The following is a 230686-nucleotide window of genomic DNA, read 5'->3' as shown; positions in this document are numbered from 1 at the left end:
GATTGACTACAGATACCGTCGTTTCAGCTACATGATCAGCTGCACAACGCTGTAACGCAAGTGAAAGAATGTTTTTCGCCTTTTTATCAGCCTCTTCTTTCGCTCGGTTTTCAGATTCTTTCGTCATGACTGCAATGTCGTGGGAAAGCTCATTTTCAACTTGATCCAGAATGATTTGTTTCGCTTCATCTCGAGTTAAACTAGAAATGCGTTCTAACTCGGCTTTCTGCAAACGAATCATATCATCCACTTTGCTTTCCATCTCTTCAATATGTTGTTGTCGTTCATTCAGAGAATGATCTCTCTTCTCCAACAGGGACTCCCGTTTATCTAAAGATTCGTCTTTGCGATCAAGATTTTCCTCTTTTTGAAGTAAACGGTTTTCTTGTCTTTGAAGCTCATTACGTCTTTCACGAACTTCTTGCTCCGCCTCTACACGAAAGGAATGAATTTCATCTTTCGCTTCCAAGAGCGCTTCTTTCTTCAATGCTTCCGCATCACGCTTTGCATCCTCAACAATTTGTTCGGCCATGTTTCTTGCGCCGGATATTTTTGCTTCTGCAATGGTTTTACGAACAAAGTAGCCAACAACTAAACAGATTAGGCTCAGCAAAATGGAGATGATCGTAAACATCGTAGGCGACATATTTTCACCTCCTCTTGCTATGAACTTGGTTTTACAAATAAAGTGTCGGCATGTACATTGTTTTGTGTCTCAACATACAGGGCCTTCACAGGGAATGAGATCCTCACTGCCCTTGTCAAGTTTAAATTAGTTATCAATCATGTTAAGAAAAACAAGTGATACATTCCCATTGTAATTGTGTCGGAAATACTTGTCAAGCTAGTCAGACTGAGGCGTAAGTCGTTATTTCAAGCAAAGACAGAACTTTTGACCTGCTAGCTGTCATGTAAATGTAAAAAAAAGACGCTTTTCAGCGTCTTTTAGTCTTTAAATTTCCAATTCCTCTTGTCCTTCTTCTTCTTCAGCTGCTTTCACTCCGTTTGTGTCCAAACCGTAGTGCTCTCTAATTTGTTCTTGAATCATGAGAAGAATATCTTTGTTTTCTTTAAGGAACTGTTTCGCATTTTCGCGGCCTTGCCCAAGACGTTCCTCTTGATAAGAATACCAAGCACCGCTCTTTTGTACGATATCTAGTTCGCTTCCAAGGTCGATGATTTCTCCCTCTTTTGAGATTCCTTCACCGTACATAATGTCTACTTCTGCAATACGGAATGGCGGTGCTACTTTGTTTTTCACCACTTTAATTCTCGTTTTATTCCCCATAATGTCATTGCCCTGCTTCAGCTGTTCAGCACGGCGCACTTCTAAACGAACAGACGAATAGAACTTAAGCGCACGTCCACCTGGCGTTGTTTCAGGGTTACCGAACATGACCCCAACTTTTTCACGAATTTGGTTAATAAAGATGGCAATGGTTTTCGATTTATTAATGGCACCTGATAGTTTACGAAGTGCTTGGGACATCAAACGTGCTTGTAAACCAACATGTGAATCACCCATGTCCCCTTCAATCTCTGCTTTTGGTACAAGAGCAGCTACTGAGTCAATGACAACAATATCAACTGCACCACTACGGACAAGAGCTTCTGCAATTTCAAGTGCTTGTTCTCCTGTATCAGGCTGAGAAAGTAACAGCTCATCAATATTGACACCTAGTTTTTGAGCGTAAACTGGATCGAGCGCATGCTCTGCATCGATAAATGCAGCTTGTCCTCCCTGCTGCTGAACCTCAGCAATGGCATGAAGTGCTACTGTCGTTTTACCAGAACTCTCTGGACCATATACTTCAATAATACGGCCGCGAGGATATCCACCTATTCCAAGTGCAGTATCAAGTGCTAACGAACCACTCGGTACTGTTGAAATGCGTGTATCTGTTTGCTCTCCTAGTTTCATAATAGAGCCTTTACCAAACTGTTTTTCTATTTGTTTAAGAGCCATATCTAAGGCTGCTTGACGATCACTCATTCTATTGTTTCCTCCTTTATCAATTCCACTATCTATACTATACCTTGTTTTACGTCATTTGCCAAGAAAAAAACGAACACATATTCGATTTTTTCTTGGCAGATTTTTAAGAAAAGAGTGATTTCTATTAGAAAAAACACTCTTTTATAAAGGAGTAAACCTAACAAAAAACAAAATTAACTCTCTTTTAATAAATTGAGCAAGTGATGCAGACCGTATTTCACAGCGCGCTTTCGAATGCCCGACCGGCTTCCTGTAAACATCCATTCAAACACGTCTGTATGGTCTTTCGTAGATAGCCCAATGAACACTTTTCCGACAGGCTGTCCCTCGTGGGTATCAGGGCCTGCTACACCCGTAAAACTAATGCCAATATCACTTCCCGCGAGCTTTCTAGCACCTTCAGCAAGCTCTAGAGCACACTCTTTGCTGACAGCACCATGAGAAGACAACGTTTCCTCCCGGCAGCCAAGCACCTGCTGTTTGACTTGATTTGTATAACAAACGACACTGCCGCTTAAAATCGACGATGCACCTTCAAGATCTGTCAGCCATTCAGAAAACATTCCGCCAGTCAGGCTCTCAGCCGCTGCCACTGTTTTCCCGTGTTCGTGCAAGGCCTTGGAAGCTTCACGGACAAGTGATGTATCACCATACCCGTAGAAGTACTCACCTACCCGCGCTAAAATTTTCGCTTCTGTTTCTTTTAACAGACGCTCCGTTTCTTTTTCATCCTCATGCTTAGCCGTGAGCCTAAGTGTCACTTCACCGTCAGATGCGAGAGGTGCAATCGTCGGGTTGGTTTGAGCATCAATTAAATCTTCTAGGTCTGTTTCAAGCTGTGATTCACCGATTCCGAAGAAGCGGAGAACAACAGACACAATTTTTTCCTTTAAACCCAGTTTCTCAGAAATCAGCGGCTTCGCCTCGTTCTCAAACATCGGATGCAGTTCACTTGGCGGTCCAGGAAGCAACATATAAAATGTATCGTCTTCTTGAATAAACATACCTGGGGCCATCCCAAACCGGTTTACGAGCACATCAGATCCTTCTAGAACGAGTGCCTGCTTACGGTTATTCGGCGACATGTCTCGTCCAGTCTTTCGAAAGTAGTCTTGAATGGATTCAAATGCTTCTTCATTTAGCACGAGCTCTTTTCCGAGCGTACTCGCAATGGTTTCTTTTGTTAAATCATCTTTGGTTGGTCCAAGACCACCTGAGAAGATAATAAAATTCGATCTTTCCTGCGCCACTTGAATGGCCCTTTTTAAACGCTCTGGATTGTCACCAACTGCTGTGTGGTAATAAACATTCACACCAATTTCAGCTAGCTGTTTGCTGATAAATTGTGCATTCGTATTCGTAATTTGCCCTAGCAAAAGTTCGGACCCGACTGCAATAATTTCTGCTTTTCTCTCTGACTTCAAAGCGTACACGTCCTTTTTAGTTAGAATTCTTTAAAGCTTCCCAGTTTTTTGCAAAGTAATCCCAGCCTGACACAACAGTGAAGAACACTGCTACCCACATCGCAAGGTCACCAAACGGGAATGATACAAGTTCAAATGGCAGGTTATGCAATAGAAGTGCTGAAATCGCAATGATTTGCGCCCATGTTTTCACTTTTCCAAGCATATTAGCTGCTACCACTTCACCGCCTCCGGCTAATACAAGCCTTAGACCGGTTACAGCAAATTCACGGCTAATGATCACAATCGCCATCCATGCCGGTGTGAGGTTGTATTGAACAAGTATAATTAAAGCAGCTGAAACAAGCAATTTATCTGCAAGCGGATCTAAAAATTTACCAAAGTTTGTCACTAAGTTAAGTTTACGCGCATAGTACCCATCAATCCAGTCAGTTGTCGAAGCGACAATAAACAGGATTGCTCCAACAAGATGCGTCACTTCGATGCTGACGTTACCAAAACGCGCAACACCCCAATCTAAAGGTGCAAGCATAATGATCATAAAAACAGGGATCAAGGCGATCCTAGAAAGAGTTATTTTATTCGGTAAGTTAAACATGAAATTCAATCCTCCAATAAGCCATTTTTTTATGTATATATAATAGTAGGAACAAAAGAAAAGTCATCTACTTGCTTAAGATGACTTTTCCTTTCCTTTATTCACAATCACAATGTTTTGTGTCATGGTGTTTTTAGGGTCTAATTCGTACTTAAGCGTTTCGTCATTCACCTTGATATCAATTCCAGTCGCATTGCCTAGACGGATATCGACCTGAGAGAGCTCAGACAAGTCTGTTTTAAACGATTCGCCATCTTTTAGTTCACCCATCTTCAGCACTTTTCCAGATTCGTCTCTGACGCGCAGCCATGAAGCTTTTGTTGCAGAAATGGTTAACTCCATCTCATCTGCACCTGACACTTCATACGTTGTCGTTGAGCCTTCCGTATTCGTTGCCTTCAAAGAGACCGTTTCATCGTCTTTGGATGAATCCTTTGATGAGTCATCTTTTTTAGATGATTTTTCTTGATCATCTGACGAAGCTTTTTCTTTTTTCTTTTGATCCTTTGCAAGAGATGAATCCTCAGATACTTCATATTTAGATTCTGACTGCTGAGGAGCCGTCTGATTGTTCTTCTGCCCGCTATCATGATTGACCGCCTGCACAATTACATAAATGATCGCGATGACCACAAGGACGCCTCCAATAATCAAGATGGTCGGCAGCAGCTCAAGCACCTTCGAGGCAGGCTTTGGCAGCTCTCTTTGCGGCTTAATATTTGATAATTTATCAGATACTTCATCGTTATACGTGCTCGGTACATCTTTACGAAATTCTTCGAACAATTGTTCAGGATTTAGTCCAACGGCTTCGGCATATTGTTTAATAAACGCTCTGACGTAAAATTTACCTGGAATAATATCATAGTTTCCTTGTTCGATTGCTAGCAAGTAGCGCTTTTGGATTTTGGTCACCGTCTGAAGATCCTCCAGCGACATCCCTTTTTCCTCTCTGGCCTCAATGAGCCGTTTTCCCAATTCAGTCAAAACAAACACCTACCATTACCATATTAAAAATCGAAGCCAGAAAAACCAGAATGATCAAACACTTGTGGTTCTTCAGCGTGCTCATATGTAATCTCTTCATCTGCACTATTACGCAATTCAATGATATAGTCGAAATCATCCATTGTATATTCTGAATTTTGAATAAAGATGTCTGGATGCTCAACCACCTTCGTTGCCGGCAGTCTCATAATTTCTCTTAAAAGCTGCAAGTGCTTCTCAGAACCTCTTCGCGTCGACACAATCCCATCAATAATAAAGACGTTATCTGGGCTGTATTCATCCGCAATCAGCTGACTTCGGATCGTCTGTTTCAAAAGAGTGGACGATACAAAAAGCCATCTCTTACTGGCACATACACTTGAAGCCACAATTGATTCTGTTTTTCCGACACGCGGCATCCCGCGAATCCCAATCAATTTATGTCCTTCTTTTTTAAATAGTTCAGCCATAAAATCAACAAGAAGACCAAGCTCGTCCCTTTCAAAACGGAACGTCTTTTTGTCATCCGCATCACGCTGAATATATCTGCCGTGACGAACCGCTAAGCGGTCACGGAGTTTTGGCTGTCTTAATTTCGTTACTTTTATCGTTTCCATTGTATTTAAAATTGATTCAAGGCGCTTAATTTGATCTGTGTGGTCACAGCGCAAAAGCATTCCGCGTCTTGATACATCAACACCATTAATTGTCACAATATTAATTGAAAGCATCCCCATTAGAGAAGAAATGTCTCCTAATAGTCCGGGACGGTTTACCTGTATCTCATATTCAAAATACCATTCGAGCTTTGCCAAATGATATTACCCCCTTCATTGTGGCAAATTTTTACCTTCCTTTATCATAAAGCATTTTCACATTTTTAGAAAGCACAATGTTGCTAAACGGTTAAAATAAAAAGAGAGGCACAAACGACCCCTCTTTTTGTTTAGTGCGAGCTATTATTTTCAACCAGCTTGACCATTATATTGGCAATAGCGCGCTGCTCATCTTCTGATGCAACGCTCCAAAGGTCAGCAAGTACTCTTTCTTGCTCGTTCTTTGCTTCAACTTCGTTAGCTAAATATCCGCCAATTTCATACGCAAGGTTATTGATGGTATCATCTTTTAAACCTTTATCCTGTGCATGATTTAAACGGTCACCTAAAAAGTTTTTCCAATGGTCCCAGTTCTCAAGTACTGACATGTCGATTCCTCCATTCGAAAAGATGAATTACAGCCATAGCTTTTGTCATGGAGAGACGAATTATACACGTTTTTTAACAGTACCAGCCGCCATTAACGGATAAAATTTGACCTGTCATATAACTTGACTGCTTTGAGGCGAGAAACCAAATGACATTTGCAATCTCCTCAGGTGATGCAAGCCGGCCAAGCGGGATTTCTTCCTCAAGCATTGCAATATCTTCTTGTGTGAAGCTTTTCATCATGTCTGTATGGACAGCACCTGGCGAAACAGCATTTGCTCTAATTCCACTTGGGGCAAGCTCTTTTGCCAGACCTTTAATAAACGCATTTTGCGCCCCCTTCACCATGCTGTACAGCACTTCACACGATGCACCTGTTTCTCCCCATATCGAGCTTACTACAACAATATGACCTGCTTTTTTTTGAATCATGGCTGGCAATAGGAGTTGGGTGAGCTCATATGGACTTGTGACATGCAGCTGCACCATACTGGCTAATACATCTTTTTCTGTATCTGTCACTAATCCGATATGACTTTTACCGCTATTTAATACAAGAATATCTGGGGATACAGGCAGACGGCTGACGAGCTCATCTGCTCCGCCCATTTTAGCTAAATCCGCTTGAACGACGTGCGTCTGAATATGACATGTTTCTTCCAGCTGAGCGGCAAGCTGCACGGCTGACTGTTCATTTTTGTGATAATGGAGCATCACATGGCAGCCTTCATGGGCAAGCTTTTTGGCTGCAGCCTGCCCAATCCCGCCACTGGCACCTGTTATCAGCGCCCAACGACTCATCACATGGATTCCTACTTTCTATTTGAAATATCTATTCTTTTCGTTTAAATGGGAACCAGTTAGCTGATCCGAACAATTTCACCATCACAGGTACGAACAATGGTAGCACAACGAGTGCGTACAGCAAAAGTCCTGTTAGAACAAGTGTTGCAATCTGCAGGAGAGACAGCACTCCTGAAGGAAGCATTGCTGCAAAGGTTCCTGCCAAAATAACAGCAGCAGACATAATGACAGAGCCCATATTCTTCATTGATTCGGTCATAGCAAACTGAATGTCTTTTGTTTTGTATTCATTGAACCGCTCCATTAAGAAAATCGAATAATCGACTCCGAGCGCCATTAATATGACAAATCCAAAGAATGGAACAGCCCAGTTAATGCCCGGGTATCCGAAGAAATGGGTGAAAATAAATTCTGTCATCCCGATAGCTGTAAAGTAAGTCAAAATAAGTGAACCTACCAAGTACAGCGGCATAACAAGCGAACGGAACAGGATCACCAGGATGAGGAAAATACCGATCATCATGTAAAGAACCGTCTTATTGAAATCTTGGTCTGACAGCTGTTTTAAATCAGCGTTCATACTTGATACACCTGAAACGCCGAATGATGCATCTTTTAGGTTCGTTTCAGGAAGTGCCCGCTCGACAGAAGCTTCTACTTGTTTGATCGTCGACAGGGCTTCATTGCCATATGGATTTTTTTCTAAAATGACATCAATTTTTGTCATCTTGCGGTCATCCGACATGTATGAATCAAATACTTGCTTGAATGCTTTGTTTTTCAGCACGTCTTTTGGGATAAACCAGCCGGCCATGTCTTGATCTGGTGCATTTTTCAGTTCGTCTAAGTAGTCACCTGCACCCATTAACCCGCTTGAAATTTTCTCCAGTCCACTTGCGCTTTTGTTCAGCCCATCTGTCAGCTTGGTCAGGTCATCACCAAAGCCGCCAATCTTTTCTTTCATTTGTTTTTGACCATCAATCACTTTGCCAGCTCCATTTGCAAGCTTCGGCATATTATCAGCTAACTGTCCTTGACCTTTAGACGTTTGATCAAGTCCAGTTTCAATTGCGTCTAAGCCAGCAATGAGCTCATCGATTTGACTCGTCAAGACTTTCTGCTGCTCTGAAGCTTTTGCGATAAAGGCATCCGCTGCTTCAAGCTGTTTTTTGGCTTCTTTTGCTTGTTTGGCATAGCTGTCTGCCTGTTTCGCCCCTTCTTGCAAGGTCGTAGAAAGTTCATTATATGAAGCTTTGATGGCTTGATACGATTGATTTTCTTTTACCTGCGGAATTTGTTTTTCGAGTGTACTAAATTGTTGATTTGCTTGTGTGATTAATGCTTTTACATCCGCTGCGGCAGAGGATGACGTATCAACTTGCGCTAATGCTGCCTTTAATTCTTTGGAAATGCTTTTATATAGCGCAACTTGCTGATTCACTTGTGCGACTTGAGCCGTTAATTCCTTTTTCGCACTTTTAATTTTTTCTTTAATCTCTGCTACACCGTTTTTGTTTTGATCGATTCCGCTTTGCAGTTTTCTTAACATTTTCTCGACATTTTGAATGCCTGTTTGTACTGATTCAGTGCCAGAAATCAGCTGGTTAATGCCTTTTCCAGATGATTTGATCTGCGGCGTTTGATCTTCAATAGATTTACTCATTGTCGTCAGTGCATCTTGGATTTTTTTCAAGCCTTCATTGCTTTTATCAAGTCCGGTATTCAGCTCTTTGGCTTGTGATTTCACGTACAGATCACTCAGCCCTTTACCGACAGGACGTGTCGCACTTCTCACTTTACTTACGCCATCTGTTTGTTCAATTGCACGGCTGAGTTTTTCAACAGCAATCAGCCCTTTATTGTTGTCTAACAGATCAGCTGATTTGACGACAATCGTTGCCGGCAGTGCTTCTCCTGGCCCAAATTTGTCAGAAATGGTATTGAATGCATTGACTGATTCGTATTTATTACCGATTTCATCTAAGCTGTTATACGAAAGCGTTCCTTTATACATGAGAATGGGCGGAAGCGTAATGATTCCTACGATTAATAAACTGAAAAGTGGTTTTTTAAATGAAAAACGTCCTGCTGTTTCCCACATTTTTGACTGCGGATGAGCAATATCACCTTTAATCGGCCAAAATAACACTTTTCCTAAAACCGCCATAAAGAACGGAACAATCGTGAGAAGCGCCACAATCAGCACAGCGACACCAACTGCTACTGCAACAGCTGATTTATAGAGCTGGAATTGCGCCAGGCCTATACAGGTAAAACCGATTAGCACAGCAATTCCGCTGAATAAAACGGTCTTTCCTGCTGTTTTATACGTAATCAGAATCGCCTCAATTTTATCTTTACCGTGTGCGATCTCTTCTTTAAAGCGACTGAGAAGCAGAATGCAGTAGTCCGTTCCTATTCCAAACATGATCGCGACCATGAAAATTTGGGTAAAGGTCGAGAGCGGGAAGTCGAGATATTTAACTAAATAAGCCACGATGGATTGACTCACCAAGTAAGACAGAGCTACTGCGACTAATGGTACGAAAGGCGCCACAGCTGATCTAAAGACAAGGACAAGAACGATGAGAATAAACCCAATCGTAATGAACTCTGTTTTCTTCAGACCTTCTTGCGAGCTTGTGATCACATCATCATCAATTAATGGCTGTCCTGTCATTTCAAATGTTAGGTTTAAGCTCTTCAGCTTTTCATTGACTTTTTCTTTAAAATCGGAAGCTTTGATTTTGTTTGAGTCATATGTAACTGGAACAAGGAGCGTTGTTTCATCTTTAGAGAGCATCTGTTTTTTGATATCTTTATTGGCTTCAAAATAAGAAGTGATGTCCTCTACATGAAGATCTTGATCCTTTTCTAAAATCTCCATTGCCTTTTTTAAAGATGTTTCTCTTTCTTTTACGATGTTCTTTTCTTGAAAGACAATGACGATTGATTTTTCTGTATCACCGTTTTCAGACATTTTCTTTAATAACTGATTCGCATATGAGGACGGATAGCCGTCTGGTACAGAAATTTGCCCTTTTTCTTTTGTTAATTGCGCCATATTAGGAGCGGTGATGAGTAACACTGCCGCTAATACGATCCATAGAATCGTGATCAGCCATCTACCCTTTATGATTGCTCTCATTAGTGCTTTGTGCCTCCTCTTCGATGATCACTTGATAGATCTTTTCATATGTTTGAATAAATGATTCCATTTCCTTTTCTTCCAGCTTTTCAAAATAAGATCGAACTAGATCCTGAAGCTGCTTTTCCATTCGGCTGACCACATCTTTGCCCTCTGGCGTGACGTATAGGTGAACATTTCTTCGATCGGCTTGATCGTGCTCACGGACAATATAGTTTTTCGTAAAAAGACGATTTGTCATGGAGGTTACAGCACTTTTGTTCACATTACATACATTTGCAAGGTCAGTTGATGTACATCCAGGATGTAAATTGATGTATCGAAGCGAGTAATACTGATCAAGCGTCAGCTCTTTATCAAGCTTTTCCGTGATCATACCCGATACCTTTTTTTCCATCATGAGATAGACGTCTGCATATCTCTGAATGAGCTGTGCAATTTTATTTTGTTCCATACGCTGCTCCTTTTTAGTTTAAGTGTTTAACTATTAAAGAGTTTAACTAACGAACAAATTGATTGTCAATGAAAATTCTCACAATTAACACGCTTTTATTAATTAGACATAAAAAAGACAAACTCATTTGATCTGAGTTTGTCTTTTTTTATTTATTTTGTTTTCGGGACGACTTTGAAAACGGACATCCGTTCTTCATCAATTTCTTCCTCTAAAATTTGCTGAATGTCGGCTAATTGGATTTGTTCCAGCATGGTCACGACATCAAATAAGCTCATGTCTAAAAATGCATATCGAGTGAATTGGTTCGCAATGTATTCGGGAGAGTTCATGGCTTTTAAAAAGCTGCCGATTTTCTTCTTGCGCGCGAGCTCAATTTTTTCTTCTGACATCAGGTTCTTTGCTTGAAGAAGGGTTTCTTTTAATTCTTTTGCCAGTTGATCAGGATCATTTGTATCTCCGCCAACGGACGTGAAGCCAAAGCCGCCTTCTTCCGTATAATCGTAGCTGAAGGTCTCATCAATTAAGCCTTTTTCATACATTTGTTCATATTGTAAGGAGCTTTTACCAAACAGCGTCTCTAAAATGAGATTCATCCCGAGCTCATGTTTTAGCAGCTGATTCCCTTTTTTATGAGGATTCTTTGTTTTCAACCCGAACATACATTTCGAGCCTTGTACGTTCATTGGAAGTTCGTATTCTTTTCGGTACACACCTTCAGGCTCATTGTTGTCTTTTCGTTTAATCTCTGGCTGGTCTGTAAATGGCTTTTTCGCCTGATTCGCTCTGACTTGATCTAATATTTGCTTCGGATCAACGGGACCGACAACAAATAGAAGCATATTGCTCGGGTGATAGAACGTTTCATAGCATTCATACAAATGATCTTTTGTAATCGGAGCAATACTTTCTACTGTTCCAGCAATATCAATTCTCACGGGATGCTCTTGATATAGATTTTCAATCAGACCGAAGAATAAACGCCAGTCCGGATTGTCATCATACATGTTAATCTCTTGGCCAATGATGCCTTTTTCTTTTTCGACCGTTTTTTCAGTAAAATAAGGCTCTTGAACAAAATCAATGAGTGTCTCAAGGTTTTGTTCGACATTTGAGGTGCTTGAGAATAAGTAAGCTGTTCTCGTAAACGTTGTAAAAGCGTTTGCGGATGCTCCTTGCTTACTAAATGTATGAAATACGTCTCCATCTTCTTTTTCAAACAGTTTATGCTCTAAGAAATGGGCAATTCCGTCAGGCACTCGAATCATGTCTTCTTTGCCAAGCGGCACAAATTCGTTATCGACAGAGCCATATTTGGTTGTAAAGGTCGCATAGGTTTTGTTAAACCCTTGCTTTGGCAGCACATAGACGTCAAGTCCGCTCTCCATTTTTTCGTGATAGACCGTTTCTTGCAGCTGGTCGAATTGAATTGTTTTCACTGTCATGAAGCACCCTCCGTTCCTTTAAGAAAATAGGTCGTATCCCATTCGATTTTCTGACCCACTTTGATGATGTCCTCTTTTGTCACTCGGTCTAATGCTTCTAAAAAGGAATCAAGGGTTTCCCCTGTTGGCACAACGGCATGCTGATACAAATATTCTGCTGTCCCATAAGATGTATCAATCGTTTCAAGCAGCTGATTTTTGACGACAGCCTTTGTTTGGTCAATCGCTTCATCTGAAAAATCACCTTTTTGCATTGCTTCAAATTGTTCTTTAATGATGTCTACTGCCTGCCGGTAGTTGCCGACTTCAATTCCTGACATGACCATCATCAAGCCTTTAAAGCTCTCAAGTCTAGACACAGCGTAGTACGCAAGACTTGCTTTTTCCCGAACATTGATGAATAGCTTCGAATGCGAGAAGCCGCCAAATATGCCATTAAACAAATACAGCGCCGGATAATCTTCATCTGCAATCGTCGTATGCGTGCGAAAGCCGATATTCAGCTTGCCTTGCTTCACGTCCTCTTCATCAATGACTTCTTTTGCTTCTTTTTGCGTTCTTGTTGAGTCAGCGTGTTGTTTGACCGGTTCTCTATCACTTGTTTTGAAGTATTGAGAGACCATTCGGCTGATGTCTTGTTCGTCAACATCTCCCACAACATAAAGATCAAGCTGATTTGATTGAAGCGCATGCTCATAAGCTTCAAAAAGCGAGTGAGCTGTGATCGTTTCGATGTCTTCCATTTCTCCATTGACGTGCAGTGCATACGGTTCACCTTTGCACATTTCCTGCACAAGTCTTAAGTTCGAGTAACGCATTTTATCATCATACACTGCTTGAATTCGCTGTTTTAATGTGCGTTTTTCTTGATCTACATATAATTGACTAAACACCCCATCTTCAACATACGGATGGAATAGTAGGTCAGATAGTAAGGCAATCCCTTTTTCTAGTAAAGGGGTTTGATCCTTTAAATATTTTTCATTCGCCATTTCCAGGCGGAAGGTAATGATGTGATTCTCCCCTTTTTTCGCCATGTCTGCTGAAACAGTAGCACCATAAAGCTCATCAAAATAAGCACGCAATTCTCCCGTTTTCGGCATTTTCTCTGTTCCTCTTAACAGCACATGCGGGAAAAGTGAACGCATGGTGACATCATCTTTCGATAGAGGCGCAAGCATTTTAAAAAGGATTGTGACCGTTTTAAATTTTTCTGTTTTGACAATATGAGTATGAAGACCAGGTGTGTCTAGTGTCTTCTCTTGTAAGTACGTCATGAGAAACCTCCTTTGTTCATCCTATTTATTATGTATTAGAACATAGCTGATATATACGTGAAACAGCCATTTAATAGACATTATATCAATCAGAGGAAAGGATAGGAAATAAAAACGCCTCTGCTATAAGCAGAGACGCCAGTCGTTATTTCATTCTAAACGGCCACCAATTCCATTTACCGAAAATACGAACCATGACCGGAATAAAGAGCGGCAATACAACAAAAGCATATAATAAAAGTCCAATGAGTACGACCGTTGCAATTTCAACAAGTGATAATACACCGGACGGCAACATGGCGGCGAAGGTCCCCGCTAATATCGCGACTGCTGAAATAATGACGGAACCCATATTTCTCATCGCTGATATCATCGATGCTTGCACATGCTCTCCCTTCCATTCATTAAAGCGATCCATGAGGAAGATCGAATAATCAATGCCAAGGGTGACAAGAATGACAAAGCTGAAAAATGGGACAGCCCAGCTAAGACCGTCGTAGCCAAAAAATGTTTTGAAGATCCATTCTGTTAATCCGACGGAAGTAAAATACGTTAAAATGAGTGAAAGTGTTAAGTATATCGGCATGACGATTGACCGTAATAATATAATTAAAATGATAAAGATGCCAACTAACATGAAAATGACCGTTCGAATAAAGTCACCGTCAGATGTTTCTTTTAAATCTACATTTAAACTTGAGATACCAGACACACCGTAATTTACATTCTTTAACCCGCTGACAGGTAAATATTGATCAAGGGTGTCCTCAATTTTGGCAACGCCTTTCATCGCTTCATTGCTGTATGGATTCACATTTAAAATAACTTCTAAGGTTGTTAATTTACGATCTGGAGACATATATGTTTTAAAGATTTGCTTAAATTCATGGCGTTTCAGCACGTCTTCTGGAATAAACCAGCCCGTTATTTCTTCATCTGGCGCTTGCTGAAGCTGCTTTAAGTAGCCGCCCGCCTCTGTGAAGCCGCTTTTGACCTGCTCGAGCCCTTCAATACTTTCATCTAAACCATCTGTTAACAATGTGAGTTTTGATGAAAGCTGGTTAAATCCTTTTTTGATGGCTTTTTGGCCGTCTGTCAGCTGATCTGCTCCATCTTCAATTTTAGGCATTTCTTTGATCAATTGTTTTTGTCCTTCATTTGTTTGTTCAAGACCGTCATAAATTTGATCGAGCCCGTCCATGAGTGCTTGCACTTGGCGTTTTACGTCTTTTTGCTTGCTTGATAAGGTTTGAATTACTTGATCTGCTTTTTTGATCTTTTGTTTAAAGTGAGAGGCTTCCTCTTCATACACACTCATTTGCTCCCCAGCTTGATCAAGCATTTCTTTTGTGTCTTTGAATACTTTCTTGATTTCTTTATATTCATCCATATCTTTTACTTCTGGAAGCCGTTTTTCAAGTGCTTCAAACGATACATTTTCATAGGAATTTTTTACTTTTTTAATGGTGGTCATCAGCTGCTGATTGGATTTCGCATGACGTTCCAGCGTACTCACCATTCGCTTAAGCTCTTGAATCATCGCTTCACTGCTGCGATATTCTTGCTCTAATTCCTTTTTCGCTTCTTTGATTTTACTTCGGATGGTCCCGACGCCATCTTTACTGCGCCTTACCCCATCTTCTAAAGAGATCAAGGACTCCCTTACTTCTCCAATTCCGCTTTTGATCGCTTTTGTTCCATCAATCAGCTGGTCAATGCCTTTAGCGGATTCTTGAATTTTTGGTTTTTGTTTGAGAAGGGCAAGATTTGTTTCGGTCAGGCCATCTGAAATTTTCCCGATTCCTTCGTGGCCTTTGCCAAGTTCTCCTCCCAGCTCTTTTGCTTGAGAGGTGACGTAAAGCTGACTTAGCCCGTCTCCAACAGGCCTAGTGACACTGCGGACTGTTTTTACTTCGTCAATGTCATTTAATTTACGGGTCAGTTTTTCAATCATGACAATCTTTTCTTGGTTATCTAACTTATTGTCACTTTCAACAAGTACATTCAGGGGCAGCGCTTCCCCAAAGCCAAATTGCTCTGATATCGTATTAAATGCAGACACTGATTCATACTTTGTCCCAATCTCATTTAAGCTGTTATAAGAAAGAGTTCCGTCGTACATCAAAATAGGAGGCACAGTAATTAGTGCAACTAAACCTAAACTGATCAGCGGCCTTTTAAATGAAAAACGCCCAGCCCATTCCCACATTTTACTTTGCGGGTGGCGAATGTTTTCTCTTTTAGATGGCCAAAAAAGGGATTGTCCGAAAACAGACATAAAAAAGGGAACGATGGTGACTAGGGCAATCAGCAGTATGCCAACTCCAACAGCAACACTAACGGCTGATTGATACAATTGAAATTTGGCAAACCCAATGCTTGAGAAGCCGACTAATACGGCTAAGCCACTGAAAAAGACCGTTTTCCCTGCACATTTATATGTGATGATAATCGACTCTTTGACATCACGACCTTGACCGATCTCTTCTTTAAAACGGCTTAACAGCAAAATACAATAATCTGTTCCTATACCGAACATAATAGCTACCATAAAAATCTGAGTAAAATTAGATAGAGGAAATTGCATATATTCTACTAGAAAAGCCACAATACACCGGCTGACGGCATAAGAAATGCCGATCGTAATGAGCGGAACAACAGGTGCCAAAATCGATCTGAAAACAATGATTAAAATAAAGAAAATAAAAATCATCGTAATAAGTTCAGTTTTCTTCAGACCTTGTTGAGAGCTTTTAATGACATCTGAATCCACAAATTTTTGACCCGTCATTTCATATGAGACATGATAGGGCTTTAAAACTTCCTCAATTTGTTCTTTAATCTTCACAGCTTTTGTTTCGTAGTGGTCGAATTTGAATGGAACAAGAAGTGTACTTTTATCCTTTGATAAAAGTTGTTTTTGAATGTCCGGATCTACATGAAAATACGAAGTAATTCCGTCAATGTGGAGGTCTGGGGCATGAGTCATGAGTGCAGATAAAGCCTTTTTTAATTCCTGCTCTTTTTCAGGGAACAGATGTTGTTCGGAGAATACAATGACACCCGTATCTTTTTTCCCGTTATGATCTGATAGCTTATCCAATAAGTGAAGTGCCTCAGCTGTTGGTGTCCCCTCCGGAACCTTTAATTGCCCTTTTTCTCTTGTTAATTCCTCTAAATTAGGCGCAGTAATAAACAGAATCACAGCTGTTATCATCCACACCACTAATACAATCCATCTTGCTTTAATTATTTGCAACATAGCTGCTTCAAGCTCCTTCTAGTTCATCAATCAATTTGCTGTATTTGAGCGTGTCTGAAGTGCTGACTGCGTCTCCTTCAACGTGCTAATGGCAGGATGACCTATTCAATTGTCTTTTCGTGTTGAAGAAACACATATTCATCATCAGCACGCGAGCTCAATTTCTGCCTGAAGAAAGACAGAAAATGAATGTTTTTGAACACCTCCTATTTGGGATAATTTAAAAGATATTACTATACATTAGTTTAACTATCAAAATTTTACATGTCAATTTATAAAAAAGAAAAAAGATGGCAAAATACCGTCTTTTTTCTAGATTAAACCGTTTTTAATTGTTCACTTTCATCCTTTTCATCTGGCTGGATGAAGAAGAGGACCAAAAATAGTGAAATAAGACTGCAAATGGTCGAGAGAATAAAAACGATGGAGTCCCCTTTATCCATGAGATAGGCGTAAATCGGAGGTCCTAAAGCGACACCGATAAAACGCATACTGCTGTAAAATGACGTAATGGTTCCGCACTGCTCTTTTTCGATTCCTTCTGTGATCAGGGCATCAAGTGCAGGCAGTACAATACCGATGCCAACACCGCCAATGCTTAAACAGATAAACAATACGTAAAAGCTGTGATTCCACCATAAAAACATATAGGAAAGTGATAACAAGGCCATGCCTATGATTATAAAGATTCTCATTTTCCCTTTTTCTTTTCCAATCGTTTTCCCAGCAATGTATGAACTGATGGATAGAAAAAGGAGCGGGATACTAAGCAGGAGCCCTTTTTTGACACCCTTAATTTGATAAGCTGCCTCTAGGTTATCAGATAAGTAAAAAAGCACACCAAAAAGAAGAAACATAATAAAACCGCCAATTGCAAAAATGGCATAAAGCCAGCGTCCCTCATGCTTAAAAATGGTCTTTGTTGATTTTAAAAATTCTTTAAATGTAGGCGGGTCCTCCTCTTTTTTCGCGGACTCTACCATGAACAGTACCATGAGAAAGCTGATGATTGAAAAGAACGGAATAAACCAAAACGGCACAAACCAAAACCATGAAGCTAGAAGCGCCCCAATAATCGGGCTTAATACCTTTCCAGCTGTGTTAGAGGTTTCGATGGCGCCAAGTCCCGCACTTACTTCTTCATCATCATGAAACAAATCTCCTATAAACGGCATCACGACAGGTGCTGCCCCGGCTGAGCCAATGCCTTGAAGGACCCTTCCAAATAGAATCCACATGTAAGGTTCTTTCATGATCGTTGAGGCAACTGCTGCCACAGCCCCACCAAGACCTGCGATTAACAGACACGGCAGGAGTACCTTTTTACGCCCGATTCGGTCCGATAAATAGCCGGCGATTGGAATACATAAGATCGCTACAACAGAGTATACCGTAATAATGAGGGAGACTTGAAAAGAAGTGATGGAGAGTGTCTTTTCTATCTCTGGCAATACAGGTATTAACATCGAGTTCCCAAGTGTCATGATTAGAGGCACTGATGATAATGCAATAATATTCTTTTTACTGACTGTTTTCTCGCCCAACATCATTCACCCAATTCTATATACTGTTACGTATTAGTGTGGCAAGTTTTACGGGTATTATGTATGGGCAAACAAAAAGCAACCGCTTATGGAAGCGACTGCTTGTTAAAATCGTTTACGTATCACATGAAAGCTGAATTTATCCGCTCGAAAATAATTAAGCGAGTATAAGACCGGCTGATTATCCTGATCATAGTGCATTTGTTTCAGTAATAATAATGCTGTTTCAGGGTCACATTCGAGTATCGGTGAAACCTGATCGTGGTAGCCGATTGGTTCGATGTCAGCAACTGCATATTTAATCCCGCTGTGTGGTTCTCTTCCAAACAGCTCAAAAAGAGACTCTTCTTCATGTGTAAAAGAAGCGGGAAGATGCTTGACCGGAATTTTATCTAAACAATATACCACTGGCTGTCCATCTGCCGTTCGAACGCGTTCCATTGAAAAAATCTCATCAGATTCATCACACTGAAAACGAATCACATCATTCTCTGTTGGCTCCCCTTCTTGCGAGGATAAAAAGATGGTACCAGGCGTCATATTGACCTGCTCGATCATTTTCGTGACACTTGCCAGCTGTTCTATGCCTGTTGAAAAGAGTGGTCTTGAGTTGACGAACGTTCCCACACCATGCCTTCTAATTAAATACTTCTCTTCTTCTAATACACGAAGGGCTTCACGCAGTGTCGCTCTGCTCACGCCTAAAAGCTTTGAGAGCTCAAACTCAGAAGGCAGCTTTTCTTTTTCTGCATATACACCTGTTTGTATATCTTCTTTAATACGGTCAATCACTTTCAAATATAAATGGCGATTGTCTGTTTTGGTCGACATGTTTTCCCTCCGTCTAATCAATGCAAATGATAAGATGAGAAATCTCTATTCCGAGATAAGTTGAACACAACTATATCATGTTTTTGCAAATAAATAAATAGTCTGACTTCCAGTTAACATAATCATACTATCGTTTACTTCTTATTTAGGAAAGCTCTCTTCGATTTATGAAGAGAGCTCGTCATATTGTTCTTTTGAGAGCAGGACTTCTCTCGGTTTACTTCCTTCATAAGGGCCGACAACGCCTCGCTCTTCCATTGCGTCAATCAGGCGGGCCGCTCGGGTATAGCCGATGCGGAATCTTCTTTGAAGCATAGAGACAGAAGCCGTCTGCATGCCGATGATGAGTTCCACTGCTTCATCATATAAATCGTCATCCACAGCTGTAAGCTGATCCTGCGTTTCTTCAGTTGGAATCATTTCTTCTTGATATTGTGCTTTTTGCTGGGTGATCACATGATCAACGACATGCTCCACTTCTTCATCTGATAAAAAGGCGCCTTGCACACGAACCGGTTTGTTTGCACCTACCGGTAGAAACAGCATATCCCCTCTGCCCAGCAGTTTTTCTGCGCCACCCATATCAAGGATCGTCCTTGAATCTGTTTGCGAGGACACGCTAAAGGCGATGCGCGATGGGATGTTGGCTTTAATGACACCTGTAATGACATCGACAGAAGGTCTTTGTGTAGCAATAATTAAATGAATCCCGGCAGCACGAGCCATTTGCGAAAGTCTTGTAATGGAATCTTCTACATCAGAGGAAGCGACCATCATTAAATCTGCAAGCTCGTCTACAATGACGACAATATAAGGAAGTTCTGGCTGTTTGGCCTCTTCTGATTGATTCATTCGTTTAATGTAATCATTGTATCCTTCAATATTTCTTGTCCCCGTATGAGAAAATAATTCATAGCGGCGCTCCATTTCGCTGACTACTTTTTTAAGTGCCTGTGAGGCTTTCTTAGGGTCCGTTACAACCGGAGCGAGCAGATGCGGAATGCCATTATACACATTTAGTTCAACCATTTTCGGATCAATCATCATCATTTTCACTTCATGAGGTTTCGCTCTCATGAGAATACTTGTGATAATACCATTTATGCACACACTTTTTCCGCTTCCAGTCGAGCCTGCTACAAGTAAATGCGGCATTTTGTTCATTTCAGCCAGCACAGCTTCACCAGAAATATTTCGGCCCAGTCCAATCAGCAGCTTGGCGTTTGGACGGTCATTTTGCTTTGATTCTAATACCTCTTTTAAAGAAACCATCGCGATTTCTGCATTAGGAACCTCAATACCGATGGCTGATTTACCAGGAATCGGCGCCTCAATCCGAATGTCTTTTGCTGCAAGAGCAAGGGCTAAGTCATCACTTAGATTGACGATCTTACTTACCTTCACGCCGACATCTGGATAGACTTCATATTTGGTGACTGCCGGTCCTAAGTGAACCTGTGTGACTTTTGCTTTTACACCAAAGCTTTGAAACGTTTTTTCAAGCTTTCTTGCATTTTCGTATATATTTTTCTTGTCTGTTTGCTGCCCTGAGTGCTGCGGCTCTGCCAAAATATCAAGTGACGGCAATTCGTAATCTTTGTTTTCAAGTTCAGTAAATGTCATCGGCGGCGCCTCTTTTGGTTCATCAGCTGAATCTGATGGAACCGGTGCACTTTGCACAGACTCTTGAAGAGGCTCTGTCTCTTTTGCCGTCTGCTCTTTTTGAACCAGCGGGGTGAGAATGTCATCTCTGTCAGCAAAGCTTGAGATAATCGGCTGGCTATTGTCAGAGGCCGGCGTTTCCTCTTCGATCAAGATCTGATCATCATCGTCCTCTTCCTGAATACGAGACCGTTTTTTCTTTTCACCTGTTTTCTGAGAGGGCGCGCTCTTTTTCGCCTGCCTGATTCCTTTCATATCTTCAACAAACGCTTTCCACTGCTTCACCATAAATTGTGAGACAGGGAGCGACACTTTTTTCACCATTTCTTGAAGAGATCGATTTGTAATCAGCACAATTCCAATCAGCATCAGAACGATTGCCATAATTTGAGATCCTGCTTGCGCAAATAAGAAATATGAAGCAGCAAATAATACGGCACCGATCATGCCGCCTCCTAAATCAGGTGACCCAGTCTCACCTTTCATATCCATTAAGAAAAGCTCAAATGTATTTCTTATCACACTTTGAGAGCCTATTGCGCCCGCAGATGAAAGGTGCTGAAAGAGCTTCACATGAGACAAAAGCAAGATACTCGCAATGATGCAGTATAGCCCTGCTTTTCTCCTTGTCAAAATATCTGGGATTTGTTTTTTCCAGAAGATGGTCACGCCAAAAAGAAATAATCCGATAAGGCAGAGAATGAACCATTCACCTGCAAAGAATCGGAATAAATGTACGAAGGTTTGTCCAACGACGCCTAACTGTAAAATGGCAATGATCGCTATGGCAATACAGACTAACCCATTTAATTCATATTTCAGTTTTAGCTGTTTATTTTGTTTTTTTCTCGTTTTCCGTTTTCTCTTTTTAGCCATACTCATCACCTTACTACGAAAGAAAATATAACCTACCGAAAGATCAGAAAGAAAGCAGCCTGGTTTTGGCTGCATCTTGTTGTAAGTTTTCCCTTTATTATAGCATAGAATCATTCATATGAGTCGGTTTGATTGGTGCCTAATTGTAACTTCAATCGCTTGCCTGGTGCAAGCTCTTGATTCAGAAAGTCCATTGGATTGGTACTCATGACTTGAACAATTTCTGCTTCATCCTCTTTCAATTCAACCATTACTGGCACGCCTTGGATGTTTACCTGCTGAAGTTTGCGGTCTCCTTGTTCCTCCGCGTAAATGGCTTCATATGGCATAGGTGTATATAAAATCATTGGATCAGCCCCTCGTTTTGAGATGCCCTGTCTCCAATCAGTTCGTTCAACTTTTTAATCGCTTGTCCTACGCCGCCTACTTCATTCATGAGTCCGTATTCTGCTGCCTCATGACCAACAACATTTGTTCCAATGTCTCTTGTCAAATTGCCTTTTGAGAACATGAGCTCTTTAAACTTCTCTTCTGTAATATTGGAGTGGCTTGTTACAAAGTTAATGACTCTTTCCTGCATTTTATCTAAGTATTCAAAGGTTTGCGGGACACCAATCACTAGACCAGTTAAACGCACAGGATGAATGGTCATCGTGGCTGTTTCTGCAATATAGGAATAGTCACACGATACAGCAATCGGGACACCAATAGAGTGGCCGCCGCCAAGTACAATCGATACAGTCGGTTTCGATAAAGATGCAAGCATTTCTGCAATCGCTAGTCCCGCTTCAACATCGCCGCCTACTGTATTTAAGATGATCAAAAGACCTTCAATTTTCGGGTTTTGCTCAACTGCGACGATTTGCGGAATGACATGTTCGTATTTGGTTGTTTTATTTTGTGGCGGAAGCTGCATGTGGCCTTCAATTTGTCCAATAATGGTAAGGCAATGTATATTTGTATCTTGCGGCAGCTGTGGTATGGCTGTTTCACCAAGCTGCTGTATTTTGCTCATAATGCTGTCTTTTTCTTCTGGCTTTCGCTCAGGCTGCTGTTCATTCTTTTCGTCCATTTGTCTCCATCCTTTCCTCAAACTCTCCTTCTATTATGAACAAGAAGGCCGTATTCAATCCGCATTCCTAGTGCCACATCAAAAAAGCCCAAAGAGCTTATGCTCCTTGGGCTTTCTCATCACACTTCCATAATAATTGGAATGATCATCGGCTTACGTTTTGTTTTTTCATATAGGAATTGATTGAGTACATCGCGCATGGATTGTTTCAATGTTGACCATTCAACAATTGAGTTTTCCGTTTGCTCTTTGACAATTCCTTTGACCATTTCTGTCGCTTTTACAATCAGCTCTTCGGATTCTCTGACATACACAAATCCTCTTGTGATGATTTCAGGTCCAGAAATTAATTGTTTCTTTTGTTTATCAAGCGTAATAACGACAATTAAGATACCATCTTGAGACAATAGGCGTCTATCGCGTAACACAATGTTCCCGATATCACCAACGCCAAGACCATCGATCAAAATATTGCCTTGGTGAACTTTTTCACCGATTTTTACGTTCTGTCCTCTAAACTCCACAACATCCCCTTTATCAATCAAGAAAATGTCACTTCGTTTCATTCCCACTTCTTCAGCAATACGAGAATGTGCTTTTTGCATACGATATTCGCCATTCACCGGAATTAAATACTTTGGCTTTAGTAAGTTCAGCATCAGCTTTAACTCTTCTTGGCAGCCATGTCCAGAGACATGCACACGTTTTTGCGCAAAAATGACTTGTGCGCCGCTTCTTGTGAGGAAATCCACTGTTTTTGAATATGTGAGTTCTTGTCCTGGAAGAGGTGTAGATGCAATCACAACAGTGTCATCTTTTTCAATATGAAGCTGTTTGTGATTTTGTTTTGCCATTTTTGTTAAAGCAGCAAGAGGCTCTCCGTGGCTTCCAGCTGTCAGGATGACCACATCGTTTTTCGCCATTTTCTTCACTTCTTGAACTGGTACAAATAATTCTTCGTCTGCTGTGACATAACCAAGTTTGATCGCCAGCTGAAGAGTCGTCATCATATTCTTCCCTGCTACGGCAAGCTTACGGCCATTTTGATTCGCTGCATTAATGATCTGCTGCACGCGGTTAATGTTAGATGAAGATACAGCGACAATTACTCGATTTTCAGCATTGTACATCGCATTTGAGATTTCGTCTTGGACGAGCGCCTCAGAAGGTGTATAACCTGGTTTTTCAGCATTGGCACTGTCTGAAAGAAGTGCTAAAACGCCATTGTTTCCAATTTTCGCAATCTCTCCGATGTCACAGGCTTGGTTAAGCGCTGGGGTTTGATCAAATTTAAAATCACCTGTGCATACGATTGAACCAAGAGAGGTTTTGAAGCTGATCCCAACTGAATCAGGGATGCTGTGATTCGTTCTAAAGAATGATACCTTTGTTGTTTCAAACGTAATGACTGATTTTGCATGTACCTCACGCAAGTCAGCTTTTTGATTGAAGCCATACTGCTTTAATTTTTCTCGAAGTAACGCAAGGGTCAGCTTCGTTCCATAAACTGGTACAGACAATTTGCTTAAGCAATGGAATACGCCTCCGATTGCTTCATCATGTCCGTGGGTAAGAAAAATTGCTTTCACCCGATCAGCACGTTCTGTTAAATAAGAGATATCAGGAATAACGACGTCAATGCCTAGCATTTCGTTTTCTGGATGCATCAAGCCTGCATCTACCACATATATGTCGGAATCAATTTCAATGACATATAGGTTTTTCCCGATTTCTCCAACGCCTCCCAGTGCAATAATTCTTACGTTCTCTGTATTTTTCTTTTTCAAAATTCTTATCCTCCTAGTCTCAAGCCCGTCCATCATCGCTTAATGCTATTATAACTGAATCTAATTTTAGAAAACAAGATGAAGTCACATTTTAAGAAAGTGTTTATGTATAAAAAACGGTCATACTCAGGGACATCTGAGAATGACCGCTTACGAAATCTTTTGTTTTGATCAGCTGTTTAAGACGCTGCTTAAATCCAGTCTCTCTTCTTCTGACAAAGGTAAAAGCGGAAGACGAACAGATCCGACATCTAGTCCTTTCAGCTGAAGAGCTGTTTTGACAGGCGTTGGATTTGGCGCTGTGAAAAGCTGTTTCATGATTGGGAGCAGCTTTTGATGGATCAATGCGGCATTGGCCGTTTGACCTGAAGCATAGCTTTTCAGCATTTGCTGCATATCAAGTCCTACGATATGAGACGCCACAGAGACAACTCCTTTTGCACCAACAGATACAGCTGGAAGTGTTAAGCTGTCGTCACCTGAATATACATCGAAATCTTCTGGTGTCTCTGCAATGATTTTTGTCATGGCATCAAGATCACCGCTTGCTTCTTTGATCGCGACAATGTTAGGTATTTGCGCAAGTTTAATGGTTGTTTCTGGGGCTAATGACGCAACCGTTCTCCCTGGTACATTGTAAAGCATGACAGGAAGAGATGTAGACTCGGCAATGGCTTTAAAGTGTGCATACATGCCTTCCTGTGATGGCTTGTTGTAGTAAGGTACGACAAGCATCACTGCATCAACGCCCGCTTCTTCTGCTTTTTTCGTTAGTTTGATAGACGCATTTGTATTATTACTGCCTGTTCCTGCAATGATTTTACAACGACCATTTGCTAATTTCACCGATTGCTGAAAAAGAGCGACTTTTTCTTCAGTCGATAAAGTTGGCGATTCGCCTGTTGTCCCTGCAACGACTAAAGAGTCACTGCCGTTTTTTAATAAGTAATCAATGAGAATTGATAGCTTTTGGAAATCAATGTTGCCCTTTTTATCAAAAGGTGTAATCATAGCTGTTGCGATATTTCCGAAATTCATTTTTTTCACCTCATCATGATTCAATCACATTTATCTTGAAAGTTCAAACACTTCGTGCAGGGCATTGACAGCCGCTCTCATGTTTTCTTCGTTCACTAGCACCCAAATGGTCGTATGGCTGTCAGCCGATTGTAAAATCGGAATGTTTTGCTCGGATAGAGCCGATACAATTTTAGATGTGACACCTGGTACACCCATGATGCCTGCGCCAACAGCTGATACTTTTGCACAATTTGTTGTCACAATTGGCGTATAGCCAAGATCTTTTAGAATTGACGTTGCCTTTTCAGTCATTGCACCTGTCACTGTGTACACAATCTCACTCGGTGTAATGTTGAAGAAGTCGACACTGATTTGTGCGTTAGCCATAGCCTTAAAGACCTCTGTTTGGACGCTGTACTGCCCTTCTTTTGCCGGGACTTTGATTTGCGTCACATCATTGACATGTGCAATACCCGTAATGAGGCGGTCGTACACATCATGGCTCATTTTATCTGAGTAGTGTGACGTGACGAGTGTGCCCTCTTCATCAGAGTATGTTGAACGGACCCTCATTGGTACTTTTGCTTGCATCGCAATTTCGACAGCTCTCGGGTGAATGACTTTCGCCCCTTGATATGCAAGGTTGCAAATTTCCGTATATGTCACGACTCTGAGCGGCTTTGCATTTTCAACAATGCGGGGATCTGCTGTCATGACGCCTTCTACATCTGTAAAAATATCAATGAAGTCTGCCTGTAATGCAGCACCTAAAGCAGCTGCGGACGTATCACTGCCGCCTCGTCCGATTGTGGTCACGTCTCCATTTTTTGCAGCTCCTTGGAACCCAGCAACAACGACAACATCATGTTCAGACAGTGCCGCCTCGAGACGTTCACACTTCATATCAATAATTTTCGCACTCGTATGCTCCTTATCTGTCACAAAGCCCGCCTGTGCGCCTGTCATTGCTACAGCCTTTAGCCCGTTTTCATTCAGCATACTTGAAAACACAACAGCTGAAATATTCTCTCCGCAGGAAACGAGCAAGTCTTTTTCTCGATTTGTCATATGCTGCGCGCTGCCGTAAAGCAGACCAAGCAGCGTATCTGTCGCATAAGGGTCGCCTTTTCGTCCCATTGCGGAAACGACGACAACCGACTTATAGCCTTTCTCTTTTGCCGATAAGATATGTGCAAGTGCCCTTTTTCTACCTTGATCATCTTTGACAGATGTACCGCCAAATTTTTGGACAATTATTTTCACTGTTTTCACTCCAAGTTCATTCTGACGTAACAGAAGAGAGCAGGCGAAAGATGCCTAACTCTCTTCTGTTCGTCCTCATCATCCATTGAATGTTAAACTAATTTTAATGCTTTTAAGCTTTCTGCAATTTGAACTGAGTTCCATGCAGCGCCTTTTAGCAGGTTATCAGATACAATCCACATATGGAACCCGTTTGGACGGTCCAAATCTTTCCGAATGCGGCCGACAAATACGTCGTTTTTTCCAACAGCATCTGCAGGCATTGGATAAATTTGCTGAGACGGATCATCTTGCAGTGTAATGCCTGGTGCATCTTTAAGAATTGACTTAATGTCGTCAACTGTTGCGTCATTTGATTCTAGTTCGACGTAGACAGATTCTGAATGTCCTGTTTCAATTGGAAGTCTCACACATGTTGCCGCTACTTCTAGCTCTGGCATATGCATGATTTTTTTCGTTTCGTTGATCATTTTCATTTCTTCAAATGTATAGCCATTGTCTTGGAATTTATCAATTTGCGGAATCGCATTAAATGCAATTTGATAAGGCATGACTTCCGGCTTTACATCTTCTTTATTTAAAATGGCTTGTGATTGGCTGTATAGTTCGTCAATGGCTTCATGTCCTGCACCTGATACGGCTTGGTAAGTGGACACGATGACTTTTTTCATGCCATACGCCTGACGAAGCGGTTCTAATGCCGCTACCATTTGAATCGTTGAACAGTTAGGGTTTGCAATGATTCCTTGATGGTCATGCAAGTCTTTTTCGTTTACCTCTGGTACGACAAGAGGGATGTTTTCGTCCATACGAAAAGCACTTGTGTTGTCTACAACAATCGCACCTCGTTTGACTGCTTCAGGAGCTAGCGCCTTGGAAACATTTCCTCCAGCACTGAATAATGCAATGTTCACTCCTTCAAAGCTTTCAGGTGTTGCTTCCTGAACGGTATACTCTTGACCTCTGAATGTCACTTTTGTTCCAGCAGAACGTTTTGAGGATAGTAGAGTCAGTGTATCCATTTCAAAATCTCTGTCAGCTAGTGTTTTTAACATTTGTTGACCGACAGCTCCAGTCGCTCCAACTACAGCTACATGCAATCCTCTTCCCATCAGTAAAACTCCTTCCGACCCATCCATGATTCTTTTCTTTCGGATGGCCATCCTATGACTTTTTACATTTTATTTTACCATAGAAAAGCAAGGCTTGAAGCATCTTTTTTGAATCTTTCATGATTTTCTAGTGAATCTATTATTCGTTTGCTCCAATTAAAATCGGCTGAATTTGTCTATGCTGGAGCGCCTCTTCTACTGTTTGAGAAAGCAAATCCATGTTTGCGACCATGGAGGTCGGTTTTTTAAATGGATCATCTTGGCCAAATGGAATAAAGAAAATATTCTTTGTCGACATCAGCCTCATCAGATTTGTACCATTTAAGCCTAGCGCATCATTTGTTGAAATTCCTAAAACGACAGGACGATGATTTCGAATGGTTGCTTTTGCAGCCATTAAAACAGGGCTGTCTGTCAGGGCATTTGCGAATTTCGCCATCGAGTTCCCTGTTAATGGAGCAATGACCATACAATCAAGTGGCAGCTTAGGTCCGAGCGGCTCTGCTTTAACGATTGAGTCAATCGCCTTAAAGCCAGTCAGCTTCTCAATCCGCTCAATCCAGTCAGCCCCATCTCCGAATCTTGTATTCGTACTCTGGACCGTATATGACACCACTGGACGCACTTCTGCTCCTTCTTTTACAAGTGCTTCGATTTGCGGATAAACAGCTTCGTACGTACAGTGGGAACCAGTTAAGCCAAAGCCGATTCTTTTCCCTTTTAATGTTGTCATGATTCCATCCCCCTTTTTTCCTCTGCAAGTTCACATAAGAGCCCAGAAAGCACTTTTGCAATGATTTGCCCTGCTGTCTTTGGTGCAACAATACCCGGGAGTCCTGGTGCAAGAAGCGCCTTCACTCCGTGTTTTTGTGCAAAGTCAAAGTCTGTTCCTCCTGGGCGGGAGGCGATATCCAAAATGAGTGTCTTTGGTGTCATGCTGACGATGACAGATGAATCTAATACAAGGCTTGGAATGGTATTGATGATGATATCTACATCCGTTACTTCTTCTTTTAACCGGTCCATTGAAAATGGATCAATTCCCATTTCAAAGGCCCGCGCTAAATGAGCTGTATCTGCTGCCCCTACTTTTACGTCCGCACCGAGTGCCCGAAATGTGCGGGCAATGGTGAGTCCTGTTCTTCCGAGCCCGAGAACAGCAACACGTGATCCATGAATCGTATAATCCGTTTGCTGAATGGCCATCATGATAATCCCTTCAACTGTTGGAATAGAGTTATATATGGCAATATCATCTCGCTCAAACAGCTTCACAAGTTTTCGGTTCACCAGCTTTGCCAGATTGTCTAAGTACGTATTAGAAATACCTGAGTACAAGGTACAATGGGCAGGGGTTCTTTCTAAATAAGTTGCTTCCAGCAAAACCTGCTCATTTGAGAAAACTGTCGCAACAACACCTTCATCCGTTGCCCCTGATACTGGCAGGATCATACTGTCTACCTGTTCGAATGGAAGTTCTGACATTTTCAGCTTTTCAGCACCGATAAATCCGTGATCCAGCTGATCAAATCCAACCAAAAACACTTTGGCATGCTGCTGTGACAGCTTGCGAATAATTTCAAGCTGCCTTGCATCTCCCCCGATCACCGCAACCGTTAAACCGCTCAACATACTGACCGTTCACCTTCTTTATTTAAAAAAGTCTGTAATATTTTCTGAATCTCCCTTCTAGCATATGAGGAGAGGATTCAGCCTGTGAACAAATCGGAGAGAGAAAAGAAAAAGAGCACCCATTTATGATGGATGCTCTTTTTCTCCGGGTGGCTGAAGTGCTTCAGGCACATCGAGAATGATCATATCTGATCCTATTTTTTGAATGTGATTCCACGGGACGCGGATGTCATTTCCTTGCTTTCGAAAGCCAAACCACTTCACCGAAGGTATGATGAGTGCTGTTATTTGACCGTCCTGTTCATTGATTTCAAGGTCGGTTTGTCCAAGCACGCCAAGCCGCTCCGCTCTTTTGATATCGACGATCTCTTTTCCTGACAGCTCACTTAGCCTCAAAATCGCATCACTTCCCTTCCGTATCATATATGCAGCCACAAGAAGAAATAGACCGTCCTGCTTTTTTAAGTTATGAATGATGCCAATTTGAATACCAAGCTGGTTTCAGTAGATGAAAGCGATCATGGTCTGCCAGCATTCTCTCCACTCGGTTCACCATATCTTTTACATGTTCAGGGTCATAAGAAAGCGTCCATACAATAGAAGAAAAGCAGCTCATTGCTGTATAGATGGAAAAAAGAAGCCAAAAATCGTCTGTAGCCTGCGTACTTACATAGTGATCCAGTTGCCCTGCTGAAAACGGAACACTGCTTTCTCGACTAAATAAGGACAATTTATAAAAGTCATGAACCGGGTCACCCCAGTCAGATTGATCAAAATCAATCACGCCGGCATACTCACCTCCTTGAATGATGATATTCCCTAAATGAAAATCATCATGCTGGAACTGGTTCGGTCTCGCCTTTACCGCATCAACATGTGATTTGATAAAATCTAATACGAATTGATCTTGAGCAAAAGTTACTCCACTTGATTGATAGGCATGTACATACCGTTCATGTTTCGCCATGACTCTCTCATCCCATGGCGCGACATGAGAAGGTGCGTGACATGTATGCATGAAACTCAGCTCTCTGCCTGCCCGCCTCCCGATTTCATACTGCTCTTCATTTGTGAGCAGATGGATGGATGCTCTAGCATTCTCTCCTTCAATCAAGGAGAAAATACGATAGGTACAGTTAAATTCAGCACTCATTCCAATCTCCATCACTTCAGAACATAGAAGCCCTCGATCTTTTAACTTTCGCTGAACTGACGCTTTTCTTTTAAAGGTGGAATACGTTTTGAGGTTTGATAGCTTGAGCACTAGCTTTTCACTAGAGGATGTTGTGACGAGATAAGTACGGTTTCCTGAAAAGCCAGATGTCATCGGCTGGAAGGAGATGGCTTGTGTCAGAAGCGGAGAGAGGCGTTTCAGTTTTTCATGTTCCATGAAAGCAGTGCTCCTTTCTTCTTTATATACAATAAAACGGCAGACCTCTTAGAAGCCTGCCGTGTTGTTTACATTATGATGGCTGATCACCCGTCGGACTAATAAGCGAGAGCGCATAATCTTCTGTAAAGATTCGTTTTGATAAGTTATTCACGCCGTCTAATGTGACGTGGTTGATTTCGTCAATAATTTCATCGAGTGTACGATGTTTGCCAAGGAGCAGTTCATTTTTACCGTTTCGGCTCATCTTGCTGTTTGTGCTTTCAAGGCTGAGCATGAGGTTCCCTTTCATTTGCTCCTTAGAGTTTTCAAGCTCTTTTTGCGTGATTCCCTCACGTTTTAAGACGTCTAATGTTTGTAAGATGGTTTCAGAGAGCAGGTTTAACTGCTTCGCTCCAGTCCCGCCATAAATCGTCAGCATGCCGTTATCTGCAAATGAACTGTGATAGCTGAAAACGGAATAAGCGAGTCCTTTGTCTTCTCTTACATCCTGGAACAAGCGGCTGCTCATGCTTCCGCCAAGAACATTGTTTAAGACGATTAAGTCATAGATGCCTTTATCCCCAGCTGGGAGGCCATTAAAGCCCATGCATAGATGCGCTTGCTCTGTTTCCTTTTTGCGTGTGAGCTTGTCATAGTGAAATTGCGGCGCTTCTAAAGGCTGTTTTTTCCCTTTCGTTTCATATGAACCGAACAATTTTTCAACCTCGCGAATAAAGGTGTCATCCACATTCCCTGCAACAGAGATGACGACGCGGTCCGGCGTGTAGAATTCATCCATATAAGCTCTAAGAGAGTCACCGTTAAAAGTAGAAAGTGTTTCTTCTGTTCCTAAAATCGGGAACCCTAAAGAATGATCACCATAAATCGCTTTGCTCAACAGATCATGAACGATATCATCAGGTGTATCCTCATACATTTTGATTTCTTCATAGACTACATTTTTTTCTTTTTTCAGCTCTTCTTCATCAAAAGCGGAGTGGAAGAACATGTCGCTTAATACATCGAGGGCGTAGCCAGCATGTGAATCAAGCACCTTTGCATAGTAGCAAGTGTATTCTTTTGACGTAAAGGCATTCACTTGACCACCAATGCGGTCAAAGGATTCTGCGATATCACGTGCAGATCTCGTCTTTGTCCCTTTAAAGAACATATGCTCCAGAAAGTGTGAGATTCCATTAATTTCTGGTGTCTCATGTCTAGAACCAGTTCCAATCCAGACGCCAATTGCGACAGATCTTACAGTGGGATTGTTTTCAAGTACAATTCTTACTCCGTTTTGGCATGTATACGTTTTGACCAAGTTTTGCTCCTCCTATTCAACAAACAGATCGGATCACGGATGTCTTTTTTCACTTAGGAGGTCTGAAACCGTTCCTAATTCATATCCTCTTTCCTTGATTTGAGTGATAAGTACGTCAAGACTTTTCGCCGTCGAATCTGTTGGATGCATTAATATCATCGCCCCATTGTGGATTTTCCCAAGCACCCGTTTTTGTAATATGTCTGGTGACGGTTTTTGCCAGTCAATGGTGTCTACCGTCCACATAATGGTTTCCATTCCTTCTTCAGCAGCGAGTTTCACTGTTTCTTCTTTAAAGCTGCCGCTAGGAGGGGCGAACCACTTCGGTTTTTTTCCAAGGGATTCTTCAATTTGACGATTCGTTTTGGTAATCTGCTCTAATGCTCGTTCTCTTGTCAGTGTGCGCATATCCGGGTGATTGTATGAATGGTTTCCAATTTCATGACCATCTGCCACGATTTTTTTAGCAAGATCCGTGCTTTTTTTCACCCATTTGCCCTCTAAGAAAAAGGTCGCCTTGACCCGATGCTTTTCCAGTGTCTTTAACATCTTGATTAAATGCTCGTCACCCCAAGCCACGTTGATGAGGAAAGCATTCATTTTTTTATCTGGATGTCCCTTGTAAATGGGCTCAGCACCAAGTTCGTGTAAATGAATAGAAGGTTTTGTTTCATTGAAAACAAGCAGCTTTTCATCAAATGACCCTTGTTTTTTCATTTTTTCATAAGAGGCATCGATATTGACTGTCTGTCCATTTAGACCAGGCATCTTTTTCCACACTTTATCAATCTTAGCATTTTGCGCCTTCACTTCATAGTCAGAAGACTTCGATTCAATCTCTTGATATAAAATATCTTTTGAAACAGATGCAACCTCAGCATGCTCTTTCATTGATTCAATATATGTAACAGCAGCCGGCTGCTTCATCGTTTGATATGACACGAGCAGTAAAAATACAAACACAAAGAATGGTAACGTTTTTTTCAATGGCTGTCCCTCCCCTTTACCACAAATTATGATGGGGAGAAACAAGCTAGAACTATTGTTAGCGCAAGAAAAGAAAGAAGCCTGGTACGGATACCTGGCTTCTAACACATTTCATTAAGACTGTTTTTCTTCTTTTTCCTTTTCTTCACGTAAAACAGCTTTGCGAGAAAGGTTCACACGGCCTTGTTTATCGATTTCAGTGACTTTGACAAGTAATTCATCGCCAATCTTCACAACATCTTCTACTTTGCCTACACGGTCAAGCGCAAGCTCAGAAATATGAACAAGTCCATCTTTGCCGCTGAAGATTTCAAGGAAAGCACCGAATTTTTCAATGCGTTTTACTTTACCTAAGTAAAGTTGCCCCACTTCAACTTCTCTCACAAGATCTTCAATGACTTTCTTCGCTTTTTGGTTCATGTCTTCTTCTGTAGAAGAGATAAAGATTGTACCATCTTGTTCAATATCGATTTTCACACCGGTATCTTCAATGATTTTATTGATTTGTTTACCGCTTGGTCCAATGACATCACGAATTTTATCAGGATTGATCTTCATCGTTAAGATTTTTGGTGCATAACGAGACAATTCTCCTCTAGAAGCAGGAATCGTTGACAGCATGCTTTCTAAGATTTCCATTCTTCCTTTTTTCGCTTGTTGGAGAGCTTCTTCTAAGATGTCTTTTGATAGGCCATCGATTTTGATATCCATTTGAAGCGCTGTTACACCTTTTGATGTACCTGCAACTTTAAAGTCCATATCGCCAAGTGCATCTTCCATTCCTTGAATGTCTGTCAGCACTGTGTAGTATTCACCAGATTTCACAAGCCCCATTGCAATCCCTGCAACTGGTGCTTTAATTGGAACACCCGCATCCATCATCGCAAGTGTGCTTGCGCAAATACTTGCTTGTGAAGTAGATCCGTTTGATTCCAATACCTCAGAGACAAGGCGAACCGTATAAGGGAAATCTTTTTCAGATGGGATCACTGGTTCTAATGCACGTTCACCTAGCGCACCATGTCCGATTTCACGGCGGCCTGGGCCACGCATTGGGCCTGTCTCACCAACACTGAATTGCGGGAAGTTGTAATGGTGCATGAAGCGTTTCGATTCTTCAACGCCTAGACCGTCAAGAATTTGCACATCGCCAAGTGCACCTAATGTACAAATACTGAGCGCCTGTGTTTGTCCTCTTGTAAATAGACCTGAACCGTGCGTTCTTGGCAGAAGTCCTACTTCTGAAGAAAGTGGACGGATTTGATCTACACCGCGTCCATCTGGACGTACTTTCTCTTCAGTGATCAGACGACGAACTTCGTTTTTGACAAGCTTGTTTAATACATCCTTCGCTTGTTTAATCGTCGCTTCGTCGCGATCTTCTTCTTCAAATTTCTCAACCACAGCTTTTTTCACAGCACTGATTGCATCCTCACGTGCATGCTTCTCATGTACTTGAATCGCTTTCAGCAGGTCTGTTTCAGCAAGTGCTTTTACTTCGTCTGCTAACGTTTGATCTACTTCATATAAAGGAATATCGATTTTTGCTTTACCGACTGCCTTGACAATTTCCTCTTGGAATTCGATTAAGCGTTTGATCTCTTGGTGACCATACATGATGGCCTCAAGCATTGTTTCTTCTGGTACTTCATCAGCACCAGCTTCGACCATGTTGATCGCATCTTTTGTTCCAGCGACTACAAGGTTGATGTCACTTTGTTCAAGCTGCTCTACATTTGGATTGATGATCAGCTTTCCATCAACTCGTCCTACTGTAACGCCGGCGATTGGTCCCTCAAATGGAATGTCAGACACACATAATGCTAAAGATGAGCCAAACATTGCAGCCATTTCAGATGAACAATCTTGATCCACACTCATGACGATACTAATGACTTGTACTTCGTTTCTAAATCCATCTGCAAATAATGGACGGATTGGTCTGTCAATTAAGCGGCTCGCAAGGATCGCTTTTTCACTTGGACGGCCTTCTCTTTTAATGAAGCCTCCAGGAATTTTACCTACTGCGTATAATCTTTCTTCGTAGTTCACAGTGAGCGGGAAAAAATCAAGTGGTTTTGGTTCTTTAGAAGCTGTTGCTGAGCTAAGCACAGCTGTATCTCCGTAGCGTACGAGGACCGCTCCGTTTGCTTGCTTTGCAAGCTGGCCAGTTTCAACTGTCAGTTGACGTCCAGCCCAGTCTATGGTGAAGACATGTTTCTCTTGTCCCATTCTGAGAAAAACTCCTCTCTTATCTTGAAATTTTAGTTAATTCTTATTATGAACAAAATGATTTTCACATATCAATGTGAAAGGTGTATGTAGAAGGGTTTTTGCCATTCTTTCAACATTTTAACCATAAAATATTAGTGATTATACGATAAAAAAGCGGGAATCCTCCCGCTTTTTACGATTATCGACGTAAGCCTAGTTTGTTAATTAACTCACGGTAACGAGTTACGTCTTTATTACGTAGATACGTAAGAAGATTACGACGTCTACCTACCATTTTCAAAAGACCGCGACGTGAGTGGTGATCTTTCTTATGAGTACGTAAATGCTCGTTCAAGTTGTTAATTGATTCTGTTAGGACAGCGATCTGAACTTCTGGAGATCCAGTATCAGATTCGTGTGTTTTGAACTCATTAATTAATTGAGTTTTACGCTCTTGAGTAATAGCCATCCTGTTTCACCTCCAAATCATGTTAGCCCCATCTACCTCGCAACCGTCGGTGAAGTCGGCCTGCCAAGTAAGTGGTTTTAAAGCTACAGGAATAATCATACTAAAAATATGCTGAATTTGCAAATGGTAGAGCTGTTTTTCTATGAATTTTTTGTTTGCCTTAGCTGATCTTGAAAAAACTGAATCGCTTCTTCTTTATCTTGACTGATTTGAGCCGTTAACTCCTGGATTCCGTTAAATTTTTGTTCACTGCGAATGCGTTTGAACCACTGTAATTTAATCGGTTCACCATATATTTCTTCGTTAAAATCAAAGAGGTTTACTTCAATGGCAGGCTGATCAGGGCGCTTTTCATAAAAGGTTGGTTTATAGCCAACGTTACAAACACCGTCATACACTTTGCCTTTGACTTCTGCTCTTACTGCATAAACCCCTGTTGGCGGAATAATGTATTCAGCAGATAAACCGACATTTGCAGTCGGAAAGCCGATCGTCCGTCCTCGCTTATCTCCATGAATGACAATACCGCGCAGCTGATAAGGTTTTCCTAAAAGCTCACTCACATATTCAACATCCCCATTTTTCAATGCGGAACGTATGAGTGTAGAGCTGACTTTTCGGTCTTGATTGGACAACTTAGGAACGATGGTGGCCGTGATACGCCCTTTTCCGTACTCATCGAATGTTTCCATTGTGCCTGCACCAAAACGGCCAAACGTAAAATCAAAACCGGCTACTGCGTGCTTCACATTCAGCTCATCCAAATATTGGTCCACAAACTCTTGAGGAGACAGCGCTGCAAAGCTTTCGCTGAATTGCACAATGTATAAATAGTCAGCGCCCAGCTGTTCGATGAAATCAATTTTATCCTCAAGCGGTGTAATTAAGTCCTTTGGTTCACGTGCTTTTTGCAAAACATGTGATGGATGCGGATGAAAGGTCATGACTGCTAAAGCCAATCCTTCTTTTCTCGCAATGCTTTTCGCTGCGTCAATAACTTTTTGATGTCCGAGGTGAACACCGTCAAAATACCCTAAAGCCATAACAGAAGGGTCTTGATCCTTTTGATTCAATGTATGTGGGTGTGAAATATGTATAGTCTTCACGAGATGGTCACCTTTTCTTTAAGATTGCTTGTCCTGAGATAAGATCTTCGCCGGCTTCATCAGATTCTGTTTGGTCGGGTGCTTCATATATATCGCCATACAGCGACCTGAAGGAGCAAAGACAGCGACACGATCTTCCTCTGCGAAATGAGCGAATTCATCAGGCATTGGCAGGACTGCACCGTTTTCCACTTTACTTGCTAATGTATCATTTATCTCCCATTTCGGCAAATGATTGAGCGCACGCTCGATCGGGACAAGGTGCTCATCTACTGCTCCTTCCTCGCTTATATTTCGAAGCTCATCAAGGGTGATGCATTCATCTAGCGTAAAATCACCTGACCCTGTGCGAATGAGATGTGACATATGGGCTGGAAACCCTAGTTTCTTTCCAATATCAACCGCTAAGGTTCTGACATACGTTCCTTTTGAGCATAAAACGGTGAATCTAAATGATACCTTTCCATTCTCAAATAAAGCAGGTGTTGTCCGCTCGATACGGTGAATCGTAATTTCACGGCTCGGCCGCTCAATTTCAATGCCTTCTCTTGCATATTCATAGAGTTTTTTTCCGCCAATTTTCACAGCAGAAAACATGGGAGGAATTTGTTCAATGGTTCCTTGAAACTGTTTCAGCACAGCATCAATTTCTTCTTCTGAGATGGGTTTTTGCACCTTTTCTTCTTCTACGATCTCACCTGTTTGGTCTTCTGTTGTTGTAGAAAAGCCAATCGTGATTTCTGCATCATACGTTTTCGATTTATCTGTTAAGTATTCGACAATCTTCGTTGCTCTTCCGATACAAATGGGCAGAACACCTGATACCTCCGGGTCGAGAGTGCCTGTATGTCCGACTTTTTTTGTATGCAAGATCTTTCTCACTTTGAACACACAGTCGTGAGAGGTCATTCCTCTTTCTTTATGTAATAAAAGAACACCATTTATCATCTGCGTTCTCTCCTTTCATAAACGATGAAAAAGGACAGACGATCATCGCCTATCCTTATTTCAACGTCTTATTCATGATCTTTTGTGTTTAGTTCAGCAATCAGGCTTTCAATTCGATTTCCATAATCTACGGATTCATCGAATTCAAAGTGCAGTTCTGGTGTTTTGCGAAGTCTAATTCGATTGCCAATTTCAGAGCGGATATACCCTTTAGCCTTTGCAAGGCCTTTTAAGGTTTCCTCTCTTTTTTTCTCGTCACCGAGAACAGAAATGTAAACTTTCGCAATTTGCAAATCACCGGATACTTCAACATCGGTTACAGTCAAAAAGCCAATTCTTGGATCTTTTAGCTTTCTGCCTAGGATGTCACCTAATTCTTTTTTCATCTGCTCACCCACGCGGGTTGCTCTCATACTCATGATCTTATCACCTCTAATTAAAACCACTCAGTTTTCGTGATCGTTCGTTCAATTTCAGGAAAAGAATCAATAAAGCTTAAAACACGCTGCAATTCCTTTTCCACTTGAACCCGAGATGAGGAAATCACGGCGATTCCAATTGATGTACGCTGCCATGTGTCCTGGTAATCCATTTCAGCCATGGTTACATTGAATTTATGGCGCGTTCTTGTCAATATACGCTGAAGAACCGCACGTTTTTCCTTCAGTGAGGAGGCATCATAGATGATGCACTCACATTCGGTATAACCGATCATTTTCTTTCGATTTCTTGCATAACGAATGATTCCATGACATCACCTTCACGGATATCATTGTACTTCTTAATGGTAATACCACATTCATAGCCTTGTGAAACTTCTTTCACGTCATCTTTGAATCGTTTTAATACGTCGACTTCGCCTTCAAATATCACGACGCCGTCACGGATTAAGCGGATACCACTATCTCTTGTAATGGTTCCTTCAGTGACATAGCCACCAGCAATTGTACCGATTTTAGAAACTTTGAACGTTTGACGAACTTCAACTTGACCGATGACTTTTTCTTCATATTCAGGGTCAAGCATCCCTTTCATCGCAGCTTCAATTTCATCGATGACTTTATAAATAATGCGGTGTAAGCGGATATCTACGTTTTCTGTTTCAGCTGTGCTCTTCGCATTTCCATCAGGACGTACGTTAAATCCGATCACGATCGCATTAGAAGCACTTGCTAAAATAATATCAGATTCTGTAATCGCTCCAACACCCGTATGGATGATTTTCACTTTTACGCCTTCTACTTCAATTTTTTGAAGAGCGGCCGTCAGTGCTTCAGCAGAACCTTGTACGTCTGCTTTCACGATCAAGTTGATATCTTTCACTTCACCTTGTTTGATTTGCTCAAATAGGTCATCTAGAGATAATTTTGCTTTGTCTGAACGCTGTTCATCAAGCTGTTTCGAAGCACGCGCCTCACCCACTTGACGAGCTGTTTTTTCGTCTTTGAATACGAGGAACTGATCCCCTGCATTCGGTACATCATTTAAACCAGTGATTTCAACAGGTGTAGATGGTCCTGCTGTTTTCACGCGGCGTCCGATGTCATTAACCATTGCACGAACGCGGCCAAATGTATTTCCGACAACGATTGGGTCACCTACATGAAGTGTACCAGTTTGAACAAGAAGGGTTGCAACAGATCCTCTTCCTTTATCAAGTTCAGCCTCGATGACAGTCCCTTTTGCCGCACGATTTGGGTTGGCTTTCAGTTCTCCTACTTCGCTGACAAGAAGGATCATTTCGATCAATTCGTCAATGCCTTCACCTGTTTTTGCAGATAGAGGAACGAAGATCGTTTCGCCGCCCCAAGCTTCTGGTACTAAACCATGCTCAGTTAATTCCTGCATCACACGGTCAGGGTTCGCTGTTGGTTTGTCAATTTTGTTGACAGCGACAATGATTGGCACTTCTGCCGCTTTCGCATGGTTAATGGCTTCAATCGTTTGCGGCATCACGCCATCATCTGCTGCAACGACCAGAATTGTCGTATCTGTTACCTCAGCACCACGTGCACGCATCGTTGTAAATGCTGCGTGTCCAGGTGTATCAAGGAACGTGATTTTCTTGCCGTTTTCTTCAATTTGGTAAGCACCGATATGCTGCGTGATTCCACCAGCTTCGCCTTCGACGACTTTCGTCTTACGAATGCTGTCAAGAAGCGTTGTTTTCCCGTGGTCAACGTGTCCCATGATCGTCACAACTGGAGGGCGTACTTGCATATCTTCTTCTTTATCTTCAACTTCATACTTTTCAAGTTCAGTTTCTTCTAAAATAATGACTTCCTCTACTGGAACGCCATATTCAGAAGCGATTAATTCAACTGTATCTTTATCCAGCTCTTGGTTAATGGTTGCCATAACACCAAGCATCATCAGCTTTTTGATAATTTCAGCTGTTTCTTTTCCAAGCTCTTCAGCCAACTGGCCGACTGTCATTGAATTTGTAAATTCAATTTTTTCAGGAAGCTCTTTCTTAGGCTTCACAGGTCTAGCTTGCTGATGCTGCGGTTTGTTATTCCCACCGCGTTTATTTTTGTTTTTGTTTTGGTTGTTGTTTTTTTTGTTTTTATTAAATTGATTATTCTGCACGTCATTCTTCTTTCTATCATTGTTTTTGTTAGATGATTGTTTTTTTTGTTCTGCGGGTTTCTCGTTAGCTGTCTCTTTTGCTTTGGCTTTTTTATAGATAGCGTCTAGCTTTTTCACAGTGTCGTCTTCAAGCGTCGCCATGTGGTTGTTCACTTCCACGTTCATATCCTTAAGCGCTGCTATAATATCTTTACTTGAAACATCTATGGCTTTTGCGTATTCATATACTCTCACTTTAGCCATTCGTTCACCCCCAAATAAATTAATCGAGCAAGCTTATCAGCTTCTTAGCGAAGCCTTGGTCAGTGACAGCGACAACTACGCGAGCTTCTTTCCCAATAGAACGTCCGAGAACGGAACGGTCTTCAACTTTTCTAACCGGAACATTATAAAATTTGCATTTATCAGATACCTTTTTCTCTGTGTTCGATGAGGCATCTGCTGCAAGAAGAACCAGCTTAGCACGCGCATGTCTAATTTCTTTGATCACAAGATCTTCTCCTGACACGACTTTACGAGCTCGATTTGCTAGACCAAGCAAAGGATACCATTCAGATTGAGTCATTTGGTTTTTTCACCTTTTCAGCTAGTTCTAGTAATTCTTCAAATATGTGTTCGTCAATCTGTGTCTGAAATTGCTGCTGTAAACTGCGTTTGTTCTTTGCCGCAAGAATGGTTTCTTTATCGAGAGAAAGGTAAGCTCCGCGTCCGTTCATTTTTCCGGTTGCGTCAACAGACACTTCACCTTCTTTAGAACGAACAACACGGATCAGTTCTTTCTTTGGTTTCATTTCTCCCGTCACGACACATTTTCTAAGCGGGATTTTTTTTCGGCTATTCACCTTTTACATCACCTCTTATTCGTCAGATTCCTCAGCTACTGGTTCAGCCTCTAAGAAAAGAGATTCAGAGTCTTCAGTTCTTGGGAAAATACCGAGTTCCCTTGCATCTGTTTCGCTTTTAATGTCAATTTTCCAGCTAGTCAGCTTTGCTGCAAGACGAGCATTTTGACCTCTTTTACCAATGGCTAACGACAGCTGATAATCAGGGACAATAACTGTTGTCGCCTTATCTTCTTCATTTACAATGACATCAAGTACTTTTGATGGACTTAATGCATTGGCAACAAATTCAACCGGGTCATTTGACCAATGGACAATGTCAATTTTTTCGCCTTTTAGCTCGTTGACAATTGCTTGTACACGCTGACCTTTTGGTCCAACACAAGAACCAACTGGGTCAACATCAGGATCATCTGTACGAACAGATATTTTAGAACGGTCCCCAGCTTCTCTAGCAACCGATTTAAGCTCTACAGTACCATCATAAATTTCTGGCACTTCAATTTCAAATAAACGCTTTAAAAGACCTGGATGTGTTCTAGACACATAAATTTGTGGTCCTTTTGTTGTTTTTTCGACTTTTGTAATAAACACCTTAATGCGGTCATGTGGTTTGTAGTCCTCATTTGGCATTTGTTCGTTGACCGGAAGAAGGGCTTCGATTTTGCCAAGTGACACGTAAATGAATTTACTGTCAATTCGCTGAACGATTCCCGTCATAATGTCTTCCTCGCGATCGATAAACTCAGTGTAGATCACACCTCGCTCTGCTTCTCTCACTCGCTGCGTCACCACTTGTTTCGCAGTCTGAGCTGCAATGCGTCCGAAGTCTTTTGGCGTGACTTCAATTTCAACGACGTCACCTACCATGTAATTCGGGTTGATATTGGCTGCATCATCTACAGAGATTTCAAGGCGAGAATCATACACTTCATCTACAACATCTTTTCTTGCAAATACGCGAATCGTTCCCGTTTCGCGGTTTAAATCAACACGAACATTTTGTGCTTGATTAAAGTTACGCTTATATGCAGAAATGAGTGCAGCTTCTATCGCTTCAATAATAATTTCTTTACTAATACCCTTCTCTTTCTCAAGAACAGTCAGGGCATCTAACAACTCACTACTCATTTTTATGGTTCCCCCTTATATCAATGAAAAGGTTAATTGAACGAAACTGCTAATCTTGCGTTAGCTATTTTTTCGTATGGAATATTGATCTCTTTCTTTCTTGTCTTGATCTTCACTGTCACTGTTGCAATCTCACCATCAAAGCTTGTAAGCTCACCTTCAAATGCTTTTTCACCATCAATTGGTTCATATGTTTTCATGAAAACATTTTTTCCAAGTGCTTTTTCAAAATCAGCTTTTTTCTTTAATGGGCGCTCCGCTCCAGGAGAGGACACTTCAAGAAAGTAGTTTTGGCTAATCGGATCTGCCTCATCAAGCTTTTCGCTCAAGGCTTCGCTCACTTTGGCACATTCTTCGATATCGACGCCTTTATCAGAGTCAATAAACACGCGAAGGAACCAGTTTTGACCCTCTTTGACAAATTCAACATCAACGAGTTCAAGCTGTAAGCCATCTAAAATTGGCTGCACCATTTCGCTTACGACATCCACTACTTTTTTGCTCATTCTCTTCCTCCTTGTGCTTTCGATAAACGCTCTTATCAATCATTCTGCATAAAAACCCTGCTTTATGTGAGCAGGGGGAGCAGAAAACGGATGAATAATGTCGAGACAAAAATTGCCTGTTCAATACAAAAGAGCGGGTTTCCCCACTCTTGTCTCGGTAATCGTTAGCATTTCCATAAAAACTATACCATATCCAATTTTTTTATGCAAATGAAGTTCCTTATTCAGCAGGCATTCGCCATCAGTTCTTTTCGTTCATTCTTTTCGCATGTTCACTGATAAGTGCTGCCTCCCTGCTCCCCTTTATGATGCGGAAACCGTCATAATCCGGATAGAGCGAATCATCGTCCTGAATACTTGTTAAAATCCAAAATTGACTGCCAGCTCCTCCGAGCCGCTCAACCGCTGACAGCCAGCTTTGATATACGTCAGGACGCGCTGATTGATTTTGAACGCCAAACTCTTCTAACACAACTGGTTTTCCGATTGACTTCCCGCGGGTGATATGGTCTTCGATCCATTTCACTCCCCAAGCAGCTGACTTGTTCCAGTGATCTGGGTACAGATGATAGGTTCCATAATCGATATTAGAGAGAGCCGTCAAACGGTCCCAATCGACGCCTTCTCCGCCTCCATAAAACCAGTCTTCATGTCCTGGTATGCGAAAGAACCCTTCATCTCCTACTGCAACAAGATGGTGACGATCCAGCGATTTGATCCATGTACTCATTTCATCTGCCCATTTGACTAGTATATTTCCCGTTGGATCTGACTGCACACGCGGCTCATTAGCTAATTCCCAAGTCATAATAGCTGGATCGTCCTTATATTGAACACCTGTGTACGTATTGGTTCTTTCTAATACATAGCGCACATAATTTTTGTAAGCTTTTTGTATACGAGGATCTGTATAAAAGGCATCATGCGATCCTGCCTCGAACCACTTTACGTATTGATTCATCCCGCCAAAATCATCCCAATTGTTGACTAGTGGGATGACAAGCTTTATTCCTTCCTGTCCCGCTTTATAAATTGCATAATCTAGTTTTTGAAAACCCGATTCTTCATAGACCCCTGGACTAGATTGTAAGACTGAGTTTTCTTGAGGGGCCCCATCGTGAAATCCCCAAATACGTATGACTTTTAAATTCATTGCTTTCATATCATCGAACACAGCATCTACCATCTTTTTAGATTTGTAATGGAAATAGTAATTATTTGTGCCAGCGAAGTAAAATGGTTGATTGTTCAGCGTAAATTGTGTACCAGACGTCTGTACATAAGAGGCGGCCTTAATCGTAAGTGAAAACCAGCCGGCCCATATAGCGGCCACAAGTATGAAGCAAGACACTCTTTGAGTCCATCTCTTCATTTAAATTCCCCTCACAATCTAGCCTTCTTCAGGTACGATCACATCTAACCGAAGCGGTGTTTGTTCATTTGAATCAAGTTCAATTGTCTGTTGTTTTAACAGTTTACTTTCTTTACCGATTCGAATCTCATATGTCCCGTGAAATGCTCGACATGTCACATTGCCATTAGCATCTGTTTTTTCAACTCTTTGTGTCGTCCACTCATTTAGAAGCTTTTCGTAACGTCGGCCTGCTTCATTTAAAGACCAATCATAATTCACGATGGCCGCATGCTCACCTCTCCAATGGGCACCTGCCCAAAATCCCCACATTAGCACTCCTTTTACGGCTGGATGACTAAATGCGACGCGATATAAAGCCTCTAGGTTATCCGCTCTTCTATTAGCGTCAGGGTGAACAGAATCGTACTCTGTAACCCATATAGGAAGACCAAGCTCAGCAAGCACATCGAGCCTCTCTTTTACAACGACTGGATCGACCCGTTCTTCAAAATGTCCTTGAACACCAATCGCCTCAATAGGTGCGCCTAACTGACGCAGTTCATTGATATGCGCTTTATAAGCGTGGTGCTCACCATATGAGATCACATTATAATCATTCACAAACAATAGTGCTTGAGGGTCAATTTTTTTCGTTTCTTCATACATCCACTTCCAAATATTTTTCCCGAAGCGATCTTTAAAAAATGAACCATGCATCATTTCATTGTTTACATCCCAATGACGGAACCTCCCTTTAAAATAATTACCCGCATGCTCAAGCCGGTTTTTCATCGATTCATACACTTGGTGATTCGGTAGTGACCTCAGCCAGCTTGGATTCGCATCCTCTACCTCCCAAAATAAAGCGTGCCCTCTCACTGGAAGTTGATGTTTATCTGCAAAATTCAGCATCGCTTCTGCTTTTTCGTAGGTGATTTTCCCTCTTTCCGGCTCATTCGCATACCATTTTGCCTCATTTTCAAAAACAGCCCAATTAAAATACTTCACAAAAAAATCGGCATATTGTTGATTAAACAACACTTGGTCATTCATCGCTGAACCAAATGCGAATTCATGCCTATTTTGCTTAATCTCAACCTCTATACCTGCTATTGGCTTTTTTTCGTGATTTGTGACATTTATTTCAAGATCTCTTTGTCTATGCTCTGAAATTCGATCATTCGCCTCTTTTTTCCACATCAGATTTATCTGCCCATTTTCGCCCTTGTTTAATGATTGATGAAGAAAACTTCTTTCTTTGACCATGTAAAAACACCCTTATCTTCACTGGATTTATATTTCCTAATCAAACTGCCGGCTCAAAGAAACCGGCAGCTTAAATTTGACCTGCTAGTTGATGAGACGATGATATTCAGCGTAGGCAGTGGCCATATCCACTTGAGACCAGAAACGGTGATAGGTGAAAACCGGTGCCCCATTCTCCCATTTGCCTGTTGCTTCATTAAATGAAGACTGATATTTACTCTCGAGTGAAGACCATGCTGGATCTTGTTTAATGTTCGGACGAAGATCAGCAAAACTCGTATAGACCCCATTACCTCCTCGCTGCGGATCAGAAGGAATAGTGCTGGCTCCAGGAATCTGATTCCCTTGACCAAATGTCCCGTTCCAACCATTTGGGAAATACACTTCTTTTTTAAAGAAGCGGTCATAGTCCTCTCTTTCTTCTTCTGTTACAATGCCCACGCCATCATTGTAATTCCACGCAACCTCAAGGAGCTGTGCGGCAGCATCTTTCGCTCTGACACCAAGCGCTGTATAATCCCCTGTTTCTAGCTTAGTGGCAGCAGCAAAGAATGTTAAAGCCTTGACGAGACTCCCTAGTACGCCCGTATCCTGAGTTGGATCTTTTGTTACAGCTGTTAAGTTTGGATTTCCTGTTGCAGACTGGAACCCATTCCAAGTGTCAGGCTGTCCGCTCCAAGCAATATTTCCAGGAAGCCAAAACTCGCCAGGTGCACTCGTTGTAGCAACAGCAGCATTTGTTCCTCCTAGAATTCTTTGTCCTTGGTCATCTAAGAAATAACCCTCTTCATCCGACACAGGACGGCTGCCGATAAAAATGTAATCTAATGCATAGTCGACCCATTTTGTGATACAAGATTTGGCCATTTGGACATTTTCAGATGTTTTGTCTCCGTCTTTCACAAAAATGTAATAAAGCTCTGCTACGCGCTCCATCGGCCATGCCTGCATCCCAAACCAGTTATTAGAAGGCGGGTCAAGATAAACAGGTGCATCCTCATATGCCATATCGTAAAAAGTACTTCTTCCCGCCGGATAAGCACTATAGTCTCCATTCCAGCTATTGGTTGCACCTCCTGCAATCGCTCCCTCTTTAGATTGAAGCCATACATAAAATTCAAGCTGCCTTTTTAATGTTTTTTCCCAATCGCTTGCACCAGTAGCGGAAGATGGCTTTAAGCCTCCTTTGTCTGAGGATAAAGCATAAGCGGCGACAGGGTTTTGATACCCTTGGTGACAATGGCTAGCTCCAATACGCCATGACCAGTTGGCATGGTCGCCAAGTCCTCCGCCCCAAGAGGTATACCACGCCATTAAGTAATGACAGGCACCCTTTCCGTTTCCAGGGTACGGATTCCCCTGTTTGCCGCTTCCAATCGTTTGAAAATATTTATCGTACATACCGTAACGAAGAAAATCCCCCATTTTTTTCGCTTTATCAAGATAGGCTGACTCATTATAGCCGAGTTCCTTCGCCCAATACATCACTTGTATTGCACGCGCATCAGCATCCGTCGCATTGGTATAGCGCCACTGAGCAGCTGGTGCTTGATTTTCTTTTGTGAACAAGCTCATAAAGCCTTCATTCGGCTTTCCAAAAGATTTATCATCTTGTGAAGGATGAGGGATGGCCTCCCATACGGATTCCTGTGGACCACGCTGGAATGTGTTCACATATGCAGCTGTATGTGATGGGTTGAGCAAGTTTCCATATTTATACCAGTTATCGACATCAAGCAGCCAGTGCATTAAATACGTTTCATTCGTTCCATAGGTTGTTTTCAATTCACCATCAATCGGATCTTGACCCGCAGGACGAGCACCGCTTAACTGGCTAGGGTATTGATCCGGGTATGGTTTTTCTGCTGCGTATGTGGCTGGGCTAGAAGGGTTGTAGGCGCTCATATGCGGCTGCTCATCATTTCCATCTTCATTTACTGGGATGATGTACTTCTCCATATTGTCCCAGGCTGCCTCTAATTTGCTCCAATCTCCTGTGTAATGTCCGTACAACACCTCAAGCCACAGCCAATAGCTATACGCTTCTGACGTTGTCATATGCCCATAATCAGGCGCTTCGCAAATGAGCGTCTCGATTGAATGATACGGAATTCCTTCTGGTGAAAAATATCCATTCGCATCACTTTTAATTTGATGATAAAGCGTTAAAAACCGTTCTTTGTTTGACAAGTCCTTCACCCTTTCAATAAATCTTGATTTTTATTTGTCTGGAAGTGCACCAAATACCAAAGCACCATCATCAAAAACAGGAATCCTCGCTGTTTTTTGCATATTAGATGTTAAGCCTTGAAAGGAATAATCATTTGAGGCATCCCATATATTCGCCCCATTTGGTGCAGATAATCGAAATTGTATTTCCTTCTTATGCTCTGATTCTCCTCCAGGAAAAATCGCTACGCCCGTAAAATCAATTTCTGCATAATATACGTGGGCTGATGCGTCATATACCTTCAGCGGAGATAAGGAAGCGCCTTCATTGTAGGCTGCTGTCACTTGAATATCTTTTTCAGTGAATCCCTTTGCAAAGACCTCACTTAGATTGACATAATATCTAAAGGACAGCGTTTGACTGCTTCTTGCCGGCCAGCCGGACCGATTGTATAGAACAGCCTTCACCTGAGTTGATGTTGTATCGTTATTCATCAGAGCTGCCTCTACAAAAAACTCATCCTGAGCCTGTTCTTTAGGCGGGAAATTTGGAAGCTTAGATTGCCCCTTTCCAAACAGCTGCACCATTTTGGCTATATTTCCAGTAAAGGCGGCATTATAGTCCGTCGCCACCTCGTTTGATACATAATCAGAGATGTCATCGTCATATTGATCCTGTGCATTAGGCCCGCCAACAAGCGCTCCATAAAGAGTGTGCCGATGATACGGAGGATTTGTCAGCTGGTTAGACCATGAGCCATGTGCAGTTCGATGGTGTGGATGCTTCGGCGGGTTCTGGCCAAACCCAACGACATAGCTTCTATTGAGCGGATTATCACCAAGCATATAGTGAGTTTGATTGACCGCAAACGTTTGATATCGATTCTTTTTTTCTTCATCCGAAACCCAATCAGCATAGACAAAGGCTAAAAATGCTGCATTTGCTGTATAACGAAGCGATCCCCATTGATCTAGCCATGCCAAACCGCCAGGCGTATAAGTGATTCTTTCGACTTTTCCATTTTGAACAAGACCTGTGGTCCAGTAATCGAGGTTACGCTCTGTCGATTCTATAAATCTATTCTCCTTCGTGATTCTTGCGAGTAAGATTTGTGAAGCGAAGAAAGTATTGTCCCATGACATGGTAAACGTATAATCCCAATCCTTTGGCCATTCTTCTACTGCTTTTAGTGCTTGATTTAAATAGGTCTCTTCATTTGTTGCCAAGTACAGCCAGATTCCGCCCCAAATGAGTTCATCAATATAGCCGCTCCAGGAGTTGTAAAACGGCTGAGCGTTTGTGACACAATCTGTATACTCGCCGCGATACCTGTCAGCAAATGCATAAAGCTGTTTCGCGTGGGTCAGAAGCTTTGCTGCATAAGGGGCATCTGTCTCTTTAAAAATGATAGAACCCGCTGCTAAAGCTGCAGCAGTTTGTGCGGCTACTTCTGTTCCTGGACAATTTTCATCAATTTTAAAAGCTGGCCGGCTCATCGGCATCACTTCTGCCGGTCCCCACCAAGCATGATCGGCGTTCCCATCACCTACCTGCGCCCAAAACTCGTTCGGACCTGTATGTGCTTTCAAAAAATAATCCGTTGCCCACCTGATTTGATCGAGGATGTCATCAAGCAGTTCTGCCTCTTCATAGGCTTCTCGGTATTCATATACTGTCCATGCAAGCACAGCTGCTGAGTAGGCCATCGGAAGCCCAAATTTCACATGATCACCTGCGTCATACCAGCCGCCAGTTAAATCATGCCCTACATCCTTCCCGTCCTCTAGTCCAGAATCTCCCCGCCAGTTGAGACGGCTGCTTTCGGGAAGCTTTCCAGACCGCTGCGCTTCATAAAACAACAAGGATTTTTGAAGAACCTCTACATAATTATAAGATGCCATTTCCGTATGACTCACTCCTTCTTTTTAGTCAAACATGAATAGACAAGCCACCTCCTTTTATTCAGAACGTGATTTGAACAGTTTTGAAAAGAATCAAATACGTTTCAAAAATAAGCATAGTAAACAGCAATCAGCTTTACGCTCATCGAAGGTTTTTTCTCTTGATTCTTTTTGTGACTGTACCCAGAATGATCATATGTCGCATGAGAACATTTCAGACGGCGAAATTCTCTTTTTTGCTCTATTTGGGTAGAAAGAATGACATACAATCTCTTCTCTTAAAACATCACGTTAAATCAAGGTATATGAATGAATAAGAAAATGATTCCATTTGGTGGAAAATCTTTATTAGTTAACATAATAAAATTATTGCATATAAAAAAAGAACGCCCCTTTAAGGACGCTCTTCATGAATCGCATTAAAACAAAGAAAGCTGGTTTTGATCGGGAAGTGCTTCTAAGCAGCCTTGACGATCTAAATATTCTAGGATCGTTTTCGACACTTTTCCGCGTTTTTGTAAATCTTCTTTTGAAAGGAATTCCCCGTCTTGTCGTGCGCGAACAATATTTAACGCAACGTTTGTTCCGAGTCCAGGGATCGAGTTGAATGGCGGAATTAATCCATCTCCATCAATGATAAACTCTGTTGCACTTGATCGGTAGAGGTCCACTTTTTTGAAATGGTAGCCTCTTTCACACATTTCAAGTGCAAGCTCTAGTACAGTTAATAGGTTCTTTTCTTTCGGTGATGCATCTAGACCTTTTGAGTTAATATCGTCCATGACTGCTCGAATCGCATTCGATCCTTTTGTCATTGTTTCGATATCAAAGTCATCTGCACGAACGGTAAAGTAAGCCGCATAGTATAAAAGTGCATGATGCACCTTGAAGTAGGCAATCCGTACAGCCATTAATACGTAAGCAGCTGCGTGGGCCTTAGGGAACATGTATTTGATCTTTTTACAAGAATCAATATACCAGTTCGGTACATTATTATTCTTCATTTCTTCTTCCCATTCAGGGGGAAGCCCCTTTCCTTTACGAACAGACTCCATGATTTTAAATGCGAGTGACGGCTCTAAGCCCTGATAGATGAGATAGACCATAATATCGTCACGGCACCCAATCACTTCACTTAGTTCACACGTTTTATTGTGAATGAGCTCTTGCGCGTTTCCGAGCCATACATCCGTCCCGTGTGATAGTCCAGAGATCTGAACGAGCTCTGAGAAGGTTGTTGGTTTTGTATCCTCAAGCATTTGCCGAACAAACCTTGTCCCAAACTCCGGAATACCGAGTGTACCTGTTTTACAGCCAATTTGCTCCTCTGTTACACCAAGAGGCTCTGTTCCTTGGAAAATTTTCATTACTTCAGGATCGTCTGTTGGAATCGTTTTTGGATCAATTCCGCTTAAATCCTGAAGCATACGAATAACCGTTGGATCATCGTGCCCTAGTATATCCAGCTTGAGCAAGTTGTCATGGATTGAATGGAAATCAAAATGCGTCGTTTTCCAATCAGAACCTGTCGCATCTGCTGGATATTGAATTGGTGAGAAATCATAAATGTCCATATAATCCGGCACTACGATAATACCGCCTGGGTGCTGGCCCGTTGTCCGTTTGACCCCTGTACAGCCTTGGACAAGCCGGTCGATTTCTGCGCCCCTCATATGAAGATTATGATCTCCTGCGTAGCCTTTCACGTAACCATAAGCTGTTTTTTCTGCAACAGTACCAATCGTACCTGCTCGGTATACATACTCTTCACCAAACAGCTCTTTCGTATAGTTATGTGCAATCGGCTGATATTCACCTGAGAAGTTCAAGTCGATATCAGGGACTTTGTCTCCTTTAAAACCTAAGAACGTTTCAAACGGAATATCATGTCCGTCTTTTTTGTACGGCGTACCACATTCTGGGCAGTTTTTGTCAGGAAGATCAAAGCCTGAACCAACAGATCCGTCATTAAAGAACTCTGAATGCTTACAGCTTGGACATACATAATGCGGGGCAAGTGGGTTCACTTCGGTAATCTCTGTTAATGTTGCAACAAGAGATGAGCCGACAGATCCCCTTGAACCAACAAGATATCCATCATCAAGTGATTTCTTTACAAGCTTATGAGAAATTAAGTAAATAACGGCGAATCCATGGCCGATAATACTTTTTAATTCTTTCTCAATACGGTCTTCTACAATTTTCGGCAAATCATCTCCGTAGATGCTGCGCGCCATTTGATAGCTCATTTCCCGTATTTCTTCATCTGCACCTTCAATTTTTGGTGTGTATAGGTCATCTTTGATTGGTTTAATGCTTTCGACCATCTCAGATACTTTTTTCGTATTCGCCACGACGATCTCTTTCGCTTTTTCGTCTCCTAGGAAGGAGAATGCTTCAAGCATTTCATCTGTCGTTCTAAAATGAACTTTTGGCAGTTCGTGACGGTTAAGCGGATTTGCTCCACCCTGTGATGAAATTAAGATTTTACGATAAATTTTGTCTTCTGGATGCAGATAATGCACATTTCCAGTTGCCACGACTGGTTTATTGAGCTTTTCGCCAAGCTTCACAATGTTTGTGATGATTTCTTTTAACGCACGTTCATCTCGAACAAGCTCCAGCTGCAGCAGATGCTGATACACTTCTGGCGGATGAACTTCTAAATAGTCGTAAAATGCTGCAATGTCTTCCACCTCATCAGGTGATTTTTGCATCATCCCTTCAAAGACCTCACCCTTATCACAAGCAGACCCGATAATTAAACCTTCTCGATATTTCTCAAGCTGTGAGCGCGGAATGCGCGGCACCCGGTAGAAATAATGAATATGAGAAAGAGAAACAAGTTTGAATAAATTTTTCAGACCGGTCTCATTTTGTGCGATCAGAATGGCATGGTAAGGACGTGAGCGCTGGTAGGCATTAGACTGACCCATGTTTTCATTCAATTGATCGTGATAGGCAATTTCTTTTTCAGCCGCATCTTTTAGCATCTTCAGCATGAGGTAGCCTGTCGCCTCTGCATCGTAAATGGCCCGGTGATGCTGCGTCAGTTCTATATCGAACTTTTTACAAAGTGTATTGAGCCGGTGATTTTTAAATTCAGGGTAAAGGAATCGGCCGAGTTCAAGTGTATCAATCACAGGGTTTGACGCTTTATCTGTTTTTAACAGACGTTTGTACGCTGCATTTAAAAAGCCCATATCAAAGCTTGCATTGTGCGCAACAAGGATATCTTGTCCAATCCATTCTTTGAAATCGCGCACGACATCGACGACATCTGGAGCATCTCTGACCATATCATCCGTAATACCCGTTAATTCGATCGTTGTCGCTGATAATGGGTGATGAGGATTTGCAAATGCCTCAAAGCGGTCAATGATTTCCCCGCCTTTTATTTTCACTGCTGCCAGCTCAATGATCGTGTCATAAACGGCTGAAAGTCCAGTTGTCTCTACGTCAAATACGACATACGTCGCGTCATCTAACAAACGGTGCTCCGGATTATAGGCAATGGGTACTCCGTCGTCGACCAAGTTGATTTCCACACCGTACATCATTTTGATGTCATGTTTTTTACTTGCTGCATACGCATCTGGGAAGGATTGTACAACCGCATGATCCGTCAGGGCAATCGCTTCATGTCCCCATTTTTTTGCTTGTTCCACCAGCCTGCCAATGCCAGTGACAGCATCCATTTGGCTCATTGGGGAATGCAAATGAAGCTCGACACGTTTTTCACCCACAGGTGCCGTATCCTCTTTCAGCTGAGGTTTCATTTCATTGACGTCATTGGCAATCATGACAAGGTCTCTGACAAACGTATCGTTTTGAATGCTTCCTCTTGCTTTGACCCACATGCCTTTTTTCAATGATTTCATCAGCTGGGCATCTTCTTTTTCTCTTGCAAACATTTTGATTAAAATACTGTTTGTATAATCTGTAATCTTAAAGATACAAAGCGTTCTGCCGCTTTTCAGCTCACGCGTTTCTGCATCGAATACGTAGCCTTGGACGGTGATTCTTCGTTCCTCATCCATAATACTATCAAGCGTACGGATTTCTTCATTGTCTTTAATTTGATAGCCAATCATGAGAGGACCAGACGGAGCTTCATCCTGCTCCTCACTTTCCTTCTTCTCTATCTCAGTGAGGGCTTGCATCGCTCTTTCTTGATCTTCAGCAAGCTTTTGTTCTCTGAACTTCTGAATCTCTTGATCTGATACAAAAATTTCTGTATCGAATTGCAGCTCTGGAAAGCCCACTTGTTTAAAAGCAGCCTGGAGCATTGGGCTGTACTTCTTCTTGATGGCCAAAGCCTCTGTTTCGCTTTTCGTTTTGATGATGATTTTATGTCCAGACAGCGATGGTTTTTGCTGCTGAAGCAAGCTGATGATTGGAGGAGAAATTCCTTGAAGCTCTTCCACACAATGTGACCAATACGATTGAACGAGCTCTTCAGAGATGTTCGGATCATTGACTTCAATCGTACAAGTGACTTGTGCAATATGAGAAAATGCATTTGTCAGCCTGCTGAGAAACATCGCATATACCTTGTAAGGCAGAAGCGCCTTAAATTTAAAAAGGAAATGCCACGTTTTCGTCGCCTTATGCACCGTCAATTTGACGATTTCTCCTTCTTCAAAGTAACGACTGAGGTCATCATCTGTCATTTGAATCTGATTGAGTAATATATGAAATTGCCGCCGTGTGATCGGTAATTGTTCATCCAAGACAGAACCCTCCTTTTGTCAATCAGAAAGGTACCTCTTTTCTACAGGAGGTACCTTCATTTTTTTGTTCGTTTTTATGCTTGGCGTATAAATGAAATCAGCTCATCAACAGATACTTCATGTGATTCACCTGATTTTCTAAACTTCACTTCAACAATGCCTTCTTCTGAACGTTTTCCGCAGCTAATGCGAATTGGCAGCCCAATTAAATCACTGTCTGCAAATTTTACTCCGGCACGCTCTTGGCGGTCATCGAAAAGTACGTCAAAGCCCTCATCTTCTAAGCGCTCGTATAACGTTTCAGCCAGCTCTTTTTGAGCATCGTTTTTCATATTTAATGCAAGGAGATGAAGGTCATATGGCGCAACAGTTTCGGGCCAAATGATTCCTTTCTCATCGTGATGCTGTTCAACAATTGCTGAAAGAGTTCTAGAGATACCGATACCATAGCATCCCATAATCATTGGCTGCGCTCGTCCATTTTCATCGAGGTACGTCGCATCCATTGACTCAGAATAACGAGTGCCTAGTTTAAAGACTTGTCCTACTTCAATCCCTTTGGCAAACTGGATTGTGCCTTCTCCATCTGGAGAAACATCTCCTTCTTGAATCAAACGAAGATCTGTGAATTCTTTCACTGATACATCACGCGCAGGATTGACATTGACATAGTGATAATCCGCTTCGTTTGCACCTGCGACAGCATTTGTCATGCCTTTAACCGCAAGGTCTGCATAAATATCGACTTCTGCTTCCAGCTTCACAGGACCAACAAATCCAGGCTCTGTTCCAATGACTTCTAGTACTTCTTCGCGAGTAGCAAGCTCTACAAGCTGTGCTCCTACCAAGTTTTTCACTTTCACATCATTTACTTCATGGTCGCCTCTAGTCAGGATTAGAACATACGCATCATCTGCTTTAAACAAAACAGACTTGATACAAAGAGAAGGATCAACTTCTAAAAATCCAGCGATGTCTTGAATCGTTTTTACTTGCGGTGTGTGGACTTTTTCAAGTTCTTTGAAGTCCGCAGGATTTGCTTCTTCTCCGTGATAAACAGCTTCAGCCATTTCAATGTTCGCAGCATAGGAAGATGTGTCAGAGTATGCGATTGTATCTTCTCCTACTTCTGACAGTGCCATAAACTCATGTGTATCTTTTCCTCCCATTGCACCAGAATCTGCAATGACTGGTCTAAAATTAAGACCTACTTTTGAGAATACATTGGAGTAAGCTGTAAACATCTTGTTGTATGTGTCATCAAGGCTTTCTGGTGAAGAATGGAATGAGTACGCATCCTTCATAATAAATTCACGTCCGCGCAGCAGCCCAAAACGCGGTCTCTGTTCATCGCGGAATTTTGATTGAATTTGATAAAGAGTTAAAGGAAGCTTCTTATACGATTTTACTTCGCTGCGTACGAGTGATGTGATCACCTCTTCGTGCGTTGGGCCAAGTGCGAACTCGCGGCCATGACGATCTTTCATACGCATCAATTCTGGACCGTATGTATACCATCTTCCTGACTCTTGCCACATTTCTGCCTGCTGCAGCACTGGCATTAACAGCTCAGCTGCTCCTGCCTTTTCCATTTCCTTGCGAACAATGGATTGAATATGCTGGATGACTTTATGAGCAAGCGGCAGATAATGATAGATTCCGCTTGTATTTTGTCTAATGAACCCAGCTCTTACTAAGAGCTGATGACTTTTTGCCTCAGCATCTGCCGGCACCTCTCGAAGAGTTGGAATGAAAGTCAGGGATTGTCTCATGTCGTTACACCTCATTTATGAAATAGGACTTCTCACAAAAACTCTTGTTTCCCGTAATGAGAAACAAGAGACATTGGTTTTTATAAAAATAATCGCTGGATGTCATTCCACGTAACCACTAGCATTAACAGCATGAGGAATGCAACACCGATAAAGACAACAAGTGCTTCTTTCTCACGATTAATTGGTTTACCACGAATGGCTTCAACAAACAAGAATAGTAAACGTCCTCCGTCTAGTGCAGGAATCGGTAATAAATTCACGATGCCTAAGTTGATACTAAGGAACGCCGCAAACTGCATTAATGTTAACACACCTTGCTTGGCTACTTCTCCTGTCATGTCATAGATCCCAACAGGACCCGCTAACATATCTAGTGAAAATTGTCCTGTGACAATTTTTTGCAAGTTCGTTAAAATCAGACCTGCTGTTGAAATCACAGTCGTTCCTGAGGATGAAATAACCTTCAGAAATCCATTTTCCGTTGGCGGATAAGATCCGAAACGGCCAATGCTTTTTCCGTCTGCTTTCACAGCTTCTGGTACAACCTGCACAGTGCTTTCTTTGCCGTCTCGGTCAATGACGACATTCATTTTTTTCTCAGGGTTCTTTTGAACGGTTTGAACGACGTCTGTCCAAGAATTCATTTTATCCCCGTTAATGGACACGATGTGGTCTCCCTGCATGAGTCCAGCTTCTGCCGCTCGGCCGTCTTTCGTCAGCTTGCCGAGTACAGGATCATCAACGGTTACCCCTTGAATAAAGCCTAAAGCAACCAAAATCACATATGCCAGGATAAAGTTCATAATCGGTCCAGCTGCGATCGCTTTAATACGCTGCCATACCGTTTTTGATCCAAATTGACGATTGTATGGTGCGATTTGAATTTCTTCACCATCTGCAATATAAAAGCTTGTTTGACTGACATTGTAGCCAGTCAAAATATCTTCATTTCCAGCTTCATATCCTGAGATTCTCATGGCATGATCTAAATCAATCTGCTCAACTTCGATGACAAGTGCATCAGGATATTTTTCTTTGTCATTTAAAATGATTTTTTCTACTTCATTTTGCTCATTGAATAAGAGCCCCACTGTATGACCTGGTTTAATTTCAATGACTTCAGGGTCCTCTCCTGCCATTTTAACAAATCCGCCAATAGGGAGCAGTCTAATGGTATAAACGGTTTCCTTTCGTTTAAAGGAGAAAATCTTCGGCCCAAAACCAATTGCGAACTCGCGGCATAAAATCCCCGCTCGCTGCGCCATAATTAAATGGCCAAGCTCGTGGAAAAAAACGAGCGTTCCAAAAATAATAATAAACGCAATCACTGTATTCACGAACATACCACCTTATGTGAGGATTGATTGAACAAAGTCTCGTGTATCTTTGTCCACTTCATGGATATCTTGCAAACTAGGCGTTGAAATCACATGATGTCTATTTAGTGCCTTTTCAATCAATTCTTCAATTTGCAGGAACGTTACTTTGCCTTTCAGAAATGCATCAACTGCCATTTCATTTGCTGCATTGAGCACAGCAGGCATTGTCCCTCCTATTTTACCTGATTCATAAGCAAAATGTAAGCAGCGATACCTGTCAAAATCCGCTTTTTGGAAATTCAATTGTCCAATCCCCCAAAGGTTCAATGATTTCGCTTCTGGTAATGGCGCCCTGTCAGGGTATGTGAGTGCATATTGAATGGGCACTCTCATGTCTGGTGTCCCTAACTGAGCCATGACGCTTTTATCGTGAAATTCCACCATCGAATGGATAATGCTCTCTTTATGTAACAGCACATCAATTTGTTCATACGGTATATCAAACAACCAATGTGCCTCAATCACCTCGAGCCCTTTATTCATCATCGTCGCTGAATCAATGGTAATTTTCGCTCCCATTGACCAGTTTGGGTGGTTCAGCGCTTCTTCAACCGTAACACCTTCAAGTTCAGTTCGTTTTTTATCTCGGAAACTACCACCTGAAGCTGTCACGATTAAGCGTTCAATGTTTTTAGCTTGTTCACCTTGCAGGCATTGAAAAATAGCGGAATGCTCACTATCGACAGGAAGTAAAGGTACATCATATGTTTTCGCGTACTCTTTTACTATATGACCAGCTGTGACAAGTGTTTCCTTATTTGCGAGTGCAATCGTCTTTTTTTGTTCAATGGCCTTTAATGTTGGAACAAGCCCAACACTTCCTACAAGTGCATTGACCACAACGTCCACTGCATCATAGGTCGCTGCCTCGATGTTGGCTTCATCACCAGCAGCCATCTTGACATCGTATTCAAATGAATGACCTTTTAGCGTCTGATAAGTCTCTTCACTTAAACATCCGACAAATTCAGGCTGAAACTGTTCTATGATTGGAATGGCCTTATCTACATTTCGGCCAAATGTCATGGCTTTCAGCTTAAATTTGTCTGGGTGCTGCCTAATCACATCTAATGTTTGTTCTCCAATTGATCCTGTTGCGCCTAATAGCGAAATATATTTCAAATTGCCACTCCTTCTCTCGTTCAATAAGTTTCTATGAGGTTAGCTGGCAAACGTTGCGAGCAGTAAATATAAAAACGGCAGAACGAACAAAAAGCTGTCAAACCTGTCCAAAATCCCGCCATGTCCAGGGAGAATTGTCCCTGAATCCTTTACGTGATAATGACGCTTTAAAGCAGATTCCACAAGGTCGCCAAGCTGTCCAAAGATACTGAGCAAAAGAGTAATAAACATAACAAGCAGATATGATGGCAAAAATCCTGTAACCGCCTGAAACACAAATGACAACACGACCGCTGTGACGATTCCGCCGATAAATCCTTCTACTGTTTTGTTTGGACTGATCTCTGGCCAGAGCTTTCGTTTCCCCATAGATTTCCCAATAAAGTAAGCACCTGAGTCAGTGGACCAAATAATCACTGCTGCGAAGAAGATCGCACTCATGCCATATAAGCCTCTAATTTGGATGAAATAATAGAAACTGACGCCAATATATAATGTCGCTAATACAACAAAAGCAACCTCATCGAATGTGAAAGAGTTTTTGCTCAACACTGTATAAGTTAAAAGGATTAAGACTGCAAATAAAGCAATTTGCATTTTTGATGCGTCTACGTTCGGGAAGAAGCTGTTCTCTCCGCCCATTAAAAGCCAAAGCAATATTAAGCTGACAATACCAGGAAAGCTGAAAATCGATATCTTTTTCATTCTTAGAAGCTCAAAGAGAGCGACACTTCCCATTAAGTAAATCAGCAGGGTAAATGGCATCTGTCCATATATAACCGCAAGTAAAAAGACTGCAGCTGCCAAAACACCCGTCAAAATTCTTTGTTTCATCTGCACCACCCTCTAAATTCCACCGAACCTCCGGCCGCGGCGCTGGTATTCTCCGATAGCGCCTATAAGATGCTCATCAGAAAAGTCAGGCCAAAGCACATCCGTAAAGACAAACTCGCTGTATGCAATTTGCCAAAGCATAAAGTTACTTAATCTAATTTCTCCACTTGTGCGAATAAGCAAATCCGGATCTTGAAGAGATTCTGTCATTAAATAAGCTGAAAACATCTCTTCTGTGATGTCTTCTGCTTGAAGCTTACCTTCTTTGACTTTTTCAGAAATTTGTCTGCATGCGGAGACGATTTCTGTGCGCCCTCCATAGTTGAGCGCAAAATTCAAAACGAGTCCGTCGTTATTCGCCGTACTCTTTACTGCGTTCTCTACCGCTCTTTTCGTATGCTGCGGGAGGCCGTCTGGATCACCTGTTAAGCGCACACGGACATTTTCCTCGATGAGTTCAGGCAGGTAGATGTTCAAAAATTCTTCAGGAAGCTTCATTAAAAAGTCTACTTCTAGTTTTGGACGTTTCCAATTTTCCGTAGAGAAAGCATACAAAGTCAGCACTTTGACATTCAGCTCATTTGCAAGCTTTGTCATGCGCTTGACGACTTTCATTCCTTCATGATGTCCTGCTACCCGTGGAAGAGCACGTTTTTTCGCCCATCTTCCGTTCCCATCCATGATAATGGCGATATGTTCAGGAATTTCTCCATTTAATATGTCTTCTTTTGTCAGGCTTTCTAAGTTGGAAGCAGCAGTTTGCTGATTCTTCCAATTTTTGAGTATATTGAGCATGAGATTCCTCCATCACCCAAAAAGGTTGCGTTCCCGCTAATAATATAGTCACCAACAGTATTAACAAAAAAACCCCCTGTAAACATGAAGAGGGTCTTTTCACTATTATCTATTGTACATAGTTTTTTCTTAAACTTCCATGATTTCTTTTTCTTTATCTTTCGTCACGTCATCAATTTTAGCGACATATTCATCTGTCAATTTTTGAACATCCTCTGTCGATGATCTTAATTCATCTTCAGTGATCTCACCATTTTTCTCAAGCTTTTTCAACTCATCGTTTGCATCACGACGAACATTACGAACAGCTACTTTTGCTTCTTCTGAATATTTTCTTACCACTTTCACAAGCTCTTTACGTCTTTCTTCTGTTAGTGCAGGAATCGCAATGCGGATCACATTTCCGTCACTTGTTGGCGTGATCCCAAGATCAGACTTTTGGATCGATTTTTCGATATCACCGATGGCTGTTTTATCATAAGGTGTGATAATCAGCATACGTGCTTCTGGCACTGTGATTGACGCGATTTGGTTGAGTGGTGTTTGTGCACCGTAATAATCAACCGTCACTTTATCAAGCAATGAAGCATTTGCTCTGCCCGCACGAACAGTTGCTAGTTCACGTCCGTATGCTTGAACGGCTTTTTCCATTTTTTCTTTCGTTTGGTTCAATACTTCTTTTGACACGTTATTTCCCCCTCACAATCGTTCCAATTGATTCGCCATTGACGGCACGTTTAATATTTCCTTCTTCCATAATGGAGAATACGATTAATGGAATGTCATTGTCCATACATAATGAGGACGCAGTAGAATCCATTACAGCAAGCCCTTCTTTTAACACGTCAAGATATGAAAGCTTATCATATTTTACTGCATCCGCATCTGTACGAGGATCAGCACTGTAGACACCGTCTACATTATTTTTCGCCATTAAAATGACATCTGCTTCAATTTCTGCTGCACGAAGTGCTGCCGTTGTATCTGTAGAGAAATAAGGGTTACCAGTACCTGCAGCAAAAATCACGACACGTTTCTTCTCAAGATGACGGATCGCTTTTCTTCTTATGTATGGCTCTGCAACCTGTCTCATTTCGATAGAGGTTTGTACCCTAGACTGAATGCCAAGCGTTTCTAGGCTGTCCTGCAGCGCGAGTGAATTCATCACTGTTGCCAGCATGCCCATGTAGTCTGCTGTTGCACGGTCCATTCCTAAGTCACTGCCTGTCTTACCGCGCCAAAGGTTTCCTCCGCCTACAACAACTGCAACCTCAACATCAAGCTCTGCAATTTCTTTTACTTGCTTTGCAATTGATTGAATGACAGTTGGGTTAATTCCATTTCCAGCATCACCTGCTAGTGCTTCGCCACTTAGCTTCAGTACAATGCGATTATATTTCGGTTTGCTCATGATAACCTCCAAGTGTAAACTATACCGTCTCTTATTATGCGTAAGAAACTGTCTTTTGTAAATCAATATCCTCTAAAAAATAGGGAACACAGTGCTTGTGCTCCCTAAAAAAGCCCCCGAGAGCTTTTCAAACATTATTTTTTCACTTGGCTCATAACTTCTTCAGCAAAGTTGTCTTGACGCTTTTCAATACCTTCGCCCACTTCATAGCGAACATAAGTTTGAATGCTTGCGTTTTTCGCAGCTACTACTTGTTTCACTTTTTCATCTGGGTTTTTAACGAATGCTTGGTCAAGTAAGCAAATTTCTTCAAAGAATTTGTTTAGACGGCCTTCTACCATTTTAGCTACGATATTTTCAGGCTTTCCTTCTTGAAGCGCTTGCTGTGTTAATACTTCGCGCTCACGGTTTGCTTCTTCTTCTGACACTTGGTCACGAGAAATGTATTTAGGGTTTACAGCAGCAACGTGCATTGCAATGTCTCTTGCAAGCTCTTCGTCAGTTGTTCCGTTAAGAACAGCTAACACACCGATGCGTCCGCCCATGTGTAAGTAAGAACCGAATGCTGCGTTATCTTCTTTCGTGATAACAGAGAAACGACGTAGAGTGATTTTCTCTCCGATTTTTGCAATTGCAGATGTGATATGCTCTTCAACAGTTGAACCGTTTTCCATTTTAGAAGCATGAGCTTCTTCAATTGTTGCAGGTTTAGCAGCAAGCAAATGATCAGCAAGTTCGTTAAGAAGTGATTGGAATCCTTCGTTTTTCGCAACGAAATCAGTCTCAGAGTTCACTTCTAGGATCACGCCTGTGTTGCCGTCAGTTTTGATAAGAGTTAATCCTTCAGCAGCAATACGGTCTGCTTTTTTCGCAGCTTTTGCAATTCCTTTTTCTCTTAGAAGATCGATTGCTTTGTCGATGTCACCATCAGTTTCTGTTAACGCTTTTTTACAGTCCATCATACCTGCACCAGTTTTTTGACGCAGTTCTTTAACTAATTGAGCAGTAATAGCCATTTTACATTTCCTCCTTCTATGTTAAAACACGGATTACTAGGTGAAAAAAAGGTGATAAAAGGCATTTCCCTCTTATCACCTTTTGAATAGGTTACGCAGTTGTTGTTTCAGTTTCTGTCGTTTCTTCTACAACAGCTTCTTCTTCGCCTTGTTTAGACTCAAGAATCGCATCTGCCATTTTAGCAGTTAGAAGTTTTACAGCACGGATTGCATCATCGTTTGCAGGGATCACAACATCAATTTCGTCTGGATCACAGTTTGTGTCAACGATACCGATGATTGGGATATTCAATTTACGAGCTTCTGCAACTGCAATACGCTCTTTACGAGGGTCGATAATGAAAAGTGCATCCGGAAGACCTTTCATGTCTTTGATTCCGCCTAGGAATTTTTCAAGACGCTCTAATTCTTTTTTCAGTTGAACGACTTCTTTCTTAGGAAGAACATCGAATGTACCGTTTTCTTGCATTTTTTCAATATCTTTTAAACGTTTGATACGTTTTTGGATTGTTTCAAAGTTTGTTAAAGTTCCACCAAGCCAGCGTTGGTTCACATAGAACATACCAGAACGGATTGCTTCTTCTTTCACTGAATCTTGTGCTTGCTTTTTCGTACCAACGAAAAGAATTTTTCCTCCGTCAGCAGCAAGGTTTTTCGTGAAGTTGTAAGCTTCTTCTACTTTTTTCACCGTTTTTTGAAGATCGATGATGTAGATACCGTTACGCTCTGTAAAGATGTAACGCTTCATTTTTGGGTTCCAACGGCGCGTTTGGTGACCGAAGTGAACACCAGCTTCTAGCAATTGTTTCATAGAAATAACTGACATTTTGTTGCCTCCTAATATAATGGTTTTTTTTCCTCCGCTCAAGTCATGTTCACATAAAACTGCGCCACGGCAGCACCTTCATACGAATCATTAAGCGTGTGTATTTAACACCAAGAAATAATATAACACATGATGGACTGACAATCAAGAATCCTTTACAGCTTTCCGCTAAATTTTAATAAAAGCTCGATTTCTGTCTTGCCCGTTTTCAGTTCTTTCGCTATTTCTTCTAGCGAATGCCCTTTGTCATATAAGGTCTTCACTTGGTCCTCGAATGTTTCTTCTATTTCACTTTCAGAAGGCACAGAAGCTTCTGATTCAAGATGTGGAACGGGTTCGTTTACCTTCTCTTCCTGCACTTCAACTTCACTAAGGAGAGCCGACAAGTGCTCTGGTACTGGATCTTCACTTTCTACCGATTGCTGGGATTCAATTGGTGGTTGTGGCTGCTTTGGTGTCTGAAAATCCGATTTCAGCTCTTCAGCAGAAAAATCAGGGGAAGCGGCTGCCACTTTTGATAGTTTGTCATTCTCTTCTTTGACTTCCATCAAAAATGCAGCCAGGGTATTTTCCGTTTCTTCTAGAAGTTCTCGCTGCTTTTGTTCAGTTGCCTTCAGCGAATTCATTCTCGTATATAAAATGATCACAAAATAAATAAGTGCAGCATGAAGCATGAAGCTAATCAGCCATAACATATTTTTTCACTCACTAACTCTTTAAGATTGAATGGCTTTATCAAGCAGATGCTTAAGCTTGAACAATGCCTTTGAATGAATTTGCGAAATGCGCGAGGTCGATAAATTGAGCACGTGACCGATTTCTGTTAACGTCAGTTCCTCTTTATAGAAAAGACTGATCACGAGCTTTTCTTTTTCCGATAGCTCGGTCATTTTTTCAGCAAGCTGTTCTATTAATTCATCTTTCAGCATCTTCTCTTCAGGTGTCACTGTTTTCTCATCGCGAATCATGACTTGGACGTTTTCACCGTCTTCTTGATCATGCAGCTTCTCGTCGATTGAAAGCAGATTCGCAAAGAATCCTTCATTCATTGTTGTGACAACATCCTGTTCACTCATGCCAAGTTCCTCTGCCACTTCTGTCGGCGTCACATTTCGTAAATAGCGCTGTTCAAGCTTTTCAATAGCCGCTTCTACTTTTTTTGTTTTTTCTCTTGATGTACGAGGCAGCCAGTCCTCTTTACGAAGACCGTCGATGATGGCCCCGCGGATTCTGAAGGATGCATATGTATCAAACTTCAGATCTCTTCCGGGGTCGAATTTTTCAAGGGCATCATATAAACCGAGCATCCCTAGACTGATCAAGTCTTCTTTATGCACTGACTTCGGGAGTCCGATGGAAATTCTTCCAACATGATATGTGACGAGCGGCATATAGCGGCGCATAAGATCATCTCCAGCAGCTGGGTCCTTCCACTCTTTCCATCTAGCCCATAGCGCCTGATCTTCGTAATTTAAGGATTGCATCTTTCTCCCCCTATACTTCCTTAGTTATATCTTCATAGTGCCTTGCTTCACAGTGCGGATCTCAAGCTCTGTCGTAAGCGGATCAAATTCAATCGTACGGCCATTGTTCCCGCCCGTATCCTCACTAATGATCGGGATGCGATAAAGAGACAGATGTTCTTTAACAGATGATACGTTTCTAGGTCCAATTCTCATTAGATCATTGGTTGACTTAAACTTAAACATTTCTGCGCCGCCAGCAAGTTTTGCCTTTAGCGCATGTTTGCGTGCTCCTTCTTTAAGAAGCAGATCAATTGTATGCTTGACACCTGTATCTGCATATTTAGCCAAGTTCTCCACTGCCCCTTTTGCAAGGGATGAGTCTGGAAGCATGACATGGACAAGACCTGCCAGTTTTTTTTCTTGATCAAACAGAACAAGTCCTACACAAGAACCAAGTCCGGATGTCCGAATGCGGTCCGGTGTTTTCACAAGCTGAACATCCGCTATACCAACCTTTACAACTGCCGGAATCTGAACGTTCATTACAGGTTACCTAATGCTTTGAATAGTTTTTCAAACGATTCAAAGTCTGGTAATAGAAACATATTTCCTTTCAGCTCTTGCTTATTTTGATCATCAAAAATCGATGTATCAATCACAATTGCCTGATCACCTAGAGGGCTGAATTGCATTAACCCTTCACTAATGACAGCCCCGAACATATCGAGCGTAACATCTGGAACACTTGGGTGAAGCTGCAATTTTGTTAAATCGGCAAGGGCTGATAAATAAGAGCCTGCTAAAATATTTCCCAGCTCGTGTAGTGCTGACGTCCCCATCACATGCTCGTGAATGGTATCAATATCAAATGCCGGATCCTGTACAAGCTCTCTTACAAATTGCTCTGCTTGCTCAAATGGCATAATGAAAAAGATAGAGCCGGATAAATCTCCTTCCATGCGCAGGAAAATGCTTGCAACTGGGAGGTCTGCACCGCCAAAGAAATCCATTAATTCTTCAAACGAGAGAACCTTGACAAACGGAACAGCCATATCTATTTTGCGATCCAATAGGCTGGCAAGAGCAGACGCGGCGTGGCCTGCTCCAATATTCCCAACCTCTCTTAATACATCCAGCTGTTCATCTTTTATTTCATTGAAAATGCTCATTTCACATCCTCCTTAATGAACAGGTGCATCTTGAACGCTCTTGTCGAGGACGGCACCAGGATGAATGATATTAAATAGACGCTGATCATGCTTAATGATACCTGTCACCCATGATTGTCCTTCTTTTTCAGCTGATTCAGGAGAAGATTCTACTTCTTCTTGATGGACTGTAATGACATCATTCGCTTCATCAACAATCCAGCCGACTTCAATGTCACCAACTTGTACAATAATCATTCTTGTTTCATCTGTAATGTCGTTGTCAGTTGATCCAAGTCTGACTCTAAGGTCGATGACAGGTGTCACGACACCGCGCAGATTAATAACACCGCATATATAAGGGGCAACGCCAGGGACTCTTGTCGGCTGCTGCCATTTTTCAATGGACTTTACTTCTGATACTGAAATGGCGTATTCTTTTTTGTTTACGATAAACACAATCATCTTTTCGCCAGTTTTGATATCTGTACTCATTTCAGACCGCTCCTCTATTGTTTTTTACTTGATCAGTGCATTACAGTCAACGATGAGTGCAACTTGACCGTCGCCTAGGATTGTTGCGCCTGAGATCGCAAACACGTTTGGCAGGTAATCTCCTAGTGATTTCAATACAACCTCTTGCTGACCAATAAATGAATCGACCACAAATGCTGTCAGCTTATCTCCTTTACGAACAACGATGATGTGCAGTTCTTCCTCTAATTCATTCGCATTTGGTACGTGGAATTGTTTCTTCAAGTACACGACCGGTACGATAAATCCGCGGAAATCAATCACTTCACGATCATGCGTTTGAAGGATGTCGCTTTTCTTAATGACAGCCGTTTCAATAATAGAAGAAATCGGAATCGCAAATGTTTCCTCTTCCAATTTCACAAGAAGAACGGAAATAATCGATAATGTAAGCGGAAGCTGGATCGAGAATAGTGAGCCCTGTCCTTCTGTTGAGTTGATGCTCACAGATCCACCTAGTGATTCCAGCTTGTTTTTCACAACGTCAAGGCCTACACCGCGGCCTGAGATGTCAGAAATCGTATCAGCTGTAGAGAAACCTGCTGCAAAGATCAATGAATCAATTTGATGATCTTCAAGCGTCTCTGCTTCTCTTTCTGTAATAACCCCGCGCTCTAATGCTTTTTCAAGCACTTTCTTACGGTTAATTCCGCCGCCATCATCTTCTACTTCAATGAAGACGTGGTTTCCGCTATGATACGCCTTTAATAGAACGGTGCCTTTTTCTGGCTTGCCTTTTTTCACACGTTCTTCTGGCGATTCAATTCCGTGATCTAGACTGTTTCTAAGTAAGTGTAAGAGCGGATCTCCAATCTCGTCAATGACTGTTCGATCAAGCTCCGTCTCAGCACCTTCAATGATCAGTTCAATTTTCTTATTCAGCTCTTTTGTCAATTGACGAATCATACGCGGGAATCTGTTAAACACTGTTTCCACAGGTACCATTCTCATGTTCAGGATGATCGATTGCAGGTCTCCAGAAATACGTGTCATTCTTTCAACGGTGTCTGTGAGTTCGTTATTTTCTAATTCTTTTGCAATCTGCTCTAAACGGCCTCTGTCAATCACCAGTTCTTCAAATAGATTCATGAGAGAATCGAGACGGTCAATGTTGACACGAATCGTTTTTGTTCCGCCGGCAGCTGCACCGTTATTGCCATTTGCTTTTGGCGCATCGCTTGCTGGTGCTTTCGCAGCAGGCACAGATACTTCTTCTTTTTCCTGTTCAGGTTTTGCCTCTTGTTTTTCAGCTGGAGCCGCTTCTTCAAATGCAGAGACTTCTGAGATCTCAACATGTTCAACTTCTGAGATCGCCATCACGATTTTTTTCACTTCATCCATCGGTTGTTTAGATAAATAAGAAATACTGAATTCAGATTCGAAATCTTCTGATTCTAAAAGTTCTGCATTTGGAACTGTTTTGACGACCTCGCCTGCTTCATTCAGTCTTTCAAAGATCATATAGACACGAACGGCTTTTAATAAGCATGCGTCACTTAATGTCACATTGAGTTCATAACATTTAAAGCCTTGTTCCCTCGCTTCATCAAGCACTGTTCGTTCAAATTCGTTATAGTCTAAGTCGTTAGCAGCCGCAGCTGATACATCCGCTGTCTCAACACTAGGAGCTGCCTCAGCATGGCTTCCTGTCACATCTAGCTTTTTACTAACCTCTGTGACATCGCGTTTCCCATCTCCGCCTTCTGCAATTGATTGAACCATTGCTTCCAGGTGATCAAGTGCTTCAAACATCGTGTCCATTGACTCAGGTGTGACAATCATTTGTTCATTTCGAATGGCATCAAACATGTTTTCTAAATGATGTGTGAGCTGAGCCATATCAGCGTAGCCCATCGTTGCACTCATGCCTTTCAATGTGTGAGCCGCTCTGAATATATCATTCACTAGCTGCAAGTCGGTTGGGTTCTTTTCTAAATCAAGAAGTTTTTCATTACAAGTTTGTAAGTGTTCTCTGCTTTCATCTAAAAAGATATCTAAGTATTGGTTTACATCCAACGTGTTCACGCCCTCTCTTTTTTCATGGAGCTTATAATTGCATGTGTGATGTCATCCACATGCCTTGTTTCATGTGCAAGGCCTGCTTTAATGACTGATTTAGGCATTCCGAAAACAACACATGATTCTTCTTTTTCTGCAATGACTTTCGTATGACCGCTTGCGACCATTTTTTTGACACCTTCTGTGCCGTCACTACCCATGCCTGTCATAATGACAGCAATTTTCTCGTAACCCTTTATATTGCTGATGGATTCAAATAAATAGTTAACAGAAGGTTTGTGCCGGCTTTCCGTGTCCTCTGGAGACAGCCTGATGACTAAGGATGCCCCTTGTTCATGAAGTGACATATTCATTCCACCAGGAGCTATGTAAGCCACTCCATTTTTAGCGATATCTCCATCTTGTGCTTCTTTAATCGAAATTTGAGATAAATGGTCTAACCTAGTAGCAAGTGATGCCGTAAATCCTGCCGGCATATGCTGCACAATCAAAATGGGTGCTTCTATGTCCTTTGGCAGCTTCGTGACGACTCGTTGAAGTGCTCTTGGCCCTCCCGTCGATGTTCCGATTGAAATAATCTTTCGGAGTGAGCTGCTTTTTACTGCTTGCGGGCGAGGAAAAGCCACTGGACTTGGCGTCTTCATCACCGGCTTAGGAGAAATCTGCACTTCTGTGCGTTTCCTTGACATCCCTGCCGCAAGCACTCGCTCTACAATTTGGCCTCTTACTTTGTGCAAATCGAGCGAAATACTTCCTGAAGGCTTTGTCACAAAGTCAAACGCACCAAGTTCTAAGCAATGGATGGTTAAATCTTTCCCTTGCTTTGTCTGGCTTGACACCATAATCACGGCAAGGTCATGTTCAGCCAGAATTTGTTTTAATGCTTCTGTTCCATTTAAAACAGGCATTTCCACATCTAGTGTGACAACATCTGGATTCAGTTCCTTGATCCGTTTTAAGGCATCTTCCCCATTTCGCGCCGTTCCCACGACTTCTATTTCTTGCTCGGCACTTAGGAAATCACTAATGAGCTTTCGCATAAAGGCCGAGTCATCTACTACAAGCACTCTAATCATGAGTCCACCTTCCTCCTTTTAAAAAAAGAGGACAACTTATCTATAAACGTATGCTGCTCTCTCTGTGCCTCTCTTATCTGCTGTTGATAAAGTGTTTCTGCCAGCATCTTGATCGTTTTACTCAGCCTTGAGTGAGGCTGCTTGATATAAAATGGAATTTGTTCAGCCACTGCTTTAGGAACCGCAGGATCATCTGGCACAGCACCAGCAAATACTAGCTTTCTGTGTAGAAATGATGTGACCACTCCTGCTAATTTCCGGTAGGTTTCAGACCCTTCTGACGGGGTTTCACACCGGTTGACAATGATTTGCACAGATTGTTCAAACTGATGAATAGCTAAGTGTTTAATTGCGCTGTAAGCATCCATGATCGATGTTGGTTCTGGCGTTGTCACAACCACAACTTCTCCTGCTGATAAAACAAAAGGCAGTTGATCTTTTGACAAGCCGGCACCCATATCAAAGAAGATACAATCAAAGTCGTGCATCATTCTTTCCATTTCCTCTAGAAAGAACGACCATTGATCTTTATCTAAAGAAAACAGCTGTTCAAGTCCGCTTCCGCCAGAAATGTAATAAAGGTTGTTCGTTCCTTGTGTCATAGCTGCTTGGAAGGATTTCTTCCTGACAAGAACATCTAAAATAGAGCTAGTCGATGTTTTTCCTAGTAAAATATCAATATTTCCCATACCAAAATCAAGGTCGATGACTAACACTCGCTTGCCTGCATTTGCGATAGACAGTGCCATATTCAGCGTCAAATTTGATTTTCCTACTCCGCCTTTACCGCTCATGACAGCAATAGTTTTTGCCTGTCCGCTTATACCAAGAGGAGCCGGTGTGATCGTTTGATTCTGCTGAATGAGCTTTCTTAAACCTTCCGCTTGGTCGGGCTTCATCATTGTAAGACCATCCTTGTTAATTCAAGAGGAGAGCCCTCAAGAATATCCTCAGGTACATTTTGACCATTTGTTAAAAAGCCAAGTCCGATTTGAGAGTCTGTAATGATTTGAAAGATTGTTCCCATCGTGTCTGTTTCATCTACCTTTGTAAAAATGAATTGGTCGATTGGAACGTGTTCAAATCGTTTAACCATGGCTCTCATGTCCTGATACTTCGAGGTCGCACTCATCACTAGGAAACTTTGAAAGCTTTCATCAAATGGAATAATGTCTGTCAGCTCTTTGATATACGCTTCTTCTTTAAAGTTACGACCGGCTGTGTCTACGAAAATATGATCATACTCTTTAAAGGTCTCTTGAGCTTTCACAAAATCCTCTCTCGAATAACAAACCTCAAGCGGTGCATTGAGCAGTTCCGCGTATGTTTTCAGTTGTTCGATCGCTGCAATTCGGTACGTATCTGTTGTAATAAAAGCGATTTTCTTTTGCTTCTGAATGGCAGTTTTGGCAGCCAGCTTTGCAATTGTTGTTGTTTTACCAGCCCCAGTTGAACCAAACAACACAATGTATTTTGAACGAATCATCGGCTCATCAGAGGTATGAGCCGGCAGCATACCTGTCAGCAGTTGTTCAAGTTCTTTTTGAATTTGATCTTCCTTGACAGCACCCTTCGTTAAAAGACCTTTTAGGCATTCGTCTCGAATTGAATCATCAAGACCTTGATCCTTAAGCTTTTGATCGATTGCCATGAGAGGATCGGGCAGAATACCAGCATGCCGCTCATTCCTCGCATATTCTAAAGGCTGAGCATGAGAAGGTACTGGTTTCACTGCCTCAGGAGCAAGGGATGGCTCTTCAGGCCGGTGTTGAACCTGCTCCTTTTTCGGAATTACTGGAAGAGGAGGCGCAGGATGTACACCTTTACCCGCTCTTTCTTCAAAATCTTGATCCAGCACAGCTATTACTTCAACCATTTGCTGTTTCTTTAAACCGAATAGCTTTCGTTTCACAACGGTTTTGGAATTTAAAATGACGGCATCCTTCCCAAGCTGCTGCCTAATTTGAATCGTTGCCTCCTGCATTGAATTCGCTGTGATTTTTTTCATTTTCATTAGATATCCACCACTCCGATGCTCTGTACTTCCACATTTGCTTCTAGTTCGTTATAAGATAGTACCGGTAAATCCGGGAAATATCTTTCTAACAGCTGCTTGACGTACATTCTTATAGGAGGTGAGCACAATAGAACCGGCGTTTCCTGACGAAGCGAAAGCTGTTCAATTTCTCTCGCCACTGATTGAATCACACTTTCAGAGGATTCTGGATCTAATGATAAGTAGTTGCCATGCTCTGTCTGCTGTACGCTGTCAGCAATCACCTTTTCCACTCGGCCTGAGCATGTCACGACTTTGAGCGATTCATTTTCTCTTGCATATTGTGCGGTAATCTGTCTTGCCAGCGCCTGTCTGACATACTCTGTTAACAAATCTGTATCCGTCGTTAATTTTCCGTAGTCTGCAAGCGTCTCAAAAATGGTGACAAGATTTCGAATAGAAACCTTTTCTTTCAACAGTTTTGCCAACACTTTTTGAATATCACCAACTGCTAGTGGATTTGGCGTCACCTCATCCACTAAGACAGGATAACTTTCTTTCAGATGATCGATTAATTGCTTCGTTTCTTGGCGTCCGAGCAGTTCGTGTGTGTTTTGTCTAATCTTCTCTGTGATGTGAGTAGACACAACAGATGCAGGATCTACAACCGTATAGCCAAGCATCTCAGCCTGATCTTTTTCTGCTTCTGAGATCCATTTAGCCGGAAGACCAAAGGATGGCTCGATTGTTTCAATCCCTTCAATCGGATCATCATCAGGCGTAGGAGACATCGCTAAGTAGTGATCAAGCAGCAGCTCACCTTTTGCCACTTCGTTCCCTTTTATTTTGAGCCGATACTCATTTGGGTTAAGTGCTATGTTGTCTCGAATTCGGACAACTGGAATCACAAGACCTAGTTCGAGGGCAAGCTGCCTTCGGATCATCACAATTCGGTCTAACAGGTCACCGCCTTGATTTGCATCGGCTAGCGGAATCAGGCCGTAGCCAAATTCAAATTCAATGGCATCCATTTGCAGAAGGTGAATGACGCTTTCTGGACTTTTCATCTCTTCTACCTCTGCCTGTTCCTCTAGTACCTCTTCGATTTCTTCTTGATCCTGTTTGTTTTTCGACATCAAGTATGCGCCGAGGGCAAGTAAACCTGCGATCGGTCCTGTCAAAAGTACGCCGATTGGAGTAAACAACCCAAGAAGGAAGATCGTACCTGATGTGACGTAAAGCATAGCCGGGAATGCAAACAGCTGTTCAGTGATATCTGAACCAAGGTTCCCATTAGAAGCAGCCCTTGTGACGACAATCCCTGTCGCTGTTGAAATGAGAAGTGCAGGAATTTGTGAAACAATCCCGTCTCCTACCGTTAATAGTGTAAAGTGGGAAGCTGATTCTTGAATCGACATTCCTTGCTGAAGCATCCCAATAATAATGCCAAAAATAATATTAATAATGACGATGATAATACCTGCGATGGCATCCCCTTTGACGAACTTACTTGCACCATCCATTGCACCATAAAAGTCTGCTTCTCTCGCTACTTTTTCACGGCGATTTCTTGCTTCACTTTCTGTCAGCATCCCTGCATTTAAATCTGCATCAATACTCATTTGTTTCCCTGGCATTGCATCGAGGGTAAATCTTGCCGCAACCTCTGAAACACGCTCAGCCCCTTTGGTGATTACAACAAATTGAATGATGATCAGAATAAGGAAGACCACCAGACCCACGAGTACATTACCTCCAACAACAAATGAACCAAACGTTTCTACAACCTTTCCAGCGTCTCCAGTTGATAGGATAGATCGTGTTGTAGAGATGTTAAGCCCTAAGCGGAACAGCGTTAAGAGCAAAAGCAATGATGGAAATATTGAAAATTGCAGTGGTTCTTGCATGTTCATTGTGGTGAGAAGCACGATAAGCGCAAGAGAAATATTAATAATGATTAAAATACTTAATAGCATTGGCGGAAACGGTATGACCAGCATCGCCACAATTAAAATAACACTGAATAAAACAGATAAATCTCTTGCTGCCATGCCTGTTCTCTCCTTTTAAAACCAAAAATTCATAAAATCTTTTGTTTCGTTTTATATACGTAAGCTAAAATTTCTGCGATCGCCTTAAAGTATTCCTCTGGCACCGCTTGGTCGATGTCGACCTGATCATATAGTGCACGAGCGAGCGGCCGGTTTTCTACGGTCATGATATCGTGCTCTTTCGCAATCGTTCTAATTTTCAAAGCCAAAATATCTGTTCCCTTTGCCACAACAAAGGGCGCGTCCATCTTTTCTTCGTCATATTTTAAAGCAATTGCATAGTGGGTTGGGTTTGTAATGATGACGTCCGCTTTTGGGACTTCCTGCATCATCCGTCTCATGGCCATTTCCCGCTGGCGCTGTTTAATCTTTGATTTTATGAGCGGGTCACCCTCAGATTTTTTATACTCATCTTTGATGTCTTGTTTGGACATCCGCAAGTTTTTTTCATAATCAAATTTCTGATACATATAATCAAGCCCTGCTAAGATCATGAGAGCACCTGCTGCATATAGACCCATAATCAAGGTCATATTTGCGACGAAATGAAGGGTTTCCTCTGCTGTTAATAAAGGAAGCCGCAGAATTTCATCAAAGTGCATCCAAAGTGCAATAAATGTCGCAAAACCAACAAAACCAATTTTCAAAATGGATTTTAATAGCTCTACGAGGGCTCGAATACTGTATATCCGTTTAAACCCTTTGATAGGATCTAGCTTTTCTAATTTCGGTTTGATGACTTCTGTTGAAAAGAGAAAGCCAACTTGTAAATAGTTACTAATGACGCCTGCCAGCATACCAACACCAAGGATTGGCATGAGAAGGAGCGCTGTTTCCTGAAGCAATTCCACGAATAGTTGATGAATATTAGATGTGCTAACCTTCATTAACATGGTTGTTGAATAAAAACGTTCAATAAGCGCAATAATACGCTCTTTCATAAAAGGCCCAATAAAAAAGAATGATAAAAAGATTAATAGAAATGAGATGGCTGTATTGACGTCGGTACTTTTGGCAACCTGACCTTTTTTACGTGAATCTTGTCTCTTTTTCGGCGTTGCTTTTTCTGTTTTTTCACCTGCAAAAAATTGCAAGTCTAGTCTAAGCCTTGTCATCATGACGAACCACCGACCAATGCTAAGAAATTCCTCATGGTGAGTACAATCGTATCAAATGTATTTTGGACAACACCGAAGATGACGCCCATACAGATGATGATCATAATAAAACTCACACCCATTTTAATAGGAAGTCCGACCACAAATACGTTCATCTGCGGAACTGTTCGTGCCACAATGCCCAGTGCCAAATCGACCAAAAACAAGCTGGCGACAACCGGTGCCGAGATTTGAAAGGCAATGATGAACATTTGGTTGAAACTCTTTGCAATAAAGTAAGCAAAGGATTCACTGCCGAAATTCAGTGCGTACTGATCAACTGCAATATATTGAAAGCTGTAATAGATTCCATCAAGCAGCAGGTGGTGTGCATTGGTTGCCAGCATCAATAGCAATGTGACCGTATAAAAAAACTGCCCCATCAGCGGCGTTTGCGCCCCTGTTTGTGGATCAATCACATTGGCGATCGCAAAGCCCATTTGAAAATCAATGAATGAGCCGGCAATTTGAACAGCGGACACCATGATATATGCAATCAGCCCAAGCAGAAGTCCGACCATTGCTTCTTTCACCGCAAGCATCATATAAAGACCGTCTATGTCGAGTGCTGGCGGTTCCTTAATCGTGCTAAAACTAATCACGGCTAAAAACAGTGAGAATCCAACTCTGTGTACAGCTGGGATCGTTCTATGCGCTAAAAGAGGTACTGTCACAAAAAAAGCGGTGATCCGAATAAAAACTAATAGAAAAGCAGGGAATAATTCTATGATTGACATCGCTCGTTAACCTGCAAATCGATCTAAATTCGAGAACAGCTCTGTCGTAAACGACACAATGGTCGACAGCATCCATGGACCAAACACAACAAGCCCAATCAGAACTGCAACAATTTTAGGAATGAACGCAAGCGTCTGTTCTTGAATTTGGGTTGTCGCCTGAAACACACTGACAATCAGTCCCACAATAAGAGCGAGCGCTAGAAGCGGCCCACTAACAAGCAATACCACATACACTGATCTTTCAGCCATCGTAATGACAAATTCTGAATTCATGTTTTAAGCACCTACTCTAAAAGCTTTGCAGCAAAGATTTAACAATCAAATACCATCCATCGACTAAAACAAATAACAATATTTTGAAAGGGAGCGATATCATAACCGGAGGAAGCATCATCATCCCCATTGACATCAGGACACTTGCGACCACCATGTCAATAATTAAAAATGGAATAAAGATCATGAAACCAATTTGAAATGCCGTCTTTAATTCTGAAATAGCAAAAGCGGGTACCATCGCCGTTAACGGAATATCTTTTATCGATTCAGGTGTATCCATTTTTGCGTAACTAAGAAATAAAGCCAAATCCTTCTGTCTCGTATGTTTACTCATAAACTCTTTAATTGGCACTTCGGCTTTTTCATATGCCTGATTTAGCGTAATGTCATCATTTAAAAGCGGCGTCAGTGCCTCTTTATTAATCTCTGAGAACGTGGGTGCCATGATAAAAAATGTGAGAAACAAAGCAAGCCCTACAAGCACTTGGTTTGGCGGCATTGAGTTGGTTGCAAGTGACGTTCTAACGAATGAAAGTACAATCACTATTCGTGTAAAACATGTCATTAAAATGAGAATGCCTGGTGCAACCGAAAATACGGTTAAAAGTAAAAGAAGACGGACAGACGTGCTAATGTTCCCTGCACCGCTGGAATTAAATAAATCGATAAACTCATTCATTTTGTTTCGGGCCTTTCTTTCTGACTTCTGCTTGGGTCTTTTTCAATTCGGCTAGCTGCGCCTTCAAATTGGCTGAAAAAGAAGAAGTGGTTGGCTGATTTTGTTTCTTTACCTGCGATGTGAATTTTTGAACGATTTTTGGTAAATCTGTTTTGCTTTCCATCGCTTCTTCATATTGTTTCACGATCGCTTCACATTCTTGTTCATCATCAATTTCTTTTAGCAGCTGGATTGAGTCCGCTACACCGACAACTAATACTCGTTTGCCCACTTTGATAAGCTGGACTGAACGGTTTTGGCCAACCGTCGTTCCGCCAATATTTTCAACATAGCGAAATGGTTTGAGTAAGCGGTTTTGCTTACCAACAAATCTCACCAATCCATATATGAGCAGGATGACAAAAAGTAAGGCACCAATCATTTTGACAAAATCCATAATGGAGACAGAAGAAGAGGGAACTTCTTCTGCCGGATTCGTTTGATTGTCAGTGGTTGTCTTTTCTGTATCCTTTTTGCTGCTTTTCTCTTCTTTGATCCATTCATTCACTGTGCCATTTTCAGGATCTTTCGTTTCAGCAAGCAGTGAGGCAGGCTGCATCGTCAAGAAAAGCATAAAACTGATCATTGCTATACATATCAAACGTTTTTTCAACAAGTCTTACACCCTTTTTTAGCCTAACGTTTTATTAATTGCTTCAAGTACACGGTCTGCCTGGAACGGCTTCACGATAAAGTCTTTTGCACCTGCTTGGATCGCGTCAATAACCATTGACTGCTGCCCCATTGCAGAACACATGATGATTTTTGCAGAAGCGTCGATTTGTTTAATTTCTTTTAGTGCTGTGATCCCGTCCATTTCTGGCATTGTGATATCCATTGTGACAAGATCTGGAGACGTTTCTTTGTATTTTTCAACTGCTTGAGCGCCGTTTTCTGCTTCTCCTACGACATCAAATCCGTTTTTTACAAGAATATCCTTTATCATCATTCTCATGAATGCTGCATCATCTACGATTAATACCTTAGTAGCCATTTACTTATTCTCTCCCTATATGTTTGTTTATTTTAAATTAGAAAGTCTTTCTGACTGACTTAATATATCAGTCACACGAACACCAAAGTTCTCATCAATGACAACGACTTCCCCTTTGGCAACGATTCGTTTGTTCACTAGAATGTCTACTGGCTCACCAGCAAGTTTGTCCAGTTCAATGATACTTCCTGCTGAAAGCTCAAGGACTTCTTTTACACTTCGCTGAGTTCTGCCAAGTTCCACCGTAATGGAAAGCGGAATATCCATCAGCATATCAAGATTTCCAAGCTGGCTTGTTGTATGCTGAGGCTCACTGAATGCTTCAAATTCAACTGGTGCCACATTTACAGGTGCTGCCGGCTTTGGCTTTGCCTGTCTTTTCGGCGGAGCAGTTTGCTGCGCTGGTGCAGACTGCGTTTGAGGTGCTGCTGGCTGAGGTTCAGGTGTGCTCACTTGCGTGTCTTGAACCGGCTCTTCTTCCTGCGCTGGGTCTGTTAATTCTGCGATTAGATCTTTTGCAAATGTAATAGGATAAAGCTGCATAATATTTGAATCGATGAGTTCACCTATTTTTAATCTGAAGGATACTTTGACAAGCATTTCTTCAGCTGGAATGCGGTCTGTCCCTTCTCCTTCTTTCACATCAAGTAATTCGACGCGCGGCGGAGAAATATCAATCTTTTTATTAAAGACCGTCGACATGGATGTCGCAGCAGAACCCATCATTTGGTTCATTGCTTCTTGCACTGCACTTAAGTGAATCTCGCTTAAAGAAGGGTCAGCATTTGTCCCGTCTCCGCCCATCATTAAGTCCGCAATGACTGCTGCATCTGTTTGCTGGACGACAAGCAAGTTACTTGCGCTGAAGCCTTCCGTATAATTCACTTCAATAGCGACATACGGATGAGGAAATTCCTCATTCAGCATACTTTTTTGAATCACTGTAACAGTTGGAGTTGTAATCTCCACTTTTTGATTTAATAGGGTTGAAAGTGCTGTTGCAGAGCTACCGAATGAAATGTTTCCGATTTCTCCAATGGCATCTTGCTCCATTGCAGAAAGGATTGTATCAGGCTCTATATCGTCATTGCTGCCTCCTTTAAGGAGCGCATCGATTTCGTCTTGTGATAATTTACTTCCGTTATTCTCCATCTTCTTCACCTCTTATGTCGTGATCTAGAATTTGAATCGCCTGTTTCCGATTCACGCGGCCGGCCTGTCCCAAGAATTTCGGTTTATTTCCGACCATAACAGTAAGAGGCGCATTTACTGGTTTGTCCAAGGCAATACAATCACCAATTTCCAAATTCAAAAACTCTTCCACCGTCATTTCCGATTCCCCTAGCTCTGCGACTACCGGTATTTTTGCCGTCATAATCCGTTTTTCAATGGCCTTTGTTTCTTGTTGTTTTGGTTCATTTCGTTCAGACTGCATCCAGTAGTGTACAGACAGCTTCGGAATAATAGGCTCCAATACAACATGAGGAATACATAGGTTAATAACCCCGCTGACCTCACCAATTTGTGTATTAAGAGAAATGACGACAACTGTTTCGTTTGGTGACACCATTTGAACAAACTGGGGATTTACCTCGAAATCTGCCATTTCAGGCTCGATGTCGGTTATGGACTGCCACGCTTCTCTGTAATTTTCCAAAGCTCCCTCAAACATGTTTGAGATAATCTTTGTTTCGATTTCTGTAAGTGATTCTGTCTTATTATGACTAATGCCAATCCCGCCCATCAGCCTGTCCATCATGGCATAGCCGATTGTTGGGTTCACTTCAAGCATGATTCTTCCTTCAAGCGGGCTGACGTAAAATAAGTTTAATAATGTCATATTAGGAATCGAACGAATAAATTCTTCGTATGGTACTTGGTCAACCGAGCTGACAGTAATTTGAATATATGATCTTAGCTGAGCTGAAAAGTGCGTGGTGAGCAGTCTAGCGAAGTTATCATGAATCCTTGTTAAACTTCGAATCTGGTCTTTCGAAAAGCGCAGTGCACGTTTAAAATCATACACCTTCACTTTTTTCGTCGTTTCTTCTTTTTTCAGCTCTTCTGCATCCATTTCGCCTGTAGATATGGCGGATAATAATGCATCGATCTCATTCTGGGAAAGCACTTCTCCTGACATTTCTTCACCTCCATCGTGTCAATTAATCGCCTCTATTGCAGATTAAAGGAGGTTATATATACTTCTTTCACCTTGCCATCTTGCAAATAGTTATTCACTTTGTTTTTGACTAGTGTTTTAAAATGTTCTCTGCCTTTTTTGCCATCAAGTTCATCTGCATTCGTGTCTGATAAAATGTCGATTACGGCGTCTTTCACTTGAAAACTTCTTTTCTCGAGCTCTTCTTTTGCTTTTTCAGAGTCCGTTTCAATATTCAATACAAGTTTGACAGCATTTCCTTCAGACTTTAAATTAGTAATAATCTCAGGAATTTCAACAGAAGCTTTTACGACTTCATCTGCTGTTGGCTCTTTTTCTGCTTTTGCTTCGTCTGACCCATTCAGCAGAAAAAAGATGCCTGCTCCAATTCCGACGATGGCAATAATCATGATTAGCATTACTACGACTAATTTCTTCTTCATTCAAACTCCTCTATTCCTTGATTCAATGAAATGACTTGGATTTTTCTGTAGAAAGAAATGATTTTCTCTTGAAGCTGCTCTTTATCTTCTTTCACAACGAATTTCTTTCCATTGGCTAATGTAATGGTCGTGTCTGGAAAGCTTTCGATTTGCTCGATATGGAGAGCGTTCAGCATAAATCCTTTGCCATTTAATCTTGTCACTTCAATCATATTAAGCAGAGAAGCGATAAACCGCTCCCCCTACCTCCTATCGTTTCAGATTCACAAGCTCTTGCAGGATTTCATCAGATGTTGTGATCGTCTTTGCATTCGATTGGAAACCACGCTGTGCGATAATCATTTCAGTAAACTCGTCTGTTAAATCAACATTTGACATTTCAAGTTTACCTGTTTGGATGACGCCCGTTCCTTGTTCACCAGGTACGATAGGGTTACTTGGAGCACCTGAGCTTAAGGTCTGGCGGTAAAGGTTGTCACCAACTTTGTCTAACCCTCCTGCGTTACGGAAAGATACGAGTGATACTTGACCAACGGTTCTTGATACATTGTTTTCAACAACCGAAACCGTTCCATCTGGACCAACACTCACACTCGAAACGCCGTCTGGAATCGTTATCTTTTGTCCATTCATTCCAAGCAGATAATTTCCATCAGGGGTGACTAAGCTTCCCTCTGAATCAGTGTCGAAATTCCCTGTTCTTGTATAAAGAATTTCTCCTTGACTTTCAATCCGGAAAAACCCATCTCCATTGATATAGAAGTCGTAAGGTTCATTTGTATTTTGAGAAGATCCCGCTGACATGATTTTATCAATAGAAGATAAAGATGATCCTAAACCAATTTGTTTTGAGTTGATTGAACCAGAGTTGTTCGTTGGTCCACCAGAACTTCCAATGGTTTGGCTGACCATATCTTTAAAAGTGATACGGCTTTTTTTGTATCCGTGTGTATTGACGTTGGCTACGTTGTTGGCTACAACATCTAATTTTGATTGGAAGTTTTTCATTCCGCTAATTCCTGAGTAAAGTGAGCGTAACATTTATTTTCCTCCTCGAATTACTTCGTTTTTTCTCCAACTGCTGTAACATCCCAAGGGCTGATTTTCGTTCCATCTTCTAAATACAAGAAGTATTCATTGTTTATGTTTTTAACAGACTTCACAGTGCCTGATATCTCTTTATCATCCAGTTTGCCCGATACTTCTTTACCAATCCAGCCTACATACGTCGTAAACGGATCTTGGTGTGCAACAAATGTAGACATAAGCTGATTCAGCTTGGTGATAGAATCGTTCATATTGGTTTGCTGTTCTAAAGATGAAAATGTTGCAAGCTGCGTGACAAACTCACGGTCATCTAGTGGGTTTGTCGGATCTTGGTTTTGAAGCTGTGTAAGCAATATTTTCAAGAATTGATCTTTGCCAAGCGTATCTGTTTTCTTTTCTGTCTTTGAAGAAGTGTCTGTTTGTGCGACTGTTCTATTTGTAGCATCAACTGTTGCCATTAGATTTCCTCCTCTTCTTCATCTGACCCAACAAGAGCATCCAGTACATCTTGGAATTCTGCTTCCTGTTCATCAGGCTTCTGGAAATTCTGCCCTTTTGACTGCTGCTGCTTGTTTTCTTCATTAAACTGTCCAAATAACGACTGCTCATTTGATTGAAGCGGTATATGGAAACGGTCCACTTGAACCGACATATTCGGAAGCGCCTGCTTGAGCTGCGGCAGGTGATGCTCTAACAGCTCTTTTGCTGCTTGTGTCGAAGCAGTAATCTTACTCGCATACATACCATTTTGCTTCGTCAGCTGAATCGTGATAAATCCGAGATTTTCTGGATTTAACCGAACTGTAAAGCGTCCGCTTGAGTTGCCAAATGGCGTGAATTTCATTTGCTTCCACGTATTTAGAATTTGCTGATCAACCGTTCCCGGCTTTTCATCCATTGTTTGTGTCTGCTGAACAGGAGCTGCTGATTGCAGTTGAAAAAACTGCTTATGACCTGGCAACAGCGTATGAGTGATCGTTTTTTCAGAAGCAGGTGCAGCAGTGCTTTGTCCTTTGACAACTTCCTTTTTGATGAGCCATTCAAGGGAGGAAGCACCTTTTGCCGGAGAAGCAAGAGTAGATTCTTGTCTTGGAGAGACCAATTCTTTTAACTCTCCTAAAGCAATTTTTAACTCTTTGTCTGATCCTTTTGCGTTTGCCATCATATGGTCGATTAACTGATTAAAGTGTTTCAGCTCACTTTGAGACATCGAATTCAGCTTTGGTGCTGAACCCTGCGAGAAAAACTGCTCTTTTACTTGCTGAATCAGTTTCTCATCTACCCCATTTTTCGAAAGAAAGTGAATGAAGTCTTGACCCTTTGCTTCAATATCCTGCACTAGCTTTGCATCAAAGCTGAGCGGCTGTTGATTGAGCAGTTGATATAAGAAAAAGTGGACTTGTATGAGCTGCTCACTATGTTCAGAAGCTGGCTTATCAGCTTGATCATCGTAAATGGATGATTCCATTTTTTGAAATAACTCTTCTAGTGACTTGAGATCAGACGAATCAAGCGTTTGACCTTGAAGTGTTTGAAGCGCTTCAAGAAGGTCTCCGTCGATCCCTTCTTCAGGTGATTGCATCCATTTTTCAATGATTTGCATCGCATCATTGATGGAAAGAGAGGCACCCGCTGTCTCAGCATTAACAAGACCGCTTTGTGCGCCTGCCCCGCTAAGTAATTGTTTAAACAACCCGCGTGCAGATGCCACGCCGCCTCCCTTTGGCCCCGAAAGACCTTGAGACGATTGCTGTAAGGCTCCAATATCCAATAGCTTCACTTATTGTCCACCCCCATTTTCACTTTCTTCTTTTTTAGCAAGCTCTTTCGTAAATGTAGCTGCCTTCTGAGGTGTTAGTTTTGCTAATATATCTGTTAGTTTATTTTTGCTCAGCTCTTCAAGGATCTTCAATGCCTCTTTATCACTTAATTCTGATAAAATTTTGGCGGATTTCCCTGCGTCCATGCTTTCATAAATGCTGGCAATCTTCCCTTTAGTTTTCTGATTAGAGGCTGCTGCCCCATCAGAGGTTGTCCCTGCTGCGTTATTGCCTGACGTATTGTTTGATGAGCTGTTGTTTGATGAACTATCACTCGCTGACGTATTATTTGCATCATTTTCAGATGTTTTTTCAAGCGAACTGATTTTTTGATTCAGTCTTTTAATCTCTTCATCACTTGTTTTTAAATCTTTTTGCGCAATTTCAAGTTCATTTTTTTGCTCTTTAATGGTCTTTTTCAGTTCCTTCAATTCTGCATCGCTTTGATCATTATGTGAAGATGACGTTTTTGAGGTGTCATCTGAACCAACCAAACTGCTGATCACCGGAATGTTTTGGAGCGGTTTCTTTAGATCAAAACCCGCAATATAAAGGATTGTGCCAGTCACAATCACAAGCACAATCAATGGGATAATGACAATAAACAAGATCCATTGAAATTTACCGCCGCTTGATTCCTTCGTTTTTTCCTTCTTAGGCATTCATCTCGACTCCTAATGTCCTTGAAACATGAATTGGCTGATAGAGATATCATCCATTTCTTTCATTTCAATGGCCTTATGTTCAAGGGAAAACTTTTCATACTGCTTTTCTTTCATTTTTTCAAACTTTTTAAACTCAATGTTTTTTTCAGTTAAATCAGATTGTTTTTCATTCATTTGATGGCGTTTCATGATCACAAGCTGCTGATAGTGCTGAATGGTGTTATCTAAATTGGTCACAAATTGCTGGTAATGACGCATTTCTTGAACACTCATACCACTTCTCAGCTTTTCTTCTTTGCTTTTTTCCATTAATTCTTTTTTACTCATATTTTCATAGAGTTTTTCAGCGACTTGCTCAAATGCTGAAACGGATTGTTGGTACGCTGCGAGTGACTTGTCTTTTTCACTTTCTTTCAGTTCTAAGAGCTTTTGAAATTTGTATTGATATCTCACTGTTTTTGTCAATCCTCTCTATTCATCAAACGGAGCAATAAATTCACACTGTCTTCAATAGATACAGCCTCTTCTACATCCTGCTTCAAAAATGAAATCAGATGAGGATAAGCCTGCATGGCCTCATCAATGTCTTTCGAGGAGCCTTTTTTATAAGCTCCAATGTTAATGAGGTCTTCAGCGTTTTGATAAGTGGATAAAAGCTGGCGGAACCGGTTGGCCGCCTCCTTGTGATCATGACTTGCGATATTGCTCATAACGCGGCTGATACTTTTCAGAATATTGACAGCAGGAAATTGTCCTTTGTTGGCTAAAGCACGATCAAGTACAATGTGGCCATCTAAGATCCCCCTGACTGTATCAGCGATTGGCTCATTCATATCGTCACCATCAACAAGCACTGTGTAAAACGCTGTGATGGAACCAAGCTGATTCGTTCCAGTTCGTTCAAGTAATTTAGGCAGTATAGCGAACACCGAAGGCGTATATCCTTTTGTCGTTGGCGGTTCGCCAGTTGCAAGACCGATTTCCCTTTGTGCCATAGCGACCCGTGTAACAGAGTCCATCATGAACATGACATTTTTCCCTCTGTCTCTAAAATATTCCGCAATAGCTGTTGCTGTATAAGCAGCTTTCATTCTCGTCAGTGCAGGCTGGTCAGAAGTTGCGACAACAACAATCGATCGCTTCAGTCCTTCGGCACCTAAATCTTTTTCAATAAACTCACGAACTTCACGGCCACGCTCTCCTACAAGGGCAATGACATTCAGATCTGCTTCTGTCTGCTTTGCAATCATCCCCATTAAGGTACTTTTTCCAACACCACTTCCGGCAAAAATCCCGATCCTCTGACCAGTGCCGACTGTAAGCAGACTGTCGATCACTCTGACACCAACGCCCATCTTTTCACGAATAGGCGGCCTGTCCATCGGATTTGGGGGTGACTGATCTGTCGAAACAGGAGCAAGTCCCTTCGGAAGCATGCTGCCGTCCAGCGGATCACCGAAGGCATCAACAACTTCGCCGATTAATCCAGTCCCAACTTTGACCTTCAGCGACTCACCTGTCGCTTCAACTAGACTTCCTGGTGAAATATTGGACGCTTCTACATAAGGCATGAGCAGAATATTTTCATCTCTAAACCCTACGACCTCTGCTTTTATCGGATCGTGCCTACGCCCTTTTTTATGAATGAGACACACGTCTCCTATAGAACTCTCCGGCCCCTTAGATTCAATCATCAGCCCAACAACTCGATTGACTTTGCCAAATCGTTTATAAGGATCGGCGGTTTCAATTGTTTCTTTTAACACATCAATGTTCATTTGTGATCACCTGAATCAATGACTTCTAGTAACTTTTCTTTCAACTGATTCATTTGGGTATCAACACTCGCTTCCACTTTTCCAAAGCTTGTTTCTACGTAACAAGTCCCTTTTGGCGCTTTTTCATCCGAGTAAATGGCAAGGTGTGTATCCTTTTGAAGGATTCTGATTAATTCGTCTTTATACTCCATCACATGATCGTAATGTTCAGGGTCAACATAGATGGAAATATCGTCATATTCTTTCACTTCTGAAATGACCTGCTTCACGAGAGCCAAAAATTGATCTTTCGTGTCCTCAGCCGAGTACCAAACGCGTTTGGCGAGTTCGAAAGCCAGTTCCACAATTTTTTCTGCGGAGCTTTCAATTTTTTCTTCGTAATCCTGCTTGGCAAGACTGACAATGTCATTCGCTTGATCAAGAATCGATTGGTACTGACTAATCGCATCTACTTCACCCTTTTGGAAGCCATCTTGGTAACCTGCTTGTTTCGCTTCTTCAATGAGCTGCATTCTTTCTTCTTCAAAAGCAGCGCGGCGCTGATTGATTTCAGCCATTGTTTTTTCAAGCTCACTATTTGCTTGTTCTACTATACGGCTTGCTTGATCTTCAGCATCACTTAGTACAAGCTGCGAAGCTTCTGTTTCATTGACAAGCTCTTCTTCATGATGTTCTTTTTTGAACTCCACTTGCTGCAAAGGAATCGTTTGCCGGCCTTGCTCAGGAATAACAGATGTTTCATGTTTGATAATCCTAGACAATGATATCGTCTCCTCCGCCTCGAGCTATGACGATTTCTCCAGCTTCCTCGAGTCGTCTTACGATGCTGACAATACGAGTTTGTGCTTCCTCGACATCTCTAAGCCGGACAGGTCCCATAAACTCCATTTCTTCTTTGAACGTTTCGACCATTCGCTGTGACATGTTGCGGAAGACAATTTCTTTGACCTCTTCGCTTGCCACTTTGAGCGCGAGCAATAAGTCATCATTTTCAACATCTCTGATCACACGCTGAATCGCTCTACTGTCAAGAGTGACAATATCTTCAAAGACAAACATACGTTTCTTAATTTCATCAGCAAGCTCAGGATCTTGAATTTCAAGTGTGTCTAAAATGGTCTTCTCGGTCGCACGGTCTACACCATTTAGTACTTCTACAACCGCTTCGACCCCGCCCGTTTGCGTATAGTCCTGCGTAAAGGTTGAAGAAAGCTTTTGTTCAAGAATGCGTTCCACTTCATTGATGATCTCTGGAGATGTGCGGTCCATTAAAGCAATACGTCTCGCAACCTCTGTTTGTACTTCCTCACCTAATTCAGATAAAATCTGCCCAGCTTGGACTGGATCTAAGTAGGAAAGGATGAGCGCGATGGTTTGTGGATGCTCATGCTGGATAAAGTTTAAGATTTGTTCTGGGTCAGCCTTTCGAGCAAAATCAAACGGTTTCACTTGAAGCGAGGATGTTAATCGGTTTAAGATGCTGTCCGCTTTGTCCTCACCAAGCGCTTTTTCAAGCACTTGTCTTGCGTACATAAGACCGCCTTGTGATATGTAGTCCTGTGCGATGGCGATGCTGTGAAACTCTTCGATGATTTCATCTTTCTTAGCAGTATCTACACTTCGTACATTGGAAATTTCTAATGTTAATTTTTCTATTTCGTCTTCAGACAGATGTTTGTATACAGATGCTGACACGTCTAGCCCTAAGGAAATCATTAGGATTGCTGCTTTTTGTCTGCCTGTTAGTCGATTTGGATCTTTTCTCGACATGTGTATTCCTCCTAATCCTCGGACAGCCAGCTGCGTAGCAATTTAGCAAAGTCTTCTGGTTTTTCTTTTGCCATTTTTTCAAGCTGATTTTTTCTCACCATTTCTTCTGTTTCTGGTTCAGTGTCGATATCAGGAACATGGATTGGTGTACGTTCATCAAACTCAAACTCTTCTTCCTCTTCTTTTCTGCGTTTACGCACAAGAAGAATAATGAGAGCGATAATTGCAAGTAGTAGCACACCGCCTACAATATAAACCCAGATTGGAATATTGTTTGATGGGTTTTCTGCTGCAGTTTGCTGTTTACCGTCTAATTTTGATACAGATAAAACAATTTTGTTATCTAAGTCCGCTTGAGTGAGCGCTTGACCATTTGTGTATTCTTTATCAATTGAAGTGCTAATGATCGTTGAAAGAATCTTTTTGATATCATCTTGCCTTTCAGGTGTTAAAGAGTTCACATCGTTTGCAGTTGGTGGTTCGACCAATGCTTGAATGCCAACATCTCTAATTTTATAAGGGCTCTCTTTGATATCTTTATGAATGCGGTTGACTTCATAGTTGATACGATCTTCGCTCTTTTCGTAATCTCCGCTACCGTTCGCTCCATCGGCGCCTTGATAATTTGTGACATCATCGTCGCCTGTTCCAGCGGTGCCTCCAGCTGCTGCACCATTTCCTGAATAAGTTTCAGCAATCTTTTCAGCACTGACAGCAATGCCTTGCATGTTTTCTTTATCAACTGGTTCTACAAGATCTTCTTTTCTTTTCTCTTCAGTAAAATCAATGTCTGTTGTGACCGATACAGCCACTTTTTCTTGACCCATCATTGTTCCGAGCAGCTGTTGAATTTTTCTTTGAAGGTTCTTTTCAATCTCTTCTTTTTTCTGCTGCTGTGCATCCATTCCACTTGCATAAGAATCGGAACTGCTGTTTAAGTCGTAGTAGTTGGAATCTTGGTCCATAATGACAATGTTTTCTGTCTTTAAATTCGGCACACTTTTTGAAATAAGATGATAAAGGCCTTTTACTTGCTGCGGCGCGAGCGTGTAGCCAGGCTCAACTTGCAGCACAATGGATGCTGATGCATTACTTTGCTCTTCTCCAACAAAAACGGAATCTTTTGGCAGGTTAATCATAACTTTTGAATCTTTAATCCCATCAATCGTGTTGATCAGATTGGATAGTTCTGTCTGAGTTGCGTCTACTTTCAGAACATCAAATTCATTATCTGTTAAACCGAAGCCGGAATTGTTCGCAAAGAAGGAATAATCAATATTCCCTGTCTTAGGGAGACCCTCAGATGCGAGTGTTACTTTTAAAGTGTCAGCCTGCTTTTCTGGAACGAGAATCGTTGTTCCATTATTCGCAAGTTCCGATTTAACGTTTTTGCCATCCAGTTCCTGTTTGATTTGTCCAGCTTCTGCCTCAGACAAATCTTTAAACAATGGAACCATTTTTTCAGAAGAAGCAAAGATGCTAACAACCGTAATAATGATTGCTAGGGCAGCAACGCCGCCAATCATGAGTATTTTTTGTAATTTTGATCGATTTCGCCAAAACTCAACTGTTTTTGTTCTTAATTGCATTAAAGTACGATTCATCTTAACCCCCGGTCATTCCATTCAGTCTTTTTTTGTCCGTCAGCACCTCCTACATCTGCATTCTCATAATCTCTTGGTACGCTTCGACTGCTTTATTTCGAAACTCCGTTGCAGCTGTGAGTGTCACACTCGCTTTTTGCGAGGCAATCATGACTTCATCGAGATTGACATCTTTTCCTTGTGCAAGAGCATTTGTATACTGGTCTGATTTCAGCTGTGATTGATTTAATGCCTCAATGGAATTTTTCAGCACATCAGAGAAATTCGTTTGACTTTTAGGTGCAGCCGCCTGAACGGACGATGCATTTGTCAATTCACTTGCTTGCTGAGCGGTTTGAAGCTGGAAAGGAGATATTGCGTTAACCAATTCTTTTCACCTTACTTTCCTATTTCTAAAGCTTTCATCAACATACTTTTATTCGCATTTAGTGCGGTCACGTTTGCTTCATATGACCTTGAGCTGCTGATGAGGTCAACCATTTCCTTTAATGGATCAACATTAGGTGTTTGAACATACCCATTTTCATCGGCATCGGGATTTGTAGGATCATATTGAAGGTTGAATGGAGTTTCGTCTTCTGTAATCTTCGTTGCTTTCACGCCGTTTCCTAATTTGCCGCTCGAATTCATGCTTGAGTTCAATATAGATGAAAACGATTCACCTGACGGCTGTAATGTGACGAGCTTACGTCTATAAGGCTCCCAGTTGCCATCAACCTGTTTCGCTCTTGTTGTATCCATATTTGCAAGGTTAGAGGATACAACGTCCATTCTGAGCCTCTGAGCTGTTAATGCTGAGGCCGAAGCGTTAACGCCTGAAAAAATTGACATCACTTACCTCCTGTCAAAACTGTTTTAAGAGAATTGAATTTTCCACTCATTCTTTCAACCAACGCATTATACTGAATTTGGTTTTTAGCGAGTTCACTCATCTCTTGATCAATATCGACATTATTTCCGTTTTCTTGATATGAAGTACGGTTGCTCGAAACAACTGAATAATTAGACCCTGTTTTAGAAAAATCAATGTGTCCTTGGTATGTTTTTTTAGCATCTAACGTGATCGACGCATCGTTTAGCATATCATGAAAAGCGACGTTTTTCGACTTGTAGTTCGGTGTGTCTATATTTGCGATATTATTGCTTATGACTTTTTGCTTAACATTCGCTCTGCCCAAGGCATTCTCAAGGTTGCTTATCGTTCCAGAAAATATATCCAAAACCATATACCTCCAATCATATGTATTTCATTCCATTTAATCATGTCGAGATTTGTAAAACCATATGTTCATTGTAAGAAATAATAGGATTAAAGTCTATGATGTATATGTAAAAAAAACTCGTAATATATATCTATTTTACGAATAGGCACAAAGACCTAGATTCAAAGAACTAAGGATTGTAAGGGTTTTCTTGGAAAAAAGAGTGTCATTTTTCGGACAAATCCTCTTTTTTTATACAAAAAACCCCTTTTCAGCTTGTATTTTGGCCGAAAAGGGGTTTTGATTAATGAGATTTTAAATTTTCAAGTTCGATTAAGAATTTGTTGTTTAACACTTTGATGTACGTTCCCTTCATTCCAAGAGAACGAGATTCGATGACACCTGCACTTTCTAACTTACGTAAGGCGTTCACAATCACTGAACGAGTGATTCCTACACGGTCAGCAATTTTACTTGCCACAAGAAGCCCTTCGTTGCCATCAAGTTCTTCAAAGATGTGCTCAATAGCTTCAAGCTCACTATATGAAAGAGAACTAATCGCCATTTGGACAACGGCTTTACTTCTTGCTTCTTCTTCGATTTCCTCTGCTTTCTCACGAAGGATCTCCATTCCAACAACTGTTGCACCGTATTCAGCAAGAATTAAATCATCATCTTTGAATGTATCTTGCAAACGAGACAGGATTAACGTGCCTAAACGATCTCCTCCTCCGATAATTGGAACAATGGTTGTCAAACCTGATTCGAATAAATCACGGTTCTCAATCGGGAAAGCTGTATACTCACTGTTAATGTCAAGGTTTGAAGATGTTTCAGGGATGTTGAATAGACTCTTTGTATATTCTTCAGGGAACTGACGGTCTTCAAGCATTTTCTTCATACGCGGATTTTCAATCTGCTGGTTGATCGAGTAGCCTAGAAGCTTCCCTCTTCTGCTTAACACGAAAATGTTTGAATCAATGACATCTCTCAACGTTTCTGCCATTTCCTTAAAATTAACTGGTTTCCCCGCTGCATCTTGCAGCATTGAGTTAATAATCCTTGTTTTTTGTAGTAACGCCATATTAATGATCCTCCTAGATTACTTTATTCATTTGTTAAAGTATAAATTGACTTAAGTCTTTGTTATTTGCAATCTTTCCTAGCTTCTCTTCTACATACTGAGGGGTAATGGTCACTGTCTCCAGTGTAATATCAGGCGCCTCAAATGAAAGCTCTTCAAGCAGCTTTTCAAGTATGGTATGAAGCCTTCTTGCACCGATGTTATCTGTCTCCTGATTGACATGATAAGCCACTTCGGCAATCTTATGAATAGCATCGTCAGAAAATTCAAGAGATATACCTTCTGTTTCAAGTAAAGCTTTATATTGCTTTAATAATGCGTTATCTGGTTCCGTTAAGATTTTCACAAAGTCTTCGATACTTAATTTATCTAATTCTACACGGATTGGGAAGCGCCCTTGAAGCTCTGGAATCAAATCTGATGGTTTCGCCATATGAAATGCACCTGCTGCTACAAAAAGCACATGGTCTGTTTTCACTGCCCCATATTTCGTCATCACAGTTGAACCTTCTACAATCGGTAAAATATCACGCTGAACACCTTCACGAGAAACATCTGCAGATGATGCACCACCGCTTTTGGCGATTTTGTCGATTTCGTCGATAAAAATAATCCCTTGCTGTTCTGCTTTATAAACGGCTTCCTGACTGACTTCATCCATGTCAATCAGTTTTGAAGCTTCCTCAGCAGTTAACGCCTTTCTTGCTTCTCTGACGGTCAGCTTTCTGCGTTTTTTCTTTTTAGGCATGAGATTGCCGAGCGCATCCTGCATGTTCATGCCCATTTGCTCCATACCCGAGCCCTGAAGCATATCAAACATGGATGGCTGCTGCTCTTCAACTTCGATCGTGACGTAATGATCTTCAAGTTCTCCCATCGCCAGCTGATGAGTGATTCGCTTTCTTGTCGATTCAAGTTCAACTTCTTCACTTGATTGATCTCGATCACGGTCATCTTCATCAGAACCGCCAAACAGCATCTCAAAAGGATTTTTCACAGACTGGCTTTTTTTCTTGCCAGGAACAAGTAAATGAACAAGACGTTTATTTGCTTGTTTTTCTGCTTCTTCTTGAACGTCTTTCATCTTTTCTTCTTTGACAATTCTGATCGCTGTCTCAACTAGATCTCTGACCATCGATTCTACATCACGGCCGACATAACCAACTTCAGTAAACTTCGTCGCTTCCACTTTAATAAAAGGCGCACCAGAAATTTTTGCAATTCTGCGGGCAATCTCTGTTTTCCCCACACCTGTTGGGCCGATCATTAAAATATTTTTCGGAACGACTTCATCCTTTAGCTTATCATGTAAAAGGCTTCTTCTGTAACGGTTTCTTAAAGCCACCGCCACTGCTTTTTTCGCATCAAGCTGACCAATAATATATTGATCAAGCTTTTCAACTATCTCTCTTGGGGTGAACGGCTTTTTCTCCATACGTCTCATGTCCTTTCTATTCAAGCTCTTCTAAAGTGATTTGATCGTTCGTGTAGACACATATTTCTCCGGCGGTTTCAAGAGCAGCCTTTGCAATATCTCTCGCTGTGAGGTGATCACCTGCATGTGTTTTGAGTGCTCTCCCGGCGCTAAGCGCATAATTGCCGCCTGAGCCGATGGCCAAAATACCGTCATCTGGTTCGATGACCTCTCCTGTCCCTGAGACAAGCAGGATGCTGTCTTTGTTCATAACGATCAGCATGGCCTCAAGCTGTCTGAGCATCTTGTCACTTCTCCATTCTTTCGCTAGTTCTACGGCTGCCCGCTTTAAGTTACCACCATATTCTTCAAGCTTCGTTTCAAACTTTTCAAAGAGTGTAAATGCATCTGCTACTGAACCTGCAAAACCTGCAAGCACCTTGCCTCCGAAAAGACGGCGCACTTTTTTTGCCGTGTGTTTCATCACGACAGCCTGCCCGAAAGTGACTTGACCGTCTCCAGCCATCGCACTTTTTCCTTTATGTTGAACGGCAAAGATGGTTGTTGCATGAAATGATGACATGAAAAAACCTCCTTTTAGGATCGTTTAAAAGCCCTTGGGTGATGAGACATGTATGTTTTCCTTAAAGAATCTTTTGATACATGCGTGTACACCTGAGTTGATGATAAATTCGAATGACCGAGAAGTTCTTGAACACTTCTCAAATCTGCCCCCTCATTTAAGAGGTGTGTGGCAAAGGTGTGCCTTAACATGTGAGGATGGATATGTAGTGTGCCTGACGCCTTTTTCATTAATTCAGTGAGAATGAATCGAACGCCTCTGTCTGTAAGAGGCGCCCCGCGCTGATTCAAAAACACATATGCATCAGCACGATCATTCCCCTTAGCTTTCAGCTTCTGCCTTCCATCCTCTAAATAAGTGATGAGCGCTTCATGAGCATATGAACCGAAAGGAACATACCGCTGCTTGCTGCCTTTCCCATGAACAAGCACTGTATCCAACGATAAATCAAGATCAGATTCTTTTAATGAACATAACTCACTGACCCTCATACCTGTTGCATAAAGAAGTTCTAAAATCGCTTGGTTTCTTTGCCCAAGCGGTGTGCTGACATCAGAAACTGTAAAAAGCTCTTTAAGTTCCTCTTCATACAAAAATGAAGGAATTCGCTTATCCTGCTTTGGTAAGCTAACGAGTAAAAAAGGATTTTCTTTCACAAGCTGTTCTCTTAATAGAAATTTATAAAAGCTGCGAAGCGCAGAGACTTTCTTACTAATCGTTCTTCTTGTCAGGCCTTTTTCATAAGCTTCTGTTAAATAAATTCTCGTATCTTGATAGGATACCTCTTCAAAACCGTCTATTCCTTGAATGTTCATAAATCTGACAAACTCTTCAATCGCTTCTGTATATCCTGAGATTGTTAAAGCAGAATAGTTTTTTTCAATTTGCAGATATTCAATGAATAAGTGGACAAGACGCTGTTTATTCGTCATTTTTACACCTCTTTAAGGCTTTTAAATGGTATCACATATCTTGCTTTCCGTGCAATGTTTTACTACAGAGATTTCGAAATAGTTTGAATAGTTTCGATTGCGCGCTTAGCGTACTCTGCATAACGCTCTTGTTTGTTTTTAATCCGAACACCAAGATCTTTCAGCAAGCCAAAGTTCGCATTCATCGGCTGGAAGCTTTTCTTGTTTGTCGATGTGATGTAATAAGCCATGCTGCCGATCGCCGTTTCCTCCGGAAGTGTCACAAGCTCTTCTCCTTTGACAAAACGAGCGGCGTTAATTCCAGCCACTAGTCCGGAAGCTGCGGACTCGACATAGCCTTCAACGCCTGTCATTTGTCCGGCAAAGAATAGATCCTCTCTATTTTTAAACTGATACGTTGGTTTTAAAAGACTTGGTGAGTTAATAAATGTATTGCGGTGCATTACGCCGTATCGAACGATTTCTGCTTCTTCAAGACCTGGAATCAAGCGGAATACTTCCTTTTGGTCGCCCCACTTCAGATGTGTCTGGAAGCCGACGATGTTATATAAAGTACCTGCTGCATCATCTTGTCTTAATTGAACAACAGCGTAAGGTCTTTTTCCTGTTTTCGGATCTTCAAGTCCTACTGGCTTCATCGGACCAAACAGCATCGTTTTCTTTCCTCTTTTCGCCATGACTTCAATTGGCATACAGCCTTCAAAGAAGATTTCTTTTTCGAACTCTTTTAATGGCACAGTTTCAGCAGAAATGAGCGCCTCATAAAAACGATCGAATTCCTCTTCTGTCATTGGACAGTTTAAATAAGCGGCTTCTCCTTTGTCATAGCGTGATTTCAAGTACACCTTATCCATATCAATGCTATCTTTCTCTAGAATAGGTGCCGCTGCATCGTAGAAGTACAAATACTCTTCACCCGTTAACGATTTTAATTCTTTTGAAAGTGCTTCAGATGTAAGCGGGCCCGTTGCAATAATTGTCGGACCTTCAGGAATGCTTTGCACTTCTTCTTGAAAAACCGTCACATTCGGGTGATTTTTCACACGATCGGTAACGTTTGCTGCAAATTCATGACGATCTACTGCAAGCGCTCCGCCAGCAGGGACTGAGCTTTCGTCTGCTGCTGCGATAATCGCTGAATCTAAATGACGCATTTCTTCCTTTAATACACCGACCGCATTCGTCAAAGCGTTGGCACGCAGTGAATTACTGCATACAAGCTCTGCAAATTTATCTGTGTGGTGAGCTGGCGTTTGTTTGACAGGTCTCATTTCATACAAGTTGACTTTAATTCCACGTTTGGCAATTTGCCATGCCGCTTCACTTCCGGCTAAACCTGCTCCGATCACATTTACAAATTGACTCATTGTACAACTCTCCTATTTCGTAAGTTCTGTTTGATGACATAAAAAAGCAGGTGAACAAGGCTGTTCACCGCTATTTTTGTTGTTCCTCTTTATAATCACAGTTCACACATTGAACTTGAATGCCTTTTTTCAGCTTTTTCTCTACAAGCATATTTTCGCATTTTGGACACTTTCTTTCAATTGGTTTGTCCCAAGAGACGAATTCACACTCTGGAAAACGATCACAGCCATAAAAAATGCGGCGCTTCTTAGATTTTCGTTCAACAATGTTTCCTTCATGACAAGTCGGGCATTTCACACCAATATCTTTGACAATTGGTTTTGTGTTACGGCAGTCAGGAAAGTTAGAGCAAGCCATGAACTTACCGTATCGACCCATTTTGTACACCATCGGATGTCCGCACTCTTCACAGTCGACTCCAGCGTATTCAGGCTCAATCTCAACTTCTTGCATCTCTGCTTCTGCTTTTTCTACCCGTTTTGCAAAGTCTTGATAGAAGCTGTCGATAATGCGAACCCATTCGATCGTACCTTCTTCAACGCTATCAAGTTCTTTTTCCATTTTCGCTGTGAATTCCACGTTAATGATTTCAGGGAAGAATTCAATGATTAAGTTAAGAACAATTTCCCCAAGCTCTGTTGGGATAAACCGTTTATTATCAAGTGCGACATAGCCGCGCTTTTGAATCGTATCTAATGTTGGTGCGTACGTAGACGGACGGCCTATACCCAGTTCTTCAAGTGTTTTGACAAGTCTTGCCTCAGTGTAGCGCGGAGGCGGCTGCGTGAAGTGCTGTTCAGGTTCGATATCTTTTGAAAGAACCGTATCACCTTCTTTAAGATCAGGCAGCATTTTGTCCTTTTCTTCTAGCTGATCGTCCTTCCCTTCTACATATACCTTCATGAATCCAGGGAATTTCACTTTGCTCCCGTTAGCACGGAATGTAAGCCCGTTATTGTCAAGGTCTACACTCATTGTATCAAGAACAGCCGGCGCCATTTGGCTTGCCACGAATCGTTCCCAAATCAATTTATACAGACGAAACTGATCTCGGCTTAAGACATGTTTGACATCTGCTGGTTTTCTTAGCGTAGAAGTCGGCCTGATGGCTTCGTGAGCATCTTGTGCATTTTCATTCTTTTTAGCGGTTCGTTTTGTTGTATTTAAGAAATTCTTACCGTACGTCTGATCAATGAAAGCAGATACTTCTTCAATCGCCGTATTGGAAATACGTGTTGAGTCCGTTCTCATATATGTAATGAGTCCGACTGTACCTTCTTTACCAAGATCAATTCCTTCATATAATTGCTGTGCAATCATCATCGTCTTTTTCGCACGGAAGTTTAATTTTCTTGCAGCCTCCTGCTGTAAAGTAGATGTTGTAAACGGAACAGCTGGGTTGCGTTTACGCTCTTTTTTCGTCACTTTCTCTACAGAGAATTTGCTCCCTTTTAGTTTCGAAAGGATTTCTTTTACATCTTCTTTTGTTTTCAGTGGATGCTTTTTGCCATTGACGCCAAAGAAGCTCGCTTCGAAGCTTTCTTTTCCTTTTAGGAATGTACCGTCAATTGTCCAGTATTCTTCTGGTTTAAATTCATTAATTTCATTCTCGCGATCAATAATCAGGCGGAGTGCAACTGATTGAACACGACCGGCACTTAAGCCTTTTTTCACTTTCTTCCATAAAATCGGACTGATTTTATACCCGACGAGACGATCTAAGATCCGTCTTGCCTGCTGTGCATCAACTAAATCCATATTGATCATACGTGGATGCTTAAAGGAATCTTTAATGGCATCTTTTGTAATCTCATTAAAGACAACGCGGCAGTCAGAAGAGAGGTCAAGGTCAAGGCTATGCGCTAAATGCCAAGCAATCGCTTCTCCCTCTCTATCGGGGTCAGCTGCGAGATAGACTTTCTTTGCTTTTTTCGCAGCTGTTTTTAGTTCTTTTAAAACGGGGCCTTTCCCGCGAATCGTAATATATCTCGGTTCGAAGTCATGCTCAGTGTCAACACCAAGCTGACTTTTCGGTAAATCCCTTATGTGCCCCATTGAAGCCTTTACTTTATACTTTTTACCTAAATAACGCTCAATCGTTTTCGCCTTGGCTGGCGACTCAACGATGACTAAATAATCAGCCATACTCAAAATCCCCCTTAAGAGGTGTTCTCTCTTTATACATTTCACAATTCATATTTATGTTAATTGCACCTATCTAACAGGCAATCGTTAAAAATTCTTTATGATGAACATCATTATAAACACGAAAAACAAAGTGTAAACTTAAATCCTCACTATTATTAAATATTCCTATGTCTTTTGTCAAACGATATTTTTATGAGAGTTCAGTATATTGAACGCTGCGGAAGGAGAATTCCTCTAAAATATCCTTCGTTGAATGAACAAGCTTTGCTCCCTGCTGTATAAGTCTGGCTGGTCCTGTGGAATTAGGATCAAAGATAGATCCTGCAACCGCAAATACCTCTTTACCTTGCTCAAGTGCTTGATACGCTGTAATGAGCGAACCGCTCTTTTCTTTGCACTGAATCACGATGGTTCCACTTGTCAGCGCACTAATTAAACGATTCCTCATTGGGAAATGCCACTTTTCTGGTTTCACATAAGGCGGATGCTCGGATAAAAGCAAATGATGCTCTCCCATGTATTGAGCCATTTGCACATGTTCCTTTGGGTATAAGTGCTGAAATCCGCCTGCTATAATACCGATTGTTTTCCCTTTATTCCTAATGCATTCTTTATGTGCAAGTCCATCGATTCCTTTTGCTAAGCCACTGACAATCGTCCAATCTTCCTTTACAAGCTCACCAACAATTTTCTTCACACATGATTCTCCATAAGACGATGGAACTCGTGTGCCTACTACACCTAAACTTTTTTCTTCATTTAAATATGATATGTTTCCTTTTAGGAATAACACAGGGGGAGGATCATAAATATGTTTTAGTGTGCTGGGATATAAGGGTGATGTGATGGGTATCATGTGAATGTTTTGCTTTAAATAGGCTTGAACGATGTGTTGAAAAATGGGGAATTCATTTTCTTCGGCTTGTTTTAAGCGGGTAAAGTCGATCGTTTGTAATGATCGATCCTGTTTGAAATGTTGTGTTTCTTCATTTATATATAGCTCAGGATCGACTTTCCACCATTTTGTTAACAAAGAGGGTGAGATGAGGCCTTTTAAGCGGTGAAAAATCATTCTTTCGGACACGTTGTACATACCATTCCTCCAGTTTAAGATAGAAAGAAGAAGACTTGTCAAAGAACAAGTCTTCTTGTGTCATTAATGCGTTTTACAAGCTTCGAAGAGATTCTTCTCTTTTAACACTTTAATCAATGTTTCTCCCATGACAGATGGTGTCTCTGCCACTTCAATTCCACATTCACGCATTGTTTTTACTTTTTCATCAGCTGTTCCTTTACCACCAGAAATAATGGCACCAGCATGTCCCATGCGTTTTCCTGGAGGCGCCGTTTTACCGCCAATAAAGCCAACGACTGGCTTTGTCATATTTGCTTTTACCCATTCAGCTGCTTCTTCTTCAGCCGTACCGCCGATTTCACCGATCATAATCACAGCATGTGTATCAGGGTCTTCATTGAATGCTTTTAATACATCAATAAAGTTCGTCCCATTGACAGGGTCTCCGCCGATTCCTACAGCTGTCGATTGACCAACGCCAGCTTCTGAAAGCTGATGTACCGCTTCATATGTAAGCGTTCCAGAACGAGAAACAACACCCACATGACCTTTTTTATGAATGTAGCCAGGCATGATCCCAATCTTACATTCTTCAGGTGTAATGACACCTGGGCAGTTAGGGCCAACAAGTCTTGTCTTTTTCCCTTCCATATACCGTTTCACTTTGACCATGTCAAGCACTGGAATATGTTCTGTGATACAAATGACTAGATCGACTTCTGCATCAACAGCCTCTAAAATGGCATCTGCTGCAAATGGTGCTGGTACATAGATAACAGAAGCATTTGCTCCAGTTGTTTGAACAGCTTCAGATACAGTATTAAATACAGGAACTCCTTCTACTTCAGTTCCACCTTTTCCAGGTGTGACACCGCCAACAATATTTGTTCCGTACTCAATCATTTGTTTTGTATGGAACAATGCGGTTGAACCGGTAATCCCCTGAACAATTACTCTCGTATTTTTATTAATAAATACACTCATTTAGGTTCCCTGCCTTTCTGCTCTACTTGACTAAAGATACAATCTTTTCTGCCCCGTCAGCCATAGACTCAGCAGAAGTGATATTTAAGCCTGAATCACTCAGGATTTTCTTCCCTAATTCAACGTTTGTTCCTTCAAGACGTACAACGAGTGGTAATGTTAAGCCGACTTGTTTCGTCGCTTCAACGACACCTTCTGCAATGACATCACATTTCATGATACCGCCAAAAATGTTCACGAAAATCCCTTTTACATTTTGATCAGATAAGATGATTTTAAATGCTTCCGTTACTTTTTCAGCTGTTGCACCGCCCCCAACATCCAGGAAGTTTGCAGGGTCCCCGCCGTAATGCTTGATGATATCCATTGTAGACATCGCAAGACCTGCACCATTGACCATACAGCCAATATTTCCATCTAGAGAAATGTAGCTTAGATCATATTTAGATGCTTCAATTTCTTTTGGATCCTCTTCATCAAGGTCACGGTATTCTAATATATCTTTTTGTCTATATAAAGCATTGCTATCAAAGTTTAATTTCGCATCAAGTGCCATGACTTTTCCATCGCCTGTTACAACAAGTGGATTAATCTCAGCAATTGAACAATCTTTTTCAATAAACGCATTGTAAAGACTTGTCATAAACTTAACAGCTTGGCCAACTAATTTTGTTGGAATATTAATTTTAAACGCTACTTCTCTTGCCTGATAGCCTTGCAAGCCAATCGCTGGGTCGATGACCACTTTGACGATTTTCTCTGGCGTTTTTTCTGCTACTTCTTCAATTTCAGTACCGCCTTCTTCAGAAGCCATCAATACAATTCTTGATGTCGCTCTGTCCAAAACAAGTCCAACGTAGTACTCCTTTTGAATATCGCAGCCTTCTTCAATAAGTAAGCGTTTTATTTCGCGCCCTTCAGGCCCAGTTTGATGTGTGACAAGTGTTTTACCGAGCAATTCCTCTGCAAACCCTTTCACTTCATCTTTTGTTTTTGCAATTTTTACCCCGCCTGCTTTACCACGGCCGCCTGCATGAATCTGTGCTTTTACGACATATACAGAGCTTTCTAGCTCTTCTGATGCTTTCACTGCTTCATCAGGTGTAAATGCTACTTTACCATTTGGAACTGAAACCCCATATTTTCTTAGGATTTCTTTTCCTTGGTACTCATGGATATTCATTTCCCATCCTCCCAACATATGTAGAAACAAAAATTATAAAATAGACTGCGCTTTCATTTTAAAGAATAAAAAAGAGAATGTCTAGGGTTCTATGTAAAATCGTAAAATCCTTCTAAACATTCAAACTTTTATTTTATTAAAAATATAAATTTTTCAGCCAAATCACTTATTTTTCCTTATTTTTTCATTTTTTGATCTAATCTATAGATAAACGAAAATATTTCTGCTACAGTATCGTATAACGCTTCAGGGATCTCCTCATCCAGCGTTAAGTGGCGCATAAGTTCGACTAAATTACGGTCTTCTTGGATAGGAACTCCCGACTTTTTTGCTTCTTCAATGATATGGTCTGCCACATAGCCGCTCCCTGTTGCGACGACTTTTGGCGCCTTTTGTTTTTCTTCATCATAATGTAGAGCGACCGCCCTTCTAAGCGGTTTTGAATCCTTCATACTCGTAAGTCCAGCCCTTTCTCGCTGATTTTATGAAAGTGTTCATCTAGAAAGTGAGACGGATCTACTGGCTCTTGTCTCTTCTTTGCTGTAATTCCCGTTAAACTGTATCCTAGGGCATTTAAATTCTCCCGAACAGCTGGAATCATCGGATTAATGGTTCCTTGAAGTTCATGACCGGTTTCAACTGTAATTGCCATGACCTTTTGCTGAATCGTACAGTCGATTAATGTCTCTTCGAGGTTTTCCATGTTTAAGTAAAACATGAGACGGCACTGAGAAATATCAATAGAGCCATCTTTTTTCTTATGTCCTTTTAGAATAAAGGTTAAATCTTGAACACTATGTTTTGAAAAGAGCGGATAAGAGACCATCATTTGGCTGATGGTTTGGTTCTCCTGCTGCACAAATAACTGCCCGTTCAATCTATGAAACAATTGATCGACTTCTTTTTTTACGGGCTCTGGTAAATCAGCCTGCCTCACATCATTTAAGACGAGCTTTAATTGGTGAAGCTCCTGACTTTTTACATCCTGGCTGCCTTTTTCGAGTAGTTTCAGCATACCGATTTCATCTCGTACACCTATTGCCTTTTTCATCGTCATGAGTAAATCGAGCACATCGGTTTTATTGCTTAATGCGGGTTCCGTCTGCTGCACCACCAGAGCCAATGCTTTCGCCTCTGTTTTTGACAGGAACGGAAATTCTTTTTGAAGCACGGATGCTTTTGCGTCAGGCTGAGATCCTGCCTGCTGAAGCCCTTGCAGCAATGACGTGAGCTGTTTTAAGCTAGGCTCTTGCTGCCCATCTGCACCTTGCTTCGTCAAACTTGCCATTATCCGCTCAATTTGCTGAAGCGGGATTTGCAGCTCTTTTGGACTTGTTGACTGCTGCACGTTAGATTGAAGAACTTGGGTCGTCTGACGCTCTTGAGCGATTGGAGCTTGGCTATTTTCTTTTGGCTGAGACAGATTGGGCTGAGGCGTTACAGATAGACTGCCTCCTTGCTTCGCCGCCCCTTCTCTCGCTGCTAGAAGGACCGATAAGAGCTTTTCTGCATGGACGGTCGTCTCAGCATCTATGACTGATCGAATGGCTTGTGTAAGGGCCTGTGTGGCGTCTGAGTGCTTCGGGAGCTGTGTTAATCGTTCTAGCAACGCTGTCATATCCTGATGAAGAGCAGAGGATGATTTCACGGCTAAAATTGATTGAAGCACTCCTTCCTGGATCGGCAAGTCTTTCTTTAAAGCAAATAGGAGTGCCTGAAGACCTTTTTTCACATCAGCTCCTTGAAGCTGTTCGATCCACTTCACTGCCGTTTTTAACTCTGCTTCGTTGATAACGGATTTTTCTTTTAAAAAAGCTGTGGCTGTTAGGATGTTTTCAAGTCCGTTTTTAAGTGAGAGACCTTCTAATAGTTTGGCAGCTGCATCCTTTAATGTCTTAGGGTCTTGATCAAATTGCTGTACTGGCCTTAGTTTATTGAGGCTGCCTCCACCCTCTTGTTCAAATTGGAACCAATAAAATGCGTCTGCTTTGAGCTGAGCCGCTAGCTGTGCTTTTATTTTTGTTGAGCCTATTTGAACAAGGGCTGTATCATCTCCAAGCATTTTCAGTACTTTACCGAGAATCAGCCGATGCACATTTTCCTTTCCTTCGGTGTTTAATGGAACAGATTCTGCCGCACTTAACCGGCTATTCAGTGCTGTATGTATGTCCTCAACTCTTGTCATCACAGGCAGCCTCCTTGGTCAAAAATTTATGATATAACGGATTTCACTGGCGCAAACGATAATCGATGGATTGGGACAGCTCCATGCGTTTGAATGGCAGCCAGATGCTCTTTTGTTCCGTACCCTTTATGTTTTTCAAATCGATACTCAGGGTACTTACGCCCGTATTCTTCCATCATCTGATCCCTTGTCACTTTTGCAATACATGCACCAGCTGCGATGGACGCACTTTTTGCATCTCCTTTGATGATATTCTCCTGGTGAATAGGAAGCGGGAGCGTCATGGCATCTATGAGTAGATAATCAGGTGTATGAGTTAACTGCTCCACAGCTCTCACCATCGCCAGTCTTGATGCCTCGTAAATATTGATTTCATCAATCGTAGCCGCATCAACAATGCCGATTCCGATATCAAGTGCTTCTTTTTGGATCAGGTCATAATACGCCAATCTTTTTTTCTCAGATAATTGCTTTGAGTCGTTTAAACCGAGCAGGACTGTATCTTCCTTTAATATGACAGCTGCTGCGACTACAGGGCCTGCCAGCGGTCCTCTTCCTGCTTCATCTATTCCAGCAATACATGTGTATCCCTGCGCCTTAGCTTTGTTTTCAAATTGCAGCATTTCATTCCATGCTGCACGAAGTTGCTGCTGCTTTTCTCTCTCTTTGTGCCACTTCTCTATCAGTTTTTGGACACTTTTTCTCGTATCATCTTTTACAAGCTCACGAATGTATGACTCGTCTTGCGAATGCTTTTCTATCAGTTCTTTTATTTGTTTCACCGTGTACATCAGCTTTTCGTCAGCCTCCTTCTTTATATCGGCAGTTTTCCGCAAAAAATAAAGACCCGCATGAGCTGCGTGTCTTTTAGCTTTCAGGCTTCTCAAAAGTGAGGGGACCAAATTTTTCTGTTCGAATATCCCGAATAATGATTTCGGTGGTTTTGTCGTAATTAATAAATCCACCGCTCATGAGACAGCCGCGCTTTGTACCTATTGCATCAAACAGCTCAACCGTATCTTCAGGGATCTCCGCCAGGTCATAGCGTTTTTTTAATCGCTCTGGATAGTTCTCTTCTAGAAAGCGAAGTCCATACACAGCGACATCCTGTAAGTTGATGATAGAATCTTTGATCGCTCCAGTCACCGCTAGCCTGAGTCCTACTTGCTCATCTTCAAACTTAGGCCAGAGGATTCCAGGTGTATCAAGCAGTTCAAGTTCTTTCCCTACCTTCACCCATTGCTGTGAGGTGGTAATACCAGGCCGGTCTCCTGTTTTGGCAATGTTCTTTTTCGCTAAACGATTGATTAAGGTCGATTTCCCGACGTTGGGAATCCCGATAATCAGCGCCCGGATTGCACGCGGTTTGACACCTTTTGCTTTCATGCGGTCGAATTTTTCTTTTAAGATTTCTTTTGAAGTTGTGATGATCTGATTTAACCCTTGTCCATCGACAGAGTTAATGGCAAGTGACCGAACGCCTTGCTGCTCAAAGTGCGCCTGCCACTCCTTTGTCATACGAGGATCGGCTTTATCTGCTTTGTTTAATAGCATGATTTTGGGTTTGTTCTGAAGGATTTCTTCGATCATTGGGTTTCTAGAGGACATCGGAATTCTAGCATCGGTTAATTCAAATACGATGTCGATGAGCTTTAATTTTTCTGTGACTTCACGTCTTGCTTTTGCCATATGGCCTGGAAACCATTGAATCGTCATATGTGCACCTTCTCTTCTATCGATTATTATCTCTATACATTGTACAAAAAAAGAGCCTGTTACAGGTAACAAGCTCTTTCCTTTGATATCATTATCGTCTGATTTCTTTGATACGAGCCGCTTTACCGCGAAGTTCACGTAGGTAGTAAAGTTTCGCACGACGTACCTTACCGTGACGTACAACTTCGATCTTAGCGATTTTTGGTGTGTGTACAGGGAATGTACGCTCAACGCCTACACCGTAAGAAATCTTACGAACTGTGAAAGTTTCGCTGATTCCACCACCACGACGCTTAATTACAACACCTTCAAAGATCTGGATACGCTCACGAGTACCCTCGACAACTTTAACGTGTACACGTAAAGTGTCACCAGGACGGAACGCAGGAAGATCAGTGCGTAATTGTTCTTTTGTGATTTCTTCAATCAAATGTTGCATCGTTTTCAACTCCTTCCAACAGATGCTCATGTCCTCTTTCTTCATTGCAGCGGAACATCGTTTTCAAACTTGAATCGGCAAGCCGTCCAAGTCACAAGTAGTATCATACCATACCTCTATGCAGTGTGCAATACAATCTAGTCATTATGAAGCTGCCAAAGCCATCTTTTTTCTTCATCTGTTAACGTTTTGCATGAATCGATCAAATCTGGCCGTCTTGTATAGGTTCTCTTCAAGGATTCTTTGCGCCGCCACTCTTCAATTTTTGCATGATTTCCAGAGAGGAGCACATCCGGCACTTTTAGTCCTTTATAATCGGCAGGTCTTGTATAGTGCGGGTGCTCTAGCAGACCTGTACTAAATGAATCTTCAATGTGAGACGCTTCTTTTCCAAGCACATGAGGCAAAAGCCTGACCACACTGTCTGCAATCATCATCGCTGGCAGTTCTCCGCCTGTGAGAACGAAATCCCCAATTGAGATTTCATCTGTGACAAGATGCTCCCTGATGCGCTCATCGTAGCCTTCATAATGGCCGCAAATGAACATAAGGTGTTCTTCTTTTGCAAGTTCCTCTGCCTTCTTTTGTGTATATCTTTCCCCTTGAGGACAGACAAGAATGACTCGGGGCTTCTTGCTTGCTTTCTTCGTCAAATCTTCTACCGCATCGAATACGGGCTGTGCTTTCAGTACCATACCAGCACCGCCGCCATACGGATAGTCATCCACTGTTTTATGCTTATGATCCGAGTACTCTCTAAAATTGACAACATTGAATGAGACAGCTTCTTTCTCCTGTGCCTTTTTTAAGATCGATGAGTGAAGCACACCTTCGAACATTTCAGGAAAAAGCGTTAAAAAGTCGATTTTCATTCGTCAATGAGTCCTTCCATCACTTCAATGTGTACGGTTTTGGATGAGATATCGATCTTTTTGACAACAGATGGGATATAAGGAATCAGGGCATCTTTTTTGCCCTTTCTTCCAACCACCCAGACATCATTTGCCCCTGGTGTTAAAATCTCTTTGATTTGGCCGACAAGCTGATCTTCTTCATCGTATACTTCACAGCCAATGATTTGATGGAAATAAAATTCTCCTTCGCCCAAAGAACCGAGATGTTCTTTTTCTACTTTTAAAATCGATTCTTTCAACTGCTCTGCTTCATTTAAGGAGCTAATTTCTTCAAATGTGAGCAAATCAAACTGTTTATGCTGCCTATGTGATGCGACAGTGACTTTCAGCGGCTCCCCTTGACCTTGCTTAAAAATATAGAGGAGGCTTCCTTTTTTGTAACGCTCTTCTGGGAAATCTGTCTTTGACACGACGCGTACTTCTCCGCGGACTCCGTGTGTATTGACAATCTTTCCAACATTCAACCATTCTCGTTCCATGTTCTCAATCACCCCTGACGTATTTCCACAATGGTGCCGTCTTTCACGACGATGACATTATCTTGCATCTTGTCATCCCATTTATCACCTATTTTCACTTCAACCAGCGCATCCACTTCTGTCTCTTTCATTTCACTTCCAAGCGGCAAAATATGCAGCTGCTCTACTTGAAAATCAATTTGCCGGATCTTCTCCTGGCGTTTATCGATGGCTTTTTGAAATTGAGGGATGGCTTCTTGCTGATGTGGTTCTTTTTCATGTTTTTTCAGTTGAAAATATAGTTGATTGCATTCACGTTCTAGTCTTTCTTTTTTCTCCAAAAAAGTCGTTAACAGTTTGTCCTTACTGCTTTCAGTTAATACTTGCATGACGGTGACATGTTGAATGATCTGCATCTTCCTTTTTGTCCCCCTATCCGAAGGCATTTGTCCTCTACAGTATAACGAAAAATAGATTTAAACGTGTAAAAAAAGGGGAGGTCCTAAGCCCTCTCCCTTTTTAGTCAGCAATCTCAAGTTGAACTTTCTTAGAAGACTCTGCACTTGCTGCAAACATGACTGTTCGTATCGCTTTTGCTGTACGTCCCTGCTTTCCGATCACTTTTCCGGTATCTTCAGCATTGACAGACAGTGTGTAAATCACTTGCTCATCTTTTTCTAATGAAGATACGTGAATATCTTCAGGGAAATCAACAAGTGGCTCGACGATGGACACAATCAATTCTTCCAAGGACAGCTCATTCATTATTTGCTGTTTTTCGCATTATGAAATTTTTCAAGAATTCCTTGGCTTGAGAAAAGGTTGCGAACTGTATCAGATGGTTTCGCACCATTTTGAAGCCATTTAAGCGCTAATTCTTCGTTGATTTTCACCTCAGCTGGTGATAACACTGGATTGTATGTTCCAACTGTTTCGATGAAACGACCGTCACGTGGTGAACGAGAATCTGCTACAACAATACGATAGAAAGGAGATCTTTTTGATCCCATACGTTTTAAACGAATTTTTACTGCCATTTTACTAGCACCTCCGAAAATATTTCAACAAGATAGTATATTAACAATGATAAAAGGGTTTGTAAAGTGTTTTTTCTTAACAACGGTTTTATCATGTATAACCAATTACATAAATGGTAATTTAAAGCCTTTTTTCTTCCCTTTGGACATGTTGGTCATTTGCTTCATCATCTTTTTCATTTCGTCAAATTGCTTTAAAAGGCGATTGACTTCCTGTACAGATGTTCCGCTTCCTTTTGCAATCCGTTTTCTTCGGCTTGCATTGATGACCTCTGGCTGTTCTTTTTCCTCGGTCGTCATTGATTTAATGATCGCTTCGATGTGATTGAGCTGCTTTTCGTCTACTTGGACGTTTTTGAGCCCTTTCATTTTACCGGCTCCCGGCATCATTTGGATCAATTCATCAAGTGGACCCATATTACGAACTTGCCCAAGCTGCTCGAGGAAATCATCGAGCGTAAAGCTCATGGTCCGCATTTTTTGTTCAAGCTCTTTCGCTTTATCTTGGTCAACGTTTGCCTGTGCTTTTTCAATAAGTGTAAGCACATCTCCCATGCCAAGAATTCTTGATGCCATCCGCTCCGGGTGGAATGGTTCAATCGCATCCAGCTTTTCTCCTAGTGCGGCGAATTTAATCGGCGTATTGGTGACAGCTCGAATGGAAAGTGCTGCCCCGCCTCGTGTATCCCCGTCTAGTTTCGTTAGAACGACACCTGTTAAACCAAGCTGTTCATTAAAGTTTTTTGCTACATTGACAGCATCTTGACCTGTCATAGAGTCAACAACAAGGAAAATTTCTTCTGGACTCGCTACTTCTTTTACTTTCTGAAGTTCATCCATCAATTCTTCATCAATATGAAGGCGTCCTGCTGTATCTAAAATGACATAATCGTGGTGTTCTTCTTTCGCTTTTTCGATTGCCTGTTTGGCAATGTCGACAGGGCTGACTTGATCACCTAATGAAAACACAGGCATATCAAGCTGTTTCCCCAGCGTTTGAAGCTGCTGGATCGCTGCTGGTCTGTAAATATCTGCAGCCACCATCATCGGCTTGCGATTATGCTTTTTGCGAAGTAAATTGGCAAGCTTCCCAGTTGTGGTTGTTTTACCTGCCCCTTGAAGACCAACCATCATAATGACTGTCGGAGATTTTTTCGCTACAGCGATTTTACTCTCTTCCCCACCCATTAATTCAGTGAGTTCTTCTTTTACAACTTTAATGACCTGTTGTCCAGGGGTAAGGCTTTTCATCACCTCTTGTCCAACTGCCCGCTCGCTTACTTTTTTCACAAAGTCTTTGACTACTTTAAAATTGACGTCAGCTTCAAGAAGGGCAAGGCGTACCTCGCGCATCATTTCTTTTACATCTTGCTCTGACACTTTTCCTTTGCCGCGGATTTTTGAAATCGTCTGCTGCAGTCGGTCGGCTAATCCTTCAAATGCCATACTGTGCCGCCTCCTAATCTAATTTCTCAAGCGATTCAATTAAAGCTTCTGCTTCTTCCGTCTGAGCGGAATCTGCTACAAGCTCTCTCATTTTTTTGAGAAGTTCTTTACGCTCTTTAAATTTCTTAAACAAGAGCAGCTTTTCTTCATATTGTTCAAGCATCGCTTCAGTCCGTTTAATATTATCATAAACAGCCTGTCTTGATACTTCATATTCATCCGCAATTTCACCGAGGGAAAAATCGTCTAGGTAGTAAAGCGACATGTAGCTCTTTTGCTTTGCGGTTAACAACGATTGATAGAAGTCAAACAAGTAGTTCATTCTCGTTGTTTTTTCAAGCGTCATGGGCTCTCTCCCCTTTGTTAAGTTCATTCCCTTTACATCAACTAAGTTTACACGGTTCTCTACTGTGTGTCAAGTTTTTATCTTGTCACTTCATGAAGCGGTGTATAAATAAAAATGCCAGCAGTTTTTGCCGGCATTTTTGTTAGTCCTCTTGATCAATGACGTCTGAGAATAATCCATACACATACGATTCTGCATCGAACTCTTGCAGATCGTCTACCTTTTCACCTAAACCGACAAGCTTCACGGGGATGTTCAGCTCATTGCGAATTGCAAGGACAATTCCGCCTTTTGCAGTACCGTCAAGCTTTGTTAAAGCAATTCCTGTCACATTCGTCGCTTTAGAAAATTCCTTCGCTTGTGCCATCGCATTTTGACCGGTTGTTGCATCAAGAGCGAGCAGTACTTCATGAGGTGCATCTGGAACCTCGCGTTCAATGACTCTCTTGACCTTCTCCAGCTCTTTCATCAAGTTGACTTTGTTTTGCAGTCGTCCTGCTGTATCACAGATGAGTACATCTGCATTTTTCGCTTCTGCTGATTGAACGGCATCATAGATCACCGCTGCTGGGTCAGAGCCAGCCGTCTGTTTGACAACAGGGACACCTGAACGCTCTCCCCATACTTCAAGCTGCTCAATTGCACCGGCACGGAACGTATCACCTGCTGCTAAAATGACGGATTTCCCTTCATTTTTCAGCTTATTCGCAAGTTTGCCGATAGTCGTTGTTTTCCCAACGCCATTGACACCTACAAATAAAATGATATTTAATCGGCCGTCTTCGATGTTCAGCGCAGAGATTTGTTCCTCTCCGCTATTGTAGATTTCAACCAGTTTTTCAGAGATGACCGATTGTACTTCACTTGGGTCTTGAATGTTTCTTAATTTCACTTCTTTTTTCAGCTCATCAATCAGTTCCATCACCGTTGTGAAACCGACATCAGCGCCAATCAGAACCTCTTCTAATTCTTCAAAAAAGTCTTCATCGACTTTACGGTAGCGTGAAATTAGTTCGTTTACTCTTCCTTGAAAGGAGTTTCTCGTTTTTTCAAGTCCATCTTTAAACTTTTCTGATACTGAATCAGTTTGCTGCGTAAATTTTTCTTTTAATTTCTTAAAAAAGCTCATTTGGTTCAAAAACCTCCTTTAATTACTGGACAAGCTCTTTCGTTTCTTCTAGTTTGACGGATACAAGCTTTGAAACGCCTGACTCCTGCATAGTAACGCCGTAGAGCACATCTGCTTCTTCCATTGTTCCTTTACGGTGCGTAATGACAATGAACTGTGTTTCCTGGCTGTATTTCTTTAAATATTGCGCAAAGCGGAAAACATTTGCTTCATCAAGCGCCGCTTCTACCTCATCTAACACGCAGAATGGAACAGGTCTGACTTTTAAAATAGAGAATAGTAAAGCAATCGCTGTTAATGCTCTCTCTCCGCCTGAAAGCAGGCTTAAGTTTTGCAGTTTTTTCCCTGGCGGCTGCGCGACAATATCAACGCCAGAGTTTAATAAATCGTTTGGATCTGTCAGCTTAAGATCTGCTCTTCCGCCGCCAAATAATGCTTGGAAAACCGATTCGAAATGCCCGCGGATTTGCGAGAATGTTTCAGAGAAGCGCTTTGTCATCTCTTGATCCATTTCTTCGATGACTTGGAATAATGTATTTTTCGCTTCTGTCAGATCGTTTCGCTGTTCTGTTAAAAAGAGATATCGTTCATTTACTCGTTCATACTCATCAATGCTGCCTAAGTTCACTGTTCCTAGCTCTTCAATGGCTAATTTGATCAGCTTCACTCGTTTTCTTGCTTCATCTGGTGATAACGTCAGATGATACATCTCTTTTGCCCCTTCAAACGAAAGGGCATACTCTTCGTTCAAATAAGCGATGAGGTTGTCGAGCTCAACTTCCATACGGCCAAGCTTAATCTCTTCATCTTTTAAGCTTGTGGTGAGCTGCTTGTAAAGACGCTTTTGTTCTTTCAATTCACGTTCAGCAAATTCTAACGTTTCAGAAAGAGCCAGGCGCTGTTTACGACGCTCTGAAATAAGTGCGGTTGTTTTGTTTTTGTTTTCCAGTTTCTCTTTCGCCGCTTCTTCCAGCTGTTCTGCTCCGCTTGAGCTAGACGTCATTTCACTTGTTAAGAGTGACAGGTCTTCTTTTGTTTCCATCAGCGTTTGTTCAGCCTCTTCTAATTCGGCCATTAAGCTCGAAAGCTTTTCTTGTTCATTCGCTAAGGACTGCTCTTTTTTGGCAAGCGAGATTTTCAGCTCGGTTAATTCGGCAGAAATGGTTTCTTTCGTTGAGCTTTGAGTCTGCTTACGCTTTGTTAATGTATTGATCTCTTGATCAAGCGTGGTCAGTTTCTCCCCTATTGAAACTTCAAGGGCTGCCTGCTTTTTGTCCTTATCTGTAAGTTCAGTAGAACGCTGCTGCAATTCTTCTTTTTCTTGATCATAGAGTTCAAGGTGAGCATTAATATTTTTTTCGGCTACTTGCAGTTCGTATAGCTTCCCTTTGAGCTCTTGCTGCTTTTCTCGAAGGGTTTCTCCGCGCTGACGCAATTCGTTTAATTGGCTTTCGTTTGCTGCAATCAATTGCTTCGTTTCTTTTGTTTCTTTTTCAAGGATCGTTGTTTTTTCTTCCATTTCAACGAGCTGCTTTGTTAATGTTTCGATCTCCCGGTTTCTTGAAAGAAGGGAGTTGTTCTTTTTCTTTACACCGCCACCGGTCATTGAACCGCCGGGGTTCACGACATCTCCATCAAGGGTCACGATGCGATAACGATGACCAAGCATTTTTGCCAGTTCATTGGCGCCTTTTAAGTCTCTAACGATAAGAACCGTTCCAAGCAAGTTCTGTATGACTTTTTGATACTTTTCATCAAAGGAAACAAGGTGACTTGCTACACCGATAAATGCAGCATGCTGCTCAGCTGTTTGGACGTCCCTATGCTGAATGGTTCGTTCTTTGATCACATTCATTGGCAGGAAGGTCGCACGTCCAAAGGAGTGCTGCTTTAAGTATGCAATTGCTTGTCTCGCAGCTGCTTCATTTTCTGTGACTACGTGCTGCGTTGCTGCGCCTAGCGCGATTTCAATCGCTGTCTCATGCTGCTGATCTGTTTGAATCAGCTCTGCAATGGCACCGTGAATACCGCCTACACGATCTTTTGCCTTTAAGACCTCTTTCACTCCTTGGAAAAAGCCTGAAAAGTCTTCCTGCATGGATTCTAGCATCTCTTTTTTCGATCTTGCCTGCTGCACATATTGATAGGCTTGGTAAAGAGCCGTTTCTTTTTTCTCGTATTGACGTTTCATTTGCTCAAGCTTTTGTTCCGCTTCCCTAAAGCGCTTGACCTGACCCAGTATGTCTTCTTCAAGTGCGGAAAGCTGCTGCTCAGCTTCTATTTTCTTTTCTTTGACAGACACACGTTCTTCGATGTGTTTTTGGTTGTTTTGCGTGAGCCGCTCCAGCTGCATGGCCGCTTGGCGCTGCTGTTCTTCTAGTAATTTACGTTCATTGCGGATGGTAGCCTGTTCATTAAGCAGATCAAAATAATCGCTTTTTAGCTGTTCAATTTGACCTTCCACATCTTCACTATGGAGCGACAGTTGATGCTGCTTTGTTTTCACTTCATCTTTTAGCTGTTGCACTTCTTTTTGAAGGCTGTCCCGCGTGATTTTCTGCTGCTGAATCTTTTCGGTTAACTGCGTCTGCTTTTCAGTTAAGCGAATGAGCGTTTCTTCTAGCTGTCCTTGGTTTGCAGCTGCATTTTTTTTCCGTTCTTTTAATACTTCTTTTTTTCCTTCAAGCTTTTCTAATTCCTCACTTGTGAAAAGAAGAACTTCTTGCAGATCATTAATTGATTCGTCAAGCGCTTGAATGCGGTCTCTTGACTCTTCAATTTTGGCTTCTTTTGCTTGAATATCTGTGGACTGCTTCATTTCATCTTGTTTGAAGCGCTCGACAGCTTCACCAAGTGTTGTCCATTTTTCATGAAGTGCTTCGATGTCATGGACAGTTAAGGCAATTTCGACATTTTCAAGCTCTTCTTTTTTTTGCAAATAGTCCTTTGCAATAGATGCCTGCATTCTTAATGGTTCTACTTGATCTTCTAGTTCATGCAGAATATCTTCTACTCGGTTTAAGTTGTCCTGCGTTTCAAACAGTTTATTCTCGGCTTTTTTCTTTCTTGTTTTATATTTCAAAACACCAGCCGCTTCTTCAAAGATGCTTCTCCTCTCTTCTGCCTTGCTTGATAGAATTTCCTCTACCTTTCCTTGGCTGATGATTGAAAAAGCTTCCTTTCCAAGACCTGAATCCATGAAAAGGTCAATAATATCCTTCAAGCGGACAGATTGATTGTTTATGAGAAATTCACTTTCTCCTGAACGATAGACTCTTCTTGTCACACTGACTTCGTGAAAATCGATCGGTAAAAAGTGATCTTCGTTATCTAATGTTAAAGTCACCTCTGCTAGATTGACTCTTTTTCTTGAGTCGCTTCCTGCAAAAATGATGTCTTCCATTTTTCCTCCGCGGAGGCTTTTCGCTGATTGTTCTCCAAGTACCCAGCGGATGGCATCGGTAATATTACTTTTGCCGCTTCCGTTTGGTCCAACAACAGCTGTGACCCCTTTGACAAAGTCCACGGTCACTCGCTGTGCAAAAGATTTGAATCCTATCACGTCTAAACGTTTGAGGAACATGAGAGTGATCCTCCTTATGTATTTAAAGTACTATCATCTTACCATATGAAGTGAAAAAAGATGATGGAAAACAGAGTGAAATCCCCCTGAATGACGAGGGGGATTTTATTGGTTCATATGATGTTTCTGCAATTTAGCAAGTGCTTCCTGTGCAGCATGCTGTTCTGCTTCTTTTTTAGAGCGGCCATTTCCAATTCCGAGCACTTCTCCGCGAAGGGACACATTTGCTTCAAATTCCCGGTTATGTGCTGGTCCTTTTTCATGCAGGATGTGGTATTCCAGTACACCTTTTCCATCGCGCTGAACGAATTCTTGCAGCTGGCTTTTAAAGTCCATGACATGCGAGAACGCTCCATCGTTAATTTTCGGATAGACATAGGCTTCTAGGAATCGTTCCACTGGCACCAGCCCCTGATCTAAATAAAGTGCGCCGATAAACGCCTCGAATACGTCCGCTAAGAGTGCTGGTCGTTTTCTCCCGCCTGTCATTTCTTCGCCTTTTCCTAAAAGAACAAGGTCACCGAAGGACAGCTCATGTGCCAGAGACACAAGTGACGGTTCACATACGATTGCCGCTCTTAGTTTCGTTAAATCTCCCTCGCTCATCGCGGGATATTTCGCAAATAAGAATTGAGAGATCGTCAATTCTAAAACAGCATCTCCTAGAAATTCAAGTCTTTCATTATCCTCGTATGGCTTTTTCCGGTGTTCATTCACATAAGAGGAATGCGTAAAGGCTTGATATAGAAGTTTTTCATTTTGAAAGTGTACAGAAATGCGCTGCTGGAACTCTCTAAATTGCTCTAGTTTTTTGCTCTGTTTCTGTTTGTCTTTATAGTGTTTTGGCATAGCAACCTCCAGGTAGGCTTAATCGCCTTTAAGGATACTGATTATATGGAGTCTCTCTTTCTACATGCAAGGAAACATTGCTCCTTAGCATCTGAAAAAGGCTGACAATTGATCAGCTGAATGTGTTGAAACTAACATAAATTTTCAAAGTCCCGTCATGAAAATAGACGGGACTTTGTTACGCTTATTGCTGGCTATTTATGTAGTTCACAGCGTCACCGACTGTTGCAATTTTTTCAGCATCTTCGTCAGAAATTTCCATATCGAACTCATCTTCAAGTTCCATAACTAGCTCAACTACATCAAGGGAATCAGCGCCTAAATCTTCTTTAAATGAAGCTTCCATTTTCACGTCAGCCTCATCAACGCCAAGGCGGTCTACAATAATTTTTGATACACGCTCTAATACGTCTGCCATTGCCTTTCACCTCCCCTCAAAGTATTATAGTTGATTCGTTTTTAAAAAACTAGAGAAAACCTAATGAAATTTTGATATTTCTTAGGACATAACCATTCCGCCATCTACTTGGATGGTTTGGCCTGTAATATAACCTGCTCCTTCTGAAGCTAAAAAGACAACGACGTTGCTAATATCTTCAGGTGCACCAAAGCGTGCAAGCGGGATTTGTTTGAGCATTTCAGACTGCACATTCTCATCAAGCTTGTCTGTCATATCTGTCGAAATAAAGCCTGGTGCTACTGCATTGACTGTAATATGACGGGTTGCCAGCTCTTTTGCTGTTGTTTTCGTTAACCCGATGACGCCAGCTTTTGCTGCAACATAGTTTGCTTGTCCAGGGTTTCCACATACGCCAACCACTGAAGCCAAGTTGATGATTCTTCCGCTGCGCTGTTTCATCATTTGACGTGTCACGGCTTTTGTACAGTTAAAGACCCCTTTTAAGTTTATGTTAATGACGTCATCCCATTCATTTTCTTTCATTCTCATGAGCAGGTTGTCCTTTGTGATCCCTGCATTATTGACAAGGATGTCAATTGAACCAAATGTGTCAATCGCTTGTTTCATGAGCGCTTGTACTTCTTCAGCATTTGAAACATCAGCTTTAACGGCAAATGCCTGCTGGCCAAGTGCTTTGATTTCGTCTACGACTTCATTTGCTTTTGCTTCGTTTCCAGAATAGTTGACGACAACATTTGCACCATTCTTCGCTAAATCGATCGCGATGGAACGGCCAATCCCGCGTGATGCACCTGTTACAACGGCTGTTTTATTTGTCAGCATCAAGAATCCTCCTTCAATGTTTGAATAGCTGCTTCAATTGTTTCCTGATCTGAAACAGAAATGGTTGTCAGGCGGCGATTGACCTTTTTCACAAGGCCTGAAAGTACTTTGCCCGGACCAATTTCAATAAACGTTGTCACGCCTAAATCAATGAGGCGTTCCACACTTTCTTCAAATCGAACAGGAGAATACAATTGTTCAATGAGCTTTGTCTCAATAGCATCACGAGATGTGACGATGTCTGCTGTTACATTTGAGATCACTGGTGTTTTGGCATCCGAAATGTCTAGCTTTGACAGAACATCTGTGAATTTTTCAGCGGCTGGTTTCATTAAGGCAGAATGGAAAGGTCCGCTCACTTCAAGGGCAATCGCACGTTTTGCGCCTTTTTCTTTCGCTTTCTCTGAAGCTAGTTCTACACCTTTTGCTGTACCAGAGATGACGATTTGACCAGGACAGTTTAGGTTAGCGAGTTCTACAAGGTGACCGCTCTCTGTCACTTCTTTTGTCACTTCTAGAAGCGCCGCTTGATCTAAACCAAGAATCGCTGCCATGGCGCCTTCTCCTGCTGGAACAGCTTCGTTCATTAATTCGCCGCGCTTTCTTACTGCATAGACAGCATCTTGAAACGAAAGTGCGCCTGCTGCAACGAGAGCCGTATATTCACCAAGGCTATGTCCTGCTGCGTAATCTGCTTTGATTCCGCTATCTTCAAATTTCTTTAAGATGGCGATACTTGTCGTTAAAAGAGCTGGCTGCGCGTTATAAGTGAGCGTCAGTTCTTCTGCATCTCCTTCAAAAATCATCGAAGATAAGTCAAAACCGAGGGTCTTGTCTGCTTCTTCAAATACAGCTTTAGATACTGCTTCTTGGTCAAATAAATCTTTTCCCATGCCAATTTTTTGAGAGCCTTGGCCAGGGAATAAAAATGCAATTTTAGTCATGCTGCTTTACCTCCATTAAGACTCGTTCGTGGTTTCTTTTTGGACTTCTTGATGAATGATGGCTGAAACGTCTTTTTCTACGATATCACGTGCCTGACGAATTGCATGAAAAATGGCGTTTTCATCAGAGGAGCCGTGTGCTTTAATGACAGGTGCTTTTAAACCAAATAAAGCGGCACCGCCATATTCGGAGTAATCCATTTTAGACTTCATCTGCATCAATTTCGGCTTCATCATGCCAGCTGCTATTTTTGCTGTGAAGCTGGATGTTAATGTTTCTTTCAGCATTTTAAATACAGAAAGGGCTGTGCCTTCAATCGTTTTCAAGGCGATATTTCCTGTGAAACCATCTGTGACAACAACATCAGCAACACCTTCTAGTAAATCACGAGACTCCACATTCCCTACGAAATTCAAGTCTGATGCTTTTAATAATTCAAAGGTTTTTTTCGTGAGATCGTTGCCTTTTTTATCTTCTGTTCCTACATTTAACAATCCAACGCGCGGATTGCTCTTTGGAAAGACACGCTCTGCGTAGATTGATCCCATCATGGCATATTGCACAAGGTGTTCTGGTTTGGCATCAACGTTTGCGCCGACATCCAGTAATAAAAACCCGCTGCCATCAAGTGTTGGCAGTGTTGGAGCAAGTGCCGGTCTGTCTATGCCGTCGATTCTGCCTACGATAAACAATCCTGCTGTCATGAGAGCTCCAGTATTTCCTGCTGAGATGCAGGCATCTGCACGTCCCTCGGATACTTCCTGCGCCATTTTCACCATAGATGAATCCTTTTTACGTCTAACTGCACGCACTGGTTCATCTGTCGGTTCAATGACTTCTTTTGCATCTAAAATCGTGATGCGCTCGTTATTTGTTATGTATGGTTTGATTTTGTTTTCATCGCCGACAAGTGTAATCTCGATATCTGAAAATGCCGTTAAGCTTTTTTGCACACCGTCAATAATGGCTTTAGGGGCATGGTCTCCCCCCATTGCATCGACTGCAATTCTCATATTACGTGCCACCTTTTACTTTTGTTTTGAGCGATACATGACGAAGTCACCTGAGAAGACAACTTCCTCACCGACATAGCTGTTTACTTCAACTACAGTTCTGCCTTTTTCTTTATCATGTGAGGCTACTTTAGCTTTTGAGACGACTCGTTCGCCTTGTTTAACCTGCCTTGTAAATCTGATATTCGCTTTTGCTGTCAGCGCCAGTTCATCGTCGATGACGGCTACTGCGAGCGAATTTGCCTGGGCGAAGAGATGATGTCCCCTGGCAATTTGATTTCGGCTAAATACATGCTCTTTTCTCACTTCTAAAATGGAAATGGCTTGGTCATCAAGCTCTACATCAATCATTTCTCCAATCACTTCATCCAGCGGAAGTGACTTCACTTCATCCTCTAATGTCTTTTCGGCCACATGCTTAATTCTTTCGCGTAATTCAGGAATCGACAGTTCCAAACGATCAAGACGAACCGTTTGAATGCTTACACCGAATTTACTTGCCAATTCTTCATCAGTAATGAACGGAGTCGAGCTGATCGTTTGCTGGAGAAGCTTTTGACGTTCTTTTTTATTTAGTTTCATATGCAGACACCATCCGTACATTTATGACTAGGTACTAATAGTAGTATATAATCTCATAGATGATAAATCAATCCTTGTTTCAAAAAGACAAGAAAATTCCTCCAGCGCTTGATCAGCTTAATTTATCTCCGCCCAGCACCCCGCTGTCTACAAGTGTTTGCCGAAGTTCTTTGTATTCGGGGTCTGTCCAAAATGCGTCTGATTGCACAAGTTCTGCCGCATCTTTTCTAGCAGTTTCCAGCGCTCTGTAGTCATGAACCATATCTGCTACTTTAAATTCAGGCATTCCGCTTTGTTTTTTACCGAAGAAATCGCCGGGTCCTCTTAGTTCTAAGTCCTTTTCAGACAGCTCAAAGCCGTCGGTTGTTTCGGACATGATCCGCATCCGCTCTTTCCCCGTTTCTGATTTTGGATCCGCCATTAAAACACAAAATGATTGATGCTCTCCGCGTCCAACCCGGCCTCTGAGCTGATGAAGCTGAGACAGTCCGAAGCGGTCTGCATCATAAATGACCATGATAGTCGCATTCGGTACGTTGACCCCGACTTCAACGACTGTGGTTGAAACGAGAATTTGAACTTCATTTGCTGTAAAGTCTCTCATCACCTGATCTTTTTCGTCACTCGCCAGTTTCCCGTGCATTAAGCCGATCGACCACTTACCGCGGTAAGCCTCTGTCAGCATACTGTGGACATCGATCGCATTTTGCACATCCAGCTTGTCTGATTCTTCTATGAGCGGACAAATAATATACGCCTGTCTTCCTTTTCTCAGCTCTTTATCCACAAATGCAAGAATCCTCTCAAGCATGTCATGCTTGACCCAATACGTTTCGATCTGTTTTCTGCCGGCTGGTAATTCATCAATGACGGATACGTCCATTTCTCCAAAGACAGTGATTGCAAGTGTTCGCGGAATAGGTGTGGCAGTCATAAACAAGACATCTGGGTCCTGCCCTTTACTTCTTAGTTTTTTTCGCTGTTCTACGCCAAACCGGTGCTGCTCATCTGTGATAACAAGACCGAGCTGCTGAAATTCGACTTCGTCTTGAATGAGCGCATGCGTACCGACTAATATATCAATCTCGCCCTCTTTTAGACGTTCCAGCAATTCTCTGCGGCGCTTTCCTTTCACAGAGCTTGTCAGAAGGGCGATATTCAGTCCCCATTTTTCAAACAGCTGGTAAAGTGAATCTGCATGCTGTTCTGCCAAAATCTCTGTTGGGACCATTAATGCTCCTTGATAGCCGGATAAATGAGCGGCATAAAGCGCAATGGCTGCAACAGCTGTTTTCCCTGAGCCAACATCTCCTTGGAGCAGACGGTTCATCCGGTACGGGGATGCCATATCAGACATAATTTCATCAAGCACTCTTGATTGTGCCTTCGTCAGCGGAAATGGCAGGCTGTGAACAAACTCAAAAACAGCCTCTTTGGAAAACGGATGCTGGATGCCTGATGTTTTTTCTCGCTCTTTCTTTCTGATTGCCTGCATCTTCAATTGAAAGATGAGAAATTCCTCGTACACAAAGCGGCGTCTTGCTTGCTTGAGCGATTCTCTTGTTTCTGGCAGATGAATGGTTTTTAACGCTTCCTGATAGGACATGAGTTTATAGGCAAAGGCAAGCTGCTTTGGCAGTGGATCTTCGGCTTTATCTACATAAAGTGACAGGGCTTGTTTTACAAAACGCCTCATCATCTTCACGGTTACATTTCCTTTTACTGAATAAACAGGCTCTATACTTCCATCTTGCTCGTGCGTCCCTTTTTTAAATTCCTGCACCATGATGGATTGACGGTTTTTATCCCATTTCCCAGTGACGGATACTGTATCACCTAAAACAAGGCTTCGTTTTAAATAAGGGCGATTGAAGCAAATCGCTGTGATGAGAAAACGCCCGACAAGCAGCCTGAATGTCAGCCTGCTTCGTTTTTTTCCATAATAGGTGAGGACGGGCTCACTGTGCACTTTCCCTTCAACTGTGACACGTTCATCATGCTTAACTTCTTCTAAATTACGAAGCTCATAGTCGTCATATCGATAAGGAAAGTAGCCAAGCAAATCGGCTACTGTATAGATTCCAAGTTCATTGAGTGTTTTTTCAGTTTCTTCTCCAATCCCCTTGAGGACAGAGACATTATCTTGCAGTTTCTGTATCACGAGATGAGGTCACACCTCCGAAAATCTTCTTTTCAAGCTCTCTTGCTGTCGGTGTTGCAGCAAGTCCTCCTTGTGCTGTTTCGCGAAGTGCCGTTGGCATGGTTTGACCGATTTTATACATCGCATCAATGACTTCATCACATGGAATACGGCTTGTGATGCCAGCAAGTGCCATATCTGCTGCGATCATCGCATTTGATGCACCCATTGCGTTTCGTTTTACGCACGGTACCTCGACAAGTCCAGCTACTGGGTCACAAACAAGTCCAAGCATATTTTTCAGTGTAATCGCCATCGCTTCAGCAGATTGCTGAGGTGTACCGCCTGCCATTTCGACAATGGCTGCTGCCGCCATACCTGATGCTGAACCTACCTCTGCCTGACAGCCGCCTGCTGCACCAGAGATGCTCGCATTATTGGCCACAACAAAACCAAATGCGCCAGAGGTGAATAGGAATCTGACCATTTGTTCCTTAGTTGGCTTTAATGTTTCCTTTACTGCAAATAACGTACCCGGCACAACACCTGCTGAGCCTGCTGTAGGCGTTGCACAAATCGTCCCCATTGCGGCATTGACTTCATTCGTTGCCACTGCCTTACTGACAGCATCTAATATTGTATGTCCAGACAGCGTTTTGCCTGATGCGATATATGCTTGAAGTTTGACCGCATCTCCGCCTGTTAAACCTGATAATGATTTCACACCTTTCAGCCCGTTTTCTACGGCCTGTTCCATCACTTCTAGGTTGCGGTACATCTGGGAGAAAATATCTTCACGTGACTTCCCTGTCACTTCCATTTCTTGCGCGATCATTATTTCTGAAATGGAGGTATTCCGTTCTTCTGTTAGCTGCACGAGTTCTTTGACGTTTTTAAACATCATTCATAACCTCCTTGTTGTTACTCTGCAATTTGTGTGACTTGAATAATGTTTGGCAGCGTTTCAAGCTCTGATAGGACAGCTGGGTCAATATTTTGATCCACTTCGATGGTCATCAGAGCCTCTTGCCCGACATCTTTACGTGCCACTTCCATATGACCGATGTTGATGGCGAATTTCGCTAACACATTGGCCACTGCTGCAATCGTGCCGTAGCGATCGTTATGAACCACAAGAATGGCAGGATGATTTCCTGAAAGCCTGAGCTCAAAGCCATTCAGTTCAGTGATTTCAATTTTACCACCGCCGATGGAAATCCCGATTAATTCAAGCTTTCCATTTGCATCTGATATCTCTACTTTTGCTGTATTCGGATGCGCTGGCACCGCATCTTCTTCTTTAAATTCAATGTCGATCTCTTTGCTTTTTGCAATATCAATCGCTGTTTTGATGCGTTCATCAAATGTATCAAAATCAAGAACACCGCCGATAATGGCGACATCTGTACCGTGTCCTTTATACGTATCTTTAAAAGAGCCATAAAATGAAACGACAATTTGTTTCGGTTCTCTTCCAAATAAGCTGCGAGCCACTCTCCCTATACGAGCCGCACCCGCTGTGTGCGAACTTGATGGACCAATCATGACGGGTCCAATAATATCAAACACACTTCTAAATTTCATAGGTCTTCCCCTCTCATAACCACTCACATATTGGTTTGGTTCTTTCTTTAGACTAATGGATTCATTCGTTTCCCGCAACTCATTTCACCGTTGAATCACTAGTAAAAAATTGCAAAAGAAGAAGAAGGGCTTTATTTGCCCTTCTTTCGTTATTCAACAGCCAAAATATATGAATAAAGCGGCTGTTTTCCATCGTGGACTTCAACTTCTACATCTTCAAATGTTTCTTCAATAAAGGCTTCTAACGCATCCATCTCTTCAGATGATGCATCTTCCCCTTTAATGATCGTGACAATCTCATCATCTTCTGTCACCATTTTGGTCAAAAGCTCTTTTGCTGCATCTAATTGATTTTTCGCGGTTAAGGTAATTTTCCCGTTAAAGAGACCCATATAATCGCCTTTGGCAATGTCGATTCCATCAATTTGGGTATCTCTCACTGCAAAGGTAATTTGGCCGCTTTTCACGTGGTCAATCGCTTCTAGCATTGCTGCTTCGTTGTCTTCATTTGAAGCTGCTTCATTTAGAGAAAGAAGTGCCGACATTCCTTGGGGAACGGTCTTCGTCGGAATGACAACGACCTCACGACTTGAGACAGTTGCCGCCTGTTTCGCTGCCATGACAATATTAGAATTATTAGGTAAGATAAAGACGGTTTCGGCATGTACGCTTTCAATTGCTGTGACAATGTCTTCTGTGCTCGGGTTCATCGTCTGTCCGCCTTCAATGACGACGGAAGCTCCGATACTTTTAAACAAGTCAGCAATTCCTTCTCCCATTGCGACACTGACGACTCCAAAGCGCTGTTTTTCAGCAGCAGGTGCCTTTGGTGCAGCGGGCGCGTGTTCTCTTTCTTCGTTCACAATCGAGCTATGCTGCTCTCTCATATTTTCAATTTTCATATTGATCAGGCTGCCGTAGCGCTGTGCATAGGATAAGACATCTCCAGGCTGCTCTGCATGAATATGAACTTTCGCCAGCGTTTCATCAGACACCACAAGAAGTGAATCTCCGAATTCGCTTAAGTCTTCTCTGAAGGCATTCTCATCAAAGGACTGTTTGTCTTCTTCAAATTTCACCATAAATTCAGTACAATAACCAAATTCGATATCTTCAGTGTTCATATGGCTTTGTGCACTTTTATGATGCTCTGCACTGACAAGTTCTTTTAACGTTGGCAAAGAGGCCGCTTTCAGATGGAGGTCCTCTCCTCTTAATGAAGCAAGGAAACCTTCATATACGCATAGAAGTCCTTTACCCCCACTATCGACAACGCCCACTTCTTTTAAAACAGGAAGCAGATCCGGCGTTCGATCAAGTGATGCTCTCGCTTCCTCAATCGTTAACTCAAGAACGCGGTCAATGTCATTTTCTGCCGCTGAAACAGCAACCGCTTTCTTTGCTGCATCCTTTGCAACCGTTAAGATGGTCCCTTCAATCGGTTTCATCACGGCTTTATATGCTGTATCAACACCTGCCTGTAAGGCAAGGGCAAATTCTTTTGCATCAATCGTTTCTTTTTGTTCGATATGTTTACTGAAACCTCTAAAGAGCTGTGAAAGGATCACGCCTGAGTTTCCTCTTGCGCCCATCAATAGCCCTTTTGACAGGGCCACGCCGACCTTCCCAATATGATCGGTATTTGTTTCTTCAACTGCTTTTGCCCCTGAAGTCATCGACAAATTCATATTTGTCCCCGTGTCTCCGTCTGGCACTGGAAAAACATTTAACGCATCAACAATTTGTGCGTTTTGAGAAAGATGGTGAGCACCTGCAAGAATCATTTTTGCAAATGAGCGGCCATCAAGATTTCTAATAGACAATATATTTCCTCCTTACTACGGGTTCGTAACTCTTACTCCTTGTACATAAATGTTGACCGAATCAACAGAAAGTCCAACTGTGTGAGAAATCGTATATTTGACTTTCGTTTGAACATTATGTGCGACTTCTGATATTTTTGTACCGTAGCTGACGATGATGTACATATCAATATGAATGCGGTCTTCTTTTTGACGCACAAGAACACCCCGGCTGAAGTTCTCTTTGCGGAGAATATCCGTCAAGCCGTCCTTGATTTGATTTTTGGACGCCATCCCAACAATACCATAGCAATCGATCGCAGCGCCTCCTGCCACCATTGCAATGACTTCATTTGATATATCAATTTGTCCGTATTTCGTTCTAAGTTCAATGGACACATTGGTTCCCCCTTTTTGAGAAATTGCCCTGAGTTATCACTATTTTACTATAAGACCCTTCTTTTTAAAAGAAATCATTCAATCCGACCCAATCCTACTTATACTATAGCCTCGATTTTTTATCAAGATGTCAAGGTATTTTTCTTGAAAGAGGAGTAAACAATCCTTGCAAACCCCTTGAAGCTGTGGTAAATTATTAAAGTATCTTGAGGCATCTCTAAGTACGTATATGAAGAATATGATGATGTTTTCGCAGTTAGGAGGGAAACAAATGGCACGTAAATGCGTTATTACAGGCAGAAAAACAAAAGCTGGGAACAACCGTTCTCACGCAATGAACTCTACAAAACGTACATGGGGCGCGAACCTTCAAAAAGTTCGTATTCTAGTGGACGGTAAGCCTAAAAGAGTATATGTATCAGCTCGAGCTTTGAAATCTGGTAAAGTTGAGCGTGTATAAGCAAGAGTAAACGCCTGCTACAATGAATTGTAGCAGGCGTTTTTATGTGGAAATAAAGGAGATTACTCATTAATCTTTCTTAAATGAACCAAGCATCGCACGGACAATGCCGCCAAGAAATCTAGGCAGTTTGATTGTATAAAATTTCATTTTGTCCCCCTCCTAAAAGTACCGCTTGCAGCACAATTGAGCTTAATCAGCCATCCACATTGATAGGTTGGTCAATCTTTGCTTCTTACCATTATTAATATGCCTTCATGAAAAGAAAAAGTACCATTTGAGTGGATGAGTTCGTTACTAATACATAGTGTGGAACCAGGCTCAATATGACAATTTTTCAGAGGATATTTGAAACCTTTTAATGTCAGCTTTTCAACCGGTGTTCCAAAGGGTAGAAACGACACATATTTTTTATCCTGATCTTCTTTTATTTCGTATGTACCAGGTTCAAACATTTGAATGATATTTTGTTTGTCTACAAGGGTGATATTCTGCTTGTGCTGAATCCCTTTGTAAAGAAGATGGATATTTCCTAGAAAATGATCAGCCCTTCCTCCCGTAATACCGTAGATGTAAATATGTGCTGGATGCTGACTCAATGCCCAGTTCAGCGCAAGCTCTAAATCGGTTTCATCCTTTTCAGCTTGAAATACATTCAGGGCAGGCAATTTTTCTTTCAGCCCCCGAAGCTCTTCTTCTGTCACACTGTCAAAATCACCAAAGGCTTTGGCAGGGATGATGCCTTGCTCTAGTAAGAAGAGGGTTCCACGGTCTACGCCAATCCAGAGAATATCCTTCTGTGATGCTTCATGTTCAAGTGGCGGAATGTATCCAAAAGGACCGCCGGCTACGATATGTATGTGCATGATATACGCTCCTCTCTATATAAAAAGAACCAAAGATCACAAAGACTTTGGTTCCTTTCTTTACGCTTCTCGAATTGCCTGGATCGCTGCTGCGCGGTTGTCTTTACCGTATACCGCTGAGCCCGCTACAAGTAAATTAGCGCCTGCTTCCCTGCAGCTCTTTGCAGTTTCTACATTGACACCACCGTCTATTTCTATCAGTAAATCGGTTAAGCCCTTTTGTTCACTCAGTGCTTTTACTTCTTTTACCTTCGTGAGGACAGATGGAATAAATGCCTGTCCCCCAAAACCAGGATTTACCGTCATGAATAACACAAGGTCCACATCCTCTAATACATGCTCAATGTGAGAAACAGTTGTGTGAGGATTCAAGACGACCCCTGCTTTTACACCTTGTTCTTTAATGTGCTGTATTGTTCGGTGTAAGTGCGGACAAGCTTCCACATGAACAGAAATAATATCAGCGCCTGCTTTTGCGAATGCAGGAATATACCGGTCTGGCTGCTCAATCATTAAGTGAACATCAAGCGGAAGACGCGTATGCGGTCTGATCGCTTCGACAACATTCGGCCCAAATGTAATATTCGGTACAAAATGACCGTCCATGACATCGATATGAATGTAATCCGCACCGCCTTGTTCCACATCACGGATATCTTTCTCCAAATTGGCAAAATCTGCTGATAAAATGGAAGGGGCAATATAAACCATGATTTAGTACCTCGGCTTTCTGTCTTTGATTTCAGTTAAAAACTCTAAATAATGCTGATAGCGATACTCTCTGATTTGATCATGCTCGACCGCATCTTTTATCGCACAGCCAGGCTCTTTCACGTGCAGGCAGCCTCTAAATTTACAATCTGCACTCCGCTCTCTGATGTCTAAAAAGTATAGAGCTAGATCTTCTGCTTCGATGCCAGTAAATTCGAGCGAGCTAAAGCCAGGAGTATCTGCAATGAGCCCATCTGTTGTTCGAATAAGTTCAACATGTCTTGTCGTATGCTTGCCTCGTCCGAGATGGGATGAGATATCATTTGTTTTCAGCGCCAATTCAGGACTCATCGCATTTAAAAGGGAGGACTTGCCTACACCAGACTGACCGGCAAATACCGTAATTTTATTGTGAAAATGCGGGGTCAGCTTCTCAATTCCGTCTCCCTCCATCGTAGAGGTTAAATGAACATCATAGCCAATTTGCCGATAGTCGTCTGCATATGCCTCGATAGTTTCACGCTCTTGATCTGTTTTCAATAAGTCCATTTTAGTGATGCAGATAATCGGCTCAATATGATTGGCTTCAACAAGCACTAAAAATCTGTCTAAAAGTGATGTACTAAAAGTTGGTTCTGCTGCTGAGAAAACAAGTACCGCTTGATCAACATTACTAATAGGCGGACGAACAAGTTCGTTTGTCCGTTCTTTTACTTCTAATAAGTAGCCTTCTTTATCGTTGTCTGCTTGATACACGACGTAATCGCCAACAAGAGGTGTAATTTTGTTTTTTCGAAAGATGCCTCTCGCTCTGCACTGAACCACTTTTCCACTCTCTTGCGATTCATCCAGCACATAGTAGAATCCGCTTAATGCTTTTATAATTTTGCCCTCAGGCATAAAGTCCCTCCTTTATTCATCATCAGGGTATTCGATCGTTTTAGAGCTTACGACTTTATCATCAACCGTCACTTGATAATATCCTTTTTGACCTGGTTCAATCTTAAACTTAATGGTCCGCTCAGTCGGCGCAGTGATTTTAAAGCTTTCATATGAATCAGAGATGCTATGCTCCGCATCATCAATGGAAATTTGGACATTCATCTCCTGCCCTTCCGTTTCTGGTTCATAAGGGATCGCAATCTTTTCAGTCACCGTTTTGGCTGGTTTTTCCTTCGGTCCAAGAGAGAATGTAATCTTAACCGTATCACCTGGTTTAACAGCAGTTCCTGCTCCTGGTTCCTGCTTCATGACCTCGCCTTTTGGCACATCGTCAGAATGCGCTTCTTTTTCATCAAGCTTTAATCCGTTATCCTCTAAATAATTCGATGCCGCCTGCTTACTATACGTCGTTAAATCACGTAATGTAATATCGGCAGGACCTATGCTGACAGTCAACGTGACTTCCTCATCTGCTGCTACAAGCTCTGTATTCGCTGATGGATTCTGTTCCATGACAATCCCAGATTCGGTGTCATTATCATTCACTTCCTCCACAACGACCTGTTTAAACCCTTTTTTCTCTAATATTTCTTTTGCTTTATCGACCTTTTCGCCTGTAACATCAGGTAATTCGGTCTTTTCCTTGCCAGTACTTTCGTAAAGCTGAATCTCTGTTCCTTCTTTGACCTTTGTGCCGATTTTCGGATCTGTTTTGACGACGAGACCTTTTTCAATTTTCTCATCAGCGATCTCTATTGACTCCGAAGCGACGGTAAACCCAGCTTTCTTCAAGGCATCTTCTGCTTTTTCAACCGTCATGCCAGATACATCTGTGACTTCCACATCTTTTGGAAAAAGCAGCCCTGGAAACACAGTGATGGCTAAAATTGTCGCAGCAGTCAATATAAATAAGATGGATGCCACAATCCATGGCCATTTTTTTCGTTTCTTTTTCGGCTTTTGTTTCTCTTTTTTCTTCGGTTTTTGAGCCGGGTGGACAGCTGTTTTTTCATTGTCTTGATCGATTAGATGATCTTGAATGATTGGGATCGCTTTCGTTGCTTCATGGTCTTCTTCAATGACAAAGCGTTTTTCTTTTAATCTGGCTGGATCGAAAGCGGTTTTTAAGTCTTTTTGCATTTCAGATGCATCTTCATATCGATAAAATGGATCTTTGGCCATCGCCTTTAAAATGATGTTTTCCACGCTTTGTGGAACAGAAGGATTCCATCTCCTCACAGATGGAGGCTCTGATTGCAAATGCTTCAGTGCGACACTGACAGCCGATTCCCCTTCAAATGGCATGCGTCCTGAGATGAGTTCATAAAGCACAACCCCAAGCGAATAGATGTCTGACTTTTTCGTTGCAAGACCTCCGCGTGCTTGTTCTGGAGATAAATAGTGCACGGAGCCTAGGACAGAATTTGTATGGGTAATGGTCGCTGAGCTGAGTGCCATGGCAATCCCAAAATCAGTGACTTTGATATTCCCCAAATTGTCTATTAATATATTGTGAGGCTTAATGTCACGGTGGACGAGCTGTTTCGCATGGGCTTCTTCCATCGCCGCAACGACTTGCTCCATGATGCGAACGGCTTCTTTCGGATGAAGGGGGCCATTGGCGTGTATGTATTCTTTCAGCGTCATCCCCTCGACATATTCCATGACAATATAATAAATGTCATCTTCTTCCCCTACATCGTAGATGCTGACAATATTCGAATGATCTAAGCTTGCAGCTGATTGCGCTTCCCGCCGGAATCGTCTAATAAAATCATCATCGCTCGCAAAGTCAAACCGCAAAATTTTAATCGCTACTTCGCGATCTAAAATCATATCCTCCGCCAAATAGACGTTTGCCATTCCGCCTCCGCCTATGACGCGAAGAATCTGATAACGGCCGCTGATCCTTTTTCCGATCAACACTTGCTGTCACCCTCCTCTGGCTGGGAGGAGATTTCTAACAGTACTGCTGTAATGTTATCTTCACCGCCGTTGTCATTCGCTGTTTGAATTAACTCTGTTACTTTTTCCTCTGGTGCGTTCGTTTGCGTTAAAATATGAATCAAATTCTCTTCTTCTACTTTATTCGATAGACCATCTGAGCAAAGCAGGATTTGATCTCCTGGGTCCACTTCAAAGGTGCGTGCATCAATTTGAACACGTTTATCTGTTCCTAATGCTTTCGTGAGCACATTTTTTCTTGGATGATATTCTGCATCCGCTTTTGAAATTTCACCTGTTTTCACAAGTTCATTCACAAGTGAATGATCATCCGTTAATTGGGTCAGCGCTCCTTCTCTTAGCAGGTAGCAGCGGCTGTCTCCAATATGCGCAATTGTGACCGTTTGCAAATGAACGAGCGCACACACAATGGTCGTCCCCATTCCTTGGCACTCCTCATTGTTTTTCGCATGTTCATATACTTGGTCATTAATGTCACTGATTTTTGACATTAACCAGCTTTCTTGATCGGCTGGCTTTTCTGGCATTGAAGATGTTTTTTCCCAGTATTCTTTCAAAGAAGAGACTGCCATCTTGCTGGCGACATCACCAGCAAGATGACCTCCCATGCCGTCTGCTACAACAGCGAGAAGTGAGTCTTCTTTTGCTTCAAAAATACCTGCATCATCTTCATTATGCTGACGGACTTTTCCTGTATCGGTTAGAAAGGCTGCCCTTATCAACATTCGTCACCTCGTCTCTTCCTGACGCTCCTTCGCTCTTAGCTGACCGCAAGCAGCATCAATGTCATGGCCTTGCTCTCGTCTAATCGTTACGTTTACGCCGCGTTCTTTCAGCGTTTTTTCAAATAGGAAGATTTGTTCTCTAGGTGTTCTCACATAATCTCTCTCTGGTACATAGTTCACCGGAATGAGGTTTACGTGGCACTTGATTCCTTTTAAAAGGTCTGCAAGTTCTTCCGCATGGTGAACTTGATCATTTACTCCGCCAAACAGGCCATATTCAAAGCTGACACGTCTACCCGTCTTTTGAATGTAGTATTCAATGGCTTCCATTAATTTTGGCAGCTTATATGCCTTATTGATCGGCATCAGGCGGCTTCTGATCTCTGTGTTCGGTGCGTGCAGAGATACAGCAAAGTTGATTTGCATTTGCTCATCAGCGAATTGATAGATCTTTGGAATGATTCCGCTTGTCGAAACTGTAATATGACGTGCACCAATATTTAAGCCGTTGTCATGGTTGATGATTTTAAGGAAGGCAAGCATTTCTTCAAAGTTATCAAACGGTTCGCCAATTCCCATGATGACAACAGAGCTGACTCTCTCATCTGTTTCGTCAAGTGCCTGCTGCACTTTTAATACTTGTGCAACGATTTCTCCCGCTTCAAGGTTTCGTTTTAAACCGCCAAGTGTAGATGCACAGAATGTACAGCCAATTCTACAGCCAACCTGAGTCGTGACACAGACAGAGTTTCCATATTCGTGACGCATAAGCACTGTTTCAATTGTATAGCCATCATGCAGTTCAAATAAAAACTTGATCGTTCCGTCCTGAGACGTTTGTTTGATCACGGTTTTTAAAGTTGTGATTGTAAATTGATCTTTTAATTTTTCTCTTAAATCTTTGGAGAGGTTAGACATTTCATCAAAGGATGTCACACGTTTCTCATAAAGCCACTCAAAAATTTGAGCTGCGCGGAAAGGCTTTTCGTCTTGTTCTTTTAACCATTCTTTCATTTCGTGAAGCTCAAATGAATAAATCGACGGCATATCTGTTTTCAGTTCTTTTCTTACTTTTTGTTCTGTCATTTTTTATCCCTTCTTTCTCATGCTGCAAATAAAGAAACCATCTGTTCCGAAATAATGAGGAAGAATTTGTACACTTCCGTTTTGAACAAACGGAGCAACCTGCTCAGGCAGCCGTTCATTAAGAGATAGATCGGGTTCGAAGTCTTGGTGTTCTTGTAAAAACGCATGAATCACTTGTTGATTTTCTGTTGGGTCCATTGTACATGTACTATATACAAGGGATCCGCCAGGCTTTAAAAGCGGAGCTGCTTCTTTTAAGATTGCCTGCTGAATAGCAGCAAGCCTTGCTGAGTCTTCTGGAGACTTTGTATATTTCATATCTGGTTTTCGTCTGATGACGCCAAAACCAGAACACGGCGCATCAATCAGAATACGGTCAAATGAAGCTTCGCTGTAATAGTCTTTCGCTTTCCTCGCATCAAGCGCTTTTGCCTCAATCTGAGTAAGGTTCAGGCGTTTTGCTGCTTGTTTGATGAGTTTCACTTTGTGTTCATGTAAATCAAGTGAAACAATTTGTCCTTCGTCGTTCATACGCTCTGCGATATGTGTTGATTTTCCGCCTGGAGCCGCACAGGCGTCAAGCACTGTTTCTCCCGGCTGAGGGTCTAGTGCTCTTGCGACAAGCATTGAGCTTTCATCTTGAATGGTCACATAGCCTTCTTGAAAAGAAGGGGTTGAAACGATGGACCCTTTCATCAGCTTGAGTGCATCTTCAGATAAGTCGCCGAGCTCCGTTTCGATTCCGGCATCCAGCAGTTCTTGCTGCAATGCCGCGCGGCCGGTTTTCATTCGATTGACACGGAGGGTTTGCTTTGGCGGTACTAAATGAATGCGGCACATGCTTTCTGCCGCTTCAAATCCGTACGACTGAACCCATTCCTGCACGAGCCATAATGGGTGGCTTGTCTCAATTGAAAGCCGCTTGACCGGATCTTTGATGTCATCAAAAGCCGGAACACCTTCTCTTTGCACGGAACGAAGAACGCCGTTCACAAGTGAAGAAATGCCCTTGTGCCCTCTCTTTTTCGTTAGCTCAACTGCTTCATGGATGGCTGCACGGTCTGGAATCTTTTCAAGGTAGACCATTTGATAAAGAGACATTCGCAAAAGCTGCATGACCCATGGAGCCACCTTTTGCGGTTTTTTCACAAATGGTGCCAGCATATAATCTAATGCCAGCTTATTTTGCAGTGTACCGTACACAAGCTCTGTTAAGAGCGGTTTGTCCTGATCTGCCAAGTCTTTGTCTTTCATGACTGACTGCAAAAGCAAATTACTGTAAGCTTGGTTTTGTTCGAGTTTGATTAAAGCGTCCAGCGCTACTTCTCTCACATTACTTTTCTTCATTCATTAACCCTAATTTCTGTCCAATTTCGATATTTGCGCCTCTTAAGAAGTCTTCGCCGCTCATTTTTTTCTTACCAGCTGGCTGCACACCTGTTAATAAAAGGCCTTGCTTATTCCCAGTTCCAATGACCGGACCTTCTTTTTGAAGCTCAATCACTTTCCCAGGTTCTTCTTGCACTTGAAGTGGAACTTTTTTCGCTTCCCATACTTTTAGATGAGCCCCGTTCCATTCAGTATAGGCAACTGGCCATGGATTTAAGCCGCGAACTTGGTTGTAAAGCTCTTCTCCGGTCTTTGTCCAGTCTAACCTTTCTTGCTCTCGCTTTATATTAGGTGCGTACGTTGCCGCTTCTTCATTTTGCGGAATTGGAGAAATAGATCCGCTCAGAACATTTGGCACAGTATCTTTCAGCAATGCGGCGCCTGCTACACTTAATTTGTCATGTAATGTACCGACATTGTCTAATTCGTCGATTTCTACTTCTACTTTACTGATCATGTCCCCTGCATCGAGTCGTTCCACCATGTACATGATGGTGACGCCTGTTTTCTTTTTACCTTGAAGGATCGCATAATGGATCGGCGCGCCGCCTCTTAGTTCTGGCAGCAGTGAGGCATGAACATTGATACAGCCAAACTGAGGTTCATCCAGTAATCGTTTTGGTAGAATTTGTCCAAATGCCGCCGTTACAATTAAATCGGGCTTTAATGAAAGCACTTTATCAATTTCTTCATCAAGACGCACCTTTTCAGGCTGCAGTACAGGAATGCCGTGCTTTAAGGCTTCTACTTTCACAGGAGGCGGTGTGAGTACTCGTTTTCTGCCTTTTGGGCGATCTGGCTGCGTGACGACCCCGACAACTTCGTATCCTTCTGTTATGAGTGTTTGCAGCACAGGTACTGAGAAATCAGGGGTTCCCATAAATACAATACGTGCCATTTTCTTCACCCTTCCATTTCCGCAAGTTCTTTTTCTGTATAGGTTTGAATGATTTTCGACGTGAATAATATGCCGTCTAAATGATCAATTTCGTGCAATAAGGCTCTTGCTAAAAATCCTTCTGCTTCTATTGTAAATGGTTTGCCTTTCTTATCAAAGGCTTTTACCTTCACATAGCTCGGTCTTTCTACTGTGCCATATAAAGATGGAAAGCTCAGGCAGCCTTCAATATCTGTTTGACTTCCTTTCACTTCAAGAACCTCGGGATTCACTAAATCAATTCTGCCAGGTTCTTCTCCGATATCGACAACAGCCATTCTTTGTGAAATGCCGATTTGTGGTGCTGCTAGTCCGACTCCATCTAGCTCAAGCATTGTATCATACATATCATCAAGCAGTTTTTTGAGCTTTTTATCGAACGTATCAACAGGCTCTGCCTTTTGTTCAAGTACTTCTGCCGGATGTATGACTATTGGTTTTACTGCCACTTAAAGCCCTCCGTTTTACATCATCATATATGGATTCATATCTATTGAAATCATCAATTGTTTTTGTTCCATTTCCTTTTGATAATGATCTTGTATTTTCCGTAGTAAACTTGCCAGTTCATTTTCCCTTTTGTATTTTATCACGCATTGATATCGATATCTATCTTTGATCTTAGCGATTGGTGATGCAGCCGGACCAAGGATTCTTGTATTCGGTGCACAGTTCATTTTTAGGAACTGGACAATTTGATCAGTGACATGCGCTGCCTTCGTCACTTCCTCGTGTGATACCGTCACCATTGCCAAATAGTAATACGGCGGATAGGACTGGTGGCGGCGATGCAGCATCTCCTGTTCATAAAAGGCTTCATAGTCATGCTGCTTCGTTAATTCAATACTATAGTGAGAAGGCGTATACGATTGAATGATCACAGAACCCGCTTTTTCATGACGTCCTGCCCTGCCGCTGACCTGCGTGAGAAGCTGAAATGTTTTTTCACTTGAACGAAAATCAGGAATATGAAGAGACGTATCCGCACTGAGAACACCAACAAGTGTGACATCTGGGAAATCTAGCCCTTTTGCTATCATCTGCGTCCCGAGCAAAATGTCCGCTTCTTTATTGCCAAAAGACGTGAGGAGCTTTTCGTGAGCACCTTTACGAGACGTTGTATCCACATCCATTCGGATCACTCTTGCCTCAGGCAGTACTTTTGTAAGCTCTTCTTCTACACGCTGCGTACCCGTCCCAAAATAGCGAATATGCTCACTATGGCATTCTGGACATTCAGCAGGCACCGGTGCTTCGTGCCCGCAATAATGGCATTTCAGCCGTTTTTGATAGCGGTGATAGGTGAGAGAAATTTCGCAATGAGGACATTGCTCCACATATCCGCAATCACGGCACATCACAAAGGATGAATAGCCCCTTTTATTCAGAAATAAGACGGCTTGTTCTTTTCTTTCAAGCACTTCCTTTAATCTGAGCATTAATTCTTCTGAAAACATGGACCTGTTGCCATTTCTCAATTCTTCTCTCATATCAATTAACGAAACGTGCGGCAGCTGCTGCTGGTTGACCCGGTTTTTGAGCGCCAGCAATGTAAACACGCCTTTTTTCGCACGCGCATAGGTTTCAAGTGAAGGGGTTGCACTGCCTAATACGACTGGGCATCGATGCCTTCTGGCTCGTTCAATGGCGACATCCTTGGCATGATAACGAGGCATTTCTTCTTGTTTATAAGAAGATTCATGCTCTTCATCTATGATAATCATGCCTAGATTTTCAAATGGAGCGAAAACAGCAGATCTCGCGCCCACGACAAGCTTGACTTCCTTGCGGTGGATTTTCCGCCATTCATCATATTTTTCCCCTGTCGATAAGCCGCTGTGAAGTACAGCCACATTTGAGCCGAACCGTTCTTTAAACCGCTGAACCATTTGAGGGGTTAACGAGATTTCAGGAACGAGGACGATCGCTTCTTTTCCTTTTTGAAGGGCATGATCAATCGTCTGCAAGTATATTTCCGTTTTACCGCTTCCTGTCACCCCGTGCAGCAGAAAGGTTTCATGCCGGTCATCACTGACTGCTTGATGAATATGTTTTGCCGCTTCTGCTTGTTCTGGCATGAGATCAAGTGAAGCAGATGGTGTAAACGCCCGGTCACGATAAGGATCACGGTAGACCTCTTCATAGCTTTCTGTTAGCAGCCCTTCTTGAATAAAGGTTTTAAGCGTTTGAGAACTCGCGCCTGTTTGCTGCTGCAAGTCTTTCGCTAAAAAGGTCGTCTCACTCGCTTGAAGCAAAAAGGAGAGCAGTGCCTTTTGTTTCACCGCATTTTTCTTAAGCTGCTGTTGTTTTTCTTCAAGCTTATCTTTCGATACAGCTAGATGGAGCATGCGCACCTTTTTCTTTCCAGATTTTTGCGAGACGTGATACCTTACCTCTAGATGACCTTTTTGGACATGCTTTTGAATCTGTTTTAGTTGTTCGGCCGGGATGTCAGCGTAAAGAATGCTATCTCGCTGACCGAAAAGCTCTTTCAATGACTGCGGAAGTTCTTCATCTGACAGCACCTGAATTTCTTTTTCATACTTCGCCTTCATGGCTGCAGGCAGCATCGATTGAAGTGCCGTAATGTGATAGGACAATGTTTTTTCCGTCAGCCAGTGGGAAAGCTCCAATAGCTCATCTGTCAGAACAGGTGATAAATCAAATAAATCGACAATGTCCTTGATGTTTCCTGTCTTTATGTCTGTTTCGTCTTTGACTTTTGTCACAAACCCTTGAATCTTCCTTGGGCCAAAGGGAACGACCACCCTCATTCCCGCTTTGACGAGATCTTTGAATCGATCTGGTACACGGTAATCGAATGGCCGGTCAATGGCTTTCGTTGTGACATCCACGATGACTTCAGCAATCATGCTCGATCACGCTCTTTTGGCAACAGCTGTTTTGCCTCCTTTAAGATTTCAAAAGCGAGGTCTTTTTTGCTCATCATCGGCAGCTCTTTTGTTGTACCATCTGCTTTGATGATTGCTGCTACATTTGTGTCTGTGCCAAAGCCTGCACCTTCTTTTGTGACGTTGTTGGCCACAATCATATCTAAATGCTTGGATTCGATTTTCTTTTTCGCGTAATATTCTACATCCTGCGTTTCAGCTGCAAAACCGACAAGCACTTGATGCTCTTTTCTTTTCCCCAGCTCTTTTAAAATATCTTTTGTCCGGGTGAATTCAATCTCTAAGGCGCCGTCCTGTTTTTTCATTTTATGAGGATATGATGTCACAGGGGTATAGTCGGCGACAGCTGCTGATTTAATGACAAGGTCCGCTTCCTCGTACACATCTAATACGGCTTGATACATGTCCTCTGCCGATTCAACGTGCACCACATGTACATGGTCAGGTGCCGTTAAAGAAACAGGTCCTGAAATGAGCGTGACATCAGCCCCCATTTGCTGCGCAGCCTCTGCAATCGCATAGCCCATTTTTCCTGACGATCGATTTGTAAAGAAACGCACAGGATCGATGACTTCTCGTGTAGGACCTGCTGTCACCACGACTTTTTCACCTGAAAGCGGTAAGCTTTTTGGCTCTTCAAAAAATGCACGGATGTGCTCAACAATTTTTTCAGGCTCCTCTAACCGCCCTTTTCCAATGTAGCCGCAGGCTAAATAACCTTCACTCGGCTCAATAAACCGGTAGCCGTCCTCATATAATGTGCGAATGTTCCGCTTTACAGCCGGGTGATCATACATATGCACATTCATTGCTGGTGCGATCCATACAGGAGCGGTTGAAGCAAGTAAGGTCGTCGTGAGCATATCACCTGCAAGCCCTGCCGCCATTTTACCAATCGTATGTGCTGTTGCAGGGGCAACAAGAATGAGATCGGCCCAGTCAGCTACGTCAATATGCGCAATGACTTTTGGATTGTTTTCTTTAAATGTATCCACATACACCTCATGTCGAGACAGAGCTTGGAAGGTAAGCGGAGACACAAATTCACGGGCAGATTCCGTCATAATCACTCTTACATTTGCGCCCGCCTGTACGAGTTTACTAGTAAGAGCAGCTGCTTTATATACGGCGATTCCTCCGCTGACGCCGAGCAAAATATTTTTTGACTGTAACATTTGTTTGTCCCCCTTAACGGCCTTTTTCACAAATTCGTCTACAATTCAAAAAAGTCAAAACCAATCATAGTTTTGACTTTTTTGAACGTATCGTATCTGCATAGCAGAAGCGATGTGTTATTCTTGATCCTCTTTTTCAAATGTCAAAAGACCGGCATCGATTTCTTCCAGTGCTTTGCCTACGAATTTGTAAGACTTTGTATTTTCAATTTGCTGATCTTGGTGGATCTGCATTTCACGTGCACGGCGTGCAGACACTGTCACAAGTGTATATTTTGAATCAAGTTTGTTCATCAATGAGTCAATTGAAGGATCTAACATAGTTTATTCTACCCCCAGCATTTTTTTATATCTTGGTGCGACTCTGTCTCTGCGCAGGTGTTCTGCAAGGACGATCGCTTTGATTCTTTCACAAGCAAGCTCGACATCATCGTTTTCCACGACATAGTCGTAAGCATCCATCATTTCAATCTCTTCTTTTGCAGCAGCCATTCGATTGCGAATGAGTTCCTCAGACTCTGTACCACGTGTAATGATGCGGTTTTGAAGTTCTGAAAGACTAGGCGGTGCAAGGAAAATAAAAAGACCTTCTGGGAATGCTTCTCTTACTTGAAGTGCACCTTGCACTTCGATTTCAAGGAAAACATCTTTTCCTTCGCTTAATGTCTGTTCTACATAGTCAACAGGCGTGCCGTAGTAATTCCCGACATACTCTGCCCATTCTAACAGCTTTTTGTTTTCAATCATATGTTCAAATTCTTCCCTGGATTTAAAGAAATAATCGACACCATTTCTTTCACCTTCACGCGGTTTACGTGTCGTCACAGAAATAGAGTATTCAAATTTCGTATCTTCCTGGGAGAAAATGGCTTGTCTGACCGTTCCTTTTCCAACTCCCGAAGGTCCAGAGAGAACGATTAAAAGTCCTCTTTCTTTCATAATGGCGTATTACCCCTGCCCTTCATCTATGATTTCTTCTTTTACAGAAAGTCTTTGCGCGACAGTCTCAGGCTGAACGGCAGATAAGATGACATGGTCACTGTCCATAATGACAACAGCACGGGTTCTTCTTCCGTATGTAGCATCTATGAGCATGCCTCGATCTCTTGCGTCTTGTATCATTCGTTTAATCGGTGCTGATTCTGGACTGACGATCGAAATCATCCGATTCGCTGAAATGATGTTTCCAAATCCGATATTGATCAACTTTATGGTCATCTTCTAACGTCCCCCTGTAATATAAACGTCTCTAGTCTCGCCGAAAGAGACGTACTGTAAACAGCATACACAATGACTATTCTATATTTTGCACTTGTTCTTTTATTTTTTCAATAGCACTTTTCATTTCAACCACCAGCTTTGTTAAATGATGATGGTTCGCTTTTGAGCCAATGGTGTTCACTTCACGGTTGAGCTCCTGTACAAGAAAATCAAGTTTTCTGCCGGCAGCACCGCCTTGCATCAAGATTTGCTGGAACTGTTGAAAGTGACTTTTCAATCTCGTAATCTCTTCTGTAATGTCACAGCGGTCAGCAAAGATGGCAGCCTCTGTTGTCAATCTGCTTTCGTCAAGCGCCTCTCCGATCCATTCTTGCAATCGCTGATTGAGCCTGTCTTTATACTGAGTCACAACTTCTGGTGCAAAGACTTTGATTTCTTCTGTATAGGCCTCTAATTCAGAAAGCCTCAGCTCACAGTCTTTTTGAAGTGATGTCCCCTCCTGCTCTCTCATGAAGCAAAGCTCCTTGACAGCCGTTTCACAAGCATCCATCAGCAATTGCTCTAACTGCTCATTTCGGCTGGCCGACTCTTCTACTTGAACGGCATGCTCCAGCCCCAGTAAGTCATGTACATGCTGAATGCCTGAAATGTGATAGCGCTTCTCGAGGTCTTTTGCGGCTTTCATGTATTCATCAAGCAGCGGCCAGTCGATCTGCAAGGACCGGCTTGCTAGTTTACCGCCTTCAATCGTGACAAACAGCTCAATTCTACCGCGCTGCACGTAACGAAGAATGATTTTTTTTAATGTGTCTTCGAAATATAAAAGCGGCCTCGGCAAACGGGCATGAACCTCTTTAAAACGGTGATTGACCGATTTTAGCTCAACTGACACTGTCAGTTCTCCATCCGTTTTACTCGCTTGGCCGAATCCCGTCATACTGCGTATCATGTCAAAACACCCAATTCTTTCATATTAATAAAATGAAAAAGGTAATAGCAGACACTATTACCTCAAAATTATACCATAACGAATTATTTTTTTCTTGTCAAAAGTGATCCTGCCAGTAAAAAAGTTGGCAGTGCAGACATACCGATGATCAGCAGCCAATCAATTGGTGCAATGGCCACCGTTTTGAAAATCGGCTGAAGCGGCGGATAATAAATGACCACAAACATAAGTAAAAGTGATGACAAAACCGCACCGATCAAGTAAAGATTCCCGAATGGATTGCGTTCAAAGATGGACCGTTCACTGCGGCAGTCAAATACATGAATGAGCTGCGCCAAAACAAGCGTACTAAATGCAACAGTCTGTGCATATTGCAGGTTGTTTGGATCGCGGTGATACACAAACATAAATGCTAAAAGGGTCGCAAGCCCGATGAGGAATCCTCTAGATACAACCTTCCAGCCGAGCCCTCTAGCAAAAATGCCCTCTTTCATGTTCCTCGGCTTTCGCTTCATGACATCGCCTTCTGGCTTATCCATGCCAAGTGCCATCGCTGGAAGACCATCTGTGACAAGGTTGACCCATAAAATTTGAATAGGAACGAGAGGAAGCGGAAGCGCTAGGAGCATCGCGAACAGCATAACCAAAATTTCTCCAACATTGGATGCCAGCAAATACCGGACAAACTTCCGAATGTTTTCATAAATATTCCGGCCTTCTTTAATGGCGGATTTAATGGTCGCAAAGTTGTCATCAAGTAAAATAAGAGAAGATGCTTCTTTGGCTACGTCTGTTCCAGTGATGCCCATGGAGATGCCGATATCTGCTTGCTTAATCGCAGGCGCATCATTGACCCCGTCACCTGTCATCGCCACAATATGTCCATTTTTTTGATAGGCCTTCACAATTCTCAGCTTATGCTCAGGTGATACCCGTGCAAAGACGTATACATTTTCAGCCGTTTGCTCAAGCTCTTTGTCACTCATCTGATCCAGCGCTTTTCCGTCGAGCACCTTTCCTTGCTTTGGTAAAAGGCTCAAGTCTTTGGCAATCGCTTTGGCTGTTTCCACGTGATCCCCTGTAATCATGACTGTTTTTATGCCAGCATCCCTGCACTCTTTAATCGCTCGTCTGACTTCAGGACGAGGTGGATCGATCATGCCCTCTAACCCGATAAATGTCAAATCGGTTTCAGCCTGCTGGACAGAGTTGATTGTTTCTGTCAGACCGACTTTTTTATACGCAATGGCAATCGTTCTCAGCGCTTGTCTTGCTAAGCCTTGAATCGCAGCCTCTGTTTCTTGCCTGTGAGTGGTTGAAAAAGAAGCTGTGCGGCCGCCGTGCATGATATGACTTGAACGGTTCATCAGGACATCCGGCGCACCTTTTGCAATGACATACCGCTCTTTTTGATTCGTTTCGACGACGACTGACATCATCTTTCTTTCTGAATCAAAAGGAAACTCCTCTACAACGTGAAATCCGGCTTCGATGAATTGCTCTGTAAACCCTGCTTTACGTGCTGCGGTGAGAAGTGCCCCCTCTGTCGGATCTCCATCAAGCCTCATCTCCCCATCTTTTTCAATGATGGTCGATGTATTACAAAGCGCCCCGTATAATAACACCTTTTGCAGACTTGGATGTTTGTCTACATGGACAAGTTCTCCGTTTAAGGTGAAATCACCAGATGGCTCATAGCCTGTACCAGAAATATTCCACGTTTTGCCCTCTGCCCATACATGTGTCACAGTCATTTTATTTTGCGTCATTGTTCCTGTTTTATCTGAGCAAATGATCGACGCGCAGCCAAGTGTTTCCACCGCCGGAAGCTTTCTGACAATCGATTTTTGTTTGATCATCCGCTGCACTCCTAAGGAAAGTGCGACGGTAACAATCGCCGGCAGTCCTTCAGGAATGGCAGCAACTGCAAGAGATACTCCCGCCAGGAACATATGATACAAATCATGTCCTTGTACAACGCCAAGAACCACAACGAGCACCGTTAAAAATAAAGCAGCAACAATCAGGATTTTTCCCAGCTGTTCGAGACGTCTTTGCAGCGGTGTTTCCATATTCCCTGCTGCATCCAGCATGCCGGCAATTTGTCCCATCGCTGTATTCATTCCTGTACCAATCACAACGCCCACGCCGCTTCCTCTAGTGACAAGCGTCCCCATAAAGGCCATGTTCGTCAAATCTCCAAGCGAGACATGGTCTCGTGAAAGCGGACTTGCGTGTTTGACCGCAGGGATGGACTCGCCAGTGAGAGCGGACTCTTCAATTTCTAAACTTTTGGTTTCTAGTAATCTAATGTCTGCCCCAATCCGGTCTCCACTCGAAAATTTCACAATATCCCCTGGCACGAGATGTTTAGACGGGATCTTGACCCATTCATTATTTCTCCTTGCATACACATGCGGGGTTGATAATTCCTTTAGCGCTTGAAGAGATTTTTCCGCGCGACGTTCTTGATAAAAGCCGAGCACTCCATTAATCAGAACAATCGCTACAATTGCTACAGCATCAATGTATTCGCCTAAAAAAGCAGAAATGATCGTTGCCGCAAGCAAAATTAACACCATAAAATCTTTAAATTGCGCTAAAAAAATGATCAGAGCCGACGCCTTTTTCCCTTCCTGCAATTCATTTGGCCCGTGTTTTTCAAGCCGTTTTTGCACATCTTTTTCTGACAGTCCGTCACCTATCGATGTATTCATTGTTTTTAATAAATCGGTTTGGTTCAGTTCATGCCAATTCATTTGACCTCGTCCACTCCTCTTTTGTTCTCTCTCATATGCAGTGTTCTATAAGCCAGTTTATTCAGACTCGTCCTAAATCATGCTATAATAATAAGACTGCCTAAAGAACGAGAAACGGAAGGTTCTTTCAGTAGATTTGTGTGAAAGAAGAGGGTGTATCCAACATGTCATTTGACGGCATTTTTACATATGGTATGACAAATGAATTGCAAGAGACATTAACTGGCGGAAGAATTTCAAAAATTCATCAGCCATATAAGCACGAGCTGATTTTTCATATCCGGGCAAACGGAAAAAATCACAAGCTCCTTTTATCCGCTCATCCGAGCTACGCTAGAATTCAGCTCACAGAGCATCAATATGACAATCCAAGCGAACCTCCAATGTTTTGTATGCTCCTCAGAAAGCATCTTGAGGGCGGATTCATTGAACGTTTTGAACAGATTGGATTTGACCGGGTAATCGTACTTCATGTACGAAGCCGCAATGAAATTGGCGATGAACAGACGCGAAAGCTCTACATTGAAATCATGGGAAGGCATAGTAATTTGATTCTTGTAGAAGATGACACGCAGCAGATCATCGATGGCCTAAAGCATCTTTCTCCATCTGTGAACAGCTATCGAACGGTACTTCCTGGTCACGAATACCTTCTGCCGCCTGCACAGCAAAAATTGAATCCGTTTGAAGTGACGAAGGATGATATTTTAAAGCATTTACGCTTTCAAGAAGGAAAGATCGCAAATCAAATTGTCGATACATTCTCTGGGGTTTCTCCGCTGTTTGCAAAGGAAGCTGTACACAGGGCCGGTCTTGTCAATCAGGAAACGATTCCAAATACACTGCTCGACATGTTCCAGCTTATTCGCATGCACTCCTTTACCCCGCAGCTCACAAGAAAAGACGGGAAAGAATATTTCTATTTATTAGAACTTCAGCATGTCCATGGCGAGATGAAGACATTCGACTCTCTCAGCCAGCTGCTTGACCGCTTTTATTTCGGAAAAGCTGAGAGAGACAGAGTTAAACAGCAGGCGTCTGACCTTGAACGGTTTGTCGTAAATGAAAAAAAGAAAAATGAAAACAAGCTCAAAAAACTGAAAAGAACTCTTGAAGAATCTCAACATGCACATAAATATCAGCTCTATGGCGAATTGTTAACAGCCAATTTATATGCCATCAAAAAAGGAGATAAAGAAGCGACTGTCATCAATTATTACGATGAAGATGGCGGAGAGATCACGATCCCGCTCAAAACAAACAAAACCCCTTCTGAAAATGCGCAAGGGTATTTCACAAAATATCAAAAGGCAAAAAATGCAGTAGAAGCGGTCAATGAACAAATTGAGCGGACGCATGAAGAGATTGCTTATTTTGAAGAGTTGATTCAGCAGCTATCCTCTGCCTCACCGAAGGATTTAGAGGAAATGAGAGAAGAACTTGTTGAAGGAAAATATTTACGCGCCAAACAAAAGCGCAACGCCAAAAAGAAAAAACAGGCGGCCATTCAGCTTGAAACGTATGAATCGTCTCAAGGTATTCCGATTTTAGTCGGAAAAAACAACAAACAAAACGAGTATTTAACCACAAAGGCTGCTGCCCGTGACGACATTTGGCTGCATACGAAGGATATTCCTGGATCACATGTCGTCATCCGTCATCAAGCGCCTGATGAAGAGACGCTGCTTGAAGCGGCTCAAATCGCTGCCTACTTCTCGAAAGCAAAAGAGTCGAGCTCCGTTCCTGTCGATTATACGAAAATCCGGCATGTGAAAAAACCAAATGGAGCAAAGCCAGGATTTGTGACGTATGATCAGCAGCAAACATTATTTGTCACGCCTGACGAAGATGTGGTCCTAAAGCTGCGAAAATAATAAAAGCCGATAAAATCCCTTAAAGAGATTTTATCGGCTTTTTCTTTGTTGTTTTTTTCTTTCGATATAGAGAGCGTCAAGTGCATCTACATCCTCTTGTTCAAGCAACGCCTCAATTTCCGCAGCCAGTTGTTTTGTCCGAGCTGGGCTCGCACCGCTTGTAGAGACTGAAATCGTCACTTTCCCTGCTTTGACCATCTTTGGCACGATCACATTGCCAAGCTCTGATTGGCTCACACAATTCACAAGCTGGTGAGGCCGGGCTGTTTGTGCAATCCATTCATTTACCGCTGGATCGTTTGTAGCAGCTACAATGAAAAATGCACCCTCTAAATCTTCCACGTCCACTTTCTTTTCCTTCCAATTCAGGTTGTATGTATCAATGAGACGTGCCATCTCTTTAGAAATATCAGGACTCACGACGGTTATATGGCAAGGCTCTATGCATAGCGCCTCTGCCCTTCTTGCGGCTATTCGTCCACCGCCGGCGATGAGCACTTGTTGATCGGTTAAATCAAGATGGACTGGAAGCATGGCTTTCTCCTTGGAAATGAAACGCATCGTCTTTGTTTAAAATGGTTTCTTGCACGCGTTCAATATAAGCCGCTTTTACATGCGGATGAAAGCCAATATACCGGCATACCCGGACATCTTTCAGCCTCTTTCTCGCCTGAGCCGCTTCATTTTCAATCTCTTTCATTAAAATACCCGTAAACAACAAGTAAGGAACGAGATAAACAGGCGCATCATCATCTGCTGTTAATTGCGCAAGAACATCTCGGTAATTTGGCTCACATGCCGTAATAAAACATGGCAAGACCTCTGCGAAAGGGAGCAGGCGCCGGACATCGTCCGCAATGCCAAACACATCCCGCTTCACATCGGGGTCAGAGCTTCCGCGGCCAATTAAAAGAATCTGTGCTTTCCCGCCTTGATATCCTGCCTCTTCAATTCTTGCAGCAACCGCTTTTGTCACTTCTTGATTGACCCCGATTGGTTTTCCGTATGTGACCTTCACTTGCGGATATCGCTTTTGTACTTTCTCAATCTCGACTGGAATATCTGATTTGGCATGCATGGCAGTTAAAAGGAGGAGCGGGACGATCGCAATGTGTGTAGCTCCTTTTTTCACACAGGCTTCAAATCCTTCTTCTATAGAAGGGGCTGTCAGTTCTAAAAAACAAATTTCTTGTATATCTGCTTCTACTAACGGCATACAGCTTTTCATAAAAGAAATGGCTTTATCTTGTGCTTCTTTTACTCTGCTTCCATGCCCGACATAAAGTACAGCTTGTTTCATGTGGCTCCTCCCTCTACTTGTTTTGATCAGACGAAAAGACACGATCGATGTACGTGTCTTTTCTTTATCATTCTCATTTCTCGATTAAGGCGGGTTCAAACCAGCTCAGTTTTTGGTGAAAATGAACGACATCTCCAACTACAATTAAACTTGGATGCTCGATGCCTTCTTTTTCAACTGTTTCAGACAGTGTCGCCACAGTGCAGCAAGTCGTCTTTTGCCTCGTCGTGGTTCCCCAGTGTATAAACGCTGCTGGCGTTTCAGGATCGCGTCCATTTTTTAAAAGAAGCTGCTGCACTCTTTCCACGTTTTTGACGCCCATGTAAATCACAAGGGTATCAATCCCTGTAGCCAGCGCTTCCCACTTTTCTTCAAAATGCTCATCCTTTTGATAGTGACCCGTGACAAAAGCGACATTTGAGCTGAATTCACGGTGCGTCACGGGAATGCCTGCATAAGCGGCCGCTGCAATACCAGAGGTAATTCCAGGGACGACTTCATACGGAATTCCGTGCTCAGCTAAGCATTCGATTTCTTCACCGCCTCGGCCGAATACAAAGGGGTCGCCGCCTTTCAGCCGAACGACAACGTTCCCTTCCTTTGCATGGGCCACAAGGGCTTCATTGATGGCTTCCTGTCTCATCGTATGATGATTTGGCAGCTTGCCGCAATAGATTAATTCCGCCTTGGGTTTGGCGTGGGCGAGAATTTCTTGATTGACAAGGCGATCATATAAAATGACATCTGCCTGCTGTATTGCCTTATGGGCTTTTAATGTAATTAAGTCTGGATCCCCAGGTCCAGCCCCCACAATGTATACTTTCCCCATCGTGCTTTTCTCCCCCTGCCATCAGGCGATTATTTCGCTCTTCCCTTTACATAATCAACAAGACGCTGTTTGGACTCTTCACGAGATAATTCACCTGTATCTAGAACGAGCTCAGGTGCTGCTGGTTCTTCATACGGTGAATCAATTCCGGTGAAAAATGGAATTTCGCCATTTCTAGCTTTTTTATATAAGCCCTTTGGATCACGCTCTTCGCATACGTTCAGATCACATTTCACAAACACTTCGTGAAATTCTCCCGCTTCAACTAACTGTCTGACAATGCGGCGGTCTTCTTGAAATGGAGAAATAAAAGCCGTGATGACAATCGTTCCTTGTTCAACAAATAACTTTGCCACTTCTCCGATGCGGCGGATGTTCTCTTTTCTGTCATCATCTGAAAACCCTAAATCTTTATTCAGTCCATGCCTTACATTATCGCCATCAAGAACGGTGACTTGATAGCCTTGTTCAAACAGCTCTCTGGCCGCTGCATTTGCGATCGTTGATTTACCTGACCCACTTAGACCCGTGAGCCAAATAATGCCGCTCGTATGATTGTTTTTCTGTTGATATTCTTTTTTTGTAATAGATGAATCATGCCACACGATATGTTCATTGCTCATGTCATACCCTCCCATTAAGATACCGTCGTTTTTAATCCTTCGATTAATGTTTCAATAACTTCTTTTCGGCTGAACGTGCTTGGCGGTAATTCACCGTTTCTCAGCATCGTTCGAACCTTTGTACCTGAAAGAATGACATGCTCGCTTTTATCGTGAGGACATGTTTTTGGTGTTGCCATTGCTTCACATGTATTACAGTAGAAGCTATGTTCAAATTTTAACGGGGTAATGCCAATTTCTTCGCTTGTAAATTGTTCAAATAGCTCCTGCGCTTCGTATGTGCCGTAATAATCACCAACACCCGCATGATCTCTTCCCACAATAAAATGAGTGCAGCCGTAATTTTTACGAACAAGCGCGTGAAAGATTGCTTCCTTTGGACCAGCATAACGCATTGCCGCAGGAAAAACACCTAAAAAGACGCGATCCTTTGGATAATAACCGTTCAATAACACTTGATAGCTTTTCATTCTCACGTCTGCCGGAATATCGTCTGATTTTGTTTCACCGACAAGTGGATTTAAAAACAAACCATCGACTGTTTCAAGTGCTGTCTTTTGAATATATTCATGGGCACGGTGAACAGGGTTTCTCGTTTGGAAACCAACAATGGTTTTCCAGCCGTTTTCTTTGAAATGCCGTCTTGTTTCTTCTGGCTCATACGTAAATTGAGGGAATGGTTTTTCACTGCGTTTCGTCAGTGTAATTTTACCACCAATGTATATGTCACCGCGTTCAAATAATTTTTTCACGCCTGGATGATTGCGGTTATCAGTTTTATATACATTCACCGCTTCTTTTTCCTTATCTGGTGTGTATTGATCCTCTACTTCAATCACCCCATATACAGTTCCATTATACGATAGACGCACAATATCGCCTTGATGGATTTCCGCTGCCTTTTCCTTTGTCACTGGCAGTGTAATAGGAAGAGACCAAACGACACCACTTGCTAACCGCATACTGCTCACAACGGCTTCATAATCAGCTTTTGTTAAAAACCCTTCAATTGGACTATACCCGCCAATTGCTATCAGTTCAAGGTCTGCAAAGGAGATAGCATCTAGTTCAATTTCCTTTGCAGCCGTGCTGAGATCATACTCTTCATTTACTCGATTAATTAATACGCCACCATGTGGTGTTAAACTCATTTGTTCATCTTCCTCTCAATGTTCATATTTATTAGATGTAAATAGTCGGATTTGTCGTTAAATCCCGCCGCCCTGTTCATGAATCGAGCTGCTTTCATTTTTGACTGCCTTCATCAGACTCAGCGCACCAAGTGAGGCAAGCAGTACACTCATCATGATAAAGATAGAATAATAGTCTCCTTTTAAGAAAAGGCTCACCAGCAAATACGATAGGCTAAGTGATAAAAAGGGTGACACTACCCACACTTTCAGCATTTTTTTCACCACATGTTTATGAAAAATATTTGGTCCGCCTTTTGCCATTCCAAGCCCAATGATAGACGAGGAGGTGATTTGGGTAAGTGGAACTGGCAGCCCAAAAATAGAGCTGACGATGACAAGTCCAGCACCGGTACTCGAAAGCAAAATCCCTTCACCTGTTTGATAGCGGGTGATTTTCTTTCCGTTTGTTTCAAGCACTCTTCTTCCTAATAAAAGGGCACCCAGTGCAACGAAAAGTCCGCCGTAAAGTGTTCCTTGCCCAACGGATAAAATGCCTGAAGCAACAAGGGGGCCTACAGCATTTGCGACATTGTTCATCCCAGCAGAAAACGCTTCTAGAAATCCACTGATGATCAAAACGATCGATAAAATCATGGTGCCTTTTTTTGACAAGGTTCGTTTCGGGAACATTCTGATGATTTTGACTACAACGAATGTAAAAAGAAAAGCAACAACAGGAATGATGACCCAAAATGACACAATGACTAAAATGGATTTCACATACAATACTTTATACGCTACTGCAACTCCAACGACAGCACCTACTGTGACCTCACTTGTTGATAAAGGAATGGCCAATAAGTTTGCAATGAAGAGTGATAATGCGGCAGAGCCTATGATGATACAAACGATTTCTAGTGTGATCACAGATTCCGGCATAATCCCAGAGCTGATCGTTTTGACGACCTCACCGCCGCCAATGACTGAACCTGCTAAAATCCCAACTGCACATACGCTAAGTGCATAGATAGGCTTTTGAATAGCACCTGACCCGTACGCGATGCCCATCGAAGCAGCTGCACCACTCGCGCCAATATTTAAAGCGAAAAATAAACTAAATAAAATTGCGGCGATTTCCATACATTATGCTCCCTTACTCATGTAATCCGCACTCAGTCTTAGCTGTGCCTGACCATCTGCCAGAACGAAGATCCTCGGCAGTAAATGCCGGCTGTGTACACGGGGCACAACCGATACTTGGATATCCCTGATCATGCAGCGGATTATAAGTAAGTTCCTCTCTAGATGCATATCTCCATATGTCCTTCCACGTCCAGTGGATAAGCGGACATACTTTCACTGATTTGAATTTTTCATCCTGATTTAAAAAGTTCGTCCCTGCTCGCTTGGGTGACTGCTCTCTTCTTAAGCCAGAAAGCCATGCCGGATAGCCGGATAGCGCTTCTTGCAAAGGAATGACCTTACGCATATGGCAGCAGCTTTGAGGGTCCGTTTTCCATAGCTGATCACCATGCTGCTCGTTTTGCTCCTCAACCGTCAGCTCAGGGGTTTTCAGCACAATATCTAAACCAGGGTATCTTTCCTTTACCGCATCAATTGTGTCGTACGTTTCCTTAAAATGCAGACCTGTATCTAAAAAGACAATTCTTGCATCCTTTTTTACTTTCGCAATAAGATCAATGAGGACGATGCCTTCAATACCAAAGCTGCATGCATAAACGAGCTGATCACCATAATGACCGTATGCCCATTTCAGCACAGATAAGGCCCCTTTATACAAATCATCCTCTTGAAATGTAATGGACGGCTCTTGCCAATTTTCATAAGTTAACATTGTTTCTCCCCTTCCGGAGTATCACTACTCTCCGCACTACGTCAACCGACTTTTTCTGTTTTCTTCCACTTGAATCACTTGACCGTCCTGAACAATCAGCGTAACTGAACCGAATTCATATCTTCCTTCAGTTTCTGCATATGCTTCAATAAGTCTTCATCCTGATTTCGCTTCACTTCCATCTCGTCTTCCTCCTCACCGTTAAAATAAAAAAACTTCCTTTCAGTCCGAAAGAAAGATGAGGAAGCTCATTTCCTTATCTTTCAAAATAGAATCATTTTGCAGGAAGTAGCACCTTGCAAATCGCAGGTTGCCGGGCTTCATCGGGCCAGTCCCTCCACCTCTCTGGATAAGTGTTTTAATTTGTCTTAAATATTAACACAATTCAAACAAAAGTCAACCCGACTTTATTGATAGGATTAGTTTTTATTTGAATTTGAGTCTATTTTACTATTTTTAACCAAATAAAAAAGCTGTGCGGGTAGGCGCAGCTTCATATTGTATTCAGCGTGATAGAAATCCTTTGAAGTCTAGGAAGGACGAGTACCAGAGCGGAGCGAATTGAACATTCGAGAGCACCGGCACGCAGTCCTGACAAAGAATGCGAGGGTTTGTCTACACGCTGAAAGCTGTACGGGTACGCGCAGCTTTTTAGACGGTTTCTTTCATCCAAGATTCAGAGGAAGGATCTTGTCTCCAGCGTTTTAGTTTATTCATAGCAGAAGGCTCGATCGCTTTCAGCTCAAGTGCCACGTCTGTCAGTGTGTCATAGTCTGTTAGGGTGACATATGGAATGTTTTTCTCTTGAAATGCTGCCGCAGCTTTTGGCAGTCCGTATGTGAAGATCGCGGCAACTCCTAGTACGTCACAGCCCGCTTCTTGAAGAGCAGCGACCACTTCAAGCACACTGCCTCCTGTTGAAATCAAGTCTTCTACGACGACCACCTTTTGACCTTTTGATACGGCTCCTTCAATTTGATTCCCTTTTCCATGTGCTTTTGGCTTACTTCTCACATAACACATCGGCACGTTCAGACGGTCTGCCGCTAATGCCGCATGCGGGATGCCTGCTGTTGCAGTACCAGCAACAACCTCCGCTCCTTCAAAATGGGTGAGAATCAACTCTTTAAGACCTTCAGCAATGTCGTGTCTTACTTCTGGGTAGGACAAGGTAAGACGGTTGTCACAATAGATCGGTGATTTGATACCGCTTGCCCATGTAAACGGTTCGTCTGGTTTTAATGAGACCGCTTTGATTTGTAATAGGTGTTTAGCGATTTTTGTTTTCATCTGGCAGTCACTCCCATTCTTTTAAAATTTGATGATAGGCTTCCAATGGTTTTTCAGCTTTCGTGATTGACCTTCCGACAACAATTTGTGAAACACCTTGCTCTTTTGCATAAGCAGGAGTCGCCACACGCTTTTGGTCATCGGTTTGATCATTTTGTAAGCGAATCCCCGGCGTTACAGTGAGAAAGGCAGGTGAGATGTGCTCATGAAGGGCTTTGGATTCATGCACAGAGCAAACAACACCGTCTAGTCCACTTTCATATGCCAATTGACCGTACCGGATGACAGTCTCTTGCAGCGGACGGTCTATGAGTAATTCGCTTCTCATCATGTCTTCTGATGTACTCGTCAGCTGTGTCACTGCAATAATGCCTGGACGTTTTTGTCCAGCAGGCGTCCCGCTTTCAAGCCCTTCTAACGCAGCTTGCATCATATGTTTCCCGCCAGCAGCATGCACATTGACCAAATCAACACCAAGTGCGGCAAGCCGGTTCATTGCTTTTTGCACCGTTGTTGGAATGTCATGTAATTTGAGATCGAGGAAAATGCGGCAATTTTTTTCTTTAAGTGCCTCAAGGATGGCAGGTCCTTCTTGGTAAAACAGCTCCATGCCGACCTTCACAAATAATGGTGTCCCTTCAAAGGGTTCTAAAAAGGCGAGCGCCTCCTGCCCTGATGGAAAATCAAGCGCGATGATGGGCAAGTGCTTCATGTTTCCAGCTCCTTCCGATACATTCCTCTACAGATGAATACCCATAGGCTGCTAATACTTTTGGCAGTTCTTCAATGATTTCTGGACAAATAAATGGGTTCACAAAATTGGCTGTGCCAACAGCTACTGCACTCGCTCCTGCTAGTAAAAATTCAAGTACGTCTTCAGCATTTTGCACCCCGCCCATTCCGATAATCGGGATAGACACTGCTTGACTGACCTCATGTACCATGCGCACAGCGACAGGTTTGACAGCAGGGCCTGATAATCCGCCTGTTTTATTGGCAAGAATCGGTTTCCCCGTTTCTAAATCTAAACGCATACCGATTAACGTGTTAATCATCGTGAGTCCATCCGCTCCAGCAGATTCAATCGCTTGAGCAATCTCCACAATATTGGCTACGTTAGGAGACAGTTTGACATAGACAGGAACCGAAGAGACTTCCTTCACCGCTTTTGTCAATGCTGCTGCCATATGAGGATCTGTACCAAAGGCAATTCCGCCTGTTTTGACATTCGGACATGAAATATTCAGTTCAAGGGCATGGACATTTTTTGCTTGGCTGATTTGCTTGGCTACTTCGACATAATCATCGACCTGTGAGCCAGCGACGTTTGCAATGATCGGTGTATCAAACTGCTCAAGCCAAGGCAATTCATTTTCCAGCACGCCTTTTAGGCCTGGATTTTGAAGACCGATTGCATTGAGCATACCGGCACCTGTCTCCGCTACCCTTGGTGTCGGATTGCCAAATCTCGGTTCAAGGGTTGTGGCCTTGATCATGATACCGCCAAGCAAGGATAAGTCATATAATGAAGCAAATTCCCTTCCGAATCCAAAGCAGCCTGATGCAGGGATAATCGGATTCTTTAAAGATAAGCCGGGTAACTCAACGTTTAGCATGACAATGCCACCTCCTCTGCTTTAAATACAGGTCCATCCAGACAGACTTTGACGTAAGGTTTTTCGTGCTGGTCGGTATGACAGACACATGCAAAGCAAGCACCAATTCCGCAGCCCATTCGTTCTTCCATTGAAATATAGACAGGCTTATCGGGATAAGAGTCTTTTAGTGCTTTTAACATAGGTGTCGGTCCGCAGGAAAGCATGACATCAAAGCTCAAATCATTCTCTTCAATGACACCTGTCACGAAGCCCTTTGAACCATATGTCCCATCAACTGTCGCGATAAACGTATCTCCGAGTGCTTGGAATTTCTCCTCGTAAAATACATCCTTTTTCGATTGAAAGCCAAGGACATGCTTGACGATGACACCTTTTTTCGTTAAACGCTTGGACAGTTCATATAAAGGCGGTACACCAATTCCACCGCCGACTAGTAAGGCTGTCTGACCTGGCTGAACAACTGAAGGATCGTACCCATTGCCAAGCGGTCCTAATACATCGATGGATTCCCCATCCCGCTTTTGGGAAAGGAGCTTTGTGCCCTCTCCCTCTGCGCGGTAGATGATGGTTGCTTCTTGTTTCTCGGCATGAATATTGGCAATACTGATCGGTCTTCTCAGCAGCGGTGTCATGGACTCGCTGACCTTGATATGAAGAAATTGTCCAGCCGTTTGAAAGGAGTCCACAAGGTCTCCTTTTAATGTCATTTCGTAAATATGATCAGCGATCTCTCGGTTTGAGACGACCGTCAAGTATGCTTTTTTCATATCGTTACTGTCACCTCAGCATTCGTTTTCACTTCTGGCATTTCGTCCGCTCTAAATGTCATGCTTTCCAGCACTCTTAAAATGGCTTCTGCTGTATCTAGCGACGTTAAGCAAGCTACGCCATTTTCAACAGCTTCACGTCTGATTCTAAAGCCGTCTCTTGCCGGTTGTTTTCCTTTTGTCAGAGTGTTGATGACAAATTGGGCTTCCCCGTTTCGAATGACATCGAGAAGGTTTTTGCCTTCTTCTCCTATTTTGCCGACAACACTTGATGGGATGGAGGCTTGTTTTAAGTAATTCGCCGTTCCTTCTGTCGCTAAAATATGATAGCCGATCGAGTGGAATCTTCTTGCAATCTCAAGTCCTTCTTCTTTATCCTTATCAGCAACTGTTAGAAGAACTGTTCCGTCTTTAGGAATTTGAATGCCTGATGCAATTAATCCTTTGTAGAGGGCTTTTTCAATTGTGACATCTTTCCCCATGACCTCACCTGTAGATTTCATTTCAGGCCCGAGTGTAATATCCACTCTTCTTAGTTTTGCAAAAGAGAAGACTGGAACTTTGACGTACACCCCTTCTTGCTCTGTGTGAAGTCCTTCTTCGTAGCCATAGTTTTTAAGCTTGTCACCTAAAATGACTTTTGTCGCTAGATTTGCCATCGGGATGCCTGTAATTTTACTTAAGAAAGGAACTGTCCGGCTTGAACGAGGATTCACTTCAAGTACGTACACTTCACCTTTCGAGAGAACAAATTGAATGTTTAGCAGCCCAATAATATTGAGGCCTTTTGCAAGCTTGATCGTGTATTCTGCGATCTTCGCTTTGATCTCATCAGACAATGTTTGCGGCGGGTAAACCGCAATCGAGTCACCGGAGTGGACCCCGGCTCTTTCAATATGTTCCATAATGCCTGGGATCACGACAGTTTCCCCATCAGATACGGCATCTACTTCAATTTCTTTTCCCGTCAAATATTTGTCAATTAACACTGGGTGCTGCGGATTGACTCTCACCGCATTCTCCATGTAGTGAAGAAGCTCTTCTTCTTGATAAACGATTTCCATCGCACGACCGCCTAATACATAGGAAGGACGGACAAGGACTGGGTAGCCGATCTGATTGGCAATCGCTACAGCTTCAGGCACAGACGTAGCTGTTTTCCCTTTAGGCTGCGGCACGCCGAGTGCTTCTAATGTTTGTTCAAACTTGTCTCGGTTTTCGGCGCGGTCTAGGTCTTCAAGAGAAGTGCCGAGAATCTTCACCCCTCTATTTGATAATTCATCTGCTAGGTTGATCGCCGTTTGTCCGCCGAACTGGACGACGACTCCTTCAGGCTGCTCAAGATCAATGATGTGCATCACATCTTCTACAGTGAGTGGTTCAAAGTAGAGCTTATCTGAAATACTAAAGTCTGTTGAGACCGTTTCAGGGTTGTTGTTAATAATGATTGCTTCATAGCCTGCTTGTTTAATTGCCCACACAGAATGAACCGTCGCATAATCAAATTCAACTCCTTGACCGATTCTGATAGGACCTGAGCCTAATACGATGACGCTTTTCTTGTCTGTGCGTTCTGATTCATTTTCATCTTCATACGTGCTATAGAAATATGGCGTCTCGGATTCAAATTCAGCCGCACAAGTATCTACCATTTTGTAGACAGGTACGATGCCTGCTTCTTGTCTTAGCTTGTAGACATCCGCTTCATTCATATTCCACTCACGGCTAATATAGATGTCTGAGAAGCCTTTATCTTTTGCTTCTTTTAATACGTCTGTATTGCCATTGTTTTCTTTTAATGTCTTTTCAAATGCGATGATGCCTTCCAGCTTATGAAGGAAGAAGTAATCAATTTTTGAGAATTCATGTATTTGTTCAACCGTATAGCCTCTTCTAAGCGCCTCGGCGATATAGAATAATCGTTCGTCTCCCGCCTTGATAATCCGCTTTTCAAGCACTTCGTTTGTGATATCTGCTTCATCTTTTAATTCAATGTGATGCACATCAGCTTCAAGTGAACGGACAGCCTTTAGAAGGGACTCTTCTAATGTACGTCCGATCGCCATCACTTCACCCGTTGCTTTCATTTGCGTTCCAAGACGTCTGTTAGCAGATTCGAATTTATCAAACGGCCAGCGCGGGATTTTAGACACAATATAGTCAAGTGCTGGTTCGAAGGCAGCATAGGTTTTCCCTGTGACTGGATTCATCATTTCATCAAGCGTTAAGCCAACAGCAATTTTCGCTGCAAGTTTGGCAATTGGATAACCAGTTGCTTTCGACGCAAGTGCAGAAGAACGACTGACGCGCGGGTTTACTTCGATGATATAGTATTGAAAGCTGTCTGGGTCAATCGCCAGCTGTACGTTACAGCCGCCTTCAATGCCAAGTGCCCGGATCAGCTTGAGCGACACATTGCGAAGCAGCTGATATTCACGGTCACTTAATGTTTGGCTTGGCGCCACAACGATACTGTCACCTGTGTGGATACCGACAGGATCAAAGTTTTCCATGTTACAAACAACGATCGCATGATCACCGCTATCACGCATGACTTCATATTCAATTTCTTTAAAACCTGCAATGCTTTTTTCAAGTAAGCATTGTGTGACTGGGCTTAACTTCAGGCCGTTTTCGACGATTTCCTTCAGCTCTTGCTCGTTTGTACAAATTCCGCCGCCTGTTCCGCCTAATGTATAAGCTGGTCTCACAATGACAGGGAAACCGATTTGATTCGTAAACGCTATCGCTTCTTCAAGGTTATGGATGATTTCACTTTCTGGTACAGGCTCATTTAGTTCATTCATCAGATTACGGAATAAATCTCTGTCCTCTGCTTTTTGAATAGCTGACAGCTTTGTTCCTAATACTTCAACACCGCATTCAGCTAATACGCCAAGGTCTGATAATTCAACAGCAAGGTTAAGTCCAGTTTGTCCGCCAAGTGTTGGCAAGATCGCATCAGGACGTTCTTTTCGAATGATTCGTGTTAAGAATTCTGGTGTCAGTGGTTCGATGTATACCTTATCGGCCATTTCTGTATCTGTCATGATGGTCGCTGGATTGGAATTCACAAGAACGACTTCATAGCCCTCTTCTTTCAGTGCTAAGCAAGCCTGTGTGCCTGCATAGTCAAACTCCGCTGCCTGTCCGATGATGATTGGACCTGAACCGATGACTAAAATCTTTTTGATGTCTACGCGTTTTGGCATACTTCTTCCCCTTCTTTCTCAGTTGTATGAATCATGTCCATGAACTGGTCGAATAAGTAGTTCGCATCTTCTGGACCTGGTGACGCTTCTGGGTGGTACTGGACAGTGAATGCTGGTGCTTCTTTATGTTTTAACCCTTCAATCGTATTGTCGTTTAGGGCGATATGTGTGACTTCGAGCACGTCCTCGTTAATCGCACTGACTGTGTAGCCGTGGTTTTGAGATGTCAGTGTCACCTTGCCGGTGGCTAGTTCTTTGACTGGGTGATTCGAGCCTCTGTGTCCGAATTTCATTTTTTCAGTACTTGCGCCGCACGCAAGAGCGAATAATTGATGTCCAAGGCAAATGCCAAAGAGCGGAACCTTTCCAATCAATTGCTGAATCATCTCGACTGCTTCTGGTACATCAACAGGGTCTCCAGGGCCGTTTGAAAGCATGATCCCATCAGGCTTTAACTGCAGCACTTCATCTGCCGTGATATTGTACGGCACCACGATGACATCACAGTCACGTTTATTGAGCTCGCGCAAAATGCCATGCTTCATGCCGAAATCGACAAGGACAATTCTTTTTCCTCTTCCCGGGCTTGGATACGCATTTTTCACAGATACTTGACTCACTTGATCAGTCGGCAGCTGCATTGTTTGAAGGCGGCGGACTACGTCTTCCACTTGTTCTTCCGGTCCTGCAAACGCCCCTCTTAAAGTCCCTGCACTTCGAATCATTCTCGTCAGCTTCCGTGTATCGATTCCGCTAAGACCTGGAATGTTTTTCATTTTTAAGTATTCATCTAGTGAGTATGAAGAGCGCCAGTTTGAGGGCTTTTCACAAAACTCCTTCACAATCAGCCCTTTTACAAACGGTGTGATCGATTCAAAATCATCACGGTTAATGCCATAGTTGCCGATGAGCGGATAAGTGAGTGTGACAATTTGTCCGCAGTATGATGGATCAGACAAAATTTCTTGATAGCCCGTCATCCCTGTATTAAAGACGACTTCTCCGACTGACGATTCTAAGCTGCCAAAGCCTGTTCCTTCGAATACTGTTCCGTTTTCTAGCACTAAGCGTCTCTTCATTTTACTAGTCTCCCCTCTTCATACACGACTTTCCCAGATGCAAGTGTCATGACCGGCCATCCTGATACAGTCAATTTGTCAAACGGTGTATTTTGCCCTTTTGATAAGAAGCTTTTTTTATCGATTGCCATTTCTTTGTTTAAATCAATGAGTGTGATATCAGCTGTTTGTCCTTCTTCCAGCTTTCCATATGGAAGAGAGAAGGCTTCTGCTGGCTTGATTGTCATATAATCAACGAGTTCTTTTAATGTCCATTCGCCTGTTTTGACAAATCGTGTATACAGAAGCGGGAACGCTGTTTCAAGCCCGACAATTCCAAAAGGTGCACGCTGCATCGTTTCGTTCTTTTCTTCTTCAGTATGCGGCGCATGGTCTGTTGCGATGAAATCAATCGTTCCATCTAAAAGTCCCTCGATCAGTGCCTCGCGATCCTCTTTTCCTCTGAGCGGCGGGTTCATTTTATAGTTTGTATCAAGACCAGGGATGTCCGCATCACATAACAGCAGGTGATGCGGTGACACCTCAGCTGTCACACGGATGCCTGCTTTTTTTGCATCGCGAACGACTCGCACAGATTCTTTCGTACTGATATGACATACATGATAATGGCAGTTCGCTGCTTCTGCTAAAAGAACATCTCTTGCAATATGCACCGATTCACAAATGGACGGTATACCGTTTAATTCATTTGCTTTTGAAAATTCTCCTTCATGAACGCATCCGCCGTAAATGAGCGAGTTATCTTCACAGTGTGCCACAATCGCTTGATCAAGACTTGCTGCCTTTTTCATCGCTTCGTACATCATGCCTGCTGTTTGGATGCCAACCCCGTCATCTGTGAAAGCGAAGGCGCCTGCTTCTTTTAGTGCTGCAAAGTCTGTCATCTCTTCCCCAATTTGCCTAGTTGTGATGGAGGCGTATGGCAGTACTCTGACAGAAGAGGTCTCTTCGATCCGATTCATGAGCCATTCCATTTGCTCTTTTGTATCCGGAACTGGGCGTGTATTCGGCATCGCTGCAATCGTTGTATAGCCGCCTCTTGCTGCTGCTTTAGAGCCTGTTTCAATCGTTTCCTTTTTCTCTCCACCTGGCTCTCTTAAATGTACATGCAGATCAATTAAGCCTGGTGAAACAAATAGCCCTTTAGCATCAATGACCTCTTCTCCATCTTCTCTTTCTAAGTGACCCATCGCTTGAATCACTTCTCCTTCTACCCTAATATCCTGCTGCACTTTTTCACCTGTGCTTGTTAAGATAAAACCGTTTTTAATGAGATACGACATAGACAGAATCTCTCCCTTTTTGATGTAGTCTGCTATTTTGAAAAGCTCTTTTTAATACGGCCATTCGGATATAGACTCCATTTTCCATTTGCTTAAAAATCCTTGACTGCTTTGACTCTACTAATGAATCATCTATTTCAACACCTCTGTTCACTGGTGCTGGATGCATAATAATGGCTCGTTCTTTCATGTTGTTTGCCCTGTCTACTGTTAATCCATAAGTCGATAAGTAATCTTCACTGCCCATTTTTTCAGCATGTCGTTCATGCTGAATTCTGAGCAGCATCACCACATCAGATTGTGTGATGGCTTCATCTACTTGGACATACGTTCCGTGAGGGTTTTGCTCATCTTGGAAGGAAGCAGGCCCTGAAAAAAGGACTGTTGCTCCCAGCCTTGAGAGAACCTCAGCATTTGACCTTGCCACCCTGCTGTGCTTGATGTCTCCATGAATCGAAATCGTTAAGCCCTCAAAGCCGCCAAACTCTTCATAGATGGTCATCAGGTCAAGCAGTGATTGTGTCGGGTGCTGACCGCAGCCATCTCCAGCATTGATGATGGGAATCCCAACCTTCCCGATCAGCTCATTGTAATATTCATCGGTGCTGTCTCTAATCACACATGCTTTCACGCCGATGGATTCGAGCGTTTTTACCGTATCGTAAAGTGTTTCGCCCTTTTGAACGGAGGTGCTTGCTGCATCTAAGCTCAGTACATTCATCCCCAGTTTCTTTTCGGCAACTTCGAAGCTAAATCGTGTTCTTGTGCTTGGTTCAAAGAAGAGGTTTGCTACAAATTCTCCCGCTAAGCCAAGCTCTTGCTTCCCCTTTTTGAGAGCCGCTGCTTCTTCAATCAGCTGTAAAATCTCTTCTTTAGACAAGCTACTCATTGTCGATAGATCATTCATTTTTTCTTCCCCCTCTAGTTTTTCATCACTTTCAGGTTCAAAAAAACCCTAAGCCTCGGCAGCTTAGGGTTCTCCAAAAGAAGCAGCGGCACTTTCGTGCATTCTGCTCATTTTAGAACCCTTGTCAGCCTCACTGGACTTCTTTTAAAAGGTTTTCTGTATTCGATTCATTTGACTCGTCATCCTCCGCTTTTTGCTGTGGCAGGATCAGGTTTAACAGGACACCCGTGATGGCAGCAAGTGCCATTCCAGATAGAGTGAGGTTGATTTGTTTCACCTCAATGAATGCCCCGCCAATTCCGATGACTAAGATGACTGATGCGATAATGAGATTACGCTTTTCTTCAAAATTCACTTTATGATCAATCAGGATTCTCAGACCGCTTGAGGCAATGATCCCAAAGAGCAGGAACGAAACGCCTCCCATGACCGCGGACGGCACTGTACTGATTAATGCTGAAATTTTTCCGACAAAGCCGAAGCAGATCGCAAAGACTGCTGCTCCGCCGATGACGAAGATACTGAACACTCTTGTGATGGCAAGGACCCCGATGTTCTCTCCATACGTTGTTGTTGGCGGTCCGCCAATGAGTGAAGCGAAGATCGTCGCTGCACTGTCTCCTAAAATGGAGCGGTGAAGACCAGGCTTTTTAATAAAATCTTGCCCTACAACTTTACTTAACACCACTTGGTGGCCGATGTGCTCAGACATTGTCACAAAGGCAACCGGCACCATCACTGTGAGAATGCTTAAAGTCACAGCAGGTGTGTAGTCGACAAATGGTACGACGAAGTCTGGTACAGCAAACCATTTCGCGTCAATGACCGGCTGGAAGTTCACAATGCCTTGTGTTAAAGCAAAGAGATAGCCGCTGATAATTCCGATTAATACTGGGATCAAGCTTAGGAATCCTCTTAGGAAGATCATGCTGATAATCGTGACAGCCAGTGTGAAGCCGGCGACCATTAGGTGCTTAAGGCTGTAAACAAGCTCGGTTGCATTCGGATCAACATACATCGCCATGTTGACAGCTGTTCCAGCGAGTCCGAGTCCGATGACCATAATGACTGGCCCTACGACGACCGGCGGCAGAAGTTTCATCAGCCAGCCTGTGCCGAGCCATTTAATAAATAGTGCAATGAGTGCATAAGCGACACCCGCCATGAAGGCACCAACCATTGCGGCTCCAGGGCCGCCTGTTGCTTTGACATTCAGTATGGGGGCGATAAAGGCAAAGGACGATCCAAGATACGCCGGAATTTGTCCTCTTGTGATGATTAAGTAAACAATGGTTCCAACACCACTTGAGATGAGCGCGACGGCCGGACTCATATCAATGATTTTTGGTACAAGAATGGTCGCGCCAAACATGGCAAACAAATGCTGAAGGCTAAGTGACAGCCATGTGAACGGTTTTGGGATATCTCGAATGCCTAAATTGGCTTTTTGCTGACTCATGATTTTCCTCCTAGATGTGTCCTTTTTCATTAAAAAAGCCTCTTTGCGAGTATGCGCAAAGAGGCCTAGAAAAACCGTACACGTCACTTAAGCCGTGTGCTCGGTGTCTCTGTTATTGCCCTCTTTGCAAACTCTCTGGAATGCATTTAAAAAGGTTATTTTTCATATATAGCGACAAGGTCGTTTTGATCTACTTCATTCAGCTGAACCATGACGGTCTCTGCTTTTGATGTCGGAATGTTCTTCCCGATATAATCCGCTCGAATCGGAAGCTCCCGGTGTCCCCGGTCAACGAGAACAGCAAGCTGAATGGAAGATGGTCTTCCTACATCCACAAGGGCATCCATGGCCGCTCTGACGGTTCTGCCTGTAAACAGGACATCGTCAACGACGATCAGTGTTTTGTCATTAATGTCAGCTGGGATGTCTGCACCCTTTACAAGCGGGTCTTGGTTGTCTGTCTTTTTTGTCAGGTCATCACGGTATAGCGTAATATCAAGTTCACCCACTGTGACTGGATTTCCTTCAATTTGCTCGATGCGCTCTGCAAGGCGCTTTGCAAGATGAATGCCTCTTGTCTTGATCCCGGCAAGGATGACATCCTTCATCCCTTTGTTGCGCTCGATCATTTCATGTGCAATTCGGGTAAGCGCTCGTCTGATCGCTTGTTCATCAAGAATGACTGCTTTTTGTTCCATCTTTTACACCTCTTTTTGACAAATAAAAAGCCCCTTCTGCAAAGGGCAGAGAGGGCGTTCATTTGTGCATACACGTGCACAAATTGATCCGTTATCCTTCTCAGCCTCTCTGGACTGTTTTAAAGAATCTTCATTTCTTCGTTTATTATTTCAAAAAAAGAACTGCCTGTCAATCGTTATTTCTTAATGAATCGATAAAAGCTTGCATATCAGCAGGAATCGGTGCTGTGAACTCGATATATTCTCCTGTTCTAGGATGATCAAATCCTAGAACACCTGCATGAAGCAGCTGTCCATTAAAATCGACTGTCTTTCTCGGTCCATATTTCGGATCTCCTGCAAGCGGATAGCCGATATATTTCATATGAACACGAATTTGGTGTGTTCTTCCTGTTTCAAGACGGCACTCCACAACCGTGAAGTCCTGAAAGCGTTCAATCACATCAAAGTGAGTGACTGCTTGTTTTGCACTTTCTTTTGTAACCGTCATGCTTTGGCGGTCTTTTTTGTCTCTGCCAATTGGGGCATCAATTGTGCCTGTATCATGCTGGATAATGCCATGGACAACGGCCGTATATTTTCTTGTGACGGTCTTAGCCACGAGCTGATTGACGAGTGATTCATGCGCCATATCGTTTTTCGCGACCATTAACAGTCCAGACGTGTCTTTATCAATTCGGTGGACAATTCCAGGACGCATCACACCATTAATGCCTGATAAGTCCGTGCAATGTGCCATCAGTCCATTTACAAGTGTTCCAGAGACGTGACCTGGCGCTGGATGAACAACCATTCCTCGTGGTTTATTCACCACTAGCACATCTGCATCCTCATAATAAATATCAAGATCCATTGGTTCTGCTTCTACATCTAGTACTTCTGGGTCTGGAATCTCGACTTTAATCTCATCTCCAGCTTGTACTTTGTAATTGGCTTTCACTTGTTTCCCGTTTACTTCGATCAGCCCATCCTTTACCCACTGCTGGACTTGGGTTCTTGACCATTCTGGTTCTGTCGTGCTTAGAAATTTATCAAGCCGTTCACTCGTTTGATCTTCTGAAACGGCAATATTTACTTGATTCATGTAGTTGACTCCTTCGTTTTCTTTCCATCTAAAAGCATTTGAATGAAGAGCAGAATAACCCCTACACATAGAGAAGAATCTGCAATATTAAAAATTGGGTAGTGATAATTCCCAAAGACGAAATGAGCAAAATCTACCACTTCCTGACGGAAAACGCGGTCGATAAAGTTTCCAATTGCTCCGCCAAGCATTAAGGCCAGCGCTACTCCAAGCAGCTTGTCCTTTTGCCCATGCTTTTGCAAATAATAAACAATTCCCGCAATAACAACGAGTGTGATCACATAGAAAAACCACATTTGTCCTTGGAGAATTCCCCATGCGGCTCCTGAATTTCGGTGAGACGTGATATAAAAGAAGCCATCAATCACTGGATAAGAATCTCCGAGCATCATATTTTTGACAATGAGCCATTTTGTTAATTGATCTAAACAAATCATCACGAATGCGATTATGTAATAGAACACACACGTTCCTCCATCTTCATACTTTGATCTTTAAGCATTTTATCAAGAAAACAGGAAGGAGTAAAGAAACTTTAGTTGACAGACAAAAACCTCCCTACATGTGGAAGGCTTCAAAATGAGAATCATCTGATTCGTGAGGATAAGGAGTGAAGGCTTTTTTCTCGTATTGCTTATGATATAGAAAGTCGTCAGCCGTGCGTGCGGTAGGAAGAATACTCATTTGTTCAAGCGGAATGACCTCACCTGTCGCCTCACATATACCATAGGTTCCCTGCTCAATTTTTGCAATAGCAAGAGACACATCTTGCAGCTCTTCTTTGATGTGATAAAGAAGCGTGGTCGTTTGGACCTCGTTCATTGTGACATGCTCAGCGGGTGAACGAAATGATGCGTATTCAAACAGTTTAGATTGCAGCTCTTCTTTCATTTGAAGGAGTTCCGTGTAAATCGTCTCTAGATCGCCATTCATGTCGCTATTTCAACTCCTGCCCTGTCGTGATAATCATATTGTTGCCCCGGCTGTCCACTTTAAAGCCATAAGATTTTTCCTTTCGTTCTAAACGCTGTCATTTTCGCAAAAAAGAAAACGCCCCGCATATGGCGGGGCGCTAGTTGGTCATATCACACTGTTAATTCTGGTAATATTTTTCCACGATTTCAGCATTTTTCAGTGACAATGTTGGGTATTTCGGATTTGCACCAACATCTTTTGAAATAATGCGGGAACGTTCGCACAGTTCTCCTTCTGCTTTTTGAACCAGAATCCGTCCTGATGTGTATCCAGGTGCTGATGCGTCAGCATTTTGCTCATCTTCTACCGTTAATTCAGAGATGATAAAGAGCTGCTTCACATCTTCTTTAATGGATGCTAGAAGATTTTTCACTTCTTCTGTCGCATAAAGAGTGACATTTGCTTCAAGTGAACGTCCGATGACTTTCTCATTACGCGCAATTTCGAGCGCTTTTAGCACATCGTCACGCACTTCCATAAAGCGGTCAAACTTCACTTCTGTCGCTTCCGCTTGAGGAACAGTCACACCTTCTGGCATATCTGTTAACTGAACACTTGGCTCTTCAACAAAGCTTAAGTGGCTCCATAATTCATCTGCTGTATGCGGAAGAATTGGTGCAGTCAGCTTCACTAATGCCATTAATGTTTCGTAGAAGACCGTTTGCATGCTGCGGCGGTCTGGATGATCTGCATGCTCAATGTACACGACATCCTTTGCAAAATCGAGATAGAAAGAGCTTAGCTCAATCGTACAGAAATTGTGAATCGCATGATATACGACCGCAAATTCGTAATCATCATAGGCCTTTTTCACTTTATCAATCAATTTGTTTAATTTGATCAAGATATATTGATCCACTTCGCGAAGCTCTTCTACCGGCACCGCATTGACTGCTGGATTAAAGTCAAATAGGTTTCCATGCAGGAATCGGAACGTGTTACGGATTTTACGATAGACCTCTGCTACTTGTTTCAAGATATCATCAGACACTGGGTGATCGGCTTGATAGTTGACAGAAGATACCCAAAGTCTAAGAATCTCCGCCCCAAGCTGCTTCGCTACCTTTGTTGGGTCAATCGTATTGCCTAATGATTTACTCATCTTGCGTCCTTCTTTATCAAGCGTAAAGCCGTGGCTTAGAACACCTTTATACGGTGCTTTTCCAGTGACAGCAACTGCTGTTGATAAGGAAGAGTTAAACCAGCCGCGATATTGGTCAGAGCCTTCAAGGTAAAGGTCTGCCGGACGGACAAGGTCATCTCTTTCTTCTAAAACGGCCTGGTGAGAAGAACCTGAATCAAACCATACATCCATGATGTCCTGCTCTTTTGTGAATTCACCGTTCGGGCTTCCTGGATGTGTAAAGCCTTCTGGCAATAGTTCTTTCGCTTCTTTTTCAAACCAAATATTAGAGCCATGTTCTCTAAATAATTGAGAGACATGCTGAATCGTTTCATCTGTGATGATCGGCTCGCCATTTTCCGCATAAAAGACCGGAATTGGAACGCCCCATACACGCTGTCTTGAAATGCACCAGTCGCCTCTGTCTCGCACCATGTTGAATAGGCGTGTTTCGCCCCATGCTGGAACCCATTTCGTTTCTTTAATATTGTCTAATAGCGCTTCTCTGAAATCCTTAATCGATGCAAACCACTGAGCTGTCGCACGATAAATGGTTGGTTTTTTCGTTCTCCAGTCATGCGGGTAAGAGTGCGTGATAAAGTCGAGCTTTTTCAGTGCGCCTTTTGCTTCAAGCTGTTCTGTGATCGCTTTATTGGCATCCTCGTAGAATAATCCTTCAAAACCAGGCGCTTCTTCTGTCATCACACCTTTTTCGTCTACTGGACATAGCACATCAAGACCGTATTTCATACTGACAATAAAGTCATCTTCCCCGTGACCTGGAGCTGTGTGAACACAGCCTGTTCCTGCATCCGTTGTCACGTGGTCGCCAAGCATGACAAGAGAGTCTCTGCCGTAGATCGGATGCTCTGCAACGATGGTATCTAATTCTTTTCCTTTTAATGTTTTCACGACTTCATACTCTTCAAAGCCAAGTGTTTTTGCCACTTGTTCAACTAGCTCAGATGCGACAACATATCGCTCAGCACCCACTTGAAGAACGCTGTACTCTAGGTTTGGATGAACACAAATCCCAAGGTTTGCAGGAAGTGTCCAAGGGGTTGTTGTCCAGATGATGAATTGTTCGCCGTTTTCAAGTACGCCTTTGCCATCTTTCACTTTAAATGAAACGTAAATGGATGGTGAACGTTTGTCTTTATATTCAATTTCCGCTTCAGCAAGTGCTGACTCACTTGAAGGAGACCAGTTAACAGGCTTTAGTCCTTTGTAAATATAGCCTCTCTTCGCCATTTCACCAAAGACAAGAATTTGCTGCGCTTCGTACTCAGGCTTTAACGTGACATATGGATTGTCCCAGTCTGCTCTTACGCCTAATCGCTTAAACTGATTGCGCTGACCTTCGATTTGCTTCCAAGCATACTCTTCACATAGTTTGCGGAATTCAGCTGTCGACATTTCTTTACGTTTGACTTTTTTATTTTTAGTAAGAGCCGTTTCAATTGGTAAGCCGTGTGTATCCCAGCCCGGTACGTACGGTGCGTGGAACCCATTCATTGATTTAAAACGGACAATAAAATCTTTTAGGATTTTATTGAGTGCGTGCCCCATATGAATGTCACCATTCGCATATGGAGGTCCATCATGCAAAATAAAGGTCGGGCGTCCTTTTGTCCGCTCTAAAACCATTTGATAGATGTCTTTTTCTGCCCACTCCTCTTGGATTTCAGGCTCTTTGTTCGGCAAGTTCCCTCTCATTGGGAATTCTGTTTTCGGCATTAATAAGGTGTCTTTGTAGTTCATACCCATTCCTCCATATGCAAATTCTGATTAAAAAACAATAAAAAAAGCCCTCTCATCCCATAAGGGACGAGAAGGCTTGTCTCGCGGTACCACCCTTTTAGACAGCGCTATGAAACAGCCGCTTATCCACTCTAAAATCGTAACGTGATCAGACGCCTTTTCTTACTCATTCATTTCAGAAAAGGAACTAAAGGGGTGATCTCATTGCAGCGTCTCGTAATGTCAGGCTTCCACCATCCCTGATTCGCTTTATTACGCATATGACAACTGCGAGTGTCCCTTTCAAACGTTTATCTCTTGTTAATTTATGATGGTATTATATGCAACATCTGCACGCCATGTCAAGATGATGCGCTTATTCTTTTTCGTCAAAGACAGCGTCAACTTCATATTCCAGTAAATGATCCCAATCGTCATTTTTTAGAAGATCAAGCTGAGCTTCGATGAGCATTTGGAAACGAGTTCTAAAGACCTTCGACTGCTTCTTCAGCTCTTCGATTTCCATCGCAATCTTTCTTGATTTTGATAGCGCTTCGTTGATAATACGATCTGCATTTTTCTCCGCTTCACGAATAATCAATTTCGCTTCTTTATCAGAATGACGTTTGACGTCTTCTGCTGCTTCCTGCGCCACAAGAATTGATTTGTTTAATGTCTCTTCAATTGTCGCAAAATGACCAAGTCTTTCGTCAAGTTCGTTTACTTTTTCTTCAAGTTCGTTCTTTTTGCGAAGCACGATTTCGTAATCTTTACGTACTTGGCTTAAAAACTCGTTTACTTCATCTTCGTCATATCCGCGAAAGCTTTTTGTGAACGTTTTATTATGAATATCATTAGGTGTTAATGGCAACCTCGCCACCTCCAGATTCAAGTTCGTTATGTCAGAAGCTCAAATGTTACTTTAAATTTATCTTTTTTGGTCTTCCCATCAATCGTTTTCAAGCTAAATCGGCCAAATCCCCGTACAGAGAGCTGATCGCCTTCGCCGATTGTAAAGGAAGGGTCCTCAGTGACTTTCCAATTAACTTTGACAAGCCCATTTTTGACCAAAAGCTGTGCCTTTTGCCGAGACTGACGGCTGATTGCAGCACATACCGCATCCAGCCGCAGTGAAGAAATGGTATCTTCTTTGATGTCAGTCTTGCTCATAACCGGCTTTAAATCTGCCTGCGTGATTTCCTCTAATGAAACGGAGGCTCTGCCGACATGTGTCAGCTGCGCCCGCACAAAATCGGCGACATCACTTGTACAAATAAACTGCACATCTTCCTCTGAAAATAACAGATCTCCGAATTTTTGACGCTTCAAGCCTGTCCCAATCAGTGAACCGAGAAGCTTCGGGTGTTCTAACGAAATAAACTTTTTCGCATAGTTCACCTGAAAATAAGACAGCTCAACATCCTGAGTAGCCGGTTCTAAATATTCAGGATAAATGAGAGCTCTTTTGCGCTCCGCTCCTTCATACCCGCCAAAAAACATGATCCCAAGCTCATCAGCATGCTGGATGACGGACTCGGTAATAAACTGCTCACGCGGATCAAGAAAGTCTGTTAATTTCAAACGATACTGGTCGAGTGTGATTTTTTTCCAGCCTAACACTTGGTCGACAAATGGCTGTTCGTCTTTTCTAAAATGTTGATAAATATCGCTCATTTTGTTCCCCTCTTATGTAAAAGAGCCTGGCAGCGCCAAGCCCGGCAGCCTGTCTACATGATTCCTGCAATCATTTGATAAAGACCTCTCAATCCATAATCTGAAGCAAAACGAATCACAAGCAATGCCACAATTGGCGAGATGTCAATCATGCCAATTGGCGGAATAATTTTACGAAATGGTTCTAAATACGGTTCGCAAATATTTGTCAGAAAACGCCCAATCGATGTTTCTCTTGCAGATGGCACCCATGACATAAAGATGTAAATAATAATCGCGAATGAGTAAATCGTTAATACAGTCTGTAAAAGCTGGAAAATGTAATATAAAATCACTATGATTTACCACCTCTGAGGTTCTTCCTCTGTCAAAAGTTCTGATATTGTGCCAGATACATCCACATTATCAGGTGTGCAGAGGAATATATTCGAGCCAATGCGCTGGATGTCTCCACCGATTGCATAAACAGTTCCGCTTAAGAAGTCAATGATTCGCTTTGCTTGATCGTGCTGAATGCGCTGCAAATTCACGACGACTGCACGTCTGTTTTTAATATGGTCTGCAATCTCTTGCGCTTCTGCATAAACACGCGGCTCACTTAACACCACTTTAGAGGATTTCTGCAAGCTTTGCAAGCTGACGACATTTTGTTTTCCAGTCTGCGGACGCTCTTGAAATGCCGCTTTGTCCTTCGTTCCTTTTTCTTCTTGGACTGGTTCTCTTTCTTCATCAATATATTCGTACTCATACTCTTCATCGTCGAGAGTGAAAAAGCTTTTAAACTTATTTTTTATGCTCATGTCACGCACCTCCTGTTTCATTTCCAACAAGTGAAGAGCCAATCCGAACGAATGTCGCACCTTCTTCAATTGCGATTTCAAAATCATTTGACATGCCCATCGATAAATGCTGACAAGGTGCATTTACTTGGTTAAGATGTTTTACTTCTTCTTGAAGATTTTTTAATGTTTGAAAGCAGTTTCGTATCACAGTGTGATCATCTGTAAATGGAGCCATCGTCATCAGTCCAGCAATTTCAATCTTTTTGAAATCAGCGAGCTGCTTCACAAATGGAATCACGTCTTCACTTTGTAAGCCGTGTTTTGACTCCTCCAGTGATGTGTTTACCTGTACAAAACAGCGAACCGTGTGATCCGCTCTTTTTTCAATTTCATTCGCAAGAGACATCCTGTCGAGCGAATGTAAGTAGTCAATTGTTTGAATGACAGATTTTACTTTTCGTGTTTGTAAACTGCCGATGAAGTGCCAGCTAATGCTTTCATCGGTTATGGCCGCTTGTTTTTCAAGTAACCCTTGGTCACGATTTTCTCCAAAGTGCAAAATTCCTGCTTCCTTGGCTTCTTGTGCTCGCTCAATCGAGACATATTTTGTGACAGCGACGACTGATACATCCGCTGGGTTCCGGCCGGCTCTTTTACATGCTTCGTTTATTTGTTCATTTATTTGTCTGAGATTCTCTCGTACATTCAATTGCACTTATGCCTCCTTAAACCCGACAAAAGACATCATACGTCCTGTTTTCCCTTGATCACGGCGGTGTGAGAAGAAAAGCTGATCACTGCAGCTTGTGCACATCGAACTGACATGTATGTTTTCTTCTTTCATCCCTGCATGAAGCAATACGTTTTTGTTTAATGTTTTTAAGTCTAATTTATATTGTCCTTGTGAAATCTCGGAATACACATCCTCTGTTGAAAAGGGAAGCTGTTTCACTTGATCCATGACCACGTCATCGACTATGTAGCAGCAGCTGCCAATGGATGGTCCAATGACGACTTGTATTTGATCGGTCTTGGCACCTTCTTGGTTGACCCATAGATCTACCATCTTTGCACCAATTTGCTTGACGGTTCCTTTCCATCCGGCATGGCCTGTTCCGATAAGTCCATGTTGCGGAGCTAGAAAATAAAGCGGAACGCAATCGGCGAAACAAAGAGCGAGCATCATGTTCGGTTCAGACGTATATAAGCCGTCTGTTCCAGGCAGTGCCTCATGATAATGAAGACTTCCTCTTCCTCTTTGCTCCTTGGTGACTTTCTTGATGCGGTCATCGTGTGTTTGGTCTGCAAACACCCAATCAGAGAGCGGCACAGCAGTAGCATCTGCTATGACTTGACGATTCATTTGGACACTAGAAGCATCATCTCCTACATGGAGTCCAGTGTTCAATGATTGATATGGAGAAAGGCTGAAGCCGCCATTTTTTGTCGTAAATCCGGCCAATACCTCTTTACCAGAACATGTCATGTTCGTCCAATCATGAATGGTCATTGCATAAGGTGATTTCTGCTGAAAGGGGTCATATTTGTGTGTCAAAGCTGCCCTCCCACCTTTCATTCATCTCTCTTTATTTCGCTCCTATTTTACCACAAGACATGCGTAGACAGTTAGTGGGATTCATTAAATATTACACTCAAATGTGCCCTTTCTACAGGTTTTTTTTCAAATTGATATGAAAACGTAATCTTTTTACCCGAAAAAGACATTGTTTGCTAAGAATGGAGAGCTTATTTTAAGGATCATTGAATAGTTCATTGAGGAGTTATACGAATTTTAAGAAGACAATCGGACAAGTATCACATCTTCGCCAATTTTTACTATATTTCGCCACGGCACAATCATTTCCTCTTCTTTTCCGAAAAATCCCATCATTTTACCTGTGCCGCCGATAATGATCGCTTGTATTTTACCGCTCGTGACATTAATATCAATGTCCCCAATGGTGCCTAGTTTTTTTCCGCTCGACACATCGACGACATCCTTGATTTGGAATTCAGAAATACTGATCATCTGTCCTTCCCCGCCTTTCGTTTTCTACTATAATATGTATGATGGAAAAGCAGGGATACAGACCAATAGTTTCTTTCATCTACAATTTACTTAAGTGAGGACGGCCATTTCTCCACATCACATCTACCGGACATTCAAAGAAGGAAGAAAGCAAATCGCTTGTCATCATCTCTTTTGTTTCTCCTTGATCAAAAACAGTCCCATCTTTTAATAATAAGGTGTGCTGAAAAACAGGCAAAATCTCTTCTGCATGATGGGTCGTATAAAGTAAATTAGGCGCATCAGGCTTTGAAGCAATGAATGAGATGGTCTCCAGCACCTGTTCTCTTGCTAAAAAATCAAGACCCGTCACAGGCTCATCTAAAATCAAGAGCTTGGGATCATTCATTAAAGCCCTCGCAATTAGGACTTTTTGCTTTTCTCCTTGTGAGAGTGTTTCATATGTCCGGTTCGCATATTTGAATGAACCAAATGCTTTTAATAGATCAATGGCTTTCTCTCTTATCTCATCTGTCGGGGTTTCATAAAGCCCGATAGATGCAAATGCCCCGCTGAGAACAATTTCAAATGCATTGTCGTCTCTGTGCAGTTTCTTTTCAAGTCCCGCAGATATGAGGCCAATTTTCTTCCTGAGCTTTTCGCCAAGCGCCTCCTTGCCAAAGACATGTCCCAGCACGGTCATCTCACCTGATGTAGGGAAATAATATGAGCAGAGCATATTTAATAAAGCGGTTTTTCCCGCACCATTTAAACCGTAAAGCACCCAGTGCTCCTCTTTGTTCACCTGCCAGTCAACAGATTGCAGCAACCATTTCCCATTTCGTTTTAAAGAAACATCCTTCAATTCAAGTGACACCATCATTTCCCCCTGAGTAAAAATTCTGAATAAACAAATAATGAATGTTTACAGCATATCGCAATTGCTCTTTCTGGTAAACCTCACATAAAAAAAGCTGCTCCTTTTACGGAACAGCTTTTCTTTATCGTTACGAAATTTCAATTCGTACGCCTTCTTTTATATCAGGAAACGTGTGCGGGAATGCAAAGACAGCTCCCGGTAATACATCATCAAACGGCTCTTGGAAGTAGATTGAAATATGGCCGAGCTCTTTAAAGTTGTCATTTGCTTTATTGCCGAGGGCTGTGATCGTGTACGTTTGATCGCCCACTTGAATGGTACCGCCCAGCTTCAGCGGCTGTTCTTCTAAATGTTCGAACTCATGAATGACGGACATATCTCTTAATTCCTGCGGCGCTACGGGTCCAAATAAAACAATCAGCTTATCTTCTTTAAATTGCGGGACTAAGATCCCAATTTCTTTTACGACAGATTGTGTTACCATGTATCTCGATTCCTCCTTTAATACGTTTAATACATACCGAAGCTGGCAACGTATGCGATCACAACAGATAGAACCCCTGTAATAAGGCGGCTATACAAAACAGCTGGTACCCCATATTGTACCGTTTCTGGCTTCGCTTCACCAAGTGACAGACCAACTGGAATGAAATCACACCCTACTTGACCGTTGATGGCAAATAGTGCAGGGAGTGCAAATTGAGGCGGGATATTCCCTAGTGCAATTTGACTACCAATGAGAACACCGATGACTTGTGCAATGACTGCTCCAGGTCCTAAGACAGGCGATAGGAACGGCAATGTACAGACCACGACGAGCAGTAAGAGCCCCCATATAGATCCTGCCAGTGGCGATAGAAAATGAGCAATCAAGTCACCGATTTTTGTATAATTGATAATTCCAATTAACATACTGACAAATGCCATGAATGGAATAATGTTTTTCAAAAGCATATCAACGGAATCACGGCCAGCCTGATAGAACGTACCGGTGACTTTCCCGATTCCTCTTGAGAATCTCATGAGGAAATTACCTTTTTCCTGCCGCTCGATATTTTCCTCTTTCAGTTTTGAATAGGTTTCTTTGAAATTCTCCTTGTCAATCGGCTCACTGTTTTCCTGACCTTCTACTTTCGCCTCACCATCAGATGCTTCCGCAAAGGAAATATCCTTTTCTGTTACGCCTGATACGAAGATATCCTCTGTAATATGTTTTGCAAGCGGTCCAGAAGGAGAGGATGCCAAAACGTCTACAGTTGGAATGCGCTTCATTGGATAAAGTCCGATTCGCGCAGTTCCACCGCAGTCAATGACAACACACATCATTTCATCTTCTGGTATCGAGTTTTTAAAGCCGTCACATGCTTCTGTCCCTGTCATTTCTGCAATTTTACGAGCAACTGGGTGAATGCCTCCCCCTGTAATGGAAACAACCTTTCTTCTTTTACCAGTCGGTTCAAGCTCTAAGCCTTTTCCCCATCCGCCAGCACCTTTTGCAACAAATACTTTGTGGTTTGTCATGTCTAACCCTCCCCTATTGTGAATTCGCTTTCATTTTTCCTGCTAAGTATTTTGTAATCCATTCAGTAATAATACCGCGAAGTAAAATGACGACGATCCCGACTAAGAAGTAACGAACAGCAAGTTCTGACATTGAATATCCTGCTTCTTTAATTCCGTTTGCAATCCCTAAGTAGACAAACAGTTCTCCTGCATTGGCATACGGGAACAGTGATGTCACCGGATGAACAAATGAAACAGCTGAATCATAGAATGCTGGTTTTTGTTTTTCAGGTAAGAAGCGGCCAAACGTATAAGCCATTGGGTTTGTCAAAATAAGAACAGATAAGATCGGCATTAACGTGTAGCGCAAAATCGTATATTTCGCTGCAAACTGGATCGCTCTATTCACTCGCTCTTCTCCAATAAACTTCATGACAGCATAAGTGAAAGTAAGTAACACAACAAGCGTTGGAACGATGCCTGTAACAAGACCCATGAATTGCTTTCCGCCGGCTTCAAACATTCCGATAAAGTGCTCTCCAAACCATTGAATCCATTCCATGTTTCATCTCCCCTTTCTCTAGTTCACATTTGTTATATTTTTTTTCGAAATCGAGACAAGTGCTTGTTCAGCCGCCATGGAAAGTGCGTGCATGACAGCTGGCCCCTTTTTGCGTTTTTTCAATGTCTGCTTCATCATATGGTGCTCGTCTAGCACTGCACCAACATGCTTTCCTTCATATGAAGGAACTTCTTTAAATTTAGATAAGATCGACACACCGCCAAGCACATGGCATTTTTGAATGATATAAGATTCATCCACAATGATGAGCGCTATGGCTCCAGGGCCAACTTTGCGCCGTTCCATTCCCGAAAACAAGTGATAGCCTTGCTTCCCTTTGTAGTCATCAATAAGTGAATCCATGCTCTTGCGGTAGTACTTGATTTGAATAAAAGATAACCCATACTGCACAATGAGAATGATACAAAGTACGATTGCTAATTTTTCCATAGCTTCACGTCCTTATGATTGAAATAAATGATCTTGTAATGAACGCAGCTTCCAGACCGTTGTGTTTGAATCAAGTTCTACATCATCATGAGTCAGGAATTGTCCTAATTTGATGTCTTTTTTCGCTACGACTTTTCCGCTGATTAAGCCAATTGGAATGTGGCCGTTCGTTTTCATGTCTTGATGTGTTTCAAGTACACCTCTTACGGAGTACCCGCCAATTCCGTCAAGTGATTCCCCTGCTTTAATCTCTCTTTTCGCAACAGCTACTGTTTCTGACACTGGTACACCAATTGGGTGGATGGATGAATCATGCTGTAAGACCGCTTTTGCGATGGTGACAGGTGTTTCAAGACTCGCTAAGTGGAAAGGACGGTAAAGTGTATAGTGCGGACCTTTTCCAACTTTTAAGTAGCGCAGTTCTTCATCCACTGGCTCAAGATCACTCTTGACGATGACAAATACGCCTGGTGCAAGTCCATTTACATATTCAACGACTCCGAAGTTATCCAGCACGCCGCCTTGCTGTTTTTGATTCAATTTATCTGCTACATTCTCTAAATTCGCTTCGACTCCGTGCATACCGACTTTATCAGGCAGAAGCCCTGTCGCATTACTTAATAAGTTCATTTCAGCCATTGTTTTTGTGCCGTCCTGGAATGCAGCCAGCATATGTGCACTCATATGTTTACTATCTGCTTCTGCTTTACACGTATCTGGATTTGCTTCTGGGAAGAATGGGTTGTTCTTTCCTTTCCCGGCAACGAGCACCTCAAGACCCATTGTTTTCGCAAATTCATATAATTCTAGTGTTGCTGCTGGTTCGTCTCCAGCTGATCCTGAGTAAACAAGCCCTGCATTTGTGAATAACTTATGCATGACCAAACCGATAGTAATATCAACTTCTACATTTAAAAGAACGAGATGTTTTTTCGAATTAAGCGCTTCCAAAGAAATGTTTGCTCCGACCTCTGGGACACCTGTTGCATCTACTACAACTTCCACGAAATCTGATTGAATCACTTCTCTGTAATCATTTGTGACAACCATTTGATGCGGCTTCGCATGCTGCTTGTAGAAATTTGCTGCCTTCTCTGCTGCACTAAGGTGAATATCACAAACACCAGCGACAATCATGCCTGGAATTTTAGAAATTTGTGAAATGAGTCCAAAGCCCATTTGGCCTGCTCCAATAATCCCTACTTTGATTGGATCTCCACTGCGTTCTCGAGCTAACAACTGTTGATAGATTGACATCTAAATCATCCTTTCAGGTTTTCTTGCTTCTCAATAGATTGCTAGAAATATAATCTGAAACTTTTAACAAATGTTATAAAAATTAACAAAGATCTGTTTATTGTAACATTTGTTATTTTATTTATCATTTGTTATGAACTTAGTTTATATGATGTGTCAACTTTGTGTCAAGCTAAAATCGATAAAATTTTCAATCTTTTTGAGTCTTTAGACTCAAAAAAAACTACCTAATGATATTAGGTAGTTACAGATTCTTGACAAAGGGCTAAAATGATCTTCATTTTAGCCTTTTGTCTTCTTTTCAGCGTGATAGAAAACCTTTGCAGTCTAGGAAGGACGAGTACCGGAGCGGAGCGAATTTGATATTCGTGAGCACCGGCACGCAGGACTGACACCGAATGCGAGGGTTTGTCTACACGCTGACTACCTAATGATATTAGGTAGTTACTTTAATAAGGCATCTCCTGTTCGTTCATCGGTAATTAATACATGAATTAATCCACCTGCTAATGCCGCCCGGATCGCTTCAATTTTCTCTTCGCCACCAGCGACACCTATGACAAGCGGAATTTCTTTCAGCTTTTGCGGGCTTATGCCCATCACCCGGTCGTTCCATGGGTGGGGATATACTTCCCCTTGATGATCAATAAAGTTATAGCAAATGTCACCTGCTACATCCTTCGCTTGAAGGATGTCCTCCTCGCCGCTTGTCATATAAGATTTCACCATCGTTGAATGCTGCGGAACACCGCCAATTCCGACAACCGCGATATTTGATGATTCTCCTAGTTCAATCACTTTTTTGATCGACGGCTGCCGGATCAGTACATCTTTCGCTTCTTTCGTATCAAGCATGACGGGTACATGTAAAAACTCACATTTAGATTTGAGTGCCTCTGTGCATCTCGCAATAATATAGTTAGCGTGGATATCGACATCTTCATTTCCCACACCTCCGACAAGCGGAACAAATGTCACGGATGGATAGTGCTGAACAGAGGTAAGCGCTTTCGCCATTTCATGCAGCGTTGTCCCTGAGGAAAACCCGATGACTTGTCCATCTTTCATCACTTTTAATAAAAAGCTTGCTGCCGCGGCACCGATTCGGCTTTTGGTTGTGTCTTTGCTGAGTGTTTCCACACAGACGACTTCTCGCAGCCCATATTTGCGTTCTATTTTTCTTTCTAACGATCCATACTGTTGGTTGACTTCATCATGAATAATGATTTCCACGATTCCTGCTTCACGTGCTTTTGCCAAATATTTCGATATGAGCGAACGGCTAACCCCAACCGCTTCTGCAATGTTAGATTGAGTGGCGCCTTCTTCATAATACATATGCGCAACCTTAATGAGCAGCCTTCTTTCATCATGGAATGTCATAATAACCCTTCTTTCCGCTTAAGTGTTCCCTAACAAATGATATCTAAAATAACATTTGTTAAAAACAGATTAAATGAAAAAAATAACCGAGTCAATACTAGAGGCGTGTTCTCTAACAAGAATGGAAAAAGCCGCACATGAAGCGGCGGCTTTAAAAGATGTTTTTATTCATTTGTTTGATGGCTGCTTTTTCAAGCCTTGAGACTTGTGCTTGAGAAATTCCGATCTCTTCAGCGACTTCCATTTGCGTTTTGCCCTGGAAGAAGCGTTTGCGAAGAATCATTTTTTCCCTGTCGTTCAATCTGCGCATGCCCTCTTTTAAGGCCAATTCTTCCACCCATTGTGTGTCTTTGTTCCGTTCATCACTAATTTGATCCATCACATAAATCGGATCTCCTCCGTCATTATAGATCGGTTCAAACAAAGATACAGGATCTTGAATCGCATCTAGGGCAAAGACAATTTCCTCATGAGGCACTTCGAGAACTTTGGCAATGTCTTCTGCTGTTGGCTCCTTGCTTGTCTCACTAATCAGCCTCTCACGGACCTGAAGTGCCTTATAGGCAATATCTCTTAGTGAACGAGACACCCGAATCGGATTGTTATCACGCAAGTATCGACGGATTTCTCCTATGATCATAGGAACCGCATAAGTTGAAAATCTGACATTGTGGCTTAAATCAAAATTATCAATTGATTTCATTAATCCGATACAGCCTACTTGGAAGAGATCATCGACATACTCGCCTCTGTTGTTAAAACGCTGAATCACACTTAAAACCAACCGTAAATTGCCATTGACTAGCTTTTCTCTTGCTGTATCGTCACCCTCATCTTGCAGCTGTCTGAACAATTTTCTCATCTCGTCGTTTTTCAGAACAGGCAGTTTGGAGGTGTCGACTCCGCAGATTTCCACTTTATTTCTGGACACTTTTTTCCCTCCCTACAGGAGCTGTTGTACAAAGTTCAGTATCTCCTTGGGATGGAAAAATATGCACGAGCGATGACGAGAATCATGTGAAAAAATGGTTATCCCTTTGATAGTAAAGGGATCGAGCTTTCAAAAAATTTTTTTAGACCATTTTATTAAATTCTTTTTGTAATCGTTTAATGATTCTTTTTTCAAGCCTCGAAATATACGACTGGGAAATCCCAAGCATGTCAGCGACATCTTTTTGGGTTTTTTCCTCACCGCCGACCAAGCCAAATCTTAGTTCCATGATCTGCTTTTCGCGGTCATTTAATTGCTCCAGCGCTTTTTTCAGCAGTTTTTTATCTACATTTGCTTCAATATCCCGCGTGATAATATCATCATCTGTTCCAAGTACGTCTGATAAAAGCAGTTCATTTCCGTCCCAATCAATGTTGAGCGGTTCATCAAACGAGACTTCTGAACGGATTTTATTATTTCGCCTCAAGTACATCAGAATCTCATTTTCAATACATCTCGAAGCATATGTTGCCAGCTTGATCTTTTTTTCAGGGTTAAATGTATTGACTGCTTTGATCAGGCCAATGGTTCCGATACTAATTAAATCCTCAATATTAATACCTGTGTTTTCAAATTTCCTTGCGATATAAACCACTAAACGCAAATTTCTTTCGATCAGAATCGCCCTTGCGGTTTGATCACCTTTTGGTAATTTGACAAGCAGTTCCTGCTCTTCATCCTTTGATAATGGAGGCGGCAGCGCTTCACTTCCACCAATATAATAAATTTCATCACTCTTTAGACCTAGCTTCATGAGGAGTTTATACCAGTAGTAAGTGAGTTTAAATTTTAATTTTTTCATCTTCTTCTCCCTTCTAAATGTCAAGTTGACCTCGTAAGATAAAAGACATCACCAAAAAACTACGACACCCCCTGGATGATTTTCCCGTCTAACATATCTGGATGAATGATGGATTGAAATTCCTGATCTGCTGATAAACCGCTCAGACTCAACCCTACAAAACACTTGGCCGGCTGAATCATATGCGTCTTTGAATAAATGACGACAGTATCTGGTTTTAGGCATAGTAGAAAACCGTGATCATGACCGACTGCTCGATATGGAACAAGTCTTAATCGATCAAGAAGGGGAAATTGATCATCGATCTTTTGCATCACTTCAACAGGATGAGACTGTTTCATGAGCTCTATAAATGGCTCTCCGCAAATGGCCGTTAGCTGATCGGCCTGGACGATCATGACAGGTGTTTTTGTCATAGGATCATACAGCTGATTGCCAGAATCAACGAGTCCATTTAAGCGGATGGTCTCCCCGTGAATGTGTATCTCTACAAGCACTTGTTCATCATACTGTCTTTTTTTCGCACCAACCTCTCCTAATCTTTTCTTTGAAAACAGCCATATCGCAGGAAAGCCGATTAAAACAAAAAGCCAGCTAATCGGATCACCAAAGCCATCATTTTGTGAAATGAGCAGGCCATCTTGGATCACTGTGTTGGTTTGCAAAAACGAATGAACCCCGATCATGCCTCCTCCCATCAAAAATGTTACAAAGTAAAAAGCAAACAGATTTTGAAAAAAGGAACGAAATCTTTGAAAACCAAAGGTTGCAAGAACGATGAAGACAGAAAAAAATAGTTTGCCTAAAGGGTGTGACACAACCATTGCAAATGGTGTAAAGAGCAAGAGAACAATGCTCGATCCAATGAGAGCTCCTAACATATATCGCCTTTTTTTTACTTGTCGTTTGAGAATAAATGCAGTGAGTAAGAGAAGCAATAGATCAAAACAAAAGTTTAACAGCCAGATCACATCTAAATAAATGACCACCTTCTGCTCCTTTCATCTGAAACAAAGAATCAAAAGCAGTACTTGCACTTGTTTGTACCAGTATAAAACAGTCAAGAGATGGAAGTCTGTCAATTCTTGTTGGGGATGATAGAGAACTTTTGGTGGATTGTTATTGTTTTTGTCGAGGAATGAGAGCGCGAAGCAAGAGAGTGTTCTTCTGGACAAGCTTTCAAACAATTGCTCGAAAGAAAAAAAGACACGCTCCTGGAAATCGTGTCTTTTGTTTAAGTTACTTTTCATTGATGTTTAATGTGCCTGAAGCCTTTTGTCTTGTGACATTTCCATAATCATCTCGCACAATTACTTCAATGACCGCACCTTTTGCTTTGGCGGTAGAAGTAGCTGTCCAGTAGCCTTCATATGTTCCGCTAGATACTTCGCGAAGCGGCAGCTCTGTTGTATTTTGAAGCTTTGATCTCGCGTTTGTCAGCGGCATGTGAATAACAAACGTTGCGTCTAGCTTTTCCCTGCTGTTAAATGAAATTTTAACAGACTCTCCTGATGATAGATGGACATTCTCTGCTGGAGTCAGCTTAGAAATTTCAGGTGCCTCGTATTGGACATCGATATTGACTTTTTTAGTCGTTTTGTTTCCTGCTGCATCTTTCGCTGTTACTTTTATTGTATTTTTCCCGTTCTCAAGCAGTATTCTTGCGGAATATTTTCCATCTTTTACGGTTGCCTTTTTTCCATTTACAGTGACTTGATCAAGATGATCATCTGTGACCTTTCCTTCTACAGTGAGTGATTCTTTATTAGACTTTTCCCCTTTTTTAGGTGTATCTATGGTGAGTGCTGGAGCTGTTTGATCAATGATGACCTTTACTGGTTTTGATCGTTTCGTTGCGCCTTTATCCGTAACAGTCGCAGCCGTGAATACATGCTCTCCACTTGAAACTGTGACCTTTTCTTTGAAAGCGCCTGACTGATCTGCTTTCACTTTGGCAATCTCTTCATCGTTTTGATAAATCGCTACATCAAGCCCAGGGGAGGCTTTGCCTTCAATCTCCAGTTCACCTTTGTTCGAAATGGTTCCGGCCTTCGGAGATATAATCTCTGGCACATCTGCTTCATAGTCAACAAGCGCCCGAATCATATAATTCCCTTCTTCTTTTGGAGAAGGAGAAAAAGCACCGCTTGTCAGCTGCCAGCTTCTTTCAGCATTTGGACCATCTTCGTCCGTTGCAAGTCCTGGAGACTCCGTATTCTTTTTCGTTTGAATATAGACAAGATAGAAATCTCCATCCACCGTAATGGCTTGATCTTCTAAATCTACTTTTGTCCATTCACCATTACGCAGCGCATTCGCTTTTAGAGGTCCTGCAATTTTCTCCCCTGGAGCTCCATTCTTCCCAGAAGCATCATACACTTCAACCGCAAATTCATTCCCGCCAGGAGCTGGCCACTCTGATGACCAGAAACGGAAAAGCCCTCCTGTGAGTTGCGCTTGTTTCTTCCCCTTTTCTAACGAAAACTTCACAGCCCAGCCATTGCCAGGATCATAGAAGGCTCGCGCATTTTCAGCTGTTCCGTCATCGTAGCTAATTTCACCAGCAAAGCCGATGAATGGCTCTAGCTGAATGGCTTTTTTAACCGGCTTTTCTGTCACATCTGCTGTAAAAGAATAACCTTTAAACCCTTTCGCAAATACTTTGACGGTATAGACACCGCTCAATGCCTCTAGAGAAAATTCGCCAGCTTCATCTGTTTTCACCGGCTTAATTTTCGCATCCTCTACAAGATAAACCGTGGCATCCTTTACTTTTTCACCCGTTGCTTCATTGACAATTGTACCGGATATCGTTCGTTTCTTAAGTGGCTGTAAGGCGAAATTTGCCTCAGCCGTTTCATTTGAAGAAATATTGACTGTTTGTTTGCGTGATTCAAACCCGTAAGCTTCCGCTTTCACCGTGAATTCCCCTGCACTGTGAGTAAGCTGATATCTCCCTGTCGCTTCATCTGTGTACGTTGATTTTCCGCTTTCAAGAACACTGATTTCCGCTTTCATAGGAAGAGCTTTGATGGACGGAGCATCAAGATTTTTTTCCTTTTTCAATTCTTTTGTTTTTGCAGGCTTCTTATGTGGATGTACAGCCTTTTCTTTTTGAGGCAGGGCTTGATCTGTTATTTTCATATCACCTAAATGAACATCTTCGTTTGTCACCTGTCCTTCAATCGTGCCAATTCCATCTGTTAAGGCCATAATCGCCTCTTTTGCATCAACTAAACCTGCCCCATAGCCATTGTTAGGGGATTCCGGGAATTGCTGATCAGTCAACGGCTTCGCTGTATCAATGAGAATTTGTTCAATCTCTTCAACAGAAAGATCTGACTGTACTTGGCGAAGAAGAGCCACAACAGCTGAAACATGCGGACCAGCCATCGACGTCCCATTCCAGCCATCTTCATACCCTTTCCCTGGAATGGATGAACGAATGTTTACCCCTGGGGCCGCAATATCTGGTTTCATGACGCCATATGGAGACGGACCTTGCAGCGAGAAAGACCCCAATTTGTTGTCTTGATCCGTTGCACCCGTTGCAAAGGCCTCCTGATAGTTCGCAGGATTTGCAATTGATCCCTCACCACCAGGGTTAAATAAATCGGTATTGCCGGCTGAAAACTCTGGGAAGATGTCCGCCGCTCTCCAAGCATTGACCACATCTTTATACCAATCATCAAGACCAGGCCCACCGCCCCAAGAATTATTGACGACATCTGGTGCCTTTTCTGGATGTGGGTTTCCGTCCTCATCTTTTGGTGCTAAAATCCACTCTCCTGCGTCAAGTAGATCAGCATCTGAACCACCATCTTCTGAGAAAGCTTTCACCGCAATCCATTTTGCGCCTGGTGCGACTCCGATTTGATTCTTTCCATCTGGCTCAGAGCCAACCATCGTTCCCGTCACATGTGTACCATGCTCTAAATCGTCGTATGGCGCTTCAGATCCTGTTGTAGCATCGTACCAATTGAATTCATGAGATGGATCATTCGGGTGTGCTGGATCAAATCCGCGGTATTTTTCCTTTAAAGCAGGATGATCCCATTCCACTCCTGTATCAATACTTGCCACAACAGTACCAGTACCGTCATAGCCTAAAGCCCACGCTTCTGGAGCATGAACCTGAGAAATGTTCCACTCGACTCCATCTACTGTTTTCATTTGTTTTTTCTGCTTAGACGTCTTCAAATCAACGGGGCGATGAATTTGACGGGTTTCATTCGGCAGCACTTGATCTACTTCTGGGAAGGAAGCCACCTTTTCCATGACTTCTTTCGTTCCCGTCACCGCAAGACCATTCACAATATAGTACGAATGAATCTCCTTCACTTGCTTTTTCTTTTGTTCCTTTTGTAAATACGTAAGCAGCGCTTGCTGCGTCTCCTCAGACGTTGCTCTTAATTCTGATACGACAGCTGATCTTTTTGTGTACTGCGTTTTAGCCGCTGTTAATTTCTGTTTTTTGGCTCTGGACACAGCTTCCTTCGCCACTTTTTGCGTATTTGTTTGCTCCTTCATTTTGATTAAAAAGGTCACCTTGTCATCCTGCTGAAACTGCTTCATTAATCTTGATGAGATCTTTGCTTTTGTTGTCTTAGAGGAAACAGCTTCCTCCTGATATGAGGTAGAAGTCGATTTTGCTTGAACCATCCCAAAGCTTGTCATCGTTAAAGTACCAATCACCATAAGACTCATCAAACGATAGCCGGCGGTCTTGCGAAACTTCAATTTCAATCAAATCCCTCCTCCTCAAATGGCCAAACAGAGTATATGTCTCACTCCTTTCCTTCATTTGTTCATGACAAGATTCATGGTGTTCTTTTTAATGTAGTCAAATAAAGTTCATCATCTTGTCGTTTTTTGTAAGAGGGGTTAAAAATGATTCTTTTTTCTTAAGCACCTTAAGTCAAATTACATATGAAAGATGAAGTAGCTCTCACACATTTAAGACTTTTTGATTAGAGTCCCCTTATACGTTGAGACATGAAAAAACCCCTTCCAATGGAAGGGGTTAAGCTATACTCGATTAGCGTTTATTGCGGTTGCGTAAGAACGTTGGAATGTCCAGCGTATCATCACTTGATTGTGTATTTTGTCTCGGCTGAGATGATGGCTGCTGATGTTCCTCACGTTTTACTTCACGTTTTTGAGGAATGGATTGATTTTGCTTTAATCCTTGTCCTAGTGGATTTCTTTGTGGTTTTGTCACTTCTGGCTCTTGCTCAATAAATCCAGTTGCGATCACAGTCACCACAATTTCATCCTTCAAGTTATCATTGATGACAGACCCGAAAATCATGTTTACATCTTCGTCAGATGCAGAAGCCACAATATCCGCTGCTTCTTGCACTTCATAAAGACTTAGGTTTGTGCCACCCGTAATGTTCATGATGACGCCTTGAGCACCATCGATCGCTGTTTCTAGAAGTGGTGAAGAAATGGCTTTCTTCGCTGCTTCAGCAGCACGGTTTTCACCTGTTGCGACACCAATACCCATAAGAGCCGAACCTTTATTGGACATGATTGTTTTCACGTCAGCAAAGTCAAGGTTAATCAGACCTGGTGTTGCAATTAAATCGGAAATCCCTTGAACACCTTGTCTAAGCACGTTATCTGCCGCGCGGAATGCTTCCAGCATTGGCGTGTTTTTATCAACAATTTCAAGCAAGCGATCGTTTGGAATCACGATTAATGTGTCAACTGCTTCTTTCATAGAAGCAATTCCTTCAACTGCTTGAAGCTGACGCTTTCTTCCTTCAAATGTGAAAGGACGAGTCACGACTCCAACTGTCAATGCACCAGAATCTTTTGCGATTTTTGCAATGACAGGTGCAGCACCCGTACCAGTTCCACCGCCCATACCAGCTGTAACGAAGACCATGTCTGCGCCTTTTAGTACTTCTTCAATCTGCTCTTTGCTTTCCTCAGCAGCCTTCTTACCGACCTCAGGATTCGCACCTGCTCCAAGCCCTCTTGTCAGCTTAGCACCGATTTGCATTTTAGTTTCTGCTTTTGATAGATTTAACGCCTGTGCATCTGTATTGACTGCAATAAAATCGACACCTTGTACGTCATTTTCGATCATTCGGTTGACAGCGTTATTCCCGCCGCCACCTACTCCGATTACTTTAATTGATGCTAGGCCGTCTATATTTGTTTCAAACTCCAACATGCTGAATCCTCCTAATCCGTCGAAAATCTAATTCTATTCCCAGAACATATTAAATAGTTTTTTCATTTTGCCCGGTTTTTTATTTGTCTCTTGTTGTGATTTTTGTTTAACTTTCGGTCTTGGCTGCGCTTCTTTCACTTGTGGTGCAGAAGAAACCGGCTCCATGGATGCGCCTACTTCATGAAACGCCTCATCTGGCATTTGGAATCCAACCTGTCTGCCCTGAATCTTTGCATTGCGATAAGCAAAGTGGATCAGACCCACTCCTGTCATATATTGAGGCTCTCTCACCCCGATATAATTCGGACTTGCAATCCTGACATTGTTTTGCAAAACCGTTTGTGCAAGAGAAAGGATACCTGGTATGGCTGCCTGTCCACCTGTTAGAACGAATCCACCAGGCAAATCATGGACACCCATATTTCTTAATTCCTCTGCCACAAAGAGCAGGATTTCTTCCAGCCGCGCTTCAATAATGTTAGCCGCATCAAGTTGTGTATACGTTTGTTTTTGATCGGTACCGATCACAGAAACTTCAAATGTCTCCTCAGTCGATGCCTCATCATAAAACGCATGCCCAAATTGTTTTTTGATTCGTTCAGCTTCTTCAGTGGAAGTTCTAAGTCCTATAGACAAATCTTTTGTAATGTTCTCTCCGCCCAAAGGGATACTGTGAGTAGAATAGAGATGCCCGTTTTCAAATACGGAAATCGTTGTAGATCCGCCGCCAATATCGACAAGAGCTACCCCGAGATTTTTTTCATCTTTCGATAATGCTGCCGAGCCCGATGCGATTGGCTGCAAGCAAATATCCATAATTTCAATTCCAGCTCTTTCTACACATCGGAGCCAGTTATGTAGAATCGTTTTAGAACCTGTAATTAACGATCCTTCCACCTCTAGCCGAACACCAAGCATTTTTTTCGGATCTGTGATCTCATCTCTTCCGTCGACGATAAATTGTCTCGGAATCACGTCTACGACGAGATGTTCTTGAGGAATAGATACTACTTGTGCTGCATCTAAGACACGTCTCACATCTTCAGCATGTATTTCTTTGTTTTCACTAGATACTGCGACCACGCCGCTCGTATTCTGAATATGAATGTGGTTTCCATTAATTCCGACAATCGCCTTTTGTAAAGGAAATCCTACCATTCTCTCAGCCTGTTCAAATGCTTGTCTAATAGAATGAACTGTCTCATCTATATCAACAATCGATCCTTTTTTTAACCCCTCTGAAGGGACATTTCCAACACCTATAATGTTAAGCGAATCATCCGCCATTTCTCCGACGATGACTTTTATATTGGATGTACCGATGTCAAGGCTGACGTAAATTTCATTGTTGTTCATTCTATGGCACCTCCTCACATATCAATACTTTCTATTCTATTATTTGCTGAACAACAATACAATGAATGTGTTTTTACAAGTGTGTAACAAAACTTAAAAAATCAACATTTTTTATTAGGATTACTGAAAATATTCGTTACATCATATGTATATCCTTTTTTATGACTCACTTTTTTTCTTTTTTTCTCTTGAAATTGTCCATTTTGTTAGTAGAATTCTTCTAATAACTGCTATATTTTGAAACAATCTAACGCCGAATGCAAACATTCCGACTAAGTACAAGTCTACACCAAGATGGACGCCCAGAAAAGCTAAACTTATTGCGAGTATAATATTAAAGAAGAAGCCTGATACAAACACTAGTTCATCGTATGCCCCTTGCAGATGTGCCCGGATTCCACCAATCAATGTATCAAGCGCAGCAAGTACAGCGAGGGAAAGATAGTTAGAATACTCATTCGGTATCGTAAAATTTGTTAAGAAACCGATCGCAACTCCTATGATTAAGCCAAGTACAGGAAGCCACATTAAGATTTTCCCTCCTTTACATCTTCAAGAGGCTTCAATTCGTTTACTTGAATTGCACCGTCATATGCTTTTAAATGGATTTTTTTCTTCGGCTGGCTCATACTCAAGCTGAAGTTTTCCTGAGCAAACAAATCACCAATATCTGATACATTTAAACGGCTGTATAATTTGTCGGCCTGCTCACTAATCATTTTAATGGTGACTTCATCACTATCTAAGCTGTAACCATCTATTTTTGTCGTGCCATTAATATCTCGAATCACACTTGTATTAATTACACGGCGATCATTGATGGAAATATGTTTTGCCCCAAACATATTGGCTTCATTAATTAACTTTTTCAGAAGATCAGGCGGGATATTTTTCACTTCTTCTCCGGTAAGGTCCTTTGAAAAAAGCTGAGAAATTTCAATTTCAATCCCCTCCCCTTCCACTTCTGTAAAACCAGCCTTTTCTTTTAAATCTTTTAACGTTTTTGTTAATTGTGCTTCTTTTGATTGATCTCCTTGATGACCATATTTTTTTAGCATCTCGTCGTATTTATCAATTTCTTTGAGCAAATCCAATTCCTTACTTTTAGATGCAGATAAATCCTCTCTCAGTTCCCAAACATCACGAGTATCACGAACTTTGGGCTTTTGTAAAGAATTAAACTGGATGGAGACCATGATGCCAAATATGATCATTAAAGCTGTTAAACTAAGTAAAGGCTTCTTTTTCCTCAACACCACTCACCTTTTCACTTTTAATCTTTGTTTCTTAAAAGAGGGTTCATACGAATATCCGTTTTCTCAATCGTCATTGAAATGTGATCACTTGTCAGCTGATCGACCACTCCTCCTGCAATATTTAAAGCAGGTATTAACACAGCCGGATCTCCAATACCAGAAATGACAAATGGTGCTGGATGCTGAACACCATCAACTGTGACAACTGGACCGTTACAATGTATGTATGATTGGTGTGTGATTCTTTGCCCATTAATAGATACAGCAGAAGCCCCTGATATAAATAGTTCGTTTATCACATGAAAAATGTGGCTCTCATGCACAATGTAATTATTGACATTTTGTCCACTCGGGATATAAGATGCATCTTCAAGAGATACTTTGACCCCTTTTCCTTTTACACCGATCTCTCCTGTAAACATTCTGTATTTCTCAACATCTTCCAGTACATTAAAATACTGCTCTTTTTCATTTTTCAAATTGGACTCTGTCGCTTGAACCTTTGATTGAAGACTATATAATTCTTTTTCGAGTTTCTGATTCGCCTTTTCTTGCTTTGTGAGCTGACTTTTCAGAGAGTATTCTTTTTTCCATTGCTCTGTTCGAATGACATCTGCCTGATGCTGCTTTGTATATTGGTATGAAAAAGAAATCAGAAAACCAAGAACAAGCATGACAATTGAGAATATAACTGTTTTGCCTCTCAACGCTCATCTTCCTTTTTCTTAGATTTAAACGCTTCAAAATACGTAGCGACTTCCATATGGATTGTACCTTTTTCAGAAGACGAAAGTTCTTTTACAATGGCTGGATAGGTTTTCATTTTATCACCGAATGTTTTAATTGATGCAATCACAGTGTTTCCGTCATTCATATAAAATTTAACTAGCCACTGGTTTGAATTTGTCGGCACATAATATACTTCTGAGATGAGTTCCTGAATAGAGGCTGGCAGCTGATTTAAAGATCTAACGGTTTGCTTCAGCTTCTCCTTATTGTCCCAATCGACAAAAATAGGTCCTGCATGACTCGGTGTAACTTCTTCTGATAAAGCGGTCCCATTTTCAAGAAGCTCATAATATAGATTTCCCTTTTGAAGATACGCAATATTTGCATATTCTTTGACAGCAATACTGACCTTATTTGGGAAATGCTTTTTGATCCTAACGCTTTTAATCAGTTTATTTTGTTTAATATGATCTGCTGTTATATCTTTATTTAAATTCCAAAACTCTGTTTCGCCTTCTTTAATTTGTGAAAGTTTAACAAGCTGTTTTGTAGAGACATGCTCGTTACCTGTGATGGTTAAAGAAGAAATTTTGCTGATTGGTGTCTGCAAATAAATAATAATTAAAACCATGATAAAAAACAGTAGTATAAAAGAGATCAGTCTACGATTCGCTTTTTGCTTCCTTTGTTCTTTAATTTTAGGAATTCGCTCTTCTATATTGACGATCTTTTCATTTTCATGATCAGGCCGCATATATACTCTTCACCTCATTCAAAGCTGCTTGTCCACACCTTTGGGTCATCATTTTGATGAGAAAACAAACGGCATTCTTTCATGCCGTTTGTTTTCCTGTGATGCCATCATTCATAAAAACTAGCTGTTAATTTTCTTCACCGATAATTTCTACCTCTGTATGCATATCTACGTTGTAGTCTTCTTTAATTTTCTTTTGGATGTACTGAATTAAGTCCAGCACGTCTTGAGCAGTAGCTCCACCAGCGTTGACTATAAAGTTGCCGTGCATATCAGATATTCTAGCTCCGCCGATTTGGTATCCTTTTAAATTCGCTTTTTCTACAAGCTGTCCTGCATATTCAGGCAGCGGATTTCGAAAAATACTGCCAGCACATGGCCGGTTATAAGGCTGGGTTTCTTTACGATAATCTTTATTTTGCTGCATTTTCTTTGTGATTTTTTCGCGATCATCCTGTTTGAGCTTAAACACGGCTTCGAGAACAATGCCAGGTCGTTCCTTTTGAAGGACTGATGTTCGATAGCTGAAATTCATCTGTTCATTTGTGAGCCACTCGATGCTTCCATCTTCAAATAAGATTCTAGCTTTCACAAGAATCTTACTGATATCAGATCCATGTGCACCTGCGTTCATATAAACAGCGCCTCCAATAGACCCTGGAATACCAGCTGCGAATTCCAACCCTGAAAGACCCTGCTTACTAAGAGATGTCGCGAGCCTTACGACAGAATAGCCGCCGCCAACTGTAATTTCTTCATCATTTACAGTTAGGTGATCCAGTCCAGCACCTAGCTTTAGGACAACTCCACGAATTCCTTTATCAAGTACAAGTAAATTCGATCCTCTTCCAATGACCGTCCAATTCGTATGGTGTTTTTTCACCTGATCCATGATCGTTTTAACTGCATCGATATCTTTTGGGATGATCAAAAGATCTGCTGGTCCGCCTATTTTCATTGTTGTATGATTAGCAAGCGGCTCATTTTCAAGTACTTTACCAACTTGCGCTTCTAATAATTCATTCTTCAAGTTCTCCATATTACCCTCCGCCTTACCTAATATCATTCCATCATGTAGTCGTAATATCTTTTAACACATTATATAAACGTGCAGCCGCATCTGGTACTCCGAGTTCTTTCGTTAAACGGCTCATTTGGTTGAGTTTTTCTTCATTACCGGCAATTTCATCAATTGCATGCAGCAGACGATCCCCTGAAAGCTCTGATTCTCTTAAAACAATCGCAGCATCATGTTTTTCAAGTGATCTTGCATTGATTTCCTGATGATTTGCCGTCACGTATGGGCTCGGAATAAAAATGGTTGGGATTCCAAGAGCCGTTACTTCAGCAATTGTTGTAGCTCCCGCTCTTGCAACAATCACATCGATCGATTTCAGGTACTCCGGCATTTGATGCAAGAAAGGTTTTGTGATCATATTAGGTGCTGCACCTTTTTCCTTTAGCTCATTCAACACTTTTTCATAATGAACCTCACCTGTGATATATAAAAGCTGGTAGTTTTTAGCCTTTAAATCATCTTGCATTTCGATCACTGCTCTATTGATAGGAGCAGCACCTCGGCTCCCGCCGAAAATAAGAACCGTTTTTTTCTGTTCATCGAGCCCAAATTCTTTAAGAGATTTCCCCTCTTTTATAGAGACGACTTCAGAGGCTCTAGGGTTTCCCGTAAATACAACCTTTTCAGAAGGAAAATGTGCCTTTGCTTCGTCAAAGCAGATGGCTACTTTATTAACATATCTCGCTAGGAACTTATTTGTAATACCAGGCAGGCTGTTTTGTTCGTGTATAATAGTCGGGATCTTCAGCTTAGAAGCCGCATAAACCACAGGCCCACACACATAACCGCCTGTTCCAATGACCGCATCAGGTTTGAATTCTTTTAAGTAAGATTTGCTTTTTTGAACGCCTTTCAAAAATCTCATCACCGTTTTGACGTTATCAAAGGAAAGCTTTCGTTTAAAACCTGAAATTTCTATCGCCTTGAAAGGGATATTTTCTCTTTCTACAATTTTCTTTTCAAGTCCATTTTCAGTACCGATATATAAAAATTCCACATCAGGATGCAGTCTTTTCACTTCTTTAATAAAGGCTAAGGCAGGATAAATATGTCCGCCTGTTCCGCCTCCACTGATTACTATACGCATTATACCATTTCCCCTCAATTTTTTTCTGCTCTGAACAAAGTATAAACCCTGTTTTAAACAACAGGGCTCCGTTAAAACCTGTAAAGAAGAGTCAAAAAACACGTTTTCGAAACAAAAACTGTCATTTTCACTCTTCAAATCATTTTTTTGTACTTTTGCAAAATAAACGTCAACATGGTTTCATGAACTTCAGCACGTTAATATCTTGCGTACCTGCTTACATTCAAAAGTACGCCAATCGCCATCAGCATTAATGTCAGTGATGAGCCGCCATAACTAAGGAATGGGAGCGTGATACCTGTCACAGGAATAAGTCCAGTGACAACTGCGATGTTAATCATTACTTGAATGGCAACCATTGAAATAATACCAACTGCCAGGAAACTTCCATATAAATCTGGGGCTCCAAGTGCTATTCGTATGCCTCTCCATAATAGAACACTAAAGAGGAGTAAAATGAGTGATCCCCCTATAAAGCCAAGCTCTTCAGACAATATCGCAAAGATGAAGTCCGTTTGGGGCTCAGGTAAATAGAAGAATTTTTGTCTACTTTGACCAAGTCCCATTCCGAACAGACCACCTGGACCAACAGCGTATAAGGATTGAATAATTTGAAACCCACTGCCTAGCGGATCTTCCCAAGGATTTAAGTACGATGTAATTCGTTTTATTCGGTAGGGTGCTGATAAGACAAGTGCAGCAAACCCGCTGAGTCCTATAAGACCGAGAAATATAAAGTGAGCAATTCTCGCACCTGAAACAAATATCATAATAATACAGGTTCCAACCATCACCGTTCCTGTTCCCAGATCCGGCTGAAGCATAATGATGGCAAATGCAGAAAATACAATGCCTAAAGCTGGGGCAAAACCTTTGCGAAAGGATGTGATATTTTTTTGTTTTTCAGATAAGAATTTTGCAAGAAACGCAATCATCGCAAGCTTCATAAATTCAGAGGGCTGAATACTAAACGCACCGACACCGATCCAGCTTCTTGATCCATTTCTCTCCATACCGATACCAGGAATGAGTACAAGCAGCAAAAGGAGAAAACAAACAGCAATCAATATCTTTGACCAAGTCCGCCACGTCCAATAATCGACTCGCATAATGAAAAACATTGCGATAACTCCGATTCCGGCAAACAAAAGCTGTCTTTTTGCAAAATAAAACGAATCATCAAATTTATACGATGCCCACACAGCACTAGCGCTGTACACCATAATTAAACCAATCGTCAATAAAAGTAACGTAATGACAACAAGCAAAAAATCCGGAGAAGTTTTCTTATTCGTCAAGAGACCGACACCCCAAGCATAATTTCATTTGGGCTGTCAGTCATATGAGAGACAAGCCCTTATTTAAGCATATGCACGGCGTTTACAAACATGTCTCCACGTTCTTCAAATGTTTTATGTTGATCCCAGCTTGCACAAGCCGGAGATAATAAAATCACGTCTTCTTCTTCAGATATGTTAAACGCCGCAGGTACTGCTTGTTCAACATTATCGACATGTTTTACGTGATGTATTCCAAGCTCTTCACCAAGCTTCACAAACTTAGGTGCAGTCTCACCAAATGTGATAATTCCTTTTACATTTTTCATGAAAGGTTTCAATTCATCAAATTCATTGCCGCGATCAAGTCCACCTGCTAATAAAATGGTCGGTTGTTCGAAGGCTGACAATGCTTTACTTGTTGCCAAAATATTGGTTGCTTTACTATCGTTATAAAATTTCCGACTTTGAATTGTATCTACAAACTGCAGACGATGCTTCACTCCACTAAATGTCGTGAGAACGTGTACGATTGCTTCATTTGAGCAGCCTGCATTTTTCACAACACAAATAGCTGCCAAAATGTTTTCTTGGTTATGCTCACCAGGAAGGACAACATCCTTTACATCAATGATATGTTCATTCATGTAATAAATTGCACCATGTTGAATAAACGCACCATGTTCTACTGGCTCTTTCACTGAGAAAAACACTTTTTTTGCTTTTGAACCTTCTGCCAGTTTTACGACCGATGGATCATCTAGGTTAATTACTGCGATGTCATCTTCATGTTGATGTGCGAATACTTTCTGCTTTGCTTTTTCATATTCATCACGAGTGTGGTGATAGTCTAGATGTGCATCAAAAATATTTAATATTAAGCTGATTTTAGGTCTAAACTCAACTGTTCCCATTAACTGAAAAGAAGAGAGTTCCGTTACGATCCACTCATCGCCAGCTGCATTTGCAGCGACTTCGCTGGCAACTGTTCCAATATTACCCGCCACTAATGTTTTTTGGCTGTCTTTTTTCAGCATTTCATAAATCAATGTCGTGGTAGTGGTTTTTCCATTCGATCCAGTAATCCCAATAAAAGGAGATGAAGTTAAATGATACGCTAATTCTATTTCCGTCCAAACTGGAATTTGGCGGCGAAGCGCTTCTTGAACCATCTCATTTTCATATGGAATTCCTGGATTTTTAATTAAAATCGTAATGTCTTTATCTTCAAATATACGAAGAGGATGACTGCCACAAACGACATCAATCCCCTTTCCAGAAAGTAGCTGAGCAGGTTCGTTTTCTTCAAACGGTTTTTGATCATTTACCGTCACATTTACTCCATGTTCATGAAGAATTGAAGCTGCCGCATATCCGCTTTTTGCAAGACCTAATACTAGTACATGTTCGTTTTTTAACATTTGCATCTTATTCAATTATAACCACACCTCGATGTAAATTCCTAAAACAGCAAGTAATAAACCAGCTGTCCAGAAGGTGACAACTACTCTCCACTCTGACCAGCCAACTAACTCATAGTGGTGGTGAAGCGGACTCATCTTAAAGATTCTTTTGCCGGTTGTTTTAAAGGAGATCACTTGAAGAATAACGGATAGCGTCTCAACAACAAATACTCCACCAATAATGACAAGTAAAATTTCAAGCTTCGTTAAAATCGCAATTGCTACAATGGCTCCCCCTAATGCTAGAGAACCTGTATCACCCATAAATACTTTTGCAGGATGTGCGTTAAACACAAGGAAGCCAAGGACGGCTCCTGCAACAGCTACTGAAAAGATCGCTACATCATACTGGGATTGATTCCAAGCCAGTATGGCAAAAGCTCCGAAAGCAATAGCAGCGGTTCCAGATAAGAGACCATCCAGTCCATCCGTTAAGTTCACGGCATTAGAACCTCCGACAAGCATGAAAATGACAAGGATAAAGTAAGCCCATCCTAAATCAAAGCTGACGTCTGTTCCTGGAATGCGAATCGTCGTTGCAAACTGATAATAATGGAAAACTGCATAAAAGATCACTGCGATCACAATTTGACCGATTAATTTCTGTTTCGATGTTAATCCAAGATTTCGTTTCATCGCTACTTTAATATAATCATCTAAAAATCCTAATAGGCCGTAACCAAGTGTGACAAATAACAGTAAAAACATTTCTGGACTAATCTCAGAGAATTTGTTGATCATCACAATCGTTGTAATGGTGATAGAAAAGATAATCATAATTCCGCCCATTGTCGGAGTACCAGATTTCTTTTGGTGAGACTGCGGGCCTTCTTCTCTAATACTTTGACCAAATTTAAGTCTTCTTAAAAACGGTATAAAAATCGGGGATAAAAGAACACTGATTAAAAATCCCATTATGATTGTAAACAATATCACCTGTTCAAGCATCGTTCTTTACTCCTTCCGAATTTCCAAAGCCGTTTTCCATCAGAAAATTGCATTCATTATTATGGTATTCATTCGCGTTCTTCGTATGTTGTTTTTGTACAAAATGCTTCATTTCATTACACTCTTTTCATCATTTTAAGATTTGTTTAGATCTAAAATAGCGTCAACTGCAACCTTTGCATCATCAAAGTCATAGACTTGATCGCCAATGATTTGATATGTCTCATGGCCTTTACCCGCTATTAAGACTGTATCGCCTTTTTTCGCATTGGCAATGGCAAAGAAGATGGCTTGTTTCCGATTCACAAAGCTATGATAATATGCGTCTGGCACCCCATTTTCCATATCTTTTAAAATGGCTGAAGGATCTTCGCTTCTTGGGTTGTCTGATGTAAATACAGGTTCATCTGCATATTTCACAGCGATTTGGGCCATTTGAGGACGCTTTGTTTTATCACGGTCGCCGCCGCAGCCAATCACACAGAAAATTTTGCCCTCTGTTAATTCTCTACACGTTGTGAGGACATTTTCTAAACTGTCAGGTGTATGCGCGTAATCGACAATGACAGGGAAATCTTGATCGCAGTTTACAAGTTCAAATCTGCCTTTGACTCCCTCCAGCTCTTCAATCGCACTAACGATCGACTCAAACGTTAAGCCAGATACGATCCCGACTGATACAGCTGCCAGGATATTATACACATTGAACTTTCCGACGAGGGCAACCGTCACATTCTTGGTGCCGATTGGAGTGACCAAATCAAATTGAGTTCCCTTTGGCATAATTTGAATATTCTTTGCCATGACATCTGCTTTTTGCTCTAAGGCATACGTCATGACTTCAGCAGCTGTGACTTTTTCAAAATAACTCGAAGCCTCATCATCTGCATTTAAAATCGCATGCTTGGGTTTATTATGATGAAAGGCGCTTCCGAGCTGAGAAAATAGCAAGCTTTTCGCGTGTTTATATTCTTCCATTGTGTTGTGGTAGTCAAGATGATCCTGTGTAAGGTTTGTGAAAACAGCAATATCATAATCACATCCATGCACCCTGCCAAGATGGAGTGCATGTGATGATACTTCCATAATGGCTGTATCTACATCTTGATCAAGCATCTGTTTAAACGTTTTCTGAAGTGTGACACTTTCAGGTGTGGTGTTTTTCACGTCGAGAATGTCATCATTCACCTTCATATACATCGTACCGATTAAGCCTGTTTTCTTTTCGGCTTTTCTCATCATTTGTTCGATCATGTGTGTTGTTGAGGTTTTTCCGTTTGTGCCTGTGATCCCGATGAGATTCAGCTTATGAGTGGGCTGTTCGTAAAACGCATCAGCTATTCTTGCAAGTGCTCTTTGAGAGTGTTTCACAATAATGACTGGTACATCTGTTATGTTAAGAGGGTGTTCCGCTACAATTGCTGCAGCCCCGCTTTTCACCGCTTTTTCAGCATAATCGTGTCCATCTACTGTATAGCCTTTTATACAGACAAAAAGGCTTCCCTTTTTCACCTCTCTTGAATCCATTTCAATGGAAGTGATATCAGGATTTTCGTTTATCAATTCGTTGTTTTCACTTTTAAAGTATGTAAGCAGTTCTTGTAATTTCATTTTCATATCAAACCTCTCAAATTCGTTCACGTGCATGTCTTGTGAAAAAAACACACAGTCTATATTTTATCGTAAAAAAAAGGATACATCCAGCGTATTCCTTAAGTTTCTGTTGGAAAAAACACACTTTGGACTCTTTTTTTCAAACGGTTCTTCTCTTTCAACAAAAAGAGGCAGCCGAATGAGTGCGGCTACCCTCTGTTCATTCTTTATTATTCATCGTTTAAGTATAATCTGATCGTGGAGCCTTCTTTAACCTTTGTCCCAGCAGCAGGTGATTGCTTCACTACTTTACTGCCAGTTCCTGAGGCATCGATCTTTAGGTTGATCAAGAGGGATTCAAGATCTGAAACGGATCCCCCTACAAGATTCGGTACTTCAATGGTTTTTGTGTCCAGCCACTGATACTTCTTTTCAATTTGGCCTTTTCTTTTTTTCACACCCATCTCAGGCAGGCTGTCCCGCATAATATGACCAACAATTGGTGCGGTCACGGTACCACCAAATTGAATGGTGCCTTTTGGGTTATCCACAGCCACATAGACTACAATACTTGGGTCATCTGCAGGCGCAAATCCGATAAACGACACAATGTGGTTATTCTCCATATACTTTCCGTCCTTTACCTTCTGTGCTGTTCCTGTTTTTCCGCCGACCCGATACCCTTCAACAAATGCATTTCGGCCAGTTCCTTGGGCGACTACACTTTCAAGTGCAAACCTGATTTCTTTAGATGTCTCTGCTGAAATCACTTTCTTTTTGGCAATCGGTGATTGCTTTTTCACGACCTCTTTTGTGATTGGATCTATCCATTCTTTTGCAATATAAGGCGTGTAAAGTGTCCCGCCATTTACCGCAGCTGCTACTGCAGCTACTTGCTGAATCGGCGTAACAGATACACCTTGCCCAAAGGCCGTGGTCGCCTGCTCTACAGGACCTACACGATCAAGCGGGAACAAAATCCCCCGCCCTTCCCCTTGAAGGTCGATTCCTGTTTTTTGGCCAAATCCGAAATTTTTAATATAGGAAAATAATTTATCTTTCCCAAGACGGTCTCCTAGCTCTACAAAGCCGGGGTTACAGGAATTTTGAACCACTTCCAAAAATGACTGTGATCCGTGCCCGCCTTTTTTCCAGCACCTGAGTCTTGCACCATCAACTGTCACAGATCCGCTGTCAAAAAATGAATCGCGCTTTAAATTTACTTTCTTTTCTTCTAATGCTGCTGCAAGTGTAATAATTTTAAAGGTCGAACCCGGCTCATATGTGCTCCACACCGGAAGATTTCGGTTAAACACTTTTGGGTCAACTGATTGATAGTCAGCTGGATCAAAATCTGGTCTGCTTGACATTCCCAGCACTTCGCCATTTTTCGGATTCATCGCAATCGCAATCATACCATCTGGATTATACTTTGCCTGCGCGTTGTCTAATTCTCGTTCTATGATGGTTTGTACTTTTGAATCGACTGTTAATTTCATATCAAGACCATCTTTAGGTGGTGTATAATCGTCTGCTTCATCTGGCATTTTCTGCCCTTTTGCATCGGAATAAAACTTTACAGAGCCTTTTTCGCCTTTTAAGTCATCGTCATAGTAGGCTTCCAGTCCAAGTAAACCTTGATTATCGATTCCAGCAAAGCCCAGTACATGTGAAAGAAAGCTGCCAAACGGATAATGTCTGATGCTGTCTTCTGCTACATACACGCCTTCTAAATCAAGCTCTCTTACTTCTTTTGCTTTTTCATGAGATACCTTTCTGCCCTCAGGAGAAATTCGTTCAATTGATGTTTTCTTCGTGACATGCTTGTACGCTTTCTCTTCAGACATATTCAGTACTGCTGCCAATTTCTTGCTTGTTTCTGCGGGATCTTTAATTTGCCGAGGGACGACCAATATAGATGGGGCACTTTTGTTCGTCGCAAGCTCTACCCCATTCCGGTCCAAAATATCTCCCCTTTCCGGTTCGAATGGAAGGTTTCGGCTCCATGAATCTTTTGCTAAGCTTGTCAGCTTCTCGCCCATAATAAACTGCACATATCCTAATCTAGTATCTATGATGAAAAAAATGATCACCCCAAACAGCAGCACGAAAAGCAATCGTTTTCTCACTGTTACACTTGACACTCGCACGCCCGGTTCACTCCTTACATATGGCTTGTTTTCATCATATGCAGGCCCGTCCTTTTGTAGAACGCTACCGTGATATTCAGCTGGAGCAAAAGAAAAAACCTAGCAAGCGGTTTGCTAGGTTTAAAGTTAATTTGGGCTTTTAAATGTCACAGTGATGACTTTGTCTGAAATCTCCGCTCCACTTTTGACACTTTGTTTCACAGCATATCCTTGTCCATTTGTTTCTATATGCACACCGGAAATCGAAGCATATTGAAGGACTTCCCTTCTGGACCAGCCTGTCATGTCAGGCATCTTAATGGTTTTCCCTGCTGTTTTCAAGAAGACTTTCTGGCTTTCAGAGAATTCAGAGCCCGCACTCGGCCACTGGCGTTTAATGGAGAGGCCGTCGCCGATGACAACAGGCGCTAAGTGTTTATTTTTGGCTTCTGTTTCTGCCTGCTTCACTTCTAAATCCAGGAATGAAGGCATCGTTTCTTGTTTCACTTTTTGTTCGCCTGATTTTTTATCGTCTGTTTTTGTTGGTGCAATATTTAAATATAGCAGACTATTTTTCATGACAGGGTTAAAGATTTGAGAAACCGGGGCAGACCCTGTTTCTGTTTCAGACAGCTGCGGCTGCTGTACAGCTACATAAACAAGCAGCTTCGGATCATCTTTTGGCGCCATTCCCATAAATGAAAAGACGTAATCGTTTCTTCCTTGGAGGTAACCGCCGGCACCGCCAATTTGCCCCGTTCCTGTTTTTCCAGCAACGTCGAATCCTTTGATTTGGTAAGGCTGACCTGTTCCAATTTTTGAGGAAACAACCTCACCTAAAATGTCGCGAACTTGCTTCGCTGTATCAGATGAAATCGGTTTTCCTGCTGCTGTTGGTTCGTGCTGCAAAATCGTTTTGTTTGTATTCGGGTCTGTAATATGGTCAATGACATATGGCTTCATCATTGTTCCGCCGTTTGCTATCGCTGTGGCTGCTTCGATTTGTTGAATCGGTGTGATGGCTGACGCTTGACCATAAGCCGTCGATGCTTTGTCATATTCGTATCTATAATTGATTTTGCTAGACGCTTCGTTCGGCAAGTCAATCCCCGTTTTGTCATAGAAATGGAACTTCTGCAAATATTGTTCGTATCGTGTGAAGCCTAGTTTTTCTTTCGCCAGCTTTGCAAAGGCCACGTTTGATGAGCGGAGAACCCCTTGATGAAAGTCAATTTTCCCCCAGCCATTTCCGTTGTTGTGGTCTCTCACAAGGCCGCCGCCTACTTTATAAGTACCAGATTGATATTTGTCACTGCCTTGGTAGACCCCTTCTTGGATCGCCGCAGCGAGGGTAAAGATCTTCATCGTCGAACCTGGTTCAAACGCATATGAAATGACATCATTGTTATAATTCGTAATGTCTAGTTCATTTAAATTAAAGCTTGGCCGCTGCCCCATCGCGAGAACCTTTCCAGTTTTCGGATCAACGACTGTGGCAATGATTTTCTTCGGCTTATACTTTTTGGCAACCTGCGTCATACTTTCTTCAAGAAACGCTTGAATTTTTTGATCGATGGTCAGCGTGACATTTTTCCCGTCTTTCGGGGCGACAATGTCTTCTTTACTATTCGGCAAGGCCCATCCGCTTCTGTCACTGTTATATGTCACATAGCCGTCTTTTTCTTTTAAATATTTGTTCAGTGCCTTCTCAAGTCCCATTGCACCTGACATGTCCTTTGTCGCCTCATCTAATCTGGCATAACCGATCAGGTTAGAAGCAAACATGCCGTTTGGATAATATCGCTTCGTGTCTTTTTCAAATGCGACCCCTGGAAGCTTTAGCTTTTCAATTTTTTCCTTCGTTGAAAAACTAATATCTTTCCCCGCTTTACCAAACTCAACTTGGAATGCATCTTTTGTATTGAGACGCTTTAAAATTTCGCTTTCACTCATATCGATAACTTTTGAGAGCTCTTTTGCCGTCTTTTCTTTATCGACGACATGCATTGGGTGCTTAGGGTCCACTGTCATTTTCTTGCTCATGACCGCAATAAGCTTATACACAGATGTATCCTCAGCAATCACATTTCCATTCCGGTCTAAAATAGACCCTCTTTTGGCTTCAAGTGTTTTCTTCGATTGATATTGTTCATTAGCCTTGGCGGCTAACACTTGTCCATCAACCGTTCCTGTAATCTGAATATAGATAAAACGTGCTAGGATGATAAAGAAAAACAGGGCGAAGCAAATACTTGCAATTGCCGCGCCTCTGTTCATCATTTTATTCTTTTTAGGCATCGCCATGTTAATCGACCTGCTTAACATCTTTCGATATGCTTAGGCCTGCTTTTTTTGCGGCTTCGATGATTCTTTCTGGTTCACTCAGCAAGTCTTTTTCCTTTTGAAGCTCAGTGATCTTCTTCGATTCTAAAGATACTTGCTGTTCTAATTTCTGCACTTCAATATTGGCGTGATAGACAGCAAAGGCTTTAGAAATGATGAGAATGGAGCTGCACATAAGAGCCATGACAAACATGACAAGTAAGATTTTTTCACCAAGTGTGATAGAACCTCTTCTTTTAATGACAACCGATTGGCCTTGCTGCTCTGTTTGATGTTGCTTCACTTCTCTTTGATAAGCCAAATTACTCATAAGAAACCTCCTTTTTATCATCATCTATGGTGTCGTTTTACTTTTTTTCTGCAATTCGGAGCTTCGCTGAACGGGCACGGTTGTTATGTTCCAGCTCTTGTTCTGATGCAACGATCGGTTTTCTCGTGATCAGCTTCAGCTTTGGTTCAAGTCCTTCTGGAATCACTGGTAGTCCGTGCGGAAGTTCTGGAAGAGAAGACATTTCTCTAAATGTACTTTTACAAATCCGGTCTTCAAGTGAATGGAATGTAATGACAGAAATTCTCCCCTTCGGATTGAGTAACTCTATTGCTTGTTCTAGTGCTTCTTCAAATACTTTCAATTCATCATTTACGGCAATTCGGATCGCTTGAAACACTCTTTTCGCTGGATGTCCGCCAGTTCGTCTTGCAGGTGCCGGAATTCCTTCTTTGATAATGTCGACAAGCTCACCCGTTGTTTCAATTGGCGCTTTTTTTCTTGCTTCTTCAATTTTGCGTGCGATTTGCTTGCTGAATTTTTCTTCCCCATATTTGTAGAAAATCCGAACTAGATCTTCAAATGGCCATTCATTTACCACTTTTTTTGCCGACAATGCAGCTGATTGATCCATTCGCATGTCAAGAGGTGCATCATGGTGATAACTAAAGCCTCTCTCTGGTGTGTCGAGCTGAGGAGATGAAACCCCAAGATCAAAAATCACACCGTCTACGCTTGTAATACCTTGTTCATTCAGACGTTCTTTTAAATATCGGAAGTTGCTTTTTATGAAAAGAATGTTCGCTTTAGCATCCGCGAGCTTCTCTCGTGCATGATCCAGTGCAGCATCGTCTTGATCAAATCCAATCAATGTTCCTTTTTCTGATAATTGAGATAGTAAATATGAGCTATGACCTGCTCCGCCCAGCGTGCAGTCCACATATGTACCGTCTTCTTTTACGTTTAAACCGTCAACTGTTTCTTTTAATAATACTGTCTCATGTTGAAACATGATGTTATGGTCCCACCTTTTTCAAATAGAAATGAATGTGTAGAAAGCTTGCTGCACAAGGGATTATTATATATCAAATCCAATCATGTTTTCAGCAATTTCAGCAAAAGAATCTTCTTGCTCTTCTGTATATTGTTCCCAGATCGACTTACTCCACAACTCAATTCGATTTGAAACGCCGATGACCACACATTCTTTTTCGAGTTTTGCATATTGGAGTAGGTTTGATGCGATGTTTATACGCCCCTGCTTGTCCAGATCGCATTCGACTGCGCCAGAGAAGAAGAACCGGGTAAACGCACGTGCATCTTTTTTCGTTAGCGGTAGTGCTTTGAGTTTCTCTTCGATTAGTTTCCACTCACTCATAGGGTAGCCAAATAAACATTGATCAAGCCCTCTCGTCAGCACAAACTGTTCTCCGAGACCGTCTCTAAATTTAGCAGGGATGATCATGCGCCCTTTTGTATCAATCGTATGCTGGTATTCACCCATGAACATGATAATCAGAGCCCCACTTTCTCACCCTTACTCTCCACTATCCACCACTTCTCTCCACAAAACTTATTCTACACTGTTTCTACATAAAAAAAAACCCTGAACTAGTCAGGGTTCATTAAAACTTTATTTCAAAGTTTGACAATTTGTTGCTTGTTTTGAAATGAAAATGGCAGATTTTTGAACGTTTTGAAGAATTCTGGTCCATATTTGTTTAAAAAATACATGATATTCCAAATTCTTTCTTGCGGGGCGTCCAGTGGTTTTAAACTATTTTCAATCCGTTCAAAGTCCCGAAGGATATATCCTTCCTTCTCTTCCACACGCTGCGCCACCTTTTGATAAACAAATTGAAGCTGGTCTTCGATAAATTTGGCATTTTTATCTAGCAGCTGCTCGAAGTTTGGTTCAATCTCCAGTGCTTCTTGTCTCATCACGCCATGAGCATTCGCTAATTCACGTTTGGCCTGTTGAACTGCTTGAACAAAGCTGTCTGGAAGACTTTGTTCAAAGTGCGCTTCTTTCTTTTCATTCACTCCGCTTGTCAGCACTTCTTCTACCGACAGTTCTCTAACCGGCAGTTTCTTGTTGATGTGCCTTTCAAGAATGGTCACATGCAGTCTCGGAAGAACAGGCGCCATCTTCAATTTAAAATGCTCAAAGATTCCTTTCAGTTCTCCCCAATAGTTAACCTCACCGTGTCCTGCCATAAAAGCAAGTGTTGGGAGAAGGGTTTCCTGCATCAAGGGACGCGTCACCACATTGTTGCTAAACCGTTCTGGGTGCTCCTCAACTTCCTGCAGAAGCTCTTCCTTTGTCCATGTAAGCCCCACTTCTGATATAGAAAACCGGCCGTTCTCTTTCTCAATTAGGAAACGTTCCTCATCATATTCGTAAAATAGGTTTGCCTGATTGTCACCAGCTTCAATGATCGGCTGATATCCTGCTCGCTTCATGGCAGCCTGCGTGTCTTTTAAGCGAGTAGTGACTGCATCATTTGTCTCGACAATGTGCTTGAATAACGCACGCTCAAGCGGTTTGACACCTAAGTCGCCTGAATTAAATAAAAGCAGCCCATCTTCTTCAAAGAGGTCGCATACAATCCATTCAAAGAAATCAGTAAAGGTTTGTGATTTGCGTAAACATCGAAGAAGCTGATCGAGCAAGTCATTGGTGTACTCAGATTCTTCATATGTTGAAAACACATCACGGAGCCATTTCTCGGTTTTTTCTTGATCAAGCGGGATTCTTTTCGCAGCCGCTTTTTTGACGTTATGTAATGGCAGCTTTTGTTTAGCTGGACCTTTTTCGCCAGACGTGTACACAAAATTAATTTCATCTACGTCATGATCCTCACCGGCTACCCAAAAGACTGGAATCACAGGGACCCCAAGCTCTGTTTCTTTTTCTTTTGCAAACTGAATGATGGATATGATTTTATGTATGGTATAAAGCGGTCCTGTTAATAGACCAGCCTGCTGTCCTCCAACCACCATGACACTCCGTTCATCACGGATCTTTTCAATGTTCTGACGCATCGCTTCCGATTCAAACTTTGCATGGTATGCGCTCATATAATCCGCTAAAGCCTCGCGCGGGAAGCTCATTTCCATGAGATCGTCGTATCTCTTTTTCCATGTGTGCTCAGAATGTATATCATAATCAAAAAAAGTCGTCATCTCTTTTTTTTCTTCTATATAATCACGTATGAATAAATTCTGACTTCGGATGGAAAGTTCAGTCAATTGCATGTTTAGAACTTCCTTTCTTCAATAAATAGTTAGTTTCCCGAAAAAAGTATAGCATGTAAATGATCTCACTCAAAAGATTTTGTTTGCTTTTTTTCCAATACTTCCAAGCTTCGATAAAAGAAAGTGAGATGTGGCGCCAGAATCTCTTGAGCTTGAGCCTTTTTTAAAAGATAGCCAACGATGGCTTTTCTTTCGGTTTGGCGGCCTTTCACTATATCTTGAAGCATAGACGACTGATTAGCAGCCGTTTTCTCACAAATAGAGATGACATAAGGCCAGAGCCGCTCTTTTTCAGACAATCCCAAGATGGATACCGCTTCATCAAATGCACATTTCATCATGTATTCATATGAGGGGTTTGCGATCAATTCCCCGTTTCTCACATGCAGCAAAGCCGTCAGCGGATTAATACAGACATTGACAAGCAGTTTTTCCTCCAGCACCTTTTTCCATTCATCCGTATAGATCATTTGAAAATGAGATGATGTCTCATTCAATGCATTTTTTATATCAGCTGCTTCCTCATGCTGAAATGCCCCCCACTTGATGACACCAATACCTGTATGGTTCACTGCATGATCTGACATCTTCATTGCCCCGTGTTCTACCACACCTATATATAATGAATGTGCCGTTTTCCAATTCTCCAAATCTAATAAGTGAGCCATTCCGTTCTGTAAAAATAAGATACGCTGACGAGGTAATGTCGATAATTCATCGAGCACATCTTGCAAATGATGATATTTCACCGTCACGATGAGCAAATCAAATACTCCTGTTATTTCTGTCTGTGCATGAACAGCCGCCTGACATGTTTCTCCTTTTACTGTTCGCTGAATGCCTGATGCTCGAATTTCTTCTGCCTGCTCTTTTCTTCTTGTAAAGACCGTGATGTCATGATGCTGTGATAAATAACTAGCACAAAGCAGACCAATCGCACCGCCGCCAATGATTCCAATGTTCAACTGCCGCACTTCCCTTTTTCTGTTTACTTCATTATATCAATTATTGTAACAGGTTCATGTCGTGATGCAAAAAGCAGATGGCGCGCTATGATTGAATTTTTTTAATTTAAAAACTATAATAATAAGTGTAAAAACTTTTCGAGGCGGATGGGATGAAAACGCCTTCAATGACATCACTGTCGACATTATGTGTGTAAGGGGGAAGATCATATGGCACAAGTAAAACGACTTCTAATTAATTACAAAACTTTAGAGGAATTTAAACAATTTAAGGAATACGGCATACAAGAGCTATCCATGCTTGAAGACCTTGAAAGCAATATGATTGAAAATGACAGCAACTCTCCATTTTACGGGATTTATTTTGGAGATAAGCTAGTGGCACGTATGAGCCTTTATCAAGTGGACGGCTCAACGACAACGTATTTTAACCACAACCATGATTATTTAGAGCTGTGGAAGCTGGAAGTGCTTCCTGGGTATCAGCGCAAAGGGTACGGCGAAGCACTTGTTGAATTCGCCAAATCGTTCGGATTGCCAATTCGGACCAATCCGCGCGTCAAATCAGCCGGTTTTTGGGATAAAATGGGCTTTGAAGCAGTAAAATATGATATGGAGCGTGATAAGGGTGAAAATCCACTCATCTGGGAGCCCGCTCATATTCAAAAAAATACAGGTGAATCCGCTTAAAGACTGATCACAAAACGCCCCTCCTTTCTCTGTGAGGGGCGTCTCTTTATTTAGCATATTCTTTTAAGCTGATATTCTGTTTGACTCTTTCAACAATACCAATGAGTGCCCGGTAATCTTCTTCTGTCATTTTTAATTGCCGCTTCAAGTGTTCATTTTCTTCTGTAAGTGACTTCAATTGATGCTGTGCATCTGCCAGTTCCTCGCGTAAATGAGCAGGTCCATCAGGTTCTTTTTCAAGCTGCTCTAAAAACTGAATCACTTCTCGAAGGGTCAATTCAGCCTGAATTGAAGATGTCTTCTCTTCTATGGTTAACGCATGCTGTGGTAAACCAGAGGAATGAATACCTAATTTTTTACGCAGTTCTTTCCGCTGTTTTTTCGCCAGCTCTATGCCTGCCTGATATTGTTTTCTAACGTATGAGTTCCACCTGAAACCACATGCTGCAGCTGTTCTTGACAATGCTTTCCCGACTTCCTCAAATGCGGAAAGCTGCGTTCCTCCATCTCGAATGTGCCTTAAGACGACTTCTGCTAAAAGTAAATCTTCATCTTGTGTCCATGCGTCCTGCCTTGTAATCGTCAATTGATCATCCCCCCTGAATCTGAATACCACATCATATGCGCCTACTAGAGTAGATAGACTATTTGCAGGAGAGAAACCTAAAAAATAGACAAATAAAAAAACGCAAGGGAAGATTCCCTCACGTTTTTTTATCAAGCATTAGTTGCTTTTTACGTCTTTGCCTTTGTATGTTCCGCAAGATTTGCAGACACGATGAGAAATTTTCATTTCACCGCATTCTGGGCAAGCTACCATACCAGGTACTTGTAGTTTGAAATGCGTACGACGCAATCTTTTTTTCATTTTAGAAGTTCTTCTAAAAGGTACAGCCATTATTCCCACCTCCTTAAAGAGTTAAGATTCATTATTTTCTTCTAAGAGCTTCTTCAAGCCTTCCAGACGCGGATCAATTCGGTTTTGATGTGCATCTTCCGAAATGACCGCCCAGTCATCCCCTTCTTGTGGTGCAGCACCTTTTACATCCGTTTGGTCGCAAAAGATTTGCATCGGCACTTCAAGAAGAATTTCTTCCTTGACTATAGGCGTTAAGTCGATGATGTCGTCTTCTACAATAGAAACGTCTTCATCTTCTATATCGTCTGTCTTATGAAGTACAAATAGTTCTTTCGTTGAAATCGCAAATGGATAATTTACATCAACAAGCGTTCTTGAACAAGGCAATGTCATTTCACCTGTGATGGTTAAATCAAATGCGACTTGCTTTGATTCGATCACTCCAGTCCCTTTCACCTCTACCGGTGAAATGCGACGTATATCTGAATGAAGGCTAGTAAGTTCATTTAAGTCAACCGTCTCATGAAAATCGAAGCTGTTTTTAGCTTTTTGATGTAACTGATAAACTGTCCATTTCAATTGTATCACCTCTAAGAGCAACAAACATGATTATAGCTTTCATCATGTTATTTGTCAATATTTTTTCTTTACAGTCCTTTGTGATGTCAGAGGGTTGTTTGACATCAGTTCGCGGAATGCCTACACTGAAAAAAATGGGCTTCATTTTTCCCTTATGCTACTGTAGCATAGACCATTTAACCATAGCAAGAAAGGCGGAACATCTATTGAAAGCAACAGGAGTCGTTGTCGAGTATAATCCATTTCATTATGGACATGCCTATCATGTTCGTCAGGCGAAAACACATACCTCCTCAGATGTTGCCATTGCCGTCATGAGCGGTTCCTTCCTCCAGCGCGGTGAGCCTGCCATCGTCTCAAAATGGACGCGGACAAAAATGGCGCTGCAAAACGGTGTAGACATTGTGTGTGAGCTTCCATACATATACGCAGTGCAAAAGGCAGAAACCTTTGCAAACGGTGCTGTGGCGATTCTAGATGCTTTAAAATGCCGCTCCCTTTTTTTCGGCAGCGAGGATGGTGACATTAAAGCATTTGAGCGAACGGCTCATGCTTGGCATGAGAAAAAAGGAGAAATTGACCTTTTCACAAAAGAAAAGGTGAAAGAAGGCCTTAGTTATCCAGCAGCTGCAGCAGCTGCGTTTCAAGAGGTGATTGATCCTAACCAGTTACTGGATCTGTCCAAGCCAAATAACATTTTAGGTTTCCATTATGTCAAAGCCATCTTGGAGAGATCCCCTCACATGCAGCCCTTTACCTCTCAAAGGATTTCATCTGGTTATCATGATGAAGAACTTCCTAAAAATCAGAAAATCGCAAGCGCAACAAGTATACGAAAAGCCTTAAAAGATCACGGCACATTTGAAACAGTCGCCCCATATCTCCCAGAAGCTACGCTCAAGCAATTACATGACTATCATTCTTCTTATGGTCTTTTACATACACAAGAAGCCTACTTTAGCTTCTTAAAACAAGTCTTTCACACAATGGATACAGCAGAACTAGAAGGCATCTATGAAATCGAAGAAGGCATCGAACACCGCATGCAAAAGGCGATTTCACATGCGTCCTCCTACGAGGAATATCTATCTCTTGTGAAAACAAAACGATATACGTGGACAAGGCTGCAGCGGATGAATACACATCTCTTAATGAGGGTGAAAAAGAGTGCCATGCATGAGCTGCTGAAAGAGAGAGAAGCGCCTTACATTCGTTTACTTGGTATGTCAAAGAAAGGGCAGCAATACTTATCTCTTGTGAAAAAAGAATTGGACGTGCCGCTCATAAGCAAGCTGTCTGCCTTTTCACATCCCGCACTTGATCTTGATATTCGCGCGTCCCGCGTCTTCAGCCTGCCCGTTAGTGAGCCAATGCAAACGGACTTAACGGAAGCGGAGTTTAAAACCTCACCGATCCGATATGATGAAGAGACTGGTCTCTTCCAGTCTTAACAAGAAGAGCAGCCTTGATGAAGGCTGCTCTTCTTTGATTAAGATGCTTTCTCTTTTAATTTGTTTAAATAGTTCAGGGCATCTTGCATCGTATCTACAGGCACAATTTTCATATCACTTTTAATATCTTTCGCTGTTTTGACAGCATTTCGGTAGTCTGAATTTGAATCACCTTTATCGTTTGGTGCAAAGAATATATCTTTTCCGGCTTTATCTGCCGCCACGACCTTTTGATCGATTCCGCCAATTGGACCGACCGTTCCATCGGCGTCAATCGTCCCGGTTCCCGCAATCGCATAGCCATGTGTTTCGTCTTCTTTTGTCAGCTGGTTATAAATTTCAAGTGACATCATGAGACCTGCTGATGGGCCGCCGATATTTTCAATATCCACCTTAATGGAAGGCGAGACTTTCACATTTCGATCTGTAAATAAGGATACACCGATTCCAACTCGATTCGGCTCTTCTTTAAATGGTTTTAACGTCACTTTCTCCGTGATGTCTTTGCCATTTCGTTCAAGGACAAAACGGACAGATGTACCTGCTTTTTTGCTGCTGATATACGAAACCATTTTATCAGCAGAATCATAGGTCTTGCCATCAACGCTTTTGATTCGGTCGCCCACTTCAATTTTGCCGTAAGCAGGCATTCCTTTCATCACGTAGCTTGCATATACCCCGTTAAACGTATAATCTACTTTTTTGCCTGCTTTTGTATACGCTGCAATCATGGCATTTTCTTGAGAGCTTTTCATCAGCTGAAGCTGTCTTTTCATATAATCTTCATCCGACTCCCCGTCCGCTTTAATATTTTCTTCCGGGACGATCTCGTCATATTTATTCATTTTCGCAAGCAAATACGTATACGGATTGGCTGGACCTACTTTTATCGTCATAAGTGAGAAGCTGCCCTTCTCGCCATATCCGCCGTCTACTTGAATGTGGGGAGCAATCTCGGTTGCATCACCCGGCTTTGTCACGTAATATGGCAGTTTGACAAAGGTTAAGCCAAATAATACAAGGATAACGACAAAAAAGCTGAGCCAGCGAATATTCAATTTTTTCATTCGATTAACACTCCCATTTATCAATGACATCTTTCAGTTTACCTGTTAGTTGATCTGCGGCGAGCTCACCTGCTTCAATCATCTCCTGCACCTGTGTAAATGCACTCGAGCTAAATGTTTCAAGCCTCGGCCGGATCATGACATCAGCGTGAATGGTTTGATGACGGACCAATTCATTTTGAAGGATGTCCAAACTTTGCATAATCACATCCGATAATCTCGTCGCCTTTTCTGTTTTTTTCACCCTTGATACATCAGAGGCGATAATGAGGTCTGCGCCCATTTCTTTTAAAACAGACACAGGAATGCGGTCAACAACCGCTCCATCGACTAGCTGTCTGCCGCCCATTTCATGAGGAACAAACACGCCCGGAATGCTGATGCTTGCTCTGACTGCTTGTGAAACAGACCCTTTTTTAAACACGACCTTCTCCCCTGTCTCGAGGTCACAGGCAACCACCGCAAGGGGCATTCTTAATTCTTCAAATTTCTTCCCATATGTAAACGTGTGAATCAGCTGCAACATTCGATTCCCTTTTAAAAGACCGATTTTTGGCAGTGTATAGTCAGCATAATACTTTCTTCTGAAGACAAGTGCAAGTTTTTTCATTTTTTCTACGTCTTGTCCTGCCGCATAAAAGCTCCCAACAAGTGCGCCAATACTGCTGCCAGCGATCATATCTACCTGAATTCCTTGTTTCTCAAGACTAGATAAAACTCCGATATGCGCCATTCCCCTCGCACCCCCGGAGCCTAACGCAAGTCCAATGACTGGTCGCCTCATGAAAATCCACCCTCCTCTTTTCTATGCATATATACGAATCTATTGGTCTAAACATGCCTCTTCTGCTCGTATAGTAATAGAAGACAGGCTCGGCTAGTGTCTTTCTTTTTTGATCACGAGCTCGCCAATAGATCATAACAGCAAGGGGCGAAATCTCCATGAAAAAATGGAACACTCTGTTCATCGCTGCTTTTTTTATCTTTTTAACAGCCACTGTGATTACACATCCACAAGCCTCTTTGCAAGCGTCTAAAAATGGACTTGCAATGTGGTGGGAGGTTGTATTTCCATCATTGCTTCCTTTTTTTATTTTGTCCGAGCTATTAATTAGTTTCGGGATTGTCAGATTTGTCGGGGTATTATTAGAGCCATTTATGCGCCCCATCTTTCGAGTGCCTGGTGTAGGGGGATTTGTCCTAGCAATGGGAATGGCATCAGGCTTCCCTTCTGGTGCGAAATTAACCACAAGACTCAGGCAGGAAGGACAACTGACACAAATCGAAGCAGAGCGCCTCGTTTCTTTTACAAATTCATCGAATCCATTGTTTATTTTCGGTGCGGTGGCTGTTGGTTTTTTTCATCATCCAGCTTTAGGGATTGTTTTGGCATGCGCACATTATTTAGGGAATCTCGCTGTTGGTGTGACGATGCGGGGATATAAAGCGCGGCATGATGCACATCTGAGAAGCCGTAAGCGATTTTTATTCCCACCGTTTCAAGAGGCATTCAGCGCTCTTCATACAGCAAGACTCGCAGAGAAAAGACCGCTCGGCCAAATTTTAAGTGATGCGGTGATGTCATCAGTCCAAACTCTCTTTATGATTGGCGGCTTTATTATCTTATTTTCTGTATTTAGTAAAATGCTGTCAGTTGTTCATGTGACGGACCTCTTATCCATAGGGATCGGATATATGCTGCAAACGATGCATCTTCCGCCAGAATTAGATCTTGCGATGATTGCCGGTTTATTTGAAATCACATTAGGAAGTCAGCTGACAGGGTCACAGGAAGTCACCCTTCTTGCTAAAACGATTGTCGTCAGCTTTATATTAGGATTCAGCGGGTTTTCTGTTCAAGCTCAGGTCGCCGGCATTCTGGCGGCAACAGATATACGCTTTAAACCGTTTTTCTTCGCTCGTTTGCTTCACGGAATTTATGCAGCTGTTTTTGCCTTTTTATTGTTCAAGCCTCTTTATGTCTCTCGATCTGACATGGCTCTCCCAGCAGGTGCCTTTGAAGCAAGCCAGCAGGTCGTCGTGTATAGCAGTGTGCTTTGGAATCAGCTTGTGACAGCTGGCCCATTGATCACGCTATGCAGCTTGATCTTGTATATCGCGCTATACTATCAGAAATTTAAAAAAGGATGAGTGCACGGTGCACTCATCCTTTAAATTTTTCTTTCAGCGCTGCTTCTACCTCTTTTGGGACAAGATCTTTGACTGATCCATGATATTTCGCTACTTCTTTGACAATGCTGGAACTTAAGAAGGAATATTGATTGTTGGTCATCATGAAAAACGTTTCAATTTCATCGTTTAACACTTTATTCATTGATGTGCCTTGCATTTCATATTCAAAGTCCGTCACAGCTCTTAATCCGCGTAAAATGACTTTGGCTTCTTTTTGTTTCGCATAATCAATAAGCAGACCGTGAAAGGATTCAACTTTGATATTTGGCAGATCCTTCGTCGCCTGGCGAATGAGCTCACACCGTTCTTCAACGGTAAATAACGGTTGTTTGGATGAGTTATTTAGTACACATACATACACTTCATCAAAGATCTTTGCACCTCTTTTGATGATATCCAAATGGCCCAATGTGACTGGATCAAAGCTACCCGGACAAACGGCTATATTTCCCATGCTTTAATTTCCCCGCTTTCTATAGATCGTAATACCAGTCAACCCGTACAGTTCCTGTCTTGATATGTAAAGCTGTCCAGCTTCCTCTGGCAGTGTGACGTCCTTATCATGCTCACACACGATCACGCCGTCATCTGTTAATAAGGCATGCTCGTCAATCATTTCAAGAAGTGCTTTCAGCTGTTGATCTTTATAAGGCGGATCAAGAAAGATCGCTTGAAAGGATTCCTCTCGTTTCACAACGGCTGAGAGTGCACGCTTTGCCTCGTTTCGAAACACTTCACTTTGATCGAGCAGCGACAATTGATTAAGGTTTCCTTTAATCGTCTGAATTGCCTTCATATCTCGATCAACGAAAATGCAATGATCGAATCCTCTGGAAAGCGCTTCAATTCCTAAACCACCGCTTCCCGCAAATAAATCAAGGGCCCATCCGCCATCAAAATACGGGCCGATCATATTAAATATCGATTCTTTTACTTTATCTGTCGTCGGTCTTGTTGATTGACCTGGTACCGCTTTAAGTGTGCGGCCTTTTCTCGTTCCAGAGATGACTCTCATTTTCCCACCACTTTTTCTGCTTGCTTCTATTGGTTATTGTTTATGACAAAAAATTCAACATTATCTTACCACAACACTCCGCAGGGGACAATGCAAGGATTTTCATTCATTTTCTATGTATAGATCAAGGAAAGCGGGGTCATACTATTTATAACAGCATCTGATGTGGTGCTGTTGCCAACCGCGGAGAAGACTTACGTTTCCCCATAAGTTCTTCCTCCGGTTTCTCCTCTCCCTTTGCCTTCTCCTTAATGAATCATTAAGAATAGAAGGACCCCGCGGGTGATGCCGCGGGGATTTTTTTGTGTCTTTAAAAGCCCACTTTATAATCATACTCTTTTGCTTTGTCCAATTTGGATTCGTACTCTAATTTAATAAAAGGTTTATATGAAGGCTCAACACGCTTCACAAATGGCAATGAGCTGAGCTTAGCCATATGACGCTCGAGATCATTCATATCACAATAGATCACTGCATACTTCATTTTCCTTGAAATATAGTGAACATTTCCAAATTTTCTTAGCGCCTTTGACTGCTTTAACGAATGCAGCCAAACGACCATCCCTTGACGTTTGGTTTCCATCTTTTCACCTGCCGCTTTTTCAATTCTTTTCAGTCATTATGTAAAAGACGAGACATTCAAGTCTCGTCAAGATACTTTACAGCCACAGCTGCCACCTGATCCACAGCCACCGCCGCATGATGATAGACCATCAAAATATGGGTTCCCTGTTGGAACTTTGATATATGCTGATACAGCTTGACCGATTTCAATACTAATCTCATCTAAGATGGATTGAATCGCTGTTTCTGCTTTTTTGAAATCAACCACTGTATCGTGAAGATCTAACTTTCTTTTGACCTCACGCATTTCCTTTGAGATCGTTCTATAGTCCGGATGGTATTTGCCGAACCGCTGCACATCCTCATATTGCTCTTTTACTTTTGTAAAATGGGCAATAATTTGTTGGGCTTCTTCGTCTTGCTGGAGACGCTTAAAGCAGTTGCGGTAATGTTCAGCCTCCTCCGACTGAAGAATCATGGCAGCCAATTGATTCGCTTCCTCTTGGAGCTCCACAGATTCGATTGTCGCATACATAAATGTTGCACCTCCAATTCATAGTTTACCACGAAACCTATGGATCAGAAAATGCTTTTACGTGACAAATACATCCCATGTTTCTCTTTTCTGCTTATATTCTGGATGACGGGAATTGAGCACAACGGTCATTTTATGCTTTCCTTTTGAAAGATGCTTGACCACAAATGCAGCAGTATACTCATTGCCTGCACGTTTTCCGTCTACATACACTGTAAAATATCCCGTCTTCTCATTCTTTTTTAGACGCGAAGGTTCAAGATGAAAATCTTGTAGTGTACTTTCTATATAGACAGAAGACCCCTGCACTTTGTATTTTAAAAAGCCTTGCTGCTTCATTTCGCTTTCGGCTTGCTGCATCACTGGTACAGCTGGATCTTGCTTCGTGACTTGCTTCTCTCCATGTTGACTTTGACACCCGGTGACAAGAAAAAGCAATGCGCATATTGACAGCATCCATTTCATCTTCTGATTCTCCTTTCATCTACTTTTATAGGATGCTCAGGAAATAGACATCTTAATCAACTCAAAAAAGCCTCACCCGGCTCCATTTTGATTGCGCATTGCTTGGAACATTTGAATCATCATTTCAGCCATTTGGACACTGTTGCTCAACTGACTCACACGATGAGGAATGGTTTTTTCGTAAAAATTCATTTTATCTAATTCAAAGGACGATAGCTTTTCAGGATGTCGAGTCAGCTGTCTGTACCAGAGAGGACGCTGTCTGATGAATTTGATTCGATCCTCTTCGGCCATGACAAACTCCTGTACTTCTTTCCGCACCAAAAGCATCCCCTTTCAATTAATCTTTCCTGAAGGAGAATGGGTGCTGACTGCCTCCAGATGAACCTTTCTTTGAGCCATTTGATGAAAATTGTCCGAGTAAGCTTTGTAAAGAGGAAATAGACTGGCTCATTTTGTTGATTTGTTCATTCATTTGATCAGCGTCCATTTTTTTCACAGCAGAAACCATTTTAGACATAAAATCTGCTTTTCCCAATTCACTTGGCTTAGAGGCTTTTTCTTCTTTACCGCCTTTATAAGGAGACCACATATCGTCTTCTTCACCAAACATGATCCAATTTTCGTATACACTTTGCCAGCTTTTTTCTTGCGTTTGCACTTCTTGAATTAACTTCGGATGGCGTCTGACGAATTGTTTAAATTCATCAATGGATGTTTGTTTTTGTTTGTTTGTCATATCCTCACCCCCCATACAAATGCCTACTATACTATATACACCAGCAGCTATTTTGGTGAGCCTCTTTTTCAATCAAAAAAACAGCTGCGATTGTGCAGCTGCTTTCGTTTAAGATGTTTTCTTGATGAAGTTTTGGGTGTAATATTTTTCTTTCACACCTACGCCAAGGTGTGTGTAATCTTTATTTAATAACGCCTTCCTGTGACCTTCACTATTGAGCCAGCCTTCTACCGCTGCAGGTCCATCTACATAATTATAGGCAATGTTTTCACCTGCGAGCTGAAATGCCACCTCGCCTCTTTCTAACCGGTCTTTCAGCGTACCGTATTTTTTAGATTCATGGGAGAAATAATGACTCTCTTTCATGTCCTCACTATGCATGAATGCCACTTCAGAGGTTTCATCATCCCACCTTAAGGTCGGCAGTTTGTACTTATGACGGATAATATTGGTCATATCAAAAATTTGTTTTTGACTGGAAGCTTCGATCTCTTTCCATTTTTCACCTGATATTGCCTCAGGTTCTATCAATTGACCACGATAGACGACCTCATATGGCTTTTGTTTCACAAATGTATCTGCGTTAAACGCCCTGATACTTGAAAGAGTGCTTTCAAACTTATCCATGTAAAGCTGAACATACACATCATCTCCCACTTTCACAGTGGGTCTTGTATTCATATCATCTTCTGAGAATTCAAAGCGGTATGAATTTTGTTCATCCTCTACATGAATGTAAGGTGCAATTTGTGTTTTTTTAAATACTTCACTTGTGGCTTGACCGATTTTAAACGGTTCGACATTGAGCCCGTCTCCTGTTGCAAACAGGGTCACCACTTTACTATCCTTTACCCCTACTTGAATATAGTGCTTCTTCGATTGGTTGTATATCCACCAGTCATAATCATATGCGGAAGGATCAATGCGATCTGGTTCTCCCAGCTGTTTAAGCACTTCGTTTGAAGATTTCCCCATAAAGGACATGAGCCCCTTTTTCGGGATGTTGATCGGCTTATCGCTAGATGTTTCTTCATTAGACACCTTCGGTTCATTGCTGTTTTCTTTTTCTGGTGAAGATCCATATTGAATAAACAGAACGTACGTTCCAGATATAATCAGGAGGATGAGGAGTGTTTTGAGCACAGTTTTCAAATAAACACCTCCGTTAAATTGGCAAGGTACAAAAAGTACCTTCTACTGTCATTTAAACAAAACTCGCTTCATTTATCAACGACAATACAGCCTATTTAACACGAATTTAAAATATGCCCCTCTTAATGAAGAAATCCTTGCCCGTGATCTTGATCCTGTTGAGAGATTTCTGTCAGTGCATCTCCCGCGCGATCATTTGATAAATCTTCGACTGATAAATCTCCAAGAGCGACAATCCCTGTTAATGCGCCATTTTTCACAACAGGAATGCGGCGGAGCTGGTGCTCTGACATGAGCCGGACAATTTCTTCAAGCGTTGCATCTTCTTCAGCTGTCAGTACTTCCTTCGTCATCAGCGAGCCCACTTCCTGTGAGTTTGGCTTTTTTTCTGCAATGCCTCTGAGTACAAGGTCACGGTCTGTCACTATGCCAACGAGCTGATCTCCGTCAACCACCGGAATGGCCCCAATGTCCGCGTCTCTCATTTTGACTGCCGCTTCATACGTATTGTCGTCTTGCTGGCATGTCACTACTTTTTTTGTCATAATATCTTTGATTTTTTTCGTTTTCACATCGATTCCTCCATCTGTTATTTTCTTTATTACTGTAACCAGGTTATAAAAGAACATACCTTTCACAGTTGAAAGTTTAACGCTTTCATACTATGATTGTCAGTAAAGGGAATTTTTATAAGGAGGGGTTTTGGGTGAAGTTTGAAGGTACGGGGATTGAAAAGGTAGCAGCTGACTTAAATAAATTAGATTTCATCATGGAAAGTGAAGGATTTGTACGAGCCGATCAATGGGATTATGAGCGTGTGACGTACGACAGAAAGTATAACATGGTAGAGGGAACCTTTTATTTACGGATTTCCGGCTACGCCACCGAAGGAGATGTTGGTTCCAAAAGAGCACACATACAGCTTCTAACACCTTTACTTGGAAAACATTATTATCCGCACGGTGTTGAATACGGCGAAGGCGAAGATTTCCCTAAATCTCTCATCCAATCAAGCAAGAAAACGCTTGAACAGCTGAAAGATAAACTAGAAGCAATGACTGCTGAAGCATAAACGAAAGCACAGCCATATGGCTGTGCTTCAGCGTGTAGACAAACCCTTGCATTCTTTGTCAGCCCTGTGCGCTGGTGCTCACGAATGTCAAATTCGCTCCGCGCCAGTGCTCGTCCTTCCTAGACTTCAAAGGTTTTCTATTACGCTGAAAATGAAAAGAAGACAAAGGGCTAAAATCAAGATCATTTTAGCCCTTTGTCAACAATCTGAGCACAGCCATACGGCTGTGCTTTTTTCATTCATATTTCGGAATCAGCGCATCTGGTACGGCATCTTTCGCTCTTTCTTTTCTTGCCCAGTCAAAGAACACAACAGCAAGGATCGAGCCGTACACAATCTCCTGAATAATTTTCATCAAAATCGCGCCTAGCTGCTGGTCCTCTAGCAGCGGCAAGGTATGGAACATTTCAGGACCTGTGAGCGCAAGGCCTGCCAGCATATCACTTGGCACGCATAAGTGCAGTGCCTGTATCCAAGCGCCAGCATCAGAATATGTTGCATAGATCGGTGCCTCACTAAACATGATGAGAGCACACGCAGGAGTCATCAATATTCCGTCTGCCATGATATAACCAAGCTTTAAAATGCCTGTAATCTGCGGCTGACTTTGGACTTTATGAACGAGCGGCCACCACATGAAAAAGGCAGCGATAAAAATGACCACCGTCATCAACGCATGATAAAACGGATCTGTTTTCACAAAATCAAACACAAGCGGAATGTGATACATCGAAAACAAGCCGTTAAATCCAAGCAATGCAATTAAAGGCTTGGAAAACAAACGAAAAATTTGCTGAATGCCTGGTGTTTGTATGATCCGCTCCCAAATGGCCGCAGGTAATCCTGTAATAAGGAGAGGCGGAATGACTAAATAGAGCACCGCCATTTGCGCCATATGTGCACTAAACATAATATGCCCCATTAAATCAATTGGGCTTCCTTTCACGGCGTATAACAGGACAAGCCCCGTCAGAAACAACGTTTTCTCTTTCACCGTCGCACGGTGCTTTCCCTTTGTCACAAGAAGCAGATAAAGAGCAGCTGCTATGACAATACTAGTCAAATAGTAAGGGCTCCATAATGCCCGAAATCCGAATATTTCTAAGTTCTCCATTGCTGCGCCTCCTTCAAGGGCAAAGCGGGCTTACCACCAAATAATGGTCAAAAAGGCTAATACGGTAATAAACGCGACAAACACACCTGAGTAAAGAAACAATGCGGGTGTTTCATGCCCTTTTTGGTTCATGTGCATAAAATAATAAAGCTGAAAAGCCACCTGAATAACTGCAAGCAATAAAATAAATGGTACTGCGAACCAGTTCCCAACGTCTTCTGAAGCAATTGTTAAAAAGGCAACAAAGGTTAATCCAATCATCAAGCCGAAAGAAATGAGCTGATGCTTCATTTCTTCGGCATTTTTCTTTTTACGGTATACAAGATCGACTTTAGACTGATTTGTGTTTTTATTTCCCATTCTTATCCCACCATTCCCATTAAATATACAACGGTAAAGATGAAGACCCACACAACATCAATGAAGTGCCAATACAGACTTGCCACATAATATTTCGGCGCATTGTATAAATCGAGTCCGCGTCTCATATTTCGAATCATAAGAGCGGTAATCCAGCAAAGTCCGAAGGCGACGTGAGCCCCGTGAGTTCCGACAAGTGTATAGAAGGAAGAACCAAGAGCTGAGCTGGTAATTGTAAATTCATACGCATGCACATAATGATAGAACTCATAAATCTCAACCCCTAGAAATGAAGCACCTAATAGCACAGTTACGCCAAGCCAAAGCTGCATCTTTTTAAAGGCAAAGTTTTTCATATGATACATTGCATACACACTCGTTAAACTGCTCGTCAGCAGAAGCATCGTGGCAATAAAGACAAGTGTGAGATCAAACATATCAGTTGTTTTTGCTCCGCCTGCATTAGAGTTTTTCAGCGCCAAATAAGTGGCAAAGAGCGATGCAAACAGAACGGTTTCTCCCCCAAGAAACAACCAGAACCCGACGAACTTATTCTTTCCTTCTAACGTGGCTTTCTCAGGAGAAGCCGGAAAGGTTTCTGCTGTCATTTTTTGTGGTTCCATTATGCTTTCACCCCTTTATCATCGTCATCGGTCAAATCTTCTTTGTGAATATGGTACCCATGATCATCTTTAAGAGAGCGAACCAGCATGGTCGCAAATGTAATGCCAAGACCAATGAAAATCACTGGAAGCCCCCAGCTGTGCTCTTGACGATACATGAAGCCAAACGCTGACGCAAATAGACCGAATGAGATAATGACAGGTAAGATGGAATTATTCGGCATGTGAATATCATCGAGCGGTTCAGATGCTGTCATTCCTGTTTTACCATCCATTTTTTCAATCCATAATGGATCTAGTCCTCTGACAAGCGGAAGCTGTTTAAAGTTGTATTCTGGCGGAGGTGAAGACACTGCCCATTCAAGCGTTCTTCCATCTCCCCAAGGATCGCTCGATACACGCTCTCCTTTTGCTGTAGTCCAGATGATGTTAATCAGCATGATGACAACAGCTACAAACATAAACAGTGCCCCAATCGTACTGATCAAGTTCCCAAGGTCTAGCCCCTGACCTGGCAGGAATGTAAAGACTCGGCGCGGCATGCCCCAAAGACCGAGAAAATGCTGGATAAAGAAGGTTAAATGGAAACCAGTGAAAAACAGCACAAAGCCAATTTTCCCAAGCTTCTCATTTAGTATTTTTCCAAACATCTTCGGCCACCAGTAATGCACACCAGCTAAAATACCGAATACGACCCCGCCTATAATGACGTAGTGAAAATGCGCCACGACAAAGTACGTATCATGGAACTGATAATCTGCTGCAGCTGCTGCTAGCATGACTCCGGTTACCCCGCCAAGTAAAAACGACGGTATAAAGGCAACGGAATACAGCATCGGCGTTGTAAACTTCACATTACCGCCCCATATGGTGAGCAGCCAGTTGAATACTTTAATTCCTGTAGGCACCGCAATCGCCATCGTGGCTACAGCAAAGATCGCATTGGCAATCGGACCAAGTCCTGTTGTGAACATGTGATGCGCCCACACCATGAATCCAAGGAAACCAATTAATACAGTAGCGAACACCATGGACGAATACCCAAACAACCTTTTCCTCGCAAACACTGGAATGATTTCAGAGAATATTCCGAATGCTGGCAGGATTAAAATATATACTTCTGGGTGTCCGAAAATCCAGAACAAATGCTCCCAGATGATTGTATTTCCGCCGAGCTCTGGATTGAAAAAGCTCGTATCAAACATTCTATCAAGCATCAGCATCGCAAGCCCTGCTGTAAGTGGCGGGAATGCGAATAAAATCAGTGCTGAGGCGACAAATGTCGTCCATGTAAAGAGCGGCATTCTCATATACGTCATACCAGGCGTTCTCATATTAATAATCGTTGCAAGAAAGTTGATCCCGGCAATCAGCGTACCAATACCCGCTATCTGCAAACCTAAAATATAGAAATCCATGCCGTGCCCTTCTGAATTCAGCGTGAGCGAGGCGTATGCAGTCCAGCCTGCATCAGGTGATCCACCCATAAACCATCCAAGGTTTAAGAAAATTCCTCCGAAAAAGAACAGCCAAAAACCAAGTGAATTCACAAACGGAAACGCTACGTCACGTGCACCAATTTGAATGGGTACAACCGCATTCATTAATGCAAATAAAAGCGGCATTGCTGCAAGGAAAATCATCGTTGTTCCATGCATCGTCATGACTTCATTGTAAAACCCTGCACTTACAAAATCATTTTCAGGGATGGCTAGCTGAATACGGATAATCATCGCTTCCAGGCCGCCAATTAAAAAGAAAAATCCCCCTGCCACTAAATATAGTACGGCAATTTTTTTGTGGTCAACCGTCGTCAAGTAATCCCATAAGACAGCGCCAAACCCCCGCTTTTTAGCTATTGTACTCACCATGAAATCCCCCTCTTATCTCCCATTTGCCCCTTTTCATATAGATGTCTATCTTAACTTTACACAGACTGTGTCTGACAGATGGCTACTCTCGGTTGTAGAGACATATTCGGGAGCTCTTAACAAAAACTTCACATCGATCACATACCCTCTTGCACATTCGCATTAGAAATTACTCGATTTTAAGTCCTTTTAAATACTCATAAAGTGCATCTGCTTCTGAGTCATTTAATTTAGGGTACGTCCCTGTCATTTTATTCCCTGGTTTAAAGCTCTCTGGATCTTTCAGCCATGCTTTCACATTTTCTTTGTTCATATCTTTGATTCCAGCTACTTTCGTTCGGTCTCCGAAGGTCGCAAGGTTTGGTGCCGTCCTTGCCGCTTCCGGCCGTTCGTCACCAGGCTCTACTGCATGACAGCTCAAGCAGTTTTTCTCTTTAAATAATTTTTCACCTTCAAGTGCGAGATCTTTTGTGGATGTAGGCTTCTTGTAATCAGCCATTTTTTTCGTCCATCCCAAAAACTCATCTTGAGAAAGCGTTTTAACTTTAAAGTCCATTAAAGCATGCGAGGGACCGCAAAGCTCTGCACACTTCCCGTAGAAATATTCTCCTGCATCTTTCGTTCGTTTTGAATCAAAGGTTAAATAAAACTTGTTTTCATTTTCTGTGTTTGTATCAATTTTACCTCCAGCCGATGGAATCCAGAAAGAGTGTTTCACATCGGATGCTTTCAGCTTAAAGTACACCTTTTGATCTGTCGGTACAATCAATTCCTGACTTGTGACAATCCCATAATCAGGGTATTCGAATTCCCACCAATATAAACTGGCTCTTACATTGACAACAAGTGTCTTTTCAGGATCTCGTTTTTTCTTATCCATAGCGCTTGTATCCCCAAGCTCAAGCGTGTATGCCACAACAGGCACAACGAGAATAATGAGGAGAAGAATCGGAATCGCTGTCCACGTAATTTCCAGGTTACGGTTCCCTTCCACCTGCTTTGGAATCGTATCTTCTCCCACTTTAGAACGTTTGAATTTAATGATGACGTAAAAGAAAATGATCGATACAACAATGACGACAAGAACCATAATGAGTGTACTCAGTACCGTTAGGAAAAACTGTTTATCTGCTACTTCCCCAACTGGTTTGAGTGTTGATAAGTATGGTTCACCACAGCCCGCCAAAACGAGCGTCAGTAAGAGAAACAGTGAATAAACACGCCATTTTCTTATCATAATTTGTCCCAACCCCTTTTGCTTGATCTCCTTTGCCTTTCGCTTTTTACCTCTTATTTATAAAATCACTTTTCACCCATTCATAACCCCCGCCTCTTATAAAAGCACTTACATTTCCTCTTTTCATAAAAAAATGATGTTTTTACTCAAAATACCATCTATGTATAAACAGAAAGCCGCCTAAATAGAACTGAATATCAGGCGGCTTTCATAGTTGTTAGAAAATGTTGTGTTATAAGATATAGCCATTGTTTTGATGTGATCAAAGTGTATTTTACTCTAGAATAGTGTAATGATAATCATCGCGACGAAAAAGATGGTTAAGTAGTTTAATGAATAAACGAACATGAGCGTTGACCACTTCATGACGTCTTTCATTTTAAAGCCCATAAGGCCAATGACGAGCCATCCAATATTCAGCAATGTGCCAAGTGCGACAATCGGCCATCCTAATCCACCTAAGAAAAATGGAAGTGGAAGAAGACATGCTGTCCAAATGATAATTTGGCGTTTCGTGACTTCAAAGCCATAAACGACTGGCAGCATTGGAATACCTGCCTTACGGTAATCTTCCGTTTTCTTAATCGCAAGTGACAGGAAGTGAGGGATTTGCCAAATGAACATAATCATAAACAAAACCCAAGCCGTTGTGTCAATTGTACCTGTGACAGCTGTCCAGCCGATTAATGGCGGCACCGCACCAGATACACTTCCAATAACGGTATTGATGGTGTAATGACGTTTAGACCACATGGTGTAAAGAACTGCATAAGTAAAGACTCCGATAAAACCAATCACTGCTGATGTTATGGTTGTCATCAGAAGCATGATGAGTCCAAGTACAACAAGCAAAATACCAAATGCATACGCTTGCCCCGGCTGAATCTTACCTGTAACCGTCGGTCTTGTTTTTGTTCTTTCCATTAATATATCAATATCACGGTCAAACGCATTATTAATGGCGCATGAACCGGCAATAATAAGAGAAGAACCAATCATTGTTAACAGCACAATATCAAGATTCCCAAGGAAACTCATACCTGTAAAATAAAAAGCAAGCCACATTCCAGTAAATGTTGTAATGAAGTTGGAATTGACGATGCCCATTTTAATCAGAGCAAGAAAATCTTTCCAAGCTGTTGTTTCTTCTATTTGTCCATGAATAGCTGCTTCAGCGGCTGTTTTGGAATTTGCCAATGTGTATAACCTCCCTTGCCCAAACCTTCAAACGAACAAATGAAACGTAAATTCGTTACAACTCTATCATACAAGATAAACAGCTGTAAAAAAACATCCTATTAAATAATAAACGACAATCTTGAAGTTATTTGTGAACTTTTCGTGAATTTATAAGGATTTATGTGTGTTTCAGAAGGCGGTGCAAAATGAAATATTCTCTCCTCTATTTCTATCAGACTGTCAAAGAAAGATCAAGCACTCTAAATCTGTAAACTTTGTGAACTAACATATCATTTTTTTGTGAACTTTGGTCATTATGAATTGCAACAGAACACGCATTTGGCTTAAACTTGAGAGCATATGAGGTTTTTCATTTAGATCAGAAGTTTTTTAGAGAAGGTGAAATAATTTGATGAAATTTGCTTTAAGGTTATTGAGCGTGATCACAACGTTTGTGATGCTGATCGTTTTGATTGGCGGTGCGCTTGTGACGAAAACCGGCTCGGGTCTTGGCTGCGGCCGGCAGTGGCCCCTTTGCCACGGACGTTTCTTCCCTGAAATGAACCCTGCTTCCATCATCGAATGGAGTCACCGCATGTCAACAGGGGTTTCCACCATTCTTGTTCTGGCACTGGCGGTCTTATGCTGGAAAAAGATTAGTCCAGTATTCCGTGAAACCAAATTTTTGGTCATCATGTCGATTATATTCTTACTGCTTCAAGCGCTTTTAGGAGCTCTAGCCGTCGTGTTTGGTTCTAACGCCCTTGTGATGGCACTGCACTTCGGTATTTCACTCATTTCTTTTGCTTCAGTGTTACTGCTTGCGCTTCTTGTATTTGAAGCAACCAGATCTGAAACAAAGCTTGTGAAGCCGCTTCATATCGGCAAAAAAATGCAGTTCCATATTTATGGTTTGATCACCTATACGTATATCGTGGTGTATACGGGTGCTTATGTGAGGCATACAAAGTCAAGCCTTGCTTGTTCTGTCTTCCCGTTTTGTTCAAAAGACGGTGCACTTCCAGCGTACTTTAATCAGTGGGTGCAAATGTCTCACCGAGCAGCAGCACTTCTTTTATTCGTCTGGATATTTGTTGCGATGTTCCATGCCATGAAACATTATAAAGAACAGAAGCAGCTGTATTATGGATGGATTCTTTCAGCCATTCTGATTACACTTCAAGCCATTTCAGGTGTGATGTCTGTTTATTCTCAGCTTGCACTTGGTTACGCGCTGGTTCATTCATTCTTTATTTCCGGTTTGTTTGGGATACTTTGTTACTTCTGCTTACTCATTGCCCGGTTTAAATATGAAAGCAAAGAACCATTCAAATAAGAATTTGTATCCCCCTTTCATGAGGAATGGGGGATTTGTTTTATTGTTGTTTTGCTTCTTCAAATAGCGAAATGGCTTTTTTGCGTCTTTCCTGATGATCAACTGTCGGCAACGGGTATGTATCACCTAGCACACATTCCGATTTCAGTTGTTCATCTAATGGCATTTTAATTGGTTCATGTATCCACTTTTCATCGACATGCTCTAGCTCTGGTACATATCTTCTAATATATTCCCCGCTCGGATCAAATCGCTTCGACTGGGTCGTTGGGTTAAAAATACGGAAGTACGGCACGGCATCTGTCCCGACAGAGGCAGCCCACTGAAATCCTCCGATATTTGACGCCTCATCATAATCCACAAGTTTTTTTGCAAAATACGCTTCGCCCTTTCTCCAATCAATCAAATAATCCTTTGTTAAAAATGAGGCTGTGACCATTCGCAAGCGGTTATGCATCCAGCCCACCTCATTTAACTGTCTCATCCCTGCATCAACGAGCGGAAAGCCTGTTTCCCCTTTACACCAAGCTTCAAACAGCGCCTCATCTTCATTCCATTTCATCCCTTGAAACGCCGAATTGATTTCTTTTTCTTTCATCTCAGGATAATGCGCATAAATCATATGGTAAAAATCACGCCATGCCAGCTCTTTGATAAAGGTCTCTCTACCCTCGTCTTCAAATAGTGCTTCTTCATACATCGCATGAAAAATCGTTCGGATCGAAATAGTGCCTGTTTTTAAGAAACGCGACAGCTTGCTCGTTCCAAAAAGAGACGGAATATCTCGTTTCTCATGGTAACGCGTTAATCTTTTTTGGATAAAGTGATGCAGCGTGTTCATCGCTTTGTCAGAGCCGATTTGATCAAACTTCCTTGAGCAGCCCTTTAACAAGTCTCGCAGTTTGTCATTTCCTTTTTGCGAAAGTGACTCATCACAAATCGTATGCTCGCTGCTGAAAAATGATTTGTCAACTTTTATCACAGGCTGCTTCTCTTGCTTCCGCCATGATTGATAGTATGGGGTAAACACTTGATAATGTGAGCCATCTGCTTTTAAAATATCTCGTGCCCCGTGAAGATGTGTATCTTGCCACGTTGACACATGAATGACCTTCTTTTCTAAAAAATCGGTTACTTGCTGGTCACGCCTTTGGCCGATACCCACTTCATCTTCATTAAAAAAGACAGCTTTGATGTCATACACATCCATGACCTGCTGAAAGACGCGCAGGACATCATCATGGAGAAGGTGAACATAAATTTGAGATTCTCTCGCTTCCTTGACGAAATGCGCCAAGTTTTGAAAGAAATGTTCGTTGTTTATATCCAGCTCCATTTCAGTAAAAAATGGATCTAGATGATAAAGAGCCAATAATTTGTACTCGTGTTTTTTTGCATATGTGATCGCTTTTGATAAGGCGATATGATCATCCAATCGCATATCTCGGCGAAACCAAATCACGACAATTTCCAACTTTCTTCACCTCACTCTATAGTGTAATTACTCTCGCAGGCTGCTACACATTTTAATGCGCTCAAAAAAAGACACATCACGATGGATGTGTCTCACTTATTATTCAGGCTTTAACACAATCAGCAGATCACCGGTTTGAATCGGTTCTCCATTTGTCACATGTATTTCATCTACGACCGCAGTGAATGGCGCTTGTACAGTCGTTTCCATTTTCATGGCTTCATTGATCATCAAATGCTCACCTTGCGAGATTTTCTGTCCTTTTTCCACGAGCACTTTGATGACAGTGCCTGGCATTGATGCGGCAATGTGATTTGGATTTGAACGGTCCGCCTTCATTTTTTCTTGAACGGAGGATTTGATGCTTTCATCCTTAATCACCACTTCACGCGGCTGGCCATTTAACTCAAAGTAAAGAACTCTTGTGGCATCTGGATTCGGTTCTCCAATCGACACGAGTTTGACAATCAGGGTTTTTCCTTTTTCGATTTCTACCTCAATCTCTTCACCAAGCCTCATCCCATAGAAGAACGTTGGAGTGTCAAGAACAGAGATGTCCCCATAGCTTTCTGCTGTTTGGACAAATTCAGAAAAGACTTTTGGATATAAGGCATACGCAATCGCGTCTTGCTCTGTCAGCGTCAGGTCATGAGATTCTTTGAACTGCTGCTGAATAGCTTCAAAGTCCACTGGCTTCAGCTTCTCACCAGGTCTGACAGTGAGCGGTTCTTCTCCTTTTAAAATCAGCTTTTGTAATTTTTCAGGGAATCCGCCATGCGGCTGGCCTAAATAGCCTTTAAATAATTCCACAACAGAATCCGGGAAGTCTAATGTTGCTCCTTTTTCATAGACATCTTCCTCTGTTAAATCATTTTGCACCATATAAAGTGCCATGTCTCCAACTACTTTAGAGGAAGGTGTGACCTTCACAATATCACCAAACATGTCATTCACACGTCTGTACATTTCTTTTACTTCGTTCCAGCGGTCGCCAAGGCCAACACCTTTCGCCTGCTGCTGCAAGTTACTATACTGACCGCCAGGCATTTCATGCTCATAAATTTCTGTATGAGGTGAGTTCATGCCGCTTTCGAATTCACGATAGTATTTTCTGACAGAATCCCAGTATTGAGAAAGGTGTTCGACAGATTGGACGTTCATGTCTGGCTTTCTTTCATGTCCATCTAAAGCATAGTACAGTGAGCTTGCACTTGGCTGCGATGTGAGTCCGGCCATAGAGCTGACGGCCACATCCACAATATCAACGCCTGCATCAATCGCTCTTGCATAGGTGAACAGTCCATTTCCACTCGTATCATGCGTATGAAGATGGATAGGGATCGTGAGCTCATCTTTTAAAGCAGAGACTAACTCATAAGCTGCCTGCGGCTTTAATAATCCCGCCATATCTTTAATACCTAAAATATGTGCACCGGCAGATTCAAGCTCTTTCGCAAGAGATACATAATACTCAAGATCATATTTCGGACGAGATGGATCAAGAATGTCCCCCGTATAACAAATGGCTGCCTCTGCCACTTTGCCTGATTCACGAACAGAATCAATGGCAAGCGTCATGCCTTTGACCCAGTTTAAGCTATCGAAAATACGGAAGACGTCAATGCCTGCTTCGGCCGACTCCTTTACAAATGCTTTAATCACATTATCCGCATAGTTTGTATATCCGACAGCGTTTGATGATCTTAAAAGCATTTGGAACAACGTGTTTGGCACTTCTTGGCGTAGCTCTTTTAATCGTTCCCAAGGATCTTCTTTTAAGAAACGGTACGCAACATCAAATGTAGCGCCGCCCCACATTTCCATACTAAACAGCTCTGGCCATAAACCTGCTGTTGGCTGGGCAACTTTCTTTAAATCATGTGTTCTGAAGCGTGTCGCAAGCAGAGACTGATGCGCATCCCTAAAGGTTGTATCTGTTAAAAGGACGCTATTTTGTTCTTTCACCCAATTGGCAAGGCCCTCAGGTCCATGTGTGTCTAACAATTGTTTTGTCCCAGACGGAATCTCTTGATGTAGAGGAAGCTTCGGTACAATTGGCTTGTCAAAATGAGGCTTCTTTTTCTCCGCTATACCAGGGAATCCATTAATGGTCACGTTACCAATATAAGTCAGCATCTTCGTTCCACGGTCTTTTTGCTTAGGGAAATTAAATAGCTCTGGCGTTGAATCGATAAACGACGTATCGTATTCCCCTTTTAGAAACTTCTCATGCTTTGCCACGTTTTCAAGAAACGGAATGTTTGTTTTAATCCCGCGAATCCTGAATTCCTGTAAATTTCGGACCATTTTAGCAGCCGCTTGGTCAAATGTGAGCGCCCATGTGGACAGCTTGACCAATAGTGAATCGTAATAAGGTGTAATGACTGCACCTTGAAAGCTGTTCCCTGTATCAAGTCGTACACCAAATCCCCCACCTGAACGGTAGGCCATAATTTTTCCTGTGTCTGGCATAAA

At 42.1% G+C, this 230686-nt stretch carries 224 protein-coding genes and 1 riboswitch (2 of these 225 only partly in view); of the genes, 7 read left to right on the top strand and 217 right to left on the bottom strand.

Going from position 1 to position 230686, the window contains the following annotated elements:
• The 119 genes from rny to C6348_RS03290 all read right to left on the bottom strand — a co-directional run.
• A protein-coding gene (gene rny / locus C6348_RS03880) for a ribonuclease Y (RefSeq protein WP_003211958.1) crosses the window boundary here: on the bottom strand, positions 1–646 show its start. 917 nt of this gene lie to the left of the window's left edge; only the first 646 of its 1563 coding nucleotides appear in the window; it begins with the start codon at positions 644–646; its stop codon lies beyond the left edge, outside the window.
• Between the two features lie 306 nt (positions 647–952).
• Complete coding sequence (gene recA, locus C6348_RS03875; protein WP_034662211.1) at positions 953–1993, bottom strand: recombinase RecA; 1041 nt, start codon at positions 1991–1993, stop codon at positions 953–955.
• 176 nt (positions 1994–2169) lie between these two features.
• Positions 2170–3420, bottom strand: a complete 1251-nt coding sequence (locus C6348_RS03870; RefSeq protein ID WP_060596326.1) for a competence/damage-inducible protein A — start codon at positions 3418–3420, stop codon at positions 2170–2172.
• A gap of 16 nt (positions 3421–3436) precedes the next feature.
• Positions 3437–4018, bottom strand: coding sequence for a CDP-diacylglycerol--glycerol-3-phosphate 3-phosphatidyltransferase (gene pgsA / locus C6348_RS03865; RefSeq protein WP_034662216.1), 582 nt, complete (start codon positions 4016–4018; stop codon positions 3437–3439).
• A 75-nt stretch (positions 4019–4093) separates the two neighbouring features.
• Positions 4094–5005, bottom strand: a complete 912-nt coding sequence (locus C6348_RS03860; RefSeq protein WP_106030901.1) for a helix-turn-helix domain-containing protein — start codon at positions 5003–5005, stop codon at positions 4094–4096.
• A gap of 23 nt (positions 5006–5028) precedes the next feature.
• Entirely contained in the window at positions 5029–5820 is a 792-nt protein-coding gene (locus tag C6348_RS03855) for a DUF3388 domain-containing protein (protein ID WP_003211480.1), read from the bottom strand.
• Positions 5821–5951: 131 nt separating this feature from the next.
• Complete coding sequence (locus tag C6348_RS03850; RefSeq protein ID WP_106030900.1) at positions 5952–6209, bottom strand: DUF3243 domain-containing protein; 258 nt, start codon at positions 6207–6209, stop codon at positions 5952–5954.
• A gap of 73 nt (positions 6210–6282) precedes the next feature.
• On the bottom strand, positions 6283–7011 hold the full coding sequence (gene ymfI / locus C6348_RS03845; RefSeq protein WP_106041938.1) for an elongation factor P 5-aminopentanone reductase: 729 nt from the start codon (positions 7009–7011) through the stop codon (positions 6283–6285).
• A 31-nt stretch (positions 7012–7042) separates the two neighbouring features.
• Positions 7043–10162, bottom strand: a complete 3120-nt coding sequence (locus tag C6348_RS03840) for an MMPL family transporter (RefSeq protein WP_106041936.1) — start codon at positions 10160–10162, stop codon at positions 7043–7045.
• Positions 10140–10616 carry a MarR family winged helix-turn-helix transcriptional regulator gene (locus C6348_RS03835; protein ID WP_060596316.1) on the bottom strand — a complete coding sequence of 159 codons (477 nt, stop codon included), beginning with the start codon at positions 10614–10616 and terminating at the stop codon, positions 10140–10142. Before C6348_RS03835 ends, C6348_RS03840 begins: the two co-directional genes overlap by 23 nt.
• Before the next feature lie 152 nt (positions 10617–10768).
• On the bottom strand, positions 10769–12061 hold the full coding sequence (gene yfmH, locus C6348_RS03830; protein ID WP_106041934.1) for an EF-P 5-aminopentanol modification-associated protein YfmH: 1293 nt from the start codon (positions 12059–12061) through the stop codon (positions 10769–10771).
• Entirely contained in the window at positions 12058–13338 is a 1281-nt protein-coding gene (gene yfmF / locus C6348_RS03825; protein ID WP_106041931.1) for an EF-P 5-aminopentanol modification-associated protein YfmF, read from the bottom strand. Before yfmF ends, yfmH begins: the two co-directional genes overlap by 4 nt.
• Positions 13339–13483: 145 nt before the next feature.
• Positions 13484–16600, bottom strand: a complete 3117-nt coding sequence (locus tag C6348_RS03820; RefSeq protein ID WP_106041929.1) for an MMPL family transporter — start codon at positions 16598–16600, stop codon at positions 13484–13486.
• A gap of 317 nt (positions 16601–16917) precedes the next feature.
• Positions 16918–18147, bottom strand: a complete 1230-nt coding sequence (gene bcbE / locus C6348_RS03815; protein ID WP_223251524.1) for a bacillibactin exporter BcbE — start codon at positions 18145–18147, stop codon at positions 16918–16920.
• Between the two features lie 102 nt (positions 18148–18249).
• Positions 18250–18975: a GntR family transcriptional regulator gene (locus tag C6348_RS03810; RefSeq protein ID WP_066030891.1), complete on the bottom strand. Its 726-nt coding sequence runs from the start codon at positions 18973–18975 to the stop codon at positions 18250–18252.
• 165 nt (positions 18976–19140) lie between these two features.
• Positions 19141–21513 carry an FtsK/SpoIIIE family DNA translocase gene (locus C6348_RS03805; RefSeq protein WP_142394256.1) on the bottom strand — a complete coding sequence of 791 codons (2373 nt, stop codon included), beginning with the start codon at positions 21511–21513 and terminating at the stop codon, positions 19141–19143.
• A gap of 110 nt (positions 21514–21623) precedes the next feature.
• Positions 21624–21860 carry a YlzJ-like family protein gene (locus tag C6348_RS03800; protein ID WP_066030893.1) on the bottom strand — a complete coding sequence of 79 codons (237 nt, stop codon included), beginning with the start codon at positions 21858–21860 and terminating at the stop codon, positions 21624–21626.
• On the bottom strand, positions 21857–22585 hold the full coding sequence (locus tag C6348_RS03795; protein ID WP_034662249.1) for a ClpP family protease: 729 nt from the start codon (positions 22583–22585) through the stop codon (positions 21857–21859). The genes C6348_RS03800 and C6348_RS03795 overlap by 4 nt, the downstream gene beginning before the upstream one ends.
• 119 nt (positions 22586–22704) lie before the next feature.
• Entirely contained in the window at positions 22705–24372 is a 1668-nt protein-coding gene (gene rnjB, locus C6348_RS03790; protein ID WP_066030894.1) for a ribonuclease J2, read from the bottom strand.
• A 171-nt stretch (positions 24373–24543) separates the two neighbouring features.
• Entirely contained in the window at positions 24544–25410 is an 867-nt protein-coding gene (dapA, locus tag C6348_RS03785) for a 4-hydroxy-tetrahydrodipicolinate synthase (protein ID WP_044142095.1), read from the bottom strand.
• A gap of 30 nt (positions 25411–25440) precedes the next feature.
• A complete protein-coding gene (gene dapG, locus C6348_RS03780) occupies positions 25441–26655 on the bottom strand; it encodes an aspartate kinase (protein WP_012010005.1) in 1215 nt (404 codons plus the stop codon).
• Positions 26656–26747: 92 nt separating this feature from the next.
• Positions 26748–27767, bottom strand: coding sequence for an aspartate-semialdehyde dehydrogenase (asd, locus tag C6348_RS03775; protein ID WP_034662256.1), 1020 nt, complete (start codon positions 27765–27767; stop codon positions 26748–26750).
• Between the two features lie 139 nt (positions 27768–27906).
• Positions 27907–28500 (bottom strand): dipicolinate synthase subunit B, encoded by a 594-nt coding sequence (dpaB, locus tag C6348_RS03770; RefSeq protein WP_034662258.1) that lies wholly within the window; start codon positions 28498–28500, stop codon positions 27907–27909.
• A complete protein-coding gene (gene dpaA / locus C6348_RS03765; protein WP_106041925.1) occupies positions 28497–29399 on the bottom strand; it encodes a dipicolinic acid synthetase subunit A in 903 nt (300 codons plus the stop codon). The genes dpaB and dpaA overlap by 4 nt, the downstream gene beginning before the upstream one ends.
• 123 nt (positions 29400–29522) lie before the next feature.
• A complete protein-coding gene (locus C6348_RS03760) occupies positions 29523–29795 on the bottom strand; it encodes a YlmC/YmxH family sporulation protein (protein WP_012010001.1) in 273 nt (90 codons plus the stop codon).
• Between the two features lie 70 nt (positions 29796–29865).
• Complete coding sequence (locus C6348_RS03755; RefSeq protein WP_095285183.1) at positions 29866–30789, bottom strand: aminoglycoside phosphotransferase family protein; 924 nt, start codon at positions 30787–30789, stop codon at positions 29866–29868.
• 73 nt (positions 30790–30862) lie between these two features.
• On the bottom strand, positions 30863–32092 hold the full coding sequence (locus C6348_RS03750) for a M16 family metallopeptidase (protein WP_034662267.1): 1230 nt from the start codon (positions 32090–32092) through the stop codon (positions 30863–30865).
• A 33-nt stretch (positions 32093–32125) separates the two neighbouring features.
• Entirely contained in the window at positions 32126–33019 is an 894-nt protein-coding gene (locus C6348_RS03745; RefSeq protein ID WP_223251523.1) for a polysaccharide deacetylase family protein, read from the bottom strand.
• A 174-nt stretch (positions 33020–33193) separates the two neighbouring features.
• Positions 33194–35311: a polyribonucleotide nucleotidyltransferase gene (gene pnp / locus C6348_RS03740; protein ID WP_034662272.1), complete on the bottom strand. Its 2118-nt coding sequence runs from the start codon at positions 35309–35311 to the stop codon at positions 33194–33196.
• A 181-nt stretch (positions 35312–35492) separates the two neighbouring features.
• Positions 35493–35762, bottom strand: coding sequence for a 30S ribosomal protein S15 (gene rpsO / locus C6348_RS03735; protein ID WP_008354438.1), 270 nt, complete (start codon positions 35760–35762; stop codon positions 35493–35495).
• A gap of 140 nt (positions 35763–35902) precedes the next feature.
• Positions 35903–36868 (bottom strand): bifunctional riboflavin kinase/FAD synthetase, encoded by a 966-nt coding sequence (gene ribF / locus C6348_RS03730; protein ID WP_034662277.1) that lies wholly within the window; start codon positions 36866–36868, stop codon positions 35903–35905.
• A gap of 18 nt (positions 36869–36886) precedes the next feature.
• Entirely contained in the window at positions 36887–37816 is a 930-nt protein-coding gene (gene truB, locus C6348_RS03725; RefSeq protein WP_066030895.1) for a tRNA pseudouridine(55) synthase TruB, read from the bottom strand.
• Positions 37817–37884: 68 nt separating this feature from the next.
• Positions 37885–38235 carry a 30S ribosome-binding factor RbfA gene (gene rbfA, locus C6348_RS03720; RefSeq protein WP_007499525.1) on the bottom strand — a complete coding sequence of 117 codons (351 nt, stop codon included), beginning with the start codon at positions 38233–38235 and terminating at the stop codon, positions 37885–37887.
• A 17-nt stretch (positions 38236–38252) separates the two neighbouring features.
• A complete protein-coding gene (locus tag C6348_RS03715; protein WP_012009994.1) occupies positions 38253–38531 on the bottom strand; it encodes a DUF503 domain-containing protein in 279 nt (92 codons plus the stop codon).
• Entirely contained in the window at positions 38528–40648 is a 2121-nt protein-coding gene (gene infB, locus C6348_RS03710) for a translation initiation factor IF-2 (protein ID WP_066030896.1), read from the bottom strand. The genes C6348_RS03715 and infB overlap by 4 nt, the downstream gene beginning before the upstream one ends.
• Before the next feature lie 19 nt (positions 40649–40667).
• Complete coding sequence (locus C6348_RS03705) at positions 40668–40970, bottom strand: YlxQ family RNA-binding protein (protein ID WP_034662287.1); 303 nt, start codon at positions 40968–40970, stop codon at positions 40668–40670.
• Complete coding sequence (gene rnpM / locus C6348_RS03700) at positions 40957–41247, bottom strand: RNase P modulator RnpM (protein ID WP_034662290.1); 291 nt, start codon at positions 41245–41247, stop codon at positions 40957–40959. Before rnpM ends, C6348_RS03705 begins: the two co-directional genes overlap by 14 nt.
• 15 nt (positions 41248–41262) lie before the next feature.
• Positions 41263–42378, bottom strand: coding sequence for a transcription termination factor NusA (nusA, locus tag C6348_RS03695; protein WP_007499530.1), 1116 nt, complete (start codon positions 42376–42378; stop codon positions 41263–41265).
• A gap of 32 nt (positions 42379–42410) precedes the next feature.
• On the bottom strand, positions 42411–42884 hold the full coding sequence (gene rimP, locus C6348_RS03690; RefSeq protein ID WP_003211398.1) for a ribosome maturation factor RimP: 474 nt from the start codon (positions 42882–42884) through the stop codon (positions 42411–42413).
• A gap of 241 nt (positions 42885–43125) precedes the next feature.
• Positions 43126–44256: a glycoside hydrolase 5 family protein gene (locus C6348_RS03685; protein ID WP_106041923.1), complete on the bottom strand. Its 1131-nt coding sequence runs from the start codon at positions 44254–44256 to the stop codon at positions 43126–43128.
• Positions 44257–44274: 18 nt separating this feature from the next.
• Positions 44275–45504 (bottom strand): endo-1,4-beta-xylanase, encoded by a 1230-nt coding sequence (locus tag C6348_RS03680; protein ID WP_106041921.1) that lies wholly within the window; start codon positions 45502–45504, stop codon positions 44275–44277.
• Positions 45505–45588: 84 nt separating this feature from the next.
• The gene (locus C6348_RS03675; protein ID WP_106041919.1) at positions 45589–47694 is read right to left on the bottom strand and encodes a glycoside hydrolase family 48 protein; all 2106 of its coding nucleotides are present in this window, start codon (positions 47692–47694) and stop codon (positions 45589–45591) included.
• Positions 47695–47724: 30 nt separating this feature from the next.
• Positions 47725–49575: a glycoside hydrolase family 9 protein gene (locus C6348_RS03670; RefSeq protein ID WP_106041917.1), complete on the bottom strand. Its 1851-nt coding sequence runs from the start codon at positions 49573–49575 to the stop codon at positions 47725–47727.
• 419 nt (positions 49576–49994) lie between these two features.
• Entirely contained in the window at positions 49995–54248 is a 4254-nt protein-coding gene (locus tag C6348_RS03665; RefSeq protein WP_262982724.1) for a PolC-type DNA polymerase III, read from the bottom strand.
• A gap of 134 nt (positions 54249–54382) precedes the next feature.
• Positions 54383–56080, bottom strand: coding sequence for a proline--tRNA ligase (locus C6348_RS03660; protein WP_034662305.1), 1698 nt, complete (start codon positions 56078–56080; stop codon positions 54383–54385).
• Positions 56081–56160: 80 nt separating this feature from the next.
• Positions 56161–57426, bottom strand: a complete 1266-nt coding sequence (gene rseP, locus C6348_RS03655; protein WP_095285177.1) for an RIP metalloprotease RseP — start codon at positions 57424–57426, stop codon at positions 56161–56163.
• 6 nt (positions 57427–57432) lie between these two features.
• On the bottom strand, positions 57433–58584 hold the full coding sequence (gene dxr, locus C6348_RS03650) for a 1-deoxy-D-xylulose-5-phosphate reductoisomerase (protein ID WP_106041913.1): 1152 nt from the start codon (positions 58582–58584) through the stop codon (positions 57433–57435).
• Positions 58585–58623: 39 nt separating this feature from the next.
• Positions 58624–59418, bottom strand: a complete 795-nt coding sequence (locus C6348_RS03645; RefSeq protein WP_060596276.1) for a phosphatidate cytidylyltransferase — start codon at positions 59416–59418, stop codon at positions 58624–58626.
• Between the two features lie 12 nt (positions 59419–59430).
• Positions 59431–60213 (bottom strand): undecaprenyl pyrophosphate synthase, encoded by a 783-nt coding sequence (gene uppS / locus C6348_RS03640; protein WP_034662319.1) that lies wholly within the window; start codon positions 60211–60213, stop codon positions 59431–59433.
• A 129-nt stretch (positions 60214–60342) separates the two neighbouring features.
• A complete protein-coding gene (frr, locus tag C6348_RS03635) occupies positions 60343–60900 on the bottom strand; it encodes a ribosome recycling factor (RefSeq protein WP_003212469.1) in 558 nt (185 codons plus the stop codon).
• Position 60901: 1 nt separating this feature from the next.
• Positions 60902–61624 (bottom strand): UMP kinase, encoded by a 723-nt coding sequence (pyrH, locus tag C6348_RS03630; RefSeq protein WP_008344767.1) that lies wholly within the window; start codon positions 61622–61624, stop codon positions 60902–60904.
• Between the two features lie 134 nt (positions 61625–61758).
• The gene (gene tsf, locus C6348_RS03625; protein WP_012009978.1) at positions 61759–62640 is read right to left on the bottom strand and encodes a translation elongation factor Ts; all 882 of its coding nucleotides are present in this window, start codon (positions 62638–62640) and stop codon (positions 61759–61761) included.
• Between the two features lie 91 nt (positions 62641–62731).
• Positions 62732–63466, bottom strand: a complete 735-nt coding sequence (gene rpsB / locus C6348_RS03620; RefSeq protein ID WP_003212093.1) for a 30S ribosomal protein S2 — start codon at positions 63464–63466, stop codon at positions 62732–62734.
• Positions 63467–63621: 155 nt separating this feature from the next.
• Positions 63622–64161: a hypothetical protein gene (locus tag C6348_RS03615; protein WP_034662322.1), complete on the bottom strand. Its 540-nt coding sequence runs from the start codon at positions 64159–64161 to the stop codon at positions 63622–63624.
• A gap of 21 nt (positions 64162–64182) precedes the next feature.
• Positions 64183–64950, bottom strand: a complete 768-nt coding sequence (locus tag C6348_RS03610; RefSeq protein ID WP_012009976.1) for a FliA/WhiG family RNA polymerase sigma factor — start codon at positions 64948–64950, stop codon at positions 64183–64185.
• A gap of 24 nt (positions 64951–64974) precedes the next feature.
• Positions 64975–65475 carry a chemotaxis protein CheD gene (locus C6348_RS03605; protein WP_106041911.1) on the bottom strand — a complete coding sequence of 167 codons (501 nt, stop codon included), beginning with the start codon at positions 65473–65475 and terminating at the stop codon, positions 64975–64977.
• A complete protein-coding gene (locus tag C6348_RS03600; protein ID WP_034662328.1) occupies positions 65475–66101 on the bottom strand; it encodes a chemotaxis protein CheC in 627 nt (208 codons plus the stop codon). The genes C6348_RS03605 and C6348_RS03600 overlap by 1 nt, the downstream gene beginning before the upstream one ends.
• 12 nt (positions 66102–66113) lie before the next feature.
• Complete coding sequence (locus C6348_RS03595) at positions 66114–66575, bottom strand: chemotaxis protein CheW (protein ID WP_034662331.1); 462 nt, start codon at positions 66573–66575, stop codon at positions 66114–66116.
• A 24-nt stretch (positions 66576–66599) separates the two neighbouring features.
• Positions 66600–68630, bottom strand: coding sequence for a chemotaxis protein CheA (locus C6348_RS03590; RefSeq protein ID WP_034662334.1), 2031 nt, complete (start codon positions 68628–68630; stop codon positions 66600–66602).
• Between the two features lie 5 nt (positions 68631–68635).
• Positions 68636–69709 carry a protein-glutamate methylesterase/protein-glutamine glutaminase gene (locus C6348_RS03585; RefSeq protein WP_106041909.1) on the bottom strand — a complete coding sequence of 358 codons (1074 nt, stop codon included), beginning with the start codon at positions 69707–69709 and terminating at the stop codon, positions 68636–68638.
• On the bottom strand, positions 69706–70611 hold the full coding sequence (locus C6348_RS03580) for a MinD/ParA family protein (protein WP_106041907.1): 906 nt from the start codon (positions 70609–70611) through the stop codon (positions 69706–69708). Before C6348_RS03580 ends, C6348_RS03585 begins: the two co-directional genes overlap by 4 nt.
• Positions 70608–71723, bottom strand: a complete 1116-nt coding sequence (gene flhF, locus C6348_RS03575) for a flagellar biosynthesis GTPase FlhF (RefSeq protein ID WP_106041905.1) — start codon at positions 71721–71723, stop codon at positions 70608–70610. The genes C6348_RS03580 and flhF overlap by 4 nt, the downstream gene beginning before the upstream one ends.
• Positions 71723–73756, bottom strand: coding sequence for a flagellar biosynthesis protein FlhA (gene flhA, locus C6348_RS03570; RefSeq protein ID WP_060596266.1), 2034 nt, complete (start codon positions 73754–73756; stop codon positions 71723–71725). Before flhA ends, flhF begins: the two co-directional genes overlap by 1 nt.
• Before the next feature lie 29 nt (positions 73757–73785).
• Positions 73786–74874 carry a flagellar biosynthesis protein FlhB gene (gene flhB, locus C6348_RS03565; protein ID WP_060596264.1) on the bottom strand — a complete coding sequence of 363 codons (1089 nt, stop codon included), beginning with the start codon at positions 74872–74874 and terminating at the stop codon, positions 73786–73788.
• Positions 74871–75650, bottom strand: a complete 780-nt coding sequence (gene fliR / locus C6348_RS03560) for a flagellar biosynthetic protein FliR (protein WP_012009967.1) — start codon at positions 75648–75650, stop codon at positions 74871–74873. Before fliR ends, flhB begins: the two co-directional genes overlap by 4 nt.
• 6 nt (positions 75651–75656) lie before the next feature.
• A complete protein-coding gene (gene fliQ / locus C6348_RS03555) occupies positions 75657–75926 on the bottom strand; it encodes a flagellar biosynthesis protein FliQ (RefSeq protein WP_106041903.1) in 270 nt (89 codons plus the stop codon).
• 16 nt (positions 75927–75942) lie between these two features.
• Positions 75943–76608 (bottom strand): flagellar type III secretion system pore protein FliP, encoded by a 666-nt coding sequence (fliP, locus tag C6348_RS03550; protein WP_007499580.1) that lies wholly within the window; start codon positions 76606–76608, stop codon positions 75943–75945.
• Positions 76601–77260: a flagella biosynthesis regulatory protein FliZ gene (gene fliZ, locus C6348_RS03545; RefSeq protein WP_106041901.1), complete on the bottom strand. Its 660-nt coding sequence runs from the start codon at positions 77258–77260 to the stop codon at positions 76601–76603. Before fliZ ends, fliP begins: the two co-directional genes overlap by 8 nt.
• A gap of 18 nt (positions 77261–77278) precedes the next feature.
• Positions 77279–77641, bottom strand: coding sequence for a chemotaxis protein CheY (cheY, locus tag C6348_RS03540; protein ID WP_007499584.1), 363 nt, complete (start codon positions 77639–77641; stop codon positions 77279–77281).
• Positions 77642–77668: 27 nt separating this feature from the next.
• Positions 77669–78793, bottom strand: coding sequence for a flagellar motor switch phosphatase FliY (gene fliY / locus C6348_RS03535; protein ID WP_106041899.1), 1125 nt, complete (start codon positions 78791–78793; stop codon positions 77669–77671).
• Positions 78783–79781 carry a flagellar motor switch protein FliM gene (fliM, locus tag C6348_RS03530; protein WP_003212239.1) on the bottom strand — a complete coding sequence of 333 codons (999 nt, stop codon included), beginning with the start codon at positions 79779–79781 and terminating at the stop codon, positions 78783–78785. The genes fliY and fliM overlap by 11 nt, the downstream gene beginning before the upstream one ends.
• Before the next feature lie 32 nt (positions 79782–79813).
• Positions 79814–80242 (bottom strand): flagellar basal body-associated protein FliL, encoded by a 429-nt coding sequence (fliL, locus tag C6348_RS03525; protein ID WP_034662353.1) that lies wholly within the window; start codon positions 80240–80242, stop codon positions 79814–79816.
• A complete protein-coding gene (gene swrD / locus C6348_RS03520) occupies positions 80239–80454 on the bottom strand; it encodes a swarming motility protein SwrD (protein ID WP_034662354.1) in 216 nt (71 codons plus the stop codon). The genes fliL and swrD overlap by 4 nt, the downstream gene beginning before the upstream one ends.
• 37 nt (positions 80455–80491) lie before the next feature.
• Positions 80492–81283: a flagellar basal body rod protein FlgG gene (gene flgG / locus C6348_RS03515; RefSeq protein ID WP_034662356.1), complete on the bottom strand. Its 792-nt coding sequence runs from the start codon at positions 81281–81283 to the stop codon at positions 80492–80494.
• Between the two features lie 17 nt (positions 81284–81300).
• Positions 81301–81747 carry a flagellar hook assembly protein FlgD gene (gene flgD / locus C6348_RS03510; protein WP_106041897.1) on the bottom strand — a complete coding sequence of 149 codons (447 nt, stop codon included), beginning with the start codon at positions 81745–81747 and terminating at the stop codon, positions 81301–81303.
• Positions 81747–83069: a flagellar hook-length control protein FliK gene (locus tag C6348_RS03505; RefSeq protein ID WP_106041895.1), complete on the bottom strand. Its 1323-nt coding sequence runs from the start codon at positions 83067–83069 to the stop codon at positions 81747–81749. The genes flgD and C6348_RS03505 overlap by 1 nt, the downstream gene beginning before the upstream one ends.
• Positions 83070–83771, bottom strand: coding sequence for a MotE family protein (locus C6348_RS03500; protein ID WP_106041893.1), 702 nt, complete (start codon positions 83769–83771; stop codon positions 83070–83072).
• A gap of 12 nt (positions 83772–83783) precedes the next feature.
• Entirely contained in the window at positions 83784–84227 is a 444-nt protein-coding gene (gene fliJ / locus C6348_RS03495) for a flagellar export protein FliJ (RefSeq protein WP_034620036.1), read from the bottom strand.
• Positions 84228–84235: 8 nt separating this feature from the next.
• Complete coding sequence (fliI, locus tag C6348_RS03490) at positions 84236–85552, bottom strand: flagellar protein export ATPase FliI (protein ID WP_066030911.1); 1317 nt, start codon at positions 85550–85552, stop codon at positions 84236–84238.
• On the bottom strand, positions 85549–86313 hold the full coding sequence (fliH, locus tag C6348_RS03485; RefSeq protein ID WP_066030912.1) for a flagellar assembly protein FliH: 765 nt from the start codon (positions 86311–86313) through the stop codon (positions 85549–85551). The genes fliI and fliH overlap by 4 nt, the downstream gene beginning before the upstream one ends.
• On the bottom strand, positions 86306–87322 hold the full coding sequence (gene fliG, locus C6348_RS03480; RefSeq protein WP_008344808.1) for a flagellar motor switch protein FliG: 1017 nt from the start codon (positions 87320–87322) through the stop codon (positions 86306–86308). Before fliG ends, fliH begins: the two co-directional genes overlap by 8 nt.
• Positions 87323–87333: 11 nt before the next feature.
• Positions 87334–88926 (bottom strand): flagellar basal-body MS-ring/collar protein FliF, encoded by a 1593-nt coding sequence (gene fliF, locus C6348_RS03475; RefSeq protein ID WP_034662370.1) that lies wholly within the window; start codon positions 88924–88926, stop codon positions 87334–87336.
• Between the two features lie 49 nt (positions 88927–88975).
• Positions 88976–89293 (bottom strand): flagellar hook-basal body complex protein FliE, encoded by a 318-nt coding sequence (gene fliE, locus C6348_RS03470; protein WP_007499609.1) that lies wholly within the window; start codon positions 89291–89293, stop codon positions 88976–88978.
• 11 nt (positions 89294–89304) lie between these two features.
• Positions 89305–89757, bottom strand: a complete 453-nt coding sequence (gene flgC / locus C6348_RS03465) for a flagellar basal body rod protein FlgC (RefSeq protein WP_106041891.1) — start codon at positions 89755–89757, stop codon at positions 89305–89307.
• Positions 89757–90146, bottom strand: coding sequence for a flagellar basal body rod protein FlgB (gene flgB, locus C6348_RS03460; RefSeq protein ID WP_189293901.1), 390 nt, complete (start codon positions 90144–90146; stop codon positions 89757–89759). The genes flgC and flgB overlap by 1 nt, the downstream gene beginning before the upstream one ends.
• A 286-nt stretch (positions 90147–90432) precedes the next feature.
• Complete coding sequence (gene codY, locus C6348_RS03455) at positions 90433–91212, bottom strand: GTP-sensing pleiotropic transcriptional regulator CodY (RefSeq protein ID WP_012009951.1); 780 nt, start codon at positions 91210–91212, stop codon at positions 90433–90435.
• Between the two features lie 34 nt (positions 91213–91246).
• Positions 91247–92647 (bottom strand): ATP-dependent protease ATPase subunit HslU, encoded by a 1401-nt coding sequence (hslU, locus tag C6348_RS03450; protein WP_060596254.1) that lies wholly within the window; start codon positions 92645–92647, stop codon positions 91247–91249.
• Between the two features lie 16 nt (positions 92648–92663).
• A complete protein-coding gene (gene hslV, locus C6348_RS03445; protein WP_003211247.1) occupies positions 92664–93209 on the bottom strand; it encodes an ATP-dependent protease subunit HslV in 546 nt (181 codons plus the stop codon).
• 14 nt (positions 93210–93223) lie between these two features.
• Positions 93224–94141, bottom strand: a complete 918-nt coding sequence (xerC, locus tag C6348_RS03440; protein ID WP_060596252.1) for a tyrosine recombinase XerC — start codon at positions 94139–94141, stop codon at positions 93224–93226.
• Positions 94142–94203: 62 nt separating this feature from the next.
• On the bottom strand, positions 94204–95508 hold the full coding sequence (gene trmFO, locus C6348_RS03435) for an FADH(2)-oxidizing methylenetetrahydrofolate--tRNA-(uracil(54)-C(5))-methyltransferase TrmFO (protein WP_034662383.1): 1305 nt from the start codon (positions 95506–95508) through the stop codon (positions 94204–94206).
• 70 nt (positions 95509–95578) lie between these two features.
• Positions 95579–97654, bottom strand: a complete 2076-nt coding sequence (topA, locus tag C6348_RS03430; RefSeq protein WP_106041887.1) for a type I DNA topoisomerase — start codon at positions 97652–97654, stop codon at positions 95579–95581.
• Between the two features lie 193 nt (positions 97655–97847).
• Entirely contained in the window at positions 97848–98750 is a 903-nt protein-coding gene (gene dprA, locus C6348_RS03425; RefSeq protein WP_106041884.1) for a DNA-processing protein DprA, read from the bottom strand.
• Between the two features lie 63 nt (positions 98751–98813).
• Positions 98814–99716, bottom strand: a complete 903-nt coding sequence (gene sucD / locus C6348_RS03420; RefSeq protein ID WP_003212080.1) for a succinate--CoA ligase subunit alpha — start codon at positions 99714–99716, stop codon at positions 98814–98816.
• A 22-nt stretch (positions 99717–99738) separates the two neighbouring features.
• Complete coding sequence (sucC, locus tag C6348_RS03415) at positions 99739–100899, bottom strand: ADP-forming succinate--CoA ligase subunit beta (protein WP_012009945.1); 1161 nt, start codon at positions 100897–100899, stop codon at positions 99739–99741.
• Between the two features lie 176 nt (positions 100900–101075).
• Positions 101076–101351: a FlhB-like flagellar biosynthesis protein gene (locus C6348_RS03410; protein WP_003211418.1), complete on the bottom strand. Its 276-nt coding sequence runs from the start codon at positions 101349–101351 to the stop codon at positions 101076–101078.
• A complete protein-coding gene (locus C6348_RS03405; RefSeq protein ID WP_106041883.1) occupies positions 101348–103084 on the bottom strand; it encodes a glycosyltransferase in 1737 nt (578 codons plus the stop codon). Before C6348_RS03405 ends, C6348_RS03410 begins: the two co-directional genes overlap by 4 nt.
• Before the next feature lie 26 nt (positions 103085–103110).
• A complete protein-coding gene (locus tag C6348_RS03400) occupies positions 103111–103875 on the bottom strand; it encodes a ribonuclease HII (RefSeq protein ID WP_106041881.1) in 765 nt (254 codons plus the stop codon).
• A 76-nt stretch (positions 103876–103951) separates the two neighbouring features.
• Entirely contained in the window at positions 103952–104800 is an 849-nt protein-coding gene (gene ylqF, locus C6348_RS03395) for a ribosome biogenesis GTPase YlqF (protein ID WP_034662400.1), read from the bottom strand.
• A 91-nt stretch (positions 104801–104891) separates the two neighbouring features.
• Positions 104892–105239, bottom strand: a complete 348-nt coding sequence (gene rplS / locus C6348_RS03390; protein ID WP_008354510.1) for a 50S ribosomal protein L19 — start codon at positions 105237–105239, stop codon at positions 104892–104894.
• Positions 105240–105376: 137 nt separating this feature from the next.
• A complete protein-coding gene (gene trmD, locus C6348_RS03385) occupies positions 105377–106111 on the bottom strand; it encodes a tRNA (guanosine(37)-N1)-methyltransferase TrmD (RefSeq protein WP_034662403.1) in 735 nt (244 codons plus the stop codon).
• Complete coding sequence (rimM, locus tag C6348_RS03380) at positions 106108–106632, bottom strand: ribosome maturation factor RimM (protein ID WP_034662405.1); 525 nt, start codon at positions 106630–106632, stop codon at positions 106108–106110. The genes trmD and rimM overlap by 4 nt, the downstream gene beginning before the upstream one ends.
• A gap of 8 nt (positions 106633–106640) precedes the next feature.
• Entirely contained in the window at positions 106641–107027 is a 387-nt protein-coding gene (locus C6348_RS03375) for a YlqD family protein (RefSeq protein WP_024424191.1), read from the bottom strand.
• Positions 107028–107130: 103 nt separating this feature from the next.
• On the bottom strand, positions 107131–107376 hold the full coding sequence (locus C6348_RS03370; RefSeq protein ID WP_012009937.1) for a KH domain-containing protein: 246 nt from the start codon (positions 107374–107376) through the stop codon (positions 107131–107133).
• On the bottom strand, positions 107376–107648 hold the full coding sequence (rpsP, locus tag C6348_RS03365) for a 30S ribosomal protein S16 (protein ID WP_003212139.1): 273 nt from the start codon (positions 107646–107648) through the stop codon (positions 107376–107378). The genes C6348_RS03370 and rpsP overlap by 1 nt, the downstream gene beginning before the upstream one ends.
• 105 nt (positions 107649–107753) lie before the next feature.
• The gene (gene ffh / locus C6348_RS03360; RefSeq protein WP_106041879.1) at positions 107754–109094 is read right to left on the bottom strand and encodes a signal recognition particle protein; all 1341 of its coding nucleotides are present in this window, start codon (positions 109092–109094) and stop codon (positions 107754–107756) included.
• Positions 109095–109107: 13 nt separating this feature from the next.
• On the bottom strand, positions 109108–109440 hold the full coding sequence (locus C6348_RS03355) for a putative DNA-binding protein (RefSeq protein WP_012009935.1): 333 nt from the start codon (positions 109438–109440) through the stop codon (positions 109108–109110).
• A gap of 142 nt (positions 109441–109582) precedes the next feature.
• The gene (ftsY, locus tag C6348_RS03350) at positions 109583–110569 is read right to left on the bottom strand and encodes a signal recognition particle-docking protein FtsY (RefSeq protein WP_106041876.1); all 987 of its coding nucleotides are present in this window, start codon (positions 110567–110569) and stop codon (positions 109583–109585) included.
• A 22-nt stretch (positions 110570–110591) separates the two neighbouring features.
• A complete protein-coding gene (gene smc, locus C6348_RS03345) occupies positions 110592–114152 on the bottom strand; it encodes a chromosome segregation protein SMC (protein WP_106041874.1) in 3561 nt (1186 codons plus the stop codon).
• Between the two features lie 105 nt (positions 114153–114257).
• Entirely contained in the window at positions 114258–115001 is a 744-nt protein-coding gene (rnc, locus tag C6348_RS03340; protein ID WP_106041872.1) for a ribonuclease III, read from the bottom strand.
• Positions 115002–115185: 184 nt separating this feature from the next.
• Entirely contained in the window at positions 115186–115419 is a 234-nt protein-coding gene (gene acpP, locus C6348_RS03335) for an acyl carrier protein (RefSeq protein ID WP_003212028.1), read from the bottom strand.
• Positions 115420–115500: 81 nt separating this feature from the next.
• Positions 115501–116244: a 3-oxoacyl-[acyl-carrier-protein] reductase gene (fabG, locus tag C6348_RS03330; protein WP_060596235.1), complete on the bottom strand. Its 744-nt coding sequence runs from the start codon at positions 116242–116244 to the stop codon at positions 115501–115503.
• On the bottom strand, positions 116244–117188 hold the full coding sequence (gene fabD, locus C6348_RS03325; RefSeq protein WP_106041870.1) for an ACP S-malonyltransferase: 945 nt from the start codon (positions 117186–117188) through the stop codon (positions 116244–116246). Before fabD ends, fabG begins: the two co-directional genes overlap by 1 nt.
• 15 nt (positions 117189–117203) lie before the next feature.
• A complete protein-coding gene (gene plsX, locus C6348_RS03320; RefSeq protein WP_058014010.1) occupies positions 117204–118202 on the bottom strand; it encodes a phosphate acyltransferase PlsX in 999 nt (332 codons plus the stop codon).
• A gap of 15 nt (positions 118203–118217) precedes the next feature.
• Positions 118218–118784, bottom strand: a complete 567-nt coding sequence (fapR, locus tag C6348_RS03315; protein WP_024424199.1) for a transcription factor FapR — start codon at positions 118782–118784, stop codon at positions 118218–118220.
• A 112-nt stretch (positions 118785–118896) separates the two neighbouring features.
• Positions 118897–120945 carry an ATP-dependent DNA helicase RecG gene (gene recG, locus C6348_RS03310; protein WP_106041868.1) on the bottom strand — a complete coding sequence of 683 codons (2049 nt, stop codon included), beginning with the start codon at positions 120943–120945 and terminating at the stop codon, positions 118897–118899.
• Positions 120923–121825: an L-serine ammonia-lyase, iron-sulfur-dependent, subunit alpha gene (sdaAA, locus tag C6348_RS03305; protein WP_034663849.1), complete on the bottom strand. Its 903-nt coding sequence runs from the start codon at positions 121823–121825 to the stop codon at positions 120923–120925. Before sdaAA ends, recG begins: the two co-directional genes overlap by 23 nt.
• Positions 121826–121845: 20 nt before the next feature.
• Positions 121846–122508: an L-serine ammonia-lyase, iron-sulfur-dependent subunit beta gene (gene sdaAB / locus C6348_RS03300; RefSeq protein WP_034662425.1), complete on the bottom strand. Its 663-nt coding sequence runs from the start codon at positions 122506–122508 to the stop codon at positions 121846–121848.
• Between the two features lie 149 nt (positions 122509–122657).
• The gene (locus C6348_RS03295) at positions 122658–124331 is read right to left on the bottom strand and encodes a DAK2 domain-containing protein (protein ID WP_034662426.1); all 1674 of its coding nucleotides are present in this window, start codon (positions 124329–124331) and stop codon (positions 122658–122660) included.
• A gap of 15 nt (positions 124332–124346) precedes the next feature.
• The gene (locus tag C6348_RS03290) at positions 124347–124709 is read right to left on the bottom strand and encodes an Asp23/Gls24 family envelope stress response protein (protein WP_003211680.1); all 363 of its coding nucleotides are present in this window, start codon (positions 124707–124709) and stop codon (positions 124347–124349) included.
• A gap of 271 nt (positions 124710–124980) precedes the next feature.
• Between C6348_RS03290 and rpmB the strand changes: the two genes are divergently transcribed.
• Positions 124981–125169 carry a 50S ribosomal protein L28 gene (gene rpmB, locus C6348_RS03285; protein ID WP_003212514.1) on the top strand — a complete coding sequence of 63 codons (189 nt, stop codon included), beginning with the start codon at positions 124981–124983 and terminating at the stop codon, positions 125167–125169.
• 69 nt (positions 125170–125238) lie between these two features.
• On the opposite strand, the gene spoVM is transcribed toward rpmB, so the two are convergent.
• The 17 genes from spoVM to C6348_RS03200 form a co-directional block, all read right to left on the bottom strand.
• The gene (spoVM, locus tag C6348_RS03280; protein ID WP_008354550.1) at positions 125239–125319 is read right to left on the bottom strand and encodes a stage V sporulation protein SpoVM; all 81 of its coding nucleotides are present in this window, start codon (positions 125317–125319) and stop codon (positions 125239–125241) included.
• Positions 125320–125390: 71 nt separating this feature from the next.
• A complete protein-coding gene (locus C6348_RS03275) occupies positions 125391–126035 on the bottom strand; it encodes a thiamine diphosphokinase (RefSeq protein ID WP_106041866.1) in 645 nt (214 codons plus the stop codon).
• A 60-nt stretch (positions 126036–126095) separates the two neighbouring features.
• Positions 126096–126746: a ribulose-phosphate 3-epimerase gene (gene rpe, locus C6348_RS03270; RefSeq protein WP_106041864.1), complete on the bottom strand. Its 651-nt coding sequence runs from the start codon at positions 126744–126746 to the stop codon at positions 126096–126098.
• A 3-nt stretch (positions 126747–126749) separates the two neighbouring features.
• Complete coding sequence (gene rsgA, locus C6348_RS03265) at positions 126750–127646, bottom strand: ribosome small subunit-dependent GTPase A (protein ID WP_106041862.1); 897 nt, start codon at positions 127644–127646, stop codon at positions 126750–126752.
• A 12-nt stretch (positions 127647–127658) separates the two neighbouring features.
• On the bottom strand, positions 127659–129614 hold the full coding sequence (gene pknB / locus C6348_RS03260; protein WP_106041860.1) for a Stk1 family PASTA domain-containing Ser/Thr kinase: 1956 nt from the start codon (positions 129612–129614) through the stop codon (positions 127659–127661).
• Positions 129608–130378: a Stp1/IreP family PP2C-type Ser/Thr phosphatase gene (locus tag C6348_RS03255; protein WP_106041858.1), complete on the bottom strand. Its 771-nt coding sequence runs from the start codon at positions 130376–130378 to the stop codon at positions 129608–129610. The genes pknB and C6348_RS03255 overlap by 7 nt, the downstream gene beginning before the upstream one ends.
• A gap of 3 nt (positions 130379–130381) precedes the next feature.
• Positions 130382–131464: a dual-specificity RNA methyltransferase RlmN gene (gene rlmN / locus C6348_RS03250; protein WP_034662441.1), complete on the bottom strand. Its 1083-nt coding sequence runs from the start codon at positions 131462–131464 to the stop codon at positions 130382–130384.
• Between the two features lie 3 nt (positions 131465–131467).
• Entirely contained in the window at positions 131468–132811 is a 1344-nt protein-coding gene (gene rsmB, locus C6348_RS03245) for a 16S rRNA (cytosine(967)-C(5))-methyltransferase RsmB (protein WP_060596222.1), read from the bottom strand.
• On the bottom strand, positions 132798–133751 hold the full coding sequence (fmt, locus tag C6348_RS03240) for a methionyl-tRNA formyltransferase (protein WP_060596221.1): 954 nt from the start codon (positions 133749–133751) through the stop codon (positions 132798–132800). The genes rsmB and fmt overlap by 14 nt, the downstream gene beginning before the upstream one ends.
• A gap of 5 nt (positions 133752–133756) precedes the next feature.
• Positions 133757–134239, bottom strand: a complete 483-nt coding sequence (gene def, locus C6348_RS03235; RefSeq protein ID WP_034662448.1) for a peptide deformylase — start codon at positions 134237–134239, stop codon at positions 133757–133759.
• Positions 134240–134254: 15 nt separating this feature from the next.
• Positions 134255–136663 (bottom strand): primosomal protein N', encoded by a 2409-nt coding sequence (priA, locus tag C6348_RS03230; RefSeq protein ID WP_106041856.1) that lies wholly within the window; start codon positions 136661–136663, stop codon positions 134255–134257.
• On the bottom strand, positions 136660–137877 hold the full coding sequence (gene coaBC, locus C6348_RS03225) for a bifunctional phosphopantothenoylcysteine decarboxylase/phosphopantothenate--cysteine ligase CoaBC (protein ID WP_106041854.1): 1218 nt from the start codon (positions 137875–137877) through the stop codon (positions 136660–136662). The genes priA and coaBC overlap by 4 nt, the downstream gene beginning before the upstream one ends.
• A gap of 117 nt (positions 137878–137994) precedes the next feature.
• Positions 137995–138198, bottom strand: coding sequence for a DNA-directed RNA polymerase subunit omega (rpoZ, locus tag C6348_RS03220; RefSeq protein ID WP_003211647.1), 204 nt, complete (start codon positions 138196–138198; stop codon positions 137995–137997).
• 3 nt (positions 138199–138201) lie between these two features.
• Complete coding sequence (gene gmk, locus C6348_RS03215; protein ID WP_003212381.1) at positions 138202–138816, bottom strand: guanylate kinase; 615 nt, start codon at positions 138814–138816, stop codon at positions 138202–138204.
• Between the two features lie 9 nt (positions 138817–138825).
• Entirely contained in the window at positions 138826–139095 is a 270-nt protein-coding gene (remA, locus tag C6348_RS03210; protein WP_008344898.1) for an extracellular matrix/biofilm regulator RemA, read from the bottom strand.
• A gap of 76 nt (positions 139096–139171) precedes the next feature.
• Entirely contained in the window at positions 139172–140047 is an 876-nt protein-coding gene (locus tag C6348_RS03205) for a YicC/YloC family endoribonuclease (RefSeq protein WP_106037773.1), read from the bottom strand.
• 83 nt (positions 140048–140130) lie between these two features.
• Positions 140131–142806 carry a calcium-translocating P-type ATPase, SERCA-type gene (locus C6348_RS03200; protein WP_106041852.1) on the bottom strand — a complete coding sequence of 892 codons (2676 nt, stop codon included), beginning with the start codon at positions 142804–142806 and terminating at the stop codon, positions 140131–140133.
• A 164-nt stretch (positions 142807–142970) separates the two neighbouring features.
• Between C6348_RS03200 and C6348_RS03195 the strand changes: the two genes are divergently transcribed.
• Positions 142971–144680, top strand: coding sequence for an Rqc2 family fibronectin-binding protein (locus C6348_RS03195; RefSeq protein WP_106041850.1), 1710 nt, complete (start codon positions 142971–142973; stop codon positions 144678–144680).
• A gap of 30 nt (positions 144681–144710) precedes the next feature.
• Here C6348_RS03195 and C6348_RS03190 read toward each other — a convergent pair whose 3' ends face one another.
• The 59 genes from C6348_RS03190 to C6348_RS02895 all read right to left on the bottom strand — a co-directional run bounded on the left by C6348_RS03190 (position 144711) and on the right by C6348_RS02895 (position 206636).
• Positions 144711–145214 carry a precorrin-2 dehydrogenase/sirohydrochlorin ferrochelatase family protein gene (locus C6348_RS03190; RefSeq protein ID WP_106041848.1) on the bottom strand — a complete coding sequence of 168 codons (504 nt, stop codon included), beginning with the start codon at positions 145212–145214 and terminating at the stop codon, positions 144711–144713.
• Positions 145195–145980, bottom strand: coding sequence for a sirohydrochlorin chelatase (locus C6348_RS03185; RefSeq protein ID WP_034662465.1), 786 nt, complete (start codon positions 145978–145980; stop codon positions 145195–145197). Before C6348_RS03185 ends, C6348_RS03190 begins: the two co-directional genes overlap by 20 nt.
• A 73-nt stretch (positions 145981–146053) precedes the next feature.
• Positions 146054–146809 (bottom strand): uroporphyrinogen-III C-methyltransferase, encoded by a 756-nt coding sequence (gene cobA / locus C6348_RS03180; RefSeq protein ID WP_106041846.1) that lies wholly within the window; start codon positions 146807–146809, stop codon positions 146054–146056.
• Positions 146810–146838: 29 nt separating this feature from the next.
• The gene (cysC, locus tag C6348_RS03175; protein WP_034662471.1) at positions 146839–147432 is read right to left on the bottom strand and encodes an adenylyl-sulfate kinase; all 594 of its coding nucleotides are present in this window, start codon (positions 147430–147432) and stop codon (positions 146839–146841) included.
• A 14-nt stretch (positions 147433–147446) separates the two neighbouring features.
• Positions 147447–148583, bottom strand: coding sequence for a sulfate adenylyltransferase (gene sat / locus C6348_RS03170; protein WP_106041844.1), 1137 nt, complete (start codon positions 148581–148583; stop codon positions 147447–147449).
• Between the two features lie 57 nt (positions 148584–148640).
• Positions 148641–149705 carry a sulfate permease gene (gene cysP / locus C6348_RS03165; RefSeq protein ID WP_106041842.1) on the bottom strand — a complete coding sequence of 355 codons (1065 nt, stop codon included), beginning with the start codon at positions 149703–149705 and terminating at the stop codon, positions 148641–148643.
• Between the two features lie 13 nt (positions 149706–149718).
• Complete coding sequence (locus tag C6348_RS03160; protein WP_034662479.1) at positions 149719–150420, bottom strand: phosphoadenylyl-sulfate reductase; 702 nt, start codon at positions 150418–150420, stop codon at positions 149719–149721.
• Between the two features lie 36 nt (positions 150421–150456).
• Positions 150457–150516 (bottom strand): DUF2292 domain-containing protein, encoded by a 60-nt coding sequence (locus C6348_RS19145; protein WP_240667870.1) that lies wholly within the window; start codon positions 150514–150516, stop codon positions 150457–150459.
• 157 nt (positions 150517–150673) lie between these two features.
• A riboswitch (SAM riboswitch) is annotated at positions 150674–150776 on the bottom strand.
• A gap of 295 nt (positions 150777–151071) precedes the next feature.
• Positions 151072–151710 (bottom strand): orotate phosphoribosyltransferase, encoded by a 639-nt coding sequence (pyrE, locus tag C6348_RS03145; protein WP_034662482.1) that lies wholly within the window; start codon positions 151708–151710, stop codon positions 151072–151074.
• 7 nt (positions 151711–151717) lie between these two features.
• Positions 151718–152422 carry an orotidine-5'-phosphate decarboxylase gene (gene pyrF / locus C6348_RS03140; RefSeq protein WP_106041838.1) on the bottom strand — a complete coding sequence of 235 codons (705 nt, stop codon included), beginning with the start codon at positions 152420–152422 and terminating at the stop codon, positions 151718–151720.
• Positions 152394–153326 carry a dihydroorotate dehydrogenase gene (locus C6348_RS03135; RefSeq protein WP_106041836.1) on the bottom strand — a complete coding sequence of 311 codons (933 nt, stop codon included), beginning with the start codon at positions 153324–153326 and terminating at the stop codon, positions 152394–152396. The genes pyrF and C6348_RS03135 overlap by 29 nt, the downstream gene beginning before the upstream one ends.
• Positions 153320–154096 carry a dihydroorotate dehydrogenase electron transfer subunit gene (locus tag C6348_RS03130; protein WP_060596209.1) on the bottom strand — a complete coding sequence of 259 codons (777 nt, stop codon included), beginning with the start codon at positions 154094–154096 and terminating at the stop codon, positions 153320–153322. The genes C6348_RS03135 and C6348_RS03130 overlap by 7 nt, the downstream gene beginning before the upstream one ends.
• Complete coding sequence (carB, locus tag C6348_RS03125) at positions 154093–157308, bottom strand: carbamoyl-phosphate synthase (glutamine-hydrolyzing) large subunit (RefSeq protein ID WP_106041834.1); 3216 nt, start codon at positions 157306–157308, stop codon at positions 154093–154095. Before carB ends, C6348_RS03130 begins: the two co-directional genes overlap by 4 nt.
• On the bottom strand, positions 157293–158387 hold the full coding sequence (locus tag C6348_RS03120; RefSeq protein WP_106041831.1) for a carbamoyl phosphate synthase small subunit: 1095 nt from the start codon (positions 158385–158387) through the stop codon (positions 157293–157295). The genes carB and C6348_RS03120 overlap by 16 nt, the downstream gene beginning before the upstream one ends.
• Positions 158384–159670 (bottom strand): dihydroorotase, encoded by a 1287-nt coding sequence (locus C6348_RS03115; RefSeq protein WP_106041829.1) that lies wholly within the window; start codon positions 159668–159670, stop codon positions 158384–158386. The genes C6348_RS03120 and C6348_RS03115 overlap by 4 nt, the downstream gene beginning before the upstream one ends.
• A complete protein-coding gene (locus C6348_RS03110) occupies positions 159654–160577 on the bottom strand; it encodes an aspartate carbamoyltransferase catalytic subunit (RefSeq protein ID WP_106041828.1) in 924 nt (307 codons plus the stop codon). Before C6348_RS03110 ends, C6348_RS03115 begins: the two co-directional genes overlap by 17 nt.
• Before the next feature lie 130 nt (positions 160578–160707).
• Positions 160708–162036 carry a solute carrier family 23 protein gene (locus C6348_RS03105; protein WP_060596204.1) on the bottom strand — a complete coding sequence of 443 codons (1329 nt, stop codon included), beginning with the start codon at positions 162034–162036 and terminating at the stop codon, positions 160708–160710.
• 155 nt (positions 162037–162191) lie between these two features.
• Positions 162192–162734 carry a bifunctional pyr operon transcriptional regulator/uracil phosphoribosyltransferase PyrR gene (gene pyrR / locus C6348_RS03100; protein WP_024424234.1) on the bottom strand — a complete coding sequence of 181 codons (543 nt, stop codon included), beginning with the start codon at positions 162732–162734 and terminating at the stop codon, positions 162192–162194.
• Between the two features lie 169 nt (positions 162735–162903).
• Entirely contained in the window at positions 162904–163818 is a 915-nt protein-coding gene (locus C6348_RS03095; protein WP_066030939.1) for an RluA family pseudouridine synthase, read from the bottom strand.
• Positions 163815–164282, bottom strand: a complete 468-nt coding sequence (gene lspA, locus C6348_RS03090; RefSeq protein WP_012009890.1) for a signal peptidase II — start codon at positions 164280–164282, stop codon at positions 163815–163817. The genes C6348_RS03095 and lspA overlap by 4 nt, the downstream gene beginning before the upstream one ends.
• Positions 164283–164376: 94 nt before the next feature.
• Positions 164377–164751, bottom strand: a complete 375-nt coding sequence (locus tag C6348_RS03085; protein ID WP_060596201.1) for a TraR/DksA family transcriptional regulator — start codon at positions 164749–164751, stop codon at positions 164377–164379.
• A gap of 160 nt (positions 164752–164911) precedes the next feature.
• Positions 164912–167677: an isoleucine--tRNA ligase gene (ileS, locus tag C6348_RS03080; protein ID WP_060596200.1), complete on the bottom strand. Its 2766-nt coding sequence runs from the start codon at positions 167675–167677 to the stop codon at positions 164912–164914.
• 355 nt (positions 167678–168032) lie between these two features.
• Positions 168033–168527 (bottom strand): DivIVA domain-containing protein, encoded by a 495-nt coding sequence (locus C6348_RS03075; RefSeq protein WP_003211323.1) that lies wholly within the window; start codon positions 168525–168527, stop codon positions 168033–168035.
• Positions 168528–168553: 26 nt separating this feature from the next.
• Positions 168554–169330, bottom strand: coding sequence for a YlmH family RNA-binding protein (locus C6348_RS03070; protein ID WP_106041826.1), 777 nt, complete (start codon positions 169328–169330; stop codon positions 168554–168556).
• 53 nt (positions 169331–169383) lie between these two features.
• The gene (locus C6348_RS03065) at positions 169384–169665 is read right to left on the bottom strand and encodes a YggT family protein (protein WP_106041824.1); all 282 of its coding nucleotides are present in this window, start codon (positions 169663–169665) and stop codon (positions 169384–169386) included.
• 6 nt (positions 169666–169671) lie between these two features.
• On the bottom strand, positions 169672–170130 hold the full coding sequence (locus C6348_RS03060) for a cell division protein SepF (protein WP_034662521.1): 459 nt from the start codon (positions 170128–170130) through the stop codon (positions 169672–169674).
• Position 170131: 1 nt separating this feature from the next.
• Positions 170132–170821, bottom strand: coding sequence for a YggS family pyridoxal phosphate-dependent enzyme (locus C6348_RS03055; protein WP_066031761.1), 690 nt, complete (start codon positions 170819–170821; stop codon positions 170132–170134).
• 6 nt (positions 170822–170827) lie between these two features.
• Positions 170828–171667 (bottom strand): peptidoglycan editing factor PgeF, encoded by an 840-nt coding sequence (gene pgeF / locus C6348_RS03050; protein WP_106042319.1) that lies wholly within the window; start codon positions 171665–171667, stop codon positions 170828–170830.
• Between the two features lie 237 nt (positions 171668–171904).
• On the bottom strand, positions 171905–172141 hold the full coding sequence (locus C6348_RS03045) for a YlmC/YmxH family sporulation protein (protein WP_008344958.1): 237 nt from the start codon (positions 172139–172141) through the stop codon (positions 171905–171907).
• A 79-nt stretch (positions 172142–172220) separates the two neighbouring features.
• A complete protein-coding gene (locus C6348_RS03040) occupies positions 172221–173000 on the bottom strand; it encodes an ABC transporter ATP-binding protein (protein WP_106041822.1) in 780 nt (259 codons plus the stop codon).
• Between the two features lie 127 nt (positions 173001–173127).
• A complete protein-coding gene (locus C6348_RS03035) occupies positions 173128–173484 on the bottom strand; it encodes a PTS glucitol/sorbitol transporter subunit IIA (RefSeq protein WP_106041820.1) in 357 nt (118 codons plus the stop codon).
• A gap of 26 nt (positions 173485–173510) precedes the next feature.
• Positions 173511–174521 carry a PTS glucitol/sorbitol transporter subunit IIB gene (gene srlE, locus C6348_RS03030; protein WP_034662527.1) on the bottom strand — a complete coding sequence of 337 codons (1011 nt, stop codon included), beginning with the start codon at positions 174519–174521 and terminating at the stop codon, positions 173511–173513.
• A 13-nt stretch (positions 174522–174534) separates the two neighbouring features.
• Positions 174535–175065, bottom strand: a complete 531-nt coding sequence (gene srlA / locus C6348_RS03025; protein ID WP_003210918.1) for a PTS glucitol/sorbitol transporter subunit IIC — start codon at positions 175063–175065, stop codon at positions 174535–174537.
• An 18-nt stretch (positions 175066–175083) separates the two neighbouring features.
• Complete coding sequence (locus tag C6348_RS03020) at positions 175084–175515, bottom strand: transcriptional regulator GutM (protein ID WP_034662530.1); 432 nt, start codon at positions 175513–175515, stop codon at positions 175084–175086.
• Positions 175516–175527: 12 nt separating this feature from the next.
• Positions 175528–176772: an NAD(P)H-dependent oxidoreductase gene (locus C6348_RS03015; protein WP_034662533.1), complete on the bottom strand. Its 1245-nt coding sequence runs from the start codon at positions 176770–176772 to the stop codon at positions 175528–175530.
• Positions 176773–177216: 444 nt separating this feature from the next.
• Positions 177217–178155 carry a sugar-binding transcriptional regulator gene (locus C6348_RS03010; RefSeq protein ID WP_034662535.1) on the bottom strand — a complete coding sequence of 313 codons (939 nt, stop codon included), beginning with the start codon at positions 178153–178155 and terminating at the stop codon, positions 177217–177219.
• A 151-nt stretch (positions 178156–178306) separates the two neighbouring features.
• Positions 178307–179086: an RNA polymerase sporulation sigma factor SigG gene (sigG, locus tag C6348_RS03005; protein WP_003211879.1), complete on the bottom strand. Its 780-nt coding sequence runs from the start codon at positions 179084–179086 to the stop codon at positions 178307–178309.
• Between the two features lie 142 nt (positions 179087–179228).
• Complete coding sequence (gene sigE, locus C6348_RS03000) at positions 179229–179948, bottom strand: RNA polymerase sporulation sigma factor SigE (RefSeq protein ID WP_007499746.1); 720 nt, start codon at positions 179946–179948, stop codon at positions 179229–179231.
• A 59-nt stretch (positions 179949–180007) separates the two neighbouring features.
• Positions 180008–180937 carry a sigma-E processing peptidase SpoIIGA gene (spoIIGA, locus tag C6348_RS02995; RefSeq protein ID WP_106041818.1) on the bottom strand — a complete coding sequence of 310 codons (930 nt, stop codon included), beginning with the start codon at positions 180935–180937 and terminating at the stop codon, positions 180008–180010.
• 250 nt (positions 180938–181187) lie between these two features.
• Positions 181188–184694 carry a S8 family peptidase gene (locus C6348_RS02990; RefSeq protein WP_106041816.1) on the bottom strand — a complete coding sequence of 1169 codons (3507 nt, stop codon included), beginning with the start codon at positions 184692–184694 and terminating at the stop codon, positions 181188–181190.
• Between the two features lie 292 nt (positions 184695–184986).
• Positions 184987–186132, bottom strand: a complete 1146-nt coding sequence (gene ftsZ / locus C6348_RS02985) for a cell division protein FtsZ (protein ID WP_024424252.1) — start codon at positions 186130–186132, stop codon at positions 184987–184989.
• 33 nt (positions 186133–186165) lie between these two features.
• Positions 186166–187488, bottom strand: coding sequence for a cell division protein FtsA (ftsA, locus tag C6348_RS02980; RefSeq protein ID WP_106038769.1), 1323 nt, complete (start codon positions 187486–187488; stop codon positions 186166–186168).
• Between the two features lie 159 nt (positions 187489–187647).
• Entirely contained in the window at positions 187648–188016 is a 369-nt protein-coding gene (locus tag C6348_RS02975) for a small basic family protein (RefSeq protein ID WP_003210988.1), read from the bottom strand.
• The gene (locus tag C6348_RS02970) at positions 188016–188741 is read right to left on the bottom strand and encodes a DUF881 domain-containing protein (RefSeq protein WP_034662544.1); all 726 of its coding nucleotides are present in this window, start codon (positions 188739–188741) and stop codon (positions 188016–188018) included. The genes C6348_RS02975 and C6348_RS02970 overlap by 1 nt, the downstream gene beginning before the upstream one ends.
• 20 nt (positions 188742–188761) lie before the next feature.
• Complete coding sequence (locus C6348_RS02965) at positions 188762–189451, bottom strand: DUF881 domain-containing protein (protein WP_060596192.1); 690 nt, start codon at positions 189449–189451, stop codon at positions 188762–188764.
• The gene (locus C6348_RS02960) at positions 189448–190227 is read right to left on the bottom strand and encodes a cell division protein FtsQ/DivIB (protein WP_106038770.1); all 780 of its coding nucleotides are present in this window, start codon (positions 190225–190227) and stop codon (positions 189448–189450) included. Before C6348_RS02960 ends, C6348_RS02965 begins: the two co-directional genes overlap by 4 nt.
• Positions 190228–190354: 127 nt before the next feature.
• Positions 190355–191266, bottom strand: a complete 912-nt coding sequence (gene murB, locus C6348_RS02955) for a UDP-N-acetylmuramate dehydrogenase (protein WP_034662552.1) — start codon at positions 191264–191266, stop codon at positions 190355–190357.
• Positions 191267–191297: 31 nt separating this feature from the next.
• Positions 191298–192392: an undecaprenyldiphospho-muramoylpentapeptide beta-N-acetylglucosaminyltransferase gene (gene murG / locus C6348_RS02950; RefSeq protein ID WP_066030946.1), complete on the bottom strand. Its 1095-nt coding sequence runs from the start codon at positions 192390–192392 to the stop codon at positions 191298–191300.
• Positions 192393–192589: 197 nt separating this feature from the next.
• Positions 192590–193690, bottom strand: a complete 1101-nt coding sequence (gene spoVE, locus C6348_RS02945) for a stage V sporulation protein E (RefSeq protein ID WP_003212197.1) — start codon at positions 193688–193690, stop codon at positions 192590–192592.
• 59 nt (positions 193691–193749) lie between these two features.
• A complete protein-coding gene (gene murD / locus C6348_RS02940; RefSeq protein WP_411266100.1) occupies positions 193750–195096 on the bottom strand; it encodes a UDP-N-acetylmuramoyl-L-alanine--D-glutamate ligase in 1347 nt (448 codons plus the stop codon).
• A gap of 9 nt (positions 195097–195105) precedes the next feature.
• Positions 195106–196080, bottom strand: a complete 975-nt coding sequence (mraY, locus tag C6348_RS02935) for a phospho-N-acetylmuramoyl-pentapeptide-transferase (RefSeq protein ID WP_034317997.1) — start codon at positions 196078–196080, stop codon at positions 195106–195108.
• A gap of 135 nt (positions 196081–196215) precedes the next feature.
• Positions 196216–197691: a UDP-N-acetylmuramoyl-L-alanyl-D-glutamate--2,6-diaminopimelate ligase gene (locus tag C6348_RS02930; protein ID WP_060596403.1), complete on the bottom strand. Its 1476-nt coding sequence runs from the start codon at positions 197689–197691 to the stop codon at positions 196216–196218.
• Between the two features lie 212 nt (positions 197692–197903).
• Positions 197904–199823, bottom strand: a complete 1920-nt coding sequence (locus C6348_RS02925; RefSeq protein WP_106041812.1) for a stage V sporulation protein D — start codon at positions 199821–199823, stop codon at positions 197904–197906.
• A 126-nt stretch (positions 199824–199949) separates the two neighbouring features.
• Entirely contained in the window at positions 199950–202100 is a 2151-nt protein-coding gene (locus C6348_RS02920; protein WP_223251520.1) for a penicillin-binding protein, read from the bottom strand.
• A gap of 7 nt (positions 202101–202107) precedes the next feature.
• Positions 202108–202455 (bottom strand): cell division protein FtsL, encoded by a 348-nt coding sequence (gene ftsL / locus C6348_RS02915; protein ID WP_106041808.1) that lies wholly within the window; start codon positions 202453–202455, stop codon positions 202108–202110.
• A 37-nt stretch (positions 202456–202492) separates the two neighbouring features.
• A complete protein-coding gene (gene rsmH / locus C6348_RS02910; protein WP_034662564.1) occupies positions 202493–203425 on the bottom strand; it encodes a 16S rRNA (cytosine(1402)-N(4))-methyltransferase RsmH in 933 nt (310 codons plus the stop codon).
• 66 nt (positions 203426–203491) lie between these two features.
• Complete coding sequence (mraZ, locus tag C6348_RS02905) at positions 203492–203923, bottom strand: division/cell wall cluster transcriptional repressor MraZ (protein WP_003211163.1); 432 nt, start codon at positions 203921–203923, stop codon at positions 203492–203494.
• Between the two features lie 128 nt (positions 203924–204051).
• On the bottom strand, positions 204052–205671 hold the full coding sequence (bshC, locus tag C6348_RS02900) for a bacillithiol biosynthesis cysteine-adding enzyme BshC (protein ID WP_106041807.1): 1620 nt from the start codon (positions 205669–205671) through the stop codon (positions 204052–204054).
• Between the two features lie 65 nt (positions 205672–205736).
• A complete protein-coding gene (locus C6348_RS02895; RefSeq protein WP_106041805.1) occupies positions 205737–206636 on the bottom strand; it encodes a 2-dehydropantoate 2-reductase in 900 nt (299 codons plus the stop codon).
• A 210-nt stretch (positions 206637–206846) separates the two neighbouring features.
• Here C6348_RS02895 and C6348_RS02890 point away from each other — a divergent pair, with 210 nt between their 5' ends.
• Entirely contained in the window at positions 206847–207326 is a 480-nt protein-coding gene (locus C6348_RS02890; RefSeq protein WP_003211702.1) for an N-acetyltransferase, read from the top strand.
• 46 nt (positions 207327–207372) lie between these two features.
• Here C6348_RS02890 and gerR read toward each other — a convergent pair whose 3' ends face one another.
• From gerR to C6348_RS02875, 3 genes are all read right to left on the bottom strand, one after another.
• Positions 207373–207912 carry a sporulation-specific transcriptional regulator GerR gene (gerR, locus tag C6348_RS02885; protein ID WP_106041803.1) on the bottom strand — a complete coding sequence of 180 codons (540 nt, stop codon included), beginning with the start codon at positions 207910–207912 and terminating at the stop codon, positions 207373–207375.
• A 138-nt stretch (positions 207913–208050) separates the two neighbouring features.
• Positions 208051–208224, bottom strand: a complete 174-nt coding sequence (rpmF, locus tag C6348_RS02880) for a 50S ribosomal protein L32 (RefSeq protein WP_008354700.1) — start codon at positions 208222–208224, stop codon at positions 208051–208053.
• Positions 208225–208245: 21 nt separating this feature from the next.
• Positions 208246–208764, bottom strand: a complete 519-nt coding sequence (locus tag C6348_RS02875; RefSeq protein WP_106041801.1) for a YceD family protein — start codon at positions 208762–208764, stop codon at positions 208246–208248.
• A 206-nt stretch (positions 208765–208970) separates the two neighbouring features.
• Between C6348_RS02875 and C6348_RS02870 the strand changes: the two genes are divergently transcribed.
• Positions 208971–210215 (top strand): nucleotidyltransferase, encoded by a 1245-nt coding sequence (locus tag C6348_RS02870; RefSeq protein ID WP_189293900.1) that lies wholly within the window; start codon positions 208971–208973, stop codon positions 210213–210215.
• Positions 210216–210253: 38 nt separating this feature from the next.
• On the opposite strand, the gene C6348_RS02865 is transcribed toward C6348_RS02870, so the two are convergent.
• Both C6348_RS02865 and C6348_RS02860 read right to left on the bottom strand, forming a co-directional pair.
• Positions 210254–211282, bottom strand: a complete 1029-nt coding sequence (locus tag C6348_RS02865) for a SepM family pheromone-processing serine protease (RefSeq protein WP_034662581.1) — start codon at positions 211280–211282, stop codon at positions 210254–210256.
• 4 nt (positions 211283–211286) lie between these two features.
• Positions 211287–212066 (bottom strand): patatin-like phospholipase family protein, encoded by a 780-nt coding sequence (locus C6348_RS02860; protein WP_034662583.1) that lies wholly within the window; start codon positions 212064–212066, stop codon positions 211287–211289.
• A gap of 158 nt (positions 212067–212224) precedes the next feature.
• On the opposite strand from C6348_RS02860, the gene ylbJ reads away from it, so the two are divergent.
• Positions 212225–213433, top strand: a complete 1209-nt coding sequence (gene ylbJ / locus C6348_RS02855; RefSeq protein ID WP_034662586.1) for a sporulation integral membrane protein YlbJ — start codon at positions 212225–212227, stop codon at positions 213431–213433.
• A gap of 13 nt (positions 213434–213446) precedes the next feature.
• On the opposite strand, the gene coaD is transcribed toward ylbJ, so the two are convergent.
• The 9 genes from coaD to C6348_RS02810 form a co-directional block, all read right to left on the bottom strand.
• The gene (coaD, locus tag C6348_RS02850) at positions 213447–213929 is read right to left on the bottom strand and encodes a pantetheine-phosphate adenylyltransferase (protein WP_034662590.1); all 483 of its coding nucleotides are present in this window, start codon (positions 213927–213929) and stop codon (positions 213447–213449) included.
• A gap of 3 nt (positions 213930–213932) precedes the next feature.
• Complete coding sequence (gene rsmD / locus C6348_RS02845; RefSeq protein ID WP_258182064.1) at positions 213933–214520, bottom strand: 16S rRNA (guanine(966)-N(2))-methyltransferase RsmD; 588 nt, start codon at positions 214518–214520, stop codon at positions 213933–213935.
• 280 nt (positions 214521–214800) lie between these two features.
• A complete protein-coding gene (locus tag C6348_RS02840; RefSeq protein ID WP_003212137.1) occupies positions 214801–215073 on the bottom strand; it encodes a YlbG family protein in 273 nt (90 codons plus the stop codon).
• A 66-nt stretch (positions 215074–215139) separates the two neighbouring features.
• Entirely contained in the window at positions 215140–215589 is a 450-nt protein-coding gene (gene ricF, locus C6348_RS02835) for a regulatory iron-sulfur-containing complex subunit RicF (protein WP_007499807.1), read from the bottom strand.
• A gap of 57 nt (positions 215590–215646) precedes the next feature.
• Positions 215647–216054: a hypothetical protein gene (locus tag C6348_RS02830; RefSeq protein ID WP_034662597.1), complete on the bottom strand. Its 408-nt coding sequence runs from the start codon at positions 216052–216054 to the stop codon at positions 215647–215649.
• Between the two features lie 72 nt (positions 216055–216126).
• Positions 216127–216375, bottom strand: coding sequence for a YlbE-like family protein (locus tag C6348_RS02825; RefSeq protein ID WP_034318044.1), 249 nt, complete (start codon positions 216373–216375; stop codon positions 216127–216129).
• A 19-nt stretch (positions 216376–216394) separates the two neighbouring features.
• A complete protein-coding gene (locus C6348_RS02820) occupies positions 216395–216793 on the bottom strand; it encodes a YlbD family protein (RefSeq protein ID WP_106041797.1) in 399 nt (132 codons plus the stop codon).
• A 108-nt stretch (positions 216794–216901) separates the two neighbouring features.
• Positions 216902–217945 carry a CAP domain-containing protein gene (locus C6348_RS02815; RefSeq protein WP_106041795.1) on the bottom strand — a complete coding sequence of 348 codons (1044 nt, stop codon included), beginning with the start codon at positions 217943–217945 and terminating at the stop codon, positions 216902–216904.
• Between the two features lie 122 nt (positions 217946–218067).
• A complete protein-coding gene (locus C6348_RS02810; RefSeq protein ID WP_034663862.1) occupies positions 218068–218490 on the bottom strand; it encodes a CBS domain-containing protein in 423 nt (140 codons plus the stop codon).
• A 161-nt stretch (positions 218491–218651) separates the two neighbouring features.
• On the opposite strand from C6348_RS02810, the gene C6348_RS02805 reads away from it, so the two are divergent.
• Positions 218652–219017, top strand: coding sequence for a YugN family protein (locus C6348_RS02805; RefSeq protein ID WP_060596179.1), 366 nt, complete (start codon positions 218652–218654; stop codon positions 219015–219017).
• A gap of 235 nt (positions 219018–219252) precedes the next feature.
• On the opposite strand, the gene ctaG is transcribed toward C6348_RS02805, so the two are convergent.
• The 6 genes from ctaG to cyoE all read right to left on the bottom strand — a co-directional run bounded on the left by ctaG (position 219253) and on the right by cyoE (position 225419).
• Positions 219253–220131: a cytochrome c oxidase assembly factor CtaG gene (ctaG, locus tag C6348_RS02795; RefSeq protein ID WP_060596178.1), complete on the bottom strand. Its 879-nt coding sequence runs from the start codon at positions 220129–220131 to the stop codon at positions 219253–219255.
• 30 nt (positions 220132–220161) lie between these two features.
• The gene (gene ctaF / locus C6348_RS02790; RefSeq protein WP_003211520.1) at positions 220162–220491 is read right to left on the bottom strand and encodes a cytochrome c oxidase subunit IVB; all 330 of its coding nucleotides are present in this window, start codon (positions 220489–220491) and stop codon (positions 220162–220164) included.
• Positions 220492–220493: 2 nt separating this feature from the next.
• Entirely contained in the window at positions 220494–221114 is a 621-nt protein-coding gene (gene ctaE, locus C6348_RS02785; RefSeq protein ID WP_034662610.1) for a cytochrome c oxidase subunit III, read from the bottom strand.
• A complete protein-coding gene (gene ctaD, locus C6348_RS02780; protein ID WP_106041793.1) occupies positions 221114–222985 on the bottom strand; it encodes a cytochrome c oxidase subunit I in 1872 nt (623 codons plus the stop codon). The genes ctaE and ctaD overlap by 1 nt, the downstream gene beginning before the upstream one ends.
• Positions 222986–223154: 169 nt before the next feature.
• Positions 223155–224222 carry a cytochrome c oxidase subunit II gene (gene coxB / locus C6348_RS02775; RefSeq protein WP_106041791.1) on the bottom strand — a complete coding sequence of 356 codons (1068 nt, stop codon included), beginning with the start codon at positions 224220–224222 and terminating at the stop codon, positions 223155–223157.
• 279 nt (positions 224223–224501) lie between these two features.
• On the bottom strand, positions 224502–225419 hold the full coding sequence (cyoE, locus tag C6348_RS02770; protein WP_003211774.1) for a heme o synthase: 918 nt from the start codon (positions 225417–225419) through the stop codon (positions 224502–224504).
• Positions 225420–225813: 394 nt separating this feature from the next.
• Here cyoE and C6348_RS02765 point away from each other — a divergent pair, with 394 nt between their 5' ends.
• A complete protein-coding gene (locus C6348_RS02765) occupies positions 225814–226737 on the top strand; it encodes a COX15/CtaA family protein (protein ID WP_106041789.1) in 924 nt (307 codons plus the stop codon).
• A 40-nt stretch (positions 226738–226777) separates the two neighbouring features.
• Here C6348_RS02765 and C6348_RS02760 read toward each other — a convergent pair whose 3' ends face one another.
• Entirely contained in the window at positions 226778–228211 is a 1434-nt protein-coding gene (locus C6348_RS02760; protein WP_106041787.1) for a cryptochrome/photolyase family protein, read from the bottom strand.
• Positions 228212–228310: 99 nt separating this feature from the next.
• Positions 228311–230686, bottom strand: the 3' portion of a protein-coding gene (gene pyc / locus C6348_RS02755) for a pyruvate carboxylase (RefSeq protein ID WP_106037795.1). Its footprint extends 1071 nt past the window's final position; only the last 2376 of its 3447 coding nucleotides appear in the window; its start codon lies off the right edge, out of view; it ends in the stop codon at positions 228311–228313.

The sequence above is a fragment of the Bacillus sp. YBWC18 genome, assembly GCF_002998775.1.
In the GTDB taxonomy this organism is placed as follows: Bacteria; Bacillota; Bacilli; order Bacillales; family Bacillaceae; genus Bacillus.
This window is presented reverse-complemented; position numbering and strand designations above follow the sequence as displayed.

Excerpts from the sequence above, each read along its gene's own strand:
- C6348_RS03835 (WP_060596316.1), bottom strand. The coding sequence starts at position 10,616 with ATGGAACAAAATAAAATTGCACAGCTCATTCAGAGATATGCAGACGTC.
- C6348_RS03160 (WP_034662479.1), bottom strand. The coding sequence starts at position 150,420 with ATGTTAACTTATGAAAATTGGCAAGAGCCGTCCATTACATTTCAAGAG.
- pyrH (WP_008344767.1), bottom strand. The coding sequence starts at position 61,624 with ATGAGCAAACCGAAATATAATCGCATTGTACTGAAGCTAAGTGGCGAA.
- fliM (WP_003212239.1), bottom strand. The coding sequence starts at position 79,781 with ATGTCAGGAGAAGTGCTTTCCCAGAATGAGATCGATGCATTATTATCC.
- C6348_RS02820 (WP_106041797.1), bottom strand. The coding sequence starts at position 216,793 with ATGACAAACAAACAAAAACAAACATCCATTGATGAATTTAAACAATTC.
- rsmH (WP_034662564.1), bottom strand. The coding sequence starts at position 203,425 with ATGTTTCAACATGAGACAGTATTATTAAAAGAAACAGTTGACGGTTTA.
- coxB (WP_106041791.1), bottom strand. The coding sequence starts at position 224,222 with ATGATAAGAAAATGGCGTGTTTATTCACTGTTTCTCTTACTGACGCTC.
- C6348_RS03130 (WP_060596209.1), bottom strand. The coding sequence starts at position 154,096 with ATGAAAAAAGCATACTTGACGGTCGTCTCAAACCGAGAGATCGCTGAT.
- C6348_RS03060 (WP_034662521.1), bottom strand. The coding sequence starts at position 170,130 with ATGAGCATAAAAAATAAGTTTAAAAGCTTTTTCACTCTCGACGATGAA.
- fliG (WP_008344808.1), bottom strand. The coding sequence starts at position 87,322 with ATGTCGAGAAAAGATCCAAATCGACTAACAGGCAGACAAAAAGCAGCA.
- C6348_RS03605 (WP_106041911.1), bottom strand. The coding sequence starts at position 65,475 with ATGAACGTTCAGATTCCGGCAGTTGTAAAGGTTGGTATAGCGGATGTT.
- C6348_RS03850 (WP_106030900.1), bottom strand. The coding sequence starts at position 6,209 with ATGTCAGTACTTGAGAACTGGGACCATTGGAAAAACTTTTTAGGTGAC.
- ricF (WP_007499807.1), bottom strand. The coding sequence starts at position 215,589 with ATGTATGCGACAATCGAATCTGTGGAGCTCCAAGAGGAAGCGAATCAA.
- sigE (WP_007499746.1), bottom strand. The coding sequence starts at position 179,948 with ATGAAAAAATTAAAATTTAAACTCACTTACTACTGGTATAAACTCCTC.
- C6348_RS03370 (WP_012009937.1), bottom strand. The coding sequence starts at position 107,376 with ATGAATGAGCTGTCCTTGGAAGAATTGATTGTGTCCATCGTCGAGCCA.
- pyrE (WP_034662482.1), bottom strand. The coding sequence starts at position 151,710 with ATGAAAACAAAAATCGCTAAACACCTATTACAAATCAAAGCGGTCTCA.
- ymfI (WP_106041938.1), bottom strand. The coding sequence starts at position 7,011 with ATGAGTCGTTGGGCGCTGATAACAGGTGCCAGTGGCGGGATTGGGCAG.
- ftsZ (WP_024424252.1), bottom strand. The coding sequence starts at position 186,132 with ATGTTGGAGTTTGAAACAAATATAGACGGCCTAGCATCAATTAAAGTA.
- rsgA (WP_106041862.1), bottom strand. The coding sequence starts at position 127,646 with ATGCCTGAGGGCAAAATTATAAAAGCATTAAGCGGATTCTACTATGTG.
- C6348_RS03105 (WP_060596204.1), bottom strand. The coding sequence starts at position 162,036 with ATGAGTCAGCAAAAAGCCAATTTAGGCATTCGAGATATCCCAAAACCG.
- rpsB (WP_003212093.1), bottom strand. The coding sequence starts at position 63,466 with ATGTCAGTTATTTCTATGAAACAATTGCTAGAAGCTGGTGTTCACTTC.
- C6348_RS03035 (WP_106041820.1), bottom strand. The coding sequence starts at position 173,484 with ATGGTAACACAATCTGTCGTAAAAGAAATTGGGATCTTAGTCCCGCAA.
- ftsL (WP_106041808.1), bottom strand. The coding sequence starts at position 202,455 with ATGAGTAATTTGGCTTATCAAAGAGAAGTGAAGCAACATCAAACAGAG.
- trmD (WP_034662403.1), bottom strand. The coding sequence starts at position 106,111 with ATGAAAATCGACTTTTTAACGCTTTTTCCTGAAATGTTCGAAGGTGTG.
- ylbJ (WP_034662586.1), top strand. The coding sequence starts at position 212,225 with ATGAAAAAATGGAACACTCTGTTCATCGCTGCTTTTTTTATCTTTTTA.
- cysP (WP_106041842.1), bottom strand. The coding sequence starts at position 149,705 with ATGGAAATCGCCGCAATTTTATTTAGTTTATTTTTCGCTTTAAATATT.
- C6348_RS02920 (WP_223251520.1), bottom strand. The coding sequence starts at position 202,100 with ATGCCTAAAAAGAATAAAATGATGAACAGAGGCGCGGCAATTGCAAGT.
- ileS (WP_060596200.1), bottom strand. The coding sequence starts at position 167,677 with ATGAACTACAAAGACACCTTATTAATGCCGAAAACAGAATTCCCAATG.
- ctaD (WP_106041793.1), bottom strand. The coding sequence starts at position 222,985 with ATGGTGAGTACAATAGCTAAAAAGCGGGGGTTTGGCGCTGTCTTATGG.
- C6348_RS02860 (WP_034662583.1), bottom strand. The coding sequence starts at position 212,066 with ATGAGGCGACCAGTCATTGGACTTGCGTTAGGCTCCGGGGGTGCGAGG.
- C6348_RS02765 (WP_106041789.1), top strand. The coding sequence starts at position 225,814 with ATGAAATTTGCTTTAAGGTTATTGAGCGTGATCACAACGTTTGTGATG.
- mraY (WP_034317997.1), bottom strand. The coding sequence starts at position 196,080 with ATGCTTGAACAGGTGATATTGTTTACAATCATAATGGGATTTTTAATC.
- C6348_RS03615 (WP_034662322.1), bottom strand. The coding sequence starts at position 64,161 with ATGTTATGGCTGATTAGCTTCATGCTTCATGCTGCACTTATTTATTTT.
- trmFO (WP_034662383.1), bottom strand. The coding sequence starts at position 95,508 with ATGAGTCAATTTGTAAATGTGATCGGAGCAGGTTTAGCCGGAAGTGAA.
- murG (WP_066030946.1), bottom strand. The coding sequence starts at position 192,392 with ATGCGTATAGTAATCAGTGGAGGCGGAACAGGCGGACATATTTATCCT.
- srlA (WP_003210918.1), bottom strand. The coding sequence starts at position 175,065 with ATGGAATGGATTCAATGGTTTGGAGAGCACTTTATCGGAATGTTTGAA.
- murB (WP_034662552.1), bottom strand. The coding sequence starts at position 191,266 with ATGGAGAACTTGAAGAATGAATTATTAGAAGCGCAAGTTGGTAAAGTA.
- C6348_RS03800 (WP_066030893.1), bottom strand. The coding sequence starts at position 21,860 with ATGATTTTATATACACCTATGCCATATGAAGCCATTTACGCGGAGGAA.
- codY (WP_012009951.1), bottom strand. The coding sequence starts at position 91,212 with ATGGCGTTACTACAAAAAACAAGGATTATTAACTCAATGCTGCAAGAT.
- flhF (WP_106041905.1), bottom strand. The coding sequence starts at position 71,723 with ATGAAAATGAAAAAAATCACAGCGAATTCAATGCAGGAGGCAACGATT.
- yfmH (WP_106041934.1), bottom strand. The coding sequence starts at position 12,061 with ATGACAGTGAAAACAATTCAATTCGACCAGCTGCAAGAAACGGTCTAT.
- flgD (WP_106041897.1), bottom strand. The coding sequence starts at position 81,747 with ATGGCAACAGTTGATGCTACAAATAGAACAGTCGCACAAACAGACACT.
- C6348_RS03205 (WP_106037773.1), bottom strand. The coding sequence starts at position 140,047 with ATGATACGCAGTATGACGGGATTCGGCCAAGCGAGTAAAACGGATGGA.
- sat (WP_106041844.1), bottom strand. The coding sequence starts at position 148,583 with ATGAGTTTAACACCACATGGTGGCGTATTAATTAATCGAGTAAATGAA.
- rpmB (WP_003212514.1), top strand. The coding sequence starts at position 124,981 with ATGGCACGTAAATGCGTTATTACAGGCAGAAAAACAAAAGCTGGGAAC.
- sucC (WP_012009945.1), bottom strand. The coding sequence starts at position 100,899 with ATGAATATCCATGAGTACCAAGGAAAAGAAATCCTAAGAAAATATGGG.
- C6348_RS02930 (WP_060596403.1), bottom strand. The coding sequence starts at position 197,691 with ATGAAATTACAAGAACTGCTTACATACTTTAAAAGTGAAAACAACGAA.
- truB (WP_066030895.1), bottom strand. The coding sequence starts at position 37,816 with ATGATAAATGGTGTTCTTTTATTACATAAAGAAAGAGGAATGACCTCT.
- C6348_RS03840 (WP_106041936.1), bottom strand. The coding sequence starts at position 10,162 with ATGAGAGCAATCATAAAGGGTAGATGGCTGATCACGATTCTATGGATC.
- rplS (WP_008354510.1), bottom strand. The coding sequence starts at position 105,239 with ATGCAACATTTGATTGAAGAAATCACAAAAGAACAATTACGCACTGAT.
- C6348_RS03795 (WP_034662249.1), bottom strand. The coding sequence starts at position 22,585 with ATGGACGAAAAGAATGAACAGCAGCCTGAGCGAAAGCCAGAAGAAAAA.
- plsX (WP_058014010.1), bottom strand. The coding sequence starts at position 118,202 with ATGAGAATTGCAGTCGATGCAATGGGGGGAGACCATGCCCCTAAAGCC.
- remA (WP_008344898.1), bottom strand. The coding sequence starts at position 139,095 with ATGACCATAAAGTTGATCAATATCGGATTTGGAAACATCATTTCAGCG.
- fliI (WP_066030911.1), bottom strand. The coding sequence starts at position 85,552 with ATGAACATTGATGTGTTAAAAGAAACAATTGAAACCGCCGATCCTTAT.
- C6348_RS02960 (WP_106038770.1), bottom strand. The coding sequence starts at position 190,227 with ATGCGGCCTGATCATGAAAATGAAAAGATCGTCAATATAGAAGAGCGA.
- rpsO (WP_008354438.1), bottom strand. The coding sequence starts at position 35,762 with ATGGCTATTACTCAAGAGCGTAAAACTCAATTAATTAATGAGTTCAAA.
- C6348_RS03595 (WP_034662331.1), bottom strand. The coding sequence starts at position 66,575 with ATGAGTACAGATATCAAAACTGGCGAAAAGATGATTGTGTTTATCGTA.
- C6348_RS03070 (WP_106041826.1), bottom strand. The coding sequence starts at position 169,330 with ATGAGCGATATTTATCAACATTTTAGAAAAGACGAACAGCCATTTGTC.
- C6348_RS02865 (WP_034662581.1), bottom strand. The coding sequence starts at position 211,282 with ATGAAAAAATTGAATATTCGCTGGCTCAGCTTTTTTGTCGTTATCCTT.
- dapA (WP_044142095.1), bottom strand. The coding sequence starts at position 25,410 with ATGAATTTCGGAAATATCGCAACAGCTATGATTACACCTTTTGATAAA.
- rimM (WP_034662405.1), bottom strand. The coding sequence starts at position 106,632 with ATGGAACGAGAATGGTTGAATGTTGGAAAGATTGTCAATACACACGGA.
- flhB (WP_060596264.1), bottom strand. The coding sequence starts at position 74,874 with ATGATGACAAGGCTTAGACTAGACTTGCAATTTTTTGCAGGTGAAAAA.
- C6348_RS03255 (WP_106041858.1), bottom strand. The coding sequence starts at position 130,378 with ATGTTGATAAGGGCAGCCTTTCTAACCGATACAGGAAAAGTCCGTCAG.
- C6348_RS03120 (WP_106041831.1), bottom strand. The coding sequence starts at position 158,387 with ATGAAGAGACGCTTAGTGCTAGAAAACGGAACAGTATTCGAAGGAACA.
- fapR (WP_024424199.1), bottom strand. The coding sequence starts at position 118,784 with ATGAAACTAAATAAAAAAGAACGTCAAAAGCTTCTCCAGCAAACGATC.
- C6348_RS03405 (WP_106041883.1), bottom strand. The coding sequence starts at position 103,084 with ATGACAAGAGTTGAGGACATACATACAGCACTGAATAGCCGGTTAAGT.
- dpaA (WP_106041925.1), bottom strand. The coding sequence starts at position 29,399 with ATGTTGAGCGGTTTAACGGTTGCGGTGATCGGGGGAGATGCAAGGCAG.
- murD (WP_411266100.1), bottom strand. The coding sequence starts at position 195,096 with ATGCAAATGTTAAAAAACGAACATGTACTAGTATTAGGTCTTGCAAAA.
- C6348_RS03820 (WP_106041929.1), bottom strand. The coding sequence starts at position 16,600 with ATGTTGCAAATAATTAAAGCAAGATGGATTGTATTAGTGGTGTGGATG.
- spoVM (WP_008354550.1), bottom strand. The coding sequence starts at position 125,319 with ATGAAATTTTATACAATCAAACTGCCTAGATTTCTTGGCGGCATTGTC.
- rpsP (WP_003212139.1), bottom strand. The coding sequence starts at position 107,648 with ATGGCAGTAAAAATTCGTTTAAAACGTATGGGATCAAAAAGATCTCCT.
- fliL (WP_034662353.1), bottom strand. The coding sequence starts at position 80,242 with ATGAAGAAGAAATTAGTCGTAGTAATGCTAATCATGATTATTGCCATC.
- rpoZ (WP_003211647.1), bottom strand. The coding sequence starts at position 138,198 with ATGTTAGATCCTTCAATTGACTCATTGATGAACAAACTTGATTCAAAA.
- yfmF (WP_106041931.1), bottom strand. The coding sequence starts at position 13,338 with ATGACGTACTTACAAGAGAAGACACTAGACACACCTGGTCTTCATACT.
- rimP (WP_003211398.1), bottom strand. The coding sequence starts at position 42,884 with ATGAGCAAAAAAGTAGTGGATGTCGTAAGCGAAATGGTGCAGCCAATT.
- C6348_RS03275 (WP_106041866.1), bottom strand. The coding sequence starts at position 126,035 with ATGCACATACATATCGTAGCCGGCGGTCCTTTTGGATACATTCCGCCA.
- priA (WP_106041856.1), bottom strand. The coding sequence starts at position 136,663 with ATGATTGCTGAAGTCATCGTGGATGTCACAACGAAAGCCATTGACCGG.
- C6348_RS03660 (WP_034662305.1), bottom strand. The coding sequence starts at position 56,080 with ATGAGACAATCCCTGACTTTCATTCCAACTCTTCGAGAGGTGCCGGCA.
- C6348_RS03095 (WP_066030939.1), bottom strand. The coding sequence starts at position 163,818 with ATGAATCAAGTAAATATTGCCGTTTCAGAAGATCAAACGAGTGAACGG.
- C6348_RS03135 (WP_106041836.1), bottom strand. The coding sequence starts at position 153,326 with ATGCTAAACGTTGAGTTACCCGGCTTATCTTTAAAGAATCCGATTATC.
- flgG (WP_034662356.1), bottom strand. The coding sequence starts at position 81,283 with ATGTTACGCTCACTTTACTCAGGAATTAGCGGAATGAAAAACTTCCAA.
- fliQ (WP_106041903.1), bottom strand. The coding sequence starts at position 75,926 with ATGAATTCAGAATTTGTCATTACGATGGCTGAAAGATCAGTGTATGTG.
- fliR (WP_012009967.1), bottom strand. The coding sequence starts at position 75,650 with ATGTCAATCATAGAATTATTCCCTGCTTTTCTATTAGTTTTTATTCGG.
- C6348_RS03020 (WP_034662530.1), bottom strand. The coding sequence starts at position 175,515 with ATGGAAAAATTAGCAATCGTACTTTGTATCATTCTCATTGTGCAGTAT.
- rsmB (WP_060596222.1), bottom strand. The coding sequence starts at position 132,811 with ATGAAGAAAAGTAATGTGAGAGAAGTAGCGCTGGACGCTTTAATCAAA.
- pyrR (WP_024424234.1), bottom strand. The coding sequence starts at position 162,734 with ATGGAACAAAAAGCAGTCATTCTTGATGAACAAGCGATCAGACGAGCG.
- C6348_RS03805 (WP_142394256.1), bottom strand. The coding sequence starts at position 21,513 with ATGGCTAAAAAGAGAAAACGGAAAACGAGAAAAAAACAAAATAAACAG.
- C6348_RS03665 (WP_262982724.1), bottom strand. The coding sequence starts at position 54,248 with ATGACAGATGATGACCTCAGTCGTTACTTTGAAGAAGGAGAAATCGTC.
- acpP (WP_003212028.1), bottom strand. The coding sequence starts at position 115,419 with ATGGCAGACGTATTAGAGCGTGTATCAAAAATTATTGTAGACCGCCTT.
- coaBC (WP_106041854.1), bottom strand. The coding sequence starts at position 137,877 with ATGTTACAGTCAAAAAATATTTTGCTCGGCGTCAGCGGAGGAATCGCC.
- topA (WP_106041887.1), bottom strand. The coding sequence starts at position 97,654 with ATGGCTGATTATTTAGTCATCGTTGAGTCGCCAGCCAAGGCGAAAACG.
- mraZ (WP_003211163.1), bottom strand. The coding sequence starts at position 203,923 with ATGTTCATGGGTGAATACCAGCATACGATTGATACAAAAGGGCGCATG.
- C6348_RS03115 (WP_106041829.1), bottom strand. The coding sequence starts at position 159,670 with ATGTCGTATCTCATTAAAAACGGTTTTATCTTAACAAGCACAGGTGAA.
- C6348_RS03045 (WP_008344958.1), bottom strand. The coding sequence starts at position 172,141 with ATGATCAGTATTTCTGAATTCCAAATCAAGGATGTCGTCGATGTGTCG.
- C6348_RS03610 (WP_012009976.1), bottom strand. The coding sequence starts at position 64,950 with ATGCAATCCTTAAATTACGAAGATCAGGCGCTATGGGCTAGATGGAAA.
- C6348_RS02975 (WP_003210988.1), bottom strand. The coding sequence starts at position 188,016 with ATGTGGCTTCCTGTACTTGGCTTAATCATAGGAGTTGCGATCGGTTTC.
- dprA (WP_106041884.1), bottom strand. The coding sequence starts at position 98,750 with ATGTACAACGTGTCCGAAAGAATGATTTTTCACCGCTTAAAAGGCCTC.
- rpmF (WP_008354700.1), bottom strand. The coding sequence starts at position 208,224 with ATGGCTGTACCTTTTAGAAGAACTTCTAAAATGAAAAAAAGATTGCGT.
- C6348_RS03810 (WP_066030891.1), bottom strand. The coding sequence starts at position 18,975 with ATGTCGACCAAAACAGACAATCGCCATTTATATTTGAAAGTGATTGAC.
- C6348_RS03670 (WP_106041917.1), bottom strand. The coding sequence starts at position 49,575 with ATGGCATCTTATAATTATGTAGAGGTTCTTCAAAAATCCTTGTTGTTT.
- C6348_RS03110 (WP_106041828.1), bottom strand. The coding sequence starts at position 160,577 with ATGAATGATCTATCGACAATGAGTAGCTTGTCTAAAGAAGAGATTTTA.
- C6348_RS03010 (WP_034662535.1), bottom strand. The coding sequence starts at position 178,155 with ATGACATTCCATGATGAAAGAAGGCTGCTCATTAAGGTTGCGCATATG.
- rpe (WP_106041864.1), bottom strand. The coding sequence starts at position 126,746 with ATGGTTTATATTGCCCCTTCCATTTTATCAGCAGATTTTGCCAATTTG.
- C6348_RS02830 (WP_034662597.1), bottom strand. The coding sequence starts at position 216,054 with ATGAAATGGATGCTGTCAATATGCGCATTGCTTTTTCTTGTCACCGGG.
- xerC (WP_060596252.1), bottom strand. The coding sequence starts at position 94,141 with ATGACGAATAAACAGCGTCTTGTCCACTTATTCATTGAATATCTGCAA.
- sdaAB (WP_034662425.1), bottom strand. The coding sequence starts at position 122,508 with ATGAAATTTAGAAGTGTGTTTGATATTATTGGACCCGTCATGATTGGT.
- C6348_RS03410 (WP_003211418.1), bottom strand. The coding sequence starts at position 101,351 with ATGAAGGATTCAAAACCGCTTAGAAGGGCGGTCGCTCTACATTATGAT.
- ffh (WP_106041879.1), bottom strand. The coding sequence starts at position 109,094 with ATGGCATTTGAAGGATTAGCCGACCGACTGCAGCAGACGATTTCAAAA.
- ctaE (WP_034662610.1), bottom strand. The coding sequence starts at position 221,114 with ATGGAACCACAAAAAATGACAGCAGAAACCTTTCCGGCTTCTCCTGAG.
- ctaF (WP_003211520.1), bottom strand. The coding sequence starts at position 220,491 with ATGGGAAATAAAAACACAAATCAGTCTAAAGTCGATCTTGTATACCGT.
- C6348_RS03645 (WP_060596276.1), bottom strand. The coding sequence starts at position 59,418 with ATGAAACAAAGAATTTTGACGGGTGTTTTGGCAGCTGCAGTCTTTTTA.
- C6348_RS03755 (WP_095285183.1), bottom strand. The coding sequence starts at position 30,789 with ATGGAACATGAAAAACTGAAACGCCTCTCTCCGCTTCTGACACAAGCC.
- cysC (WP_034662471.1), bottom strand. The coding sequence starts at position 147,432 with ATGAGCAATGAACATATCGTGTGGCATGATTCATCTATTACAAAAAAA.
- carB (WP_106041834.1), bottom strand. The coding sequence starts at position 157,308 with ATGCCAAAACGCGTAGACATCAAAAAGATTTTAGTCATCGGTTCAGGT.
- pnp (WP_034662272.1), bottom strand. The coding sequence starts at position 35,311 with ATGGGACAAGAGAAACATGTCTTCACCATAGACTGGGCTGGACGTCAA.
- flhA (WP_060596266.1), bottom strand. The coding sequence starts at position 73,756 with ATGGCAGCAAGAGATTTATCTGTTTTATTCAGTGTTATTTTAATTGTG.
- C6348_RS03200 (WP_106041852.1), bottom strand. The coding sequence starts at position 142,806 with ATGAATTGGCATGAACTGAACCAAACCGATTTATTAAAAACAATGAAT.
- ftsY (WP_106041876.1), bottom strand. The coding sequence starts at position 110,569 with ATGAGCTTTTTTAAGAAATTAAAAGAAAAATTTACGCAGCAAACTGAT.
- infB (WP_066030896.1), bottom strand. The coding sequence starts at position 40,648 with ATGGCTAAAGTGAGAGTATATGAATACGCAAAAGCCATAGATGTTTCA.
- C6348_RS03680 (WP_106041921.1), bottom strand. The coding sequence starts at position 45,504 with ATGGTCAAAGAAAGAAGTTTTCTTCATCAATCATTAAACAAGGGCGAA.
- hslV (WP_003211247.1), bottom strand. The coding sequence starts at position 93,209 with ATGTCATCATTTCATGCAACAACCATCTTTGCCGTTCAACATAAAGGA.
- cheY (WP_007499584.1), bottom strand. The coding sequence starts at position 77,641 with ATGGCTACTAAGGTATTAATCGTAGATGATGCAGCATTCATGAGAATG.
- dpaB (WP_034662258.1), bottom strand. The coding sequence starts at position 28,500 with ATGACAACATTAAAAGGGAAAAGAATCGGCTTTGGCTTAACTGGTTCC.
- C6348_RS02810 (WP_034663862.1), bottom strand. The coding sequence starts at position 218,490 with ATGACAAAAAAAGTAGTGACATGCCAGCAAGACGACAATACGTATGAA.
- ftsA (WP_106038769.1), bottom strand. The coding sequence starts at position 187,488 with ATGAACAACAATGAAATTTACGTCAGCCTTGACATCGGTACATCCAAT.
- C6348_RS03195 (WP_106041850.1), top strand. The coding sequence starts at position 142,971 with ATGTCATTTGACGGCATTTTTACATATGGTATGACAAATGAATTGCAA.
- nusA (WP_007499530.1), bottom strand. The coding sequence starts at position 42,378 with ATGAGTAGTGAGTTGTTAGATGCCCTGACTGTTCTTGAGAAAGAGAAG.
- uppS (WP_034662319.1), bottom strand. The coding sequence starts at position 60,213 with ATGCTCAATATACTCAAAAATTGGAAGAATCAGCAAACTGCTGCTTCC.
- hslU (WP_060596254.1), bottom strand. The coding sequence starts at position 92,647 with ATGGAGAAAAAGCCGTTCACCCCAAGAGAGATAGTTGAAAAGCTTGAT.
- coaD (WP_034662590.1), bottom strand. The coding sequence starts at position 213,929 with ATGGGAAATATAGCCGTTTGTCCGGGTAGCTTTGATCCAGTCACATTG.
- bshC (WP_106041807.1), bottom strand. The coding sequence starts at position 205,671 with ATGCAATTGACTGAACTTTCCATCCGAAGTCAGAATTTATTCATACGT.
- C6348_RS03040 (WP_106041822.1), bottom strand. The coding sequence starts at position 173,000 with ATGGTGTCACTTGAATTGAAGGATGTTTCTTTAAAACGAAATGGGAAA.
- C6348_RS02890 (WP_003211702.1), top strand. The coding sequence starts at position 206,847 with ATGGCACAAGTAAAACGACTTCTAATTAATTACAAAACTTTAGAGGAA.
- C6348_RS03355 (WP_012009935.1), bottom strand. The coding sequence starts at position 109,440 with ATGACGCTTGAAAAAACAACGAGAATGAACTACTTGTTTGACTTCTAT.
- fmt (WP_060596221.1), bottom strand. The coding sequence starts at position 133,751 with ATGGCACGTATTGTATTTATGGGAACCCCTGATTTCTCAGTACCTGTG.
- C6348_RS03185 (WP_034662465.1), bottom strand. The coding sequence starts at position 145,980 with ATGAAACAAGCTGTACTTTATGTCGGGCATGGAAGCAGAGTAAAAGAA.
- asd (WP_034662256.1), bottom strand. The coding sequence starts at position 27,767 with ATGGGAAGAGGATTGCATGTAGCTGTAGTTGGAGCGACTGGAGCTGTC.
- fabD (WP_106041870.1), bottom strand. The coding sequence starts at position 117,188 with ATGACTAAAATTGCATTTTTATTCCCTGGCCAAGGCTCTCAAAAAATT.
- C6348_RS03745 (WP_223251523.1), bottom strand. The coding sequence starts at position 33,019 with ATGAAGCAGCCGGCTGCTGTTACATATATTGAATCAATGAAAGAGCAT.
- rbfA (WP_007499525.1), bottom strand. The coding sequence starts at position 38,235 with ATGAGTATGAGAGCAACCCGCGTGGGTGAGCAGATGAAAAAAGAATTA.
- fliY (WP_106041899.1), bottom strand. The coding sequence starts at position 78,793 with ATGGAGAATAACGGAAGTAAATTATCACAAGACGAAATCGATGCGCTC.
- rnc (WP_106041872.1), bottom strand. The coding sequence starts at position 115,001 with ATGCCAAAACACTATAAAGACAAACAGAAACAGAGCAAAAAACTAGAG.
- C6348_RS03705 (WP_034662287.1), bottom strand. The coding sequence starts at position 40,970 with ATGACTCAATCTGAATGGTATCCTTTGCTTGGTCTAGCAAATCGAGCT.
- ylqF (WP_034662400.1), bottom strand. The coding sequence starts at position 104,800 with ATGACGATTCAATGGTTTCCAGGCCATATGGCAAAAGCAAGACGTGAA.
- fliP (WP_007499580.1), bottom strand. The coding sequence starts at position 76,608 with ATGAATGAGTTTATCGATTTATTTAATTCCAGCGGTGCAGGGAACATT.
- C6348_RS03600 (WP_034662328.1), bottom strand. The coding sequence starts at position 66,101 with ATGAGCATTTTCAATGAAATAAAAGATGAACAGCTGGATGTATTAAGA.
- C6348_RS03715 (WP_012009994.1), bottom strand. The coding sequence starts at position 38,531 with ATGATCGGTTATACCGAATGTGAGTGCATCATCTATGATGCCTCCTCA.
- C6348_RS03085 (WP_060596201.1), bottom strand. The coding sequence starts at position 164,751 with ATGAATGGCGATCTAGAGACGATTTACACGGAACTCCTTCAAATGAAA.
- C6348_RS03190 (WP_106041848.1), bottom strand. The coding sequence starts at position 145,214 with ATGCTTCCAGTCCATCTTGATTTAACCGATCAACAAGTGCTCATCGCC.
- bcbE (WP_223251524.1), bottom strand. The coding sequence starts at position 18,147 with ATGTTGGGCGAGAAAACAGTCAGTAAAAAGAATATTATTGCATTATCA.
- srlE (WP_034662527.1), bottom strand. The coding sequence starts at position 174,521 with ATGACAAACCACAAAGTATTTGTTGCAAAAGGTGCTGGCGGATGGGGA.
- sdaAA (WP_034663849.1), bottom strand. The coding sequence starts at position 121,825 with ATGTTTAAAAACGTCAAAGAACTCGTGCAGCTAACAGAAGAACGGAAT.
- C6348_RS03015 (WP_034662533.1), bottom strand. The coding sequence starts at position 176,772 with ATGTCAATCTATCAACAGTTGTTAGCTCGAGAACGCAGTGGAGATCCA.
- tsf (WP_012009978.1), bottom strand. The coding sequence starts at position 62,640 with ATGGCTATTACTGCTCAATTAGTTAAAGAACTGCGTCAAAAAACTGGT.
- C6348_RS03400 (WP_106041881.1), bottom strand. The coding sequence starts at position 103,875 with ATGTACACGGTGAAACAAATAAAAGAACTGATAGAAAAGCATTCGCAA.
- fliF (WP_034662370.1), bottom strand. The coding sequence starts at position 88,926 with ATGAATCGTACTTTAATGCAATTAAGAACAAAAACAGTTGAGTTTTGG.
- sucD (WP_003212080.1), bottom strand. The coding sequence starts at position 99,716 with ATGAGTGTATTTATTAATAAAAATACGAGAGTAATTGTTCAGGGGATT.
- fabG (WP_060596235.1), bottom strand. The coding sequence starts at position 116,244 with ATGCTGACAAATAAAACAGCCGTTGTAACAGGTGCATCACGCGGGATT.
- C6348_RS03685 (WP_106041923.1), bottom strand. The coding sequence starts at position 44,256 with ATGAAGAGATGGACTCAAAGAGTGTCTTGCTTCATACTTGTGGCCGCT.
- C6348_RS03585 (WP_106041909.1), bottom strand. The coding sequence starts at position 69,709 with ATGATTAGAGTGCTTGTAGTAGATGACTCGGCCTTTATGCGAAAGCTC.
- rlmN (WP_034662441.1), bottom strand. The coding sequence starts at position 131,464 with ATGACAGAACAAAAAGTAAGAAAAGAACTGAAAACAGATATGCCGTCG.
- pgsA (WP_034662216.1), bottom strand. The coding sequence starts at position 4,018 with ATGTTTAACTTACCGAATAAAATAACTCTTTCTAGGATCGCCTTGATC.
- C6348_RS03375 (WP_024424191.1), bottom strand. The coding sequence starts at position 107,027 with ATGCAGATCATTCAACATGTCACCGTCATGCAAGTATTAACTGAAAGC.
- C6348_RS03500 (WP_106041893.1), bottom strand. The coding sequence starts at position 83,771 with ATGCCTAAGAAGGAAAAAACGAAGGAATCAAGCGGCGGTAAATTTCAA.
- pyrF (WP_106041838.1), bottom strand. The coding sequence starts at position 152,422 with ATGAAGCACTTGCCCATCATCGCGCTTGATTTTCCATCAGGGCAGGAG.
- C6348_RS02840 (WP_003212137.1), bottom strand. The coding sequence starts at position 215,073 with ATGGAAACCAAACGTCAAGGGATGGTCGTTTGGCTGCATTCGTTAAAG.
- cobA (WP_106041846.1), bottom strand. The coding sequence starts at position 146,809 with ATGGGGAAAGTATACATTGTGGGGGCTGGACCTGGGGATCCAGACTTA.
- swrD (WP_034662354.1), bottom strand. The coding sequence starts at position 80,454 with ATGATTGAAGTGACAAGATTAAATGGCAAAGGATTTATGCTGAACGCT.
- gmk (WP_003212381.1), bottom strand. The coding sequence starts at position 138,816 with ATGAAAGAAAGAGGACTTTTAATCGTTCTCTCTGGACCTTCGGGAGTT.
- flgC (WP_106041891.1), bottom strand. The coding sequence starts at position 89,757 with ATGTCAATTTTTTCAGGCGTTAACGCTTCGGCCTCAGCATTAACAGCT.
- C6348_RS03580 (WP_106041907.1), bottom strand. The coding sequence starts at position 70,611 with ATGATGAAGCCCGACCAAGCGGAAGGTTTAAGAAAGCTCATTCAGCAG.
- ctaG (WP_060596178.1), bottom strand. The coding sequence starts at position 220,131 with ATGGAGAACTTAGAAATATTCGGATTTCGGGCATTATGGAGCCCTTAC.
- recA (WP_034662211.1), bottom strand. The coding sequence starts at position 1,993 with ATGAGTGATCGTCAAGCAGCCTTAGATATGGCTCTTAAACAAATAGAA.
- smc (WP_106041874.1), bottom strand. The coding sequence starts at position 114,152 with ATGTTCCTCAAACGTTTAGACGTGATAGGATTCAAATCTTTTGCACAG.
- rseP (WP_095285177.1), bottom strand. The coding sequence starts at position 57,426 with ATGTTCGTGAATACAGTGATTGCGTTTATTATTATTTTTGGAACGCTC.